The organism is Curtobacterium sp. MCPF17_018 (genome assembly GCF_003234135.1).
In the GTDB taxonomy this organism is placed as follows: Bacteria; Actinomycetota; Actinomycetes; order Actinomycetales; family Microbacteriaceae; genus Curtobacterium; species Curtobacterium flaccumfaciens.
The window spans coordinates 1-222,218 of sequence record NZ_QKSJ01000002.1; the positions used below are offsets into that span (position 1 = coordinate 1).

Annotated in this window: 228 protein-coding genes, 7 tRNA genes, 1 other RNA gene and 1 riboswitch (1 of these 237 running past the window's edge); of the genes, 154 read left to right on the forward strand and 82 right to left on the reverse strand. The window is 71.1% G+C overall.

What is annotated here, in order from left to right:
• Window positions 1-125: 125 nt before the first annotated feature.
• On the reverse strand, window positions 126-1,031 hold the full coding sequence (locus DEJ27_RS02495) for a proline iminopeptidase-family hydrolase (RefSeq protein ID WP_258370285.1): 906 nt from the start codon (window positions 1,029-1,031) through the stop codon (window positions 126-128).
• Between the two features lie 86 nt (window positions 1,032-1,117).
• Here DEJ27_RS02495 and DEJ27_RS02500 point away from each other — a divergent pair, with 86 nt between their 5' ends.
• The gene (locus tag DEJ27_RS02500) at window positions 1,118-1,849 is read left to right on the forward strand and encodes a FadR/GntR family transcriptional regulator (protein ID WP_111090253.1); all 732 of its coding nucleotides are present in this window, start codon (window positions 1,118-1,120) and stop codon (window positions 1,847-1,849) included.
• A 55-nt stretch (window positions 1,850-1,904) separates the two neighbouring features.
• Here the strand turns inward: DEJ27_RS02500 and DEJ27_RS02505 are convergent, their stop codons facing one another.
• The gene (locus tag DEJ27_RS02505) at window positions 1,905-2,468 is read right to left on the reverse strand and encodes a VOC family protein (RefSeq protein ID WP_035808811.1); all 564 of its coding nucleotides are present in this window, start codon (window positions 2,466-2,468) and stop codon (window positions 1,905-1,907) included.
• Window positions 2,469-2,708: 240 nt separating this feature from the next.
• On the opposite strand from DEJ27_RS02505, the gene DEJ27_RS02510 reads away from it, so the two are divergent.
• From DEJ27_RS02510 to DEJ27_RS02535, 6 genes are all read left to right on the forward strand, one after another.
• Window positions 2,709-4,274 carry an NCS1 family nucleobase:cation symporter-1 gene (locus DEJ27_RS02510; RefSeq protein WP_111090254.1) on the forward strand — a complete coding sequence of 522 codons (1,566 nt, stop codon included), beginning with the start codon at window positions 2,709-2,711 and terminating at the stop codon, window positions 4,272-4,274.
• 160 nt (window positions 4,275-4,434) lie between these two features.
• Window positions 4,435-5,199 (forward strand): aspartate/glutamate racemase family protein, encoded by a 765-nt coding sequence (locus DEJ27_RS02515; protein WP_110862511.1) that lies wholly within the window; start codon window positions 4,435-4,437, stop codon window positions 5,197-5,199.
• Window positions 5,196-6,572, forward strand: coding sequence for an allantoinase AllB (gene allB / locus DEJ27_RS02520; RefSeq protein WP_220032966.1), 1,377 nt, complete (start codon window positions 5,196-5,198; stop codon window positions 6,570-6,572). Before DEJ27_RS02515 ends, allB begins: the two co-directional genes overlap by 4 nt.
• Window positions 6,573-6,615: 43 nt before the next feature.
• The gene (locus DEJ27_RS02525) at window positions 6,616-7,869 is read left to right on the forward strand and encodes an alanine--glyoxylate aminotransferase family protein (RefSeq protein WP_110862510.1); all 1,254 of its coding nucleotides are present in this window, start codon (window positions 6,616-6,618) and stop codon (window positions 7,867-7,869) included.
• Window positions 7,866-9,125: an allantoate amidohydrolase gene (locus DEJ27_RS02530; protein WP_111090255.1), complete on the forward strand. Its 1,260-nt coding sequence runs from the start codon at window positions 7,866-7,868 to the stop codon at window positions 9,123-9,125. The genes DEJ27_RS02525 and DEJ27_RS02530 overlap by 4 nt, the downstream gene beginning before the upstream one ends.
• The gene (locus DEJ27_RS02535) at window positions 9,122-9,955 is read left to right on the forward strand and encodes a MurR/RpiR family transcriptional regulator (RefSeq protein WP_110862508.1); all 834 of its coding nucleotides are present in this window, start codon (window positions 9,122-9,124) and stop codon (window positions 9,953-9,955) included. Before DEJ27_RS02530 ends, DEJ27_RS02535 begins: the two co-directional genes overlap by 4 nt.
• Here the strand turns inward: DEJ27_RS02535 and DEJ27_RS02540 are convergent.
• Together DEJ27_RS02540 and DEJ27_RS02545 are read right to left on the reverse strand one after the other, a co-directional pair.
• The gene (locus tag DEJ27_RS02540) at window positions 9,922-10,431 is read right to left on the reverse strand and encodes an SRPBCC family protein (RefSeq protein ID WP_110862507.1); all 510 of its coding nucleotides are present in this window, start codon (window positions 10,429-10,431) and stop codon (window positions 9,922-9,924) included. The genes DEJ27_RS02535 and DEJ27_RS02540 overlap by 34 nt on opposite strands.
• Entirely contained in the window at window positions 10,428-11,003 is a 576-nt protein-coding gene (locus tag DEJ27_RS02545) for a GNAT family N-acetyltransferase (protein ID WP_110862506.1), read from the reverse strand. The genes DEJ27_RS02540 and DEJ27_RS02545 overlap by 4 nt, the downstream gene beginning before the upstream one ends.
• A gap of 43 nt (window positions 11,004-11,046) precedes the next feature.
• Here DEJ27_RS02545 and DEJ27_RS02550 point away from each other — a divergent pair, with 43 nt between their 5' ends.
• The 3 genes from DEJ27_RS02550 (at window position 11,047) to epsC (ending at window position 13,803) form a co-directional block, all read left to right on the forward strand.
• Window positions 11,047-12,084 (forward strand): dipeptidase, encoded by a 1,038-nt coding sequence (locus DEJ27_RS02550; RefSeq protein ID WP_110862505.1) that lies wholly within the window; start codon window positions 11,047-11,049, stop codon window positions 12,082-12,084.
• Between the two features lie 199 nt (window positions 12,085-12,283).
• Window positions 12,284-13,222, forward strand: a complete 939-nt coding sequence (gene cysK / locus DEJ27_RS02555; RefSeq protein ID WP_110862504.1) for a cysteine synthase A — start codon at window positions 12,284-12,286, stop codon at window positions 13,220-13,222.
• Window positions 13,219-13,803: a serine O-acetyltransferase EpsC gene (gene epsC / locus DEJ27_RS02560; RefSeq protein WP_258369978.1), complete on the forward strand. Its 585-nt coding sequence runs from the start codon at window positions 13,219-13,221 to the stop codon at window positions 13,801-13,803. Before cysK ends, epsC begins: the two co-directional genes overlap by 4 nt.
• 142 nt (window positions 13,804-13,945) lie before the next feature.
• Here epsC and DEJ27_RS02565 read toward each other — a convergent pair whose 3' ends face one another.
• Window positions 13,946-14,245 carry an excalibur calcium-binding domain-containing protein gene (locus DEJ27_RS02565; RefSeq protein WP_220032965.1) on the reverse strand — a complete coding sequence of 100 codons (300 nt, stop codon included), beginning with the start codon at window positions 14,243-14,245 and terminating at the stop codon, window positions 13,946-13,948.
• A gap of 140 nt (window positions 14,246-14,385) precedes the next feature.
• Here DEJ27_RS02565 and DEJ27_RS02570 point away from each other — a divergent pair, with 140 nt between their 5' ends.
• Window positions 14,386-14,769 carry an MmcQ/YjbR family DNA-binding protein gene (locus tag DEJ27_RS02570; RefSeq protein ID WP_110862502.1) on the forward strand — a complete coding sequence of 128 codons (384 nt, stop codon included), beginning with the start codon at window positions 14,386-14,388 and terminating at the stop codon, window positions 14,767-14,769.
• Window positions 14,770-14,820: 51 nt separating this feature from the next.
• Here DEJ27_RS02570 and DEJ27_RS02575 read toward each other — a convergent pair whose 3' ends face one another.
• Window positions 14,821-15,450: an MOSC domain-containing protein gene (locus DEJ27_RS02575; protein ID WP_258369977.1), complete on the reverse strand. Its 630-nt coding sequence runs from the start codon at window positions 15,448-15,450 to the stop codon at window positions 14,821-14,823.
• A 118-nt stretch (window positions 15,451-15,568) separates the two neighbouring features.
• On the opposite strand from DEJ27_RS02575, the gene DEJ27_RS17650 reads away from it, so the two are divergent.
• Genes DEJ27_RS17650 through DEJ27_RS02590 form a run of 4 tightly spaced genes read left to right on the forward strand, consistent with a single transcriptional unit; the run spans window position 15,569 to window position 17,234 of the window.
• Window positions 15,569-15,718 carry a hypothetical protein gene (locus DEJ27_RS17650; RefSeq protein ID WP_181420165.1) on the forward strand — a complete coding sequence of 50 codons (150 nt, stop codon included), beginning with the start codon at window positions 15,569-15,571 and terminating at the stop codon, window positions 15,716-15,718.
• Window positions 15,719-15,727: 9 nt separating this feature from the next.
• Complete coding sequence (locus DEJ27_RS02580; protein ID WP_110862500.1) at window positions 15,728-16,282, forward strand: RNA polymerase sigma factor; 555 nt, start codon at window positions 15,728-15,730, stop codon at window positions 16,280-16,282.
• The gene (locus DEJ27_RS02585; RefSeq protein ID WP_146238611.1) at window positions 16,279-16,929 is read left to right on the forward strand and encodes a hypothetical protein; all 651 of its coding nucleotides are present in this window, start codon (window positions 16,279-16,281) and stop codon (window positions 16,927-16,929) included. The genes DEJ27_RS02580 and DEJ27_RS02585 overlap by 4 nt, the downstream gene beginning before the upstream one ends.
• Window positions 16,926-17,234 (forward strand): hypothetical protein, encoded by a 309-nt coding sequence (locus tag DEJ27_RS02590; protein WP_110862498.1) that lies wholly within the window; start codon window positions 16,926-16,928, stop codon window positions 17,232-17,234. Before DEJ27_RS02585 ends, DEJ27_RS02590 begins: the two co-directional genes overlap by 4 nt.
• 88 nt (window positions 17,235-17,322) lie before the next feature.
• Here DEJ27_RS02590 and DEJ27_RS02595 read toward each other — a convergent pair whose 3' ends face one another.
• The 7 genes from DEJ27_RS02595 to DEJ27_RS02625 all read right to left on the reverse strand — a co-directional run bounded on the left by DEJ27_RS02595 (window position 17,323) and on the right by DEJ27_RS02625 (window position 22,910).
• Complete coding sequence (locus DEJ27_RS02595) at window positions 17,323-18,195, reverse strand: phospholipase (RefSeq protein WP_110862497.1); 873 nt, start codon at window positions 18,193-18,195, stop codon at window positions 17,323-17,325.
• Window positions 18,196-18,493: 298 nt separating this feature from the next.
• Window positions 18,494-18,949: a MarR family winged helix-turn-helix transcriptional regulator gene (locus DEJ27_RS02600; protein WP_027466277.1), complete on the reverse strand. Its 456-nt coding sequence runs from the start codon at window positions 18,947-18,949 to the stop codon at window positions 18,494-18,496.
• A 176-nt stretch (window positions 18,950-19,125) separates the two neighbouring features.
• Window positions 19,126-19,776, reverse strand: a complete 651-nt coding sequence (locus DEJ27_RS02605) for a GntR family transcriptional regulator (protein ID WP_110862496.1) — start codon at window positions 19,774-19,776, stop codon at window positions 19,126-19,128.
• 153 nt (window positions 19,777-19,929) lie between these two features.
• Window positions 19,930-20,397, reverse strand: coding sequence for a DUF1810 domain-containing protein (locus DEJ27_RS02610; RefSeq protein WP_110862495.1), 468 nt, complete (start codon window positions 20,395-20,397; stop codon window positions 19,930-19,932).
• Window positions 20,394-21,185 carry a YqjF family protein gene (locus tag DEJ27_RS02615; RefSeq protein ID WP_181420164.1) on the reverse strand — a complete coding sequence of 264 codons (792 nt, stop codon included), beginning with the start codon at window positions 21,183-21,185 and terminating at the stop codon, window positions 20,394-20,396. The genes DEJ27_RS02610 and DEJ27_RS02615 overlap by 4 nt, the downstream gene beginning before the upstream one ends.
• Window positions 21,182-21,580, reverse strand: coding sequence for a hypothetical protein (locus DEJ27_RS02620; RefSeq protein ID WP_110862493.1), 399 nt, complete (start codon window positions 21,578-21,580; stop codon window positions 21,182-21,184). The genes DEJ27_RS02615 and DEJ27_RS02620 overlap by 4 nt, the downstream gene beginning before the upstream one ends.
• Before the next feature lie 64 nt (window positions 21,581-21,644).
• Window positions 21,645-22,910, reverse strand: a complete 1,266-nt coding sequence (locus tag DEJ27_RS02625) for a phosphopantothenate--cysteine ligase family flavoprotein (RefSeq protein WP_110862519.1) — start codon at window positions 22,908-22,910, stop codon at window positions 21,645-21,647.
• 64 nt (window positions 22,911-22,974) lie between these two features.
• Between DEJ27_RS02625 and DEJ27_RS02630 the strand changes: the two genes are divergently transcribed.
• Window positions 22,975-23,766, forward strand: a complete 792-nt coding sequence (locus tag DEJ27_RS02630; protein ID WP_181420163.1) for an NRDE family protein — start codon at window positions 22,975-22,977, stop codon at window positions 23,764-23,766.
• A 210-nt stretch (window positions 23,767-23,976) separates the two neighbouring features.
• On the opposite strand, the gene DEJ27_RS02635 is transcribed toward DEJ27_RS02630, so the two are convergent.
• Window positions 23,977-24,915: an SDR family oxidoreductase gene (locus DEJ27_RS02635; RefSeq protein WP_110862491.1), complete on the reverse strand. Its 939-nt coding sequence runs from the start codon at window positions 24,913-24,915 to the stop codon at window positions 23,977-23,979.
• A gap of 211 nt (window positions 24,916-25,126) precedes the next feature.
• Here DEJ27_RS02635 and DEJ27_RS02640 point away from each other — a divergent pair, with 211 nt between their 5' ends.
• The 3 genes from DEJ27_RS02640 to DEJ27_RS17655 all read left to right on the forward strand — a co-directional run bounded on the left by DEJ27_RS02640 (window position 25,127) and on the right by DEJ27_RS17655 (window position 27,949).
• A complete protein-coding gene (locus DEJ27_RS02640; RefSeq protein WP_258369976.1) occupies window positions 25,127-26,236 on the forward strand; it encodes an LLM class flavin-dependent oxidoreductase in 1,110 nt (369 codons plus the stop codon).
• A 188-nt stretch (window positions 26,237-26,424) separates the two neighbouring features.
• The gene (locus tag DEJ27_RS02645; RefSeq protein ID WP_071405092.1) at window positions 26,425-27,087 is read left to right on the forward strand and encodes a hypothetical protein; all 663 of its coding nucleotides are present in this window, start codon (window positions 26,425-26,427) and stop codon (window positions 27,085-27,087) included.
• 370 nt (window positions 27,088-27,457) lie between these two features.
• Entirely contained in the window at window positions 27,458-27,949 is a 492-nt protein-coding gene (locus DEJ27_RS17655; RefSeq protein ID WP_181420162.1) for a pyridoxamine 5'-phosphate oxidase family protein, read from the forward strand.
• A gap of 126 nt (window positions 27,950-28,075) precedes the next feature.
• Here the strand turns inward: DEJ27_RS17655 and DEJ27_RS02655 are convergent, their stop codons facing one another.
• Window positions 28,076-29,323 carry a hypothetical protein gene (locus DEJ27_RS02655; RefSeq protein ID WP_110862488.1) on the reverse strand — a complete coding sequence of 416 codons (1,248 nt, stop codon included), beginning with the start codon at window positions 29,321-29,323 and terminating at the stop codon, window positions 28,076-28,078.
• 239 nt (window positions 29,324-29,562) lie between these two features.
• Here DEJ27_RS02655 and DEJ27_RS02660 point away from each other — a divergent pair, with 239 nt between their 5' ends.
• Both DEJ27_RS02660 and DEJ27_RS02665 read left to right on the forward strand, forming a co-directional pair.
• A complete protein-coding gene (locus DEJ27_RS02660; RefSeq protein WP_110862487.1) occupies window positions 29,563-30,972 on the forward strand; it encodes an MFS transporter in 1,410 nt (469 codons plus the stop codon).
• A gap of 133 nt (window positions 30,973-31,105) precedes the next feature.
• A complete protein-coding gene (locus DEJ27_RS02665; RefSeq protein WP_110862486.1) occupies window positions 31,106-31,882 on the forward strand; it encodes an endonuclease/exonuclease/phosphatase family protein in 777 nt (258 codons plus the stop codon).
• Window positions 31,883-32,833: 951 nt separating this feature from the next.
• Here DEJ27_RS02665 and DEJ27_RS02670 read toward each other — a convergent pair.
• The 3 genes from DEJ27_RS02670 to DEJ27_RS02680 are packed head-to-tail and all read right to left on the reverse strand — an operon-like array spanning window position 32,834 to window position 35,555.
• Entirely contained in the window at window positions 32,834-33,508 is a 675-nt protein-coding gene (locus DEJ27_RS02670; RefSeq protein WP_220032964.1) for a methionine ABC transporter permease, read from the reverse strand.
• Window positions 33,505-34,605 carry a methionine ABC transporter ATP-binding protein gene (locus DEJ27_RS02675; RefSeq protein WP_111090256.1) on the reverse strand — a complete coding sequence of 367 codons (1,101 nt, stop codon included), beginning with the start codon at window positions 34,603-34,605 and terminating at the stop codon, window positions 33,505-33,507. Before DEJ27_RS02675 ends, DEJ27_RS02670 begins: the two co-directional genes overlap by 4 nt.
• Window positions 34,605-35,555 (reverse strand): MetQ/NlpA family ABC transporter substrate-binding protein, encoded by a 951-nt coding sequence (locus tag DEJ27_RS02680; RefSeq protein ID WP_110862484.1) that lies wholly within the window; start codon window positions 35,553-35,555, stop codon window positions 34,605-34,607. The genes DEJ27_RS02675 and DEJ27_RS02680 overlap by 1 nt, the downstream gene beginning before the upstream one ends.
• Before the next feature lie 241 nt (window positions 35,556-35,796).
• On the opposite strand from DEJ27_RS02680, the gene DEJ27_RS17660 reads away from it, so the two are divergent.
• Window positions 35,797-36,306, forward strand: coding sequence for a 2'-5' RNA ligase family protein (locus DEJ27_RS17660; RefSeq protein ID WP_181420161.1), 510 nt, complete (start codon window positions 35,797-35,799; stop codon window positions 36,304-36,306).
• A gap of 171 nt (window positions 36,307-36,477) precedes the next feature.
• Here DEJ27_RS17660 and DEJ27_RS02690 read toward each other — a convergent pair whose 3' ends face one another.
• The 3 genes from DEJ27_RS02690 to DEJ27_RS02700 all read right to left on the reverse strand — a co-directional run bounded on the left by DEJ27_RS02690 (window position 36,478) and on the right by DEJ27_RS02700 (window position 39,690).
• Window positions 36,478-37,725: an FAD-binding protein gene (locus DEJ27_RS02690; RefSeq protein WP_110862483.1), complete on the reverse strand. Its 1,248-nt coding sequence runs from the start codon at window positions 37,723-37,725 to the stop codon at window positions 36,478-36,480.
• Window positions 37,726-37,759: 34 nt separating this feature from the next.
• On the reverse strand, window positions 37,760-39,241 hold the full coding sequence (locus DEJ27_RS02695; RefSeq protein ID WP_110862482.1) for an MDR family MFS transporter: 1,482 nt from the start codon (window positions 39,239-39,241) through the stop codon (window positions 37,760-37,762).
• A 167-nt stretch (window positions 39,242-39,408) separates the two neighbouring features.
• On the reverse strand, window positions 39,409-39,690 hold the full coding sequence (locus tag DEJ27_RS02700; protein WP_035808828.1) for an acylphosphatase: 282 nt from the start codon (window positions 39,688-39,690) through the stop codon (window positions 39,409-39,411).
• A 144-nt stretch (window positions 39,691-39,834) separates the two neighbouring features.
• Here DEJ27_RS02700 and DEJ27_RS02705 point away from each other — a divergent pair, with 144 nt between their 5' ends.
• The 7 genes from DEJ27_RS02705 (at window position 39,835) to DEJ27_RS02735 (ending at window position 46,490) form a co-directional block, all read left to right on the forward strand.
• Complete coding sequence (locus DEJ27_RS02705; protein WP_110862481.1) at window positions 39,835-40,542, forward strand: NUDIX domain-containing protein; 708 nt, start codon at window positions 39,835-39,837, stop codon at window positions 40,540-40,542.
• Between the two features lie 8 nt (window positions 40,543-40,550).
• Entirely contained in the window at window positions 40,551-41,822 is a 1,272-nt protein-coding gene (gene nadA / locus DEJ27_RS02710; RefSeq protein WP_110862480.1) for a quinolinate synthase NadA, read from the forward strand.
• Between the two features lie 32 nt (window positions 41,823-41,854).
• Complete coding sequence (locus DEJ27_RS02715; RefSeq protein WP_110862479.1) at window positions 41,855-43,591, forward strand: L-aspartate oxidase; 1,737 nt, start codon at window positions 41,855-41,857, stop codon at window positions 43,589-43,591.
• Entirely contained in the window at window positions 43,588-44,493 is a 906-nt protein-coding gene (gene nadC, locus DEJ27_RS02720; protein ID WP_111090258.1) for a carboxylating nicotinate-nucleotide diphosphorylase, read from the forward strand. The genes DEJ27_RS02715 and nadC overlap by 4 nt, the downstream gene beginning before the upstream one ends.
• 2 nt (window positions 44,494-44,495) lie before the next feature.
• Window positions 44,496-45,635 (forward strand): cysteine desulfurase family protein, encoded by a 1,140-nt coding sequence (locus DEJ27_RS02725; protein WP_110862477.1) that lies wholly within the window; start codon window positions 44,496-44,498, stop codon window positions 45,633-45,635.
• 79 nt (window positions 45,636-45,714) lie between these two features.
• Window positions 45,715-45,981, forward strand: a complete 267-nt coding sequence (locus tag DEJ27_RS02730; protein ID WP_146238609.1) for a hypothetical protein — start codon at window positions 45,715-45,717, stop codon at window positions 45,979-45,981.
• 218 nt (window positions 45,982-46,199) lie between these two features.
• Window positions 46,200-46,490, forward strand: coding sequence for a hypothetical protein (locus tag DEJ27_RS02735; RefSeq protein WP_110862475.1), 291 nt, complete (start codon window positions 46,200-46,202; stop codon window positions 46,488-46,490).
• A 3-nt stretch (window positions 46,491-46,493) separates the two neighbouring features.
• Here the strand turns inward: DEJ27_RS02735 and DEJ27_RS02740 are convergent, their stop codons facing one another.
• Window positions 46,494-46,961, reverse strand: coding sequence for an MSMEG_6728 family protein (locus DEJ27_RS02740; RefSeq protein WP_110862474.1), 468 nt, complete (start codon window positions 46,959-46,961; stop codon window positions 46,494-46,496).
• An 88-nt stretch (window positions 46,962-47,049) separates the two neighbouring features.
• On the opposite strand from DEJ27_RS02740, the gene DEJ27_RS02745 reads away from it, so the two are divergent.
• Window positions 47,050-47,646, forward strand: coding sequence for an NAD(P)H-dependent oxidoreductase (locus DEJ27_RS02745; protein ID WP_110862516.1), 597 nt, complete (start codon window positions 47,050-47,052; stop codon window positions 47,644-47,646).
• A 12-nt stretch (window positions 47,647-47,658) separates the two neighbouring features.
• Here DEJ27_RS02745 and DEJ27_RS02750 read toward each other — a convergent pair whose 3' ends face one another.
• Genes DEJ27_RS02750 through DEJ27_RS02760 form a run of 3 tightly spaced genes read right to left on the reverse strand, consistent with a single transcriptional unit; the run spans window position 47,659 to window position 49,036 of the window.
• A complete protein-coding gene (locus tag DEJ27_RS02750) occupies window positions 47,659-48,111 on the reverse strand; it encodes an MmcQ/YjbR family DNA-binding protein (protein WP_258369973.1) in 453 nt (150 codons plus the stop codon).
• On the reverse strand, window positions 48,108-48,476 hold the full coding sequence (locus DEJ27_RS02755; RefSeq protein WP_111090259.1) for a DoxX family protein: 369 nt from the start codon (window positions 48,474-48,476) through the stop codon (window positions 48,108-48,110). The genes DEJ27_RS02750 and DEJ27_RS02755 overlap by 4 nt, the downstream gene beginning before the upstream one ends.
• Window positions 48,477-48,523: 47 nt before the next feature.
• Window positions 48,524-49,036 (reverse strand): MarR family winged helix-turn-helix transcriptional regulator, encoded by a 513-nt coding sequence (locus DEJ27_RS02760; protein ID WP_110862472.1) that lies wholly within the window; start codon window positions 49,034-49,036, stop codon window positions 48,524-48,526.
• 89 nt (window positions 49,037-49,125) lie between these two features.
• On the opposite strand from DEJ27_RS02760, the gene DEJ27_RS02765 reads away from it, so the two are divergent.
• Window positions 49,126-50,184 (forward strand): LLM class flavin-dependent oxidoreductase, encoded by a 1,059-nt coding sequence (locus tag DEJ27_RS02765; RefSeq protein ID WP_110862471.1) that lies wholly within the window; start codon window positions 49,126-49,128, stop codon window positions 50,182-50,184.
• On the opposite strand, the gene DEJ27_RS17420 is transcribed toward DEJ27_RS02765, so the two are convergent.
• Window positions 50,181-50,645, reverse strand: coding sequence for a MarR family winged helix-turn-helix transcriptional regulator (locus DEJ27_RS17420; protein ID WP_181420160.1), 465 nt, complete (start codon window positions 50,643-50,645; stop codon window positions 50,181-50,183). The two genes, DEJ27_RS02765 and DEJ27_RS17420, sit on opposite strands and share 4 nt — an antisense overlap.
• A 70-nt stretch (window positions 50,646-50,715) precedes the next feature.
• On the opposite strand from DEJ27_RS17420, the gene DEJ27_RS02775 reads away from it, so the two are divergent.
• The gene (locus DEJ27_RS02775; protein ID WP_110862470.1) at window positions 50,716-51,594 is read left to right on the forward strand and encodes an NmrA/HSCARG family protein; all 879 of its coding nucleotides are present in this window, start codon (window positions 50,716-50,718) and stop codon (window positions 51,592-51,594) included.
• 29 nt (window positions 51,595-51,623) lie between these two features.
• Window positions 51,624-52,520: an NADP-dependent oxidoreductase gene (locus DEJ27_RS02780; RefSeq protein WP_111090260.1), complete on the forward strand. Its 897-nt coding sequence runs from the start codon at window positions 51,624-51,626 to the stop codon at window positions 52,518-52,520.
• 81 nt (window positions 52,521-52,601) lie between these two features.
• On the opposite strand, the gene aroQ is transcribed toward DEJ27_RS02780, so the two are convergent.
• On the reverse strand, window positions 52,602-53,045 hold the full coding sequence (gene aroQ, locus DEJ27_RS02785) for a type II 3-dehydroquinate dehydratase (protein ID WP_027466301.1): 444 nt from the start codon (window positions 53,043-53,045) through the stop codon (window positions 52,602-52,604).
• A 142-nt stretch (window positions 53,046-53,187) separates the two neighbouring features.
• Between aroQ and DEJ27_RS02790 the strand changes: the two genes are divergently transcribed.
• Entirely contained in the window at window positions 53,188-54,858 is a 1,671-nt protein-coding gene (locus tag DEJ27_RS02790; RefSeq protein WP_071405106.1) for a sodium:solute symporter family protein, read from the forward strand.
• A 22-nt stretch (window positions 54,859-54,880) separates the two neighbouring features.
• Complete coding sequence (locus tag DEJ27_RS02795; RefSeq protein WP_110862468.1) at window positions 54,881-55,216, forward strand: hypothetical protein; 336 nt, start codon at window positions 54,881-54,883, stop codon at window positions 55,214-55,216.
• A 216-nt stretch (window positions 55,217-55,432) separates the two neighbouring features.
• Here the strand turns inward: DEJ27_RS02795 and DEJ27_RS02800 are convergent, their stop codons facing one another.
• Window positions 55,433-55,963 (reverse strand): hypothetical protein, encoded by a 531-nt coding sequence (locus DEJ27_RS02800; protein ID WP_111090261.1) that lies wholly within the window; start codon window positions 55,961-55,963, stop codon window positions 55,433-55,435.
• A 94-nt stretch (window positions 55,964-56,057) separates the two neighbouring features.
• Between DEJ27_RS02800 and DEJ27_RS02805 the strand changes: the two genes are divergently transcribed.
• Genes DEJ27_RS02805 through DEJ27_RS02815 form a run of 3 tightly spaced genes read left to right on the forward strand, consistent with a single transcriptional unit; the run spans window position 56,058 to window position 57,864 of the window.
• Window positions 56,058-56,474 carry a VOC family protein gene (locus DEJ27_RS02805; protein WP_110862466.1) on the forward strand — a complete coding sequence of 139 codons (417 nt, stop codon included), beginning with the start codon at window positions 56,058-56,060 and terminating at the stop codon, window positions 56,472-56,474.
• 37 nt (window positions 56,475-56,511) lie between these two features.
• Window positions 56,512-57,132: a DNA-3-methyladenine glycosylase I gene (locus DEJ27_RS02810; RefSeq protein WP_110862465.1), complete on the forward strand. Its 621-nt coding sequence runs from the start codon at window positions 56,512-56,514 to the stop codon at window positions 57,130-57,132.
• A gap of 51 nt (window positions 57,133-57,183) precedes the next feature.
• The gene (locus DEJ27_RS02815; protein WP_110862464.1) at window positions 57,184-57,864 is read left to right on the forward strand and encodes a DJ-1/PfpI family protein; all 681 of its coding nucleotides are present in this window, start codon (window positions 57,184-57,186) and stop codon (window positions 57,862-57,864) included.
• Window positions 57,865-58,017: 153 nt separating this feature from the next.
• Here DEJ27_RS02815 and DEJ27_RS02820 read toward each other — a convergent pair whose 3' ends face one another.
• Window positions 58,018-58,488: a GNAT family N-acetyltransferase gene (locus DEJ27_RS02820; RefSeq protein ID WP_110862463.1), complete on the reverse strand. Its 471-nt coding sequence runs from the start codon at window positions 58,486-58,488 to the stop codon at window positions 58,018-58,020.
• On the reverse strand, window positions 58,485-59,306 hold the full coding sequence (locus DEJ27_RS02825; RefSeq protein WP_181430067.1) for a LysR family transcriptional regulator substrate-binding protein: 822 nt from the start codon (window positions 59,304-59,306) through the stop codon (window positions 58,485-58,487). Before DEJ27_RS02825 ends, DEJ27_RS02820 begins: the two co-directional genes overlap by 4 nt.
• 33 nt (window positions 59,307-59,339) lie before the next feature.
• Between DEJ27_RS02825 and DEJ27_RS02830 the strand changes: the two genes are divergently transcribed.
• Both DEJ27_RS02830 and DEJ27_RS02835 read left to right on the forward strand, forming a co-directional pair.
• Window positions 59,340-59,729 (forward strand): DUF5997 family protein, encoded by a 390-nt coding sequence (locus tag DEJ27_RS02830; RefSeq protein WP_017888549.1) that lies wholly within the window; start codon window positions 59,340-59,342, stop codon window positions 59,727-59,729.
• A 39-nt stretch (window positions 59,730-59,768) separates the two neighbouring features.
• Complete coding sequence (locus tag DEJ27_RS02835) at window positions 59,769-60,275, forward strand: hypothetical protein (RefSeq protein WP_110862461.1); 507 nt, start codon at window positions 59,769-59,771, stop codon at window positions 60,273-60,275.
• Between the two features lie 48 nt (window positions 60,276-60,323).
• Here the strand turns inward: DEJ27_RS02835 and DEJ27_RS02840 are convergent, their stop codons facing one another.
• Entirely contained in the window at window positions 60,324-60,773 is a 450-nt protein-coding gene (locus tag DEJ27_RS02840) for a phage holin family protein (protein ID WP_110862460.1), read from the reverse strand.
• A gap of 175 nt (window positions 60,774-60,948) precedes the next feature.
• Window positions 60,949-62,424 (reverse strand): MFS transporter, encoded by a 1,476-nt coding sequence (locus DEJ27_RS02845; protein WP_111090263.1) that lies wholly within the window; start codon window positions 62,422-62,424, stop codon window positions 60,949-60,951.
• 119 nt (window positions 62,425-62,543) lie between these two features.
• Between DEJ27_RS02845 and DEJ27_RS02850 the strand changes: the two genes are divergently transcribed.
• Together DEJ27_RS02850 and DEJ27_RS02855 are read left to right on the forward strand one after the other, a co-directional pair.
• Entirely contained in the window at window positions 62,544-63,110 is a 567-nt protein-coding gene (locus tag DEJ27_RS02850) for a TetR/AcrR family transcriptional regulator (protein ID WP_111090264.1), read from the forward strand.
• 9 nt (window positions 63,111-63,119) lie between these two features.
• The gene (locus tag DEJ27_RS02855; RefSeq protein WP_110862457.1) at window positions 63,120-63,647 is read left to right on the forward strand and encodes an Lrp/AsnC family transcriptional regulator; all 528 of its coding nucleotides are present in this window, start codon (window positions 63,120-63,122) and stop codon (window positions 63,645-63,647) included.
• A 16-nt stretch (window positions 63,648-63,663) separates the two neighbouring features.
• On the opposite strand, the gene DEJ27_RS02860 is transcribed toward DEJ27_RS02855, so the two are convergent.
• Window positions 63,664-64,095: a GNAT family N-acetyltransferase gene (locus DEJ27_RS02860; RefSeq protein WP_111090265.1), complete on the reverse strand. Its 432-nt coding sequence runs from the start codon at window positions 64,093-64,095 to the stop codon at window positions 63,664-63,666.
• Between the two features lie 111 nt (window positions 64,096-64,206).
• Here DEJ27_RS02860 and DEJ27_RS02865 point away from each other — a divergent pair, with 111 nt between their 5' ends.
• From DEJ27_RS02865 to ribH, 5 genes are all read left to right on the forward strand, one after another.
• On the forward strand, window positions 64,207-65,409 hold the full coding sequence (locus DEJ27_RS02865) for a hypothetical protein (RefSeq protein WP_111090266.1): 1,203 nt from the start codon (window positions 64,207-64,209) through the stop codon (window positions 65,407-65,409).
• 87 nt (window positions 65,410-65,496) lie between these two features.
• Complete coding sequence (locus tag DEJ27_RS17665) at window positions 65,497-67,203, forward strand: hypothetical protein (RefSeq protein WP_181430068.1); 1,707 nt, start codon at window positions 65,497-65,499, stop codon at window positions 67,201-67,203.
• 300 nt (window positions 67,204-67,503) lie between these two features.
• Window positions 67,504-67,638: riboswitch (FMN riboswitch) on the forward strand.
• A 94-nt stretch (window positions 67,639-67,732) separates the two neighbouring features.
• Window positions 67,733-68,386 (forward strand): riboflavin synthase, encoded by a 654-nt coding sequence (locus DEJ27_RS02875; RefSeq protein WP_027466316.1) that lies wholly within the window; start codon window positions 67,733-67,735, stop codon window positions 68,384-68,386.
• Complete coding sequence (gene ribB, locus DEJ27_RS02880) at window positions 68,386-69,075, forward strand: 3,4-dihydroxy-2-butanone-4-phosphate synthase (RefSeq protein WP_110861612.1); 690 nt, start codon at window positions 68,386-68,388, stop codon at window positions 69,073-69,075. The genes DEJ27_RS02875 and ribB overlap by 1 nt, the downstream gene beginning before the upstream one ends.
• Window positions 69,072-69,551: a 6,7-dimethyl-8-ribityllumazine synthase gene (ribH, locus tag DEJ27_RS02885; RefSeq protein WP_110861610.1), complete on the forward strand. Its 480-nt coding sequence runs from the start codon at window positions 69,072-69,074 to the stop codon at window positions 69,549-69,551. Before ribB ends, ribH begins: the two co-directional genes overlap by 4 nt.
• A 111-nt stretch (window positions 69,552-69,662) precedes the next feature.
• Here ribH and DEJ27_RS17670 read toward each other — a convergent pair whose 3' ends face one another.
• Together DEJ27_RS17670 and DEJ27_RS02890 are read right to left on the reverse strand one after the other, a co-directional pair.
• On the reverse strand, window positions 69,663-69,833 hold the full coding sequence (locus DEJ27_RS17670) for a hypothetical protein (protein ID WP_017888559.1): 171 nt from the start codon (window positions 69,831-69,833) through the stop codon (window positions 69,663-69,665).
• Window positions 69,834-69,899: 66 nt separating this feature from the next.
• On the reverse strand, window positions 69,900-70,448 hold the full coding sequence (locus DEJ27_RS02890; RefSeq protein WP_027466318.1) for a TetR/AcrR family transcriptional regulator: 549 nt from the start codon (window positions 70,446-70,448) through the stop codon (window positions 69,900-69,902).
• 155 nt (window positions 70,449-70,603) lie between these two features.
• On the opposite strand from DEJ27_RS02890, the gene DEJ27_RS02895 reads away from it, so the two are divergent.
• The 5 genes from DEJ27_RS02895 to DEJ27_RS02915 all read left to right on the forward strand — a co-directional run bounded on the left by DEJ27_RS02895 (window position 70,604) and on the right by DEJ27_RS02915 (window position 76,750).
• A complete protein-coding gene (locus DEJ27_RS02895) occupies window positions 70,604-72,640 on the forward strand; it encodes an aldo/keto reductase (RefSeq protein ID WP_110861608.1) in 2,037 nt (678 codons plus the stop codon).
• The gene (locus DEJ27_RS02900; protein ID WP_111090267.1) at window positions 72,619-73,626 is read left to right on the forward strand and encodes a LacI family DNA-binding transcriptional regulator; all 1,008 of its coding nucleotides are present in this window, start codon (window positions 72,619-72,621) and stop codon (window positions 73,624-73,626) included. Before DEJ27_RS02895 ends, DEJ27_RS02900 begins: the two co-directional genes overlap by 22 nt.
• 159 nt (window positions 73,627-73,785) lie before the next feature.
• Window positions 73,786-75,360 carry an MFS transporter gene (locus DEJ27_RS02905; protein ID WP_258370286.1) on the forward strand — a complete coding sequence of 525 codons (1,575 nt, stop codon included), beginning with the start codon at window positions 73,786-73,788 and terminating at the stop codon, window positions 75,358-75,360.
• Between the two features lie 221 nt (window positions 75,361-75,581).
• Complete coding sequence (locus DEJ27_RS02910; protein WP_027466322.1) at window positions 75,582-76,091, forward strand: flavin reductase family protein; 510 nt, start codon at window positions 75,582-75,584, stop codon at window positions 76,089-76,091.
• A gap of 44 nt (window positions 76,092-76,135) precedes the next feature.
• Window positions 76,136-76,750 carry a superoxide dismutase gene (locus DEJ27_RS02915; protein ID WP_027466323.1) on the forward strand — a complete coding sequence of 205 codons (615 nt, stop codon included), beginning with the start codon at window positions 76,136-76,138 and terminating at the stop codon, window positions 76,748-76,750.
• A 108-nt stretch (window positions 76,751-76,858) separates the two neighbouring features.
• Here DEJ27_RS02915 and DEJ27_RS02920 read toward each other — a convergent pair whose 3' ends face one another.
• Entirely contained in the window at window positions 76,859-77,482 is a 624-nt protein-coding gene (locus DEJ27_RS02920; RefSeq protein WP_146244640.1) for a TetR/AcrR family transcriptional regulator, read from the reverse strand.
• Between the two features lie 157 nt (window positions 77,483-77,639).
• Here DEJ27_RS02920 and DEJ27_RS02925 point away from each other — a divergent pair, with 157 nt between their 5' ends.
• Entirely contained in the window at window positions 77,640-78,611 is a 972-nt protein-coding gene (locus DEJ27_RS02925) for a carbohydrate kinase family protein (protein WP_181430070.1), read from the forward strand.
• A 57-nt stretch (window positions 78,612-78,668) separates the two neighbouring features.
• Here the strand turns inward: DEJ27_RS02925 and DEJ27_RS02930 are convergent, their stop codons facing one another.
• From DEJ27_RS02930 to upp, 5 genes are all read right to left on the reverse strand, one after another.
• A complete protein-coding gene (locus DEJ27_RS02930) occupies window positions 78,669-80,141 on the reverse strand; it encodes a serine hydrolase (RefSeq protein ID WP_181430072.1) in 1,473 nt (490 codons plus the stop codon).
• Window positions 80,138-81,487 carry a deoxyribodipyrimidine photo-lyase gene (locus tag DEJ27_RS02935; RefSeq protein ID WP_111090271.1) on the reverse strand — a complete coding sequence of 450 codons (1,350 nt, stop codon included), beginning with the start codon at window positions 81,485-81,487 and terminating at the stop codon, window positions 80,138-80,140. Before DEJ27_RS02935 ends, DEJ27_RS02930 begins: the two co-directional genes overlap by 4 nt.
• Window positions 81,484-81,996 (reverse strand): MarR family winged helix-turn-helix transcriptional regulator, encoded by a 513-nt coding sequence (locus DEJ27_RS02940; RefSeq protein WP_181430073.1) that lies wholly within the window; start codon window positions 81,994-81,996, stop codon window positions 81,484-81,486. Before DEJ27_RS02940 ends, DEJ27_RS02935 begins: the two co-directional genes overlap by 4 nt.
• Before the next feature lie 258 nt (window positions 81,997-82,254).
• Window positions 82,255-83,022, reverse strand: a complete 768-nt coding sequence (locus tag DEJ27_RS02945) for a winged helix-turn-helix domain-containing protein (protein ID WP_111090273.1) — start codon at window positions 83,020-83,022, stop codon at window positions 82,255-82,257.
• Between the two features lie 693 nt (window positions 83,023-83,715).
• On the reverse strand, window positions 83,716-84,351 hold the full coding sequence (gene upp / locus DEJ27_RS02950) for a uracil phosphoribosyltransferase (RefSeq protein WP_027466329.1): 636 nt from the start codon (window positions 84,349-84,351) through the stop codon (window positions 83,716-83,718).
• 76 nt (window positions 84,352-84,427) lie between these two features.
• Between upp and DEJ27_RS02955 the strand changes: the two genes are divergently transcribed.
• Window positions 84,428-84,862 carry a nucleoside deaminase gene (locus tag DEJ27_RS02955; protein WP_071247896.1) on the forward strand — a complete coding sequence of 145 codons (435 nt, stop codon included), beginning with the start codon at window positions 84,428-84,430 and terminating at the stop codon, window positions 84,860-84,862.
• Here DEJ27_RS02955 and DEJ27_RS02960 read toward each other — a convergent pair.
• Entirely contained in the window at window positions 84,843-85,799 is a 957-nt protein-coding gene (locus DEJ27_RS02960) for a cation diffusion facilitator family transporter (protein WP_111090274.1), read from the reverse strand. The genes DEJ27_RS02955 and DEJ27_RS02960 overlap by 20 nt on opposite strands.
• A 64-nt stretch (window positions 85,800-85,863) precedes the next feature.
• Here DEJ27_RS02960 and proC point away from each other — a divergent pair, with 64 nt between their 5' ends.
• Window positions 85,864-86,694, forward strand: a complete 831-nt coding sequence (gene proC, locus DEJ27_RS02965) for a pyrroline-5-carboxylate reductase (protein ID WP_111090275.1) — start codon at window positions 85,864-85,866, stop codon at window positions 86,692-86,694.
• An 87-nt stretch (window positions 86,695-86,781) separates the two neighbouring features.
• On the opposite strand, the gene DEJ27_RS02970 is transcribed toward proC, so the two are convergent.
• Together DEJ27_RS02970 and DEJ27_RS02975 are read right to left on the reverse strand one after the other, a co-directional pair.
• Window positions 86,782-87,477, reverse strand: a complete 696-nt coding sequence (locus DEJ27_RS02970) for a TrkA family potassium uptake protein (RefSeq protein ID WP_216852501.1) — start codon at window positions 87,475-87,477, stop codon at window positions 86,782-86,784.
• Window positions 87,470-88,903 carry a TrkH family potassium uptake protein gene (locus DEJ27_RS02975; protein ID WP_111090276.1) on the reverse strand — a complete coding sequence of 478 codons (1,434 nt, stop codon included), beginning with the start codon at window positions 88,901-88,903 and terminating at the stop codon, window positions 87,470-87,472. Before DEJ27_RS02975 ends, DEJ27_RS02970 begins: the two co-directional genes overlap by 8 nt.
• A gap of 74 nt (window positions 88,904-88,977) precedes the next feature.
• Between DEJ27_RS02975 and DEJ27_RS02980 the strand changes: the two genes are divergently transcribed.
• The 5 genes from DEJ27_RS02980 to DEJ27_RS03000 all read left to right on the forward strand — a co-directional run bounded on the left by DEJ27_RS02980 (window position 88,978) and on the right by DEJ27_RS03000 (window position 90,686).
• The gene (locus tag DEJ27_RS02980) at window positions 88,978-89,493 is read left to right on the forward strand and encodes a helix-turn-helix transcriptional regulator (protein ID WP_111090277.1); all 516 of its coding nucleotides are present in this window, start codon (window positions 88,978-88,980) and stop codon (window positions 89,491-89,493) included.
• 158 nt (window positions 89,494-89,651) lie between these two features.
• A complete protein-coding gene (locus DEJ27_RS02985; protein WP_017888579.1) occupies window positions 89,652-89,846 on the forward strand; it encodes a helix-turn-helix domain-containing protein in 195 nt (64 codons plus the stop codon).
• A 109-nt stretch (window positions 89,847-89,955) separates the two neighbouring features.
• Window positions 89,956-90,054 carry a 30S ribosomal protein bS22 gene (locus tag DEJ27_RS02990; protein WP_003792170.1) on the forward strand — a complete coding sequence of 33 codons (99 nt, stop codon included), beginning with the start codon at window positions 89,956-89,958 and terminating at the stop codon, window positions 90,052-90,054.
• An 87-nt stretch (window positions 90,055-90,141) separates the two neighbouring features.
• On the forward strand, window positions 90,142-90,396 hold the full coding sequence (locus DEJ27_RS02995; RefSeq protein ID WP_071247435.1) for a glutaredoxin family protein: 255 nt from the start codon (window positions 90,142-90,144) through the stop codon (window positions 90,394-90,396).
• A complete protein-coding gene (locus DEJ27_RS03000) occupies window positions 90,393-90,686 on the forward strand; it encodes a Dabb family protein (protein ID WP_110861582.1) in 294 nt (97 codons plus the stop codon). The genes DEJ27_RS02995 and DEJ27_RS03000 overlap by 4 nt, the downstream gene beginning before the upstream one ends.
• A 117-nt stretch (window positions 90,687-90,803) precedes the next feature.
• Here DEJ27_RS03000 and aspS read toward each other — a convergent pair whose 3' ends face one another.
• Window positions 90,804-92,144 (reverse strand): aspartate--tRNA(Asn) ligase, encoded by a 1,341-nt coding sequence (gene aspS, locus DEJ27_RS03005; RefSeq protein ID WP_111090278.1) that lies wholly within the window; start codon window positions 92,142-92,144, stop codon window positions 90,804-90,806.
• A 171-nt stretch (window positions 92,145-92,315) separates the two neighbouring features.
• On the opposite strand from aspS, the gene DEJ27_RS03010 reads away from it, so the two are divergent.
• Together DEJ27_RS03010 and DEJ27_RS17430 are read left to right on the forward strand one after the other, a co-directional pair.
• On the forward strand, window positions 92,316-92,669 hold the full coding sequence (locus tag DEJ27_RS03010) for a hypothetical protein (RefSeq protein WP_111090279.1): 354 nt from the start codon (window positions 92,316-92,318) through the stop codon (window positions 92,667-92,669).
• On the forward strand, window positions 92,659-92,862 hold the full coding sequence (locus DEJ27_RS17430) for a hypothetical protein (RefSeq protein ID WP_146244642.1): 204 nt from the start codon (window positions 92,659-92,661) through the stop codon (window positions 92,860-92,862). The genes DEJ27_RS03010 and DEJ27_RS17430 overlap by 11 nt, the downstream gene beginning before the upstream one ends.
• Here DEJ27_RS17430 and DEJ27_RS03015 read toward each other — a convergent pair.
• The gene (locus tag DEJ27_RS03015; RefSeq protein ID WP_375231888.1) at window positions 92,839-93,240 is read right to left on the reverse strand and encodes a MerR family transcriptional regulator; all 402 of its coding nucleotides are present in this window, start codon (window positions 93,238-93,240) and stop codon (window positions 92,839-92,841) included. The genes DEJ27_RS17430 and DEJ27_RS03015 overlap by 24 nt on opposite strands.
• 42 nt (window positions 93,241-93,282) lie before the next feature.
• Between DEJ27_RS03015 and DEJ27_RS03020 the strand changes: the two genes are divergently transcribed.
• From DEJ27_RS03020 to DEJ27_RS03040, 5 genes are all read left to right on the forward strand, one after another.
• Window positions 93,283-94,776, forward strand: a complete 1,494-nt coding sequence (locus DEJ27_RS03020; protein WP_111090280.1) for a SulP family inorganic anion transporter — start codon at window positions 93,283-93,285, stop codon at window positions 94,774-94,776.
• Between the two features lie 68 nt (window positions 94,777-94,844).
• Entirely contained in the window at window positions 94,845-95,501 is a 657-nt protein-coding gene (locus DEJ27_RS03025; RefSeq protein ID WP_111090281.1) for a histidine phosphatase family protein, read from the forward strand.
• Window positions 95,498-96,136 (forward strand): TlpA disulfide reductase family protein, encoded by a 639-nt coding sequence (locus DEJ27_RS03030; protein WP_110861570.1) that lies wholly within the window; start codon window positions 95,498-95,500, stop codon window positions 96,134-96,136. Before DEJ27_RS03025 ends, DEJ27_RS03030 begins: the two co-directional genes overlap by 4 nt.
• Before the next feature lie 45 nt (window positions 96,137-96,181).
• Window positions 96,182-96,880: a cytochrome c biogenesis CcdA family protein gene (locus tag DEJ27_RS03035; protein ID WP_110861628.1), complete on the forward strand. Its 699-nt coding sequence runs from the start codon at window positions 96,182-96,184 to the stop codon at window positions 96,878-96,880.
• A complete protein-coding gene (locus DEJ27_RS03040; RefSeq protein ID WP_258370287.1) occupies window positions 96,864-98,615 on the forward strand; it encodes a cytochrome c biogenesis protein ResB in 1,752 nt (583 codons plus the stop codon). Before DEJ27_RS03035 ends, DEJ27_RS03040 begins: the two co-directional genes overlap by 17 nt.
• Here DEJ27_RS03040 and DEJ27_RS03045 read toward each other — a convergent pair.
• Both DEJ27_RS03045 and DEJ27_RS03050 read right to left on the reverse strand, forming a co-directional pair.
• Window positions 98,612-99,721 (reverse strand): site-specific integrase, encoded by a 1,110-nt coding sequence (locus DEJ27_RS03045; RefSeq protein ID WP_111090282.1) that lies wholly within the window; start codon window positions 99,719-99,721, stop codon window positions 98,612-98,614. The two genes, DEJ27_RS03040 and DEJ27_RS03045, sit on opposite strands and share 4 nt — an antisense overlap.
• Window positions 99,708-100,244, reverse strand: a complete 537-nt coding sequence (locus DEJ27_RS03050; protein ID WP_181430075.1) for a helix-turn-helix transcriptional regulator — start codon at window positions 100,242-100,244, stop codon at window positions 99,708-99,710. Before DEJ27_RS03050 ends, DEJ27_RS03045 begins: the two co-directional genes overlap by 14 nt.
• A gap of 97 nt (window positions 100,245-100,341) precedes the next feature.
• Here DEJ27_RS03050 and DEJ27_RS03055 point away from each other — a divergent pair, with 97 nt between their 5' ends.
• The 7 genes from DEJ27_RS03055 to DEJ27_RS03085 all read left to right on the forward strand — a co-directional run bounded on the left by DEJ27_RS03055 (window position 100,342) and on the right by DEJ27_RS03085 (window position 103,866).
• Window positions 100,342-100,527, forward strand: coding sequence for a helix-turn-helix domain-containing protein (locus tag DEJ27_RS03055; protein ID WP_111090284.1), 186 nt, complete (start codon window positions 100,342-100,344; stop codon window positions 100,525-100,527).
• Between the two features lie 501 nt (window positions 100,528-101,028).
• Window positions 101,029-101,439, forward strand: a complete 411-nt coding sequence (locus tag DEJ27_RS03060) for a hypothetical protein (protein WP_111090285.1) — start codon at window positions 101,029-101,031, stop codon at window positions 101,437-101,439.
• Window positions 101,439-101,663 carry a hypothetical protein gene (locus DEJ27_RS03065; protein ID WP_111090286.1) on the forward strand — a complete coding sequence of 75 codons (225 nt, stop codon included), beginning with the start codon at window positions 101,439-101,441 and terminating at the stop codon, window positions 101,661-101,663. The genes DEJ27_RS03060 and DEJ27_RS03065 overlap by 1 nt, the downstream gene beginning before the upstream one ends.
• A gap of 283 nt (window positions 101,664-101,946) precedes the next feature.
• Window positions 101,947-102,249, forward strand: a complete 303-nt coding sequence (locus DEJ27_RS03075; RefSeq protein WP_146244643.1) for a hypothetical protein — start codon at window positions 101,947-101,949, stop codon at window positions 102,247-102,249.
• Window positions 102,246-103,301 carry an AAA family ATPase gene (locus DEJ27_RS03080; protein ID WP_111090288.1) on the forward strand — a complete coding sequence of 352 codons (1,056 nt, stop codon included), beginning with the start codon at window positions 102,246-102,248 and terminating at the stop codon, window positions 103,299-103,301. The genes DEJ27_RS03075 and DEJ27_RS03080 overlap by 4 nt, the downstream gene beginning before the upstream one ends.
• Window positions 103,298-103,459 (forward strand): hypothetical protein, encoded by a 162-nt coding sequence (locus DEJ27_RS17675; protein ID WP_181430076.1) that lies wholly within the window; start codon window positions 103,298-103,300, stop codon window positions 103,457-103,459. Before DEJ27_RS03080 ends, DEJ27_RS17675 begins: the two co-directional genes overlap by 4 nt.
• Entirely contained in the window at window positions 103,456-103,866 is a 411-nt protein-coding gene (locus DEJ27_RS03085; protein WP_111090289.1) for a hypothetical protein, read from the forward strand. The genes DEJ27_RS17675 and DEJ27_RS03085 overlap by 4 nt, the downstream gene beginning before the upstream one ends.
• An 8-nt stretch (window positions 103,867-103,874) precedes the next feature.
• Here DEJ27_RS03085 and DEJ27_RS03090 read toward each other — a convergent pair whose 3' ends face one another.
• Window positions 103,875-104,258, reverse strand: a complete 384-nt coding sequence (locus DEJ27_RS03090) for a hypothetical protein (protein WP_111090290.1) — start codon at window positions 104,256-104,258, stop codon at window positions 103,875-103,877.
• Between the two features lie 44 nt (window positions 104,259-104,302).
• Here DEJ27_RS03090 and DEJ27_RS03095 point away from each other — a divergent pair, with 44 nt between their 5' ends.
• The 5 genes from DEJ27_RS03095 (at window position 104,303) to DEJ27_RS03115 (ending at window position 111,311) form a co-directional block, all read left to right on the forward strand.
• Window positions 104,303-104,707: an excisionase family DNA-binding protein gene (locus DEJ27_RS03095; protein ID WP_111090291.1), complete on the forward strand. Its 405-nt coding sequence runs from the start codon at window positions 104,303-104,305 to the stop codon at window positions 104,705-104,707.
• The gene (locus DEJ27_RS03100; protein ID WP_111090292.1) at window positions 104,704-105,309 is read left to right on the forward strand and encodes a hypothetical protein; all 606 of its coding nucleotides are present in this window, start codon (window positions 104,704-104,706) and stop codon (window positions 105,307-105,309) included. The genes DEJ27_RS03095 and DEJ27_RS03100 overlap by 4 nt, the downstream gene beginning before the upstream one ends.
• A 63-nt stretch (window positions 105,310-105,372) precedes the next feature.
• Window positions 105,373-105,783, forward strand: coding sequence for a terminase (locus tag DEJ27_RS03105; RefSeq protein ID WP_220035367.1), 411 nt, complete (start codon window positions 105,373-105,375; stop codon window positions 105,781-105,783).
• A gap of 572 nt (window positions 105,784-106,355) precedes the next feature.
• Window positions 106,356-110,042, forward strand: coding sequence for a phage tail tape measure protein (locus DEJ27_RS03110; protein WP_111090294.1), 3,687 nt, complete (start codon window positions 106,356-106,358; stop codon window positions 110,040-110,042).
• Between the two features lie 108 nt (window positions 110,043-110,150).
• Window positions 110,151-111,311, forward strand: coding sequence for an SGNH/GDSL hydrolase family protein (locus DEJ27_RS03115; RefSeq protein WP_111090295.1), 1,161 nt, complete (start codon window positions 110,151-110,153; stop codon window positions 111,309-111,311).
• Between the two features lie 74 nt (window positions 111,312-111,385).
• On the opposite strand, the gene DEJ27_RS03120 is transcribed toward DEJ27_RS03115, so the two are convergent.
• Both DEJ27_RS03120 and DEJ27_RS03125 read right to left on the reverse strand, forming a co-directional pair.
• Complete coding sequence (locus DEJ27_RS03120) at window positions 111,386-111,607, reverse strand: hypothetical protein (RefSeq protein WP_111090296.1); 222 nt, start codon at window positions 111,605-111,607, stop codon at window positions 111,386-111,388.
• An 11-nt stretch (window positions 111,608-111,618) separates the two neighbouring features.
• On the reverse strand, window positions 111,619-112,005 hold the full coding sequence (locus DEJ27_RS03125) for a hypothetical protein (protein ID WP_146244644.1): 387 nt from the start codon (window positions 112,003-112,005) through the stop codon (window positions 111,619-111,621).
• A 119-nt stretch (window positions 112,006-112,124) separates the two neighbouring features.
• On the opposite strand from DEJ27_RS03125, the gene DEJ27_RS03130 reads away from it, so the two are divergent.
• Together DEJ27_RS03130 and DEJ27_RS03135 are read left to right on the forward strand one after the other, a co-directional pair.
• Entirely contained in the window at window positions 112,125-112,307 is a 183-nt protein-coding gene (locus DEJ27_RS03130; protein WP_111090298.1) for a hypothetical protein, read from the forward strand.
• A 2-nt stretch (window positions 112,308-112,309) separates the two neighbouring features.
• Window positions 112,310-112,597, forward strand: a complete 288-nt coding sequence (locus DEJ27_RS03135; RefSeq protein WP_111090299.1) for a hypothetical protein — start codon at window positions 112,310-112,312, stop codon at window positions 112,595-112,597.
• 251 nt (window positions 112,598-112,848) lie between these two features.
• On the opposite strand, the gene DEJ27_RS03140 is transcribed toward DEJ27_RS03135, so the two are convergent.
• Window positions 112,849-113,136 carry a hypothetical protein gene (locus DEJ27_RS03140; protein WP_111090300.1) on the reverse strand — a complete coding sequence of 96 codons (288 nt, stop codon included), beginning with the start codon at window positions 113,134-113,136 and terminating at the stop codon, window positions 112,849-112,851.
• A 91-nt stretch (window positions 113,137-113,227) separates the two neighbouring features.
• Here DEJ27_RS03140 and DEJ27_RS03145 point away from each other — a divergent pair, with 91 nt between their 5' ends.
• Window positions 113,228-113,638: a hypothetical protein gene (locus DEJ27_RS03145; protein ID WP_111090301.1), complete on the forward strand. Its 411-nt coding sequence runs from the start codon at window positions 113,228-113,230 to the stop codon at window positions 113,636-113,638.
• Window positions 113,639-113,651: 13 nt separating this feature from the next.
• Here DEJ27_RS03145 and DEJ27_RS03150 read toward each other — a convergent pair whose 3' ends face one another.
• Genes DEJ27_RS03150 through DEJ27_RS03160 form a run of 3 tightly spaced genes read right to left on the reverse strand, consistent with a single transcriptional unit; the run spans window position 113,652 to window position 114,483 of the window.
• A complete protein-coding gene (locus DEJ27_RS03150) occupies window positions 113,652-113,951 on the reverse strand; it encodes a hypothetical protein (RefSeq protein WP_111090302.1) in 300 nt (99 codons plus the stop codon).
• 9 nt (window positions 113,952-113,960) lie between these two features.
• Window positions 113,961-114,170 carry an AlpA family transcriptional regulator gene (locus DEJ27_RS03155; RefSeq protein ID WP_111090303.1) on the reverse strand — a complete coding sequence of 70 codons (210 nt, stop codon included), beginning with the start codon at window positions 114,168-114,170 and terminating at the stop codon, window positions 113,961-113,963.
• A gap of 55 nt (window positions 114,171-114,225) precedes the next feature.
• Window positions 114,226-114,483 carry a hypothetical protein gene (locus DEJ27_RS03160; protein WP_111090304.1) on the reverse strand — a complete coding sequence of 86 codons (258 nt, stop codon included), beginning with the start codon at window positions 114,481-114,483 and terminating at the stop codon, window positions 114,226-114,228.
• A 164-nt stretch (window positions 114,484-114,647) separates the two neighbouring features.
• On the opposite strand from DEJ27_RS03160, the gene ccsB reads away from it, so the two are divergent.
• A complete protein-coding gene (ccsB, locus tag DEJ27_RS03165) occupies window positions 114,648-115,667 on the forward strand; it encodes a c-type cytochrome biogenesis protein CcsB (RefSeq protein WP_110861626.1) in 1,020 nt (339 codons plus the stop codon).
• Window positions 115,668-115,920: 253 nt separating this feature from the next.
• Here the strand turns inward: ccsB and DEJ27_RS03170 are convergent, their stop codons facing one another.
• Entirely contained in the window at window positions 115,921-116,913 is a 993-nt protein-coding gene (locus DEJ27_RS03170; protein WP_111090305.1) for an o-succinylbenzoate synthase, read from the reverse strand.
• Between the two features lie 119 nt (window positions 116,914-117,032).
• On the opposite strand from DEJ27_RS03170, the gene DEJ27_RS17680 reads away from it, so the two are divergent.
• The 4 genes from DEJ27_RS17680 to DEJ27_RS03195 are packed head-to-tail and all read left to right on the forward strand — an operon-like array spanning window position 117,033 to window position 120,723.
• Window positions 117,033-117,581, forward strand: coding sequence for a hypothetical protein (locus DEJ27_RS17680; RefSeq protein WP_181430078.1), 549 nt, complete (start codon window positions 117,033-117,035; stop codon window positions 117,579-117,581).
• A 31-nt stretch (window positions 117,582-117,612) separates the two neighbouring features.
• Entirely contained in the window at window positions 117,613-118,542 is a 930-nt protein-coding gene (locus DEJ27_RS03185; RefSeq protein ID WP_071406303.1) for a 1,4-dihydroxy-2-naphthoyl-CoA synthase, read from the forward strand.
• The gene (locus tag DEJ27_RS03190; RefSeq protein WP_111090307.1) at window positions 118,542-119,681 is read left to right on the forward strand and encodes an AMP-binding protein; all 1,140 of its coding nucleotides are present in this window, start codon (window positions 118,542-118,544) and stop codon (window positions 119,679-119,681) included. The genes DEJ27_RS03185 and DEJ27_RS03190 overlap by 1 nt, the downstream gene beginning before the upstream one ends.
• Before the next feature lie 40 nt (window positions 119,682-119,721).
• Complete coding sequence (locus tag DEJ27_RS03195; RefSeq protein WP_110861560.1) at window positions 119,722-120,723, forward strand: 1,4-dihydroxy-2-naphthoate polyprenyltransferase; 1,002 nt, start codon at window positions 119,722-119,724, stop codon at window positions 120,721-120,723.
• Window positions 120,724-120,762: 39 nt separating this feature from the next.
• Here DEJ27_RS03195 and DEJ27_RS03200 read toward each other — a convergent pair whose 3' ends face one another.
• A complete protein-coding gene (locus DEJ27_RS03200; protein ID WP_111090308.1) occupies window positions 120,763-121,098 on the reverse strand; it encodes a DUF4229 domain-containing protein in 336 nt (111 codons plus the stop codon).
• A 64-nt stretch (window positions 121,099-121,162) separates the two neighbouring features.
• Between DEJ27_RS03200 and DEJ27_RS03205 the strand changes: the two genes are divergently transcribed.
• Both DEJ27_RS03205 and menD read left to right on the forward strand, forming a co-directional pair.
• A complete protein-coding gene (locus DEJ27_RS03205; protein WP_110861556.1) occupies window positions 121,163-121,522 on the forward strand; it encodes a PLD nuclease N-terminal domain-containing protein in 360 nt (119 codons plus the stop codon).
• A 49-nt stretch (window positions 121,523-121,571) separates the two neighbouring features.
• Complete coding sequence (gene menD / locus DEJ27_RS03210; protein ID WP_309147031.1) at window positions 121,572-123,263, forward strand: 2-succinyl-5-enolpyruvyl-6-hydroxy-3-cyclohexene-1-carboxylic-acid synthase; 1,692 nt, start codon at window positions 121,572-121,574, stop codon at window positions 123,261-123,263.
• Between the two features lie 82 nt (window positions 123,264-123,345).
• On the opposite strand, the gene DEJ27_RS03215 is transcribed toward menD, so the two are convergent.
• A complete protein-coding gene (locus DEJ27_RS03215; protein ID WP_111090309.1) occupies window positions 123,346-124,605 on the reverse strand; it encodes an isochorismate synthase MenF in 1,260 nt (419 codons plus the stop codon).
• A gap of 86 nt (window positions 124,606-124,691) precedes the next feature.
• Here DEJ27_RS03215 and DEJ27_RS03220 point away from each other — a divergent pair, with 86 nt between their 5' ends.
• The 4 genes from DEJ27_RS03220 to DEJ27_RS03235 all read left to right on the forward strand — a co-directional run bounded on the left by DEJ27_RS03220 (window position 124,692) and on the right by DEJ27_RS03235 (window position 129,230).
• A complete protein-coding gene (locus DEJ27_RS03220; RefSeq protein ID WP_111090310.1) occupies window positions 124,692-125,483 on the forward strand; it encodes a demethylmenaquinone methyltransferase in 792 nt (263 codons plus the stop codon).
• A gap of 31 nt (window positions 125,484-125,514) precedes the next feature.
• Entirely contained in the window at window positions 125,515-126,591 is a 1,077-nt protein-coding gene (locus tag DEJ27_RS03225; protein ID WP_027466355.1) for a polyprenyl synthetase family protein, read from the forward strand.
• A gap of 84 nt (window positions 126,592-126,675) precedes the next feature.
• The gene (locus tag DEJ27_RS03230) at window positions 126,676-128,049 is read left to right on the forward strand and encodes an FAD-dependent oxidoreductase (RefSeq protein ID WP_111090311.1); all 1,374 of its coding nucleotides are present in this window, start codon (window positions 126,676-126,678) and stop codon (window positions 128,047-128,049) included.
• Between the two features lie 5 nt (window positions 128,050-128,054).
• Window positions 128,055-129,230, forward strand: a complete 1,176-nt coding sequence (locus DEJ27_RS03235; protein WP_111090312.1) for a heparan-alpha-glucosaminide N-acetyltransferase domain-containing protein — start codon at window positions 128,055-128,057, stop codon at window positions 129,228-129,230.
• 36 nt (window positions 129,231-129,266) lie between these two features.
• On the opposite strand, the gene cls is transcribed toward DEJ27_RS03235, so the two are convergent.
• Window positions 129,267-130,727 carry a cardiolipin synthase gene (cls, locus tag DEJ27_RS03240; protein ID WP_110861552.1) on the reverse strand — a complete coding sequence of 487 codons (1,461 nt, stop codon included), beginning with the start codon at window positions 130,725-130,727 and terminating at the stop codon, window positions 129,267-129,269.
• Window positions 130,728-130,760: 33 nt separating this feature from the next.
• A complete protein-coding gene (locus DEJ27_RS03245) occupies window positions 130,761-131,249 on the reverse strand; it encodes a YajQ family cyclic di-GMP-binding protein (RefSeq protein ID WP_111090313.1) in 489 nt (162 codons plus the stop codon).
• A 162-nt stretch (window positions 131,250-131,411) separates the two neighbouring features.
• Between DEJ27_RS03245 and DEJ27_RS03250 the strand changes: the two genes are divergently transcribed.
• The 5 genes from DEJ27_RS03250 to DEJ27_RS03270 all read left to right on the forward strand — a co-directional run bounded on the left by DEJ27_RS03250 (window position 131,412) and on the right by DEJ27_RS03270 (window position 133,980).
• Window positions 131,412-131,496, forward strand: a tRNA-Tyr gene (locus DEJ27_RS03250).
• Window positions 131,497-131,554: 58 nt separating this feature from the next.
• On the forward strand, window positions 131,555-132,385 hold the full coding sequence (locus DEJ27_RS03255) for an inositol monophosphatase family protein (protein WP_111090314.1): 831 nt from the start codon (window positions 131,555-131,557) through the stop codon (window positions 132,383-132,385).
• A 148-nt stretch (window positions 132,386-132,533) separates the two neighbouring features.
• Window positions 132,534-133,709 carry a M23 family metallopeptidase gene (locus tag DEJ27_RS03260; protein ID WP_111090315.1) on the forward strand — a complete coding sequence of 392 codons (1,176 nt, stop codon included), beginning with the start codon at window positions 132,534-132,536 and terminating at the stop codon, window positions 133,707-133,709.
• A gap of 93 nt (window positions 133,710-133,802) precedes the next feature.
• Window positions 133,803-133,874: transfer RNA gene (locus DEJ27_RS03265), tRNA-Thr, on the forward strand.
• Window positions 133,875-133,906: 32 nt separating this feature from the next.
• A tRNA-Met gene (locus tag DEJ27_RS03270) sits at window positions 133,907-133,980 on the forward strand.
• 110 nt (window positions 133,981-134,090) lie between these two features.
• Here the strand turns inward: DEJ27_RS03270 and DEJ27_RS03275 are convergent.
• Together DEJ27_RS03275 and DEJ27_RS03280 are read right to left on the reverse strand one after the other, a co-directional pair.
• On the reverse strand, window positions 134,091-135,986 hold the full coding sequence (locus DEJ27_RS03275; RefSeq protein ID WP_111090316.1) for an ABC transporter ATP-binding protein: 1,896 nt from the start codon (window positions 135,984-135,986) through the stop codon (window positions 134,091-134,093).
• Between the two features lie 112 nt (window positions 135,987-136,098).
• Window positions 136,099-136,497 (reverse strand): hypothetical protein, encoded by a 399-nt coding sequence (locus DEJ27_RS03280; protein ID WP_071406316.1) that lies wholly within the window; start codon window positions 136,495-136,497, stop codon window positions 136,099-136,101.
• A 131-nt stretch (window positions 136,498-136,628) separates the two neighbouring features.
• Here DEJ27_RS03280 and DEJ27_RS03285 point away from each other — a divergent pair, with 131 nt between their 5' ends.
• The 3 genes from DEJ27_RS03285 to DEJ27_RS03295 are packed head-to-tail and all read left to right on the forward strand — an operon-like array spanning window position 136,629 to window position 138,531.
• Window positions 136,629-137,078: a MaoC family dehydratase N-terminal domain-containing protein gene (locus DEJ27_RS03285; protein ID WP_083404408.1), complete on the forward strand. Its 450-nt coding sequence runs from the start codon at window positions 136,629-136,631 to the stop codon at window positions 137,076-137,078.
• Window positions 137,075-137,500: a MaoC/PaaZ C-terminal domain-containing protein gene (locus DEJ27_RS03290; RefSeq protein WP_110861544.1), complete on the forward strand. Its 426-nt coding sequence runs from the start codon at window positions 137,075-137,077 to the stop codon at window positions 137,498-137,500. The genes DEJ27_RS03285 and DEJ27_RS03290 overlap by 4 nt, the downstream gene beginning before the upstream one ends.
• A 2-nt stretch (window positions 137,501-137,502) precedes the next feature.
• Window positions 137,503-138,531 carry a UDP-N-acetylmuramate dehydrogenase gene (locus DEJ27_RS03295; protein WP_110861542.1) on the forward strand — a complete coding sequence of 343 codons (1,029 nt, stop codon included), beginning with the start codon at window positions 137,503-137,505 and terminating at the stop codon, window positions 138,529-138,531.
• 103 nt (window positions 138,532-138,634) lie between these two features.
• Here DEJ27_RS03295 and DEJ27_RS03300 read toward each other — a convergent pair whose 3' ends face one another.
• Window positions 138,635-139,861, reverse strand: a complete 1,227-nt coding sequence (locus DEJ27_RS03300; RefSeq protein ID WP_110861540.1) for a pyridoxal phosphate-dependent aminotransferase — start codon at window positions 139,859-139,861, stop codon at window positions 138,635-138,637.
• A gap of 152 nt (window positions 139,862-140,013) precedes the next feature.
• Between DEJ27_RS03300 and DEJ27_RS03305 the strand changes: the two genes are divergently transcribed.
• The 6 genes from DEJ27_RS03305 (at window position 140,014) to DEJ27_RS03330 (ending at window position 143,689) form a co-directional block, all read left to right on the forward strand.
• Window positions 140,014-140,086 (forward strand) — tRNA-Trp (locus DEJ27_RS03305).
• 35 nt (window positions 140,087-140,121) lie between these two features.
• Complete coding sequence (gene secE / locus DEJ27_RS03310) at window positions 140,122-140,385, forward strand: preprotein translocase subunit SecE (protein WP_371830607.1); 264 nt, start codon at window positions 140,122-140,124, stop codon at window positions 140,383-140,385.
• Between the two features lie 134 nt (window positions 140,386-140,519).
• Complete coding sequence (gene nusG / locus DEJ27_RS03315) at window positions 140,520-141,569, forward strand: transcription termination/antitermination protein NusG (RefSeq protein ID WP_110861538.1); 1,050 nt, start codon at window positions 140,520-140,522, stop codon at window positions 141,567-141,569.
• A gap of 158 nt (window positions 141,570-141,727) precedes the next feature.
• Window positions 141,728-142,159, forward strand: a complete 432-nt coding sequence (rplK, locus tag DEJ27_RS03320; RefSeq protein WP_017888638.1) for a 50S ribosomal protein L11 — start codon at window positions 141,728-141,730, stop codon at window positions 142,157-142,159.
• 90 nt (window positions 142,160-142,249) lie between these two features.
• Window positions 142,250-142,939, forward strand: coding sequence for a 50S ribosomal protein L1 (gene rplA / locus DEJ27_RS03325; protein WP_017888639.1), 690 nt, complete (start codon window positions 142,250-142,252; stop codon window positions 142,937-142,939).
• Window positions 142,940-143,080: 141 nt separating this feature from the next.
• The gene (locus tag DEJ27_RS03330; protein ID WP_111090317.1) at window positions 143,081-143,689 is read left to right on the forward strand and encodes a Pr6Pr family membrane protein; all 609 of its coding nucleotides are present in this window, start codon (window positions 143,081-143,083) and stop codon (window positions 143,687-143,689) included.
• Between the two features lie 23 nt (window positions 143,690-143,712).
• On the opposite strand, the gene DEJ27_RS03335 is transcribed toward DEJ27_RS03330, so the two are convergent.
• Window positions 143,713-144,396 (reverse strand): YqaJ viral recombinase family protein, encoded by a 684-nt coding sequence (locus tag DEJ27_RS03335; RefSeq protein WP_111090318.1) that lies wholly within the window; start codon window positions 144,394-144,396, stop codon window positions 143,713-143,715.
• 67 nt (window positions 144,397-144,463) lie between these two features.
• Window positions 144,464-145,675: an ROK family transcriptional regulator gene (locus tag DEJ27_RS03340; RefSeq protein WP_111090319.1), complete on the reverse strand. Its 1,212-nt coding sequence runs from the start codon at window positions 145,673-145,675 to the stop codon at window positions 144,464-144,466.
• Between the two features lie 144 nt (window positions 145,676-145,819).
• Between DEJ27_RS03340 and DEJ27_RS03345 the strand changes: the two genes are divergently transcribed.
• The 6 genes from DEJ27_RS03345 to DEJ27_RS03370 all read left to right on the forward strand — a co-directional run bounded on the left by DEJ27_RS03345 (window position 145,820) and on the right by DEJ27_RS03370 (window position 152,263).
• Window positions 145,820-146,566, forward strand: a complete 747-nt coding sequence (locus DEJ27_RS03345) for a sugar phosphate isomerase/epimerase (protein ID WP_111090320.1) — start codon at window positions 145,820-145,822, stop codon at window positions 146,564-146,566.
• The gene (locus DEJ27_RS03350) at window positions 146,563-147,714 is read left to right on the forward strand and encodes a Gfo/Idh/MocA family protein (RefSeq protein WP_111090321.1); all 1,152 of its coding nucleotides are present in this window, start codon (window positions 146,563-146,565) and stop codon (window positions 147,712-147,714) included. Before DEJ27_RS03345 ends, DEJ27_RS03350 begins: the two co-directional genes overlap by 4 nt.
• 114 nt (window positions 147,715-147,828) lie before the next feature.
• Window positions 147,829-149,130, forward strand: coding sequence for a sugar ABC transporter substrate-binding protein (locus DEJ27_RS03355; RefSeq protein WP_110861527.1), 1,302 nt, complete (start codon window positions 147,829-147,831; stop codon window positions 149,128-149,130).
• Between the two features lie 217 nt (window positions 149,131-149,347).
• Complete coding sequence (locus DEJ27_RS03360; RefSeq protein WP_111090322.1) at window positions 149,348-150,343, forward strand: carbohydrate ABC transporter permease; 996 nt, start codon at window positions 149,348-149,350, stop codon at window positions 150,341-150,343.
• Window positions 150,336-151,175 carry a carbohydrate ABC transporter permease gene (locus DEJ27_RS03365; protein WP_017888647.1) on the forward strand — a complete coding sequence of 280 codons (840 nt, stop codon included), beginning with the start codon at window positions 150,336-150,338 and terminating at the stop codon, window positions 151,173-151,175. Before DEJ27_RS03360 ends, DEJ27_RS03365 begins: the two co-directional genes overlap by 8 nt.
• Window positions 151,176-151,315: 140 nt before the next feature.
• Window positions 151,316-152,263, forward strand: a complete 948-nt coding sequence (locus DEJ27_RS03370; RefSeq protein WP_111090323.1) for a hypothetical protein — start codon at window positions 151,316-151,318, stop codon at window positions 152,261-152,263.
• A 139-nt stretch (window positions 152,264-152,402) separates the two neighbouring features.
• Here DEJ27_RS03370 and DEJ27_RS03375 read toward each other — a convergent pair whose 3' ends face one another.
• From DEJ27_RS03375 to DEJ27_RS03395, 5 genes are all read right to left on the reverse strand, one after another.
• Window positions 152,403-153,080: an ABC transporter ATP-binding protein gene (locus DEJ27_RS03375; protein WP_111090403.1), complete on the reverse strand. Its 678-nt coding sequence runs from the start codon at window positions 153,078-153,080 to the stop codon at window positions 152,403-152,405.
• 101 nt (window positions 153,081-153,181) lie between these two features.
• Window positions 153,182-154,729 (reverse strand): ABC transporter permease, encoded by a 1,548-nt coding sequence (locus DEJ27_RS03380; RefSeq protein ID WP_111090324.1) that lies wholly within the window; start codon window positions 154,727-154,729, stop codon window positions 153,182-153,184.
• A gap of 129 nt (window positions 154,730-154,858) precedes the next feature.
• On the reverse strand, window positions 154,859-155,569 hold the full coding sequence (locus DEJ27_RS03385; protein ID WP_110861517.1) for a glycosyltransferase family 2 protein: 711 nt from the start codon (window positions 155,567-155,569) through the stop codon (window positions 154,859-154,861).
• The gene (locus DEJ27_RS03390) at window positions 155,566-156,921 is read right to left on the reverse strand and encodes a PIG-L family deacetylase (protein ID WP_258370288.1); all 1,356 of its coding nucleotides are present in this window, start codon (window positions 156,919-156,921) and stop codon (window positions 155,566-155,568) included. The genes DEJ27_RS03385 and DEJ27_RS03390 overlap by 4 nt, the downstream gene beginning before the upstream one ends.
• Window positions 156,918-157,952, reverse strand: coding sequence for an acyl-CoA dehydrogenase family protein (locus tag DEJ27_RS03395; RefSeq protein WP_110861515.1), 1,035 nt, complete (start codon window positions 157,950-157,952; stop codon window positions 156,918-156,920). Before DEJ27_RS03395 ends, DEJ27_RS03390 begins: the two co-directional genes overlap by 4 nt.
• A gap of 103 nt (window positions 157,953-158,055) precedes the next feature.
• Between DEJ27_RS03395 and DEJ27_RS03400 the strand changes: the two genes are divergently transcribed.
• The 4 genes from DEJ27_RS03400 to rplL all read left to right on the forward strand — a co-directional run bounded on the left by DEJ27_RS03400 (window position 158,056) and on the right by rplL (window position 161,539).
• Window positions 158,056-158,796: a response regulator transcription factor gene (locus tag DEJ27_RS03400; RefSeq protein ID WP_110861513.1), complete on the forward strand. Its 741-nt coding sequence runs from the start codon at window positions 158,056-158,058 to the stop codon at window positions 158,794-158,796.
• Window positions 158,793-160,307, forward strand: a complete 1,515-nt coding sequence (locus tag DEJ27_RS03405) for a cell wall metabolism sensor histidine kinase WalK (protein WP_181420112.1) — start codon at window positions 158,793-158,795, stop codon at window positions 160,305-160,307. The genes DEJ27_RS03400 and DEJ27_RS03405 overlap by 4 nt, the downstream gene beginning before the upstream one ends.
• Window positions 160,308-160,588: 281 nt before the next feature.
• The gene (gene rplJ / locus DEJ27_RS03410) at window positions 160,589-161,104 is read left to right on the forward strand and encodes a 50S ribosomal protein L10 (RefSeq protein ID WP_017888663.1); all 516 of its coding nucleotides are present in this window, start codon (window positions 160,589-160,591) and stop codon (window positions 161,102-161,104) included.
• Between the two features lie 51 nt (window positions 161,105-161,155).
• Entirely contained in the window at window positions 161,156-161,539 is a 384-nt protein-coding gene (gene rplL, locus DEJ27_RS03415) for a 50S ribosomal protein L7/L12 (protein WP_027466380.1), read from the forward strand.
• Between the two features lie 165 nt (window positions 161,540-161,704).
• On the opposite strand, the gene DEJ27_RS03420 is transcribed toward rplL, so the two are convergent.
• Together DEJ27_RS03420 and DEJ27_RS03425 are read right to left on the reverse strand one after the other, a co-directional pair.
• The gene (locus tag DEJ27_RS03420) at window positions 161,705-162,463 is read right to left on the reverse strand and encodes a hypothetical protein (protein ID WP_146238571.1); all 759 of its coding nucleotides are present in this window, start codon (window positions 162,461-162,463) and stop codon (window positions 161,705-161,707) included.
• 386 nt (window positions 162,464-162,849) lie between these two features.
• Window positions 162,850-164,274: an amino acid permease gene (locus DEJ27_RS03425; RefSeq protein WP_110861507.1), complete on the reverse strand. Its 1,425-nt coding sequence runs from the start codon at window positions 164,272-164,274 to the stop codon at window positions 162,850-162,852.
• 125 nt (window positions 164,275-164,399) lie between these two features.
• Between DEJ27_RS03425 and DEJ27_RS03430 the strand changes: the two genes are divergently transcribed.
• The 5 genes from DEJ27_RS03430 to DEJ27_RS03450 all read left to right on the forward strand — a co-directional run bounded on the left by DEJ27_RS03430 (window position 164,400) and on the right by DEJ27_RS03450 (window position 171,105).
• Entirely contained in the window at window positions 164,400-166,274 is a 1,875-nt protein-coding gene (locus tag DEJ27_RS03430; RefSeq protein ID WP_111090404.1) for an ABC transporter ATP-binding protein, read from the forward strand.
• A 173-nt stretch (window positions 166,275-166,447) separates the two neighbouring features.
• Window positions 166,448-167,812 carry a cystathionine beta-synthase gene (locus DEJ27_RS03435; RefSeq protein ID WP_110861502.1) on the forward strand — a complete coding sequence of 455 codons (1,365 nt, stop codon included), beginning with the start codon at window positions 166,448-166,450 and terminating at the stop codon, window positions 167,810-167,812.
• Window positions 167,813-167,825: 13 nt separating this feature from the next.
• A complete protein-coding gene (locus DEJ27_RS03440; protein WP_056070707.1) occupies window positions 167,826-168,971 on the forward strand; it encodes a cystathionine gamma-synthase in 1,146 nt (381 codons plus the stop codon).
• 87 nt (window positions 168,972-169,058) lie between these two features.
• Window positions 169,059-170,501 (forward strand): MFS transporter, encoded by a 1,443-nt coding sequence (locus tag DEJ27_RS03445; protein WP_181430079.1) that lies wholly within the window; start codon window positions 169,059-169,061, stop codon window positions 170,499-170,501.
• Between the two features lies 1 nt (window position 170,502).
• Window positions 170,503-171,105, forward strand: a complete 603-nt coding sequence (locus DEJ27_RS03450) for a substrate-binding domain-containing protein (protein WP_146238570.1) — start codon at window positions 170,503-170,505, stop codon at window positions 171,103-171,105.
• Window positions 171,106-171,192: 87 nt separating this feature from the next.
• On the opposite strand, the gene DEJ27_RS03455 is transcribed toward DEJ27_RS03450, so the two are convergent.
• Complete coding sequence (locus tag DEJ27_RS03455) at window positions 171,193-171,774, reverse strand: TetR/AcrR family transcriptional regulator (RefSeq protein WP_146238569.1); 582 nt, start codon at window positions 171,772-171,774, stop codon at window positions 171,193-171,195.
• A gap of 226 nt (window positions 171,775-172,000) precedes the next feature.
• Between DEJ27_RS03455 and DEJ27_RS03460 the strand changes: the two genes are divergently transcribed.
• The gene (locus tag DEJ27_RS03460) at window positions 172,001-173,257 is read left to right on the forward strand and encodes a multidrug effflux MFS transporter (protein ID WP_111090328.1); all 1,257 of its coding nucleotides are present in this window, start codon (window positions 172,001-172,003) and stop codon (window positions 173,255-173,257) included.
• A 264-nt stretch (window positions 173,258-173,521) separates the two neighbouring features.
• On the opposite strand, the gene DEJ27_RS03470 is transcribed toward DEJ27_RS03460, so the two are convergent.
• Together DEJ27_RS03470 and DEJ27_RS03475 are read right to left on the reverse strand one after the other, a co-directional pair.
• Window positions 173,522-174,166: a hypothetical protein gene (locus DEJ27_RS03470; protein WP_146244645.1), complete on the reverse strand. Its 645-nt coding sequence runs from the start codon at window positions 174,164-174,166 to the stop codon at window positions 173,522-173,524.
• Between the two features lie 301 nt (window positions 174,167-174,467).
• Window positions 174,468-174,552 (reverse strand) — tRNA-Ser (locus tag DEJ27_RS03475).
• A 121-nt stretch (window positions 174,553-174,673) separates the two neighbouring features.
• Here DEJ27_RS03475 and pta point away from each other — a divergent pair.
• Together pta and DEJ27_RS03485 are read left to right on the forward strand one after the other, a co-directional pair.
• On the forward strand, window positions 174,674-176,782 hold the full coding sequence (gene pta / locus DEJ27_RS03480) for a phosphate acetyltransferase (RefSeq protein WP_111090331.1): 2,109 nt from the start codon (window positions 174,674-174,676) through the stop codon (window positions 176,780-176,782).
• A gap of 49 nt (window positions 176,783-176,831) precedes the next feature.
• Window positions 176,832-178,028 carry an acetate/propionate family kinase gene (locus tag DEJ27_RS03485; RefSeq protein ID WP_111090332.1) on the forward strand — a complete coding sequence of 399 codons (1,197 nt, stop codon included), beginning with the start codon at window positions 176,832-176,834 and terminating at the stop codon, window positions 178,026-178,028.
• A 132-nt stretch (window positions 178,029-178,160) separates the two neighbouring features.
• Here DEJ27_RS03485 and DEJ27_RS03490 read toward each other — a convergent pair whose 3' ends face one another.
• Window positions 178,161-178,835, reverse strand: coding sequence for an SDR family oxidoreductase (locus DEJ27_RS03490; protein ID WP_110861486.1), 675 nt, complete (start codon window positions 178,833-178,835; stop codon window positions 178,161-178,163).
• A 37-nt stretch (window positions 178,836-178,872) separates the two neighbouring features.
• Here DEJ27_RS03490 and ffs point away from each other — a divergent pair.
• From ffs to DEJ27_RS03555, 13 genes are all read left to right on the forward strand, one after another.
• Window positions 178,873-178,969: signal recognition particle sRNA small type (ffs, locus tag DEJ27_RS03495), an RNA gene on the forward strand.
• A gap of 234 nt (window positions 178,970-179,203) precedes the next feature.
• On the forward strand, window positions 179,204-186,814 hold the full coding sequence (locus tag DEJ27_RS03500; RefSeq protein WP_111090333.1) for a choice-of-anchor G family protein: 7,611 nt from the start codon (window positions 179,204-179,206) through the stop codon (window positions 186,812-186,814).
• 164 nt (window positions 186,815-186,978) lie between these two features.
• Window positions 186,979-189,732: a DNA polymerase III subunit gamma and tau gene (locus DEJ27_RS03505; RefSeq protein ID WP_111090334.1), complete on the forward strand. Its 2,754-nt coding sequence runs from the start codon at window positions 186,979-186,981 to the stop codon at window positions 189,730-189,732.
• Window positions 189,732-190,331 (forward strand): recombination mediator RecR, encoded by a 600-nt coding sequence (gene recR / locus DEJ27_RS03510; protein WP_017888680.1) that lies wholly within the window; start codon window positions 189,732-189,734, stop codon window positions 190,329-190,331. The genes DEJ27_RS03505 and recR overlap by 1 nt, the downstream gene beginning before the upstream one ends.
• A 116-nt stretch (window positions 190,332-190,447) precedes the next feature.
• Entirely contained in the window at window positions 190,448-191,713 is a 1,266-nt protein-coding gene (locus tag DEJ27_RS03515) for an aspartate kinase (protein WP_017888681.1), read from the forward strand.
• Window positions 191,714-191,756: 43 nt separating this feature from the next.
• Entirely contained in the window at window positions 191,757-192,809 is a 1,053-nt protein-coding gene (locus DEJ27_RS03520; RefSeq protein ID WP_110861480.1) for an aspartate-semialdehyde dehydrogenase, read from the forward strand.
• Window positions 192,810-192,905: 96 nt separating this feature from the next.
• Entirely contained in the window at window positions 192,906-194,393 is a 1,488-nt protein-coding gene (locus DEJ27_RS03525) for a malate:quinone oxidoreductase (protein WP_110861478.1), read from the forward strand.
• Between the two features lie 58 nt (window positions 194,394-194,451).
• On the forward strand, window positions 194,452-195,606 hold the full coding sequence (locus DEJ27_RS03530) for an Rv2578c family radical SAM protein (protein WP_110861476.1): 1,155 nt from the start codon (window positions 194,452-194,454) through the stop codon (window positions 195,604-195,606).
• 170 nt (window positions 195,607-195,776) lie between these two features.
• Window positions 195,777-196,997 (forward strand): sensor histidine kinase, encoded by a 1,221-nt coding sequence (locus DEJ27_RS03535; RefSeq protein WP_111090335.1) that lies wholly within the window; start codon window positions 195,777-195,779, stop codon window positions 196,995-196,997.
• The gene (locus DEJ27_RS03540; RefSeq protein WP_110861472.1) at window positions 196,994-198,211 is read left to right on the forward strand and encodes a hypothetical protein; all 1,218 of its coding nucleotides are present in this window, start codon (window positions 196,994-196,996) and stop codon (window positions 198,209-198,211) included. The genes DEJ27_RS03535 and DEJ27_RS03540 overlap by 4 nt, the downstream gene beginning before the upstream one ends.
• Window positions 198,198-198,899 (forward strand): response regulator transcription factor, encoded by a 702-nt coding sequence (locus tag DEJ27_RS03545; RefSeq protein ID WP_035808846.1) that lies wholly within the window; start codon window positions 198,198-198,200, stop codon window positions 198,897-198,899. The genes DEJ27_RS03540 and DEJ27_RS03545 overlap by 14 nt, the downstream gene beginning before the upstream one ends.
• Complete coding sequence (locus DEJ27_RS03550; RefSeq protein WP_027466399.1) at window positions 198,899-199,525, forward strand: thymidine kinase; 627 nt, start codon at window positions 198,899-198,901, stop codon at window positions 199,523-199,525. Before DEJ27_RS03545 ends, DEJ27_RS03550 begins: the two co-directional genes overlap by 1 nt.
• Before the next feature lie 403 nt (window positions 199,526-199,928).
• Window positions 199,929-200,990, forward strand: coding sequence for an LLM class flavin-dependent oxidoreductase (locus DEJ27_RS03555; protein WP_110861445.1), 1,062 nt, complete (start codon window positions 199,929-199,931; stop codon window positions 200,988-200,990).
• 106 nt (window positions 200,991-201,096) lie between these two features.
• Here the strand turns inward: DEJ27_RS03555 and DEJ27_RS03560 are convergent, their stop codons facing one another.
• From DEJ27_RS03560 to DEJ27_RS03580, 5 genes are all read right to left on the reverse strand, one after another.
• Entirely contained in the window at window positions 201,097-201,714 is a 618-nt protein-coding gene (locus tag DEJ27_RS03560) for a response regulator transcription factor (protein ID WP_110861443.1), read from the reverse strand.
• The gene (locus DEJ27_RS03565; protein ID WP_110861440.1) at window positions 201,711-202,745 is read right to left on the reverse strand and encodes a sensor histidine kinase; all 1,035 of its coding nucleotides are present in this window, start codon (window positions 202,743-202,745) and stop codon (window positions 201,711-201,713) included. The genes DEJ27_RS03560 and DEJ27_RS03565 overlap by 4 nt, the downstream gene beginning before the upstream one ends.
• 156 nt (window positions 202,746-202,901) lie before the next feature.
• Window positions 202,902-202,975 (reverse strand) — tRNA-Pro (locus DEJ27_RS03570).
• Between the two features lie 93 nt (window positions 202,976-203,068).
• Entirely contained in the window at window positions 203,069-204,025 is a 957-nt protein-coding gene (locus DEJ27_RS03575) for a metallophosphoesterase (protein ID WP_110861438.1), read from the reverse strand.
• Complete coding sequence (locus DEJ27_RS03580; RefSeq protein ID WP_110861436.1) at window positions 204,022-206,586, reverse strand: transglycosylase domain-containing protein; 2,565 nt, start codon at window positions 206,584-206,586, stop codon at window positions 204,022-204,024. The genes DEJ27_RS03575 and DEJ27_RS03580 overlap by 4 nt, the downstream gene beginning before the upstream one ends.
• Window positions 206,587-206,636: 50 nt before the next feature.
• Between DEJ27_RS03580 and DEJ27_RS03585 the strand changes: the two genes are divergently transcribed.
• Window positions 206,637-206,795, forward strand: a complete 159-nt coding sequence (locus DEJ27_RS03585; RefSeq protein ID WP_110861434.1) for a DUF4177 domain-containing protein — start codon at window positions 206,637-206,639, stop codon at window positions 206,793-206,795.
• Entirely contained in the window at window positions 206,792-207,253 is a 462-nt protein-coding gene (locus tag DEJ27_RS03590; protein WP_110861432.1) for a RidA family protein, read from the forward strand. Before DEJ27_RS03585 ends, DEJ27_RS03590 begins: the two co-directional genes overlap by 4 nt.
• Window positions 207,254-207,332: 79 nt before the next feature.
• On the opposite strand, the gene acs is transcribed toward DEJ27_RS03590, so the two are convergent.
• A complete protein-coding gene (gene acs / locus DEJ27_RS03595) occupies window positions 207,333-209,285 on the reverse strand; it encodes an acetate--CoA ligase (protein ID WP_110861430.1) in 1,953 nt (650 codons plus the stop codon).
• 801 nt (window positions 209,286-210,086) lie between these two features.
• On the opposite strand from acs, the gene DEJ27_RS03600 reads away from it, so the two are divergent.
• From DEJ27_RS03600 to dacB, 14 genes are all read left to right on the forward strand, one after another.
• On the forward strand, window positions 210,087-211,016 hold the full coding sequence (locus DEJ27_RS03600) for a CpaF family protein (RefSeq protein WP_111090336.1): 930 nt from the start codon (window positions 210,087-210,089) through the stop codon (window positions 211,014-211,016).
• On the forward strand, window positions 211,013-211,846 hold the full coding sequence (locus DEJ27_RS03605) for a type II secretion system F family protein (protein WP_181430080.1): 834 nt from the start codon (window positions 211,013-211,015) through the stop codon (window positions 211,844-211,846). The genes DEJ27_RS03600 and DEJ27_RS03605 overlap by 4 nt, the downstream gene beginning before the upstream one ends.
• An 83-nt stretch (window positions 211,847-211,929) precedes the next feature.
• Complete coding sequence (locus tag DEJ27_RS03610) at window positions 211,930-212,169, forward strand: DUF4244 domain-containing protein (protein ID WP_111090338.1); 240 nt, start codon at window positions 211,930-211,932, stop codon at window positions 212,167-212,169.
• A gap of 10 nt (window positions 212,170-212,179) precedes the next feature.
• A complete protein-coding gene (locus DEJ27_RS03615; RefSeq protein WP_181430081.1) occupies window positions 212,180-212,485 on the forward strand; it encodes a TadE family type IV pilus minor pilin in 306 nt (101 codons plus the stop codon).
• A gap of 1 nt (window position 212,486) precedes the next feature.
• Entirely contained in the window at window positions 212,487-212,966 is a 480-nt protein-coding gene (locus tag DEJ27_RS03620) for a hypothetical protein (protein WP_111090340.1), read from the forward strand.
• On the forward strand, window positions 212,942-215,761 hold the full coding sequence (topA, locus tag DEJ27_RS03625; RefSeq protein ID WP_110861420.1) for a type I DNA topoisomerase: 2,820 nt from the start codon (window positions 212,942-212,944) through the stop codon (window positions 215,759-215,761). Before DEJ27_RS03620 ends, topA begins: the two co-directional genes overlap by 25 nt.
• Complete coding sequence (tmk, locus tag DEJ27_RS03630; RefSeq protein ID WP_110861418.1) at window positions 215,758-216,393, forward strand: dTMP kinase; 636 nt, start codon at window positions 215,758-215,760, stop codon at window positions 216,391-216,393. Before topA ends, tmk begins: the two co-directional genes overlap by 4 nt.
• Before the next feature lie 25 nt (window positions 216,394-216,418).
• Window positions 216,419-217,561 (forward strand): DNA polymerase III subunit delta', encoded by a 1,143-nt coding sequence (locus tag DEJ27_RS03635; protein ID WP_111090341.1) that lies wholly within the window; start codon window positions 216,419-216,421, stop codon window positions 217,559-217,561.
• 24 nt (window positions 217,562-217,585) lie between these two features.
• Window positions 217,586-218,221, forward strand: coding sequence for a TetR/AcrR family transcriptional regulator (locus DEJ27_RS03640; RefSeq protein WP_111090342.1), 636 nt, complete (start codon window positions 217,586-217,588; stop codon window positions 218,219-218,221).
• 44 nt (window positions 218,222-218,265) lie between these two features.
• A tRNA-Thr gene (locus DEJ27_RS03645) sits at window positions 218,266-218,338 on the forward strand.
• Between the two features lie 180 nt (window positions 218,339-218,518).
• On the forward strand, window positions 218,519-219,313 hold the full coding sequence (locus DEJ27_RS03650; protein WP_111090343.1) for a glycoside hydrolase family 16 protein: 795 nt from the start codon (window positions 218,519-218,521) through the stop codon (window positions 219,311-219,313).
• Window positions 219,314-219,505: 192 nt separating this feature from the next.
• Complete coding sequence (locus DEJ27_RS03655; RefSeq protein WP_181420108.1) at window positions 219,506-219,946, forward strand: BLUF domain-containing protein; 441 nt, start codon at window positions 219,506-219,508, stop codon at window positions 219,944-219,946.
• Between the two features lie 41 nt (window positions 219,947-219,987).
• Entirely contained in the window at window positions 219,988-220,983 is a 996-nt protein-coding gene (locus DEJ27_RS03660) for a Gfo/Idh/MocA family protein (protein ID WP_110861408.1), read from the forward strand.
• A 73-nt stretch (window positions 220,984-221,056) separates the two neighbouring features.
• Window positions 221,057-222,218, forward strand: the 5' portion of a protein-coding gene (gene dacB, locus DEJ27_RS03665; RefSeq protein ID WP_111090344.1) for a D-alanyl-D-alanine carboxypeptidase/D-alanyl-D-alanine-endopeptidase. 350 nt of this gene lie beyond the right edge of the window; the window shows 1,162 of its 1,512 coding nt (coding positions 1-1,162); its start codon is at window positions 221,057-221,059; its stop codon lies beyond the right edge, outside the window.

Sequence of the window (222,218 nt, forward strand, 5' to 3'; positions counted from 1 at the left end):
GTGCTGGGGGAAGGGGAGCGGGTGGTGTCGTCGGGAAGGCGGGTGCGGCCGTTGTGGGTGGGGACTTCCGGTCTGGAGGCGCGAGGCGGGCCCGTCCCGCGCCTCCCGAGAAGGTGGTGGCCGGGTCAGGCGTCGTCGTGCGCGGCCAGGAAGGTCGCGACGACCCGGCGGAACTCCGCCGGCTGCTCCAGGTGCGAGCAGTGGCTCGCGCCGGGGAAGACGTGCTGCCGGACGTCGGCGATCCGCTCGACGAACGGGGCCCACGTGGAGGGGGTGGCCTCGTCGTGCTCGCCGGCGACGACGAGCGTCGGCACGGCGACGCGGTCGAGCCGGTCGACGATGGTCCAGTCGCGCATCGTGCCGATGACGTGGAACTCGTTCGGGCCGTTCATCGTGTGGTAGACCGTCGGCTCGCGCTCCATCTGCTCCTCGGAGTCGACGAAGTCTTGCGGCATCGGGACCACGCGGCAGACGTGCCGCTCGTAGAAGACCTGCGTCGCCGCCAGGTACTCGGGGTCGTCGACGGTGCCGGCCGTCTCGTGCCGGGTCAGGGCGTCCTGCACGTCGGCGGGCAGCTGCGCGCGGAGCTCGGCGGCGCCGTCGACCCAGAGCTGCATCGACGCGGGGGAGTTGCAGATCGCCAGCGAGCGGAGGCCCGCGGGCTGCTGCACCGCGATCTCGGCGCCGAGCATGCCGCCCCACGACTGCCCGAGGACGTGGTGGTCGCCGAGCCCGAGGTGCTCGACCAGGGCGGCGTACTCGTCGACGAACAGCTGCGGCTGCCAGGTGTCGACCGGGGCGTCCGGGCGGTGGCTGCTCCGGCCGCAGCCGAACTGGTCGTGGTGGACGACGATCCGGCCGGTCTCGTCGGCCAGGGCGGCGAGGTTCCGGAGGTAGTCGTGGGCCATGCCGGGCCCGCCGTGCAGGACGACGAGGGGCAGTGCACCGGCGACCGGGGTGTCGGGCGTGGTGACCCGGTACCAGGTCTCGCCGTCGCGGAACGGCATCGTGGATTCGGTGATGCTGGACATGGGGGTCAGCATGGAGCGGAAAAAGGTCCCACGCAATACCTTTTCTGCTGCCTTAACGTGGTCGTAACACCGCGAAGGGGGTCCGTGTGTCCGATCGTGCGACCGAGACGCGCGTCGACGAGGTCGAGGACCGCCTCGTGACCGCCGTCGCCGTGGGCGAGTACCTGCCCGGCGCGAACCTGCCGCCGGAGCGCGAACTGGCCGGCCTGCTCGGCGTCGCCCGGGTCACCGTGCGGGGTGCGATCGCCCGGCTCGTCGAACGGGGGCTGCTCGAGACCCGTCGGGGCCGGGGCGGTGGCACGTTCGTCCGCACCGAGTGGCCGGACAGTTCCTCGGAAGCGGTCGGGCGGGTGCTGCTCGCCCGGTGGGAGGCGATCCAGGACACCGCCGACGCCATCGCGCTGCTGCACGGGGCGCTCGCGACCGCCGCTGCGGAACGGGTCACCCCGGACGACGCCGCCCTGATCCGTGCACGGCTCGAAGTGTTCCGCGACGCCACCTCGGGTCTCGAGAAGCAGCAGGCCGACGCCGTGCTGCACCGGACGATCATCGACGCCGCGCGGAACGACGCCCTGCGGACGGCGCTCGCCGGGTTGGAGGCGCAGATCTCCATCGCCGCTCCGGCGCACCTGTGGGGCACGGCCGAGGGCATGGCGGAGATGGAGACCCGCGCGCTCCACGAGCACGAGTCGCTGGTGGACGCGGTGTGTTCGGGGCGGGCGCCCGAGGCGGGCGTGATCGCCCGGCAGCACGTCGGGATCGACGTCGAACTGCTCGAACGGGCCGTGCGGCGGACGGGGCAGGTGCCCCGGCACTGAGGGGGCGGTCTGTCGGTCGGCGTGGTGGTCGGTCGGTCGGTGCGGCGGTCGGTCGTCAGTGCACGGCGGGTGCCGGCACCGGGTAGACGTCGTCCGGCATCGGCCACGGCGCCCACTTCGGCCGCGGCGCGTACACCAGGTACGGCTGCGGCGTCGGGTAGCTGACGAGCTCGAGAGTCGACCCCCACGGCGTGCGGGTGTACACGAACCGGTTGCCGGCACCCGCCTCGTCACCACGCAGGTCGCGCGGGTCGGAGTTCCGGGTACCGCCGGCCGCCTCGACCCGCGCGAGCGTCTCGTCCAGGTCGTCGGCGTACATCGCCAGGTGCTGCCACCCCAGGTCGGACGGGTGTGCGGCGTTCCGCTGCTCGGGCCCCAGGTACTCGAACAGCTCGAGCCCCGGCCCCTCCGGCAGCGCGAGCATCCGCATGGCCCCCTGCGCCATGGTGCTCGGGATGCCGAGGTAGCCGTGCGCCTCGGAACTGCTGTTCGGCGTCTCGTCACGACGTCGCATGTCGTACAGGACGACGGCGTCGAACGCCGCCTCGAAGAACTGCGTGGCTGCGTCGATGTCCGGCACCGTGACGCCCACGTGGTCGATCCTGATTCCCCTGCTCATGGTCGATTCGTACCACCGGCGGCCACCGCCGCTCGGGTCCGGGCGGGGTCCGTGCGGGGTCCGTGCCCATCGATGCGGCAAGCCGCAGCGCGGGTCTCCTGCCCGGTTCCGGAACGGTCGTTCCAGGACGGGGTGCGGGACACACGACCGTTACACGAGGGAAACGGCGGGAGCGAAGTCGCTCCGTAGCTTCGTGCTCAAGCACGCACCGCCCCGCTTCCCACTCCCTCGGAGGACGCCATGGCTACCGACATCGCGACAGCAGTCGCCGCGCCCCACGCCCCCACCACGACCGCCGCTCCCGCCCCAGCGGGTGCCGGTGTCGTCAAGCCCGGGTACGACCCGGCGCTCACGAACGAGGACCTCGCCCCGCTGCGCGAGCAGCGCTGGACGAGCTACAACTTCTTCGCCTTCTGGATGTCCGACGTGCACTCCGTCGGCGGCTACGTCACCGCCGGGTCGCTCTTCGCCCTCGGCATCGCGAGCTGGCAGGTGCTCATCGCCCTGGTGGTCGGCATCCTCATCGTGCAGGTCTTCGCCAACCTGGTCGCCAAGCCGTCGCAGCGCACCGGTGTGCCGTACCCGGTGATCAACCGCGCGGTGTTCGGGGTGCTCGGCGCGAACGTCCCCGCCATCATCCGCGGCCTCATCGCGATGGCCTGGTACGGCGTGCAGACCTTCCTCGCCGCCCAGTCGCTGAACATCATCTTCCTCAAGTTCATCCCGGCGTCGGCGGGGCTGCTCGACAACTCGTTCCTCGGGCTGTCGGCCCTGGGGTGGATCTCCTACGCGATCCTCTGGGTGGCGCAGGGCGCGCTGTTCTGGATGGGCATGGAGGCCATCAAGCGGTTCATCGACTGGGCCGGACCGGCGGTCTACGTGGTGATGATCGCGCTCGCGGTCTACCTGGTCAGCCAGGCGGGCATCGCCAACATCTCGTTCACCCTGTCGGTCGGCGAGCCGCTGTCGTTCGGGGCATCGATCCCGGTGATGCTGTCCGCGGTCGCCCTGGTGGTCAGCTACTTCTCCGGCCCGATGCTGAACTTCGGTGACTTCTCGCGCTACGGTCGGTCGTTCCGGGCGGTCAAACGCGGCAACTTCTGGGGGCTGCCGATCAACTTCCTGTTCTTCTCGGTCCTGACGGTGCTCTGCGCCAGTGCGACGGTGCCGGTGTTCGGCAAGCTCATCACCGACCCGATCGAGACCGTGCAGGCCATCGGCGCCCCGTTCGCGATCCTGCTCGGTGGCCTGACGTTCGTCACCGCGACCGTCGGCATCAACATCGTGGCGAACTTCATCAGCCCCGCGTTCGACTTCTCGAACGTGGCACCCCGGAAGATCTCGTGGCGGGCCGGCGGCATGATCGCCGCGGTCGGTTCGGTGCTCCTCACCCCGTGGAACTGGTACGGCAACGACCAGGCGATCCTGTACACGCTCGGGGTGCTCGGTGCGCTGATCGGTCCACTGTTCGGCATCCTCATCGCGGGCTACTACATCGTCGGCAAGCAGCGCATCGCGGTCGACGACATGTACTCGACGAGCCGCACCGCACGGTACTGGTACCGCGGCGGGTTCAACCCGAACGCCATCTGGACCCTCGTGGTCACCGGTGCGATCTCGGTCGCGAGCGCGGTCCTGCCGCCGGCACTCGGCGTGCTGTCCTGGCTGGCGAGCTACAGCTGGTTCATCGGCTGCGGCCTGGGTCTCGTCGTCTTCTGGGCACTCGAGCGTGCCCGGCCGAGCATGCCCGTGCTCGACGCGGACGACCCCTCGGTCGACGACGGCGCGGCCGTCGGTCGCGCCTGACCAGCGGCGTCGCGGCTCGTCCTCCACAGGGCGGGGCGCGACGCTCGGTCGTCCACAGATCGCAGACCCCGGCCGGGAGGCCCGCCCCGCCCCCGCCACGATGGTCACCACCCAGCGCCACCCGTTCCACCGCTCCACTCGCTCCACCGGAAGGACCCCGATGCGCATCCGCGTCGTCAACCCCAACACCACCGCGTCGATGACGCGGGCGATCGGCGTCGCGGCCGGTGCGGTCGCCGCTCCAGGCACGCTGATCGAGGCGGTCGAGCCCACGATGGGGCCGGCCTCGATCGAGAGCCACTACGAAGAGGCCCTGGCCGTGCCCGGGCTGCTCGAGCAGATCGCCCGCGGCGAGCAGGACGGCGTGGACGCGTTCGTCGTCGCCTGTTTCGGGGACCCGGGGCTCGACGCCGCGCGGGAGCTCGCGACGGTGCCGGTGATCGGGATCGCCGAGGCCGGTTTCCACGCCGCCGCGATGCTCGGCCGTCGGTTCGGGGTCGTCACTACCCTGGCGCGGACGACCGGCCGCGCGCACGAGCTCGCCCAGCGCTACGGCTTCGCCCCGCTCGTCACGGAGATCCGGGCGTGCGAGGTCCCGGTGCTCGAGCTCGACGATCCCGGGTCCGGTGCACGTGCGCTCGTGACCGAGGAGTGCCGAGCGGTGATCGACGGGGGAGCGGACGCCGTCGTGCTCGGCTGCGCGGGCATGGCTGACTTCTGCGCCGAGGTCTCGCTGGCGATCGGGGCACCGGTCGTCGACGGCGTCGCGGCGGCCACGGTCCTGGCGGAGTCGCTCGTCCGGCTCGGGTTGTCCACGGGCAAGCGCGGCGAGTACGCCCTGCCGCCGGTGAAGGCGATGTCGGGGCTGCTGGCGGGCTTCGAACGCCACCCGGCGGCGGTCGCGACGGCCGGGGCGGGCGTGTGACGGGCGTCCCGGCGGGCGACACGGCAGACCTGGTCGTCCGCGCGCAGCGAGCCTGGGTCGACGGCACGTTCCGCCCGGCCGCGGTCGTCGTCCACGGCGGCCGCATCACCGGCGTCCTGCCCGTCGACGTGGTGGTCGACGCCGTGCAGGACCACACCGTGCCGGACGGGCAGGTGCTGCTCCCCGGGCTCGTCGACACGCACGTGCACGTCAACGAGCCCGGACGCACCGAGTGGGAGGGCTTCGCGTCCGCGACCCGGGCCGCTGCGATGGGCGGGGTCACCACGATCGTGGACATGCCGCTCAACTCGATCCCCGCGACGACCACGGTCGAGGCGCTCGCCGTCAAGCGTGCGAGTGCCGAGGGCCGGGTGGCGGTCGACGTCGGGTTCTGGGGTGGCGCGGTCCCCGCGAGTCTCGGGTCGCTCGACGCCCTGCACGACGCCGGCGTCTTCGGGTTCAAGTGCTTCACGGCGCCGAGCGGTGTCGACGAGTTCCCGCACCTCGACCCCGAGCAGCTCCGAGCCGCGATCGCCGAGGTCGCCCGGATCGACGCCCTGCTGATCGTGCACGCCGAAGACCCGGAGCACCTCGTGCCGCACCGGGCGCTCGGTGGCCGGTACGCCGACTTCCTGGCCACCCGGCCCGTCGCCGCCGAACGGTCCGCGATCGCGCAGGTCATCGACGGTGCGCGGGCGACCGGTGCGCGGGTGCACGTGCTGCACCTGTCCGACGCGGGCGCGCTGCCGATGCTCCGTGCCGCGAAGGACGACGGCGTCCGGATCACGGTCGAGACGTGCCCGCACTACCTGTCGTTCGAAGCGGGCACGATCCCGGACGGCGCGACCGCCTACAAGTGCTGCCCACCGATCCGTGACGACGCCAACCGCGACGCGCTGTGGGCGGGCGTGCTCGACGGCACGATCGACCTCGTCGTGTCGGACCACTCGCCCTCCACCGCCGACCTGAAGACCGACGACTGGGGTCTGGCCTGGGGCGGGGTCGCCGGCTTGCAGGTCGGGTTCCGGGCGGTCTGGACCGAGGCCGAGCGTCGCGGGATCCCGCTCGAGGCGCTGCTGCCGCTGTTCACGACCGGTCCGGCCGCCCTGGTCGGGCTGCGCGACCGCGGGGAGATCGCTCCCGGTGCCCTGGCGCACTTCGCCGTGTTCGACCCGTCCACCGAGTCCGTCGTCGACGTCGCCGGGCTCGAGCACCGCAACCGGGTGTCCGCGTTCGACGGGCTGCGCGTGCGCGGCAGCGTCATCGAGACCTGGCTCCGCGGCCGTCGCATCGCCACGGCGGCTGGCGGCGTGGCCGGCGTCGAGGGGCAGCTGGCCGGACGGCCAGTGCTCGCGGCGGAAACACCCCTGTAACGACCGTTCCGGTATCTTCGGATCAGGAACGGAAGGAACCACCATGCTCCCAGTGAACCCACCCGCCCGTCTCCTCATGGGGCCCGGTCCGATCGACGCCGACCCGCGCGTGCTTCGTGCACTGTCGACGCCGCTCGTCGGCCAGTACGACCCGTGGATGACCGCCACGATGAACGAGACGCAGGCGCTCTACCGCCGCGTGTTCGGCACCCGGAACGACGCGACGCTGCTCGTGGACGGCACCTCGCGCGCGGGGATCGAAGCGGTGCTGGTGTCACTGCTCGCCCCGGGCGACCGCGTGCTCGTGCCGGTGTTCGGCCGGTTCGGGCACCTGCTCGCCGAGATCGCCGGCCGCGCCGGTGCCGAGGTCCACACCATCGAGACCGACTGGGGCCAGGTCTTCACGCCGTCCGCGATCGAGTCGGCGGTCGCCCGCGTCCGGCCGAAGGTGCTGGCCGTCGTGCAGGGCGACACCTCGACCACGATGAACCAGCCGCTCGAAGAACTCGGTGCGATCTGCGAGCGGTACGGCGTCCTGCTGTACACCGACGCCACGGCGACGGTCGGCGGCAACCCGCTCGAGGTCGACGCCTGGGGGATCGACGCCGTGAGCGCCGGGCTGCAGAAGTGCCTGGGCGGCCCGTCCGGCAGCGCGCCCGTCACGCTGTCGCCGAAGGCCGTGGCCGTGCTCGACGAGCGGCGGAGCGTCGAGGCCGGCATCCGCGAACCCGGTGACGACGTCGCCGACGAGCCGATCCGCTCGAACTACCTCGACCTCGCGATGATCCTCGACTACTGGGGTCCGCGCCGACTGAACCACCACACCGAGGCCGCGTCGATGCTCTTCGCCGCCCACGAGTGCGCACGCATCCTGCTCGAGGAAGGCCGCGACGCCGTCGTCGCCCGCCACGAGACCGCCGGGCGCGCGATGCTCGCAGGGGTGCAGGCCCTCGGGCTCCCGGTCTTCGGTGACGTCGCCCACAAGATGCACAACGTCGTCGCCGTCGAGATCCCGTCCGACGTCGTCGGCGACCAGGTCCGCGGCGCGATGCTCGACGACCACGGGATCGAGATCGGCACCTCGTTCGGTCCGTTGCACGGGCGGGTCTGGCGCATCGGCACCATGGGCTACAACGCCCGGAAGGACACCGTGGTCACGACCTTGGCCGCCCTCGAGCACACCCTGCGTCGGGCCGGGCACGCGGTCCCGCACGGCGGCGGTGTCGATGCCGCCCTCGACGTCTTCCGCGACGACACCGCAGCGGTCGCTCCCGCCGGAGCCGAGGTGCTCGCGTGAGCGCCGTGCCCGTCCTGAACGCCACCGCCGTGGGCACCGCGGACGCCCAGCTCGTCGCCGGCTGGTGCGACGAGCTCGCCACCCTCAGTGCCGAACCGGGCCGCATCACCCGCGTCTACCTGTCACCCGAGCACGCCCGGGCGAACGCCCTCGTCGCGCGCTGGATGCAGGACGCCGGACTGTCCACCTGGCAGGACGCCGCCGGCAACCTGCGTGGCCGGGTCGCGGGCGCGACGCCCGACGCGCCCGTGCTGCTGCTCGGCTCGCACCTGGACACCGTGGTGGACGCCGGACGGTACGACGGCGTCGTCGGGGTGCTCATGGCGATCCGCACCGCCGCACGGCTCACCGCCGCCGGCCCGCTGCCGGTCGCGCTCGAGGTCATCGCGTTCTCCGATGAAGAGGGCACGCGCTTCGGCAAGGCCCTGCTCGGTTCGTCCGCGGTGGCCGGCGTCTGGGACGACGCCTGGTGGGACCTGGCCGACGGTGACGGTGTCACGCTCCGGCAGGCCTTCACCGACTTCGGCCTCGACCCGGAGCGCGTCGGCGACGCCGCCGTCGACCCGGCCTCGGTGGTCGGCTACCTCGAGGCGCACATCGAGCAGGGTCCGTACCTCGAACAGGCCGGGCAGGCCCTCGGGGTCGTCACGAGCATCGCGAGCGCCCGGCGGTTCTCGGTCGAGGCGGTGGGCGAAGCCCGGCACGCCGGCGGCACCCCCTACGAGCGCCGGCACGACGCCCTGCTCGCCGCCGCCGAGGCCGCGCTCGCGGTGGAACGGATCTGCCGGGCCTCCCACCAGGTCGGCACCGTCGGCACGATGACCGTCGAACCCGGAGCCGTCAACGTCGTCCCCGGGCTCGCCCGGTTCTCCGTCGACCTGCGCGGCGAGTTCGACGACGAGCGCGACGAGGTCTGGGACGAACTCACCAAGGCCTTCACGCTCATCGGTGAACGGCGCGGGGTGAGCGTCACCCCGACCGAGGTGCACCGTGCGCCCGCGGTGTTCTGCTCGCCCCGGCTCATGGACGCCGTCCGCGCCGGGATCGTCTCGACGGGCGAGACAGCACCCATGGAGCTGTTCTCACGGGCCGGCCACGACGCGATGTCGCTCGGGCTCGTGACCGACGTGGCGATGCTGTTCCTCCGCAACCCCGACGGCATCAGCCACCACCCGGACGAGTTCGTGTCGACGCCGGACATCGCCCTCGGACTCGACGCCCTGGCCGTCGCCGTCGACCGGGTGGCCCGCGCATGAGCACCGCCGGCCCCGATGTCCGCGCCCGGATCGACTCCGTGTGGGAGCAGCTCTCACCCGCCGAACGACGGGTCGCCGCCATGGTCCGGCACGATCCGGAACTCCTGCTCATCGGCACCTCCGCCGAACTCGCGGCCGAGTCCGGCACCTCGAAGGCAACGGTCTCGCGACTCGTGCGGTCGCTGGGGTTCCAGGACGCCGCCGAGGTCCGGCAGAACCTGATGTCCGCACGGGGCTCGGGCCTGCCGTGGGTCGCTGAGGACGCTGCCCACGTCGACCAGCGCGCGGTCGAGGCGCGCAACCTCGACGCGGCCTTCGCGTCGCTCGGCCGAGCGGACCGCCCGCGGCTCGCCCGTCGGATCGTCCGCGCCCGCCGCGTGCTCGTCCTCGGTGAACGCGGCGCGTACCCGATCGCGCTGCAACTGCGGTCCCAGCTGGCGCAGGTGCGGTCCGACGTCCGGGTCGGTCCGTCACCCGGGCAGCGGCTCGGGGAAGAGGTCGCCGATCTCGACCGGCACGACCTCGTGGTCCTGGTGACCGTGCGTCGGCACACCGCCGGGGTCGAGCGGATCGTCCGGCACTGCGTCGACTCCGGGGCGGACGTCATCGTCCTCGGCGACCCGACGGCCGCGGTCATCGCCGCCCCCGCGACCACCGCGATCCTCTGCCCGGTCGACTCGCCGTCGGCGTTCGACTCGATGGCCGCGCTGTTCGCCGTCGTCGCCGCGATCACGAACGACGTCTACGACGCCTCGGGTCCCGGTGGCCGGGTGCGGGTCGACGCCGTCGCCGCCGCCTACGACGCGCTGGGGGAGCTCGCCGCGCCCTGATCGCCGTCCGACCCGGCGCGCAGCTCGGCACGCAGTTCGGCGACGAGCGAGGCGTTGCGGTCGGCGATGAGCCGCGGCATGTACCGAGCCAGCGCGACCACCTCGGCCAGGCGGCCCAGCGGGCCGAGCGGAGCGCGGAACGTGATGGTGTCGACCATGCGCGTGCCGCCGGCCGACGGCTCGAACCGGTGCTCGTGGTGGAACCGGGCGAACGGCCCACGCACCTGTTCGTCGACGAACCGGTGGGGTGCCTCCAGGTCGGTGATCCCGCTCGTCATCCGCCAGACGATCCCGAAGTGCCGCGCACGCCAGGTGACGGTCTCGCCCAGGCCGATCGTGCCGGCCGTCGTGCCGGCGACGGCGCGTTCATCGGTCGCGGCCATCGATCGCTCGTGCGCGCCGATGTCGAGCGACAGCGCGAAGGCGCGCTCCGGTGGAACAGGCAGGTCCGTCACGACCCGGAACGAGACGGTCACGACGCCGGCCAGCCCGTCGGGGTCGACCGGTCGTCGTCGTGCAACGCGGCGGCGAGCAACTGGTCGTGCCGGCTGCCGCGGTGCAGCACGCTCGACCGCGTACGTCCTTCGAATCGCAGACCGAGTCGTTGGGCGACCGCGGCCGACGCGGTGTTCGTGGCGATCGCGCGCCACTGCACCCGGATGAGACCGAGTCCCTCGGGCGGACCGGCGAAGGCCCACTGCAGCACGCGCTCGGCGGCCTCGGTCATGATGCCGGAGCCACGACCGTCCGGGTGCATGGCGTACCCGATCTCGGCGGCCCCGTCGGCGAAGGCGAACAAACCGACCGTGCCGAGCAGCCGGAGGTCGTCCGCGCGTCGGATCCCGAACTCGTACCGGCTGTCCGCCGCCCAGCCGGCCACGACGACGTCCGTGATCCAGTACCGTGCCTCGGCGTGCCCGTACGGTACCGGCACCGGGGTGTACGCGATGACGTCCGGGTCGTTGGCGTAGGCCATCACGTCCTCGGCGTCGCCGAGCTCGGGGACCGAGAGCACCAGTCGTTCGGTGCGGAGGGTGACGGGCTGCACGGGTCGAGCCTAGCCACGACGGCGCGGGCGGTAGCGTCGGGGGATGACGTTCGACGCGCTCCCGTTCCCGGTCATCGACGGCCACAACGACCTGCCCTGGGAACGCCGTGACAGCCACGACTCCGGTGTCGAGGGCATCGACACCGAGACCGACTCGCTGCACACCGACATCCCGAAGCTCCGTGCCGGCGGCGTCGTCGGGCAGTTCTGGTCGGTGTTCGTGCCCGCGGACGACCCGGACCCCGTGACGACGACGCTGCAGCAGGTCGACCTCGCGCACCGCATCATCGAGCGCTACCCCGACGACCTCGCGCTCGCCCGCACCGCCGCCGAGGTCCGTGCCGCCGTTGACTCCGGCCGGATCGCGTCGCTGCTCGGCGCCGAGGGCGGGCACTCGATCGGCGACGACCTCGCGGTCCTCAGGACCCTCGCCCGGCTCGGCGTCCGCTACATGACGCTCACCCACAACGACGACACCCCCTGGGCCGACTCCGCGACCGGGGAGCGGGCACACGGCGGCCTGACCGACCGCGGGCGGCAGGTCGTCGCCGAGATGGAGCGGATCGGCATGCTCGTCGACCTGTCCCACACCGCCCCGGCCACCATGCGGGACACCCTCGACGTGGCGACCCGGCCCGTCGTGTTCAGCCACTCGTCGACCGTCGCGATCGACGACCACCCGCGGAACGTGCCCGACGACGTGCTCGCCCGGCTGGCCGACAACGGCGGCGTGGTGATGATCACCTTCGTGCCGAAGTTCGTGTCGCGGGCGTGGGCGGACTGGGAGGAGTCGGGCATGTCCGGTGAACCGCCCCTGGTCACGGTGTCGGACGTCGCCGACCACGTCGAGCACGCGCGCGACGTCGCCGGTGTGGCGCACCTGGGCCTCGGCGGTGACTACGACGGCACCCCGGTGCTGCCGCCGGACCTGCGGGACGTGTCGCGGTACCCGGTGCTCGCGGCGGAGCTCGTCCGGCGCGGCTGGGGCGAGTCGGACCTGCACGCGCTGGCCGGCGGCAACGTACTGCGGGTTCTGGAAGCGACCGACGAGCGGTTCGCCCGGACGGCGTTCGTGCGCTGACGCGGTGGGGCGAACGCCTCGCATCCGCCGTGCACACCGAGTGATGGACAGGGCCGCCGACGGCGTGGAGGCGCGACTCGCGTCCCGCGCGCAGGCGCCGTCACGGACAGGACCGCCTGGGGTCCGGTCGCTAGGATCGGGCGCACACCGCGCCTCCAGGAAGAGCGATGCGCGACCTGAGCTGCGAAGGACGGACCGGATGAGCGGCACCATCTACGAGAACATCTCCCAGGCGTTCGGCAACACCCCCCTCGTCAAGCTGAACCGGCTGCCGAAGGCGGGCGGGGCCGAGGTGCTCGCGAAGCTCGAGTTCTACAACCCGGGCGCCAGCGTCAAGGACCGCCTGGGCGTCGCGATCATCGACGCCGCCGAGGCCTCCGGCGCGCTGCAGGCCGGCGGCACCATCGTCGAGGGGTCGTCCGGCAACACCGGCATCGCCCTCGCCCTGGTCGGCGCCGCACGTGGCTACCGGGTCGTCATCACGATGCCCGAGACGATGAGTGTCGAGCGCCGCGCGGTGATCCGTGCGTACGGTGCCGAGATCGTCCTGACCCCCGGGCCCGAGGGCATGAAGGGTGCGGTCGCCAAAGCCGAGTCGATCGTCGCGGAGACCCCGGGCGCGATCCTCGCCCACCAGTTCGAGACGGCTGCGAACGCTGAGATCCACCGGAAGACCACGGCGGAGGAGATCCTGCGCGACACCGAGGAACACGTCGACGTGTTCGTCGCGGGTGTCGGCACCGGCGGCACGATCACCGGTGTCGGGCAGGTGCTGAAGGAGCGAGTGCCCGGCGTGCAGATCGTCGCCGTCGAGCCGAAGGACTCGCCCCTGCTCTCCGAGGGCAAGGCGGGTCCGCACAAGATCCAGGGCATCGGCGCGAACTTCGTCCCCGAGGTCCTCGACCAGAGCGTCATCGACGAGGTGTTCGACGTCGAGCTCGACGACGCGCTCCGGGTCGCCCGCGCCCTGGCGACGCAGGAGGGCATCCTGTCCGGCATCTCGTCCGGCGCGATCATCCACGCTGCCCTCGAGATCGCGGCACGCCCCGAGAACGCCGGCAAGCGGGTCGTCGCCATCGTGTGCGACACCGGAGAGCGCTACCTGTCGACGGTGCTCTTCGAGGGGCTCACTGCGTGAGTCGTCCCCTCCGACGAGGCGTGCTGCGGACCATCCGTGAGGACTTGTCCGCAGCACGCCGAGGTGACCCCGCTGCCCGGGGCGACCTGGAGAACGCGATCGTCTACTCCGGGTTGCACGCCATCTGGACGTACCGGGTGACCCACCGCCTCTGGCACGCGCAGGGGCTGACCGGGTCCCGGTTCGCGGCCCGCCTGCTCGGGCAGGTCGCGAGGTCGGTCACCGGCATCGAGATCCACCCGGGGGCGCGCATCGGCCGTCGGTTCTTCATCGACCACGGCATGGGCGTCGTCATCGGGGAGACCGCGGTGATCGGAGACGACGTGCTCGTGTTCCACGGAGTGACCCTCGGCGGGCGCGGGGGCGACCACGGGCCGGGGGCTCGACGGCACCCGGTGGTGGGGGACCGCGTGGTGCTCGGCGCCGGGTCGTCGCTGATCGGGGCGATCACGATCGGTCCGGACTCCGTCGTCGGTGCCAACACCGTGGTGACGAAGGACGTACCGGCGGGGTCGGTCGTCACCGGCGTCGCCGGGACTCCGCGTCCCCGGTCCGGGCACGAGGGCGTCCCGACGCTCTGAGCGCGTCGCCCAGCGCCGCGCCGGGCGCACACCGGGCGTGGCAGGCCGCAGGACACCGGTGTTCGCGCGTCGCAACGCGGTGTGCGGGTGTTCAGGGCGCGACCACCGGTGTCGTGCAGGTGTCACCGAGCGCCAGCGAGCGTCAGCTCTTCTCGCAGGCGATGCCGTCCTTGTCGCGGTCGAGCTTGACGTTCGCCTTGTACAGGGCGTCGTCCTTCTTCACCGTGCCCTTGAGCGCGCGCGAGGTGGTCTTGCCGCCGGAGACGACCTTGTTGCTCGTGACGGACTTCTTGGCGATGCCGCCGGAGTACACCTTCTGCACCGCGGAGCAGTTGGCGTAGGACTTCGGCGCTGCCTGCGCGGTCGAGGTCCCGCCGACGACGACGGTGGTCGCGAGGACAGCGGTGGCGGCGGCGATGCCGAGGGTACGGATGATGCGCACGGGTTCCCCCTGGAACTGGTGGTGGTCGCGCGAGCGACCGCCGCGTCGGGTACGCGGCGTGGCGATCCTACGACGTGATCGAGGCGCACGACCCGCCCCCGAACGGGTGCGCTGTCGGCGGCCTGCGCCATGCTGGTCCCATGGACGGCCAGCAGCTGCACGAGATCGCGAGCCGCACGGCCCTGGGGCTGCCGGCGGCCGTCGAGACCCAGCCGTTCGGCGAGGGCTCGCTCGTCTACAAGGTCGTCGGCAAGATGTTCGTGATGATCAGCGAGGTCCGAGGCACCCCGATCGTGAACCTCAAGTGCGCACCACCGCACGGTGCCGCGCTCGTTCGCGACCTCGCCGAGATCACGCCCGGGTGGCACATGAACAAGCGGCACTGGATCACGCTGACACCGGGTGACGGCATCGACGAGACCCTGGTCGAGGACCTCGTGGCGAACGCCTACGACCTGGTGGTCGCCGGGCTGCCTGCGGCGAAGCGTCCGATCGACCCGTCGCGCGGCGTGCTGCCGGGCTGACCGGGCGCAAGGGGCTCGACGGGCTCGACGGGCTCGACGGGCTCGACGGGCTCAGGCCCGCGCGGCGACCTTCGACAGGTCCTGGACGACCTTCGGTGCCAGCCGCTCACCCGAATCGAGCACGGCCCGTGCACGCTCGGGCGACAGGTCGCTGAAGATCTCGCCGATGGTCACCCCGTGGTCGGGCCGGTGGGTCACCTCGATCGGGTCGCCCGCCGCGACCGAGCCGGACTTGACCACGCGGAAGTACGCCCCCGGCCGCCCCTCGTCGGCGAACCGCTTCACCCACCGGTCGATCCCCATCCGCCGGGCGAAGGTGCCGCAGGGCGTGCGGGGGATCGTCACTTCGAGCACGAGGGTCTCGCCGATCCGCCAGCGTTCCCCGGTCACGGCCCCGGTGACGTCGATGCCGCTGGTGCGGAGGTTCTCGCCGAACAGGCCCGGCGTGACCTCGCGGTCGAGCAGGTCGGCGAAGTACGCGGCGTCCTCGTCGGCGTAGGCGTACACGGCCTGGTCCACACCGCCGTGGTACTTGCGGTTCGCCTGCACGTCGGCGCGCAGGCCGAGGGGTCGGACCCGGACGCTGCCGGTGACCGGGCGCTTGTCGATCGCGGTGACGCCGATGATGCCGGAGTCCGGCAGCAGGCGGTCGACGCGGCAGACGGCGGTGACGAGCGACATGGAGCCACTCTGGCGCACCCGGGTCGGTGCGCCAAACCCCGACCGGCAGCTGGTGCTGATGTGTGACGAAACGGGTGCGACGCACGTCCCATCGTCGACCACACCACGAGGAGACGACATGACCCGCACCGTCGCAGTCCCCAGGAACGCCCCCGCGCACGTGCTCGCCCTGGCGCGTGTCCGGTCGCTCACCGCCCGGCCGGTCGGACCGCTCAAGGTCGTGCCGGCCCACCGGCGCACCCAGCCGTTCTCCATCCACCACCAGTAGAAGGAACGCGTGCACCACCAGTCCCTCGCCGAGCTCGACGACGCGGTCCTCGCCGGCCGGTCGTCCGACGGTGACGTCCGGGCCTTCGAGGTCCTGATCCGTCGCCACACCCCGCTGCTCCGCGCCTACGCTCGTCGGACCCTCGGTTCCACCGATGAACTCGACGACGTCGTGCAGGAGACCTTCATCACCGCCTGGGACCGCCTCGACAGCCTCGAGGACCTCGCGCGGGTGAAGTCCTGGTTGATGCGCATCCTCAGCCGGAAGTGCCTGGACCGCATCCGCGCACGTCGCATCCACGACGACGTCACCGAGCTCGAGGTCGCCGCGCCCGCCGACGACGCACCCGACCGGGTCGCCGAGGCTCGCTCCCGCGAGGACGCGGTGGAACGTGCGCTGGCCGAACTGCCCGAAGCCCAACGACGGTGCTGGATCATGAAGGAGGTGCTCGAGTACCGGTACGACGAGATCGCCGCCGAACTCGACCTGCCACCGTCGACGGTCCGGGGACTGCTGTCCCGAGCGAGGAAGAACATGATCCGACTCATGGAGGGATGGCGATGACCGACCACGACGGCATCCGACCGGACCTGCCCGACAGCCCCGAAGCACTCGACTCCCTGGAGCCGGGTGACCTGGACGGACACTCGATCGACGAGCTCGCCGACTACCTCGACGCGGGCATGCAGCCGGCCGACCCGAGCATCGACGACTCGCCCGCCTGCCAGAACGCCCTCGCCGCGATCATCCGCGTCCGCCACGCCTCGCTCCGCTCGCTCGAGGCGGCTGCGCGCGACGAGGCCCCGGCCGACGAGTCCTGGGTCACCGGCGTCCTGGCGAACATCTCGATCGAGTCCCGCTCCGGACGCGACGTCCCGCTCCGCCCGCTGTCCGAGACGGAGCGCCCCGTGATGACCGAGGGCGCCATCCGCTCCCTCATCCGCCGCACCGGCGACGAGGTCCCCGGGGTGCTCGTGGCCCGGTGCCAGCTGGACGGTGACGTCACCGAGCTGGCATCCCCGATCCGGGTGCTCGTGGAGATCGCGATCGCCGCCGGTCCGTCGATCCCCGCGACCGCCGAGCTGGTCCGCACCGCCGTGGCCGGTGCCCTGGCCGAGCAGACCGACCTGCTCGTCGAGGCGATCGACGTCGTCGTCCGCGACCTCCTGCCGGACCCCGAGCCCGGCACCGACCCGGAGGAGGCCCGATGAGCGCCACCGACGAGACCCTCGCCGCGATCGAGTCCGCAGTCCTGCAGGTCCCGGGCGTCGACGACCTCTACCGTTCCCGCCCGACGGTCGCGAGTGCGGTCCACGCGGTCCGCAGCATCGCGACGAACACCGGCCCGCTCCGGGTCGTCGTGGACGACGACGCCCTGCGCGTCGTCATCGGCACCGATGGCTTCCGCCCGGCCCCCGAGGTCGCCCGCGCCGTCCACGACGTCGCCCTGGCGACCGCCGCAGCCCACGGCCTGGCGCTCAGCCGCGTCGACGTCCGCGTCGCCCGGGTGGGTTGACCGCGACCACGAAGCGGACGGGAGGCCCGTGGCGGACCCGCCACGGGCCTCCCGTCCGTCTGCCGGTCGCCTTCGCGACCCGCGCCGATCAGTAGAAGTTGTTCGCCTGCGAGTGCCCCCACGCTGCGCACGGGGTGCCGTACGCCGAGCTGATGTACTGCAGACCCCAGGTGATCTGGGTGGTGGCGTTGGTGCGCCAGTCGGCGGCGATCGTGGCCATCTTCGAGCCGGGGAGCGCCTGCGGGATGCCGGTCGCGCCGCCGTTCGTGTTGACGGCCTGGTAGTTCCAGCCGGACTCCTTGGTCCACAGGTTGTCCAGGCACTGGAACTGGTCGGCACCCCAGCCGTACTTCGACGACGCGAGCGAGGTCGCCGTGGCCTTGGCGCCGGCGACGGTGTTGCCGGCGGCGAGCTTCCGGGCGGCCTCCGCTGCCTCGGCGGCCGCCTGCCGCTCGGCTGCGGCCTTCGCTGCGGCTGCGGCCTTCGCGTCGACGTCCCGCTTGTCCTGCGTGGCGCTCGCCTGCGCGACGTCGGTGGTCGACGCGACCGTCGTCGAGATCCGGTTCGTCAGCGCAGCGCCGGACAGGTCCGGGTAGTCGCTCAGCGCGTCGACGCGCTGTTCGAGCGCCGAGGTGTCGACCCTGTCGTTCGCGGTCTGCATGACGGTCTTCGCCGTGGTGATCGTGGCGGCTGCCTGGGCGCGGTCGAGCGCGGTGCCGCGCAGGGCGGGCTGTGCGGTCGCCGAGGCGCTCGCGGTGCCGGTGGGCATGCCGAGGGCCTCGCCGATGGCGGGCTGCGTGCCGACGGTCAGCGCGCCTCCGGCGACGGCGAGGACCGCGGCGCCGCCGGCGATCAGCGTCGCGCGGTGCCGTAGGGCCCGGCGCATCCGGCGGTTGGGGGTGTTCAGGGCCTCACGTCGGGTCGAGGCGGTGGTGGTGGGGAGCTCAGGGGTGTGTCGCATCGGTTCCGCAGGTCGGCGGCTCGGTGGGGGAGGGACTCCTGCTCGCGCGAACGAGGTCGTGCGGGCACGCCGGAGGCTGGCGGTGTCGGTGACACCGTCGGCGACGACGAGGAGTCCTCGAGCCGGTGAGGACCGGACGGTGGTGTGGGGCCCGTCCGTCCGCCGGGAGCAGCCGTGGGGTGGCCGCGGTCAGGCGGAGCCGACACCATGACCGGTCAGACTGGGCAGCGCGTCCAGGAACGCTGGCAGAACGGTCCGTCCACCGCTTGGTAACGGTTCGGTAACGGTCGTGCGCGGCCTAGAAGGTGTGAGGTTCCTGGGCGTGCTCGCCCTGGGCGACGCGCTCGAGCGCGGCCAGGGCTCCGGCGATCGCCTGGACGTCCGACTCGTCGAGCTCGGCGATGAGTTCGGCGACGATCCCGGTGCGGTTCGCGCGGGCCTGCTCGACCGCTTCGATGCCCTCCGGCGTGGCCGTCACCATGAACGCCCGGCCGTCGCGCGGGTCGGCCTCGCGCTGGATGAAGCCGCGCTGCTCGAGCTCGGTCAGGATGCGGGTCATCGTGGGCTTCGTGACCACCTCGATCCGCGACAGGTCGCCGGGGCGCAGGGGTCCGTGCCGTTGGATCGACGCGAGCGCCGACACGATGCCGTACCCGAGCGAGGCCGAGTCGGTACGGGCCCGTCGGTTGATCCGACCGACCGCGGCGGCCAGGCGTGCGGCGACCTCGGTACGGTCCGTCGGGCGGGGGTTCATGTGCTGCTCCGGGTGCCTGGTTCAGGTGGTCGCCAGCGATGCTATCGGTCCGCGCGGCCCTGGGACTGGGAGCGTCACGCGCGTGCCCGAGCCACCGGCCGGGAGGCCCGTGGAACGTCGACCGCCCGCCTCGCGTCGGCGAGACGGGCGGTTCCTGTACGCGGGTACAGGTGAGCTCAGTGCTTCTCGCCCGGCAGCTGGTGGATCGCCTCGGTCGCGAGCTCGGCCGCGACGTTGTCGCCGGACTCGGTCGCCGCCCGGAGTCGTCGGAAGTCCTCGGTCATCCGGTCCCAGTCGACCAGCTCGTCGAGGTTGGGCAGACGCAACCGGAACGCCAGGCCGTCCATCGTGTCGCGGCAGACGCGCTGCAGGTTCTCGTTGCCGCACTCGGCGACGTACAGGGCGAAGACGTCGAGGGCGTCGTGGTTGACGGCGGCGACCTCGTGGGCCTCGAGCTCGGTGATCGTCTTGTCGAGCTGCGCGAGGATCTTCTTCCGGCCTGCCGACCCCAGGCGCGGGACCGCGAGTCGGACGACGCCGCCGAACAGCACGCCGAGGGTCTGCATCGCCTCGACGACCTCGGTCGGGTCCGGCGTGGTGACGCGGGTGTACCGGTTCGGGGCCATCTCGATCAGGCCGGCGCGGGACAGCTGGCTGAGGGCTTCGCGGATCGGCGTGCGGGAGACGCCGAGCCAGGCGATGAGCTCGTCGTCGTTCAGGCGTTCCCCGGGCAGGAGCGTGCCGTCCATGATCGCGTCGTGGATCTTGTGGCGGACGGTGTCACGGAGCAGCTGGTGCTCGGTCGGGGCGCTGCGGGGGACCGGCATGCGTTCTCCTTCGGGGGCGGTGGCGTCGGGGCGCCGGGCGAACGGGCACGGTCGACATCGCACGTGCTCGCATCACCGTACCTGATATGACAACGGCGTTCCGATCGGCTCAGCGCGTGTCAGCGTCGACGTGTCAGGTGCCGGTCATGCGCGTCACTCGTGTCCGGAGCGTTCACCGAGCAGGCGGAGCGTGGCCGGGTCCTCGGCGCCGTCGTACCAGCGGTCGAGCACGGCGAAGAACGGCCGCGGGTCGGCGGCGACCCGGGCGAAGAGCGTCATCGACGACCGGAGCTTCACCGCGTCGATGCCCCCGAGCAGGGCGTCGGCGGAGTGGGCGGGGGCGTTGTGTGCGACGTCGGTCGCCGCGAGCAGGCGGGGACCGAGCACCGGGTGTGCCAGGTAGGCGCGGGCTTCGTCCGCGCCGGTGATCGCGAAGCGCACCGCCGTGGCGCTCCGTCCCAGGCCGGCCAGCTGCGGGAACACGAACCACATCCAGTGCGACGACTTCCGGCCCCGACGGAGTTCGTCGAGCGCGACGTCGTGGACACCCTGCTGGGCCCGGACGAAGCGGTCGAGGTCGAACGGGTCGTCGGCCTGTGCGTCGGTCTGTGCGTCCGTCACCGGACGACCCCGCCCCAGCCGTACCGGACGGTCGTGCCGTCGACCACGAGCAGGGAGTCCGGCGCCCGGTCGAACAAGCCCGGCATGCCGACGGCATCGGGCAGGTCGCCCTCGAGTCGGTCGAGCGTGGCCGAACGGGTGGTGAGCACCGGGTGCTGCCGCTGCCAGAACAGGGTCTGCGCCAGGTACCGCGCGTGGATGCCGGCGCGGGTGGTGAGCTCCGCGGCCAGCGGGGTGTCGACGGCCTCGCCGGCGGTCACCCGCACCGAGGCCGCGTGCTTCGGCCGCGCCGCACCGGTCGGGCGTTCCTGCCGGAGCGACCGCGCCCACCGCACCGGGTGCAGTGCGCGGGTCGGGTGCCGGACGGATCGGTGCGCCACCGCGTCACCACGGCGACGGGAACCTGCGTGCGCGAACGTGTACGGCACGCCGAGCAGCGCGTGCGCGGCGACGATGGCGGGCACGTTCGCGGTGTCGACCGTGCGGTAGGTCACCCCGCGCCGCCCCTGGTCGTCCACCGTGAGCACCTCGATCGTGACCTCGGTCATGGTGCCGAGCCGCCCGGCGGACGGGAACGGCGGCACCCGGGTCTCCCGGAACACGTACGCCGACAGCCCCACCCAGGCGCTGCCGTCGACCACGTCCGGACGGGTCCCACGGGGGACGAGCCGCTGCAGCGACGCCGGGTCGTGCCGCCAGTGCGCGAACACGATGTCCTCCCAGGCGTGCTGGGTGACCGGGCGGTGCAGCAACGGCACCGCCGCGCGCGTCCACGACGGCTCGGTCACGGCTTCGGTGCGTGCCGACCGACGCGCACGCCCCACAGCACCAACGGGGCCTGCAGCGGGAGCCGCAGCACCGAGACCAGCCGCGCCGCCCGGCTCGAGCGGGGGTGGTCGAGGAGGTCGTTCGCCATCTTCACGTTGGCCGGGAACACCGCCGCGAACAGCGCCGCGGCTGCCCACCCCGAGGCACGGCGGGTCGCGGGGAACACCAGCCCGGCGGCGATGCCGAGCTCGGCCACGCCGGATGCCAGCGTGGTCAGCCGCGGGGGCAGCGCGTCCGGCACGATCCGGTCGTACCCGCGGGGGCGCAGGAAGTGGGTGACACCGGCAGCGCCGAGGATCACCGCCAGGAGGGTGGCCGTGCGGTTGGCACGGCGGACCCGCTCACGTCGTCGCATGCGCCCCATCGTGCTCGCCGGTCCTCGGAACCAGGTCAGTGCGCCGGTTCACGTCGGTGTCCCTTCACGTCAGTGCGGTCGCGACGAGGTCGAGGACCGCCGTCGCCACCTCGGCCTTCGAGCCGGAGGTCTCGCGGACCACCTCGCCGCCGGGCACCAGGACCTCGATCGCGTTCTCCTCGCGCTCGAAGCCGGCCGACCAGCCGACGTGGTTCACGACGAGCAGGTCCGCGGGCTTCCGGCTGATCTTGGCGCGCCCGAGCTCGATCCGCGCGTCGCGGTCGGGTTCGGTCTCGGCGGCGAACCCGACGATGATCTGCCCCGTCCGCCGTGCCGCCACGAGGTCGGCGAGCACGTCCGGGTTCCGCACCAGCTCGAGCGTCATGCGCTCGCCCTGCGAGTCCTTCTTGAGCTTCTCCGTGAGCACCTCGGCCGGACGGTAGTCGGCGACGGCGGCGGTCATCACGACGACGTCGGCTTCGGTGGCGGCGGTGTGCACGGCCTCGGCGAGTTCGAGCGCAGACCCGACGGCCACCACGGTCGCGTCCAGCCCGGCGGTCAGCGAGCCCTCGACGTTCGCGGCGACGAGGGTCACGGACGCGCCCCGACGGACGGCATCGGCGGCGATCGCGATGCCCTGGCGGCCGCTCGAGCGGTTGCCGACGAACCGCACCGGGTCGAAGGGCTCGCGGGTGCCGCCCGCGCTGACGACGACGCGGACGCCGGCCAGGTCGCCCTGTTCGCCACGGGCTCCGGTGCCGGCCACCGAGCCGTCCGCGTCGCGGCGACCGGCCGGTGCGGGGTGCTGGTCGAGCACGGCGAGCGCGGCGGCGACGATGTCCTCGGGCTCCGCCATCCGACCGATGCCCGCATCGTCGCCGGTGAGCGCGCCGACGACCGGGCCGACCAGGTGGACGCCGCGGTCACGCAGCGTGGCGACGTTCGCACGGGTCGCGGGGTGCTCCCACATCTGCGGGTGCATCGCGGGGGCGACCACCACGGGTGCCTCGGTCGCGAGCAGTGTCGTACCGAGCAGGTCGCTCGCCAGGCCGTGCGCCATCCGGGCCAGCGAGTCCGCGGTGGCTGGGGCGATGACGACCAGGTTCGCCCGGCGACCGAGCGCGACGTGGCGCACCTCGGCGACGTCGTCCCACACGCTCGTGGTGACGGGGTTGCGGCTGAGGGCCTCGAGCGTCGGCAGTCCGACGAAGCGCAGGGCGCCCTCGGTCGGGACGACGTGGACGTCGTGGCCGCGCTTGACCAGGTCGCGGACGACCCCGACGGCCTTGTAGGCGGCGATGCCCCCGGTGATCCCCACGATGACGGTCAGGGCGCGCTCTGCTGCTGCGTTCACCTGGCTCACGCTACCGGGACCTCGTGCGAGGATCGACGGCATGTGCACCGTCGTCGTCCGCGTCGACCCCGGGTCCGCGTGGCCCGTCACCGTGCTCGCCCTGCGGGACGAGTCGCCCGAGCGTCCGTGGGACCCGCCCGCTGCCTGGTGGCCGGACCGCGACCCGGACCTCCGTGGTGTCCGTGACCGCTCCGCCGGTGGTGCGTGGCTCGCCGCGTCCGACCGAGCCGGCCTGGCCGTGGTGCTCAACCGCGCCGAACCCGTGACGAGCGTCGACGGCACGTGGACGACCCGCGGCGTGGTGCCGGTGGACGCCGTCGCCGACGACCTGCTGCCCGGACACGACGGCACACTGCCGACCACGCGGGCCTTCAACCTGGTGCGCGCCACGGCCGAGGGCGCCTCGGTGCTGACCTGGGACGGCGAACAGGTCCGCACCACCGACCTCGGCCCCGGCGTCCACATGGTGACGCACGGTGCGGCCGACGATCCCGCGGCGCCGCGCATCGGTCGGTGGCTCGAGGCCTTCCGTGCCGTCGACGCCCCGGCCGGCCCGCCGGTGCTCGGCCCGTTCGACGAACTCCGCACCGTGGACTCCGGTGGCGACGCCGGGGACGGCTGGGGTGGCTGGTTCGGCGTGCTGGCGGAGTCCGCAGCGCTGCCGAGCGACCACCCCGACGCGATCCTCCGCGACGTGCACGAGGCCGAGGGCCACATGACGACCCTGTCGATCGTCGCCGCGGCGATCGCGCCGGGCCGCACCGTCATGCAGCACGCCCGCCTGACCGAACCTGGTCGGCTGGACGGGTCGGTGGAACTGCACCGCGCCTGACGCTGGCGACGTGCCGGACCCGCCCCGGGCCTCCCGGCCGCGCCCCGCGCCCGCGCCCGCGTCCCGGCGCGCACGACGTCCGAGCGGTGCGAGGTTGCGTCCGTGGTGCGACCCGCGTCCCCTCGCACCACGTCCGGAACCTCGCACGGCCGCGGTGCCCCTCGCACCGCGCGAGGGGCGCGACCAACACGACCCGCGCCGCGCCCGCGCTCAGAGCGGCGGACGCGTCCCGGTGAGGTCCTCGGCGACGGCCCAGAGTGAGCGGGCGAGGTCGGCGCTCCGCGCGGACCCGGGGATCGACACGGTGGTGGTCGGACCGGTCATGCCGAACGGACCCGAGGGGCCGTAGTACGCGCCGCCCACGGCGTTCGGCCCGACCGCCGCGTACAGCAGCGGCTCGGTGCCCTGCGCGACGGCCTGGGTGAACGGCAGGGCGCGGTTGCTCGACCGCACCGGCTTCGACCGACCGAGCGAGCGTCCCGCGGCCTGCAGGTTCGTCCGGGTGTAGCCGGGGTGGGCGGCGGTGCTGACCAGGGGCACGTCGGCCTCGACGGTCAGGCGGTGCAGGTGCAGCGCGAGGAGCAGGTCGGCGAGCTTCGACTGCGCGTAGGCGCGCCAGCCGTTGTAGCCACGCTCCCACTGCAGGTCGGCGAAGCGGATCCGGCCGGGGATCGCGGCGAGGCTCGACATCGTGACGACACGGGGTGCCTGGGCCAGGGGCCCGTCGGCGAGGGGTGCTCGGGCACGGAGCAGCGACGGCAGCAGCAGGTTCGTCAGGGCGAACGGGCCGAGGAAGTTCGTGCCGAACTGCAGCTCGAAGCCGTCGACGGTCTCGAAGCGTTCCGGTGGGGCCATCACGCCCGCGTTGTTCACGAGGACGTCGATCGGACGGTCCTCGTCGACGATGCCGCTGGCGAAGCGGCGGACGTTCGCCAGGTCGGCGAGGTCGAGTTCGCGGACCTCCACGTCGGCTGCGGGGTGGGCGGCGCGGATGCCGGCGGCGGCGGTCTCGCCCTTCTCGGTGCTGCGGACGGCGAGCACGACGCTGGCGCCGGCTCCGGCGAGGCGCAGGGCGGCCTCCTGTCCGGTGCCGCTGTTGGACCCGGTGACGACGATGCGACGTCCGGTCTGGTCGGGGAGGTTCGGCATGCGGGCGACCGTACTCGTGCGGGCTGGCCGACCCCGGCCCGACCTCGAGCCGACCCCGGCCCGACCCCGAGCGGGCCCCGAGCCGACCCCGAGCGGGCCCCGAGCGGACCCCGAGCGGGCCCCGAGCGGGCCCCGCGGCGGGCCCCGTGCGCGCGGACCCACGTCGTGCTATGTTTATGCAAACGCATGGAAGTGCGACCAGGAGGACACCATGAGCAACGCATTCGGCACCGATCGTCCCTCGGACGTCCCGCCGCCCGCACCCGAGCGGATCGGGCCGCTGCAGCTCGGCCTCGACACCTTCGGCGACGTCACCGAACGCGCCGACGGCAGCCTGCAGTCCGACGCGCAGAGCATCCGCGACGTCGTCGACCAGGCCGTCCTCGCCGACCAGGTCGGCGTCGACTTCATCGGCGTCGGGGAGCACCACCGAGCCGACTTCGTCGTGAGCGCCCCCGAGGTCGTCCTCGCCGCGATCGCCGCCAGCACGGAGCGCATCCGGATGGGCTCCGCGGTCACGGTGCTGTCCTCCGACGACCCCGTCCGCGTGTACGAGCGCTTCGCCACCGTCGACGCCCTGTCGAACGGCCGCGCCGAGGTCATCCTGGGTCGTGGCTCCTTCACCGAGTCGTTCCCGCTGTTCGGCTACGAGCTGAGCGACTACGAGGTCCTGTTCGAGGAGAAGCTCCAGCTCTGGGCAGCCCTGCGCGGCGGCGACGCCGTGACCTGGTCCGGCACGAAGCGCGCGGGCCTGGTCGACCAGGACGTCTTCCCGAAGCTCGAGCACGGCGCGATCCCGACGTGGATCGGCGTCGGCGGCTCCCCGCAGTCGGTCATCCGTGCCGCGTCGTACGGCCTGCCGCTGTTCCTCGCCATCATCGGCGGGCAGCCGGCCCAGTTCGCCCCGTTCTCCCGCCTGTACCGCCAGGCCCTCGCGCAGCTCGACCTGCCGCAGCAGCCCATCGCGATGCACTCGCCGGGCTTCGTGGCCGCCACCGACGAAGAGGCCGCCGAGCGCTACTGGCCGTACCACAAGGCCGTCACCGACCAGCTCGGCCGGGAGCGCGGCTGGCCGCCCCTCGACGTCGCCGGGTACCGCGCGAGCCTGTCGGCCGGCGGGTCGCTCTACGTCGGCTCGCCGGAGACCGTCGCCCGGAAGGTCGCGCGCAACATGCGGATCCTCGGCGCCTCGCGCTTCGACATGCGGTACGCGACGGGTCGCCTGCCGCACGCCGACATGATGCGGTCGATCGAGCTCTACGGCACCGAGGTCGCACCCCGCGTGCGCGAGCTGCTGGCGCAGCCCGTCCCCGTCGCCTGACGGTCGCGGGTCCGGTCGGGGTCCGCAAGACACCGGTGTTCGCGCTCCACACCACCCTTCGCGGGTGTTCGGAGCATGGACACCGGTGTCTTGCGTGTGGACTCCGTCCGGTGCCGCACGCAACGGCCGGGAGGCCCGGGGAGGCCCACCGAGATCGGCTCACGGGGGCCGCGGGTACGGTCCAGGGCATGTCGTCACGCCCCGACCACGCCTCCGGTCCCGCTGCTGGTCACGCCTCCGACTCCGTCGTCGAACGCCGGTTCCGCGGCCGGATCATGGGCGTCGGCACCACCTCGGGCGTCCGGATCGTGGTCGGGATGTGGGACCGCTCGCCGTTCGGCCCGTTCACGGACGTGTTCCTCGAGCTCCCCGACGGCACCAGCGTGCTGCTCGCACCCGACGAGATCGTCGCCGCGTACGTCTCCGGCACCTACCGCTTCGACACCGTCTCGGTCGTCGACGTCCGCGCCCGCCGCACCGCCAGCGGCCTCGAGCTGTCCGCCGGGGCACTGCAGGCCTCGATCGACGTCGGCGGCATCTCGCCGCTCGGCCGGATCCTGCGCATCGTCCCGAAGCCGATCGCCCGCGACCCGCGCTGGCTCGCCGCGATCGACCCCGTGGCACGGCTGCTCGCGCCGGGGTCCGGCACGGCGGGGTCGGCGGGCAACGGTCGCCGCGAGTACTACGGCGTGACCGGGGCGCACGACGTCACCGGCGTGCGGGGGACCTGGGCGGGGGAGCCGCTCGGGGACCTGGCGCCGCTCGACCCGCCCGTGGCGTTCGGCTTCGCCTCGATGCCGAAGATCCCGCAGGTCGTCGACGTCGAGACCACCATCCGCGAACCCGCCTGACCCTCCGCGGGACCCGTTCTGGGTGCGTGCGTGTGCATGTTCCGACGATCCACGCGTCGATCGACTCGTGTCCGGTCGCTCGATGCACACGCATCCGGTGCGTGTGCATGCAACGACGTTCCACCTGTCGATCGACGCGCGTGGTGTCGCTTTATGCGCACGCATGCACGGCCCGCTGGCCGTGACGCGCCGGGCCGGGGGCGGCGCGGCGGAGGTGCGCCGGGCCTCCAGGCCGACCAGGACCGGACCACCTGGACGCGCCGGGCTGACGCGTCCAGCGCCGGAGGGGCACACTGGTCGGAACGGTACAGCCCCGTGCACCGACGGTCGCACGTCGCACGGAGCGGGGCGCATGACGCAAAGGAGCACCATGACCGACACACAGACGGACCAGCGCGCCGCCATCTCGGACATCGTCCACGGCGCCCACACGGCACTGCTCACCACGGTGAGCGAGGACGGGAACCTGCACGCCAGGCCCCTCGCGGTGCAGGACAAGACGTTCCACGGGACCCTGCGGTTCCTGGTGCAGGACGGCAGCGAGAAGGTCGAGGACATCGCGCGGAACCCGCACGTCAACGTCTCGATCGAGTCACAGGGCGGGTACCTGTCCATCGCCGGCACCGCCACCGTGACCCGCGACGACTCGGTGGTCGACGAGCTGTGGTCCCCGTTCGCCGAGGCCTGGTTCCCGAAGGGACGCCAGGACCCGTCGATCCGGCTCCTGACGGTCGAGGGGGTCTCGGTCGAGTACTGGACCCAGGACACCGGGCCGGTCGGCAGCCTGGTGCAGATGTTCAAGGCGGCGCTCGGCAAGCAGAGCCAGCCGGACACCGGCGACCACGGCACGATCGAGCTCTGAAGCGCGACGCGACGCCGTCGTCCTGTCGGGACGGCGGCGTCGTGCCGTGTCGGGACGGGGCGCGCGGTGCTCGTGCGTCGTGCGCGGTGCCGCGGCCCGTGCCTGCTCGGGCTGCGCGTCAGCCGGTCACGGAGGGCCGAGCAGCCACAGCACCGCGACCAGCACCGGCTGCCCGGCCAACGCGGCCGTCACGAAGGTCCACCGCATCCAGGGCTTCGCGACCAGCTCGGGCGACCCGAACAGCGGCGCGAGCGGCATGAGCAGCCGCGGGGTCGAGGCCATCGGCAGCGACACCGCGAAGATGTACAGCGCGTACGCGGCCGAGTACAGCACCGTCGTGGGCCCGAGCCGCAGCGTCGAGCGGCGGAGCAGCCAGATCGGGTACGTGACGAGCAGGAACACCACGATCAGGATCCCGCCCACGCCGAGCCAGCGACCCGCGATGAGGAACCACGGCGTCAGCGGCACGAAGTCCACCCGGCCGATGAAGTTCACCCACCAGGACATCTCGGTCTCCAGGTAGGCGTTCGGCGTCCCGGTGACGTGCGAGGCGATCACCGGCCAGGCGAGCCCGGCGAGGACCATGGTCAGCCCCGCGGCGACGACCCGGACCTGCTCGCGGAGCGGGAAGCCCTCGAACACCCGGCCGGTCTCGCGCCGTGCACGCACCCACCGCACGAGCGCGACGACGCCGAGCACGAGCGGGATCGCCAGGGCGCCGGGGCGGGTGAAGGCCGCAGCGACGCCGAGTGCCGTCAGGAGCCCGTAGCGCCGACGTTCCAGGGCGAGCAGCGCCCCGAACGACAGCGCGAGGAACATGCTCTCCGCGTACCCGACCTGCAGCAGGAACGAGAGCGGACCGCAGCTGAAGAAGAAGACCGCCCACATCGCCGCGGCGTGCCCGGCGCGGTCCCGCACCAGGCGGTGCAGCAGGTAGGTGGCGAGCAGCCCGGCAACGACCGCGACGAGCGGGGCGCCGAGTTCGAACGGCACCCCGGTCGAGGCGGTCAGCGCCCGGATCGTGAAGGGGAACGCCGGCAGGAAGGCCCAGGCGTTCTGCGCGACGTTGCCGGTGGCGTCGAGCGGCAGCGCGTCGGGGTACCCGTGCAGCGAGATCTGCTCGTAGTACTGCCCGTCCCAGGCCACCAGGAAGGCGCCGAACCCGTGCTCGTTGCCCCAGATCGCGTTGCCCGGAAGCGCACGACCGATGAGCGGGTACGCGAGCGCGAGCCACAGGGTCGACAGGACCCGGCCGCCCGTCCAGACGAGCAGGACCGCCGCCCACGCCGGCAGGGAGGCCACGGTGTCCAGGACGCGGCGTCGACCGCCGGCCGTGCCCGCGGCGACCACACCGGCGCTGTCGGTGCGGCTCACGCGCGAGTTCCTCGGCGTTCGGGTGGTCTGGTCGGCACCCGGCCAGGGTAGTTGGCCCGAGCCTGAGGATCACACGGAACCCCGCCCGGAGGCCCGTCCCGCGTCGTGCGTGCCGCCTCGCGTCCGGCGGGTGGCCGGTGCGGCGTCCGGCGGGTGGGCGGTGCCGCGCACGGTGCCGCGTCCGGTGGGCGGCCCGTCCGTGACGGCGCGGACGTCCGCGGGCATAGTCTCGGTGGGCGATGACGACGACGGCGACGACACCCAGACGACGGACGGGCAGCACGGCGGTCGCCGTGCTGGTGGCCGGGACCTTCTTCATGGAGCTCCTGGACGGCACCATCCTGGCGACCGCCGCCCCGGCGATGGGGCGTGACCTCGGGGTCGACTCCGCCGCGGTGGGCGTCGCGATCACCGCCTACCTCGTGACCCTCGCGGTGTTCATCCCGGTGTCCGGCTGGCTCACCGACCGGATCGGCTCGCGGACGGTCTTCGCCGGGGCCATCGCGCTGTTCACGATCGCGTCGGCCCTGTGCGCGCTGTCCACCGGGCTGGTCGAGCTGACGCTGTGGCGCATCCTGCAGGGTCTCGGCGGAGCGCTCATGGTGCCCGTCGGCCGGCTCGTCGTGCTCCGGAGCGCGGGGCGCGAACAACTCGTCACCGCCATCGCCATCCTGACCTGGCCGGCCCTCGCCGCACCGATCATCGCGCCGTTCATCGGCGGGGTCCTCGTCGAGACGCTGACGTGGCACTGGATCTTCCTCATCAACATCCCGCTCGGCGTCATCGCCTTCGTCGCCGCCCTGGTGCTCGTGCCGCAGGAGCGTGCGGCGCAGCGCGTGCCGTTCGACTGGTTCGGGTCGCTGCTCGCCTGCGTCGGGCTCGGCTCGCTCGTGGTGATGGCCTCGCTGCTCGCGCTCGACGCCGTGCCGGTCACCGCGGTCGTCGTCTCCGGGGTCCTCGGCGCCGTGTGCTGCTGGCTCGCGATCCGGCACTTCCGCCGCGCCCCGCACCCGATCATGGGACTCGACGCGTTTCGACTCGAGACCTTCCGGGTGTCGCACGCCGGCGGCAGCCTGTTCCGCCTGGCGGTGTCCGCGGTGCCGTTCGTGCTCCCGCTGCTGTTCCAGGACGCCTGGGGCTGGAGCGCCGTGCTCGCCGGGTCCGCGGTGCTCTGGGTGTTCGTCGGCAACCTCGGCATCAAGCCGATGACGACCCCGTTCCTCCGTTGGTTCGGCTACCGCCCGGTGATCATCGTGTCGTCGGCCGTCGCCGCGCTGACCGTGGTCGCGATGGCGTTCATGACCGAGGACACCCCGTTCTGGCTGCTCGCCGTGCTGCTCGTCGTCAGCGGTGCCGCCCGCTCCGTGGGCTTCACGGCGTACAACACCATCGCCTTCGCCGACGTCGAGCAGGCCGACATGACCCCCGCGAACACGCTGTCCTCGACGCTGCAGCAGACCGCCGCGGGCTTCGGTGTCGCCGTCGCCGCCGTGGTCATCCGCGCGGCTTCCGGCCTGGGCGGCGACGGACCGTACGCGGCCGCGTTCTGGGTCATCGCCGCCCTGCTCGTGGTCGCCTGCGTCGAGGGCATCCTGATGAGTCGCACAGCGGGCGACACCGTCCGCCCGGTCCGCCGTGTCCGCGCCTGATCCCGCCGCTGTCCGTTTCCGTCACGGTCACACGGACGAAACCCGGCAGGCGTTACAGTCTCAGCAACCGTCCGCGGTACCCGAGTACGGTGACCGCGGCAGGGTGACCGGAACACCCGGACAGGAAGGCAGCATGGCCGCGCCAGAGCAGCAGAGCACGATCGCACCAGAGCAGACCGTGCAGCCCACGCAGCTCCGTGTCGTCAGTTACAACCTCCGCGAGCACACCGCGAACGGCGAGCTCGCTGCACTGGCCGAGGCCTCCGAAGCCGACGTCCTGTGCGTGCAGGAGTGTGACAGCAACGACCTCGCACCGTCGATCGGCGGCCTCTCGCTCGCCGCGTCGACCCGTACCAACCGACTCGGGCTCGCGATCTACAAGCGCGACGACCGCTTCGAGGTGCAGGACTTCAGCATCCACTCGCTGCAGAAGTCGCTGCACGACCGGGTCCTCGCACCCGCGCACGAGCGGCTCATCGCGATGCACCTGCGTGACACCGAGGCTGACGCCGAGGTCGTCGTCGCCTCGTTCCACGCCTCACCGCTGACCGCGACGAACTCCCTGCGCCGCAAGCAGATCGAAGCGGCGCACCAGTTCCTGCGCGAACTGGCGAAGGACGTCCCCGCGGTCATGGTCGGTGACTTCAACTACCCGTGGTTCCAGACGAACCTGCGGCGCAAGATCGAGCAGCACGGCTTCGCCCTGTCGCTGTCCGACCAGCCGACGTACCTGCGCTACCGCAAGTTCACGGGCCACTTCGACTTCGCGACGAGCGTCGGCCTGCACATCGCGGGCGTCGAGACCCTGCCGGCCGGCATCTCCGACCACCGCCCGATCCTGGTGCGTGCGCACTACGAGCACCCCGGCGAGACCGGCGCCGTCACCACCGTCGAGGCTCCCGCCGCCTGACCCGGTGCTGCCGTCGGGCGGCGCCGTCGCGCGGCGTGCGGCGGGCGTGGCGCCGCCGCGCGGCGTGCCGCGGGCGTGGCGCCGAGTGGTCGGGAACTGTCGGTTGGGGGGCGGCGGGCGACGGTTCGTGCGCCTTCGGCGGAGGTGAGCGGGGAGTCGTGGCCGCTCGGCAGTCGGCGCCGGGTGCGTCGTCGGGCGTGTGCTGAGGTTGCGCGGCGTGCCGCGGGCGTGGTGCCGAGTGGTCGGGAACTGTCGGTTGCGGGGGCGGCGGGCGACGGTTCGTGCGCCTTCGGCGGAGGTGAGCGGGGAGTCGTGACCGCTCGGCAGTCGGCGCCGGGTGCGTCGTCGGGCGTGACCGCTCGGCAGTCGGCGCCGGGTGCGTCGTCGGGCGTGACCGCTCGGCACTCGGCGACGGGTGCGTCCCCGGCGTGTGGCGAGGTCGCTCGACGTGCCGCGGGCGTGGTGCCGAGTGGTCGGGAACTGTCGGTTGTGGGGGCGTCGGGCGACGGTTCGTGCGCCTTCGGCGGAGGTGAGCGGGGAGTCGTGACCGCTCGGCAGTCGGCGGTGGGTGCGTCGTCGGGCGTGTGGCGAGGTCGCTCGGCGTGCCGCGGGTTTGGCGCCGAGTGGTCGGGAACTGTCGGTTGTGGGGGCGTCGGGCAACGGTTCGTGCGCCTTCGGCGGAGGTGAGCGGGGAGTCGTGACCGCTCGGCGGTCGACGCTGGGCGCGCCCGTCACGCCGGCGACGCACTGGAGGCCCGGTGCCGGTCTCGTGGACCGGCACCGGGCCTCCAGGCGGTGGCGTTGCCGAGTGGTCAAGAACTGTCGCCTGCAGCCCCGCCGGGCGACACTTCGCGACCGCTCGGCGGACGTGAGCGGGGAGTCGTGACCGCCCCGCACCGTCCCGACCGTCCCGACCGCCCCGCACCGTCCCGACCGCCCCGCGAGCCCGCGTCAGCGACGCAGCGTCACCCGCGCCAAGCGGTTGCCGATGAACTGGCCGAGCTGCACGATGACGACGATCGCCGCCACCGAGACGTAGACCACCCACCAGTCGTAGCGCTGCGAGCCGTAGGTGATCGCGTACTCACCGAGTCCGCCGCCACCGATCAGCGCGCCCTGCGCCGTCATGTCGACGATGCCGATGTAGATGAACGTGTAACCGAGGATCAGGGGGCCGAGACCCTCGGGGATGAGCACCGTCAGCAGGATCGACACGGGGTGCGCACCCGAGGCCCGAGCAGCCTCGACGACACCCGGGTCGACCGACAGCAGGTTCTGCTCGACGATCCGGGACACCGCGAAGGCCGCGGCCAACGAGATCGCGAAGGTCACCGCGGGGACACCGATCGTGGTCTGCACGACGACCCGCGACAGCGGCGCGATCGCGGCGAGGAAGATCACGAACGGGATCGGGCGGATCAGGTTCACGAACACGTTGAGCACCGTGTACGCGGTGCGGTTGCCGAGCACGTTGCCCGGCCGGGTCGCGTACAGCAGCAGGCCGAGCGCGAGGCCGATGACCCCGGCGATGACCAGCGAGACGAGCGACATCACGATGGTGTCGCGGATGGCGGCCAGGAAGACGTCGAACGTGTCGATCACGCTCTGGAACGAGTTGTTGTTCACGCGGCGGCCTCCTCGTCGGTCGTGACGCCGTCGGCGCGGAGTGCGGCGATCGCGGCGTCGATGGCGCCGGGCGCACCGGTTGCACCGGACGCACGCGATCCGCCGGGGCCGCCTGGCCCGCCTGGCCCGCCGCTGGCGTCGCTCAGCTCGTAGGTGAGCGACCCGATCCGACGCTCCCGGATCTCCCCGACCCCGCCGTAGACGAGCTCGGCGGTGACCCCGGCGGCGCGGAACGCGGCGTCGATGCGGTTCTGCAGCCCGGCCTCGTCGGTGATCTGCACCGTGACGAGCCGACCGGGGTGACGGTCCCGCAGGCGCCGGAGCGTCTCGGGGGAGGGCCGGTCGTGCAGCGCGGTGCGGACGAAGCGCTGCGCGGCGCCGGTCTTCGGGGTCGAGAACACGTCGTAGACGTCCCCGACCTCGACGACCCGGCCCTGCTCCATCACGGCGACCCGGTCGGCGATCTGCCGGACGGCATCCATCTCGTGGGTGATCACGATGATGGTGACACCGAGCTCCCGGTTGACCCGCCGGAGCAGCGCGAGCACCTCGGACGTGGTCTCCGGGTCGAGGGCGCTGGTCGCCTCGTCGGCGAGCAGCAGGTCCGGCGACGCGGCGAGGGCGCGGGCGATGCCGACGCGCTGCTTCTGCCCGCCGGAGAGCTGCTCCGGGTAGGCATGGGCGCGCTCGAGCAGGCCGACGAAGTCGAGCAGCTCGGCGACGCGGCGGTCCCGCTCGGCCTTCGGCACACCGGCGACCTTGAGCGGGTACGCGACGTTGCCGGCGATCGTGCGGGACCGGAACAGGTTGAACTGCTGGAAGATCATCCCGATGTTGCGACGCGCCGTACGGCGGTCCCGCTCGGGGATCGCCGTCAGCTCGCGGCCCGCGACGGTCACCGTGCCGGAACTCGGCAGTTCCAGCGCGTTGACCAGGCGGACCAGGGTGGACTTGCCGGCACCGGAGTACCCGATGACGCCGAGGACCTCTCCCTGGTGCACGTCGAGGGAGACGTCCTCGACGGCCACCACGGTCTCGCCGGTGTCGGCGCGGCGGTAGTGCTTCGAGACGCCGCGGAGTTCGACGAGGACCGGCACTACTGCTTGGCCGCCTTCGCGTCCTGCTCGACCTGGGCGAGCTCGTCCTGCAGCTTCGAGGCGCTCTCGTCGCGGGCGACGGCCTCGGGCAGGTCCTTCTCGAAGGCCTGCTGCACGGCGTCGTCCTGGAACAGCTCCGCCAGCTCGAGGTAGGTCTTGTTCCCCTTGTCCTCGTCGCGGACGGCGAACACGTTCACGTACGGGGCGGCACTCGCGCTCGAGGGGTCGTCCTGGTAGATCGCGTCCGAGATCGGCAGGCCGGCGGCGGTGGCGAAGTTGTTGTTCACGACCGCGGCGGCGACCGAGCCCTGCTGCAGCGCGTTCGCGGTCTGCGAGGCGTCGAGGGGCTGGACGTCGACCTTCTTCGTCTCGATGTCGTCGGCGGTGGAGAACGCCGAGCCGCCGTCCTTCAGCGTGATCAGGTCCGCGGCCTGCAGGATCAGGAGCGCACGGGCCTGGTTGATCGAGTCGTTCGGGATCGCGACCTTCGCGTTCGCGGGCAGCTCGGAAGGCTTGTCGTACTTCGTCGCGTAGAGCGGCAGCGGGTAGACGGCGGTGGAGCCGATCGGCTGCAGGTCGTCGTTCGAGGTGACGTTGTAGTCCGCCAGGTACTGGATGTGCTGGAACTGGTTGATGTCGAGCTGGCCGTCCTTGAGCGCGGGGTTCGGCAGCGAGTAGTCGGAGAAGTTCGTCAGCTTGACGGTGACGTTGAGCTTCTCCTTCGCGAGCTTCGTGTAGGTGCTCCAGTAGCCGAGCGACTTGTCCGCGACACCGATGGTGACGGTCTTCGGGGCGGCGTCGCCGGCGGCACCGGCGTCGTTGCTCCCGGAGCGGACGGCTCCGACGATGACGGCGACGACGATCGCGACGACGACGATCGCGGCGGCGACGATCCAGCCGATCGGACGCTTGCCCTTCGGCTTCTCGGGCAGTGCGGGGGCTGCGGACATGCTGGTGCTCCTCGTGGGCCGTGCGTGTGGGGGAGCCGCGGTGGTCCGCGGCGTGGAGACGAGTGTGACGTGCGGTCCACCCTCGGGGCGAGTTCCGTTCCGCTGTGTTACATCGCCGTCACGGAGCGCGTCGCGGGACGCGTTACGGAGGGCGTCACGGGACGCGTTACAGAGCGCGTCGTGGGACGCGTTACGGACGCGGCGCAGGACGCCTCGCGGTCCGGGTTGGTTGACTCGGATCGTGCGCAGCATCGAACTCGTCCTCGGCCCGGAGTCGGACGCCGCCGTGCGGTCCGCCTGGCAGGCCCTCATCGATGCCGACCTGCCGAGCCTCGGTCGGCACCCGTCGCCGTCGAACGCCCCGCACGTCACCCTGGCCGCCGGGGACTCGCTGCCCGTGCCCGCGGGGTTGCGAACGCCGGCCCCGACGTCGATCCGGCTCGGTGGGCTCCTGCTCTTCCCCGCGGGTGCCGGTCGGTCGGTGCTCGTGCGAGCGGTGGTCGTCGACGCAGCGCTCACGACCTTCCACGGCGAGGTGCACGCGGTCGCCCCCGGCGGCGTCGAGACCTCGTTGCCCGGACACTGGTCACCGCACGTCACGCTGGCCCGCCGGGTGCGTGACGAGGACCTGCCGCGCGCCGTTGCTGCGCTGCGCGCCGTGCCGTTGCCCGAGGCGCTCGACGTCGGCGGCGTCCGGCACTGGGACGGCGAGACGCGGACGATCACGCCGCTCGCGTTCACGTCGATCTGACCGCTGGCGGGTCGGGCGCGTTCCCGCATCCCGGAACCAGGTTCCGGACACAGCACCGTGCGATCCCGTGGTTCGGTGTCCAGAACCTGGTTCCGGGTGCGGCGAGCGGCGCGGCGAGCGGTGCGGCGAGCGGCGAGCAACGGAACGCTGGGCACGGCCTGGAGGCCCGGGTCAGGTCCCGAGCACCCGCTCGCCGAACGCGGATGCGAACGTCCGCTCCGGGTCGGCCCGGGCGACGAGCTCGCGGAAGTCCGCCAGTCGCGGGTACAGCCCGGCGATCGCCGCGTGGTCGAGCGAACTCATCTTGCCCCAGTGCGGTCGGCCGTCGAAGACCGCGAGCCGGGACTCCAGGTCGGGCAGGAGCGCGGCGACCTCGGCCGGGTGCTTCTTCCAGGTGAACGCGATGCAGAGCACGTCCTCGCCCTGGGTCGGGCTGAGCCACAGGTGATCCGCTGCCATCGTCCGGAGTTCGCAGACGTGCAGGTGCGGCTGGATCCGGTCGGCGAGCCCCCGGAGCGCGTCGAGGGCGGCCGCTGCGTGCCGGAGCGGGACGAAGTGCTCGCTCTGCACCTCGGACCCGTGGCTCGGGACGGACCCGATCGGGAAGTGCGGCAGCCGGTCCCACCAGGGTCCGACCGAGCCGTCGCGGGCGGTCCGGTGGTCGTCGCCGGGGGTGCCGGGCAGCCGGGCTGCGCCGGCCAGCGCGTCCGGTACCGGGACGTCGTCGGCGCCGTCGGGCACGCGCGACTTCACCAGGACCTCGGTGATCGCGTCGCCGAACACCGTGTAGGCGCACACGGAGTACGCGGCGGCGTGCACCTCGGCGACGTTCGCCGTGAAGGTGTCCCAGGGGATCGCGCCGTAGACGTCCTGACGCATCCGGTAGGCCGGTTCGACCTCGAGGGTCACCCGGGTCACGATGCCGAGCAGTCCGAGGTGCAGCACGCCGCCGTCGAACGCGGGGTCCGTCCGGTCGATCGTCCGGGCGGTGCCGTCCGGACCGAGCACCTCGAGCGCGCGCACCGCGGTGGCGAGCGAGCCCAGTGTCGTGCCGGAGCCGTGGGTCCCGGTCGCGACCGCACCCCCGACCGAGATGTGCGGCAGGGACCCCGTGTTGTGCAGGGCGAACCCCGCACGGTCGATGTCGGCCGCGACGTCGCCGTACCGGGTGCCGGCCCCGAGCGTCACGGTGCGGTGCTCGGCGTCGACGACCAGGTCCGTGGGGATCCCGGTCAGGTCGAGCAGGATGCCCGCGGTGTCGGCGACGTCGTTGAACGAGTGGCGGGTGCCCAGCCCGTGCACCCGTTCGGCCTCCGCCACGACCTGAGCTGCCTCGTCGATCGACGACGGACGGACGACCCGTTCGGCCGTGTACGTGACCGTGCCGGACCAGTTGAGTTCGCTCGTCGTCGACCGCATGCCGCCCACACTGCCATGCGGGCCCGCGACGGGGTCAGTGCACGGGCGGGGGCGTCGGCGCGCCTTCGGGCACCTCGGGCCGGCGGACGAACACCGACGCCAGGATGCCGAACAGGGAGATGATCGCGCCGACCATGAAGGCGGTGCTGACGCCCGAGGCGGTGGCCACCTGGACCCCACGGGCACCGGAACCCTCGACGGCGGTGGCCGCACCGATCGTCAGCAGCGTGACGAACAGGGCGGTGCCCGCCGCACCGGCGAGCTGCTGCGCCGTGCCGAGCACCGCGCTGCCGTGCGAGTACAGCTTCGGGGGCAGCCCGCCGAGCGCCGCGGTGAACAGCGGCGTGAAGGTCAGGGCCAGACCGATGCTCAGCACCACGTGCGCACCGAGGACGAACCACACGCTGGTGTCGACGCCGACGGTGGAGAGCGCCCAGAGCACGGCGCTGACGATGATCGATCCGGGGATGAGCAGCACGCGCGGGCCGCGGCGGTCGTAGATGCGACCCACGATGGGGGAGAGCAGGCCCATCAGCAGACCACCGGGGAGCAGCAGCAGGCCGACCTGCAGGACCTCGAGTCCGAGGACGCGCTCCAGGTAGATCGGCAGCAGGATGAGCGTGCCGAACATCGCCATGAAGCTCAGGCCCATCGCGACGATCGGCACCGTGAAGCCACGGGTGCGGAAGGTGCGGAGGTCGAGCAGGGCGCTGTCGGTGCGCTGCAGGCGCGTCTGCCGGACGATGAACACCGCGAGGGCGACGGCACCGACGACCAGGGCGGTCACCGGGACGAGCGGTCCGGTCGCGCCGGCTTCACCGATGCTGGACAGCCCGTAGACGATGCCACCGAACGCGAAGGCGGAGAGCACGACCGAGACGACGTCGATCGGCGCCTTGCGCGGCGTCGAGACGTTCTGCACCTTGACCATGCCGAGGACCAGCGCCGCGATCGCGATGGGCAGCACGAAGCCGAACAGCCAGCGCCACGAGAACGCGTTGAGGATCAGGCCGGAGATCGTCGGGCCGATGGCCGGAGCGACCGAGATGACGATCGAGATGTTGCCCATGATGCGGCCACGGTGCGCGGGGTCGACGAGGGTCAGGACCGTCGTCATCAGCAGCGGCATCATGATCGCCGTGCCGCTGGCCTGCACGATGCGGCCGACGAGCAGGACGGTGAAGCCCGGCGCGAGCAGGGCGATCAGCGTGCCGACCGAGAACAGGCCCATCGCCCAGACGAAGACGGGGCGGGTGTTGAAGCGCTGCAGCAGGAACCCGGTGATCGGGATGACGACCGCCATGGTGAGCAGGAAGCCGGTGGTCAGCCACTGGCCGGTCGCGGCGCTGATGTCCAGGTCGTCCATGAGCCGGGGCAACGCCACGCCCATGATCGTCTCGTTCAGGATGACGACGAACGCGGAGACGAGCAGCAGCCCGATCACGAGTCGGGTCTCGGCAGCGGACGGCTGCGAGACGCTTCCCGTGCGGGGGGCGGAATCGACGGCCTGGGTCATGCGGGTGCTCCTGGTGGGTCACGACGGGTGGAACGGGTGTGGCGCAGGACGCGCAGACAGGCCAACTCCCTGAGTGGATGCGATTATTCCGCTTCGTTCCGACATCCGCAGGTGAACGATCGGTGCCGAGCGCGCCGGACGCCGGCACCGCTCCCACTCACGTCCGCTCAGTGCAGGATCGCGAACCCGTCGGCGTCCCCGTGCGGGACGACCGAGCGCAGGGTGACGTCGGTCACGGTCGCCGACGGTGGTCCGGTCCGCAGGCACTCCACCAGGGAGTCGACCGCGACCGACGGTCCCTCGGCCTCGACCTCGACGGTGCCGTCCCAGAGGTTCCTCGCGTAGCCGACGAGGTCGAGCCCGTCGGCCTTCCGAGCGGTCCAGTACCGGAAGCCGACCCCCTGGACCGTCCCCGACACCACGGCATGCACCCTCGTCACCGTCGTCATGTCCTCCACGCTAACCGCGGCTGGCCGTCGGGAGTTTTCGGCCCCGTGACGATCTGTTTCCGGCTCGTGACGAGCGCGCCGTGTCGACAGTGATAGTGTCATCTCAACCCGAACACTTCGAGTCAGATTGACACTATCTCCACCATGGACGAAGCAGGCATCCGCGTCGCGGTCTCCACCGTGATCGTCGCGCTGCGCCCGCACCCCGACACCGGGGCCCCGGCGCTGTGGATGCCGCTCGTCCGTCGCGTCGCCGAACCGTTCGAGGGTTCCTGGGCGCTCCCCGGCGGCTGGGTCGGCGACGACGAGGGGTTGGAGGACTCGGCGGCCGCCCGACTCCGCGAGACGACCAACGTGCAGCCGCGGTACCTCGAGCAGCTCTACGCGTTCGGCGACGTCGGACGCTCCCCGAGCCGGGTCGTGTCGATCGTCTACTGGGCACTGGTGCACCCGGACGAGGCGAACGTCGTGCCCGACGACTGGAACGTCCGGTGGTTCCTGGCCGACGAGCACCCGCCGCTCGCCTTCGACCACGACCGCATCGTGGAGTACGCCCTGTGGCGGCTGCGCAACAAGATGTCGTACTCGCGGATCGCGCAGGCGTTCCTCGGCGACCGCTTCACCCTCGCCGAACTCCGGGGCGTGTACGAGGCGGTGCTCGGCCGAGCACTCGACCCCGCGAACTTCCGTCGGCAGGTCGAGAAGACCGACGCGGTCCTGCCGACCGACGAGACCACGAGCGGGGGCCGGCACCGTCCGGCCCGGCTGTACCGCTCGAACCCCGACCTGGCCTACGCGGACAACGGCCCGCTGCGGACCGGGGCCGATCAGCACCAGCAGCGGAACCGATAGGAAACCCCGTGTCCATCGCCACGACGATCGAACTCATCTCCAACGGCCGGGCCGGCGGCAGCACCTGCACGCCCGACCTCGCGGTGCCGACGTGGGACTTCGACTCGCGCCCCGGGTACGGCCCGGGGTCGTCGATGTCCGACGTCATCCCGACGAGCGCCCCGCGCCAGGGTGTGCTGCCCGACGAGTACAAGACTGCCCCGACCGACGAGCTCCACGAGCGCATCGAGCGGGCGAAGGCCACCCTCGGCGACCGGGTCGTCGTCCTCGGGCACTTCTACCAGCGCGACGAGGTCGTCCGGCACGCGGACTTCCTGGGCGACTCGTTCCAGCTCGCGAACGCCGCCCTGACGAAGCCCGACGCCGAGGCGATCGTGTTCTGCGGTGTGCACTTCATGGCCGAGACGGCCGACATCCTGGCGCGCGACGACCAGCGCGTGATCCTGCCGAACCTGGCGGCCGGGTGCTCGATGGCCGACATGGCCGACATCGACAGCGTCGAGGCCGCGTGGGCGGAGCTGACGGCGGTGTACGGCACCGAGCCCGACGCCGACGGCCGCGTCCCCGTGATCCCGGTCACCTACATGAACTCCGCCGCCGACCTCAAGGCCTTCTGTGGTCGCAACGGTGGCATCGTCTGCACCTCGTCGAACGCCGCGACGGTGCTCGAGTGGGCCTTCGAGCGCGGGCAGCGCGTCCTGTTCTTCCCCGACCAGCACCTCGGCCGCAACACCGCGAAGGCGATGGGCATCAGCACCGACCTGATGCCGATGTGGAACCCCCGGAAGCCCCTCGGCGGCAACGAGACGAGTGACCTCGAAGCGGCCAAGGTCATCCTCTGGCACGGCTTCTGCTCGGTGCACCGCCGCTTCACGGTCGACCAGATCGACCAGGCACGCCGCGAGCACCCGGGCGTGCAGGTCATCGTGCACCCGGAGTGCCCGATGGCCGTGGTCGACGCCGCCGACCACGCCGGCAGCACCGACCTGATCCGGAAGACCGTCGCCGCGGCCACCGAGCCGACCACCTTCGCGATCGGCACCGAGATCAACATGGTGAACCGGCTCGCCGCCGAGTACCCGCAGCACACGATCTTCTGCCTCGACCCGGTCGTCTGCCCCTGCTCGACGATGTACCGGATCCACCCGGGCTACCTCGCCTGGGTGCTCGAGGCACTCGTCCGCGGCGAGGTCCTCAACGAGATCGTCGTCCCCGCCGACGTGCAGGCCGACGCCAAGGTGGCACTCGAGCGCATGCTCGCCGCGAAGCCGCGCGGCTGAGACGCGGACCCGACCGAACGAGGGAGACCACCGTGCACGTCGTCATCGTCGGGTCCGGCATCGCCGGCCTGACCGCAGCGATCCGTGCGAGTGCCCTGCACGACGTCACCCTGGTGACGAAGGGGGCACTCGCCGACAGCGCCACCGCGTACGCCCAGGGCGGCATCGCGGTGGCGCTCGGCGCCGACGACTCCGCGACGCTGCACCAGGCCGACACGCACGTCGCCGCGGCCGGCAGTGCCGACGCCCGGGCCGTCGAGGTCCTGTGCACCGACGGCCCGGCCCGCGTCCGCGACCTGCTCGCGCTCGGGGTGCCCTTCGACCGCTCGTCGGACCCGGCGTCACTGGACCGGTACGGCGACGACCTCGCCCGCGGTCGCGAGGCCGCGCACGGCCGGTGGCGCGTCGTGCACGCGGACGGTGACGCGACCGGGGCCGCCATCGAACGCACCCTCATCGCGGCACTGCACCGACGGCACGTCACGATCCTGGAGCGCACGAGCCTGACCGACCTGGTCGTCCGCGGCGGAGCGGTGGTCGGCCTCGACGTCCTCGACCTGCTCGGAGAACCCCGCCGGCTCGACGCGGACGCCGTCGTCATCGCGTCCGGGGGAGCCGGACACCTGTACCGCGAGACGACGAACCCCCTGGTCGCGACGGGCGACGGGGTCGCCGCCGCCTGGCGCGCCGGCGCCGTCCTCGCCGACCTGGAGTTCGTCCAGTTCCACCCGACCCGACTCGCAGTCCCCGACGGGGGACTGGTCTCCGAGGCCGTCCGTGGCGAGGGTGCCGTGCTCCGCGACGCCGCCGGGCACCGCTTCATGACCGACGCGCACCCGGACGCCGAGCTCGCCCCGCGTGACGTCGTCGCCCGTGGGATCGCCGCCGCGGTGCGCGACCAGGGCGGCGCGCCCGTGCTCCTCGACGCCACCGGTCTCGACGCCGGGTTCCTGGTCTCGCGGTTCCCCGGACTCACCCGGGCCACCCGCGCCGCCGGGTTCGACTGGACCCGCGAAGGCGTCCCCGTCGCACCGGCCGCGCACTACTCGATGGGCGGCATCGCCACCGACGCCGAGGGCCGCACCAGCCTGCCCGGACTGCTCGCCGTCGGCGAAGCCGCCTGCACCGGGGTGCACGGCGCCAACCGGCTCGCCTCGAACTCCCTGCTCGAGGGACTCGTCTTCGCGGTCCGCGCAGCGGACGCGGTCGCCGCACCGCGACCCGGCCTGCTCCGCCTGCGCGGGGACGCCGGTCTCCACGTGACCAGCGTGCCCCGAGCGGCCGACGCGATCCGTGCCTCTCCCCACCTGCTCGGCCGTCACGCCGCTCCGCAGGCTCCGCAGCGCGCCGGAACCGGCAGGCGTGGGCCCAGTCCGACCCTGCCTGGAGGCGCGACCCACCTCGACGACGTCGGTGCCGTCCGGCTGGCGGTCCAGTCCGTCATGACGGACCGTGTCGGGCTGCTCCGTGACGCCGTCGGGCTTGCGAGCGCACGCCGCGACCTCGACGCGCTGACCGCGCCGACCGGCGGCGGCGTGCGTGAGCACGAGGACCGCGCGCTGCTCGACCTGGCACGACTCGTCGCGCTCGCCGCTGCAACCCGCACCGAGTCCCGCGGGGCGCACGCCCGCACCGACCACCCCGACACCGACCCCGCCGCCCCGGCCTCGTACGCCTGGGTCGTCGACCACACCGACGCACACCCCGACGAGCACACGGACGAACGTGCCGACGGCTCCGCAGTCTTCCCGCAGGAGGTACCCGCATGACCACCGACCCCGGCACCATCCCGCCGCACGCGCTGCGTCGCGTGATCGAGACCGCGCTCGAGGAGGACGCGCCCTGGGGCGACGTCACCAGCGAGACCCTGATCCCCGCCGAGGCGACCGCGACCGCGACCCTCGGCGCGCGCGAGCCCGGCGTGCTGAGCGGCGGTGGGGTCTTCGTCGCCGTGATGCACGCCGTCGACCCGACGGTCGATGCGGTCGTGCACGTCGCCGACGGCACGCACTTCGCGGCCGGCGACGTCCTCGCGACCGTGACCGGGTCGGCGCGGGCCGTGCTGCGGGCCGAACGGGTCGCCCTCAACCTGGTCCAGCGGATGTCGGGCATCGCGACGGCCACCGCCGCCCACGTCGCGGCCGCCGCGGGCACCGCTGCGCGGATCGTCGACACCCGGAAGACGACGCCGGGCCTCCGTGCGCTCGAGCGGTACGCCGTCCGGTGCGGCGGCGGACACAACCACCGCACCTCGCTCTCCGACGCCGTGCTGGCCAAGGACAACCACCTGGCGGTGCTCCTGGCCGGCGGCATCGGCATCGGCGACGCGATCGCCCAGGCCCGCGTGCGTCTCGGACACACCGTGCACGTGGAGGTCGAGGTGGACCGCATCGACCAGATCGAACCCGTCGTCGCGGCCGGGGTCGACACGATCATGCTCGACAACTTCACCACGGACGAACTCGTGACCGGGGTCGGCATCGTCGCCGGACGCGCGCTCGTCGAGGCCTCGGGCGGAGTGTCGCTCGACACCGTCGCGGCGATCGCGGCCACCGGCGTCGACGTCATCTCGGTCGGGGCGCTGACCCACTCGGCGCGGGCGCTCGACCTCGGGCTCGACATCGACGTCGCGGTGCCGACGGAGCACGTCGCGGTTCCCGTGCGGGACTGACCGTGTTCTACCTGGACCGCGCCGCCACCACCCCGGTCCGCCGCGAGGTGCTCGAGGTGATGTGGCCGTACCTGACGGGGGTGTTCGGCAACCCCTCGTCGACGCACGGGTTCGGGGACGAGGCCGCGCGGGGTCTCACCGCCGCACGGGCCGCCGTCGCCGGGGTGCTCGGGTGCCGGCCCGCCGAGGTCGTCTTCACCACCGGCGGCACCGAGGGGGCGAACACCGCGATCAAGGGGATCGCCCTCGCCGCTCCCCGCGGTCGGCACGTCGTCACGAGCGCCATCGAGCACGAGGCGGTGCTGGAGAGCTGCGCGTACCTCGCCCGCTTCCACGACTTCGACGTCACCGTGCTGCCCGTCGGACCGGACGGCCGCGTCGACCCGGCGGTGCTGCGTGCGGCCCTTCGCTCGGACACCACGCTCGTCTCGATCGCGCACGCCGACAACGAGATCGGCACCGTGCAGGACGTGCCGGCGCTCGCCGCGGTGGCGCACGAGGTCGGGGCGCGCTTCCACACCGACGCCGTGCAGTCCGCGCCCTGGCTGCCGATCGGTCTCGGGCCCCTGGGCGTCGACGCGCTGTCGTTGTCCGGGCACAAGCTCGGCGCCCCGAAGGGCACCGGCGTGCTCGCCGTGCGCTCCGGCGTCCCGCTCGAGCCGCTGCTGCACGGCGGGGGACAGGAGCGGGGGCGGCGGTCCGGCACCGAGGACGTGGCCGGTGCCGTGGCGGTGGCGACCGCCCTCGGGCTGGCGGCGGAGACGGTGCGGTCGGGGGAGGGCACGGCGACCACCGTGCGCGACGCGGTGCTCGACGGCGTGCTCGCCGCGGTCCCCGGTGCATTCGTCACCGGATCGCGGGAGCACCGACTGCCCGGGCACGCGTCGTTCTGCTTCCCGGGTGTCAACGGCGAGACCGTCCTGCTCGAGCTCGAGCAGCGCGACGTCGTGTCGTCGTCGGGCAGTGCCTGCGCGGCGGGCAGCACCGAGGCCTCGCACGTGCTCACGGCGCTCGGGGTCCCCGAGGACGTGGCCCGGACCGCGCTGCGCCTGACGTTCGACGCCTCGCTGACGGCCGACGACGTCCGGGTCGTCGTCGGAGCGGTGGCCGACGCCGTGGCGACCGTCCGTGACCTCGGCTGAGGTGTACTAGACGTTCTACTCCATCTCTGGGTACGTGTCCCCCCTTCTGCGGACAACCGATCTGCGTCAGAGTGTCGTCATGGCAAACGCGATGATGACCAGGACCCGACGGGACGACCGCTTCCGAGCGGTGCAGCTCCTGCCGGCGCCGGCCACCCTCGTCGCGCTCGCCCTGGCAGCGCAGCACGACCTCGGCACGGCCCCGCTCGGGCTCATCGCCGTGGTCGGAGCGCTCGCGACCGCCGGGAGTGCCCTGCTCCCGATGGTCCGGCCAGCCGCCGCCCCCCGGTCGATGCCCGCACCGACCGAGACGGACCGGTACCGAGAGGACACCGAACACCCTTGAGGTCCACCACCGTGCGGTTCCCCTGAACCGAGCCGCGCGGTGGACCCAGACCGGATGTCGACCCCCTGATCGACGTCCGGCGCGGGGCGCGACGTTCCCCCTGTCGTCGTGTCCCGCCGTACACCGCGATCCCGCCGTGGGTCGACGTCCGCACCCCTGAGCGGCGTCGGTTCCCCTGCAGCCCACGGCGGGTTCCGGTTCCCCGGTAGCGTCGTCGCATGCCCTCGTACCGCGTGACCCTGGCGATCGGTGCCCTCGCGACCGGCACCGCACCGGACGCCGTCCTGCCCGCCGCGGCCGCCCTCGTGCGCGAACACGCCGTGGTCGAGGCCGAGGACGTCCGCCTGCTCCGTGGCGTCCCGTGCGCGGTCGTGCGCTTCGAGGCCGAGGACGACCGTGTCGCCGCGGCCGTCCGCGACGTCGCGGTCGACGGGCTGCAGGACGTGGTCGAGATCCGCTCCGACGTCGTCACCCGGCGCGAGGGTGGTCGCTGGATCCCGGTCGCCTGACGATCAGGCGGTGTGCGTCGCCGGTGCCGGGGTCCCCGGCCAGACGTAGTCCAGGTCGTCCGGCACGTCGGGGAACAGCTCCCGGTAGTGCTCCGGCGCCTTCTGCACGAGCTTCGAGCGGTGCGAGACGTGCAGGGCCTCGTCGTCGTTCCACGGCGGGATCGGCACGTCACCGCGCTCGTACGCCGCCAGGTCCTCCGGCACACGGCCCAGGTCGAGCAGGGTCTTCTCGAGGCACGTGTCGGCGTACCCGCGCTCGGCCCAGACGCGGCACGTGGCCTCCTGGTAGGCCATCAACGCCGGGCGGTAGCCGCGCCACATCGCCGTCACCGGGTGGTGCTGCCAGCCGTAGTCGGGGAGCGTCAGTGCGCGCATCACCTGCAGGGTCTCGACCCGCTGCTTGCCGAGCCGCCGGTCGTCGAGGACCTCGGCGGATGCCCGGAAGTCGGCGTACGGCAGGAAGGTCTGCATGGCGCGGACGCTACCCGGACCGACTGGCACCCGACACATGTCGTCACGAACGTGCCGCCCGCCCCGGCAGCGTGTGAGCATCGACCGCATGAGCGGAGAACTGGTCGTCGGCGTCAGTGGCAGCCCATCGGACCCCTCGCGGACCTCGACCCTGGTCGCGGCGACGGTGGCCCGGTTGGCCGAGGAGATCGACGGCGCCCGGACCGAGACGATCGAGATCGGCCCGCTGCTCGCCGACCTCGGAGCGGCCTCGGGTCGCGAGACGATGTCCGACCGCACCCGCCGGGCCCTCGAGACGGTGGAGGCCGCGGACGTGCTCGTCGTCGGCAGCCCGGCCTTCCGGGCGGCCTACTCCGGCGCCTTCAAGCTGTTCTTCGACTGGGTCGGGCAGTACGACCTCGTCGACACCCCGGTGCTCCTGACCGCCACCGGTGGCAGCGACCGGCACGCCTTGCTCGTCGAGCACCAGATGCGCCCGCTGTTCGGGTTCTTCCAGTCCACGACCCTGCCGCTCGGGGTCTTCGGCAACGAGCGGGACTTCACCAAGCGCGAGGGTGGGTACGACATCGCGAGCGTGGACCTGGAGCTCCGCATCGACCAGGCCGTCCGTAGGGCCGTGCCGCTCATCCGCGGGGGCTTCGCCACCGCCGGGGTCGCCGACGTGCCCCGTCCCGCGGACTTCTGACCCGCGGTCCGCTCAGTCCGGTCGGTGACGTCGTCCGCTGCGGACGGGCCGTCGCGCCTGCGGCAGGGTCTCGACGACGAGCTCGTACGAGTTGCGGACGAGGTCGCCGACGAACGCCTCGGTGACGCCGGCCCCGCCGTGGAGCGTGATCCAGTGCTCCTTGTTCATGTGGTAGCCGGGCGTGACGGTGTCCCGCTCCTGTCGCAGGGCCTCGGAGTGCTCCGGCTCGGCCTTGAGGACCACGACGGGCTCTCCCGGGACCTCGGTGACCAGCAGGAACACCTTGCCGACCACCTTGAAGACCTCCCAGTCGGGGCCGAAGGGGTGCTCGTGGGTCACCGCTGGCAGACCGGCCGCGACCTCCATCGCGTGCTCCTGCACGGCGGTGCCGTCCAGGTCGTCGGGGTGGCCTGAGTCGTCGCCGTCGTGCGCCTGTGAGGAGTCCGTCCGCGGTGCGCCCGTCATCCGGCCACCGTCGTGAAGCCGAGCACGGCCGCGGCGACGGAGAGGACGGCCAGGACGAGCGGCGGCACGACGGGTTCGTGTCGCCGGGCGTGCACGACGACCGCCCCGATCATCAGCACGGCGAGCCCGACAGCGGCGATCGGGGTGAGGACCTGAGCGGTCGAGGTGAGCAGCGGCACGACGAGGCCCAGGGCGCCGACGACCTCGAGGGCCGCGATCAGCTTGATCGCGGCGGGGGAGAAGTCTGCGGCCCAGGGCATCCCGCCGTCGATCAGCGCCGATCGGGGGCGGACGAGCTTCAGGACGCCGGCGCCGAGGAAGGCGAAGGCGAGGAGGCCGGAGATGATCCAGAGTGCGATGAGCATGGGGTGTCTTCCTGTTGGTGAGCGTGGTGAGCGTGGTGCGCGGTGGTTCAGTCGTGGTCGTCGGGGCGATCGGCGTCGGCGTCCCGCTGGTCGAGGTGGTGGTGCAGGGTGGCCGTGAGTGCTCGCATGGTCTCGAGCTGGTCGGGTGTGAACGCGTCGACGAACACCTGGCGGACCAGCCGGAGGTGCGCGGCGGACGAACTGCGGAAGACGCTCGCCCCGGTGCCGGTCAGGGTGACGGCGGCGCCGCGAGCGTCACCGCCGACCCGTCCCCGGAGCACGAGCCCGCGTTCCTCCATGCGTTTGAGGTGGTGCGACAGGCGGCTGCGCTCCCACCCGATCCCCGTCGCCAGGTCCGACGACCGCAGGGTGCGGTCCTCGGCCTCGCTCAGGGCGAGCATCACCGAGTAGTCCCCGGGGGAGATCCCCGAGGTGTCCAGGAACGCCGTCGACAGTGTGCGCCGGACGCGCTCCGACGCCTCGACGTAGGCGCGCCAGGTCGCCAGTTCGTCCGCGTTCGGTGATCGCCGTCCGGGTCGGTGCTCGTCGGTTCCGTGCACGGTGCCTCCATCGTTGACAAGCCGACCCTATCCGCAGATGATTGACGCGTCAATTACATGATTGACACGTCAATGAAATGAGGGCCACCATGTCCGACATCACCTTCGGCCTCGACACGTTCGGGGACGTCCCCACCGATGACCACGGCGCCCAGGTGGGTCACGCGAGGTCGATCCGGCAGCTCGTCGACGAGGCGGTCCTGGCGGACCAGCTCGGCGTCGACGTCTTCGCGGTGGGCGAGCACCACCGGCCGGAGTACTCGGTCTCCTCGCCCGAGACCGTCCTGGCCGGCCTGGCGACGGCGACCGAGCGCATCCGTCTCAGCTCGGGCGTCACGGTGCTGAGCTCTGACGATCCGGTCCGTGTGTTCCAGCGCTTCGCGACGGTGGACGCGCTGTCGAACGGACGGGCCGAGGTGATCCTCGGTCGCGGGTCCTTCACCGAGTCGTTCCCGCTCTTCGGCTACGACATGACCGACTACGAGGTGCTGTTCGAGGAGAAGATCGAACTGTTCGCCCGGTTGCTGCGCGAGACACCCGTCACCTGGTCGGGCACGACCCGTGCGCCACTCGTCGACGCAGACGTGTTCCCGAAGACCGAGCACGGGCTCCGGACCTGGGTCGGCGTCGGCGGGTCACCGCAGTCCGTGGTGCGCACCGCCCAGTACGGCTTCCCCCTGATGCTCGCCGTCATCGGCGGGCAGCCGGAGCGCTTCCTGCCGTTCCTGGACCTGTACCGCCGTGCCACGGAGGAGTTCGGGACGACCGCCCACCCCGTCGGCATGCACTCACCCGGGTTCGTGGCCGACACCGACGAGGAAGCGCTCGAGGCGTGGTACCCGCACTACAAGGTCGTCCGCGACCGGATCGGAGCGCTGCGCGGGTGGCCGCCGGTGACGCGGGCCGAGTTCGACCACGAGGTACGGTCCGGCTCGATGTACATCGGGTCCGCCGAGACCGTGGCCCGGAAGATCGCCCGGACCGTGCACGCGATGGGCGTCGGTCGGTTCGACATGATCTACACCTCGGGGGCCCAGTCGATGCGCGCCCGCCTGCGCTCCGTCGAGCTCTACGGCGGTACCGTGGTGCCGCGCGTGCGGGAGCTGCTGGCCGAGATGCCGGCGACGCAGACGACGGACGCGGCCTAGCTGCGGTCAGGGGAGGGCTCGGCGGCCAGGGTGTCGCCGAGTCGGGTCAGCAGGCCCCGGAGCACGTCCTGCTCGCTCGCTGTCAGGCCTGCTGTCGTCTGCGCTTCCAGGGAGTCCCAGACGGCCGCGACGGGCTCCTCGAGCGCGCGGCCGGCGGCGGTGAGTGACACGAGGACGATCCGACGGTCCGCCGTCGAGCGCTCGCGGTTCACGAGTCCGAGCTTCTCGAGCCGCGCGAGCGCCTTCGCCGTGGTCGGTGGCTCCACGGACAACCGACGCGTCAGGTCCGCCTGTGACAGCGGGGCTTCCCTCCACAGCTCCATCAGCACGAACTCCTGGCCGGCGGCGAGACCGACGGCCTGCAGCAACGAGCCGGCGAGCTTCCGGTGTGCCTTGGCCACCGCGGGGATCAGCGAGCTGATCGGGGTCGCAGGGCGCTCGGGGCTGCCTGGGGAGTCCATCCGAGTCCTTCCGGAATAATCATTAGTCGGCTTAGCTTCTACCCGACGATCGAACACGAAGGAGTCAACCATGACGACAGGATCCACCCCCACCATCGCCGTCTTCGCCGCCACCGGGAGCCAGGGCGGTGCCGTCACCGACGCGCTGCTGGCACGCGGCGCCACCGTGCGCGCACTCATCCGCGACACCGGTTCCGAGAAGGCCGCCGCGCTCGCCGAACGCGGGGTCGAGCTCGCCCGTGTCGACGTCGCTGATGCCGCCTCGCTCGCCGCTGCGCTCGAGGGCGTCGACGCCTTCTGGTTCATGACCACGCCACCCGGGGGCATGCAGGACGCCGACACCGCTGGGGAGACCGCCCAGGGCATCGCACTGGCCGACGCCGCTGCGGCGGCACGCGTGCCCCGCGTCGTCTTCAGCTCGGTCGGCGGTGCTGAGCGCGACTCCCACGTGCCGCACTTCGACTCGAAGTACCGCGTCGAGGAGCACCTGGTCGCCCTGGGGCTGGTCACCACGATCGTGCGTCCGGTGTTCTTCATGGACAACTTCCGCTGGTTCGCGCCGACGACCGAGGACGGCACCCTGGTCCTCCGCCTGCCGTTCCCCGACGACGTCGTGCTCCAGATGATCGCGGCGCGCGACGTCGGCGCCGTGGCCGCCACGGCACTGCTCGATCCGGACGCCGTCCCGGCCACGATCGAGATCGCCGGCGACGCCCGTACCGGCAGCGAGATCGCCGCGGCCTTCGCCGAGCACACCGGCATGCCCGCCCGGTACGAGGCGCTGCCCCTGGCCGTGATGGACGGGCAGGACGACATGCAGGCCATGTTCCGGTGGTTCGCCGAGACGCCCGCCTACCAGGCCGACCTCGACCAGGTCCGCCGCATCGCGCCGGACACCTGGACGCTCGACCGGTGGCTGCAGGCCGTCCACTTCACGCCCGCCCGCTGACGCCGCCGACGAAGCACCAGGGAGACACCATGCAGGCAGTGCAGTTCACCGCGTACGGGTCACCGGACGTCCTCGAGGTCGTGGACGTCGGCGTGCCTCGCCCCGGGCCCGCCGAGGTCGTCATCGACGTCGCCGGTGCCGGCATCAACCAGCTGGACACCAAGATCCGCTCCGGGGCGATGGCCGCGGGTGCAGCGCTCGCCGCACCGTCCGGCACGGGGTTCGACGCGGCCGGGACCGTCGTCGAGGTCGGCACCGACGTGACCGACGTCGTGCCGGGCGACACCGTCTTCGGCACCGGACGGGACACGCTCGCCCAGCAGGCCGTGCTGACCCGGTGGGCGCTGGTCCCCGCCGGTGTGGACGCCGCCGACGCCGGCGGATGGGGCGTCGCGGTCGAGACGGCGAACCGGCTCCTCACCGAGATCGGCCTCGAGCACGGCACGCTCCTGCTCAGCGGCGCGTCAGGTGGCGTCGGTTCGGCGCTCGTGCAGCTGGCCCGGGCTCGCGGGCTGCAGGTGGTCGGGACGGCGAGCGAGCGGAACCACGCGTACCTCGAGGGCCTCGGAGCGGTCCCGGTCACGTACGGGCCCGGACTGGTCGAGCGGGTGCGCGCGGTGGCGCCGAGCGGGATCGACGGCGCGCTGGACCTCTCCGGCGCCGGGGTCATCCGTGACCTCGTCGCGCTCGTCGGCGATCCCCGGCAGGTGATCTCGATCTCGGACTTCACCGCCCCCGGGCTCGGCGCGCGCGTCTCGACGGGCGCGAACCGCTCCACCGATCCGCGCGACGGCTTCGTCGAGGCCGCAGCCCTGCCGGGCTTCTCGCTGCACGTCGAGCGCCGGTACCGGCTCGACGAGGCGCGGGCCGCGCACACGGCCGCGGAACGCGGGCACACCGTCGGCAAGCTCGTCGTCATCCCGTAGGCGAAGGCGGTCCGGGGCGCGTCGGGTGTCGGACGGGAGGCCCGTGGCGGGTCCGCCACGGGCCTCCCGTCCGCCTGTTGCTCAGCCGAGCAGGGACGCGACGTGCGCGACCGCCAGGCGGTAGCCGTCGGCGCCCGCGCCGGCGATGACCGCCGTCGCGGCGGTGGCGACGTGGTCGACGTGGCGGAACGGCTCGCGCTTCCACGTGTTCGACAGGTGCACCTCGACGACGGGGACCCACAGGGCCTCCACCGCGTCGTGCAGCGCGACCGAGGTGTGCGCGTAGGCAGCGGGGTTGATGACGACCGCGGCGAAGTCGTCGAGCGCCTCGTGCAGCCACTCCACGAGCTCGCCCTCGCGGTTCGTCTGGCGGAAGTCGGCCTCGAGCCCGTGCACGGCTGCCTCGGTGTGCACGATCGCCTCGATCTCGGCGAGCGTCACGGTGCCGTACTGCTCCGGGTCGCGGCGCCCGAGGATGTCGAGGTTCGGGCCGTTGAGGACGAGGATGCGCGACGCGTCGGTCATGGGCCGAGCGTAGCGAACCGGGGGAGCGTTGCGCGGCTCGGACGATGCATGTGCTGGCTATGTGAACGGTCACAAACCGGTGTAACGTCTCCGTCCGGGTCGGCAGAGTTGTCGACTGCAACACACTGACGTGGAGATGTGAATGGTTCTCGCTGCAGCGAACGAAGGGATCCGGCTCGACTTGGGCTGGGTCGACTACCTGATGATCATCGTGTACTTCGCGGTCGTCATCGGGATCGGGTTCACCGCCCGCAAGCAGGTCCGGACGAGCATGGACTTCTTCCTGTCCGGCCGCTCGATGCCGGCGTGGATCACGGGCCTGGCGTTCGTGTCCGCGAACCTCGGTGCCACCGAGATCCTCGGCATGGCGGCCAACGGTGCCCAGATCGGCATGGCCACCCTGCACTACTACCTCGTCGGCGCCGTGCCCGCGATGGTGTTCCTCGGCCTCGTGATGATGCCGTTCTACTACGGCTCGAAGGTCCGTTCCGTGCCGGAGTTCATGCTGCGCCGCTTCGGCAAGGCGCCGCACCTGGTGAACGCGATCGCGTTCGCGGTGTCGAACGTGCTCATCGCGGGCATCAACCTCTACGCGATGGCCATCGTCATCGAGGCCATGCTCGGCTGGCCGGAGTGGCTGGCGATCATCGTCTCCGCCGGCTTCGTGCTCGTCTACATCACCCTCGGCGGGCTCTCGAGCGCGATCTACAACGAGGTCATGCAGTTCTTCGTGATCATCGCGGGCCTCATCCCGCTGACGATCGTCGGTCTGCACCGCGTCGGCGGCTGGGACGGCCTGTCGAAGGCCATCACCGAGACCCAGGGCGTGCAGCACCTGCAGGCCTGGGCCGGCACCGGTTTCGGTGACGTCACCAACCCGATCGGCGCCAACTGGCTCGCCATCGTGCTCGGCCTGGGCTTCGTGCTCGGGTTCGGCTACTGGACCACGAACTTCACCGAGGTGCAGCGCGCGTTCTCGGCGAAGAACATGTCGGCGGCCCGGCGCACCCCGCTCATCGCCGCGATCCCGAAGCTCTTCATCCCGGCCATCGTCGTGATCCCCGGCCTCATCGCCGCGGCCGTCGTGGGCAACCAGTTCGCAGACGGAACGCTGACCTACAACGACGCGATCCCGAAGCTCATCCAGATGTACCTGCCGACCGGCGTGCTCGGCATCGCGGTGACCGGTCTGCTGGCGTCCTTCATGGCCGGCATGGCGGCGAACGTCTCGTCGTTCAACACCGTCTTCACCTACGACATCTGGCAGCGCTACATCCGCCCGAACATGCCCGACCTGCACTACCTGAAGACCGGTCGCTGGGTCACAGTGGTCGGCGTCGTGGTCGGCATCGCAACCGCGTTCATCGCGGCCCAGGCGTCGAACATCATGACGTACATGCAGACGCTGTTCTCGTTCTTCAACGCACCGCTGTTCGCCGTGTTCATCCTCGGCCTGCTCTGGAAGCGCATGACGACGCAGGGTGCGCTGTGGGGCTACGTGCTCGGCATCGTGACCCCGACGATCACCTGGATCGCCTACCTGGTCAACCCGGACCTGTTCGCCACCGCCACCGCTGAGACCCTGTACGGCGCGATCATCTCGTTCGTCACCGTGCTCGTCGTCGGCTTCGTCGTCTCGATGCTCACCAAGCCGAAGGACGAGAAGGAGCTCGGCGGGCTCGTCTACGGAGTCGGCAAGATCGACCTGCACGGCGACTCGGTCGCGACGGACACCGCCTGGTACCGCTCGCCCGCCCTGCTCGGCACCGTCGCGCTCGTGCTCTGCGTCGTCCTGTACCTCCCGTTCCTCTGATCCGCGAAGGAGACCACTTCTCATGAGTGACACCACCACCCCCGGCGCGATGACCGAGGAGCAGAAGGCTGCCCTGGTCCGCTCCACCCGCCGACTCGACCTGCGCCGCATCCTCGGCGGCCTGTTCGTGCTCTACGGCGTGATCACGACCATCGTCGGGATCGTGCACTGGAACACCGACCCCGAGAAGACCGGCGGGATCCACATCAACCTGTGGGTCGGGATCTCGCTGCTCGTCGGCGGTGGCCTGTTCTTCCTCTGGGACCGCCTGAACCCGGTGCCCGCCGAGGACATCATCGGCCAGGCCGAAGCCGAGGCGGACCAGCGTGCCGCGGGCGAAGGGCGCGAACTGGCCTGAGGCGCCCGGGTCGGGCGTCCCGGCCTGACGTGGAACGACGAAGTCGCTGTCGGACGACAGCGACTTCGTCGTTTCCAGCCTGGGCGGCGGACGCCTTGACCGGAGCCTTGCATGGCGGGTAGCATTGATATGTCGATCGGGTGCTGCTCGTTCGAAAGTGAGCCCCGGAGTATCCTGCAGCCAGCGCGGGACCGGGGTTTTGCGCTGCCCGGGCGGTCATTCGGCCCGCACGACCTCCACTCGCACGTGCTCGCTCTCGGCGCCGTGCACGTGCATCCCGCAGGCGATGTCGGCGAGTGACAACAGCGGCTCCAAGCCGCCTCGGACGTGTTCGTACTGCAACTCGGCGCCGAGGCCCCGAGCGCGGAGAGAGTCCATCATCGAAGCATCACCTGCGTCCCGCGCCGGCCCGCGCGACTCGAAGACCACGCGACTGACTCCGCGCTGATCGAGCTCCCAAGCGAGGCGCTCCAGGCATCGCCTGCGACGGCGTTCCGTCCGGGCCGGACGACCGGTGTAATGGATGACGACGATGGCGACGGCATGCCGCAGGAGGTCGAGCCATGAGAGGCGCTGTTCTCCGAGCGCCTCGTACCAGTGCAGCTTCCGCATCCGCCGAGGGGTCGCCCGTCGAATCGCCTCGCGGGCTTCGTCCTCGCCATTGGTCCGCATGATCACCGCGGCGAGGACGTACGCGGCGTGGTCCCGTCCACCACCGGGTTCCGACTCATCGACGTACGCCTGCATCGGACCAGCATATTGTGTACCGGTTGGTTCCCCCACGAAACGGTTGCGTGCTGATCCAGGTGGGTCCAGGTTGAACGTGACGAAAGGAACCGCCATGGACACGATGGTTTTCATCAACCTGCCCGTTGCCGACCTCGAACGCTCGAAGGCGTTCTACGAGGCGCTCGGCTACTCGATCAACCCGGCCTTCAGCGACGACACCGCGGCGTGCGTGGTGGTGAGTGACGCCATCTACGTGATGATCCTGACCACCGCGAAGTTCGCGGAGTTCACCGACAAGCGGATCGCCGACGCCGACACGATCGAGGTCATCAACTCGCTCAGTGCCCCGTCGAAGGAAGAAGTGCACCGCGTCGTCGACGCCGCGGTGGCCGCCGGCGGCACCGAGGACCGCCCGGAGATGGACCTCGGCTTCATGTACCAGCGGAGCTTCACCGACCCGGACGGACACCGCTGGGAGTACGTGTGGATGGACGAGCAGGCGACGCAGGACGGCCCGCCCGCCGAGTGAGCCAGGCGCTGTCGGCGGCGCCCGCCAGGATGGTCGCATGAGCACCGAGCCCGTCGACGCCCCGCCCGTGCCCGACCTCGTCACCGGCGACGACGGCCTCGCCCGGCCGGTCTGGGCGTCGTCGGACGAGCTCCTGCGCGAGTACTACGACACCGAGTGGGGCATGCCCGTCCGCGACGAACGCGGGGTGTTCGAGCGGCTCTCGCTCGAGGCGTTCCAGTCGGGTCTGTCGTGGCGCACGATCCTCGCGAAACGACCGGCGTTCCGTGCAGCCTTCGCCGACTTCGACGCCGACACCGTCGCGGCCTTCGGCGAGGACGACGTCGCACGGCTGATGGCCGACGCCGGGATCGTCCGGAACCGCGCGAAGATCCTCGCGACGATCACCAACGCGAACGCCACGATCGCACTGCGGCAGGACGGCGGGCTCGCCGACTTCGTGTGGTCGTTCCGGCCGGCGTCCACGCCCGAGCCGCGGTCGTCCGCCGAGGTCCCGACGAAGTCGGACGAATCCCTCGCCCTGTCGAAGGCGCTGCGAAAGCGCGGCTACGCCTTCGTCGGACCGACGACGATGTACGCCCTGATGGAAGCGCTCGGCATCGTCGACACCCACCTGATGGGCAGCCACCGGCGCGGCACCTCCGGGGTCTGGAGCTGACGGAAGGAAGCGGCAGGGGCGGGGTGCGCGGGCCGGGACTATGGTCGCGGCATGGCCGATGAGATCCGGATCGCGTTCCTGCTGTTCCCGCACCTGACCCAGCTCGACCTGACCGGTCCGGCGCAGGTCCTCAGCCGCGTGCCCGGCTCACGCGTGGAGTACGTGGCGGCGACGCTCGACCCGGTGCCGAGCGACTGCGGCTTGTCACTCGTCCCGACCGTGACGATCACCGACGCGAGCGCTGCGGACGTTCTGGTGGTGCCCGGCGGCGACGGTGCCTTCGACGCGATGCTGGACCCCACGGTCGTGGCCTTCGTCCGGCGCCAGGCCCGGGACGCGACGTGGATCACCTCGGTGTGTACCGGCGCCTTCGTGCTCGGCGCCGCCGGGCTGCTCGCCGGCAGACGCGCGACGACCCACTGGGCCTCGAAGCCGATGCTCGAAGCCTTCGGCGCGCAGCCGGTGGACGTCCGGGTCGCCCGGGACGGCGCCGTCGTCACCGCCGCCGGGGTGAGTGCGGGCATCGACATGGCGCTGTGGCTCGCGGCTGAGCTCGCCGGACGGCCCGCGGCCGAGGCGATCCAGTTGCAGATCGAGTACGACCCGCAACCGCCGTTCGACCACGGATCCGCCGAGCGTGCCGACGCCGCCGTCGTCACCCGGGCCCGCGCAGCAGCCGAGGAAGCGCGCGGCGCGAGGGTGACCCGCGCAGCCGCAGCGGTCCTGCACTGATGCGGACCTGCGCACGGTCACGAATCCCCGCTGGGCTCCGCCGAGTGGTCACGACGCGTCGTTCCGGGCGCGGCCAGTCGACACTTCGTGACCGCTCGGGGCCATGCACGCGGGGTGTTGTGACCGGGCGGTGACCCGAGCCGCCGTCCTGCGCTAGACCAGGGCTTTGCGCATCTGCGCCGACGTCACCTGGTACCCGAGCGCCGCGTAGAGCTCCTGCGCCCCCGTGTTGTAGCCGAACACGTTCAGCCCGATGCTCGTCGCACCGTTCTCGGCGGCGGCACGGTGCCCGAGTTCGAGCGCCCGACGGGCGTGCCCGCGGCGCCGGTGCGCCTCGTCGATCTCGACGTTGAACACCCACCAATCGGTGCTGCCCGGCGTGAGTGGTCCGATCCACAGGTACCCGATGACGGTGTGGTCCTGATCGGTGACGTCCCACACCAGGTGTCCGTCAGCGGGGGAGCCGCCCGGGAACCAGCGGTCGAGTGACTGCTGCTTGTTCGCCTCGGCCTGCTCGCGGGTCTCGCCCGCCTGCATCCGTGACTCGACGTACTCGGCCATCGTGCTCTCGAGCCAGGCCGGCAGACGTGTGGCCGGCATCACGACCAGCCGCGTGTCCGTCATCGGTTGCCCTTGGAACCCCGGCTCGGCTTGCCGCGCATCTTGCCGCGACCGGGCGTGGGCCCCTTGCCGGTGTTCGACTTCTTGCCGCTGCCGGACTTGCCGCTGCCGGGCGACTTGGCCTTGGCCTTGCCGCCGGCGCCGGCGCCGGCGGAGCCGCCCCTGGAGCCCGACGCCCCCGACGCACCCGACCCACTCGACCCACCCTTGGCAGCCGACCCGGCCTTGGCACCGCCACGAGCCGGACGCGAGCCGTTGTCGTCGTCGCGATCCGTGCCTCCCGGCTGGCGCGAACTGTTGGCGGTCCGCCCGCGCACCACGCCGATGAACTCCTCGGTGGTCTCGGTGGCGTCCTCGTCCCGCCAGACCAGCGCGATGCGCGTGCCCTCGGCGTTCATGAGCGGACGGCCCACCAGGTCCTTGCGGCTGGCGGCGCGGAACAGTGACTGGGGGAGCACGACGACGCCGACGTTCGCCTCGACCAGGTCGAGCGATCCGTCGATGTCGGCAGGCACCGGGCCGGCGTCGATCACGTGGACCTCGGCGTCGGCGAGGTCGACCTCGGCGAGTTCGGCGAGGGGGGAGTCCTTGGGCATCGCGACGACGGCCGTCTCGGTCCAGAGCGGGATGGCGTTGTGCTGCTCGGACACGGGCATGCGTGCGAAGACCATGTCGGCCTCGCCGGCCAGCGTGTCGTCGACGTCGTCGGCACCGATCGGCCGCAGCCGGAGCTCGATGGAGGGGAAGCGTTCCCGCCAGACACGGGCCCACTTTGCGGGGGAGACCCCCGGCACGAAGGCGATGGTGAGAGCCGCGGTCATGCAGACGAGCATAGGGGCCGTACCCTTGTCCTCATGGCGCAGGAACAGACCATGAAGCCCGAGACGGCTGCGAAGAAGCTCGGCATCTTGCTGACGGCCGCTCCGGAGTCCTTCCAGAGCGCTCCCCTCACGCGGACCGCCTTCGACGAGCTCCGGACCGAACCCCCGACCTGGCTCGAGGACCTCCGCCGCGACGGCCCGCACCCGCGACCCGTTGTGGCGCAGAAGCTCGGCATCTCCATCTCCGGCCTGAGCCGTGCGGGGATCGACGACGCGCTGACGACGGCGGACATCAAGACGCTGCTCGAGCAGAAGCCCGAGTGGCTCGTCCGCGAACGTGCGACGCAGGCCGCCGTGCACGCCGAGAACGCCCGCGTGAAGCAGGAGCGCGCCGCCAAGGCCGCTGCCCGCGCCGAGGACTGACCCCACCCGCTCTCCTCCGCCGCACCGAGGACACCCCACGTGCACGAGACCGTCGCCGACGCCATGCTCGTCGTGCCGCAGTTCGCGTCCGTGTGCTGCATCGTCGGTGACCGCTACCGCCCGCGTCCGGGCGTGATCGTGCCGGCGGGCGTGATGCTCGTCGCGATGCTCATGCCCGTCGTCGACGCCGGAGCGGTGTGGACCCTGTTCGCCTCGACCCTCCTGCTCCTGCTCGCGCCGTTGCCCGTGATGCGTCGCCGCCGCCCCGACGGTCGCCGCGCGGAGCCGATGGACGTTCACCGCGCGCTCTCCGCCGTCGTGATGGCGGGGATGCTGCTGACGGGGCACGCGACGGGGGTCGCCGGCGACCACGCCGGGCACGGCATCGCACTGTCCGCGGTGCTCGGCGCCGGCGTGATCGGCTACTGCGCGTTCAGCGGCTGGCTGCTCCGGTACGAGTGGGGTCGTGAGGACCGGCGGGCCGTCCGCAGCGGCGAGGTCTTCGCGATGACCGTCGCCGTGGTCGGCATGACCCTGGCCATGTAGCGGAGCCGCCTGCCCGGTCAGTCGCGCGCAGCCGGTCCGTCGGGTCCGTCAGTCGCGCGCGGCGCTGTCCGTCGAGGCGTCCGCCGCGTGCGTCACCCGCTGCTTCGCCGCCTGGATCGTGTCCTTCGCCACTGGCGGCACACCCCGCCGGATCCCGCGCAGGCCGACGACGAACAGGATCGCGGTCACGATCGCGAACACGACGAACGTGATCCCGGTCGCCGCCCACAGCGGCAGCGCCAGGGCGAGCAGCGCCACCGCGAAGCCCGCCAGCGCGACCAGGGTCGTCACGGCGAACGCGACGGCCACCCCGGTGAGCACCAGCCCGGTCTTCGCACCGCTCGCGCGCTCGCCGATCTCGCGCCGAGCCGAGGCGACCTCGTCACGCACGGCGCGCAGCACCGGCTCGAGGGCCTTCTGCACGAGACCGGCGGTCACCGTGTCGCGGAACGACGGCCGTCCGGGAGCGGTGGTGTCGTCGTGGTCGGTGCTGCTCATGGGGGTCTCCTGTCCGGGCGCGGCGGTGCGCGTCCCCTGACGGGACGCGGCTGGTCCGATGATCGTCACGCTGGCTCGCGTGCGCCCGGTGCGTTCCCAGGTTGTGCAACGGACGGGAGGCCCGCCCCGCGTCGACGACGCCGGACGGGCCTCCCGGGTGGTCGGGCCCACGGCCCTACTCGCTGACCTCCTCGAGGTCGTCGATCCCACGTGCGGCGGCCGCTGCGCGGCGGGCGCGCATCGACGGCGCGGCGAGTGCGGCGAGCACGGCCACGACCGCCACACCGGTGCACGCCCAGAACCCGATCGTGAAGGCGTCGTCCGTCGGCAGCCCCTGCGGCGTGCTGTGCGAGGTGATCAGCGCTGCGATGACGGCGGTGCCGACGCTCGAGCCGATGGTGCGGACGACCGTGTTGGCGCTGATGGCCTCACCGGTCTGGTTCGCGGGGACGCTCTCGATGATCGCGTTCGAGCAGGCGGCGAGGGCCATGCCGATCCCGATGCCGGTCAGGACGCCGGAGGCCACCACCTGCCACAGCTCGGCGTGTGCGATCGCCGGCAGCAGGAACGCGGCGACGATGGCGAACCCGCCGATGAGCATCGGCGGCTTCGGGCCGACCTTGCGCACCAGGATGCCCGCGATGGGCCCGGCGACGACCATCATCACGACGGTCGGCAGCAGGAAGAGACCGGCCTGGGTGACGTCCTTGCCGAAGCCGTAGCCGAGCGCCGTCGGGAGCTGCAGGAGCGTCGGCACGAGGACGAAGGTGCCGAACATCGCGAACCCGAAGACGAGTGCGACGACGTGGGCGGTCCAGACCCCGCGGACCGCGAAGAGCCGGACGTCGATGAGCGGCTCGGCGACCCGGAGCTCGACGAGGACGAACACGACCAGTGCGACGGCGCCGAGGACCAGCAGGCCGATGGTCTTGCCGTCGCCCCAGCCCCAGGTCTCGCCCTCGCTGACGGCGAGCAGGATCGCGACGAGCGACACCGCGAGGACGAACGTGCCGGCCATGTCCAGGCGGCCGGGCTTGCGCACGGGCGACTCCGGCATGCCGAAGACCGCGCCGAGCAGTGCGATGACGACGAGCACGGCGGGGAGCCAGAACAGCCAGTGCCAGGACAGGTGCTCGACGATGGGGCCGGCGGCGACGATGCCGACACCGGCACCGATGCCGAAGATCGCGGACAGCAGGCCGATCGTGACGCTGACCTTCTCCTTCGGCAGCTCGTCACGCACGATGCCGATCGACAGCGGCATCACGGCTCCGGCGGCACCCTGCAGCGCCCGCCCGACGATCAGGACGCCGAGGTTCGGCGCGAGGGCGGCGAGCACGGCGCCGACGAGCAGGATCGACAGCACGACGATCAGGACCTTGCGCTTGCCGATCATGTCGCCCAGGCGACCGAGGATCGGCGTGAGCACCGAGGCGGAGAGCAGGTAGGCGGTGAGCACCCAGCTCGTCGCACTGGTGGAGGCGCCGAGGTCCTGCCCGATGGTCGACAGTGCCGGGGCGACCAGCGACTGCAGGACCGCGAAGGACAGGCCGCCGAGTGACAGGTAGACGATGATCGCCGTGCTGTTCGGCCGGCGTCCGTCGGTGGTGGGGTGCGAGCCGGTCCGTGGGCTCTGCAGGGTGTCGGTCATCGTGCTCCGTGTCGTCGTGGTCGTCGATGTAAACAATTGCTGACATGACGAGCGTACGCGTTCGGGAGGGCATGTCAACGTTTGCTTACATCCCTGTGAGGACCGATAGGCTGCGCTCCATGAGCAAGGACGCCGCGGCCACCCGACTGCTGCTCGTGCAGGCCGCCCGGCGTCGGTTCGCCTTCGACGGGTACCGCGGGACGACGGTGCGGGACATCGCCGGGGACGCCGGGGTGAACGTCGCCCTGATCAACCGGTACTTCGGCTCGAAGGAGGGGCTCTTCCGCGCCTGCCTCGACCGCGTCGTCCGCGCACTGGGCGCCGAGGAGACGAGCGAGCGGGGCCTCGAACGGGCGCTGACCGGCATCATCACGCACATCGTGCGCGCCCCGAACGACGACGACTCCCTGCAGCTCATGCTCCTGCTCCGGTCCTCCGGCGACGACGGCGCCGATGCCATCCGCCGTGAGACGCTGCGCCGGTACGCCGAACGGCTCGCGGGCGCGGTCGGCGGCGCGGGGTCCGAGGAGCTGCTCGTCCGCGCCGAGATCGCGCTGGCGGTGGTGCTCGGGATGTCGATGCTCCGTCAGTCCACCGCGGTGGAACCGCTGGCATCCGCTGAGGACGTCGTCGTGTCGGCCGCGCTCGAGGACGCCCTCCGCGCCCTGCTCGCACCGCCGCGGTAGCGTCGAGCCGTGTCCGACCGTCCCGCACGTCGCCCCGACCCCGTTCCGCGCCTCGACGAGGTCGACGAGCGCATCCTCTGGACCCTGTCGGCCGACGCCCGGATCCCGAACAACCGGCTCGCGGCCGCCGTCGGCATCGCGCCGTCGACCTGCCTGGCACGGGTCCGTGCGCTCGAGGACGCCGGGGTGATCCGCGGCTACCGGGCCGAGGTGGACGTCGCCCGGCTCGGGTTCTCGATCGAGGCGATGGTGTCCGTCCGGGTGCACGCCGCGGCCCGCCACGAACTGCGGGACTTCGCCAAGCGCCTGCTCCGGGTGCCCGTCGTGCAGGACGTGTCGTTCCTGGCGGGGGACAAGGACTTCCTCGTGCACATCGCGTGCGAGTCGACCGAGCAGCTCCGGGACTTCGTCGCCGACGAACTCAGCGGCGACCCCTCGGTGGCGACGACGCAGACGAACATCGTGTTCGAACGCCTCGTCGCCGACCGGGCGACCCAGGGCCGCTCGTTCGACGAGCTGCGGCGCTGGCGGGCCTGACGCGCGGAACCCCGGGTCAGCGCTTCCGGGTCATCGGGATGTGCGGGATGCGGTCCTCCAGGTACTCGTCCCCCGAGCGCACGAAGCCGAAGCGGCCGTACCACTGCTCAAGGTGCGACTGCGCGCCGAGGGCGATGCTCGGCGAGCGGGACTCGGCGATCGCGGCCTCCATGAGCTGCGCGGCGAGTCCCTGGCCGCGGGTGTGCTTCGCGGTGGCGACCCGGCCGATGCGTTCGGTGCCGTCGGGCTCGCGGAGCAGGCGGAGCGTCGCGTCCACCGAACCGTTGCCGGCCCAGAACTGCACGGTGCCCGGCTCGAGGTCACGGCCGTCGATGTCGCCGTACGCGGCCTCCTGCTCGACGACGAAGACGTCCTGGCGGAGCCGCAGGATCTCGTGCAGCGTGACGATGTCCAGGTTGCGGGTCGGAGCGTTGAAGATCGAGACCACGGACGGCCCTTCCTGAGAATTTCTTCCGAAACAGGGTGTGTTCCGGACCGGATCGGCGTACATTGCCGGTCAACCACTCTACGTGCGCAGCCGAGATCAGGAGGTGAGCGCATGGACCACCCGTTGCGCGCACCCTGGCGCGCCGCACTCCGCATCGTCCTGCTGGGCGTCGGGACCCTCGCCGCCCTCGTGCTGCTGTCCCTGTTGCTCGGCGCACGACCGGCCTCCGCCGCGACGACCTCGGCCACACCGACCGAGCAGCGCGGACTCGTCGGCAGCGTCGTCGACGGCATCGGTGGCACCGCGCAGGGCGTCGCCGGCGAGGTCGGCAAGGTCGTCGGCGGCGTGACCGATCCCGTCCGCAAGGCCGTGGCACCGGCACCTGCTGCACCGGCACCTGCTGCGCCCGCTCCGGTCGCGACCACCCCGGCTGCCGAGCCCTCCACGACCGCCCCCGCGGCCGGCCCGGCCACGCGCCCGGTGCGACAGGTCGTCGACCAGGTGACCAGCGCCTCCCGGCCGGTCACCGACACCGTCGCGAACGTCCTGCGCCCCGTCACCGGCACCGTGGAACGCGTCACCGACGCGCGCCCCGTGACCGCGGTCGTCGACACCGTCGACGACGTGGTCGGCAGCGTCCCGGTGGTCGGCACGGTCCTCGGCGACGACACCCTCGGCACCGTCACCGGCCCGGTCACGGGCCTGGTCGACGACACGCTCGGCTCGGTCGGCACGACCGTGGGCGCCGTCCCCGACGTGGTCGAGGGCGTCGTCCCCTCCGTCGGCGGCACCCTGCCAGGAGGCACGAGCCCCGTCGTCGACGTCCCCGCGCTCCCGGTGGGCGGCGGCTCGAACCCGTCCGCCGGGCCAGTCCCGTCGGTACCGGTCGCGAACGCACCCGTCCGGCCCGGAACCGTCCCCACTCAGGGGGCCTCGGCTCCCGCACGCGCCGTCGCCGCCGATGCCGTGGGCCACCGCTCAGCCGGGCTCCGCCCGTCGGCGCCGATCGCCGCGGCCGCGACGACGGCCACGGTCGGCCCGTTCGTCGCAGCCGTCGAGGCGCAGGACGCGACCCTCGGCGGGCACGCGCTGCTCGTCCCCGCGGACGGCGAGGGCCACGGGCTCCCGTTCGACGGAGCTGACGCCGGCGTGCTCGGTGGCAGCGCCTCCTCGGCCTCCGGCGGCGCAGCAGCCGTCGGCATCGTCGGCTCGACCGACGACATCGTCTCCCTCGCCGCGGGGTCTCGCGGCACGCTCTCCGACGACGCGGTCCCCGCATCCGTCGTCGGCGAGCACGACGTCGCCCCTGACTGAGATCGGTGCGCCTGTCCGCCACGGCAGGCACGCACACATCCCGGCTGCGTCCGCGGTCGGTGACGATCTCGATCAGGGAGTACGACCATGAACAAGTACGTCTCCAGAGGGCTCTGGTTCGCCCTCTTCGTCGGCGGGCTCACGCTCTGCGGCACGGCTGCGGCGAACGCAGCCACGACATCCGGTGCCGAAGGCACCGTCTCGGGCACCCAGGTGGCCCCTTCCGTGGACGCCCCGGTGTCCCTCGGCGGCAACGCCGTCGCCGTGCTCGGTGACGCAGTGTCGACGGCGACCGGGTCCACGCCCGCCGCTCCGGCTCCGGCCACGACCGCTCCTGCCCCCAGCACCTCGGGTGAGGACGGCACGCTCTCGGGCACCCAGGTGGTGCCGGACGTCGCGGCACCGGTGACGGTCGGCGGCAACGCGGTGGCCGTCGCCGGTGACGCGGTCTCGGCCGCCGTACCCGCGGCAGCTCCGACGCCTGCAGCCCCGGCTCCGGCTCCGACGCCTGCTGCTCCGGCTCCGGCTCCGGCGCCTGCCGCTCCTGCGGTTCCCGCTCCGAGCACCTCGGGCGAGGACGGCACCGGTTCCGGCACCCAGGTCGCCCCGACCGTGACCGTCCCCGTGACGGTGTCCGGCAACGGGATCGGCGTCCTCGGTGACGGCACCTCGACGTCGACCGCCCCGGCGGCGACCGCCCCGGTGCCGGCTGCCGAAGCCCCCTCGGCGCCCACCACCTCGGGCACCGACGGACTGCTCTCCGGCACCCAGGTGACCGGTCTGGTCGACGTCCCGGTCACGATCGGTGGCAACGGCATCGGCGTCCTCGGTGACGGGAGCGCGACGGGCACGGCGCCCGCCGCGGGCACGGGTACCGGTACTGCTCCGGCGGCCGGTGGTTCGACCTCGGGTTCGGACGGCACAGCCTCGGGCACGCAGGTGTCCCCGGTCGTGGACGTCCCGGTGACGATCGGTGGCAACGGCATCGGCGTCCTCGGTGACGGGAGCGCGACGGGCACGGCGCCCGCCGCGGGCACGGGTACCGGTACCGCTCCGGCGGCCGGTGGTTCGACCTCGGGTTCGGACGGCACGGCTTCGGGCACGCAGGTGTCCCCGGTCGTGGACGTCCCGGTGACGATCGGTGGCAACGGCATCGGCGTCCTCGGTGACGGGACGAGCACCGGCGGCACGACGGCTCCGGCCACCGGCACCACGACCCCGACGACCGGCGGTTCGACCTCCGGCGACGGCGGCCTGCTCTCCGGCACCCAGGTCACCCCGGTGATCAACCTGCCGATCACCATCGGCGGCAACGGGATCGGCATCGTCGGTGACGGCACCAGCACCACCCCGGGCACGGGCACCGGTACCGACCCCGGTACCGACCCGGGCACGGACCCCGGTACGGACCCCGGTACCAACCCGGGCACGGACCCCGGCACGGACCCCGGCACGGACCCCGGTACGGACCCGGGCACGGACCCCGGTACCGTCCCCACCGACGGGACGGGCACCGGCACCGGCACCACGCCCGGCACGGCGACCACCCCGGTGGACGTGGTCGGCGTCGTCGAGCCGACCCGGGCCTCCACGGCGGGTGTGGTGACCACCACGACCGCTGCCACCAGCGGGGTCCGGACGAGCGCCGAGACCGTCGCGGCAGCCGCCGCGGCCGGTGACGGCCAGCCGGAGCTCGCGTACACGGGAGCCGGCTCGCCGGTCCTGCCCGTCGGGTTCGCGCTCCTGCTGCTCCTCGCCGGAACGGGCACGCTCGTGCTCCGTCGCCGGCACTGACCGACAGGTCGACGAGGGACGCCGCACCCGCGGCGCCCCTCGTCGTCACGCCGCCCGGGGAAGCACGCGTGTGCATGTCGCGACGGAACGCGGGTCGATCGACGCGTGCTTCGTCGGAAGATGCCCACGCATCGGATGTGCGTGCACGGTTCGGCAGGACACCAGTCGATCGACGAGTGCTCTGTCGGAACATGCCGGTGCACCTGATGCGCGCAAAGCGCCGACGGTGCGACGCCCCGTGACGGCCGGGGGAGCAGAACGACGCAGCCGTCAGCGGCCTGGGGTATCGTTCCGACTACGCAAGCGCTCCGGGGTCGGTGTAATTCCGAGCCGGTGGTGACAGTCCACGAACTGATGACGGGTGCGAACCCGACAGAGGTTGACCCGGTGGGATTCCGGGACCGACGGTGAAAGTCCGGATGGGAGGCGCGCTGGGCGGACAGGACGACCCCACGACCCGTGGTGTGTGACCCGTCCGTCGATGCCGACGATCGTCGAACGCCCCCGGAGTCCCGTTGAGAGGACACCAGTGTTCACCGGCATCATCGAGGAACTCGGCACCGTCACCGCCGTCGAGCAGCAGGGCGACTCCGTCGCGCTCACCGTCCACGGCCCCGTCGTCGTGCAGGACGCCCGGCACGGCGACTCGATCGCGACGAGCGGTGTCTGCCTGACCGTCGTCGAGCAGACCCCCGAGACCTTCACCGCCTTCGTCATGAAGCAGACCCTCGACATGAGCGCCCACGGCGCGCTCCGGGTGGGGGACCGCCTGAACCTCGAACGTGCCGCCTCGGTGGGCGACCGCCTCGGCGGGCACATCGTGCAGGGCCACATCGACGGCACCGCCACCGTGCTCGAGACGGCCGACGGTGACGGCTGGCGGCGCGTGCGGTTCTCGCTCGCGCCGGCGCTCAGCCCGCTCGTGGTCGACAAGGGCTCGATCGCGCTCGACGGCGTGTCGCTCACGGTCAGCGCGGTCTCGCCAGAGGGCACCGCGCCCGACGCGGCCTGGTTCGAGGTGAGCCTGATCCCCGAGACGCTCGAGGCGACGACGCTGGGACTCCGCGTGCCGGGTGACCGGGTCAACGTCGAGACCGACGTCCTGGCACGGCACGTCCGCCGCATGCTGCGGCTCGACGCCGCGGCGCAGTCGCTCGAGACCGTCGGATCGGAGGCCCGGTGATGGTCGCCGAGGTCGGTGCCGTCCCGCAGGCACTCGGGTTGTCGAGCATCGAGACCGCGGTCGCGTCGGTCGCGGCCGGCCGCCCCGTGATCGTCGTCGACGACGAGGACCGTGAGAACGAGGGCGACGTCATCCTGTCCGCCGAGCTCGCCTCGCCGGAGTGGATCGCCTGGACCGTCGCGCACTCGTCGGGGTTCATCTGCGCGCCGGTCAGCACCGAGATCGCCGACGCCCTCGACCTGCCGCCGATGGTGGCGCACAACGAGGACGTCCGCGGCACGGCCTACACGGTCACGGTCGACGCGGCCGTCGGCGTGACCACGGGCATCAGCGCCCACGACCGCGCCCGCACGCTGCGGGTCCTCGCCGACCCGACCTCGGTGCGTGACGACCTGCACCGACCCGGACACGTGGTGCCCCTGCGTGCACGACCGGGCGGGGTCCGCGAGCGCGCCGGGCACACCGAAGCAGCGATCGAGCTCGTCACCGCGGCCGGTCTCCGGCCCGCTGCGGCGATCTGCGAGATCGTCGACGAGGACGGCAGCATGATGCGGCTGCCGGCACTCGTCGCACTCGGGGCACGCGAGGGCGTGCCCGTCATCACCATCGCCGCGCTCGCCGAGTGGCTGGACGCGGCAGACCGGGCGGCGGCAGCGACCGCAGCGCCCACGGAAGGAACGACACGATGAGCGGAGCAGGCGCGGCGGACCGCGACCAGGTCGACGGCACCGGGATCCGGGTGGCCATCATCGCCGGACAGTGGCACGACACCATCGCCGCGGGCCTGCTGGCCGGGGCGGAGCGTGAGGTCGAGCGCCTCGGGGCGACGGCCGACGTGATCCCCGTCCCCGGCAGCTTCGAGCTCCCCGTGGTCGCGAAGACCGCGCTCGAGGCCGGTTTCGACGCGGTGGTCGCGCTCGGCGTCATCATCCGCGGCGGCACCCCGCACTTCGAGTACGTGTCGGGCGCGGCGACGAGTGGCCTGACGCAGGTCGCGATCGACACCGGCAAGCCCGTCGGGTTCGGTGTGCTCACGCTGGACGACGAGCAGCAGGGGCTCGACCGCGCCGGGCTGCCCGACTCCAAGGAGGACAAGGGTGCCGAGGCCGCGCACGCGGCGATCAGCACCGCGGTGACGCTGCGGTCCCTGCGCGTCCTGGTCTGAGCCGCCGGACGCCCCACGCAGAACGGCCCCGCACCGGTGAGGTGCGGGGCCGTTCTGTCTGCACGGACCGGCGAGCGGCTGTGCTCGCTGGCCAGTAGCTGTGCTTGCTGCCTAACGCTTGCCGAACACGTGGATCGGCAGGAAGAAGGAGAGGCTCATCAGGAGCACGCCGGCCATGAAGACGAAGGCCTGGCCCGACTCGACCTGGAAGGCGAACCCGAACAGGTACATCGACACCAGCAGCAGCAGGATCGAGAAAACAGCGGCGATGACGCGGCCCACGGGATACCTCCGGGTGTCGACGAGTGGATCGTTCCCCAGTCTATCCCCAGCCGGGGGTGTGCCGGTTCACGCTCCCGGTCGCGTCGCGATCAGACGGTCGACGACGGTGAGCAGGGTCTCCATGTCGACGCTGCCCCGCTTCGGTCGCACCTCGCTCGCGGCACCGAGTGAGGCCTGGTGGTACAGCCCGTCGCCGAGGAGCTTGACGGCCTGCGCGGTCGGCTCGTCACCGAGGGCGTCGACGAGGGTCGCGAGCCAGGCGTTCTCGGTGTCGTCGAGGGTGCGTCCGGCCTCTTCGTAGCCGGCCTGCTGCAGGCGGCTCGCGGCGAGCAGGGCGAGGTCCAGCTCGCTGCCGACGAACAGGCAGTTGCGGACGAAGTAGCGCGCGGCGCCGTCCTCGGCCTCCTGCATGCGCTCGACGTCGATCGCGGACAGGTCCGACAGCCGTTCGCAGAGCCCCTCGACCAGGGCGGCCTTGGAGCCGAAGTGGTAGAGCAGGCCGCCCTTCGAGACACCGGCGCGCGCGGCGACGGCGTCGAGCGTGGCGGGACGCTCGCCTTCCTCGCACACGATGGCGACGAAGCTGTCGAGGACACGGTCGCGGGCACTGGCCATGCCGAGAGTCTAGGAGCAGTTCCGGGGGGCGGGGACGCCAGCTCCTCCGTGGTCGCCGTGAACGCTCACGAACCGCCGCAGGACCATTGCTCATCCCTCCCGCACCGGCTAGCGTCGAACCGACCGTGAAGGTTCACGAGACGACAAGGATCCGCATGTCAGCGCAGACGGCGAACACCGCCACCACCCCGAGCTCGACCACCACCGACCGCCCCGGGTGGGCCGTCCTCGGCCCCGGCGGCATCGCCCGACGCTTCCTCTCGCAGCTGCCCGCCAGCGGGGGCGTCCTGGTCGCGGCCGGCAGTTCGTCCGCCGAGCGGGCGCAGGTCTTCGCCGACGAGGCCGCCGGGTTCGGGTTCGCCGACGTGACCGCCGGTACCTACGACGAGGTCCTCGCCGACCCGCGGGTGGACGCCGTCTACGTGTCGACCGTGCACACCGGGCACGCCCGACTCGTGCTCGCCGCACTCGAGGCCGGCAAGGCCGTCCTCTGCGAAAAGCCCCTCGCCGTCAACCACGGCACCGCGATGGCGCTCACCGACGCCGCACGCCGGTCCGGCCTGCCGCTCGTCGAGGCGTTCATGTACCGCTTCCACCCGCAGACCGCGGCGCTGCTCGACCTGGTCCGCGACGGCGTGATCGGCGACGTGACCCACGTCGACGCCTCGTTCGCCTTCCGGACGGGCGAGCGCACCGGTCGCCTGTTCGACGTCGACACCGCCGGCGGCGGGATCCTCGACGTCGGCGGGTACCCGGTGACGATGGCCGCGGCGATCGTGCAGGCCGCCACCGGGGTCGCCGTCGCCGAGCCGGCGGACCTCACCGCCACGGGCACGCTCGGGCCGACCGGGGTCGACGAGTGGACGGTCGCGCAGCTCGCCTACAAGGGCGGGATCACGGCGACGGTCCGGACCGGCGTCTTCGTGCAGGACGACAACGCCGTGTCGGTGTACGGCTCGCGCGGTCGCATCGCGCTCACCGACCCGTGGACCCTCGGCGAGGACCCCACCATCGAGATCCACACCGTCGACGAACCCCCTCGCTCGCTGTCGTTCGCGGGTGAGCACCCCTACGCCCGAGAAGCCGACGCCACCACCGACGCCCTGCGTGCCGGCGGGGTCGAAGCGGCGCGGATGACCATCGACGAGACCCTTGCCACCGCCCGCACGCTCGACAGGTGGCGCGCGGCGATCGGCCTGCGCTACCCCTTCGAGGCCGAGACCGCCGACATCCCGACGGTGTCCGGCCGACCGCTCACCGTGCAGGACGGCAACCCGATGCGCTTCGGCGAGGTGCCGGGCGTCGGCAAGCGGATGTCCCGTCTGGTGATGGGTGTCGACAACCAGCCCGACCTGGCACACGCCAGCGCGATCTTCGACCTGTTCGTCGAGCAGGGCGGCAACGTGTTCGACACCGGGTACATCTACGGCGGCGGTGTGCTCGAGGGCCGGCTCGGCAGGTGGATCCAGAACCGGGGGATCCGCGAGGACGTGGTCGTCATCACGAAGGGCGCCCACACCCCGTACTGTGACCCGGAGTCGATCACCCGGCAGCTGCTCGAGAGCCTCGAGCGCCAGGGCACCGACTACGCGGACATCTACATGATGCACCGCGACAACCCCGACATCCCGGTGGGGGAGTTCGTCGACGTGCTCGACGAGCACCGCCGAGCCGGGCGCATCCGCGTGTACGGCGGCTCGAACTGGACCCCCGCACGGTTCGACGAGGCGAACGCCTACGCACGGGCCAACGGCAAGCACGGGTTCGAGGTGCTCAGCAACCACTTCGGTCTCGCCGAGGCGTACGACGTGCCGTGGGACGGCTGCGAACACGCGACCGATGCGGCATCGAAGGCCTGGCTCGAGGAACGCCAGGTCCCGCTGCTGCCGTGGTCGTCGCAGGCCCGCGGGTTCTTCACCGGCCGCGCGACGCCCGAGGACACCAGCGACGCCGAACTCGTCCGCTGCTACTACTCGGACGACAACTTCGAGCGGCTCCGGCGTGCGCGCGAACTCGGCGAGCAGTTCGGCGTCCCCGCGACGGCGATCGCGCTGGCGTACGTGCTCAACCAGCCGTTCCCGACGTTCCCGCTCTTCGGACCCCGTACGATCGCGGAGGCCCGGTCGTCCATGACCGGCCTCTCCGTCGACCTCTCCCCGGAACAGGTGGCATGGCTGGACCTCCGCGCCTGACCCCGGGCGGCCGCGCGACGATCATCGACGTCGCCGCGGCCGCCGGGGTGTCCCGGCAGACCGTCACCCGCGCGATGAACGGCATGTCCGGCATCAGCGCGGTGACCAAGGACCGCGTGCTCCAGGCCGCGGCTGCGCTCGACTACCGTCCGTCACGGTTCGGCCGCGGGCTCGTCACGGGTGGCGACCACCAGCTCGGGCTCGTCGTCAACGACCTGCGGAACCCCTACGCACCGGCACTCGCATCCGCGGTGCTCGGCCTGGCCGCCGCCCGCGGGTGGAACGTCATGCTCGCTGACGTCGGGCTCGCGAGTGACTCGGACCGGATGGTCGAGTCCCTCGGCGCCCAGACCGACGTCGTGATCGGCTACCTCGGGTCCCGAGCGCCGGAGTGGATCGAACGGCTCGGCTCGGTCCCGGTCGTCGAGCTCGACCCCTCGGGGCCGGTGATCCGCGCCGCGGTCCGGATCGACCCGACCGCCGCGATCGAGGACCTCGCCGACCACCTCGTCGACGTCGGGGTGAAGCACCCCGTCGTGCTCGACGCCGCCGCCGACGGTGTGCCGAGCCAGCGCGGGGCGCACATGGTCGCGGCACTCCGGCGTCGCGGGTACCTGCCAGACCTCGTCATCGCGTCCGCGCCCACCGCCGAGGCCGGCGCCGGACAGACCGAGCGGATCCTCGCCGAGCACCGCCGGGTGGACGCGGTCCTGGCGTTCAACGACGTGCTGGCCCTCGGCGTGCTGTCGGCCTGCCGTCGTGCCGGCGTCGACGTCCCCGGTGACGTCCGCGTGGTCGGCGTCGACGGCCTGCCGCTCGGGACGCTCGTCGCGCCGACGCTCACCACGCTGGCCGTCGACCTCGACGAGGTCGCCGGCCAGGCCCTCGACCTGGCGCTCGGCATGCTGGCGGGCGAGCTGCCGCGCTCGGGCGCAGCCGTCGAGCGCACGGTGCGACACCGGTTGCTGCTCCGCGAATCGGCGTAGGCCCGACGACGCGACCAGCGGATCGACGCAAGGCCCGTGGCGGGATCGACACGGGCCTCCCGGCCTTCAGTTGCATTTGCAACCAAAACCGTCCGGACGGTACACTAACGGAGTCCTGACGGGGCGCGTGTCCATCCCGCGTCCCGTCTCGTCTGCCCCATGTACCACCCGCCGTCGACCTGGTCCGGCTCGAAGTCCCAGGAGTCCGCCGTGTCCGCACTGCTCACCAGTCCCGTCGCCACCCGCGTCACCGGGAGCCGCGCCCGACGGTTCCTGGCGCTCGCCGTGCTCATGCTGCCGGTCCTGCTCATCTCGGTCGACAACACCATCCTGAGCTTCGCGCTGCCGTCGATCAGCCGCGCGCTGAACCCGGACGCCACCACGCAGCTCTGGATCGTGGACGCGTACCCGCTGGTGCTCGCCGGCCTGCTCGTCGTGATGGGCAGCATCGGTGACCGCATCGGCCGACGGCGGATCCTGGTGATCGGCGCGACCGGCTTCGCCCTGTTCTCGGTGGCCGCGGCCTTCGCAACCGACGCCTGGATGCTCGTCGCGGCCCGGATCGCGATGGGCGTGTTCGGCGCGATGCTCATGCCCGCCACGCTCTCGATCATCCGCAACGTGTTCGTGGACGCGGGGGAGCGGCGGATGGCGCTCGCTGTCTGGTCGACGATGTTCGCGGCCGGCAACGCGCTCGGCCCGCTCGTCGGCGGCGCGCTGCTCGCGCACTTCCACTGGGGCAGCGTGTTCCTCGTCGCGGTGCCGATCCTCGTGCTCATGCTCGTCGGTGTGCCGTTCTGCGTGCCGGAGTCCCGCGACCCGATGCCCGGGCCGGTCGACCTGCCGAGCATGTTCCTGTCCCTCGGCGCCCTCGCACCGATCGCCTGGGCCATCAAGTCGGTCGTGCACCCCGAGGAGCGCGGCCTCGCGATCGCCATGCTCGCGGTCGGTGTCGTGTGCGGCATCGCGTTCGTCCGTCGGCAGCTGCGGTCCCGCACGCCGATGCTCGACCTGCGGCTGTTCCGCAGCACGGCCTTCACGGGCAGCGTGCTGATGAACCTGGCGGCGATGTTCTCGCTCACCGGGTTCCTGTTCTTCATCGCCCAGCACCTGCAGCTCGTGGCCGGACTCGACCCGTTCGCGTCCGGCGTCGTCCTCATCCCGGGGTCGGTCCTGACCATCGTCGCCGGGCTCGCGGTCGTGCCGATCGTGGCGCGTGTCGCTCCGCGCTGGGTCGTGTCGGTCGCGCTGCTGTTCTCGGCGGCGGCGTACGCCCTCGTCGCGGTCCTCGGACACCACGCCTCCATCGCCGCGCTGGCGTTCGCGTTCGTGCTGCTCGGCATCGGGATCGGGGCGTCCGAGACCGTGACGAACGACCTCATCATCTCGACGGCTCCGGCGGACAAGGCGGGTGCGGCGTCGGCGATGTCGGAGACGGCGTACGAGATCGGCGCCGTGCTCGGTACCGCGGTGCTCGGGACGATCCTGGCGACGACCTACCGGGCGCACGTCGTGGTGCCCGACGGGTTGTCCTCGGCCGCGCACGTCGCGGCGCAGGAGACCCTCGGCGGCGCGGTCGCCGCGGCGGGGCAGCTCGGCGGCAGCGCCGGGCAGGTGCTGCTCGAGTCCGCACGGGCGGCCTTCGACTCCGGCGTGACGATCACGGCGGGCGTCGCCGCGGTGCTCATGGTGGTGGCGGCCGCGGGTGCGCTCGTCATGCTCAAGCGCCGCTGAGCGGTTGAGCGGGCGCACTGCGGGCGCGAGCTGCGCTTCGTGAGCAGGAATGGTCGGGTCGCCGTGCGTGACCCGACCATTCCTGCTCACGAAGTGCCGCCACGGCGCGCCCGCCGCGCCCGAACCTGTGAATCGTTGACCTCAACCAGGGTTCAGGTCATACGTTGGGTGGCAGCCGCCGAGTGACGGCAGCCCCTCCCGAAGGAACGACCACGATCACCATGCCCGACGAAGCACCGGCAACCATCGCCGACGCGTACAAGTCCGCCTTCCGCGGGCACCCTGCCGGCGTCGCCGTCATCACGGCCGAAGGCCCGGACGGACCGACCGGCCTCACCGCCTCGAGCGTCGCGAGCGTGGCTGTCGACCCGCCCGTGCTGGTCTTCTCGCTCTCGACGAACTCCGGCTCGGCCGGGGTCGTGCTCGGTGCGCCGCTGTTCGTCGTGCACCTGGTCGACTCCCTCGGGGTCGCACTCGCCAAGCGCTTCGCCTCGACCGGCAGCCCGGCCGCCGATGACCCGATCTGGGGCACCCTGCCGTCCGGCGACCGCTACCTGCCGAGTGCGGCGAGTGCACTCCGCTGCCGACCGCTGTCGACGACACCCATCGGCAGCTCGACCGTCGTCGTGGCCGAGGTGCTCGACATCATCGTCGGCGCCGACCGCGGCGAGCCGCTGGTCTACCACAACCGGGAATTCCACTCCCTCACCGATCGTTCCCGGCTCTCGTGAGCCGCGGAGCCGCGTCCACAACCCACTGATCGAAAGGACCTCACATGGCTGAGTACACCCTGCCGGAACTGCCGTACGACTACGCCGCGCTCGAGCCGCACATCAGCGGCAAGATCATGCAGCTGCACCACGACAAGCACCACCAGGCCTACGTGACCGGTGCCAACACCGCGCTGCAGCAGCTCGGTGAGGCCCGCGAGTCCGGCAACTTCGGTGCGATCAACAAGCTCGAGAAGGACCTCGCGTTCCACCTCGGTGGCCACGTGAACCACTCGATCTTCTGGACCAACCTCGGCCCGGACACGAAGGTCCCCGAGGGCGAGCTCGCCGCGGCGATCGACGAGTTCTTCGGTTCGTTCGAGAAGTTCCAGGCGCAGTTCGCCGCCGTCGCGAACGGCATCCAGGGCTCCGGCTGGTCCGTGCTGGCCTGGGACACCGTGGGCCAGAAGCTCACCACGTTCCAGCTCTTCGACCAGCAGGGCAACATCCCGTTCGGTCTCGTCCCGATCTTCATGCTCGACATGTGGGAGCACGCCTTCTACCTCGACTACCTGAACGTCAAGGCGGACTACGTCAAGGCCGTCTGGAACATCGTCGACTGGGAGAACGTCGCCGCTCGTTTCGAGAACGCGAAGTCGCAGCGGTTCGTCACGCTCTGATCAGCGTCGGCGGGTCACCACGGTGACCACCTGACGAACGGGAGGCACGGTGCCAGCTGGCACCGTGCCTCCCGTTCGTGGCCGGGTGCCGTTCCGGACCGAACGCCGTCACCGGGTTCGCGACCGGTCCTCGGTCTCGGTCGCGGTCGCGCTCAGCGCGCGGTCGGTGCCGGTCGTGCTCGAAGCCAGGTCGTGGGCGATGCGCCGCAGTGCGGCGTCGGCCTCGGTGTGCGCGCGGTCGACGAGCGCGCTCCACTGGGCTCCGCGGGCGGCCATCACCGTGTTCTGGGCCGCACCTTCGGCGAGGACGGGGTCGGCGCCGTGCGCCCGGCACCACGCCCGGATGGCCGCCACGTGGCAGCGGTGCGCGCGGCGCTGGCGGTCGCGCCCGTCGAGGGACTCGACCGACCCGAGTTCGAAGGTGAGTCGCGCGGCCAACGCGCGGTGCGGATCGTCGAGCCCGCCGAAGGCCGCGACCAGGTGATCGGCGAGGGCGTCCGCGTCGGCGCCGGGGTCGAGCGTCGCCACCGGCCGTGAGGCCGCCAGGTGTTCGACGACGGAGTCGATCAGGGCTTCGCGCGAGCCGAAGTGGTAGACGACCGGGTAGGCGCTCGTCCCGAGCACGCGGCCGAGGCCCCGGACCGTGACGTCCTCGATCTTGGTCTCGACGAAGTGGTCGACGACCTTCTCGAGGATCGCGGGTTTGCGGGTGGGGTCGGGCTTCCTGGGCATGGCATCTCCGTCGTCGGGGCGTGGTCGCGCGACCGCCCACATACTAGCAGCCGGTATATCACGGGCACCATGGGCCGTCGTGTGTGATCTCTCCGCAAACCCTCCGTTTTCACCGATAGAAACGGAGAAAAACTCGGCTACCGGTACACTGTTGCGGATGTCCATGCCGTACGAGGGCGCTCCGCCGCCGTCCCGGCCCGAGGGGACCCGCGCCGGACGGGTGGTCACGGGCCGCCGTCGTGGCGCCGGAAAACGCTTCCTGGTCGTCGGCGACGTCCTGGACGGTGTCCTCGTGCACACCACCGCACACCGGATCGGGGTGCACGACCCCGCCGCGGAGATCCGCCACCGACCGACCGGCGCCGGTGGCAACACGGCCACCTGGCTCGGCTGGCTCGGGGCCGAGGTCGACGTCGTCGCCCGGGTGGGGGTCGACGACGTGTACCGCCACGAGCGCGCGCTCGAGGACGCCGGGGTCCGTGCCCACCTCCGTTACGACGCGATGACGTCCACCGGGGTCGTCGTCTCGGTCCGCAACGACCACGGTCGCACCGCGATGTCCGACCCCGCCGCGAGCGGGAAGATCAGCGCCGCCGACGTCCCGCCGTCGGTGGTCGCCCGCGCCGACATCGTGCACCTGACCGGGGCCGCCATGCTCGGCGGCGGGGCCGATCGGCTCGCTGACCTGGTGGCGTGCGCCCGGACGGGGCCGGCGCGCGTGGCGGTGGACCCCTCGTCGGTGGCGGTGATCGAGACGGTCGGCGCCGACCGGTTCCTCCAGGCCCTGCGGGGCGTCGACGTGCTCTTCCCCGACCAGCACGAGGCGCTCGCCCTCGCCGGGGGCGACGACCTCGACACCGCGGTGCGGCGGCTGACGGAGCACGTCCCACTGGTCGTCGTCACGGCCGGCGCCGACGGCGCGCTCATCGGACGCCGGGGCCGCAGCGTCCACCGGGTCCCCGCGACACCGGCGACCGTCGTCGACACCATCGGGGCCGGGGACGCGTTCGTCGCCGGGTTCGTCCGTGCGTGGGCGACGGATCCGGTCCGCGTCGGTGCGGCAGCCCGCGAGGGCACCCGGGTCGCCGCGCGGGCACTCGGCTTCGTGGGCGGTCGACCGCCGGTCTGAGCCGACGGGTTCTCGGTCGGCACTCCCGGGTCGGCGCTCCGTCGGGTCAGCGCTCGGTCAGCGCTCCGACGGTTCGGCGACGACGTTCAGGGTTTGGACACGCCCCGCGGCGGCGGGCGCGAGCCGGATCTCGACGCGCAGTCGTCCGCAGGTGCCGGGGAGCCACCAGCGCAGGTGCGACGGCGCCGCCGAGTACTCGGACACCGGTGCTGCACCGAGGTCGGCGCCGACGTCCGCGACGGCCTGTGCCACCGCCCGCCGTCGGCGGTCGTAGGGCACGTCCATGGCCACGTTCGGCGTGCAGATCGTGTCCGCCAGGTCGTCGCGCCAGTCGGCCAGGAGGCGCGTCACGGCGGCCTGGGCGACGCGCGTCGCGCGGGTGGTCGCCGCCACCCCGCTGGTCGCTCCGGCCACGTCGGTGCCGGCTTCCGATGGGCTGGGTGTCCGAGCCGTCAGCGCCGCGTCGAGCACGAGGTCGTGCGCCTGCTGCGCGGCCGCGGACACCTTGGCCTGCGTCGCGTTCTCGAACGCGACGACCCCGAGGCCGTCGCGCACGGACCACCGCATGTGCGCGGAGAAGCCCGGGTAACCGCCGGAGTGCGAGACGAGCTCGCCGAAGCGGTCGTCCTGCTCGACGAACAGTCCGAAGCCGTAGGCCGTCGCGCGAGCCGAACCCGGGACGACGGACGACGGGACGACCCGCATCGCCTGCTGCATGAGCCGGCGGTCGGCGGGGGAGACCGGGCCGGGTTCCGGCGCTGCGGAGAACGCCGAACCGAGGTGGGTCGCCCAGCGCGCCAGGTCGCGGACGGTCGAGAAGAGCCCGCCGATCGACGAGAACGCGCCGGGGCCCGTCATCGGCAGGGGTTCCCAACCACCCTGGTGGCCTCGGGCACCGGTGACGACGAACCCGGTGGAGTCGTCGGCGCTGAACACCGTGTCGGTGAGCCCGAGGGGACGGAGGACGGTCTCGCCGGCGGCCGCGGTGAAGGGCTGCCCCGTCACGACGGCGACGACCCGGCCGAGCAGCGCGTAGCCGAGGTTCGAGTAGGCGAAGCGGGTGCCGGGCAGCGAGTCGAACAGCAGGCCGCCGCGCAGGACCTCGTCCAGCTCGGCGTCCGAGATCGACTCCTGCCGGTCGGCCCAGGGATCGTCGGTGGGGAACCCCGCCGACATCGTCAGCAGCATCCGCACCGTGGGGACGGGGGAGTCCGGGGTCGGCAGGGTGACGGCGCCGAACGCCGGCACGAAGTCGGTGATGGGCGCGTCGAGGTCGAGCGCACCCCGTGCGACGAGGGTCAGCAGGGTCGCGGCGGTGACGCTCTTGGTGCAGGAGGCGATGCGGTAGACGGTGTCGGCGTCCGGCCGTCGGCCGTCCCCGCGGTCGCCGTGCCCACCGGACGCGACGAGCCCGGAGCGGTCGAACACGCCCCACACGCTGCTCGGTGCGATGCCCTGTTCGACACGAGCGCGGAACACCTCGTCGACCTGGTCGACGACGGCGGCGACCGCGGGGTGCGACCCGGTCACGAGCGCCGCATCCGTTCGTAGGCGTCGAGCGCCCGCTGCCGCGACGCCTTCAGGTCCACCATCGGCTCGGGCCGGAGCTCGTCCGCGGGGACCCAGCGGTGGACGTACTCGCGGTGCGGGTCGAAGCGCTCGAGTTGCCGGTCGGGGTTGAAGACCCGGAAGTAGGGGGCGGCGTCGAAGCCGGAGCCCGCGACCCACTGCCAGTTCGCCGCGTTGTTGGCGGGGTCGGCGTCGACCAGGGTGTCCCAGAACCACTGCTCCCCGACACGCCAGTCGACGAGCAGGTTCTTCACGAGGAAGCTCCCGGCGGCCAGCCGCACCCGGTTGTGCATGGCGCCGCTGTGCCAGAGCTCGCGCATGCCCGCGTCCACCAGGTCGAAGCCGGTCAGACCCTGCCGCCAGCGGTCGAGCTCGGCCGCTTCCGGGTCGCGCCACGGGAACGCGTCGAAGTTCCGACGGACGTTGACGGTGGCGATGTCGTCGCAGTGGAAGTACTCGTTCCAGTTGAACTCCCGCCAGGCCAGCTGGCGGAGGAACGCGGCGGCGTTCTGGCGCTGCGCGGGCTCGAGCCGCTCGTGCAGGCGGTGCCACACCTGGTACGGGCTGATCTCGCCCCACCGCAGGAACGGGGAGAGGCTGCTGGTGGCTTCCATCGCGGGCTCGTCGCGCTGGTCGTAGTCCTCGAGCGCGTGCTCGACGAAGTGCTCGAGCTGCTGCCGGGCGCCCTGCTCACCCGGGGTCCAGGCGTCACGGAGCCCGCCGGCCCAGTCGGGCTTCGTCGGCAGCAGTGCCCAGTCGGCCAGAGCATCACCGGTGACGTCGGCCGCAGCCGGCAGGTCGTCGGGGTCGGGCAGGGGGTGGCGCGGTTCGGGCAGTGCCTGGACGGCGTTCCAGAACGGGGTGAAGACCTTGTACGGCTCGCCCTGCCCGGTGAGCACGGTCCACGGTTCCCAGAGCAGGTTCGCCGCGAAGCTGTGTGCCTCGACACCACGGTCGTGCAGGGCCGCCTTGATGCCGGCGTCGATGTCCCGCTCGACGGCGCCGTACCGGCGGTTCCAGTACACGGCCTCCGCCCCGGTGTCGGCGACGAGCTGGTCGATGACCGTCGCCGCGGCACCGCGCCGGAGGACCAGCCGGGAACCCCGCTCGCGCAGGTCGGCGTCGAGGGCGCTCAGGGAGTGGTGCAGCCACCAGCGGCTCGCGGCACCGATCGGACGGAGCCCGGGGGACTGCTCGTCGAGGACGACCACCACCGTGACGGCACCACCGTGGTCGATCGCCGCACGGAGTGCGGGGTTGTCCGACAGCCGCAGGTCGTCACGGAGCCAGACGATCGCGCCGGTCACACCGTCGCCGTATCCGGAGCGGCCACCGGGCGAGCCGTCGACCGCCGGCCCGGTGCGGTGCCGACCGCCAGCCGGAGCTTCGTGCAGAGTTCGGTGAGGGTGCGAAGTTCGGGGTCGGACAGTCCCGCACCGACCTGCTGCGCGATGCTCGCCGCGTGCTGCACGGCGACCTGGCGGTAGACGTCGAAGCCGTGCGGGGTCAGCGCCACGATCACGCCGCGGGCGTCGGTGGGGTCCGGCTGCTTCTCGACGATGCCGCGGGCGAGGAGTCGGTCGACCAGGCGGCTGACGCTCGGCTGGGTGAGGAGCAGGTGCCCGGTGAGGTCGCGCATCCGGCAGCGGCGTCCGGGCTGGGTCGACAGGTTGAAGCAGACGTCGTACTCGTTGAAGGAGATCTCGTCGCCGGGAAAGTCCGCGTTGAGACTCCGCATCACGGCGACCTGGGCGCGGAAGAGCGCTTCCCAGGCGGCGACGGCGGTCGCCTTCTCACTGCGGCGTGTCTCGCTCACGTTCGCGTTCCCTCCGGTCGTACGGTCTGACCACACTACCGACGGAGCCGGACAGGAGCCGGGCGACATGCACGAGGGCCGGCCGCCTGTCGGCGACCGGCCCTCTCCCTTGCACCAAGAGTTTCCTGCAATCACATTCCGCAGGCGGTGCCACAGCAAACACCGTCTGCACCACCGACTGTATAACGAAGCGGTAACGGCGCGCCAGCCTCTCCGTGGCCGGTTCGCTGCGAGTTCACCAAGAGCAGTCGATGAGGCTCAGAAGAGGTCGGGCGACGGGGTCGACGCGTACCGCACGGCGACGTCCGCGTGCCGGTCGAAGCGGTAGCCGACGCCCCGCACGGTGCGGACGATCTCCTCGAACGCGCCGAGCTTCGAGCGGAGCCGACGCACGTGCACGTCGATGGTGCGCTCGTTCGGGGTCTCGTCCTCGCCGTCCGACCAAAGGCCTTCGATGATCGCGGAGCGGTCGACGGTCTGGCCCTCGCGGAGGACCAGGAACTGCAGGAGCTCGAACTCCTTGTAGGTCAGGGGTGCTGCTTCGCCGTCGAGGGTCACGCGCTTCCGCGAGATGTCGATGACGACACCGGTCTCCTCGGGCTCGGGCTTCTCGGCCTGCTTGCGGGCGGCCACCGCGGAGCGGTCCTGCAGGGCGAGGCGGACGACGTCGACGTCACGGCCACCGGAGTGCTCGGCGGCGACGGCGACGGCCGCGTACGTCTCGGACGACGGGACGAGCTGCGCGGTGAGGGCCTTCAGCTGCTCGACCACCGCGGCCAGGGTCGTGCCGGCGGCGGCGGCCTTCGCTTCGTCGATGCCGACGTACAGGGCGAAGCCGCGGGCCTCGGTGCCCTCGGGGAGCGCGCGGTTCCGCTGCGGCGCGACCACGGGGCTCGTCGGCACGGCGGCCGGTCCGGTGGCTGCCGGGGAGGCCGGGCGCGGGCGGATCGGCGTCACGGTGCCGAGGTCGGTCGGGGCCGGTGCGGTGCGGAGCGAGGTGCGGGGCTGGGCGATGGTGAGCGACATGGTGGTTCTCCGGGCGGTGTGGCCGGTGCGCGGGTGGCGCGGCGGCCGGTGTCGAATGCGTCATCCCGGGTACGGCGGTACGCCGATGTGCCCTGCGGTCCTGCTGCGGACCGGGGCCGACCCGGGGGAACGGGAGACAGACCTCGTGACGTGGTGCGCGTCGCCGACGGTGTCCGTCGCCCGGGGGATCACTCGCTCGCGACGGGGGTGGTGTCGCGGGGGATCCGGCTGGAACGGGTGCCGATCAGGCACACATTCGACAACGCATGACCGGCATGGTCGGCATCATCGCGCCGACGGTCCCCACTGCCCCTGCGGAGGAGCACGCCTCGGAGAGGACGCGGGTGGACACGGTTGCAGTCATGTGACGAGTATCTGCGGTATACCAACGCGGTGTCAACCGTCCGCGCGGACGGTGCGGTGGGCGCGACCGCACGGGCGTCGAGCGCCACGCCCGTTCTTTCCCATTGCGCACGCGATGGGAAGTGGAATCGGGCGTACCGGGTGGAAAGAACCGACCTGGTACGCCCGAATCGACCTGGTACGCCCGAATCGACCTGGTACGCCCGGAACGGGCAGGTACGCCCGAATCGACCTGGTACGCCCGGAACGGACGGTGCGGTGGGCGTGACCGCACGGACGACAGGAGGCGCGGTGCCGACCGGCACCGCGCCTCCTGTCCGTGGGTGGTCGCTACTCGGCCAGGCCGTAGAGCCGGTCGCCGGCGTCGCCGAGGCCCGGGACGATGTACCCGTTCTCGTCGAGCTTCTCGTCGAGCGCACCGAGGACGATCGAGACGTTGCGGTCGCCGACGGCCTGCTCGACCATGGCGAGCCCCTCGGGGGCACCGAGGATGCACACGCACGTGACCTCCTGCGCACCGCGGGCGAACAGGAAGTCGATCGCGGCGGCGAGGGTGCCACCGGTGGCGAGCATCGGGTCGAGCACGAAGCACTGCCGACCGGACAGGTCGTCGGGCAGGCGCTCGGCGTAGGTCTGCGGCTCGAGCGTCTGCTCGTTGCGGGCCATGCCGAGGAAGCCGACCTCTGCCGTCGGGACGAGCTTGACCATGCCCTCGAGCATGCCGAGCCCGGCGCGGAGGATCGGGACGACGAGCGGCCGCGGCTTGGCGATCGCGACGCCCATGGTGTGCGCCACCGGCGTGTCGATCGGCGTCGCCGTGACCCGGACACCCCGCGTGGCCTCGTACGCGAGGAGCGTGACGAGCTCCTCGGTCAGGGCGCGGAACGTGGGGGAGGGCGTCGTACGGTCGCGGAGCACCGAGAGCTTGTGGGTGATGAGCGGGTGGTCGGCGACGTGGACTCGCATAGGGTCGAGCCTAGCGTGCCGCCGACCGTCAGGAGGTCCCGTGGAGGAGCCCGCAGCCCGCCCGTTCGTCCCGGCGATGGAGCGTGCGCTCGACGAGGCCCGACGGTGCCTGGAGACCGACGACGTACCGGTCGGCGCGGTGGTGCTCGACCGCGACGGCGTCGTGGTCGCCACCGGCCGGAACGAGCGCGAGGCGCGGCAGGACCCGACGGCCCACGCCGAGGTCCTGGCGCTGCGTGCTGCTGCGGCGGTGACGGGGGACTGGCACCTCGAGGAGCACACGCTCGTCGTGACGCTCGAGCCCTGCCCGATGTGCGCCGGCGCCGTCATGGCCGCACGGGTGCCCCGTGTCGTGTTCGGCGCGTGGGACCCGAAGGCGGGCGCCAGCGGCAGCGTCTACGACATCGCCAGGGACCGCCGGCTGCCGCACCGCTCCGAGGTCATCGGGGGCGTGCTCGAGCAGGCGTGTGCCGAGCTGCTCGACGACTTCTTCAGTCCGCGGCGAGGATGACGATCGCCTCGGTCGGCGGCTGCGGCCCGGTGCGCAGGACGTCGGGTTCGACGTAGATCACCCGGGCGATCGGCACGGCGCTCCGGACACGCTGCTCGACGGTGTCGATGCCGGCGGCGACGTCACCGAGCCGGCGGTCCCCGTCGACGGCGACCTTCACGCCGACCATCAGCTCGTCCGGTCCGAGGTACAGGGTCTTCAGGTGGATGATCGCGTCGACCTCGGGGCCGTCGAGCACCGCCTGCTTGATGCGCTCGACGTCGGCGGCGGTCGCGCCCTCGCCGACAAGCAGGCTCTTCGTCTCGATGCCGAGCACCACCGCGACCGCGATGAGCAGCGCCGCGATGAGCATCGTGCCGATCGCGTCGAACACCCCGTTGCCGGTGATCGCCGTCAGGCCGACGCCGAACAGGGCGAAGACCAGGCCGAGCAGGGCCGCGGTGTCCTCGAGCATCACGACGGGCAGCTCGGGGGCCTTCGCACGGCGCACGAACTGCACCCAGCTCTGCGAACCCTTCTGCGGTCGGGCCTCGTGCAGGGCGGTGCGGAGCGAGAAGCCCTCGAGACCGATGGCGATGACGAGCACGACGAGGGGGAGCCACCAGTTCTCGAGCGGGCGCGGGTGGGCGAGCTTCTCGATGCCCTCGTAGAGCGAGAAGACACCGCCGACCGAGAACAGGATGATGGAGACGACGAACGCGTACACGTAGCGTTCACGCCCGTAGCCGAAGGGGTGCTCCTGGTCCGCCGCTCGCCGGGCCTTGCGGCCACCGAGCAGCAGCAGGAGCTGGTTCGCGGAGTCGGCCAGGGAGTGCACGCCCTCGGCCAGCATCGACGCCGATCCGCTGATCGCCGCCGCGATGAACTTCACGATCGCGATGCCGATGTTGGCACCGAGTGCGGCGAAGATCGCCTTCGTGCCTCCGGAAGCGCTCACAGCTGTCCCCTTCTCGTGGTCTGCGACACGATCCTAGGCGGGTCGCGTCGGTAGGGTCGGGAGCATGACGATCGACCTGCCCCGCACCGCCCTGCTCGGCGTCGGCTCCATGTCCGGCGCGGTCCTCGACGGCCTGCTCGCCGCGGGACTCGACCCGGCCACCGTGACCCTCACCACGAAGTCGGAGGCGTCCGCTGCTGCCCACCGGGAGCGCGGCCTCGACGCCACCGCGAGCGACACCGACCCCGACGCCAACCGGGCGGCCGTCCGTGGCGCGGCCCTCGTCGTGGTCGGCGTGAAGCCGTACATGATCGCGGACCTGCTCGACAAGGTCGCCGACGACCTGGAGCCCGGTGCCGTCCTGGTCAGCGTCGCCGTCGGCACCACCACCGCGAGCATGGAGGCTCGGGTGCCCGCCGGCGTCCGGGTCGTCCGTGCCCTGCCGAACACCCCGATCGGCGTCGGCCACGGCGTCACCGGCATCAGCGCGGGCACCTCGGCCGACGCCGAGGCCGTCGCACTGGCGTCGTCGGTGTTCGCCGCCTCGGGCGAGGTCATCGAGGTGCCGGAGGCGCAGCTCGACGCACTGTCCGCCGTGTCCGGCTCCGGTCCCGCCTACGTCTTCCTGCTGGTCGAGCAGTGGCAGCGTGCCGCCGAGGAGCTCGGGTTCACCCACGAGCAGGCGGCGACGATGGTGCAGGGCACCGTCCGCGGCGCGGTCGAGCTGCTCGAGCGGTCGGGCCGTGAGCCCGCCGACCTGCGCCGTGCGGTGACGAGCCCGAAGGGCACGACGGAGCGGGCAGTCGCGGTGCTGCAGGACGCCGACCTGGCGGACACGCTGCTGCGTGCGTCGCGTGCCGCGATCGCGCGTGCCGAGGAGATCGCCGCGTCGTAGACGCACACCGCGTCGTGGACGCAGCCACAGTGCGGACGGGAGGCCCGGGGCGACACCGCCACGGGCCTCCCGTCCGTCCTGCGGTCGCTACTCGTACGCGGCGAAGCGCTCCAGGTCGGTCTCGGAACCCGAGACGATGATGACGTCGTCCTCGCCGATGACGCTGTCCGGCGTCGCCGGCACGAACGGGTTGCCGGGCGGCTTGATGCCGAGCACGGTCAGGCCGAAGCGCGTGCGGATCACGGTGGTGGCGAGGTCCTTGCCGCGGACCGCGCGCGGCGGGAACATCTTGACCACGGCGAAGTCGTCGTCGAACTCGATGAAGTCGAGCATCCGGCCGGACACCAGGTGCGCCGTGCGCTCGCCGGCCTCACGCTCGGGGTAGACGACGTGGTTGGCGCCGATGCGGGACAGGATCGTGCCGTGTGAGCGGCTGATCGCCTTCGCCCAGATCTGCGGGACGCCGAGATCGACCAGGTTCGCCGTGATGAGCACGCTCGATTCCAGGTCGCTGCCCGTGCCGACGACGGCGATGGCGAAGTCCTGCGCGCCGATCTGCCGGAGCGCGTCGATGTCGGTCGCGTCCGCCTGCACCGCGTGGGTGACCCGGTCGGACCACTTCTGCACCAGTCCGGCGTCGGTGTCGACGACGAGCACCTCGCGGTCCTGGCGTTCGAGCTGCCCGGCGGTGGCGGCCCCGAAGCGACCGAGCCCGATGACGAGGACGGGAGCGTCGTGACTGATGGCACCGTGCTGGTGCGACGAACGGGTGCGGTCAGCCAACGATCGGCCTCTCCTCGGGACGGCGGAACAGTTGCCGGCTCTGGCTGGCGGCCAGGGCAGCGGCGATGGTCACTGTACCGACCCGGCCGAGGAACATGGTGGCGGCGAGCACGTACTTGCCCGATTCCGGCAGGTTCGCGGACACGCCGGAGGACAGACCGCTGGTCGAGAACGCCGAGATCACCTCGAACAGCACACGGTCGAGCGAGTCGTCGGTGATCTGCAGGAGCACCACGGTCGCGACGGCCACGATCGTCGCTCCCCAGAGCACGATGGCCACCGCGACCCGCAGGACGTCGCTCGGGATCCGGCGACCGAAGGCCTCCATGCTCTGGCGGCCGCGCGCCTCGGCGACCGCGGCCAGGAACAGCACCGCGAGGGTCGTCACCTTGATGCCGCCGGCCGTCGAGGCGGATCCGCCTCCGATGAACATGAGCATGTCGGTCACGAGCAGGCTCGAGCCGTTGAGCTGGTCGAAGTCGACGAGCGAGAAGCCTCCCGAGCGGGTCATCGTCGACAGGAAGAGCGCCTGGAACGCGGTGCGCCCGGCGCCCTCCTCGCCGAAGGTCGTCGGGTTCGACGCCTCGAGCGCGATGTAGACGGCCGCGCCGCCGAGGAGCAGAACCGCGCTCGTCGCCAGGGTGAGCTTGACGTGGATCGGCCAGCGCCGCGGGGTGCGCAGCTGCTTCGTCAGGGCACGGATCACCGGGAACCCGATGGACCCGGCCACGACGCCGACCATCAGGAGTGACAGGAACCAGTAGTCGTGGGCGAACGGGTCGAGGCCGTCGGCGTTCGGGGCGAACCCGGTGTTCGTGAAGGCCATCGCCGCGTAGTAGAAGGAGTCGCCGACCGCGGTCCAGAACGGGATGCCGGCGATGAGCACCGACGGCAGGAGCAGCAGGCCGAGGACGATCTCGATCGACAGCGTGCTCACCGCCACGGTCGCGAGCAGGGTGCCGACCTCGCCGAGCCGGACGGCCTGTCCCTCGGGCACGGCGCCGTGGTGGGTGCGGAGCGGGTTCGAGTCGCCCGCCGCCATGAGCTTCGCGCGCAGGCCGAGCTTCCGGGTAACGAACAGGCCGAGGATCGACGCGAAGGTCAGCACACCGACCGCGCCGATCTGCGTGCCGATGACCACCAGGACCTTGCCGAACACCGACCAGTGCGTCGCCATGTCGACCGTGGACAAGCCGGTGACGCAGACCACCGAGGCCGCGGTGAAGAGGGCGTCCGCGAAGTGGGTGCTGCTGCGGTCCACCGTGGCCCACGGCGTCATGAAGAGCACCGTGAACAGGAAGATCAGCGCGATGAACACGACGATCGCCAGTCGGGACGGCGACGAGCGCAGCACCGTCGCGATCCGGCTCGCTCGCCGTCGGCCGACACTCACGTGGTGCGGGATCGGCTCGGTTCGGTCGAGCATGCGTATGCCTCCGAGGACATGGGCCGGGACGGTTCGTCATGGTACATCCGTGGTGCCCCGGCTAGCCTTGCCCCATGGCCGACATCTTCTCCGTCGTGGCGGACCCGACCCGGCGCGAGCTGCTCGGCACGCTGTTGTCCGCCTACGGTTCGGACGTCACCGGCGGGGAGCTCAGCGTCGGCCAGCTCGTCGAACGCCTCGGGGTCAGCCAGCCCACGGTGTCGAAGCACCTGCGTGTCCTGCGCGACATCGGTCTCGTCACCAGTCGCGAAGAAGGGCAGCACCGCTACTACCGGCTCGACCCGGAGCCGCTCGTGAGCCTGGAGGACTGGGTCCTGCCGTTCACGGGCGCGGTCGACGCCGACGGCACCCCGGCCACCACGGCGTGGACGCCGGACGGCCAACCGGTGTCGATCCGCCGGAACGGCGCGGCCGGCAAGGCGACCGTCGAGGTGGGCACCGAACTCGGCCGTGTGATGGCCGAGGCGTCGTACCGGGCCACCGCGGCGATCTCCGGGGCACAGCAGGGCTGGGAGCGCGTCGTCGACCGCAGCCGCAAGCGCTTCACCCGCCGGGGCGACGAGGACTGACTCTGCGCACGTGGCCTGGTGAGGACGCAGCACAGGCCGGGTGCACGCGGCGCGACTGATCCTGGACACCGGGTCGCACGCGCCTCTACAGTTGCCACTGACCACACAGGTCACACCACTCCCGTGCGCAGCGCGCGTGCGAGCCCCGAAGGCGGACCATGACCGGCAGTTTCGACGACGTGCGCTTCCTCACCGTCGCTGAGGTCGCCGAGATGATGCGCGTCTCGAAGATGACCGTGTACCGGATGGTGCACGCCGGGGAGCTCCCCGCCATCCGCTTCGGCCGCTCCTTCCGCGTCCCCGAGTCGGCCGTCGCCGACGTGTTGCGCGGTGGCGTGGCGGACGTCGGCTGAGCACGCGTTCGACATCACAGCGGGCAGCCGGTAGACTCGGGCAGGTTGATTTTCCGCGGTCTCTTCGGCCCGGTGTCCGTACATCAGCATCAGTCCGAGCGAGGTCCACATGGGTTCTGTCATCAAGAAGCGTCGTAAGCGCATGGCGAAGAAGAAGCACCGCAAGCTCCTTCGCAAGACGCGTCACCAGCGCCGCAACAAGAAGTAGACCCTCACAGGTCTGCGCAGGTCGGAGGACCTGCACGAGAAGCCCCGGTTCGCCGGGGCTTTCGCGTTCCCGGACTACGCTGGGACCATGCCCGCAGTGACGTTCCTGACGAAGCCCGGATGCCACCTCTGCGATGACGCCCGACCCGTGGTCGAACGCGTCGTCGCCGACCACCCGGGGGTCACCCTGCAGGAACGCTCGATCCTCGACGACGATGCCCTCCGCCAGGAGTACGCGGAGGACATCCCGGTCGTGCTGATCGACGGGCGCGTCCACAGCAACTGGCACGTCGACGCCGACCGGCTCGCACGTGCGCTCGAGAAGGCCGAGGCCCGCGCATGATTTCCCACGTCGTCTCCTGGTCCCTGCGTGCGGACCTCGACCGCACCGCGTCGATCGCCCGCATCCGCGAACTCCTGACCGGTCTGGTCGGCACCGTCGAGTCGATCCGCTCGCTCGAGGTCGTCGAGAACGTCGCGTACCCGGACAAGAACCACGACGTCGCGGTGGTCGCCACCTTCGACGACCTCGCCGGGCTCGATGCGTACCAGGTGCACCCGGAGCACCAGGCCGCGGCAGCGGAGATCCGCGAACTGGTCACGGCACGGGCCGCCATCGACTGGCAGAGCTGAGCCGGGCCTCCCGTCCGGCGCTCGTCGCTTCGTGAGCAGCAATGGTCGCCTCCCGCATCGGGAGGCGACCATTGCTGCTCACCAGGTGCGCGCGGCGGGCGCCGCGCAGCGCGGGACCTACGGGGTCAGGCGCGTCGGGCCACGGAACAGGTACGTGACCTCGCGGATCGACGGCTCACCGAGCATGAGCATCAGCACGCGGGCGAGGCCCATGCCGAAGCCGCCGTGCGGCGGGACGCCGTAGCGGAAGAAGTCGAGGTACCAGCCGAGCTCCTCCGGGTCGAGGCCCTTCTCGACGGCCTGCGCCTCGAGCACGTCGACGCGGTGCTCACGCTGGGCACCCGTGGAGATCTCGGCGCCGTTGAAGATGAGGTCGTAGCTGTTCGTGACCGACGGGTCGCCGGGCTTGCGCATGTGGTAGTACGGCCGGATCGACGCGTCGTACTCGGTGACGAACACGAACTCGGAGCCGTGGTGCTCCTTCGCCCAGGCGGCGACGCGGCGCTCGCCCTCGGGGTCCAGGTCACCGTCGGCGCGGACGACGTCGTAGCCGCTGTCGGCGACGATCTTGCGCGCCTCGGCCAGGGTCACGCGGGGGAACGGCGTCGCGGGGACCTGCAGCTCGAAGCCGAAGACCTCGGCGATGTCCTTGCCGTACTTCTCCTTGACGGCGGTGATGCCCGCGACCAGGACCTCTTCGTGCATCGCCATGACGTCCTCGTGGGACTCGATCCACGAGAACTCGGCGTCGACGCTGGTGAACTCGGTGGCGTGGCGACTCGTGAACGAGGGGTCGGCGCGGAAGGCGTCGGCGATCTCGAACACGGCGCCGAAGCCGGCCGGCTGCGCCATCTGCTTGAAGTTCTGGGGGGACTGCGCCAGGTAGGCGGTCGTCTCGAAGTACTCGAGCTGGAACAGCTCGGCGCGCGACTCGGACGCCGACGCCATCAGCTTCGGCGTGTGGATCTCGATGTAGTCGCGGTCGACCCAGTACGTGCGGAACGCGTGCTCCAGGGTCGTCTGGATGCGGAAGATCAGGTTCTGCTTGCGGTTGCGCAGGTCGAGGAAGCGCCAGTCGAGACGCTTGTCGAGCGACGAGTCGTCGGCAATCGGGGTCTCCGGGATCGCGGCGCTCACCACCTGCAGCGCACCGATCTTGACCTCGAGCCCACCGAGCTTCACGCGCTCGTCGTGCTTCAGCGTGCCGGTGACGTGCACGAAGGTGCCGTGCGCCAGGCCGGAGATCTCGTTGGTGGTCGCGAGGGCGGACTGTGCGGCGTCGTCGCCGTCCTCGGCCTCGCGCGTCGCCGGGTTCACGAGCTGGACGGCGCCGGTCTCGTCGCGCAGCACGACGAACTGCACCTTCTTCTGGTCTCGGACGGTCTCGACCCATCCGGCCACGGAGACGGGACCGTCGGGGAGGGCTGCCAGGTCGGCGATGCGGGTGCGTTCGATCACGGTGGTCGAGTCTAACCGCCTGCGTCCGGGGGCGTGGGCGGCAGGGTTCCTTCCTCCACAGGGCCGCCTGCGTCCGGTGTTCTCCACCGAATGCCGGGAGGCCCGTGGCGGCGCGCGTGGACTCCGTAGCGTTCTCGACGTGGCCGGGTCGCGGGACGAGAGGGGGACCGGGTGGGGACGGGGACAGGGGAACTCGCGACCTGGCCGCCTGCGGCGGTCGCGACGGTGGTCGCGTCGTTGTTGGCGCTCGGCGGCACCACGACGGCGACGATCTGGTCGTTCATGCGGTGGCGGCGGGAGCAGCGCGCGATCGAGCGAGCGTACGTGTGGCAACAGGTCGTCTGGGCAGCCGAGATGGTCTCGTCTGACGACGTCGGCAAGGCCGAGATCGGTCGGATGGTGGCCGGCGCGATGTACGACATGCAGATTCATGGACGGGTCGATGATCCGGGTGTGAGTGTCCTGGTACGAACACTCGGACAAGAGGAGCGCGATGCAACGGATGTTCATGCACATGACGGGTGAAGAACGTCAACGTGCTCAGGCCCGGCTCAACCAGGTGATCCTCGACGCGTACCCGAAACGGAAGGCGCGGAAGATGATCGCCATGTTCGAGCGGGTGGAAGCCCGTCTGGAGTACACCCCGGAAGCAGCCGCCGAGGCCGAACGGCGATGGCTTGCGCGGTACGAGCGTTCAGGGGAGCGAAGCGCGGAGTGACCCGAGCGTGCCGATGAACTCCTCGGCCATGCCGGCCCGCTCGACGAGCTTGGCGTGACGGGCTCGGGCGTCCTCGAGGTACGCGTCGAGGCGGGCCGCCAGCGCCGGTTCGTCCTCGGGGTCCTTCGTCGCGAGGGCGTCGACCACGCGGAGCAGCTCGGCCATCTCGTCGAGCGTGAACCCGAGCGGCTTCATCCGGCGGATCACGAGCAACCGTTCGAGGTCCTGCGCCGTGTAGACCCGGAACCCGCCGGGGGTACGGCCGCTCGGTACGAGCAGCCCGACCTCGTCGTAGTGCCGGATGGTGCGCAGGGACATGCCGGCGCGATCGGCGAGTTCGCCGATGTGCATCGTGTCGGGGACGTCGCTGGTGCTCACGGCGTACGACTCTACCCTCACGTGAGGGTAGAGTTCCGATCGATGTCCGTGATCACACACGCGCCGACGGCCCCGAGCGTCCTCGCCGCCCTCCGCTCGCCCCGCATGCTCACCCGAGAGGTCCTGGCCGGCATCGTCACCGCGCTGGCCCTCATCCCCGAGGCGATCTCGTTCTCCGTCGTCGCCGGCGTCGATCCCGCGGTCGGTCTGTTCTCGAGCGTCGTCATCGCGATCGTGATCTCGATCGTCGGTGGTCGCCCGGCGATGATCTCGGCCGCAGCCGGCTCGGTGGCCCTCGTCATCGCCCCGCTCGTCCGGGAGCACGGGATCGAGTACCTGGTGCCCGCGATCGTGCTGGGTGGCGTGTTCCAGCTCGTGCTCGGGTTCCTCGGGGTGGCACGGCTGATGCGCTTCATCCCGCGCAGCGTCAACGTCGCGTTCGTGAACGCCCTGGCCATCCTCATCTTCACCGCCCAGCTGCCGAACCTGCTCGGCGACGACGTCCCGTTCGTCGTCTGGCCGCTGACCGTTCTCGGCATCGCGATCATCGTCGGCTTCCCGTTCCTGACGAAGGCGATCCCCGCACCGCTCATCGCGGTCGTCGTCGTCACCGGCCTCACGATGGTGTTCAGCATCGCCGTGCCGACGGTCGGCGACGAGGGCGCCCTGCCGACGGCGCTCCCGGGCTTCGGCGGCATCACGACGCCGTTCACCTTCGAGACGCTGCAGATCATCGCCCCGTACGCGTTCGGCGTCGCGATCGTCGGCCTGATCGAGACCCTGCTCACCGCGCAGCTCGTCGACTCCATCACGGAGACGGGCTCGAGCAAGTGGCGCGAGTCGTGGGGTCAGGGCGTCGCGAACATCGCGTCCGCCTTCTTCGGTGGGACCGGCGGCTGCGCGATGATCGGCCAGACGGTGATCAACGTGAAGACCGCGGGTGCCCGGACCCGCGTCTCGACCTTCGCGACCGGGGTCTCGGTGCTGGTCCTGACGATCGTGCTCCACGACCTCGTGGCCCAGATCCCGATGGCGGCACTGACGGCGGTCATGCTCATGGTCTGCGTCGCGACCTTCGACTGGCACAGCATCCGGCCGCGCACCCTCCGACGCATGCCGCTCGGCGAGACCGCGGTCATGCTCGTCACCGTCGTCGTGGTCGTCGTGACCGAGAACCTCGCCACCGGGGTGCTCGTCGGCGTCGTCGTGGCGGCCCTGGTCTTCGCCCGACGGGTGGCGCACGTGGTGACCGTGGTCCGCGAGCCGGTCGACGACCGTACGGTGCGGTACCGGGTCCGCGGGGCGCTGTTCTTCGCCTCGTCGAACGACCTCGTCACACGGTTCTCCTACGCCGAGGACCCCGAGCACGTGATCATCGACCTGGCCGACGCGCACGTGTTCGACGCGTCCACGGTCGCAGCGCTCGACGGGGTCGAACAACGGTTCGCGAAGCACGGGTCGACCGTCGAGGTGGTGAACCTCGACTCGGGGTCGATCGCGCTGCACGGACGGCTCTCCGGCGAGCTCGGCGGCTGAGCGCTTCCGCATCCGGTGAATCCCCTGAGGGGGCGGTGGGAACCACGGGGCGACCTACACTGGAACCCATGCCCGCGACCCGTCTCCACCTCGTCCGGCACGGAGAGGTGCACAACCCGGGCCGCGTCCTCTACGGCCGGCTCCCGGGCTTCGGGCTGAGCGAACTCGGCACCCGGATGGCCCAGGCCTCCGCCACGGCATGGAAGGACGCCGGCGTCGACGTGCGTCGGATCGTCGCGTCCCCGCTGCAGCGCACGCAGGAGTCCGCCGCACCCTGGTCGGCCGCCTACGGGCTCGACGTGACGCTCGACGAGCGCCTGATCGAACCGACGAACCGCTACGAGGGGCAGCCCCCCGGGTTCACGAAGCGCTCGCTCGGCCGCCCGGCGGAGTGGCCGTGGATCGCGAACCCGCTGCGTCCCAGCTGGGGCGAGGCGTACGAGTCGATCGCCAACCGCATGCTCGCGGCGATGACCACGGCGTGGGAGAGCGTGGACGAGGGCGACGTCGTCCTGGTCAGCCACCAGCTGCCGATCTGGATGGTCCACCGGAAGCTCGCGGGGGAGCCCCTGTGGCACGACCCGCGCAAGCGCCGCTGCGACCTGTCGAGCATCACCACCGTCGAACGTGTGCCCGCCACGTCGACCGGTCGGTTCACCGAGGTCGGGTACGCGGACCCCGCGCAGGAACTGCGCGCGACCGCCGTCGACGAAGGAGCAGTGTGAACAGCACGAGCAGTGCGCGCGTCATCAGCAAGCGGTTCGCGGTCCTCGCAGCCACGGCCGTGGCCGCCGTCCTCGTCCTGTCCGGCTGCTCGTCGGACAGCGGCGGCATCGCGAAGCAGTACGGCAACGGCACGACCCAGAACTACATCTCCGGTGACGGCGCCGTGACCGAGGTCTCCGCGAAGGACCGCACCGACCCGGTCACCTTCCGGGCCGAGGACTCGAACGGTGACACCGTCTCGTCGAAGGACCTCCGCGGCAAGGTCGTCGTCCTGAACTTCTGGTACGCCAGCTGCCCGCCGTGCCGTGCCGAGGCGAAGTACCTCAACCAGGTCCACGACGACTACGCCGACGCCGACGACGTCGCCTTCATCGGTGTCAACGTGCGTGACGAAGCAGCGACCGCGGCCGCCTTCGAGCGCACCTTCGACGTGCAGTACCCGACCGTCCTCGACCAGCGCACGGGCACGATGCAGCTGGCGATGTCCGGGCAGATCGCACCGAACGCGGTGCCCGCCACGATCGTCCTCGACACCAAGGGGCGCGTCGCTGCCCGGGTCCTCGGCGCGATCGACGGCACGAGCATCCTGAAGACCCTGGTCAGCGACGAGCTCGACGCCGGCAAGGCCTCCTGACCCGTGACCTCCAACCCCTTCGCCGACGCGATCCTGAGCGGCCAGATGGCCGTGGCGCTGCCCGTGGCGGCGCTCGCCGGGCTCGTGTCGTTCCTGTCCCCGTGCGTGCTGCCGCTCGTTCCGGGGTACCTCGGGTACGTCGGCGGTGTCGCCGAGGGCGGGCAGCGTCGGGGCCGTGTGGTGCTCGGCGTGCTGCTGTTCATCGCCGGGTTCACCGCGGTGTTCGTGGCGTACACCACCGTGTTCGGGGCGCTCGGCTTCTGGCTCGTCCGCTGGCGCGACCTCATCACGCAGGTCCTCGGGGTCGTCGTGATCGCGATGGGCCTGGTGTTCGTCGGTCGGTTCACGTTCCTGCAGCGCACCATCAAGCCCGGTTGGACCCCGGCCACCGGGCTCCTCGGCGCCCCCCTGCTCGGCATCGTGTTCGGCCTCGGCTGGACCCCGTGCCTCGGCCCGACCCTGGCGGCCATCAACCTGCTCAGTGTCCAGTCGGGCAGCGCCTGGCAGGGCATGTGGCTCGGGGTGGCGTACTGCCTCGGGCTCGGCATCCCGTTCGTCCTCGTCGCCCTCGGCGCCGGCTGGGCCACGGGGGCCATCGCGGCGGTGAAGCGTCACATGCGCACCGTCAACATCATCGGAGGAGCGATCCTGATCGTCATCGGTCTGCTCATGGTCACCGGTATCTGGTCGGCCGTCATGTCGAGCGTCGGGGCGGTGATCCAGAGCTTTGTCCCCGCGGTCTGACCTCAACGAGCACATCCCGACGGGCGCAGGCGACGGGGCCGACAGCGCCTCCGACCCGCAGCGACCGTCCGACCACGTCGACGGCTCCGGCCCCACCGACGGCGGCGTCAACCAGCCGAGGCTGGGTTTCGTCGGGTACCTCCGGTTCTTCTGGCGGCAGCTGACGAGCATGCGCACGGCGCTGTTCCTGCTCATGCTGCTCGCCCTCGCGGCGATCCCGGGCTCGCTCGTCCCGCAGCGCACCGCCGACCCGAACGGCGTCGTGCAGTACAAGGCGGACCACCCGCAGCTCTACCCGGTCCTCGACAAGCTCCAGGTCTTCGACACCTACACCTCGGTGTGGTTCTCCGCGATCTACCTGCTGCTCTTCATCTCGCTCATCGGCTGCATCGTGCCCCGCACGAAGCACCACTGGCAGGCACTGCGGACACGTCCGCCGAGGACCCCGGCGCGCCTGGCGCGACTGGCGGGCTTCCGCACCGTGGCGGTGCAGCCGGACGCGATGATCGACGGGACGACCGGGATCGACGCGACCACGGGCCTCCCGTCCGCCGAGCACGCGGTGACGCGCGCGATGGCGATCCTGAAGCGGTCCGGGTACCGCGTCGAGCGGTTCGGCGACTCGGTGAGCGCGGAGCGCGGCTACCTGCGCGAGACCGGCAACCTGGTGTTCCACGCCGCCCTCGTCGGCGTGCTCCTGGCGGTCGGCGTCGGCGGCGGTTTCGGCTTCACCGGACAGCGCCTGCTGGTCGAGGGTCAGACGTTCTCGAACGTGCTCGGCTCGTACGACTCGTTCAACCCCGGCCGCTGGTTCCAGCAGACCGACCTGAAGGGCTACAACCTCCGGCTCGACAAGTTCGTGACGAAGTACGAGGAGCGCAACCTCGACGCCCTCGGCCAGGCGCTCGACTACTCGGCCACCGTCACGAGCACCGAGAAGGGCGGCGAGCCGAAGACGAGCCGCCTCGGTGTGAACGAACCGCTGCACGTCGGGGGTACGAACGTCTACCTGCTCGGCAACGGCTACGCGATGCAGGTCACGGTGCGCGACGGCGACGGCGACGTGGCGTTCAAGGACGTCGTGCCGTTCCTGCCGGAGGACGCGAACTACACCTCCACCGGCGTCATCAAGGTGCCGGACGCGAAGCCGGACCAGCTCGGCATGGTCGGGTTCTTCTACCCCACCGCGTCGAAGCTCGCGAGCGGCGCGTACTCGAGTGCCTACCCGGACACCCAGAACCCGCTGTTGACGCTGCAGGTCTACACGGGCGACCTCGGGCTCGACAGCGGTGTGCCGCAGAGCGTGTACACGCTCAGCACCAAGGGTCTCGACCAGATCGCCGGACGGCAGTCGGACACCGCGAGCATCGCGCTCGAGCCCGGCCAGACGAAGAAGCTGCCTGAGGGCGCCGGGTCGATCACCTTCGACGGCGTCAAGCGGTACGTCTCCCTCGACGTCCACCACGACCCCTCGCAGCTCTGGGTGGGCGGGTTCGCCCTGCTCTCCACCCTCGGTCTGCTCACCTCGCTGTTCGTCCCGCGCCGCCGCGTCTGGGTGAAGGTCGTCCCGCGTCGCGACGCGCAGGACGGCGAGTACGACCTCGAGTACGCCGGACTCGCGCGCGGCGAGGACCCGAACCTCGAACGGGCCGTCGCGGACATCGCACAGCGCCACACGTCGGACCTCGGAGTTAGGATGCAAGTCCGAGCTGACCAGGAATCTAGCGGAATCTAGGCGGTATCAGCGCCCGGAGTCCGCAGGGAGTCCGCAGGAGCAAGGGAGGACGTCATCAGGTCCGCAGCAGCGGCTCGGGTGACGTCCTCTGCAGTTCCCCACAAGTGGCTGTAGGTGTTCAGGGTCGTCGACGCCTTCGCGTGGCCGAGGGCACGCTGCACCGTCACCACGTCCGCGCCGTGAGCGATGAGCCCGGACGCGTAGTAGTGCCTCATGTCGTGAGGCGTGAACCCAATGACGCCTGCCGCCTCGAGCGTCTTGTTCCAATGCCACCGCAGCGAGTCGGGGTTCGGAGGACGGCCCGGCAGCAGCCACCCCTCATCGCCGTGCACACCGATGTTTGCCACGTGCTCCGACAGCATGGTCACGAGCGCATCCGGTAGGTACACCTTCCGCTCGCTGCCATGCTTCGGCGGGATCACCGCCAGCGTCCCCGGCTCCTTCTGCACCTGACGAGACACCTGCAGCGTGCGCTTGAGGAACGCGATGTCGCCCTGCTGGACGCCGGCCACCTCGCCGATGCGCAGACCTGCAAACGCAGCGAGTGCGACGAATGGGCGGAACCATGACTCGGCCGCGTTCACGATCGCGCCGACCTGCTCCGGTGTCGGGATCACCATCGCGACCTCAGCACGCCGGGTACGGGGGAGACGCACACCGATCGACGGATCGACCGTGAGTACCCGGTCAGCCATCGCGGCGCGGATGACTGTCCGCACGTTGCCGACACGAGTCTTGATCGTGCCCGGTGCGAGCCGGCCTTGCATGTCCTTCACCCACGCCTCAACGTGGGAGCGCCGCAGCTTCCCAACCTCTACCGTGTCGAACGTGCAGTCGTTCATCGTGATGTTGTACGAGTCGCGGGTCGACGATGCCCAGATCTGCCGAGGCGACCAGTCGTCGTAAAAACCTCGGAGGGTCGTCCTGCGCTCCGTAGGCGTCGTCCAGGTACCCTGCTGGCGCTTCGCAAGCTCTTCGACGATCCAGTCCTCGCCGGCAGCCTTCGTCCGGAAGTGCTTCGCATGTTCACGCCGCTTCCCGCCGTCGTCGAGGTAGTCGTATCGAGCACGCCACTGACCGTTCGGCCTGCGCTTAACGCTCGCCATGCTGCTTCCAGCTCTTCTCGATGATGCCCTGCACCTCCGCGACTGGATCCTTCTCGATCAGCCAGAGCGAGCCCTGCATGAAATTGTTGACCCGCGAACGGGTCTCCTCGTCAAGATCGTCGAAGTCGGCCTCATACAAGTCACGAACGGTAGTGACGTGCGTGCTGAGCACGGCTACGGAATCACCAAAATCCTTCGCAGCTTCCAGCAGCTTGTTGTACTCGCTCACAGTGTGTCGTCTGCCGACCTCGAAGATCATCAGCATGGCTTCTCGGCCGTCGGGATGTTGGAGGTCAGAGATTCCGCGACCGAGCACCTTGGCGTACGCGCCCGCTTCGACCATGGACACGTGACGCTTGCGGTTCTCAACGCGAGACACGGACATCACACTCATGGACGGCACGCCGGCAGCCTCCAACTTCTCCGCCATCTCAGCCAGGGTCCACCCTCGCTGCTGACGCTCGCGCGCCACTTCGGTCGCGAAGTTCTTCTCGGCCGGGGTGAAGCTCGTCTCTTCTGTCACGGGGGATAGCAAATCACACAACTGGGATTGCGCGCTACCTGATCCGTGTGTATAACTAGTGGTACGAGCAGTTCTCAGAACTGAGAAGGAGGCACAGATGCCCGTCACGCTTCGCACCATCCCCGAAGCGGCCCCCCAGTTCCGCAAGACCGAAACGGCCTTCCGGCAGTGGATCAGGACTCCAGACTTCCCGCTGAAGGTGGTCCGCTTGGGCAAGAAGATCTACATCCCGCAAGAGAGCATCGACCGGTTCTTCGCAGAGGCCCTTCGGGAGGCCGGGTGACGAGACTGGGCATCCGAGCACTGGGCTGGCAGACGCCGCCGACATCCGCGCAAAAGGCGGCGCGCGCTTGCGAAGGTTGGGCCCTCGTGGGTCACGGCATCTGGATCTACCTGGCCGCTCCCATCACCCTCGCCGCAATTCGCCTCGAGCGAGAGCTGCAAACGACGAATCACCTCCCTCAACGAGACCCCACCTTTGAATGGGCTCTTCGATTGAGCGGGCGAGCGGAGTACAGCGGCTGGCAGCTCTACCACGAGCAGACCCGAGCTCGTCAGCCCCTCCATCCGGTGACCGTGAAGGAGATCGACTCGCTTTTCGATCCCGTCACCGGATGGTTCTCCAAGCAACCAACGAGGGTTCGAGAGGGCCGTTGGTCCGGCAAGTACCGATCCGTACCGAAAAAGGAAGGCCCGAGCGCTCCTGGCAGAGCGTCTCGGGCCACGTCCCACCAGTAACCACTACGAAACTAAGGAACGAAGAACATTGTCCAGCACAGACATCATGACACGCCCCACTGACATCCACGCAAGCGCCCCTTCGGGGGACGCTGTAGCTGCGCGGGTCGGCACCGCGACGCTCGAGCTGAAGGGGTGGCACCACAAGCAGTGGAAGCAGCCTGACCCCAACGGTCTCTACAGGGTCATCACCACGCACCGCCGGTACGAGGGCAACCGCGAAGAGATCAGCGCGATGCCCGACGCAACGACATGGGGTCACCTGACGCCGGTCGAGTACCAGCTGCACACGACTCCGGGGTACCGGTGGGGCGACCACCCGGAAGATGAGGTGACCAGCCGCCCGAACGAGTTCGTCATGACGTACGTCGGCTTGTACAAGCTCGTCGGCTACTCCTTCGACCCGGGGGAAGGGATCATCACCGGGAAGTTCGAGCGAGTCGAGGGGGACGCCTGATGGACGACGTGATCAAGCTCGTCAACGTCGATACGACTTTGACTGGACGCGCCGAAGTGATCATCGACGCTCAGCCGAGCCAGTTCAGCGACGGCTACTCGCTCATCCTGACGCCATCCGAAGCGCTGCGATTGGCTCACGCCATCGTCGCTCGCGTCTCCGACGTGCGGACTCAGCCGATCGCCGTGCCCATGCTGGTCCCGACCCTGCAGGTGGCTGCCTGATGCCGGCGGGCAAGACGACGGTCGACGGGTTCGCGGTGCTCGCCATCAACGGCGTCGTGGGACTGCGTGCCGAACGTCCCCTGACGGAGCTAGCTGGGGACCAGGCGCGACGCCTGGCGATCTGCCTGCTCGAAGCTGCGCAAGACGCCGAACGTCCGGAGCCGCCTGAGTGGCCGTAGGCCAGTTCGGCACCAGGAAGCCCCCAGATCCTCGACAGAACGAGGACGAGGGGGCTTTCTCGTACCCGGACACCATCGAGCTCTCGCCGGCCGCAGAGCGGTACATGCACCAGCTGGCGATCGACCTCACCGCTGGCGTCGTTGAACTCAGGCAGCTACCGCCCTCACTTCGGCAGTTCTACGTCTTCGCGTTCGAGCAGGGGAGCGCGTCACGGCAGGTCGAGATCGACCAGGCCAACGACGACGCGGACCGGCTCTACGCCGAAGTTTGCCGACGCCAGCCATCTCGAGAACACGAGACCACCAACGCCTTCCTCGAGGCGCAAAAGCACCGCGGCGCTGAAGCCGCAGCCAAACGAGCGGCCGAGATCCGCGCCCAGATCTACTCCGGACAGGAGACCCAATGACCCGACCTCCCACCACTTTCGATGCCCGATGGCTGATGGCGCAGGACTTCCCACCCACTCAGTACGTCGTCCCCGGCATCATCCCGGAAGGCATGACCTTGCTCGTCGCCGCGCCGAAGATCGGCAAGAGCTGGCTAGTGCTCGGACTGGCACTCTCGCTCCACGTTGGCGAGAAAGCACTTGGCGGTGTACCTACGGGCGCGCCCCGACCTGTCTTGTACCTCGCGCTCGAAGACGGTCCCCGCCGTCTGCAGCAGCGCATCCGCACGCTCAGCCCTGAGGTGGTCACCCCGCGGCTCGAGTTCGTCACAGCACTTGAAGGCGGTCAGGTGATCCCTGCCATCAGGGAGTTCATCTCCCGGAACATCGACCAGAACCCCGTTGTCATCCTCGACACACTCGGGAAGGTGCTGCCGAGCACCGCAGCAACGAAGTCGCAGTACGCCGCGGACTACGAGTTCCTGGGCGCCCTCAAGGCCACCACTGACGCGGAACCGGGCTCGTCCCTCATCATCGTCCACCACACCCGGAAGAGCGGCGGAGAGGACTTCCTGGACGCTGTGAGCGGCACCCAGGGCATCGCGGGAGCTGCGGACACTGTGCTCGTGCTGCGCCGTGAGCGCCAGGAGCAAAGCGCGACGCTGCATGTCACCTCTCGCGATGCGAAAGAGGGCGAGTACGCACTGCTGCTGTCGGACTCGGGAGCTTGGTCACTCAACGGGGGCGGGCTGGAAGCTGCTCGCGCTGCTGCTGACGCGATCAAGGTGTCCGCGGGAGTGGGGGATCGGATGGCCGACATCATCGGCGTCATCTACCAGGCCGATGCCCCTGTGTCCCGCCAAGAGATCCAGCACCTGCTGCCGACGATCCCGGTGACTCAGCTCGACGTGTACCTCAAGCGCGCGGTCGACGCGAAGCGCATCTTGAAGCCTTCACGAGGCCTCTATGGCCCTGTTAGTTCCGTTAGATCTGTTAGTTCCGAAGATGGTTCTAACACTCCTAACGCTTCTAACACCCCCTACGAGAGCGAAGTGTTCGAGGGCGTGGCATGAACCCGATCACCGTCGCCTGCCCTGACTGCTCAGCCGCGGCAGTCATCGACATCTCTGGCCCCGGCATCACGCACGCGCTGCTCGAGCACGACGACACATGCCCGCGGCTCAACCACCCAGCCTTCGGGCTGCACCACGATCCCAAGGACTACGCATGACCGACAGCTCCAGCAAATGGCTTAAGACGTACCTCGAAGAGCTCGAGGCAGCCGGCAACAAGATCCTCACTCAGCTCTACGAGGACAACGAAGGGGTGCCAAGTGGAGTCGTCGGTGCAGGCTCCATCAGCATCGCCAGCTACACGCTCGCTAGCGAACTGGCCACCCTCACCGCCCACCCCGATCAGATGGTTCAGGCCGTGGTCCGCCACCATGCGCTGTCGACCGGCACCCTCGGCGCGGAAGCTTGGTCAGATGTGCTCTACGGCGCGCTGCTGCACCTTGCAATGCTGTACCTCGAGCCCGCCTATCGGGTGACCGACAGCAGCGGTGACCTCGACATGAGGGCTGCCGCTAACGAGTGGTGGGAGACGTTGCAGAACGCCGCCGGCAGTGACCCCGCATGAGTCTGCGGCTACTCAGCAGCGGCTGCCTGCTCGCCCTGCCCCGTCACGGTCGTTGCCTGAGGGGCTGCAGCTTGGACTGCGGCCTGTCGCGCCGCTTCCGCTTCATCGCTGTCCTGCTGGGCAAGAAGGAACAGGAACGCCGCAGTCACGATCAGGTCGCCGTAGAACGGGACCCAAACCCACGGGACAGCTCGATCGCTGAGCCCATCGAAAGCGAAGCCGTTGGCCGAGATGACGACCCCCCACACCGAGAACACGAGCGACGCCGCCGGCAACAGCGAGTACGCCCAGTGTGCGCGAAGGGAGTTACGAAGCGATCTGCCCTCGAGGGGCACTACCAAGAGCAACACGGCGAAGACGCCTGCGAAGGCGGCACATGCATCAGAAGTCACGGCAGCGCCTATCGGCCGCTCTCCCTCCGAAGTAAGCGGGACTCATGAATCGGCACGCCCGCGAGCTCGTGCACGGCACTGACGGAGCGGTAGTGGTTGTCAGCGGTCGCGCAGCGGCTTGGTTGCTGCGCTACGCCGAACTTGACCGGTATCACGCGGACCATCGCGGTGAAGATGCCGAGATCGATCAGACGCTTATTGCAATGAAAGTGGTGGCGCTGTCGTGGCGCGAGTCCGCAACAGGAACTCGCAATGCATCACATGCGGAACTGTCGGCAGAATTGGAATGGCTCAGCACAAAGCAAGCGGCTGACGCCCTCGCGATGACAGACCGTGCAATCCGCAAGGCAATCCGTGAGAACAGACTCAAAGCGACGATGGTAGGTCGCGCCTACCGAATCAACCGCGAACAACTCGCGCACTTCAAAGCTCGAAAGGAACCAGCATGACCACGCCCCGCACCAAGCAGCATGAGCTGGCCGAGACCACTCGGCAGGAGTATCAGCGCCGTGTCGAAGAGATCCGCAACGACCGGCGCTTCACGCCCGAAGCCAAGCAGCAGGCCATCGCCAAGCTCTACCGTGACACCAACTACCAGCTCGGACAGCTGCGCGATGAGCGCGACGCCACGCTCAACAGTCGCCGCACTGCACTCGAAGCAGAGATGTTCGGCCTACCGAAGTACGCATCCACATCCGACACGCTCTCGTACCGCGATGCGCTCGACCGAGCCAGCCGAGCCGAAGACGGTGCGGCGCTGGCTGCGCTCTACGACACGGCAGCCATCAGCAACGACACCATCCTCGCCAAAGCCATCCTCGCGAAGGCATACGGAGACGGTGAAGTCGACGTCATCAACCGATACCTCGAAGACCACTCGACGCTCGAGACCAAAGCGCAGGAGCTGTGGGACATCCGCTACGGCGATGAGGCTGCAGGGCAGACACTGCAGAACACGCTCAACGACTTCGCGTTCCAGGCTGACAAGCCCACCGAGATCCGCGCTCTCTCCGACTCGCTGATCGAACAGGTCGCAGAGGCGAGCGAGTGACCCAGGGGGCTACACGTAGGCGGCGTCCTGCCCAGTACCTCCGGGGCGGGCGCGTCTCTCTCCGTGACAGCAGAACGGTTGGCCCTGCGCCTGCTGCTGCTCAGGATTGGAGCGGAAGTGACTGATTCAAACGACGTGCAAAGTGCAGCGCGGACGCCCCGCGGTTTGAACGCCGCGGGGCGTCGTCTTTGGGATGCCGGCACGGCTGAGTTCGAGTGGGCGCAGCACGAGTTGGCGATGCTCGAAGAGGCGTGCCGAACACGGGATCGGATCGTTGAGCTCGATGCTGCGGTGAAGACCGGAGGCCTCATGATCACCTCTCCGCAGGGCTCTCGAGTACACCCGGGCGTGGGTGAGGCCCGACAGCAGCGCCTGACGTTGGCGCGGCTGCTGGCCACTCTCGGCATCCCGCCGTTGGAGGATGACAGCCTTCCTGCTGCCCGCAAGGTGCGCGGCGTCTACGGGATGCGCTGATGCCGCGGCGCAGGTCGGCAGGAACGAGTGGACCGCCCTGGCTGTCGGAGTTCGTCGAGGCGGACTGGCCCGGGCGCTGTTCGTTGGAACGTCTGAGGGCATGGCGTACGGCGCAACATGCTGCGGCGACGGACATCGCTGCAGCCTCGGCGGCTGCCCGTGCCGCACGTAGGGCATTCGTCCATCCCGGTGATTGCCCAGTACATCCGCTGCCGACCGTGCGTCCAACTGGGTGGAATCGAGGCTCGGAAAAGACCCTTTTCACGCTGGTCGGCCCTGGTGACGCAACTTTAACGGAAGAGGTCAGAAACGATTCTCCACGGGACCACGAATTGCGACGTGCGTTCGAAGAATGGTTGCAGCGACTCGGCTGATTGAGCGGATGCAATGAGACAATTGATGTAGGAACTAGCCCGCCGGTTTACCCGGGCATGAACAAGAGAGATCTTGGCATGCCCGGGTATGGGTGAGTGTTTTGGTGTGCCGATTTCTCCTAACCATAGGAGAGAACATTGGCAGACCGAGTAGTTCAAGTAACGATCCGTGCCGCGATCGACAATTACGTCAGGGGCATGGAGAAGGTCCGTAAGGCTACAGCTGATACGGCGAAGGACTCCGACAAGCTCGAGAAGGTCGGGCAGGCAGCTGAGCGCGTTGGCGGCTCCCTGCTCACGATGGGTGCCGCGGCGACGGGCTCTGTCCTGATCGTCACCAAGATGGCGGCTGACTTCGACGCGCAGATGTCCAAGGTGCAGGCCGCGACCAACGCCACGGCTTCGGAGATGGACAAGTTCCGGAACCAGGCCCTGACTGCTGGCGCTGCGTTCGGGTACACGGCAACTCAGGTGACTGAGGCGCAGGTGGAGCTGGGTAAGGCTGGCCTGGCGACGAAGGACATCCTTGGCGGTGGCCTGACTGGCGTTCTGGCCCTGGCCGCGTCGGACAACGTGGATCTTGGTAAGGCGACGCAGATCGCTGCGGTCGCGATGAAGCAGTTCAACCTCGAGGGCTCCGACGTCCCCCACATCGCGGACCTGCTTGCTGCTGGTGCCGGTAAGGCGCTGGGCGGCGTGCAGGAGCTTGGTGACGCCCTGAACCAGTCCGGTCTGGTCGCTTCCAACTTCGGCTTTTCGATCGAGGAAACCACGGGTGTGCTGTCGTCTTTCGCGGACGCGGGTCTGCTTGGTTCTGATGCGGGTACGTCGCTGAAGAGCATGTTGCAGATGCTGGCAAACCCGTCGAAGGAGTCGGCGCAGCTGATGAAGTCCCTCGGCATCAATGTCGAGGACGCGAACGGTCAGTTCCTGGGTGCTGCTGACATCGCTCAGGTGCTGCACGATCGGCTGTCGACGCTCAGCGACGCTCAGCGCCAGCAGGCCCTGTCGCAGATCTTCGGTGCGGACGCTGTCCGTGCTGCGACGGTTCTGTACAAGGAGGGTGCTGACGGCATCCAGCAGTACATCAACCAGAACAACGACGCCGGCTACGCGATCGACCAGGCTGCGAAGAAGTCGGACAACCTCAACGGTGACCTGAAGAAGCTGCAGTCGGCTTTCCAGTCTGGGCTGATTGAGACGGGGACGTCTGCGAGCAGTGCTCTGCGTCCGATGGTGCAGGACCTCACGTCGTTCATCCAAAAGGTTCGAGAGCTTCCGGAACCGCTGAAGGCCACGGCGCTCGGTGCGACGGGGGTCGTCGGCGCGGCAACGCTTCTGGGCGGCGGGCTGCTGCTTGCTGTGCCGAAGATCGTCGAGTTCCGATCCGCGATGGCGTCGCTGCGAGAGAGCGGTATCACTGGCCGCGCAGCACTCAGTTCCGTGTCTGGCTTCCTCGGTGGGCCGTGGGTCGGAGGCATCACCCTCGGCGTCACCGCTGTAGCCCTGCTGAACACTGAGCTCGAGAAGCTGAAGGCGGATGGTGCGGAGGTCACGCACACCCTCAAGTCGGCTTCGTCGGCTGCTGAGATCTTCAAGACGCTCGGCAAGGGGCAGCTGTCCGCGGGCATCGACGGCAGCGTGAAGGATCAGCTGAAAGACATGGACGCGGCTCTGCAGTCATTCGCGTCCCACAACAGCGACAACGGCTTCCAGGCCATCCTCACGCGGTTCACCAACACCGACTTCAACCAGGGTGTTAACGCGCTGCGGGATATCAACGCGGAGATGGGTCAGCTCGCACAGACCGACCCGTCGAAGGCAGTCCGCGCGTTCGAGCTGCTGGCTGAGCAGACCGATGGGTCACAGAATTCGCTGCACCGGCTGGTCGACGCGATCGGAGGCGACTACCGGTCGGCGCTGGTCCAGCAGGCGGACGCTCTCGGCATCACCGCGAATGACACGAACCTCGTGAAGCTGGCGATGGGTCAGTACGCGGACGCAGCAAAGGGCGCGAAGCAGCCGACTGAGGACAACGCCGAAGCTCTCAACGCCCTGCAGGGGGCCGCGGGCGAGGCTGCTCCGAGCATCGATGAGGTCGCGAACGCGCTGCGGGCGCTGACGTCCCCGACGCTCGACGCCCGTGAAGCGCAGCGTCAGTTCGAAGCTGCCGTTGATGCGGTCACGGAGTCGGTGAAGGAGAACGGCACGTCGCTGGACATCTCGACGGAGAAGGGCCGCAGCAACCAGTCGGCGTTGGACGCCATTGCGCAGGCAGCGCAGAACGCCGCCGGGTCAATTTACGAGCAGACCGGCAGCCAGCAGTCGGCTACCGCAGCGATGGAACAGGGTCGCAGCGAGCTCGTTCGCGCACTCGGCCAGTACGGCATTACAGGTGCTGCTGCTCAGCAGTACGCAGACAAGATCATCGGCACGCCGAAGCAGTGGGCGACCCAGTTCACCAACACCGCGGCGGCAGCGAGCGGACCGGTCAGCCGGTACCAGAACCTGCTCGAATCGTTGCCGGGGTCGAAGTCGACGAAGGTGTCTGCGGACACGTTCATCGCGCAGCAGGGCATCGGGACCGTCTCCCGCATGCTGTTGGGGCTCCCCACACAGAAGACGATCACCATCACGACGAACCACGTCGACGTCGCCACCCCGGCCAACACCAACGGTGTGTTCAAGAACAAGGCGTCTGGTGGCCCGATTTACGGGCCGGGCACGGCAACGTCGGATTCGATTCCTGCGATGCTGTCCAACGGCGAGTATGTCGTTAAAGCGTCGTCGGTGGACAAGTACGGTGTCGCTTTCCTGGATCGCGTGAATGCTGGCATGTTTGCGGCTGGCGGGATCGTGGAGCGTTTCGCTTCTGGTGGGCAGGCGCGTCTTTCTCGGAAAGCTCCCGCTCCGAAGAAGCCTGCGTACGCGTACAATGCTGGTGGTAATTTCCAATTCACGTTGAACCGTCGCGCCGGTCAGTATGACGGCATGTCGGGTGTTTCCGAACTGATTTCGATGTTCGGTAACTCGCAGCTGCCTTCGAGTCTCCGTAACCAGTCGGTGCGTGCTGCTTTGAAGTACCAGCTGTCGATGAAGAACCTGTCGGACCGTTCGGATGATGCGGCGCGAAAGCTAACTGATCTGCGGCAGTCGGCGGAATCGTTGAAGTCGTCGGTTGCGTCTGCTGTCGGCAAGGTCGACGTGGGCGATTACCGTTCGGCGTCGTCGCTGCGGCGTGGCCTGTCGAAGACGGCGGGGAACGTGACGGAGTTCGCGAATCTGCTGTCGTCGTTGGCGAAGAAGGGCATCAACGGGGACCTGTTGGCGGAGATCGCTTCGTTGGGTACCGCTGAGGGTCTTCCGTTAGCGCGGTCGTTGGCGAAGGCGTCGTCCGCGGACATCAAGTCGATCAACTCTTCGTATTCGTCGATCCAGTCGACGGCGACGAAGGCTGGTCAGACGGTTGCGGACGCGAACTACAAGGCGCAGATTGCTGCTGCTGACAAGAACGCGCGTTCGTTGGAGTCGCAGATCGCGAAGCAGTCGCGTGCCATTCAGGGGATCATCGCGCGTGGTTTCGGTTTGAAGGGGTACGCGGCCGGCGGGTACACGGGTGAGCTCGGTGTCAGCCAGGTTGCCGGTGTTGTTCACGGACGCGAGTTCGTGGTGAACGCGGCGGCTACTGCTCGGAACCGGGGTCTGCTCGAGGCTATGAACCAGGGCGGCAACGTCAGGTACATGGATCCCACGCCGCTGCGCGCCGCCGCGCAACAGCCAGCGCAAGTAATCAACCGTGCGGGGAACAACTACAACCTGTCCGTACAAGACCCCACCGCGGTCGTTCACGCAATCGAGCGGCGTGAACGTGCCCAGTACGTCTAACCGCGCATAACAGACAAAGAGCGCCGCCCCATACAGGGGTGGCGCTCTTTCGTCCGGCCACTCATTTCCTCGACACTCACATTTTACCTCGATGAAGGAAGAATAACCATGGGCAACCCCCTACTCGTCTCCGTCGACTCCGACACCAAACAGTTCCCCGACGCCGTTCGCAAGCGTGCGGCGGCGAACCTATCTGACCCGAATGCCTTCGAAGGCGCTGCCGTCGGCTCTCTCCTGGCCGGCGTCGGGGCAAACCCTGTCCGTCAGTTCGTCTACTTCGGTGATTCCTGGGGCACGAAGCTATACAGCGACACGGACCCGCTTCCGAACATGGCCATCGCTCGGCTCGGCGGCAACCTCGTGAAGAACTACGCGGTCGGCGGCGCAATCCTCGGCCCCACGACGCAGAACAGTGGCAACGCGACAGATGCCCAGGTGACCACCGCCCAGGCTGACTCGTCCTACAACAAGAACCGGATCACTGATGTCGTGGTGCTCGCCGGCGTCAACAATATCGGCGGCTATCTTCCAACCGTCGACCAAGCACGGGCGCACTTCCAGGCGATCGCAACCCTGTACCCGAATGCGCGCCTCTGGTACGCCGCGGACGCGAAGAAGGCGATCAACAACGCCGGAGACAACGATCCCTGGCGCTGGTACACACGGTTCTTCGAAGGTGCATCTTTGGCTGGTTTCGCGGTCGCCGAGTCGTCACCGATGTGGACGTGGTCCGCGATCCGAGACACCGCGGCTTGGTGGGACCCGGCGACCTCAACCGATCAGTCCCGGCACCCGACCGCTGCTGGCTTCGTAGCTGTCGCAGCCCGCCTTGCGGGCTTCCTGACAGGTGAATCCTGGCGGCCATACTTCAAGGTCGCGACCGCGTTGCACTCCAACGCGGCAGCTCTGATGACGGCCCAAGGCGTGTCCGGAACACCGACGCTGGCCACGGACGACACAACCATCGAGGGGTCATCGCTGCGCCTCAACGTCTCGATCGGAGGCATGGACGCCCTCGCCTCTGTCGCGACCACCGCGTACCAGCCGATCCTGCAGATCCCGACGGCGTACATGCCGGTCGGCAACTACCTGATGGCTCCCGCGGGGTGCCGGCTCTCCGGTGGAACGATGGACTTCACCTACGCCTTCCGTGTCAACAACGATGGAGCCGGCGTCGTGAGCGTCGACCCACGGCTGCTGAACAACCACGTCGGCTACTTCGTGCTGCGCGCGGACCTGCCGATGAATATGGTCAAGACGGCCGACTAGCTAAGAGCTCCGACCGAAAGACGCCCCGCCCCTCAACATGAGGGGCGGGACGTTCATAAGAGCAGCGAACCGGACTAATGCGATTCCGAGGCTTCGCGGATCGCAACGATGGCGTCGTCGTCTTCCTCAAACTCGCCCAGGTACCGTCGTTCGATGCTGCCATCTTCGTGCCAGGCGTGCCAGTGCTCAAAGTCGTCAAGTGTCATACGGCCGAGCACCACATCATCTGCCATGCGCGTGATGGTGAAGGTGCCGTCGGCCTCGCTCGTCATCATCAGCTTGCCCTCGTCGCTCATAAGTTTCGTCCTCAATCCCTACTGTCTTCGAGGGCTGTGTCCTCGAGGCTGATGTTGAACCCGTTGTCCGGGTGGTAGGTCCAGGAAGCGTCCTGCATGCCATCAAGCGCCCGTGTGCTGAGCATCCGGTTGAGTGTCGCTTCTGTCGCCTTCGTGCGCTTCAGCACGCACTCCACGTCCGACCACGTGATCATGCCCGAACCGAAGTCGTCGTCACCCGCGGTGCTGAGGATCAAGGATGCCCCCTCGTCGGCATACTCAACGCCGTCCTCGCCCCGGATGTCGCACTGCTCGATCGCCGTCTTGAAGCGCGGCGTCGGAGGCTCGGCCTTCGCACAGCCGGCGAACGACACCGCAGTCAGTGCGGCGACGAGAATGGCAGGTAGGACTCGGTTCACGTCAGAAGCATAGGACGGCTCACGTTTGCCGTCGCCGCCCCTCTTCGGGAGGCGTCGCCGTCTCGGCGCGACCCGTTCGGGGTGGTGCGCCCGTTCGACCAGCCCGGAAAGATAAAGGTATGGGGCTTCTCGCGATCGTTCTCTTCATCACCGGCATCTTCATCGCCTACTGGGTAGTGCACGCCGCCGTCCTCGCCGCGCTCAACGACCACTACAAGACCCGCACGCACTTCGAAGCAACAGGGGAGTGGAAACCGGGGCACTGGAACAACAAGACTGCGCCGAAGCGGGTTCAGGGGTGAATATGCTCGCTGGCATCTTGTTCGGGGTGTCCGCTGCTGCTGAGCTCACGGGTGTCCTGCTGATCGTGTTCGACATCAGAGCTGCTCGTAAGCTGCTCAGCACCAGGATGGTTCGCGTAATCGACGGCGGACACGCCGGTACGGACTACGACATGACTGTGCGTGAGTCGTCGGACCCGGTTGAGCGATTCCTGCTCGAGGGGCGCGCCGGCCAAAAGGCAGCGGTCGTGCTTGTGATTCTCGGCATCATCGCTGGCACGGTCGGGAACTTCCTAACTCTCGGAGGCTGAACCGCGGGACCGAACAGCGTCTCGCCACAACCAAGCGCTCTCGGCTGCCTGGCCGAAGCCCCACTCTGCGAGCACGGCACGCTCGGTGTACGCGATGACGCGCGCCTCGACCTCGAGAGAGCGGTCCGGGAACGAAAGCCAAGCCAGCACGGGGTCGGGCTCTGCGAGGTCGTAGACGGGGCCTCCATACGCCGCCTCGGGCAAGCTGAGCGCCGGACCGAGCGACCAACGGTCTCGTCGCCTTCGCGCCATCAACGGGCCCGCGGGTCGAGAGCTCGGCGCGACACCCTCTCGCGTGGCACAAGCACCTGCTGCAGTCGCCCCTGCCAGGCGGTCTGCACGAGCACCGCACTATTCGACTCAGCAGCGGCAAAGCACTTCAAGTGCAGCACGCCGACCCCCACGAACTCGATGTCAGCCCAGACGGGAGCGACCGGATCGAGCATGCGAAGCCGGCCAACGACCCCTGCGTCGAGCGTGCTGGGCTGATGCAGGGTGACGTCGGGATGCTCCGGGGGAGCCCACTTGTGCTCGGGCATGCAGGGATCGTGCAACGACCCACCGACATCTTCGCCAGACCGCCCAAACTGGGGCATCCTGGTTCAACTTGAGAAACCCTATGCTCCCACTATGAAGCGCACTCTCGCCACCGTGGCCATCGCAAGCATCATCATCGTTGGCGTAGCGGGTTGCGCGAAGCAGGAGCCCCCTACGCCACGCTTTAAGACGGCAGTTTCGAAGTGTGACCTGAAGGGCAAGGACGGGGTTGAGTACGCCGACAAGGGTGTCTCACTTATCTTGTCGACGGCAGGCGAGGACGACCTGTCCGCTGACCAGGCCAACATCCTCAACGTCATGTGTGTGCTCAAGCGCGTTAAGGCGAGCGCGGCACTGCAGGACCGCATGCTCAGCACCCGCGCCATGGACGGCATGCAAGAAGGTGACTTCCGCGGCATCCACGCCTCATGGACGTACCACCCCGACAACGGCTTCAACTTGAGCCTCGAAGACGAACGGTTGGCGAAGCTGCTCGAGGACTAGGCGACGATCCGCATCATCGGATGCGTGACCATGAGCCGTGCCATTCGTAGCTTTGGTCGCTCGCCAAGTCGACCTTCGGTCGATCACCGTCGAAGTGGAACCGCACCACTGGCGAGTTCTCCGCCTGCTCCAGCTTCGATGACGCTTCTACGGCGCGCGCTACGATGTTGAAGTCCGCCGGCAGTCGCTTCTCTGTCTCCGCAGCGTCTAGCTCGTCGAGCCAGACCGTGAGCAGCCTGGCTTGGCGAGTCGCGGCAGTAACCGTCGTTGTGAAGCTCGAAGCAGCGATCAGCGCAGCCTGACGATTGTTCATGCCGCCAAGCTACTGACTTCGGTCGAGACCGGCTAGCCCAGCAGCCACTCGGCTTGCATCGATGAACGCGTCGATCTCGGACCGCTTGTAGAGCACCTTGCGGTCGGTGGGCTTGTAGTACGGGAAGCCCTTCTTCTCGTACCGCAGCTTCTTCAGGTGCTCGAGGCCGTAGCCGTACTCGGCCGCGACCTGCTCGGGGGTCATCCAGTCAGAGGTCATAGCGAGATCCTAAGAACCGAGTGTCGCAGACATGCACGGCTTCACCGTCGCCGCCTCACTCGCGCGTGTACCGCTCAAGCAGGCCTGGCAGTGCATTTTTGTGCTCGCCCTCGTAGTCCACCTGTACGGACACCGGTACGCCCGGTGCGATCAGCAAGTAAGTCACGACCTTGCGCCCGTCTTCCGCCCAGTCGACGATGGGAAGCCATTCAACGCGGCCAAGGCGCTGTGCCGTACCAGTGACCCGCATCATCACCTCGGCGTACAAGTCCTCGATTTCGTATTGGCGGCCGTCGTACTGAATGAAGCCCATGTCCGCACGCTAGTCCGAGTCCGCAGCGGGTCCGCAAACACCCCACAAGCCGCTGCATCTGAGCAACACGTGACACCATGAAGAGCCGCGCAGAATCAACGATCGCACCACCCCGCACCACCTGGCACCCAAGGCGGGGGAGTTAGGATGCCCCAGTGAACGACATGACCACGAACCTCGCGACCTACTCGGTCGTGCTCACGTACTCCGCGATGGCGGTGTACGTGGTCGCGTTCATCTCGTTCGCCCTCGACATGGCCAAACGTTCCGGCGAGGTCACGGCCGCCGCGAAGGACGCGGGCGCCGACGACAGCTCGGCCGACACGGCCGGCACCGCGTCGGCACGCGGAGCGAAGACGGTCGCGACCGTCCGCGGCGGCACCGTCGTGCTCGAGCAGGTCGCCGCACCGCCGTCGGGTGGCTCGGCCGGCCGCGGCACGAAGTTCGAGCGCGTCGGCATGGCGATGACGATCCTCGCGCTCGTCCTGCACGTGGCCTCGGTCGTCCTGCGCGGCATCGCGGCCGACCGTGTGCCGTGGGGCAACATGTTCGAGTTCTCGCTGACCGGCACGGCGCTGATCACCCTGATCTTCCTGCTCGTGCAGTTCTGGCAGAACCTGAAGTTCCTCGGTGTCTTCATCACCGGCCTGACGATCATCCTGCTCGGCATCGCGACGGTGAACTACTGGGTCCCCGTCGTCCCGCTGCAGCCGGCCCTGCAGTCGTACTGGCTCGTCATCCACGTCTTCGTGGCGATCGCCGGCACCGGGTTCTTCGCGCTCGGCGCGGGGCTCGCGGTGGCACAGCTCGTGCAGACGTACCGCCAGGGCCGCACGGCCTCCGGCAAGCTCCGCTTCATGGCGACGCTGCCCGACGCCGACCGGCTCGAGGTCCTGACCTACCGCGTCCTGCTCGTCGGTTTCGTCCTCTGGACCTTCACCCTCATCGCCGGTGCGATCTGGGCCGAACGCGCCTGGGGTCGGTACTGGGGCTGGGACACGAAAGAGGTCTGGACCTTCATCATCTGGGTCGTCTACGCGGGCTACATCCACGCCCGTGCGACCCGCGGATGGCGCGGGGCGCGGTCGTCCTGGCTGGCCCTCATCGGCTTCGCCGCGGTGATGTTCAACTTCTCGGTCGTGAACGTCTTCTTCAAGGGCCTGCACAGCTACTCGGGTCTGTGAGCACGACGGGTCGCTGACGCGGCCCTGGTCGCGCCCACGACCGGACGGGAGGCACGGTGCCAGCTGGCACCGTGCCTCCCGTCCGTCGCGCGGCCGCGTGCAAGGCCAGGAAGACGCCGTCGTGTTGGTGGGACGCCGCGTTGTCGACGACACGCCGCTGATCTCGGCGGCGTCTCGATGACTCGGCGGCGTCTTGCGGAGACGCCGGCGTCTTGCGGAGACGCCGGCGTCTCGTGAGGACGCGGCGGCTGCGCTACCCGGCGGCTGCGAGCAGGGCGTGCACGCGCGCCACCCGCTCACGCCACCACGCCGTGCGCTCCGGCGACGCGGCGTGCCGGTCCACCAGCTCCCGCGCGACGTCGACCCGGCGCACCGGCACCCGACCGCCGACCGGCAGCAGCGGATCGGCCGTGACGTCCCCGGCGAACATCGCAGCCGTCCCGAGCCCTGCGGCGTACCCGGGGGTCATCGCCGCGGCGGCCAGGAACGCGCCCATCCCGAGCCCGACCGAGGTGTCGAGCGCGCTGGAGACGACGCACGGCAACCCGGCGTCGGCGATGACGCCACGGGCCGCGGTGATCCCGCCGAGCGGCTGGGCCTTCACGACCAGGACGTCGGCGGCACCGGCCCGTGCGACGGCGAGGGGGTCGCTCGCCTTCCGGACGCTCTCGTCCGCGGCGACCCGGACCCCGAGGCCGCTGACGCGCGACCGGAGCTCGGCGAGTTCGGGCACCGTCGCACAGGGCTGCTCGGCGTACTGCAGGTCGAACGGTGCGAGCCGCTCCAGTGCCGCGGCGGCCTGCTCGACGCTCCACAGCCCGTTCGCGTCGACCCGGACCGCGGCCTCGGGGCCCATCGCCCGGCGGACCGCGGCGACACGGGCGACGTCGTCGTCGACGGTCGTGCCGGGCTCCGCGACCTTGACCTTGGCGGTGGTGCAGCCGGGGTACCGAGCGAGCAGGTCGGCGACGTCGTCGGCGGCGATCGCCGGGACGGTGGCGTTGACCGGCACGGAGTCGGCGGCCGGTTCGTGGTCCGTCCACCCGAAGTCGACGGTGGCCCGCAGCCAGGCGGCGGCCTCGGCGTCGTCGTACTCGACGAACGGCGAGAACTCGGTCCAGCCTGCGGGGCCGCGCAGCACGACCGCCTCGCGCGTGGTGATGCCGCGGAACCGCACCCGCATCGGCAGGGCCACCACGTGGGCGTAGGCGAGGAGTTCGGCGAGGTCGGGGAGCACGTCCGCCATCCTCCCACCGCACCCAGGGGGCCTGCCGGTTCCTCGGAGGGGACCGCCAGGGCGGGGCACTAGCATGCATCGGTCGGCCTCGGTCGGCGAGGGGAACGACCCGGAACGATGGAGGCTCGGTGGCGGTGGATCCGCGGCAGCGCGCAGCACAGCAGCGCGCATCGCAGCGCCCGTCCGACCCGTCGAGCGCCGCAGCCCGACCGGTGGCCGGAGCTCGTCCGGCGGCCGGAGCCCGACCGGCGGCGGCAACCGCAGGCCGTCCGGCAGCGGGCGCTCGACCCGCGGCGGCCGCCGGGCGCGATCCCGACGACTTCGCCCGCCTCATGCAGCGCAACACCGTCGACGTGCGGCAGACGGCTGCCACGAAGCGCCGCAACCCCGTCGTCGGCAAGATCGCACTCGGCCTCGCCGTCGTCTCCGCCGCGGTCGACGCCAGTGCCTTCGCCGTCTTCATGGGCGGTGACACGAACTTCGCCTTCGGGATCTGCTTCGTCGTCGTGTTCCTGACGCTCATCGCCGCCGTGCTCGGGTTCGTCGCCGCCGTCGGCTCGTTCGGACGCTGGTACGGCGCCGTCGGGGTCGTCCTGGCGTTCTTCGCGAACCCCGTGATCCTCATCGTGATCATGGTGTTCGTCGCGCCGGAGATCCTGACCGACATGGGCGCCTGACCCGCCAGACGCCCGGCGGTACGTTGGGAGCATGGCTGCTCCCGTCTCCGACCTGTTCGACCCCGACGTCTGGACCACCGCTCCGATCGCGGAGCAGTTCACCGACATCACGTACCACAAGCACGTCTCCAAGGGCATCGTCCGGGTCGCCTTCGACCGTCCCGAGGTCCGCAACGCCTTCCGGCCGCGCACGGTCGACGAGCTCTACCGCGCTCTCGACGACGCCCGGCAGGACCCGCGTGTCGGCGTCGTGCTGCTCACCGGCAACGGCCCGAGCCCGAAGGACGGCGGGTGGGCGTTCTGCTCCGGCGGCGACCAGCGCATCCGCGGGCGGAGCGGCTACCAGTACGTCGGCGACGAGGGCGCACCGCCGGAGGGCGTCGACCCCGCGGCCGCGCAGGCGTCGATGGGGCGGCTGCACATCCTCGAGGTCCAGCGCCTGATCCGGATGATGCCCAAGGTCGTCATCGCGGTCGTCCCCGGCTGGGCTGCGGGCGGTGGGCACTCCCTCCACGCGATCTGCGACCTCACCATCGCGAGCGCCGAGCACGGGAAGTTCAAGCAGACCGATGCCGACGTCGGCTCGTTCGACGGCGGCTACGGCAGCGCCTACTACGCCAAGCAGATCGGGCAGAAGTTCGCCCGCGAGGTCTTCTTCCTCGCCCAGGAGTACTCCGCCCAGCGCGCGTACGAGATGGGTGCGGTGAACGCCGTGGTCCCGCACGCCGACCTGGAGCGTGAGGCGATCCGCTGGGGCGAGATCGTGCTCGGCAAGTCCCCGACGGCGATCCGGATGCTCAAGTACGCGTTCAACGCCGTGGACGACGGCATGGTCGGTCAGCAGGTGTTCGCGGGCGAGGCGACGCGGCTGGCCTACGGCACCGACGAGGCGGTCGAGGGTCGCGACTCGTTCCTCGAGAAGCGCGCTCCCGAGTGGACCGCGTTCCCCTGGCACTACTGATGCCCCGTCCGCTGGTCGCGACCGGCACGTCGGACCCGACGGCCGTGCTGCGCGCTCTGGAGGCAGCACTCGCCGGCGGCCCCGCACTGCTCCCCGTCGCCGAGGGGGCTCCGGCACTGCCGACGCCACCGCCGGCGGAGGTCCGTCAGGCGGTCGCCCTGGTGGTCGAGACGAGCGGGTCCACCGGCACCGGCAAGCGCGTGGCGCTCTCGTCCGAGGCGCTCCTCGCCGGTGCCGCCGCGGCGGACGCGGCACTCGGTGGGCCCGGGCGCTGGGTGCTCGCACTGCCGACGCACTACATCGCCGGCATCAACGTCCTGACCCGCTCGATCACCGCGGGCACCGAACCCGTCGTCGTGCCACCCGGGCACTTCGCGGCCGCCGCGTTCTCCGAGGCGGCCGAACGGCTCGTCGCCGGTCCGGCTGCGCCGCGTCGCTACACCTCGCTGGTGCCGGTGCAGCTCGCCCGTGTCCTCGACGACCCGGACGCCACGCGTGCGCTCGCCCGGTTCGACGCGGTCCTGGTCGGCGGGCAGGCCACCCCGGCGCCGCTCCGGCAGCGGGCGCTCGACGCCGGGGTCCGGATCGTGACGACGTACGGTGCGAGCGAGACGAGCGGTGGATGCGTGTACGACGGCGTCCCGTTCGGCACGGTGCGCACCGCGCTGGTCGACGGCGAGCTGCACCTGGCCGGGCCGATGCTCGCCGAGGGGTACCTCGACGACGACGCCCGCACGGCGTCGGCCTTCGTCGAACGGGACGGGCTGCGCTGGTACCGGACCGGGGACACCGCGACCCTGTCCGACGGGGTGGTCCGCGTGCTCGGACGCCTCGACGACGTGGTGATCTCCGGCGGCGAGAAGGTCCAGCTCGGTGCGGTCGAACGGCTCGTCCGCGGACTCCCCGGGCAGGAGAGCGCCGTCGTCGTGCGGCGCTCGGCGGGGGAGTGGGGCGAGGTCCCGGTCGTCGTCACCGAGCAGCCGCTCGACCTCGACACCGTGCGTACCCACGTCGGAGCCACCCTGGGGCGTGCCGCCCGCCCGGCCGACGTGGTCCTGGTGGACCGGATCCCGATGCTGCCGTCGGGCAAACCCGACCGTCGGGCCGTGCAGGCGCTCGTCGACCCGGTCCGCTCGTAGGACCGCGAGCGGCCGGGCGTTCGCATCGGCAATAAGATCGGTGCTCGTGGCACGAACGAAGAACTCGACGCAGAAGCAGGGCCGGTCCGGCAACCCGGCGAAGGCCGCTGCCCCCGCCCGCACCAAGCGGAAGGCGACCGCGCGCGACTGGATCGGCGGCGCACGCCTGCGCACCCTGACCCTCGGTGTCGTCCCGGTCGTGCTCGGCACCGCCGTCGCGTTCGTCGACAGCGGGGAGTCCGGCGACTTCGGCGACTACCTGGCGAAGGACGGCCACCTCGCGGTCGCGCTGCTCGCCCTGGCCGTGGCGCTGTTCCTGCAGATCGGCGTGAACTACAGCAACGACTACTCCGACGGCGTCCGCGGCACCGACGAGTACCGCGTCGGCCCGGCACGACTCACCGGAGCCGGCCTGGCCAAGCCCCGGACCGTGCTCACCGTCGCCCTGACGTTCTTCGGCCTGGCCGCGGTCGCCGGCCTGGTCATCGTGCTGCTCACCCAGCTGTGGTGGCTGCTGCTCGTGGGCGCTGCCGCCATCGTCGCCGCCTGGTTCTACACGGGCGGCAAGAAGCCGTACGGGTACAACGCCCTCGGCGAGGTCTTCGTCTTCGTCTTCTTCGGATTGGTCGCCGTGCTCGGCACCCAGTTCGTGCAGATCCGCGAGGTCACGGTCAGCGGCTGGGCAGCCGCGGTGGCCGCCGGGTTCTTCGCCTGCGCGGTCCTGATGGTCAACAACATCCGCGACATCGACGAGGACCAGCTGGCGGGCAAGCGCACGCTCGCCGTGGTCGTCGGTCGTCCGGTGGCCCGCGTCCTCTACGGCCTGTTCCTGATGCTGCCGTACGTCGTGCTGCTCTGGTTCGTGCTGCTGTACTTCCGCACGGGCTTCACGTACTTCTCGCTGCTGCTGGCCCTGCCGGCACTGGCGATCGGGGTGTCGTCACGGAAGCCCCGCGAGCTCATCACGGCCCTGCAGCTGTCGTCGTTCGCCTCGCTCGCCTTCGGCGTGGTGCTCGGGATCACCCTGGCCGTCCAGCCGTAGTCACACGGGCCGGCCCGCCCCCGGCCCGGCCCCGTCTGATCAGTCGGCGTCGGTGTCCCGGCGCGTTCCGTGCCGGTCGGCGTCGGACACCGGACGGACGACCGGGGTGGCCGCGGCGTCGGAGTCGGCGGCGTCGACGAAGTCGTCCTCGAAGTCCGAGTCGGCGTCGCGCTCCGGGGCGCCGCGGCGGTTCGCCAGACTCAGGGCCACCTGCGTGCGCAGTCCGGACAGGGCGATGTACGAGATGAGCAGGCCCACCAGGGCGGCCACGATCGTCGCCCAGTACCACGGCATCGGCGTCAGGAGCAGGAGGAGCACGAGCGCCACCACGAAGATGCCGAGCCGAGCCAGGGTGTACAGGAGCCACGCTTTCACACGGTGAGTCTACGGAGCGCCGACCGGCAGGGGCATCACAGGGTCGCGACCTAGACTTCACCGCATGGTCCGCTTGTGGTTGATCGTCGCCGTGGCCGCCGTCGCCTTCACGGTGTACGCGGCCATCGACTGCGGCACGATGCCCCGTCAACGCGTCCGTTCCCTGCGTCGCGGCGTGTGGCTCCTGCTCGTCATCATCCTGCCCGTCGTCGGCGGCGTCCTCTGGTTCCTGCTCGGTCGCACCCCGGCGGCCGACCCCGGTGCCTCGGCCCGGTACCGTGGACCCGAAGACGACCCGGACTTCCTCGGCACCACGCCGGAGCCGGGCGCCACACTCACGGACAAGGACCAGGACGACGCGACCCTCCGAGACCTCGAAGACCAGTTCCACGAGCGCGACGACGACGGCCGCACCGATCGCTGACGGCCCCGTCGGTTCGGGCAGCCCGGCGACGGACACCGCGCTCGCCCTCCTGCAGGAACTCGTGCGTGCCGGCGTCACCGACGTCGTCGTGAGCCCCGGTTCGCGTTCCCAGGCGCTCGCACTCGCGGCGGTCGCCCTGGAACGCGCCGGTGGGCTGACCGTGCACGTGCGGTTGGACGAACGGACCGCAGGGTTCTTCGCACTCGGGCTCGCGGTCGAGACGCACCGACCCGCAGCGATGGTGACGACGTCGGGCACCGCGGTGGCGAACCTGCACCCCGCCGTGCTCGAGGCGCACCACTCCGGCGTGCCGATGATCGTGCTGAGCGCCGACCGCCCCGACGAACTGCGCGGCATCGGCAGCAACCAGACCACCGTCCAGCCGGGGATCTTCGGCCAGGCCGTCGCCTTCGTCCGCGACGTCGAGGCCCCGTCGGCGCACGGCGTCGACGCCTCGGTCCGCTACACCCTGCGCACCCTCGCCCGACAGGCCGTCGCCGCCGCAGCCGGACACACCGGGCAGCCCGGGCCGGCGCAGCTCAACGTCGCGTTCCGTGAGCCGCTGTCCGCCGGGCTCGCCCCGGAGCACGTCACTCCCGTCCCGGACGACGAGGTCGACCTGGCGTTCGCCACCCGCCGGGCGCACACCGGTCTGCCGGTCGCGGAACTCACCCCGGACGACGAACCGGGCACCGTCGTCATCGCCGGGCACGACGCCGGCGAGGACGCCGAGCGGATCGCCTGGGAACTCGGGGCGCCGCTCCTCGCCGAGGTCTCGAGCGGCGCGCGTTTCGGCCGCAACCTGGTCGTGGCCTACCGCGAACTGCTGCGCGACCCGGACCACGGCGGCGCGGTCCGCCGGGCCGTCGTGCTCGGCCACCCGACCCTCAGCAGGGAGATCCCCGCGCTCCTGCAGCGCGACGGGGTCGAGACGATCGTGGTCCGCGGACCGGCGGCCGACCCCTTCGACCCGGCCCGCGCCTCCCGACCGGACGCCGCGACCACCTTCGTGTCCGACGTCCGCGTGACGGGCCGCACCCGGCCGGAGCACCGCGCGTGGGTCGGCCGCTGGGTCGGCTCCAGCCGGCGGATCCTGGGGGACGGCGACGCCGGCCCGGACCTCGACGCCAAGCGCTCCGCCGACCGCGCCGAGCGGAACAAGTTCCTGCGTGACGAGGTCGCGCTCCGTCGCCGACCCGTCGACCGGGCCATGCTCGCCGACGCCGTCTGGGGGGTGACCTGGCCGCACGACCGGCTCGTCCTCGGGGCGTCGCAGCTCATCCGTGAAGCCGACGCCCGGGTGCTCGGCAAGAAGATCCGGGTGCACGCGAACCGTGGGCTCGCCGGCATCGACGGCACCGTCTCGACCGCACTCGGCATCGCCGCGGCGCTCGAGCAGTCCTCCGCCTCGGTGGGCACCACACGCGTGCTCCTCGGCGACCTGACGCTGCTGCACGATCTCGGAGCGTTCGTCACCGGCACCGAGGAACGCACCCACCGGGTGCAGGTCGTCGTCGGCAACGACCACGGCGGCGCGATCTTCCGCGGGCTCGAGGTGGCGAAGACCACGCCGGAAGCCGACATGCGGCGGATGATGTCGACCCCGCAGCACGTCGACGTCGAGCGGGTCGTCACGGGCCTCGGGTGGGAGTACCGCCGGGCGGCGACGTGGGGTGACCTCGAGCGGGTGCTCACCGACCCCGCCGAGCGGGTCGTGATCGAGGTCCCGCTGGCGGACTGACCGGCGAGCGGCGACCGGCGAACGCGCGGCTGCGCGGCTGCGCGGCTGCGCGACTGCGAGGACCGCCGTCGCGGCGGCTGCCTCAGGCCAGCGCGTCGGTGATCGGCCGGAACTTCAGGGCCGTCTCGGCGACCTCGCGCGCCGGCTCCGAACCGGCGACGATCCCGGCCCCCGCCCAGGCCCGGACGGTGCCGTCGTCGTCGATCCGGGCGCTGCGGAGCGCGAGCATCCACTCGCCGTCACCCGTCGCGCTCATCCAGCCGACCGGCCCGGCGTAGCGGCCGCGGTCGACGCCCTCGAGCTCGGCGACCAACCGCACGGCCACGTCCGTCGGGGTGCCGGCGACCGCGGCCGTCGGGTGCAGGGCGTCGGCGACGTCCAGGGACGTGGTGTCGGGCGGCAGCGTGGCCTGCACGTCGGTCGCCAGGTGCCACAGGTTCGGTAGCTGCAGCCGGAACGGTTCGGCGTCGGCGCGCAGGTCCGTCGCGAGCGGGGCGAGGGCCGCGAGCAGGCTGTCGATCGCGAAGATGTGCTCCTCGACGTCCTTGGCACTGCTGGCCAGGGCCTCGGCGGCGGCCCGGTCGGACACCTCGTCGGCACCCCGGGCGGCGCTGCCGGCGAGCACCCGTGCGGTCAACCGCGTGCCGTCGGTGCGGGCGAGGGTCTCGGGGGTGGCGCCGATCAGGCCGTCCACCGCGAAGGTCACGCACTGCGGGTAGGCGGCCGCGAGGTCGAGCAGGACCGCCCGTCGATCGGCTCCCGGCGGCAGCGTGCCGACGAGGTCGCGGGCGAGCACGACCTTGCGGGCGCTCCCGTCCACGATGCGGCGGACGGCCTCGGACACGTTGGCGGCGTAGGTGTCCTCGTCGATGTGCCCGGGACGCAGCGCCACGGAGACGTGCGGCCCGACGTGGGGGACCGGGACCGAGGTCCGGGTGAAGGCCAGGGGCTCCGCGCCGAGCGTCGTGTCGATCGCGGTCAGCCAGGCCTTGCCGCGCCGCCGACCGAGGACCACCCGGGGCACGATGAGCACGCTCTCGTCGGCGGAGTCGTCGGCGAAGGCGAACGACCCGAACGCGACGAGCCCCGAACCGCGTAGCTGCACCGGGTCGTCGACGACGGCGGTCTCGACGACGCTGCGCCAGAGGGCCGCGGCGTCACGCATCCGGTCCGGGCCGGTGAACGTGAACCGGAGCGCCTCACCGATGCCGACGATGCCGTCGCCGTTGCGGACGAAGGCGAGGGGACGGTCGCGGAGCGTGTGGCGGAGGACGGCGCCCGGGTCGTCGAGGATCCGGGTCGAGACCGTCAGCGGGGGCGCCGCCGTGGTGGTTCGGGTCACGGCTCCGATGCTACGCGCCGATCCCGCACCGCCCGGGTGGCTGCGAGTCCGGTGAACCCTCGGTCGGGACCTCTAGGATTGACGCTGTGAGCAGAGCGGACCTGAACAAGCGCCCGGACGAGGTGGCGGCGATGTTCGACGACGTCGCGGCCAAGTACGACCTCACGAACGACATCCTGTCGGCGGGCAACGCCCCGCTGTGGCGTGTCGCCACGGTCCGCGCGGTCGACCCGCAGCCCGGCGAGAAGGTCCTCGACATCGCCGCGGGCACCGGGACCAGCGCAGCGGCCTTCGCCAAGAAGGGTGCCGAGGTCACCGCGATCGACCTGTCCGCCGGCATGATCGCCGTCGGCCGTGAACGCCACCCCGAGATCACCTTCGTCGAGGGCGACGCCGAGCAGCTGCCCTTCGACGACGACACGTTCGACGCCGTCACGATCTCGTTCGGGCTGCGCAACGTGAACGACCCGAAGCAGGCGCTCGCCGAGATGCTGCGCGTCCTGAAGCCCGGTGGCCGCGTCGTCATCTGTGAGTTCTCGACGCCGCCCCGCGCCCTGCTGCGCTTCGGCTACGGCACCTACCTGAAGCGCGTGCTCCCGGGCATCGCGCGGCTCTCGAGCAGCAATCCGGCTGCCTACCGCTACCTCGCCGAGTCGATCGACGCGTGGCCCGACCAGCAGGTGCTCACCCAGTGGCTCCGCGGTGTCGGCTTCTCGGTGGTCGCCTACCGCAACCTGACGGCCGGTATCGTCGCACTGCACCGTGGCCGCAAGCCCGTCGCCGACACGGTGCGCGAGTCCGCGGCACGGCGTGCGAAGGCCCGCCGTGACCACCAGAACACCGGCGAGCAGCCGCGCGTCGACCCGGCCGCCGACTGACCGGTCACCACCCCCGAAGACGGAGCAGCACTTGAATCCGAGCGTCCCGGTCGCACGTCGCGCGCCGAGCCTGCGCGCATCGCTGGGCATCGGCGAACGGTTGTTCGCCACGCCCGCCGACCGACGCTTCATCTCCGCGGTCGACGACGGGCTCGAACTCGTCGAGCAGGGGCTCGAGGACGCCATGCGCTCCACCGACACCCTCGCCGACACCACCAGCCGGTACCTGCTGTCCGCCGGCGGCAAGCGCATCCGTCCAACCCTGACGCTCCTCATCGCCCAGCTCGGTGACGGCGTGACCGACGCCGTGGTCAAGGCCGCGGTGAGCATCGAGACCACGCACCTGGCGTCGCTGTACCACGACGACGTCATGGACGAGGCGCCCGTCCGCCGCGGGGTCCCCGCCGCGCAGATCACCTACGGCAACAACGTGGCGATCCTGACCGGTGACCTGCTCTTCGCCCGCGCCAGCCTGATCACGGCCGACCTCGGCACCGAGGGCATCCGGATGCAGGCCGAGACCTTCCAGCGCCTCTGCATGGGGCAGCTGCACGAGACCACGGGGCCGCAGCCGGACGACGACCCGCTCGAGCACTACATCCAGGTGCTCAGCGACAAGACCGGTTCGCTCATCGCCACCGCGGCACGCGCCGGCGTGATGTTCTCCGGTGCCGACCGCGCCTACCTCGACGCCGTCGGTACCTTCGGCGAGAAGGTCGGCGTGGCCTTCCAGCTCGTCGACGACGTCATCGACCTCGCCCCCGCGACGGACAAGACGGGCAAGATCGCCGGCAACGACCTACGCGCAGGCGTGGACACCCTGCCGGTCCTGCAGCTGCGCCGGATGGCCGCGACCGATCCGTCCGCGCAGCACCTGGTCGAGCGCATCGAGCGCGACGTCAACGGTGCGCCCGACGACGTGGTCGACTCCGCGCCGTACCAGTCGGCCGTCGCCGCGCTCCGCGAACACGAGGCGACCGCGGCGACCCGCGCCGTCGCCGTCGCCTGGGCCCGCGAAGCCGTCGCCGCCCTCGCCCCGCTCCCCGACGGCACCGTGAAACGGGCACTCACCCGCTTCGCGGACTCCGTCGTCGACCGAAGCCGCTGAACACCCCTCCCGACGCGGCACGCCCACGGCGGCCCGGTCGGGAGGCCCCCGGGAACCCCCACCCGAACGAACTGGAGACGATCAGTGCCCACCCTCCGACTCGCCATCGTCGGCGCCGGCCCGGCCGGCATCTACGCCGCGGACATCCTGCTGCGCGAGGCGCACGGCTACGACGTGTCGATCGACCTGTTCGAGCAGCTCCCCGCGCCCTACGGTCTCGTCCGGTACGGCGTCGCCCCCGACCACCCGCGCATCAAGGGCATCATCAACGCCCTGCGTGACGTCCTCGACCGCGGTGTCGTCCGGCTGTTCGGCAACGTCCGCTACGGCGAGGACATCACCCTCGAGGACCTCAAGAAGCACTACAACGCGGTCGTGTTCTCGACCGGTGCGATCAAGGACGCCGACCTCGACATCCCCGGCGTCGACCTCGACGGCTCGTACGGCGCAGCCGAGTTCGTGAGCTGGTTCGACGGCCACCCGGACGTCCCGCGCACCTGGCCGCTGCACGCCGAGAGCGTCGCGGTCATCGGCGTCGGCAACGTCGCCCTCGACGTCTCGCGCATCCTGGCGAAGCACGCCGACGACCTGCTGCCGACCGAGATCCCCGCGAACGTGTACGAGGGCTTGCAGGCATCGCCGGTCACGGACGTGCACGTCTTCGGTCGCCGCGGTCCGGCACAGGTGAAGTTCACGCCGCTCGAGCTCCGCGAGCTCGGCGAGGTCCGTGACGTCGACATGGTGGTCTACGACGAGGACTTCGACCACGACGAGGCCTCGAAGACCGCGATCGCGACGAACAAGCAGGTCATGGTGATCAACCGTGTCCTCGAGCAGTGGCGCACGCGCGAGGTCGGCCAGGCCAGCCGCCGCCTCCACCTGCACTTCTACGCGAAGCCGATCGAGTTCGTCGGCGACGAGCAGGGCAAGCTGACCGCCATCCGCTACGAGCGCACCCGTCCGAACGGCGAGGGCGGTGTCGAGGGCACCGGCGAGATCCGCGAGATCCCGATCCAGGCCGCCTACCGCGCGGTCGGGTACTTCGGTTCCCCGCTGCCCGGTGTGCCGTTCGACGAGCGGCACGGTGTCATCCCGAACCACGAGGGCCAGGTCCTCGACGACGACAACCAGCAGATCCCCGGGGTGTACGCCACCGGCTGGATCAAGCGCGGTCCGGTCGGTCTCATCGGGCACACGAAGTCCGACGCGATGGAGACCGTGCAGCACATCGTCAACGACCAGGCGAGCTGGTGGACCCCGGAGGACCCGTCCGACGAGGCGATCCCGGCGCTGCTCCGCGAGCGCGGTGTCGAGTACACCGACCTCGAGGGCTGGCACCACCTCGACACCCACGAGCAGGCGCTCGGGGCGGCCGACGGGCGCGAGCGCATCAAGGTGGTGCCGCGCGACGAGATGATCGACGTCTCGCTCGGACGCGTCGACACCCCGACGAGCTGACGACCATGACCGACACGCGCCCCGTCCCGCCCGCAGCGGTGCGGGGCGCGTCCGCGTCGGGGACACGGCTGCAGGGCGTCGACGTGGCCCGTGCCCTCGCGCTGCTCGGCATGATGGCCGCACACATCGGTGGCATCGCGGAGCAGCTCGACTGGACCGATCCCGCCACGTGGACCGCCGTCGCCCACGGCCGCCCGTCCACGCTGTTCGCGGTCCTCGCCGGGGTCTCGATCGGCCTGACGAGCGGCCGCACCGACCCGCCCGGCCCGCCCGCCATCGGCCGCATCCGTGCCCGGCTCGCCATCCGCGCCGTGGTGGTCGTCGTCATCGGGTTCGCCCTGATGGCGCTCGACACCCCCGTGTACGTGATCCTGCCGACCTACGGGGTGCTGTTCCTGCTGGTGGTCCCGGTGCTCCGCCTCCGACCGGCGGCGCTGCTCGGCATCGCCGCGCTCTGCGCGGTGCTGTCGCCGCTCGCCGCGCTGACGATCGCGCCGGTCTACGCGGACGCCGGCATGATCGGCGTCCAGCTCGGCCTGGTCTACCCCGTGGTCACCTTCCTGGCGTACGTCCTGGTGGGGCTCGCGGTCGCCCGGGCCGGCCTGGGCCCACGCCGCCGGTTCCCGGACGACGCGCCAGCGGCGTACGGGCCGTGCCGGTGGGGAGAGGACCGTGGCGAGCAGGTCGTGCTCCTGGCGTCCGGCGCACTGGTCGCCGCCACCGCGTACGTCGCCGGGTCGGTCCTCGCCCCGGCGCCGGACGACGCGGCCCTGGCGTTCCCCGGGGTCCCCTACGCGGGCGAGGGCTCGACCCCCGGTCAGGCCCTCGCGCAGCTGTTCCTGTCCCCGCGCGACCACTCGTCGTCGGTCGTCGACGTGGTGGGGACTGCCGGGGTGGCGGTCGCCGTGATCGCCCTCTGCCTGCTCGTGTTCGACGGCCGCGGGCGTGTCGCCGAGCGGATCGCGTTCCCCCTGGCCGCGGTCGGCTCGATGCCGCTGACGGTGTACTCGGGGCACCTCGTGGTCATCGCGATGCTGCCGACCTCCCCCGAGTCGGCCGAGGCCTGGGGCTGGTTCGCCCTCGGCTCGGTGGTCTTCGCGATGCTGTGGCGGCGGTTCCTCGGCCGCGGCCCGCTCGAGCGGGTGGTGAGGGCCCTGGCGTCCCTCGTCCCGATGCGCTGAGCGCACCTGGCGGAGCCGCACCGGGCCTCCAGGCGGCTACTGCAGCGCCGCCGTGAGCCGCGCGACGTTGTCGAGCACCTTGGACCGGCGCGGACGGTCGACCCACTCGTCGAGCGTGAGCTCGAAGCTGTGCTCCTTGTAGGAGTCCTGCACCTCGCGCAGGGCGTCGACGAAGCGGTGACCGCGCACCATCACGGAGACCTCGAGGTTCAGGCTGAACGAGCGCATGTCCATGTTGCTCGACCCGATCACCGACACCTCGTCGTCGATCGTGAAGTGCTTCGCGTGCAGGATCGTCGGCGCGCGGTACAGCCAGATCCGGACGCCGGCCCGCAGGAGTTCCTCGTAGTACGAGCGCTGCGCGTGCCAGGTCATCGCGTGGTCGCCCATCTCACCGACGAACAGCTCCACGTCGACCCCGCGCTGCGCCGTCGTGGTGATGGCGTAGAGCATCGAGTCGTCCGGCACGAAGTACGGCGACGTGATCGAGACCTTCTGCTGCGCCGAGTAGAGCAGCGCGTTGAACAGGCGCAGGTTGTTCTCGCCGTCGAAGCCCGGGCCGGACGGCACCACCTGGCAGTCGAGCGCATCGCCGCGGTCTGCCCGCTGGACGGGGTCGCTCTCGCGCAGCAGCAGTTCATCGGTCTCGCTGTACCAGTCGGTGACGAACAGGGCGTTGAGCCCGGCGACGACCGGCCCCTCGAACCGGGCGAACAGGTCCTTGTAGACCATGCCCTTCTCGACGTGGGACTTGATGTCGTACGACGCGTCGATCAGGTTCTGCGAGCCGGTGAACGCGACCGAGCCGTCGATCACCATGATCTTCCGGTGGTTGCGGAGATCGGGCCGCTGGAACTTCCCCTGCAGCGGCAGGAGCGGCAGCATCAGGTGCCACTCGATGCCCGCCTGGTCCATGAACGCCAGGGTGTCCTTGTAGCCCGGGTAGCCGCGGCTCGCCCAGTGGTCGAGCAGGAACCGCACGGTGACGCCACGGCCCTGCGCCCGCGCGAGCGCCTCGAAGAACGGGCGCGTCGTGTCGTCGAGCGTCGCGATGTAGAACTCGACGTGCACGAACCGTCGGGACTGGTCGATCGCGCGGGTCATCTCGGCGATGGACTCCTCGGAGTCGGGGTAGAGCTCCGCGGAGTTGCCGCCGACCAACGGCATCGCGCCGAGTTCGCGGTTCAGCCGCGTGACGCTCTCGAGCCACGCGGGCCACGGGTGGTCACGGCGGACCCGCTCGATGCCCTCGGTCTGCTCGAGGATGTACGCGTTGATCTCGGTCTGCTTCTCGCGACGGGCGCGGGGGAGCTTCGTCGACCCGATGACCAGGAAGACGATGAAGCCGATGTAGGGGATGAGGAAGATCGCGAGCAGCCACGCCGTCGCGGTCTGCGGCTTCCGGTTGATCGGGACGTAGATGATCGAGAAGACGCGGATCGCCAGGTCCAGCAGGACGAGCAGGACGGTGATGACGACGCTGAGCCAGTGCTCCACGGGGTGTCGGGTGTCGTTCGCAGGGGCCGCGGGTCAGCGGAAGTTGATGAACTGCAACGGGACGTCGAACTCTTCACCCTTGAGGAGCTGGATCGTGTTCTGCAGGTCGTCACGGCTCTTCGACGAGACGCGGAGCTCGTCGCCCTGGATCTGGCTCTTCACCGACTTCGGGGCGTTGGCTCGCAGGAACGCGCCGATCTTCTTCGCCACGTCCTGCTCGATGCCGTTCTTGAACTTCACCTCGATGCGGTACTCCTTGCCCGAGGGGTACGGGTCGCCGGCGTCGAGGCTCTTCAGGCTGATGTTCCGCTTGATCGCCTTGCTCTGCAGTACGTCGAGCACCGCCTTGGCGCGCTCTTCCGAGTTCGCCTTGATCAGGACGTCCTCGCCGCTGAACGCGACCGAGGCGTCTGCGCCCTTGAAGTCGTACCGCTGCTCGATCTCCTTGGCCGCCTGGTTGAGGGCGTTCTCCGCCTCCATCTTGTCGACCTTGCTGACCACGTCGAAGGAACTGTCTGCCATGCCGACAGCCTAACGGCGGACGGGAGGCCCGGTTCGGCCCCCGTGCGCGGGCCCTGGTGGGTGCGTGGTCGCGTCCAGGGCCGATGGTCACGACCACCGTCAGCCATCCGCTATGCTTTTGTGCGCGCCTTCGGTTGGTGATCACACCGGCTGGGTGCGCATGGCAAGTTACCCAAGCGGCCAAAGGGATCTGACTGTAAATCAGCCGGCGTAGCCTTCGGGGGTTCGAATCCCTCACTTGCCACCATCTGATCGGCCCCGTCCACTGCGGACGGGGCCGATGGTGTTTCCGGGAGGATGGGTGCATGGCATCCGACCCCATACCGTCCCAGTTCGCCGACCTCGCCGAGTCGATCGCCCGTGACGCAGCGGCGCTGGCTGCACGCCGCCGCGCCGAGGGGGTCGAGGTCGCGGACCGGAAGTCGAGCATCGTCGACGTGGTCACGGCCGCCGACCGGGAGGTCGAGGCACTCATCCGCGCCCGCATCGCCGAGGCCCGCCCCGACGACGCCTTCCACGGCGAGGAGTCCGGGTCGGCCTCGGGTGCCTCGGGCATCACCTGGGTGGTGGACCCGATCGACGGCACGGTCAACTACCTGTACGGCAGCGCCGAGTACGGCGTGAGCATCGGCGTCGTGCGCGGCGCGCCCGACCCGATGACCTGGGAACCGATCGCGGGCGTCGTCGTGGCTCCGGCGACGGGCACCGTCTTCCGCGCGGCCGTCGGCCAGGGTGCGAACCGCGACGGGGAACCGTTGTCCGTCGCCGCGCCCCGTTCGCTCGCCGAGACGCTCGTCGCCACCGGGTTCGGGTACACGGCCGACCGTCGCCGTGAGCAGGTCGCGGTGCTCGCCGGACTCATCGGCGAGGTGCGGGACATCCGCCGTGGGGGAGCGGCGTCGCTCGACTGCTGCGCCGTCGGGGCGGGAGTGGTGGACGCGTACTACGAGCGCGGGATCAACCCGTGGGACATGGCCGGTGGTGCCCTCGTCGCGCAGGAGGCCGGCGCGGCGATCCGCATCTGGGAGGCCGGAGGGACCCGCTCCTTCCTGTTCGCGAGCCCGGCGGTCGTCGACGAGCTCGAGGCCCTGGTGCGCGGGCTCGAGGCGGGTGTGCTCGGAGCCGTGGGGGCCTGACGACGCGCCGGTCCCCAGGTCTGGGGGTGCCGGGTGGACATGACCACGACTGGCGACGTGCGACGACGTTTGCTAGCGTGCTCTGGTCCCGTTATCTGCTCGTTACCATCGAGCGAGCCCTTCCCCGATCAGGATCGCCACCGCACGCATGCCCCGAACTCCTCTGTCCCCCGAACCCACCGACGGTTCCGTCGACGCCGCCACCCCGGTCGTCCACCTGACCCGACGCGCTCGGATCGAGGCGGAGCGAGCAGCGGCGAAGGGCGCGGTCGTGGTGCAAGAGGGACACGGCTCGACGCGTGCGGGCTTCGACGACGTGATCGGCGCGGCCACCCCGGGGACCCCGGCCGCCCCCGTGTCGCCGATCGACCTCGCACCGGCATCGCCCGTACGCCCGGCCTCCCGCATCGCGACGCCGCCCGCACCCACCTCGCCCGTCGTGCACGCCCAGCGGGTCGCTCCCGTTGCCTCCGCCGCCTCGGCGTCGCAGCCGCGTCGTGTCGTGGGGCAGGTCCCCGCATCGCGCCGCCGCGGCCGTCCGACCACGAAGACCCCGGTTGACCGCGCGACCCGTCACATCCGGTCCACCGCCACCACGACCCCTGCAGCAGCGCGGTCCCCGAAGCAGGGCGCGTCGTTCCGCCGTGCTGCATCCCGTGTGACCGCGGTCGGCGCACTGCTGTTCGCAGCAGGCCTGGTCGTCTCGACCTCACTGCCGGCCCAGGCGCTCTGGGTCCCGGCCTCCGGCTCGACGGCGGCCCGTGCCACCGTCGACGGCGCCACCCAGTCGATGCAGGTCGGTGCCTCGGCCGACGGTTCGACCGCCCGCGACCAGTACACCGTGTCCGACGCCACGCAGTACGCGAACGTCGACTCCTCGACCTTCACGAACGACCCGACCGGCACGATCCAGTGGCCGTTCCTGACCGGTGTCCCGATCACCTCGGGGTTCGGTGGACGCCAGGTCGCCGGGTGCTCGTTCTGCTCGACGAACCACATGGGCATCGACTTCGCCCCGGGCGAGGGCACCCCGATCGGCGTCATCGCCGCTGGCACCGTGATCAAGGTGCAGGCGAACGACGGCGGTTTCGGCAACGACGTCTGGGTCGAGCACGACGTGGACGGCAAGCAGTTCGTCAGCGTCTACGGCCACATGGAGGACAACTCCTTCAAGGTCGTCACCGGCCAGCACGTCGAGGTCGGGGACATCCTCGGTCTCGTCGGCAGCACGGGCAACTCCACGGGTCCGCACCTGCACCTCGAGGTGCACGTCGACGGGGTCCCGGTGGACCCGCTGGCGTGGCTCCAGACCAACGCGAACTAGCGGCCGACGGCGCGGCACGCCCGGGCGTCTCGCCCGGTTCCGGAGCAGCGTCGGAGGTCTGCTATCCTCGTGTGGTGCCGCTCGCGGCACATCGCCCCGATAGCTCAGTGGTAGAGCACCTCCATGGTAAGGAGGGGGTCGTCAGTTCAATCCTGACTCGGGGCTCCGACCCGGTGCGCGTGCCGCTCCGGATCTCTGGCGGGGTAGCTCAGTTGGTTAGAGCACACGACTCATAATCGTGGGGTCGCGGGTTCAAGTCCCGCCCTCGCTACACGCAAGGCCCTCTCGTCCAGGATCCCCTGGGTCAGGGGGCCTTCTCTGTCGCCGGCTCCACCTCGGTTGCCGGTTCCACCTCGGTTGCTGGTTCCGCCCACCGCGCGCTCAGTCTGCCGCCGGCACATCGGCCGCGACGTTCTGCTGCGCGGCGAACTGGGTGCGGTGCAGCTCCTCGTACCGGCCACCCGCGGCCAGCAGCTCGTCGTGTGTGCCCCGCTCCACGATCGAGCCGTCCTCGACCACCAGGATCATGTCCGCGCTGCGGATCGTGGAGAGCCGGTGCGCGATCACCATCGCCGTCCGCCCCTCGAGTGCCTCGCCGAGCGCTGCCTGCACCGCTGCCTCGGACGTCGAGTCGAGTGCCGCCGTCGCCTCGTCGAGGATGACGACGCGTGGCTGGGCGAGCAGGAGCCGGGCGATCGTCATCCGCTGGCGCTCGCCCCCGGACAGCCGGTAGCCGCGTTCGCCCACCATGGTGTCCAGCTGGTCGGGGAGGGACCGGATGAGCGGCTCGAGCCGCGCACGGCGGACCGCGTCCCACACCTCGTCGTCGGACGCCTCGGGCCGGGCGAACCGCAGGTTGGAGCGGATGGTCTCGTGGAACAGGTGGCCGTCCTGCGTCACCATGCCGAGGGTGTGCCGCATCGAGGCGGAGGTGACGTCGCGGACGTCCTTCCCGGCCAGGCGCACCGCGCCGCTGTCGACGTCGTACAGGCGCGCGAGCAGCTGCGCGACCGTGGACTTGCCGGCCCCGGACGAGCCGACCAGGGCGACGGTCTGCCCCGGCTCGATCCGGAAGGACAGTCCGTGCAGCACCTCCTCGCCGCCGCGGGTGTCGAGCGTGGCGACCTCCTCGAGCGAGGCGAGGGACACCTTGTCGGCAGACGGGTAGGCGAACCGGACGTCGTCGAACTCGACGGAGACGGGGCCGTCGGCGATGGTCACCGCGTCGGGCTGCTCCCGGATGAGCGGTTCGAGGTCGAGCACCTCGAAGACGCGCTCGAAGCTGACCACGGCGCTCATGATCTCCACCCGCGCGTTCGCCAGGCTCGTCAGCGGGGCGTACAGCCGCGTGAGGAGGAGTGCCAGGGTGACGACCTCGCCGGTGTCCAGCCGGCCGGCGAGCGCGAGGAAGCCGCCGAGCCCGTAGACGAGCGCCAGGGCGAGCGCGGAGACGAGCATCAGCGCGGTGAAGAAGACGAACTGCAGCATCGCGGTCCGGACACCGATGTCGCGGACCCGGGCGGCACGGACGCGGAACTCCTCGGCCTCTTCGTCGGGTCGGCCGAACAGCTTGACGAGGGTGGCGCCGGGAGCCGAGAAGCGCTCGGTCATCTGGGTGCTCATCGCGGAGTTGTGGTCGGCGGCCTCGCGGCGCAGGGCGGCGAGGCGGCTGCCCATCCGGCGCGCGGGGACCAGGAAGACCGGGAGCATGACGACGGCGAGGACCGTCACGAGCCACGAGGTGCTGAGCATGACGATCAGGGTGAGGATCAGCGCCACGAGGTTCGTGACCACGCCGGACAGCGTGCCGCTGAAGGCCTGCTGGGCGCCGATCACGTCGTTGTTGAGGCGGCTCACGAGCGCACCGGTCCGGGTGCGGGTGAAGAACGCGATGGGCATCTTCTGCACGTGGTCGAAGACGGCGGTGCGGAGGTCCAGGATCACGCCCTCGCCGATCCGCGCCGAGTACCACCGCGTCGTCAGCGACACGGCGGCGTCGGCCACGGCCACCAGGGCGATGACCACGGCCAGCCGGACGATCGTCGCGACCTCACCGCGGGCGACGATGACGTCGACCACCTGACCGGCGAGGACCGGCGTCGCGACCGCGAGGAAGGCGCCGACGACGGAGAGACCGATGAAGACCAGCAGCTTCGCCCGGTACGGCACCGCGAACGTCAGGATCCGCCGGACGGACGCGCGGGAGAACCCGTGCTTGCCGCCCTGCGCGGACGAGATCTTGTACAGCGAGCTCCAGGCTGCGCTCTCCATGCTCATGGCGGTTCCTTTCCGGGGCCCCTGGCCCAACCTAGATGGCTGGCCGGGTGCTCGGTGACCGCTCCCGGGACGGTGCGCCGCACGGCCACCCGCCGGAGGCCGTCGGGCCCGCCTACTGCGTGCGGTGGGAGCCGGTGTCCGTGCGCGTCGCGAGCACCCCGGCCGCACGGAACGCGTCCTCGACCGCGGCGGTGACCTGCTGCCAGGCGGCCCGTCGACGGTTCGCCCCGATGCTGCCGCCGGACACGGCCGTGCCGTGCCCGGCCCGGCGCAGGGTGATCGTGGTGGTGGCACCGTCCACGACGGTCGACAGCTCGTACCGGCGGTACTCCCGGGCCGGCTGCACGAGCGCACCGAGCAGGATGGTGAGGGTCCGGCTGCCCGCCGTCGCGGTCATCGTGCCACCCGTCGACTCGACGTGGTGGCCCGTGCGGCGCAGCGCAGCGGCCGCGACCTCCATCGCGGTGCACCGGTCTCCCGTGTGCACCGCGAACTCCGTCGTGGTGTCCATCGGCCCTCCCCGTCCCGAACGAACCCGTGCCGCACGGCACGCCCCGATTCCCCCGAACCGGTCTCAGACAGCCTAGCTGATGCGTTCTCATGGATCGCAGGCCCCCGGACAGGCCTCGGTAGACTGCCGTGGTGTCAGTGAACCCCGAGCTCGTCGGCAGGACGTTCCCGCCGGCCCAGCCCTACCTGGTCGGCCGCGAGAAGGTGCGCGAGTTCTCGCGTGCGGTCTTCGCGACCAACCCCGTCCACCACGATCCGGGCGCCGCACGTGCCGCCGGGTACGCCGACGTGGTCGCGCCCCCGACGTTCGCCGTCGTCGTGCAGGAGGCCACGCTCGCGCAGCTCCTGAACGAGCCCGACGCCGGCATCGACTTCTCCCGCGTCGTCCACGGCGAGCAGTCCTTCACCTACGACCGGCCGATCGTCGCCGGTGACGAGCTCACCGCGACCCTGACGGTCACCAGCGTGAAGACCCTCGGCGGCAACGCGATGGTCACCGCCCAGAGCACAATGAACGACGCCGAGGGGGAGCACGTCGTCACGGCGACCTCCACCCTCGTGGTCCGAGGAGACGACGCATGACCGCCGCACCCGCCACCGCGCTCGAGGTCGGCACCGTCGTCGCCGAGCGTGACGTGCACATCACGCGCGACTCGCTCGTCCGGTACGCCGGCGCCTCGGGCGACTTCAACCCGATCCACTACCGCGACGACGTCGCCGCCTCGGTCGGCCTGCCCGGTGTCCTCGCCCACGGCATGCTCACGATGGGCATCGCCGTGCAGCCGGTCGCCGAGTGGCTCGGCGACAGCGGCTGGGTCACGGGCTACGGCGTCCGCTTCACGCGCCCCGTCGTCGTCGACCCGGAGCAGGGTGCCACCGTCGGCATCGTCGCGAAGGTCGGCACCGTCGACGAGGACGGCCGGCCGAAGCGCATCGACCTCACCGTGACCGCCGCCGGGCAGACCGTGCTCGGCAAGGCGCAGGTCACGGTGGTGTTCCGCTGACCGTGTCCGAGCCGGTGCTGGCCGACCTGACGACGCTCCGCGTCGGCGGGGCCGCCACCCGGCTGCTCACGGCCACGACGACCGACGAGCTCGTCGCCCACGCGCTCGACGCCTTCGACGACGACGAGTGGCTCGTCCTCGGGGGCGGCAGCAACCTGCTGGTCGCCGACCAGGGCTTCGACGGCACCGTCGTGCTGGTCCGGACGACGGGCGTCGACGCCGACCGCGACGCCGAGGGCGTCACCGTGCGCGTCGCCGCGGGGGAACCGTGGGACCCGTTCGTCGCCACGACCGTCGCGAACGGCTGGACCGGCCTGGAGGCCCTCAGCGGCATCCCGGGCACGGTCGGTGCGTCCCCGGTGCAGAACATCGGCGCCTACGGGGTCGAACTCGCCGACGTGCTCACCCGCGTCGAGTTCCTCGATGCGGTCACGGGGGAGCGCACGTGGGTCCCGGCAGCCGAGCTGGCGCTCGGCTACCGCACGTCGACCCTCAAGCACGGTCGGCGCGGTGTCGTGCTGACGGTCGAGTTCCGGCTGGGGCTCGCGGGGGAGCACGGTGTGCCCGTGCGGTACGCGCAGCTCGCCGGTTCGCTCGGGGTCGAGCTCGGTGCGCTCGTGCCGCCCACGACCGTCCGCGACGAGGTGCTGCGGCTGCGCGGCTCGAAGGGCATGGTGCTCGACGGGGACGACCACGACACCTGGAGCGCCGGGTCGTTCTTCACCAACCCGATCGTCTCGCCGGCGTTCGCCGAGACCCTGCCGGCGGATGCGCCCCGTTGGCCCGCGGGCGACGACGTCAAGCTCAGTGCCGCGTGGCTCATCGAGCACGCCGGCGTCCACCGTGGCTACGCGGTGCCGGGCTCCCGTGCGGCGATCTCGTCGAAGCACACCCTCGCGCTGACGAACCGCGGCGGGGCGACGGCCGCGCAGGTGGCCGAGCTCGCACGGTTCGTGCAGGTGACCGTCCTGAACCGGTTCGGTGTCTCGCTCGTCCCGGAACCCGTCGTGGTGGGGGACCTGCTCGGCTGATCGTCCGCGCGACGGGACGGATGCGCACCGCGCACCACGGGCCTCCCGGAACGTGCGAACGGGCCACCTCGGCGAGGTGGCCCGTTCTGCGGATCCGAAGGGGCTACGCGAAGAACTCCGCCAGCCGGGCGACGCCCTCGGCGATGTCGTCGTCGCCCAGCGCGTACGACAGGCGCAGGTAGCCGGAGGGGCCGAAGGCCTCACCCGGCACGACCGCGACCTCGGCGTGCTCGAGGATCAGGTCGGCCAGCTCGAGCGTGGTCGTCGGTGTGGTGCCGGCCCACTCGCGACCGAGCAGTGCGGTGACGTCCGGGTAGACGTAGAAGGCGCCCTGCGGGGTCGGCGTGCGGAAGCCCGGGATCGCGTTGAGGCCGTCCACGATGGCCTTCCGTCGGCGGTCGAAGGCCTCGCGCATGGCGGCGACGGGCTCCTGCGGACCGGTGAGGGCGGCGATCGCGGCGCGCTGCGACACGTTGGAGACGTTCGACGACAGGTGCGACTGCAGGTTCGACGCGGCCTTGACGGCGTCGGTCGGGCCGATGAACCACCCGACGCGCCAGCCGGTCATCGCGTAGGTCTTCGCGACGCCGTTCACCAGGATCGTGGTGTCGGCGAGGGCGGGGACCTCGGCCAGGATGCCGGCGAAGCGGACCCCGTCGTACACCAGGTCCTGGTAGATCTCGTCGCTGATCACCCAGATGCCGTGCTCGAGCGCCCACTCGCCGATGGCCCGGGTCTGCTCGGCGGAGTACACGGCACCCGTGGGGTTCGACGGCGAGCAGAACAGCAGCGCCTTGGTCGCCGGGGTGCGGGCGGCCTCGAGCTGGTCGACCGTCACCAGGTAGTCCTGGTCGCTGCCGGCGAAGACCTCGACGGGCTCGCCGCCGGCCAGCCGGATGGCCTCGGGGTAGGTGGTCCAGTACGGCGCGGGCAGCAGGACCTCGTCGCCGGCGTCGACGATGGTCTGGAACGCCTGGTAGACCGCCTGCTTGCCACCGTTCGTGACGATGACCTGCGACGGCTCGACGGTGACGCCGGACACCCTGGCGGTCTTGTCGGCGATGGCCTGCTTGAGTTCGGGCAGGCCGGTCGCGGGCGTGTAGCGGTGGTTCTTCGGGTCCTGCGCGGCAGCGACGGCCGCGTCGACCACGTGCTGCGGGGTCGCGAAGTCGGGCTCGCCGGCGGCGAACGAGATCACCGGACGCCCGGCGGCCTTGAGCGCCTTGGCCTTCGCGTCGACCTTGAGCGTCGCGGACTCGGCGATGGCCGCGATGCGGGACGCGATGCGCGGGCGATCGGCCGGCGCGGTGGCGAGGGTGTCGACGGACACGTGGGCGGTGGACTCGGGGCCTGGGGCTGCGGTGCTCACGGGGCCCAGCCTACCGGCGCGGCACGCCGTGGAAGGGGCCAAGTGGACACCGTGTGACGGACTCCCGTAGACTCGTCCACCGGAACGCGGATCGGTGACGAACCGTGTTGCGAAGGGCGGTGGCTCAATTGGTAGAGCAGCGGTCTCCAAAACCGCAGGTTGCAGGTTCGAGTCCTGTCCGCCCTGCAACTCTGGAAGGGTAGAAGTTGGCGAGCAAAGACATGGAGACGACGGCGGACGACGTTGTCGCCAAGGCGAAGCAGGACCGGGCCGAGCGCCGCGGGCCCATCGCTGCCATCGTGCTCTTCATCCGCCAGGTGATCGGCGAACTGCGCAAGGTCGTGACGCCGACCCGCAAGGAACTCTTCAGCTACACGGGCGTCGTGCTCGTGTTCGTCGTCGTCATGATGATCCTGGTGTCGATCCTCGACTTCGTGTTCGGTCTCGGCGTCGGGTACGTCTTCGGCAACGGGCCCACGGCCTGACCCCGACGTCGACTGCCGTGTGCGGTCGTTCCGAGGAGTACGGTCGCCCGAGACGGCGTCGATCGTGACGGCGTCGCTCGTGACCATGAACGAACGCCACCCCGACCCGAACCACCGAACGGAAAGAATCGACTGTGTCTGACAACTCCCGCGATGACATCGACCTCGCGACGGCTGCCGAGCAGTCCTCCGAGGTCGAGGAGAACCAGGAAGGCGACGTCGAGACCGGCGAAGGACGCTCCGTCGAGTCCGCTGAAGAGCGTGCGATCTCGATCGAGGGCGACGACGACGAGTCCCTCGGCCTCAGCTCCGAGCCCGACGACGGCACCGTCGACGCCGGCCTCGACGAAGCACTGACGGCCCTGCAGGAAGCCCGCGACCCCGAGGCCGACGCCGTCGTGGACGACGCCCTCGAGATCGACTCCGCCGACGAGGCCGAGGCCGCCGTCGAGGCCGTCGAGGACGAGGAAGAAGTCGAGCTCGAGTCCGAGACCGCCGCCGAGGCGAACGAGACCCTCGCCGCCGACGAGGCACTCGACGCCGAGGACGAGGACGACGAGCCCGCCGAGGTCGACCCGTACGAGGCCTTCAAGGCCGAGCTGCGGATGAAGCCGGGCAAGTGGTACGTCATCCACTCCTACGCGGGCTTCGAGCGCCGCGTGAAGTCGAACATCGAGAACCGCATGGTCTCGATGTCGATGGAGGACTACATCTACCAGGTCGAGGTCCCGATGGAGGACGTCGTCGAGATCAAGAACGGGCAGCGCAAGCTGGTCACCCGCGTCCGGATCCCCTCGTACGTGCTCGTCCGCATGGACCTCAACGAGGACTCGTGGTCCGTCGTCCGGCACACCCCGGGCGTCACCGGCTTCGTCGGCAACGCGCACAACCCGACCCCGCTCCGTTTCGACGAGGCGTTCGGCATGCTCAAGTCCCTCGTGCAGGTCGCCGAGGCCGCCCCGACCAAGGGTGGCGCGAAGGGCAGCGGCTTGCAGGCACAGCCCGCAGCCGAGGTCGACTTCGAGATCGGCGAGACGATCACCATCAAGGAAGGCTCGTTCGCGGGCCTGCCGGGTTCGATCTCCGAGATCAAGCCGGAGAGCGGCAAGCTCACCGTCCTCGTCTCGCTGTTCGAGCGCGAGACCCCGGTCGAGCTCAGCTTCGACCAGGTCACGAAGCTCTAGCGACCACCAAGCTGTAGCGATCACCGAGATCGACTACACTGAACGGGTTTGGGCCCGCGCGCCTCGTGCGAGCGGGCCTTCACCGCTGTCCGGAACGGCCGGACCAGCGGGAGAGTGCACGGATCCCCGTGTGTTCGATTCCAGGAGGAAGACAAGTCATGGCACCGAAGAAGAAGGTCACGGGCCTGATCAAGCTGCAGATCAACGCGGGAGCCGCCAACCCGGCCCCCCCGATCGGTCCGGCGCTCGGTCAGCACGGCGTCAACATCATGGAGTTCTGCAAGGCGTACAACGCGGCGACCGAGTCGCAGCGTGGCAACGTCGTGCCGGTCGAGATCACCGTCTACGAGGACCGTTCGTTCACGTTCGTCCTCAAGACCCCGCCGGCCGCCGAGCTCATCAAGAAGGCTGCTGGAGTGCAGAAGGGGTCCTCGACCCCGCACACGGTCAAGGTCGCGAAGATCTCGATGGACCAGGTCCGTCAGATCGCCGAGACCAAGCAGGCCGACCTGAACGCCAACGACATCGAGCAGGCCGCGAAGATCATCGCCGGCACCGCACGCTCGATGGGCATCACGGTCGAGGCCTAAGCACCGATCGGGCTCCGGCCCACCACCAGACACCTTTCCGTGGGAGAGCCTCGCCGGCTCGCCAACCACGTATCTCGCAAGGAGACCACCATGGCGAAGAAGTCCAAGGCCTACCAGGCCGCGGCCGCGAAGATCGAGGCCGACAAGTTCTACACCCCGACCGAGGCGGTCGCCCTGGCCAAGGAGACCGGTTCCTCGAAGACCGACTCCACGGTCGAGGTCGCGCTGAAGCTCGGCGTCGACCCCCGCAAGGCCGACCAGATGGTCCGCGGCACGGTCATCCTGCCGCACGGCACGGGCAAGACCGCCCGCGTCATCGTCTTCGCGACGGGTGCGGCTGCTGAGGCCGCCATCGCCGCCGGCGCCGACGAGGTCGGTGGCGACGAGCTCATCGCGAAGGTCGCCGAGGGTTACACCTCCTTCGACTCCGCCGTCTCGACCCCGGAGCTCATGGGCAAGGTCGGTCGTCTCGGTAAGGTGCTCGGCCCGCGTGGCCTCATGCCGAACCCGAAGACCGGCACCGTGACCCCGAACGTGGCGCAGGCCGTCAACGACATCAAGGGCGGCAAGATCGAGTTCCGCGTCGACAAGCACGCCAACGTGCACTTCGTCGTCGGCAAGGCCTCGTTCACGCCGGAGCAGCTCGACGAGAACATCTCGACCGCGCTCGAGGAGATCAACCGCCTCAAGCCGTCGTCCTCGAAGGGCCGTTACGTCATGAAGGGCGCCGTCTCGACGACCTTCGGCCCCGGCATCCCGCTGGACGTCAACAGCATCTGACGACCTTCGGCACTGCGTTCTCCCAGTGCCATCCCGCTGGACGTCAACAGCATCTGAGTCCCCTGACTCGTGGAAGGGCCCGCACCGGCAACGGTGCGGGCCCTTCCTGCACGTCGGGGTCGTGCCCGATAGCGTGGAACCGTGCGCACCCTCGTGAACTCGCTCCGACTGATCGCCGTCATCGCCATCGTCGTCGCGGTCGTGGCGCAGTGGCTCGAGAGCTCGCAGACCCCGACCTACTCGTTCTGGAACTTCTTCGGCTACTTCACGATCCAGTCGAACCTGATCGTCGCCGTGGCGCTCGCGGTGACGCTCGTGGCCGCGGCCCGTCACAAGCGGGCGGACCTCGCCGTCTCGGTGCTCCGTGGTGCCGCGACGGTGTACATCGCGACGACCGGCATCGTCTACAACACACTGCTCACGGGCGCGAACGTGTCGGCCTCGGTGCCGTGGTCGAACGACATCGTGCACAAGATCATCCCGGTGTACGCGGTGCTCGACTGGCTGCTGTTCTCGGATCGCGCACGGCTGCTGCTCCGCCACGTGTGGTGGTTCCTGCTCTACCCGGCGGTCTGGACCACCGTGGTGCTCGTCCGCGGTGCGACCGACGGGTGGGTGCCGTACCCGTTCCTCGACCCGGCGCAGGGCTACGGCGTCGTCGCGATCTACGTCGTCGGCATCGCGGTCTCGATCACGCTGCTCGGCATCCTCGTCGTGGGGATGAGCCGGCTGCGACTGGTGAAGGTCTAGCTGGTGGCGGTCCAGCGGACTGTCTAGGAGCGGAAGCCGCGGATCTTGTCGAGCACCAGATCGGCGAGCTGGACGAGCCCGCGGATCTGGTCGTCGTCGCGGTCGACCCAGCGGCACTCGGGCTCGTCCGCGACCGGCACGAACCCGTCGTGGCGTTCCCAGACGAACAGGGTGCGGTCGGCACCGAGCACGTACTGCTGCCACCAGATCTGCCGGAGGTAGTGCCGGGGGATGCTCCGCCAGTCCTTGCCGGTGGTCTTGATCTCGGCGAGCACCACGCGGGACGACTCGTCGACCCCGACGCCGTCCGGGGTGGCGAGGTGGGCGCGGTTCGCGGCGGCGTGGAACAGGTGCGCCGAGGGCTGGATGCCGTGGGTGGCGGCCACCCAGGCGGCGATGACCGGTTCGCGGTCCTTGCCGTGCTCGGTGAACGCGTTGCCGGAGAACCGGGAGCCGTAGCGTTTCTCGGTGACGACGGCCTCGACGGCGCGCAGCGAGGCGAGCCGGGCGACGTCGGTGGCGGTGATGCCCATGGCGCGGGCGCGGAGCCAGGCGACGCGGTCCGAGGAGTGCGCGACGATGCGCTCGGTGTGGCCGCGCAGGGCGGTGACCGCATCACGCGCAGCCGGGACCGGCGCGGACGACCCGGGAAGGGCCTCCAGACCGGGGTCCAGGTCGCCCCACAGGGTGGGCTGCACGATCGTCACCCGACGATTGTCCCCCCGACCACCGGCAAGACCGAAACCGACGCGCTCACACGGCCGGCTGTGTGCGTCAGGAGACCAGTTCGCGACCCTCGGCGAAGGCGACCAGCTCGTCGACCCCGACGGGGGAGAGGGCGTAGCCGATGGCGAGGGCCGCAGCTCCCTGCAGCGCGGCGAGGGACCCGGCGCGGGACTGCACGATGACGAGGTGCTCACTGGCCAGGGGCATCGAACGGGAGTAGACGACCTCGCGGACGCCGGCGAGCAGGTGCTCACCGGCCTGCGTGATCGATCCGCCGAGTGCGATGACGGACGGGTTGATGAGCGAGATGCAGGTCGCCAGGACCTCGCCGATGTCCCGACCGGCCTGTCGGACGGCGTAGATAGCGTCGAGGTCCGACCGGTTCACCAGGTCGATCACGTCCGCACCGGTGTGCACGTCGTGCCCCTTCACGCGGAGCGCGCGGGCGATGGCCGGACCGGAGGCCACGGCCTCGAGGCAGCCGGTGTTGCCACAGTGGCAGGGGACGTCCCCGGCGCGGGAGACCCGCACGTGTCCGATGTCACCCGCGGTGCCCTGGGCGCCGCGCTGCAGCCGGCCCTCGGAGACGATGCCGGATCCGATGCCGGTGGCGACCTTCACGAACAGCAGGTGGTCGACGTCCGGCCAGCCGTGCTCCCGCTCACCGAGGGCCGCGATGTTGACGTCGTTGTCGAGGAGCACGTGGGCGGCGATGTGCTGACGGAGCCACGAGGGCACGTCGAAGCCGTCCCAGCCGGGCATGATCGGCGGGTTGGCCGGGCGGCCGGTGGAGAACTCGACCGGCCCGGGGACGCCGATCCCGATCGCGATGACGTCCTGCCGGCTGCGCCCGACCTCGGCGAGCAGGTCGTCGATCGTCTCGACGAGCCAGGACAGCGTCGGCACCGGACCGGCGGCGATGTCGATCCGGGCCTCGCGGGTCGCGAGCGGTGCCGCGACCAGGTCGGTGACGGCGACGCGACCGTGCGAGGCGCCGAGGTCGGCGGCGATCACGAGCCGGGCACGGGGCTTCAGGGCCACCTGGGCGGGCGGACGGCCGCCGGTGGAGACGGCGGTGTCGACGGCGCCGACCAGCCCGATGTCGATCAGGGAGTCGAGGCGCACGCCGATGGTGGAGCGTGCGAGTCCTGTCAGTGCGGCGAGCTCGGCCCTGGTGCGCGGCACGCCGTCGCGGAGGATCTGGAAGAGCTCGCTCGTCCCGACCGGAGGCGACGCTGCCGTCCGGTTCAAGTCGACCATGTGGGGAGTGAAGCACACATCGTTCGCGCCACGCAATGAAGTCCGTCGACATTCCTCGGACTTCTGCTTGACCGCCGACAAAAGTGCTCGTAGTGTGACGATCGGTCAGTGACGACCGCACCATCTCGACGAGGAGAACCCCTGGTGACCCAACCGCTCTCGGTCCAGCTCTACACGGTCCGCGATGCCCTCAGTGCCGATCTGCCCGGTACCCTGCAGCGCATCGCCGACATCGGCTACACGAACGTCGAGGCCTTCGGCTTCGTCGACAACGCCGACGAACTCGCCGCCGCCCTCCGCGACGCCGGCCTCGCCGCCCCGAGCGGCCACGCCCGTCTGTTGGACGCCGGCGAGCAGGACCTCGAGCGCATCTTCCACGCCTCCACCACCCTCGGCTTCGGGACCCTCATCGACCCGCACATCGACGAGTCCCGCTGGACCACCCGCGAGGACGTCGAGGCGATCGCCCGCGAACTCAGCGCCCTCGCCCCCCGCGCCGCCGACCACGGGCTGGTGCTCGGGTACCACAACCACGCGTTCGAGTTCTCGAACCGCATCGACGGCGTCAGCGCCTACGAGGTCTTCGCCGACGCCCTGTCCGACGACGTCGTGCTCGAGCTCGACACCTACTGGGTGCAGGTCGGCGGGGACGACCCGGTCGCGGTCATCGGCAAGTACGGCGACAAGGTCCAGTTCCTGCACGTCAAGGACGGCGACGGCTCGCACGACGACAAGCAGCAGGTCGCCGTCGGCAACGGCATCATGCCGATCAGCGACATCATCGCCGCCGCGCCCGACGCACTGCACGTCGTCGAGCTCGACGACCACGAGGGTGACGTCTTCCAGGCCGTCGCCGACTCCTACACGTTCCTCGAGGGGGCCCGCGCATGACCGACACCACGACCGCTGCTGCAACGGCAACCGACAGCGCCACGCGCACCGGCCCCGTCGGCGTCGGCGTCATCGGCGCCGGGGTCATCTCGGACCAGTACCTGTCGAACCTCACCGTCTTCCCCGACGTGACGGTCCGCTTCATCGCCGACATCGACCTGCCACGCGCCGCCGCCCAGGCCGAGAAGTGGGGTGTCCCCGGATCGGGCACCGTCGAGGAGCTCCTGGCCGACGACGACATCGAGATCGTCGTGAACCTGACGATCCCGGCCGCTCACGTCGAGGTCGCGCTGCAGGCCCTGGCCGCGGGCAAGCACGTCTGGGGCGAGAAGCCCTACGCCCTCGACCGTGCCAGCGCCGCGGAGCTCCGCGACGCCGCGGCCACCGCCGGCAAGACCGTCAGCGTCGCCCCGGACACGTTCCTCGGCGCCGGCCTGCAGACCGCGCTCCGCACCATCCGCGACGGCCGCATCGGCACGCCCCTGAACGGCCTGACGCTCTTCCAGAGCCCCGGCCCCGAGTCGTGGCACCCGAGCCCGGAGTTCCTCTTCGCGTACGGCGCCGGTCCGCTGTTCGACATCGGCCCGTACTACATCACCACTCTCGTCCAGACGTTCGGACCGGTGAAGAAGGTCACGGCGACGTCATCGAAGTCCCGCGCCACCCGCACCATCGGCTCCGGGCCGAAGGCCGGCACCGAGTTCCCGGTGGACGTCCCGACGAACCACTCCGCGCTGATCGAGTTCGAGAACGGCGGGAGCGCGCAGAGTGTCTTCTCGTTCGAGTCCGACCGTGGCCGCACCGGCTTCGTCGAGATCGCCGGGGAGACCGGCACCGTCGTGTTCCCCGATCCGAACAACTTCGACGGCGACACCGAGCTGTACGCCCTCGGTTCCGAAGAGCCCGAGACGATCCCCGCGGTCGGCTCCACCTACTCGCGCGGCACCGGCGTGGTCGACCTGGCCCGCTCGCTGCGGGCCGGCGACGAGAACCGCGTCCCCGGTGCGCTCGCCTTCCACGTCCTCGACGTGATGGTCTCCATCGCCGAGGCGGCAGAACGTGGCGAGGCGGTGCTCGTCGAGAGCACCGTGTCGCCCTCCCCGACCCTCCCCGAGGGTTGGGACCCCGCGGAACGCACCCTGGCCTGACCGCCAGGGGGCTGCCCGCAACACACAGCAGCACCCGACCAGCACCATCCGCAGCACCAGCTCCACCTCTGCACCATCCCCTGCACCATCTCAACGACGAGAAAGTAGAGAGTCATGCGCACTGCCATCCGCGCACTGGCCATCACCGCGGCCGCCGCACTCACCGTGTCCGGCCTCGCAGCCTGCTCCTCCGGATCGTCCGGCGACTCCGGCGACTCCAAGACGCTCACCTACTGGGCGTCCAACCAGGGCACGTCCCTGCAGAACGACAAGGAGGTGCTGACCCCCGTCCTCAAGAAGTTCACCAAGGAGACCGGGATCAAGGTCGACCTCCAGGTCATCGGCTGGAACGACCTGCAGAACAAGATCCAGACCGCCGTCACCTCGGGCCAGGGCCCGGACGTCGTCAACATCGGCAACACCTGGGCGACCTCGCTCCAGGCCACCGGCGCCTTCCAGGAGTTCGGTGACGCCGAGATGAAGGCGATCGGCGGCGAGGACAAGTTCGGCAAGGTCGCCCTGTCCACCGGTGGCGCGCCCGACAAGACGGTCACGAGCGTCCCGCTCTACGGCCTCGCCTACGGCCTGTACTACAACAAGCAGATGCTGTCGGACGCCGGCATCACCCCGCCCACCACGTGGGAGGAGATGGTCTCGGCCGCCGAGAAGCTGACCAAGGGTGACACCTACGGCTTCAGCCTCGCGGGCGGTTCCTACACCGAGAACTCGCACTTCGCGTTCATCAACTCGGCGCAGAACGGTGGCGAGTGGTTCGACGAGGACGGCAAGCCGACCTTCACCTCGAAGGCCAACGTCGACGGCATCAAGCGCTACCTCGACCTCATGCAGGACTCGAAGGTCGCGAACCCGTCGAACGCGCAGTACGACAACGCGACGCAGTCCACCACGGACTTCGCGAAGAAGAAGGCCGCGTTCATCCTCAACCAGAACAACGCGAACGCGACCATCGAGTCCCTCGGCATGAAGTCGTCCGAGTACGGCGTCGTGGCACTGCCCGCCCCCAGCGGTGGCGAGCAGATCGCGTCGTTCCCGGCCGGCATCAACCTGTCCGTCTTCAAGAACACGAAGAACAAGGACGGCGCGCTCAAGTTCGTCAAGTACATGACGAGCATGGACACGCAGACGACGCTGGACAAGCCGTACTCGGCCCTGCCGGTGCTCGCCGAGGCTGCTGACTCCGTCACGGACGAGCAGACGAAGACGTTCCTCGACATCTACAACAACAAGGCGAAGCCGCTCCCGCTGGTGCCCGCCGAGGACCAGTTCGAGTCCACGGTCGGCAAGGCGATGAACGACATGTTCGCCAAGATCGCGACCGGTTCCAAGGTCTCCGAGGCCGACATCAAGTCGGCGCTGCAGACCGCCCAGGACCAGGTGTCCCAGGCCGCCGGTTGATCCAACCCGGAGGCCCGGGTCGCGTCCGCCGGACGCGCCCGGGCCTCCGCCCCTGACGTTCCAGGGCCGACCACCCGTCGGCCGTGAGGCGCACGCCCCAGGGCCGACCACCCGTCGGCCGTGAGGCGCACGCCCCACGCACCCCGCGCCTCCCGGCCGCTGCCACGGCCCGCGCGGACCGCACCTGCACGCCCCTCCTGCCGAAAGGCCCCACCAGATGTCCACGACGGTCCTGCCCGACTCGGAGCGCATCGACCTGACGCACACGAAGGGCCCGACGATGTCGGGCCGTCCGCCAGGTCGCAAGCGCAAGACCCACTGGCTGCCCTACGCGCTCGTCGCGCCGGCCATCCTGTTCGAGCTGCTCATCCACATCGTCCCGATGCTCACCGGCATCTGGATCTCGTTCATCCAGCTCACCAAGTACTTCATCGCGAACTGGGGTGCCGCGCCCTTCGCCGGGTTCCGGAACTACCAGGTCGTCGTCGACTTCGACCAGGCGATCGGCCGCGGGGTCCTCAACTCGTTCCTCATCACGTGCGCCTTCACGGTCCTCGTGGTCGGGCTCTCCTGGACCTTCGGCATGGCCGCAGCCGTCGCGCTGCAGAAGCCGTTCGCCGGACGCGGGCTCTTCCGCACCCTGTTCCTCGTGCCCTACGCGCTGCCGATGTACGCCGGCGTCATCACCTGGAAGTTCATGTTCCAGCGTGACTCGGGGGCCCTGAACCACCTGCTCGTCGACCAACTCGGGCTGTTCGGCGGGGACGCTCCGTTCTGGCTCATCGGCAACAACGCCTTCGTCGCCGTCGTCGTCGTGGCGATCTGGAAGACCTGGCCGTTCGCGTTCCTGATGCTCATGGCCGGTCTGCAGTCCGTCCCGAACGACGTGTACGAGGCCGCCTCGGTCGACGGCGCCAAGCCGTTCCGCCAGTGGCGCTCGATCACGCTGCCGATGGTCCGCCCGGTCAACGTGACGCTCGTGCTCGTGATGTTCCTGTGGACGTTCAACGACTTCAACACGCCGTTCGTGCTGTTCGGCTCAACCGCCCAGCCGCCTGCCGCGGACCTGCTGAGCTTCCACATCTACAACGCGTCGTTCATCACCTGGAACTTCGGTTCCGGTGCCGCGATGAGCGTCCTGCTCCTGCTCTTCCTGCTCGTCGTCACCGGCATCTACCTCGCCGTGACCAACCGGAGGTCCGTCCGTGCGTGAGACAACTGGCGCCAAGTCCTTCAAGATCATCACCCTGGTCGTCCTGACGCTGTTCACGGTCGTGCCGCTCTACGTGATGATCACCACGGCCATCAAGCCCCTCGGCGACGTGCAGGACAACTTCACGTGGATCCCGTCGAGGATCACCTTCCAGCCGTTCATCGACATGTGGTCGACGGTGCCGCTCGGCCGGTACTTCATCAACTCGCTCGTCGTCTGCACGGTGGCGACGGTGTTCTCGCTGATCATCGCGACGTTCGCCGCCTACGGTGTCTCGCGCTGGAACTTCAAGGGCAAGAGCACCTTCACCACCGCGGTGCTCTCCACGCAGATGTTCCCCGGCGTGCTGTTCCTGCTGCCGCTGTTCCTGATCTTCACGAACCTCGGCAACACCCTGGGCATCCAGCTCGTCGGATCGTGGCTCGGCCTGATCATCACCTACCTGACGTTCACGCTGCCGTTCTCGATCTGGATGCTGGCCGGGTACTTCGAGACCATCCCGCGCGAGCTCGACGAGGCCGCGATGGTCGACGGTTCGGGTCCGATGGGTGCCCTGTTCCGGGTCATCCTGCCGTCGGCCCGCCCGGGTCTGGTGGCGGTCGGGATCTACTCGTTCATGACGGCCTGGGGTGAGGTCCTCTTCGCCTCGGTCATGACGAACGGCCTCGGTTCGACCCTGGCGGTCGGTCTGCAGCAGTACTCGACGCAGACGAACGTGTACTGGAACCAGGTCATGGCGGCGTCGCTCGTCGTGTCGATCCCGGTCGTGGCCGCGTTCCTCGTGGTCCAGCGCCAGTTCGTCGCCGGCCTGACCGCGGGTGCCGTGAAGTAGGAGGTCGCCCTTCCGCACGGCCCCCTTCCGCAAGACACCGGTGTTCGCGCTCGACGCCCCCGCATGACGTGGTGCGCAGCGTGAACACCGGTGTCTTGCCGTTCCCCACCCGACGACCCGACGACCGACAGGATGGAAGCATGAGCGACGAGACCCGAGGGCGGCAGCTGCTGCCCGGACAGACCAGCCGTGTGCACGTGTACGACGTCGAGTCCCGCACCTCGCGGCTCGTGTTCGAGTCGGCCACGGTGCTCGTGGAGGCGCCGAACGTGCTGGACGCCGAGACCCTGGTGCTCAACGGCGACGGCGACCTGTGGCTGCTGCGGCTGCCGTCGGCCGACAGCGGCACCGTCCTCGACGAGACCGCGCTCGTGCCGGTGCCGATGGACGGCGTCGACGAGATCAACAACGACCACGTGCTCGACCCGTCCAGCAGCTCCGTCGTGGTGAGCGCCCGTGACGGCGAGCTCTACCGCGTCCCGCTGCCCGAGGGCGGCGTCGCGACCCGGATCACCGACGTCGCGTCCGTCCTGCCCACCAAGCGGAAGTTCTACCTGCACGGCATCGCCCCCGACGGCAGCGCCCTCGCCGCGATCGTGGGGGAGCTGTCCGAGGACGGCGTCTGGACGACCGACGTCGCGATGGTCGACCCGGAGACCGGCGAGCCGACGTTCGTCACGCGGGACGAGCACCCCGACGACGGCTGCACCATCAGTCCGGCCGGCGGGATCCTGCTCTGGAACACGGAGCGGTTCACCCCCGGCACCGCGCAGCTGGCCGTGCGCTGGCCCGGGCACGACGGCCCGGTCCGCCTGACGAACGACGACCGGGTGAACTGGTTCCCGCACCTGTCGCCGGACGGCGCACACCTGCTCTACCTGTCGTACGAACCCGGCGTGCAGGGCCACCCGGCCGACCACCGCGTCGAGCTCCGGCTGCTGCCGGGTTCGCTCGTCCGCGGCGCACGGATCGCGGTCCAGCCCGAGACCCTGGTGGCACTCGACGGCGGGCAGGGGACGGTCAACGTGCCGCCGTGGGCCTCCGACTCGTCGTGGTTCGCGTACTGCGACTACCCGGTGGCCCGGTAGCGGCCGGCGCCAGCGCCGGGGCCTGCGCCGGGGCCTGCGGCGTCCTCACGCGCTGAGCGACAGTCCACGCGCCGCCGGACGCGTGGACTGTCGCTGAGCGCGAAACGCGGGAGGACGCCCCGCCCGCCGCCCGCCTCAGCTAGACCTCGCGGACCTGCCCCTGCTTGATGTGCAGGCGCCGCTCGGCCCGCTTCGCGACCCACGAGTCGTGCGTGACGATGACGACGGTCAGCCCGCGCTCCCGCCACTGCTTCTCGATGAGCGCCATGATCTCGTCCCGGGTCGACTCGTCGAGGGCACCCGTCGGCTCGTCGGCGAGCAGCACGCTCGGGTTCTTCACCAGCGCCCGGGCGATCGCCACGCGCTGCTGCTGTCCGCCGGACAGCTCGGCCGGCAGGTGCTCCATCCGCTCGCCCAGTCCGACCTCGCGGAGGGCAGCGACCGCACGCTCGCGGACCTCACTCCGGGGCCGGTTCGCGAGCGACCCCGCGAACGCCGTCTCGACGTTCTCGAGAGCGGTCAGCGTCGGGATCAGGTTGAAGCTCTGGAACACGAAGCCGATCTCGGTCGCCCGCAGGTCGGTCAGCGCGCCGTCGCCGAGCTTCGCCACGTCGCGGTCGCCACCGAGGTGGATCGAGCCGGCACTCGGCCGGTCGAGTGCTCCGAGCATCTGCAGCAGCGTCGACTTCCCACCGCCGGTCGGCCCCTGGACGGCCACGAGTTGCCCCTGCGGGATCGTCAGGTGGACGTTCGTCAGGGCGGTGACGGTCCGGTTCTTCTGCTCGTAGGTCTTGCTGACGTTCGTCAGCCGGTACATCGGACTGGAGGCGCGGCTCGCCTCCGCCTCGCCGGTCGCGGTGTCGGTGCTGGTCACGGTTGCTCCTGTCGTCGGTTCGGTCGTGTCGGTGCGGCCGGGCATCAGGCGACGCTCCGGAGCGCCTCGGCCGGACGGAGCCGGCTCGCGCGCCAGCCGCCGAGCGCGCCGGCGATGAGGCCGCCGAGGATCGCCAGGCCGATGGCCAGCAGGATGATCTCGACGGTCACCGGGGCGTGCAGGACCACGTCGGTCGTCGACGCGGTGCTCGCGCCACCGCCGAAGCCTCCGGCCGGTGCGCCGCCCGTCGTGCCGCTGCCCGCGGCCGCGGTCGCTGCGCCTCCGGGCATGCCGCCACCGCCACCGGCGCCCCCGCCGGTCGTGCTCGAGGCGCTCGCCGAGATCGTCGGACTGATGACGTTCACGACGAGGATGCCGATCAGGCCGGCCGCGGCGCCGAGCACGCCGCCGATCAGGCCCTGCACCAGGGACTCACCGGCCACCTGTCGGGTGATGCGGCCGTTCGACCAGCCGATCGCCTTGAGGGTCCCGAACTCGCGGGTGCGGCGGGTCACGCCGGAGATCGTGAAGAGGATCGCGATGAGGAACGCCGCGGCGAGCACGACGATCGACAGCCACTTGCCGAGGTTCGAGACCAGGCTCGACGCGGTGCTGAGCGACCCGGACACGCTCGAGGCCAGGTCGGCCTCGGTGGAGACGGTGGCGCTCGTCAGCTTCGCCTGCAGTGCGGACTTGATCGTGCTGACGTCGGAGGAGGACTCCGCGGAGACGTAGATCGACGTGACCTTGCCATCGAGGTCGGCCAGCGCCTGCGCGGTGTCGAGCGGGATGTAGGTGTTCGAGCCCGTGGTCGAGGCCGAGCCGGTGGAGCTGACGATGCCGATGACGGTGAAGTCGGTGCCGCCGATGTCGACGGTGTCGCCGACCGCCTCGGACTCGCTCTTCGCGTACGACGCATCGAGCACGACGACGTCCTTGCCCGCGTCCTTCGCGGCGAAGGTGCGCCCCTTCGTGAGTTCGGTGCTCGTGAGCGGACCGACCGCCGCGCCGGACACCGGGATGCCGGTCACCGTGAACGAGTCGACGCTGAACGACCCACCGCCGAACCCGCCGCCACCGCCGGTGTCCCCGCTCGGCGGGCCCTGCTGGGTCGTGCTGTCGCCGCTGGAGTCGCTGCTGCTGTCCGTGCTGCTGTCGTCGGTCGACTGCTGCTGGACCTGGCCGGAGAACGTGCTGTTCTCGAGGGTCAGCACACCCGTCGCGGCCTTGACGCCGTCGGTGCTCGTGATCGTGGACACGTTCGCGGCGTCCAGGGTGCTCGTGCCGCGCGCGACCGCGAGCCGCGACTGCGACAGGTCGGTCGAACCGCTGTCGTCGTCGCTGTCGCCCTGGCTGCCGAAGTCGAAGCTCGGACGCCCGCCGTTCGTCGACGCCGTCGCGGTCTTGGTGACGGTGATGTCGGTGCCGACGCCGTAGACGGACTGCAGGACGCTCGACTGCGCTGCCTGCACGCCACCCGAGATCGACGACACGATCACCACGAGGGCGATGGCCAGGGCCATCCCGATCGCGATGATGGCCGTCTGCTTCTTGCGGTTCGTGAGTTCGCGCCTGAGGTAGGTCAGGAACATGGTTCTCCTCGGTGGTGGCCGGCTGGGGTCACCGGCCGCGCAGAGCACGCGGCGGGGCCGACGGAGGAGAACCTAGGCACGCTGTCGATGACCGACCCATCGCTCACCTATGAAGCGACCAAGGCCGCATCAGCCGACGTCGCCGTACCGCTGGCGTAGGTGCTCCGCGTACCCGCCGGGGGTCCGGCCGGCGAAACGCCCGCTCGTCACCACCGGCAGGTCGACGGTGGCGTCCACCCGGAGGCCCAGCGCCCGCGCCCGGGCCACCAGCCGTGCGTCCTCGTGCTCGGGTACGGGGTCGAACCCGCCGAGGCTGACGTACGCCGCGGCGAGCACGCCGAGGTTCGCGCCGTGCACGTGGCCGAGGGCAGCACCGGGCGGGTGCGCCTGCGTCCACCGGTCGAGCACCGCGGGCGCCAGGTCGTCCGGGTCGGGGACGACGGCGCCGACGAGCACCTGCGCACCGGACGCCAAGGCGTCGGACTGCTGGACGAGCCACCGTTCGTGCACCCGGGAATCGGCGTCGGTGTGGGCGAGCCACCGGGCCGCCGGGTCGCCGTCGTGCGTCCGGAGCGCGTGCGTCGCCCCGATGGTCCGTGCCCGACCGACCCCGACACGGTCCGTGGTCAGGACGTCGACCGGGTACCGCTCGACCACCGAAGCGGTGCCGTCCGTGCAGCCGTCGAGCACCACCGTGACGGCGGCGTCGACTCCGGGTCGCTCCGCGGCGAGCCGGTCGACGGCCACCAGGAGCGCGTCGAGGCACGCGGCGATCCGGTCCGCCTCGTCGTGCGCGGGGACGACGACGTCGACGCGTGCACGCGGTTCCGGTCGGGTCACCGGATGATCCCCTCGGCCCGGGCCACCGAGGTGACCGCCGGGCCGGGCAGGACGCTCAGGACGAAGTCCTCCTCCACGTGTCGGAGCAGGGCGGGACGCGGCCACCGTTCGGTCAGCCGCGCGTCCACCGCGTCACCGCTCGACACGGCCTCGTCGTCGGGGTGCCGCCAGTGGCAGGCCACGAGCACGCCGTCGTCGTCGAGCGATCCGAGCACACGGTCGATCGTCGCGTCGAGGTCGGCGGGCGACAGGTAGTACCCGACCTCGGACATCACCACCAGGTCCCAGCGCCCGTCCGGCCACTCCGACGGCAGGGCCGCCTGCACGAACCGCGCGGCCGGGGCGCGGCGGGCGGCACGCTCCAGCGGCGCCGCCGAGATGTCGGTGCCGAGCACGTCGTCCGCGCGTTCGGCGAGGGCGGCGGTCAGGACGCCGGTCGCACAGCCGAGCTCGAGCGCCGACCGGTAGCGCGGGCGGGGGAGCGCCGCCAGCGTCACGGCCCGCTTGCGCTGCTCGTACCAGGACCCGTCGAAGTCCCACCCCTCGGGCTTCCGGTCGTAGTGGGCGTCGAACGACTCGCGAGACCGCGACGGGGCCGGACCCGGCGCGAAGAACCACTCCGTCGTCCGGAGGTGGTGGGCGGCGTGCCGGTCGTCGACGATCGCCTCGTCTCCCGGCGCGGGCGAGAGGGGCCGGGTCTGCGACGGGTAGGCGACGAGGGCGGCACGCTTCCGGGCGACGAGGTCGTCGGGCAGCGACAGTGCCCGAACGTCGTCCCACGGGGCGACCGAGTGGTCCGGGTCGTCCCAGTGCCAGGCCCAGATCGGGTACGCGAGCAGGTCGACGTCGGGGGCGCTCGCCGCGGCGGCCTCGGCGACCTCGCCGGCGATGCGGTGGTCGCGGTGCCCGTCCCCTCGCCACGGCGCGACGAGCAGCACGGGGCGGGCGGCGCCTGCGAGCACGGTGTCGAGGGCGTCGACGACACGGTCTCGGTGTTCGCGGGTCGCGCCGTCCGGGATCCCCACCGAGGCCGACGTCACGTCGGGGCGCAGGGCGCTCAGGGCCGCCACGAACTCGTCGTCACGGGCGGCGGCGAGTGCTTCCGGGGTCGTCGTGGGGGAGTCCGGGTGGGAGCGCTCGCCGCGGGTGAGGAGCAGTACGTGCACGGGGACGCCGGCCTCTGCAGCGGCCGCGATCAGCCCACCGGCGCCGAGTGTCTCGTCGTCGGGGTGGGGTGCGACGACCACCACCGATCCGGTACCGGCGAGGTCGATCGCCGGTGCGTCCAGGCCGTCGAGGAACCCCGTCCACGCCGCCGGGTCGGTGCCCGGCTCGCGGTGGTCGAAGCTCACCACGCCACGCCGCCGCGCTCGAGCACCATCCGGCCGATGCGGGCGAGGTCGCGGGCGCCGTGGTCCTGCAGGACGTAGAGCTCGAGGTCGGCGACCCGCGCGGCGACGGCGGGGTCGGCGGTCAGCGGAGCCGGGCCGATCGTGGCGACCACCCGCTCGCGCACGGCGTCGACCGAACGGCGCACCCGCGACCGGACGGTCTGGGCGAGCAGCCGCCAGTCGGTGTCGTCGGAACCCGGGTCGGACCCGTCGATCCGGGCGGCGGCGTCGGCGAGGGCGTCCTCGGCGTCGGCGAGGTCGGCCACGGTGGCTCCGAGGGCGGCCTGCAGCAGCTCGGACTCCGGGTGCGCCGACGCGGTGTCACGCAGCACCCGGGCGAGCCCGACCGCACCGCCCCACCAGCAGGCCGCGACGCCGATGCCACCCCAGGCGAAGCCCGGACGGCGCAGGTACCAACCGGGAGTGCCGACGGGTCGTGCCAGGACGCCGTCGAAGTCGACCGGTCCGCTCGGCACGTCCGGCATGCCGCGTGCGACCCAGGCGTCGTCGTGCACGGTGACCCCGGGCTGTCGCAGGTCCACGGCGACGAGGACCCGCTCGTCGCCCAGGTGTGCGGTGACCAGGGCGTGCGAGAGCGTCGAGGCGAGCGAGCACCACGGCTTCGTGCCGTGCAGCAGGACCGTGCCGTCGTGCTGCGGCGCTGCGTCGAGCCGGAGGCCCGGCCCCTCGGCGGCGAAGACGCCCCAGGTCGAGCCGTCCGGGGCGTCGACCCCGGCCTGTGCCAGGATCCCGAGCGCGTCCAGGTGCGGTTCGACGGTGCGGGCGGTGGCGACGTCCGCCGCGGCGACCGCGGCGAGCGTGCCGAAGAACCCGCCGGCCGCACCGGCGGACAGGGGTGGGGTGGTGACGGCGACCGCCCGCGCGACCGCGAGGCGCTCCGTCGGTGACGAGCCGGGCCTCCCGGTCGTCCGTTCGATCCGCTCGGTGTCCAGGTGCCGGGCCGACGGGGGCCAGGCTGCAGATCGCAACATGCTCCCAACGTACGGAGCGGTAGATGGGGACGTGTCCTCGATCCACAGAACGCACTGGGCCGTGCCACAGACGACTCATAGGAACTTCTCGATACTCGAAGACGTGACCATCTCCCAGCCCGCAGCAGCCCCGCGCCTCACGCGTGCCGACGGAACCCCGTTGCGCATCCTGGTCGTCGACGACGAAGCCAGCCTCACCGACCTGTTGTCCATGGCGCTCCGCTACGAGGGCTGGGACGTCAAGAGCGCGAACGGCGGGCAGGACGCCCTGACGACCGCGCGGGAGTTCAAGCCCGACGCGATGGTGCTCGACGTGATGATGCCGGACCTCGACGGCCTGCAGGTGCTCAGCCGGCTGCGGCAGAACAACGACGACACCCCGGTGCTGTTCCTCACCGCGAAGGACTCCGTCGAGGACCGCGTGACCGGGCTCACCGCTGGCGGCGACGACTACGTCACCAAGCCGTTCTCCCTCGAGGAGGTCGTGGCGCGCCTGCGCGGGCTCATCCGCCGCTCGCAGATCTCGATCTCCGAGGCCGGCGACTCCCGCATCGTCGTCGGCGACCTGGTGCTCGACGAGGAGTCGTACGAGGTCTCCCGCGCCGGCCGGCCGATCGAACTGACCGCCACCGAGTTCGAGCTGCTCCGGTTCCTGATGCGCAACCCCCGTCGGGTGCTCTCGAAGGCGCAGATCCTGGACCGCGTGTGGTCCTACGACTTCGGTGGCAAGTCGTCGGTCGTCGAGATCTACATCTCCTACCTGCGCAAGAAGATCGACGCCGGTGAGACCCCGATGATCCACACGGTGCGCGGCGTCGGGTACGTCATCAAGCCGACCTCGTGACCCTGCGGCGTCGGCTCGTCCTGAGCATCGTCGCCCTCGTCGTCGCCGTCAGCGCGGTGATCGGGGCGGCCAGCATCATCGCGCTCGCCTCGATCCAGACCAGCGCGATCGACAAGCAGATCACCGGCGCCACCCACCGGGCGCAGCGGTACCTGCAGCAGAACCAGTCGGGGCAGCCGAGCATCGACCTGTCCCGACCGTCCGGCCAGGCCGCCGGTACCCTGACCGCGTACTTCGTCGACGGGCAGGTCGTCATCGCGAACGTGCTCGACGACTACGGCCGCCCGAGCGGGGTCCCGCAGACGAGCGCCGAGGCACTGGGGTCCGTCCGGGTGGACGCCGACCCGGAGACGATCGACCTCGGGTCGGACGTCGGGCGGTACCGCCTCGCCGCCGTCAACGTCGGCCCGGCCGTCCTGGTCGTGGGGCTCCCGATGGCCCCCGTCTACGACAGCGTCTGGAAGCTCTTCGGGGTCGTCCTCTCCGTCGTGGCGACCGCACTGGTCGCCGGTTCGGTCGTCGCCGCGTTCGTGGTCCGGCAGTCGCTCCGACCGCTCGAGCGCGTCGCGGAGACCGCGTCCACCGTCGCCCGCATGCCGCTCGACCGCAGCGACGCCCTCGACGGCGTCCGCGTGCCCGACACCGACCCCCGGACCGAGGTCGGCCGGGTCGGCAGCGCGTTCAACCGCATGCTGGGGCACATCGGCAGTGCGATGCAGGCGCGGGAACGCTCGGAGCAGAAGGTGCGGCAGTTCGTCGCCGACGCCTCGCACGAGCTCCGGACCCCGCTCGCCTCGGTGCGCGGGTACGCCGAGCTCACCCGGCGCATGGGCGGCGACCTGCCGAAGGACGTGGTCTACGCGATGAGCCGCATCGAGTCCGAGTCCATCCGGATGACCTCGATGGTGGAGGACCTGCTGCTCCTGGCCCGGCTCGACGAAGGCCGCGAGATCCAGTTCGCCGAGGTCGACCTGACCGGGCTGGTGCTCGACGCCGTGAACGACGCACACGCCGCCTCACCGGAACACCCCATCGAGGTCGACGTCCCGCCGGAGCCGGTGACCATCACGGGCGACGCCGCACGCCTGCACCAGGTCATCGTGAACCTCGTCACCAACGCCCGGACCCACACGCCCGAGGGCACCCGCATCACGGTGGGCCTCGCCCCGGTCGACGGCGGCGTGGACCTCACCGTGCGCGACACCGGCCAGGGGATCGACCCGGAGTTCCTGCCGAAGCTGTTCGAGCGCTTCGCCCGGGCAGACAGCTCGCGGTCCCGCACGGTCGGGTCAACCGGCCTGGGGCTCGCCATCGTGGACGCGGTCGTGCAGGCGCACGGCGGCCGGGTCGAGGTCACGAGCGAGCCGGGGGACACCGTGTTCACGGTGCACCTGCCCCGCGACCCGGCTGCGGCTGCCGCCGCGGCAGGGGCTGTCGCGTCGTCGTCGGCTGACCCGGCCGGGTCCGCGGACTGGTCGGCGACACCCGCTGCGGTGGACGGCACCCACTGACGGTCTGGAGGCGCGGGGCGGGGCCGCCCCGCGCCTCCAGTGGGGGTGTTTGGTGACGCCCACGGCGTCTGGTACAGTTCTCGAAGCCAAAGACCGCCGGATGTCGTGCTGCTCGCAACGTGTTTGTGAACATCGTGACCGAAGGTCCTCACTCGTGAGGCATCCCGCGCAGGTGTTCCGAACCACTCCTCCCGTTCTCGGGGGAGCAGCTCCGAGCCTCTGCGCCGGAGCTTTTTTCGTTCGTGGACCTGGGGCTGCCGGCAAGACCCCCAAGGAGAACCATGGCGAACAAGGAAGCTGCGGTCGCCGAGCTCACGGAGTCCTTCCGTAGCTCGAACGCCGTTCTGCTCACCGAGTACCGCGGTCTCACGGTCGCGCAGCTCAAGGAGCTCCGCAACTCGATCCGTGAGCACGCCACGTACGCCGTGGTGAAGAACACGCTGACCAAGATCGCGGCGAACAACGCCGGCATCTCGTCGTTCGACGACGAGCTCGCCGGTCCGTCCGCTCTCGCCTTCGTCCACGGTGACACCGTCGCCGTCGCGAAGTCGCTGCGTGCATTCGCCAAGGCGAACCCCGAGCTCGTGGTGAAGGGCGGTTACTTCGACGGTAACCCGCTCACCGCGACCGAGGTGGACAAGCTCGCCGACCTCGAGTCCCGTGAAGTGCTGCTCGGCAAGCTCGCCGGCGCACTCAAGGCCTCGCTGTTCGGTGCTGCGTACCTGTTCCAGGCACCCCTCTCGCAGGCCGTCCGCACCGTGGACGCCCTTCGCGAGAAGCAGGAGTCCGCGGCCTGATCAGGCTCGCGTTCATCAACCACACGTACTAGCTAGTAGTAGGAGAAAATCATGGCGAAGCTTTCGCAGGACGAGCTCATCGAGGCCTTCAAGGAGCTCACGCTCATCGAGCTCTCGGACTTCGTGAAGAAGTTCGAAGAGGTCTTCGAGGTCACCGCGGCCGCCCCGGTCGCCGCTGCCGCCCCCGCCGGCGCAGCTGCTCCGGCCGAGGCCGCTGAGGAGAAGACCGAGTTCGACGTCATCCTCAAGTCCGCTGGTGACAAGAAGATCCAGGTCATCAAGGAGGTCCGTGGCCTGACGTCGCTCGGCCTCGGTGAGGCCAAGGCGCTCGTCGAGACCGCCGACGCCAAGATCCTCGAGGGTGCGAACAAGGAGACCGCCGACAAGGCGAAGGCGACCCTCGAGGCCGCTGGCGCCACGATCGAGCTCGCGTAGTCTCGACCGTTCCGGTCACGAAGGCCGCTGCCCCTCGGGGCGGCGGCCTTCGTCGTGTGCGGGGCGCTTTGCCTTTCGCCGAGACTCGGCTGAGCGGGCATCTTGCCGGCCTCTGAAGCGGGAAGTTGTCCGTTGGGCCGAGACTCGACCCGGCGCAGGAGCCGCTCACGGAGTGATCAACACCGCGTGCGATCGAAGCAGCGCACGAAGCCGGTCGAGGCTCTCGAGGTGCCACCAGGTCACTCGGATGACGGACCGAACTTCTCGGCGGGTACGGATGCGGTCCTCGCGGCGCTTCTCCTGCCATAGGACGTCGCCGGGATCCCGACCTGCGAGCATCTCGCGGTCGACGTACTTCTGCTTGCCATCGAACTCGACGACGACTCCGGCGTCGGGCAACCAGAAGTCGACGCGGTCGCGGAACCCGTTCGTGACGAACTCATGCTGCGGGTGGATGTTCGTCACTCCCAGTTGCACGAGTCGGATCGAAGAGTAGGACTCACCGGGTGACTCGTGTGCCGGATCGAGCGCAGCGGCGACGAGCCGAGCCCTCCGGCCACCACGCGATGCGGGCGGAGGCAGGTGCTCCTCGAACACCTTCCTGTCGATCGCCTTCATGCGTACCGCGTGGTCGATGGCCACGGAGGCTACCGCCGGGTCGCACGTTCGCGCGACGGCCATCGCCGTTCCGAGCGCATCGACCACGGGGACGCCGTCGAATCGGCTGGGGCCGAGGCGCAGGCCAGCGGGGTCGATGCCGTGTCGAATGAGCCCGACCCGGTGTTCGACACCGACCAGCTCCCAGTCGACGACGTGAATCCGCTCGGGAGCCGGCCCGATCAACGGCCAGCCATGGATGAGTGCAGCCGTGACGTGGGAGAACGCGCTGGTCGGACTCAGGTCGGGAGCGACAGCCCAAGCCATGGCGAGGTGCTTGTCCGACGTGTCGAGTGAATCCCACACCCGCTTGTCCAGGTAGACACCCGCACGGAGCCGGACGACGCGCCCAGCGGCATGGAGCCGTCGGAGTTGTCGTGCTCGCGATGGATCCGACGGCTCGGCGCGGAGGAGATCGGGCCGTGTCCGGTGCAGTTGCATGATGCGAGTGTGCAGACTCGGATCTGTGCCGTGTGCCCTCCGGTGGGATCTGTGGAGAGCGGGAGTGCACGACTGTCTCGAAAAAGGTGCCGAGTCTCGCCTGGGCAGACACTTTCGCGCCTTCGTGTGCAGTGAAGAGTCCGCCTGGCCGAGACTCGGCGCGGCGCGGCGCGGCGCGGCGCGGCGCGGGTGGGCGCGGCGCGGCGGGCGCGTCAGCGCAGCGTGCTGTGGCGGCGGCCGTAGGCCAGGTAGAGCAGGGCGCCGGCGGCCATCCAGATGCCGAAGGCGATCCAGGTGGTGGCGCCGAGGAACACCGCGAGCAGCACGCAGCTCAGGGTGCCGAGGATCGGCACGACGGGGAACAGCGGCACCCGGTACGAGCGCTCCAGGTCGGGCTGCGAGCGGCGGAGCACGATGACGGACACGTTCACCAGGGCGAAGGCGACGAGGGTGCCGATGCTCGTCGCGTCGGCGAGCTCACCGAGGGGCACGAGTGCGGCGACGATCGTCACGGCGATCCCGGTGATGAGCGTGTTCGCGATCGGGGTGCCGGTGCGACGGGAGACCCGCCCGAAGACCTTCGGTACCAGGCCGTCGCGGGACATCGTGAGCAGGATGCGGGTCTGGCCGTACAGGACGGTGAGGACGACGCTCGCGATCGCGACGACGGCGCCGATCGAGAACACCAGGGCGACGAGCGGCTGCCCCGTGACGTCGACGACGATGCGGACGAGTGACGCTTCGGACGACGAGAACGCCGTCCACGAGCGGGCCCCGACGGCGGCGATCGCGACGAGGATGTACAGCGCCGTGATGAGCGCGATCGAGCCGATGATCGCCCGGGGCAGGTCACGGCGGGGGTTCTTGGCTTCTTCACCGGCGGTCGAGGCGGCGTCGAAGCCGATGTACGAGAAGAACAGCCGTGACGCGGCGGCGGTGACCCCGGCGGCGCCCATCGGGGCCAGCGGCTCGAAGTTCTGCGCCCGGAACGCCGTGAACGCCACGACGACGAAGAAGACCAGCAGGGCGATCTTGACGATGACCATGACCGTGTTCACCCAGGCGCTCTCGCGGGCACCGGGCAGCAGCACGACGGTGGCGAGCAGGACCAGGACCGCCGCGGGCAGGTTGACCACGCCGCCGTCGACCGGGGGAGCGGAGAGTGCGGTGGGCAGGTGCAGGCCGAACACGCGGAGGGTCTCGTCGACGTACTCGCTCGCACCCACCGCGACCGCGGCCACCGAGACGGCGTACTCGAGCACGAGGCACCAGCCGCAGATCCAGGCGATGCCCTCGCCCATCGTGGCGTACGTGTACGAGTAGCTGGACCCCGACGTCGGGACGGCGCCCGCCATCTCGGCGTAGGACAGCGCGGACAGCAGCGCGGCGATCCCCGCGACGACGAACGAGATCCAGACGGCGGGACCGGCGAGCGGGACCGCGGTGCCGAGGACGACCAGGATGCCGGTTCCGAGCGTGGCCCCGACGCTGATCATCGTCAGCTGCCAGACGCCGAGCGACCGACGGAGCGGTTCACCGTTCACACCACGGGAGGCTTCGGCCTGCAGCTGCTCGATCGGCTTGCGGCGGGCGAGCTGCGCCCCCAGGGACGTGGGACGTGACGGCGCGGACGACATGGGACCTCGGTGGTGCGGGGACGGGGACGGCACATGCTCGCACGCCCCCTGAACGGGGTCAAATACTGCGGTGCTGTGGAGTGGCGGTCGATGTCCGAGCGCGGGGCTACGGTGGCTCCATGAGCATGGGACACGGCGGGCGAGGCGGCGGTCCGCGCGGGGGTGGGCGCATCTCGAGCGGCGACTTCCGCGCGCAGAAGGCCGCCAACGCCGAGGCGCCGAAGATCCCGCACCTGGTCCGGCGCATCGCCGCGCTGTTCGAGCCGCACCGCCGGGCGATCATGCTCACGGTCGTCCTCGTGCTGGTCGGTGCGGCCATCTCGGTCGTGCCGCCACTGCTCACCCAGCAGGCGTTCGACCGGGGGCTGTTCCCGCCGTCGGGTCGCCCCGACGTCCCGGTGCTGGTCGAGCTCGTGTCCGCGATGGTCCTGCTCTGGATCGCGAGCGCCGGGGTCGGCGTCTGGCAGACGTACCTGACCGCGACGGTCGGCAACAAGGTCATGGGGGCGATGCGGATGCGCCTGTTCGCGCACCTGCAGCGGATGGAGCTCGCGTTCTTCACCCGCACCAAGACCGGCGTCATCCAGTCACGCCTGCAGAACGACGTCGGCGGCGTGGCGAGCGTGCTGAACAACACGATCTCGTCGGTGCTCGGCAACACCGTGACCGTGATCGCCGCCGTGGTCGCGATGCTCCTGCTGAGCTGGCAGATGACGCTGGTCGCCGTGGTCCTGCTGCCGCTGCTCGTGATCGCGCAGCGCCGCGTCGGCCAGGTCCGGGCCCGCATCGCCGCGCAGACGCAGGAGTCGCTGTCCGACATGACGGCCATCACGCAGGAGGCGCTGAGCGTCTCGGGCATCCTGCTCGCGAAGAGCTTCAACCAGCAGGCCAGCGAGACCCGCCGCTACGGGGACGAGAACCGCAACCAGATCACCCTGCAGGTGCGCCAGCAGATGTCCGGGCAGTGGTTCTTCGCGATCGTGCAGATCTTCCTGTCGATCATCCCGGCGATCATCTACGTCGTCGCCGCGTACCTGATCATCGGTGACGTCCCGATCACGGCCGGAACGATCGTCGCGTTCACGACGGTGCAGTCCCGGCTGCTGTTCCCGACGGTCGGGCTGCTGCGCGTGGTCCTCGACCTGCAGACCTCCGGTGCGCTCTTCGCCCGCATCTTCGAGTACTTCGACCTCGAGCCGGCCATCACGGACTCGCCGACCGCCCGGCCCGTGGACGAGTCGAAGGTCGGCCACGTCGCCTTCGACAACGTCGTCTTCACCTACCCCGACGGCGAAGCCGACAAGCCGACCCTGCGCGGGGTGTCGTTCGAGCTCCGCCCCGGGCAGTTCGCGGCCTTCGTCGGTCCCTCCGGCGCGGGCAAGACGACGGTGTCCTACCTGGTGCCCCGGCTGTACGAGGCGACCGAGGGATCGGTGCGGTTCGCCGGGCAGGACGTCCGCGACCTGGTGCACGAGGACCTGATGCGGCACGTCGGCATCGTCAGCCAGGAGACGTACCTGTTCCACGCCACGATCGGCGAGAACCTGCGGTACGCCAAGCCCGACGCCACCGACGACGAGCTCGAGCGTGCGGCCCGTGCGGCGAACATCCACGACACGATCGCGTCGTTCCCGGACGGCTACGACACCGTCGTGGGGGAGCGCGGCTACCGCTTGTCCGGTGGTGAGAAGCAGCGCATCGCCATCGCCCGGGTCATGCTGAAGGACCCGCCGGTGCTCGTCCTCGACGAGGCGACCAGCGCGCTCGACTCCATCTCGGAGCACGTCGTGCAGACGGCGCTCGACACGGCGGCGGCCGGCCGGACCACCATCTCGATCGCGCACCGGCTCTCGACGATCCGCGACGCCGACGTCATCTTCGTCCTCGACCACGGCCAGATCGTCGAGCAGGGCACGCACGACGAACTCCTCGCCCTCGACGGCACGTACGCGCAGCTGCACCGGCAGCAGAACACGTCGGCGGACGTCGTCCGCCCCTGACGGTCGTGGTCGCGACCGGGCGCCGGACAGGAGGCCCGTGGCGGCGCCCGCACGGGCCTCCCGTCCGGCGCGCAGCGCGACCAGGGCACGTCGCCCGCCGCGGGATCCCGGTGCGTTGTCCGCACACGACACATCCCAGCGGGACGCGGTGACCGCGTCCTAGACTCGACGGCGTGCGTTACGCGAACTCCGTCGTCGACCTCGTCGGCGACACCCCGCTCGTCAAGCTCAACCGGGTGACCGAGGGGGTGCGGGCGACCATCCTGGTGAAGGTCGAGTACCTGAACCCCGGTGGGTCGTCCAAGGACCGCATCGCCACCCGGATCATCGACGCGGCCGAGGCCTCCGGCGACCTGCGCCCCGGCGGCACCATCGTCGAGCCGACCTCCGGCAACACCGGCGTCGGTCTGGCCCTGGTCGCACAGCAGCGCGGCTACCGGTGCGTCTTCGTGCTGCCCGACAAGGTCGGCGAGGACAAGCGCAACGTGCTCACGGCGTACGGCGCCGAGATCGTCGTGACCCCGACCGCGGTCGCGCCGGAGCACCCCGAGTCCTACTACTCGGTGTCGGACCGGCTCGTGCAGGAGATCCCCGGCGCCTACAAGCCGAACCAGTACGCGAACCCGAACGGTCCCCGCAGCCACTACGAGACCACCGGTCCGGAGATCTGGCGCGACACCGATGGGAAGATCACCCACTTCGTCGCGGGCGTCGGCACCGGCGGCACGATCTCGGGCACCGGACGGTACCTGAAGGAGGCGTCCGACGGCGGCGTCCGCATCGTCGGGGCCGACCCCGAGGGCTCCGTGTACTCCGGCGGCACCGGTCGCCCGTACCTGGTCGAGGGCGTCGGCGAAGACTTCTGGCCGAGTGCGTACGACGCCGGCGTGCCGGACGAGATCATCGCCGTGTCCGACGCCGACTCCTTCGCGATGACCCGGCGCCTGGCGCGCGAAGAAGGACTGCTCGTCGGCGGTTCGAGCGGCATGGCCGTCGTCGCGGCGCTCCGCGCGGCCGGGGACCTGACCGAGGACGACGTCGTCGTCGTGCTGCTGCCGGACGGCGGCCGCGGCTACCTCGGCAAGATCTTCAACGACCGGTGGATGCGCTCCTACGGCTTCGCCGAGACCGATGACGAGCGCACCGTCGGCTCGCTCATCGCCGGCAAGGACGGCCGCCTGCCCGACCTGGTGCACGCGCACCCGGCGGACACGGTGCGCGACGTCGTCGACATCATGACCAAGTACGGCGTCTCGCAGATGCCCGTGCTCAGCGCGGAACCGCCCGTCGTCATCGGCGAGGTCGTCGGCGCCGTCGAGGAGAAGGCGCTGCTCGAGCAGGTCTTCACCGGCGCCGCGAAGATGTCGGACGCGCTCACCGGTTTCGTCGGCGACCCGCTGCCGCTCATCGGCGTCGGCGAGTCGGTCTCCGCGGCGCGTCGTGCGCTCGAGTCGGCCGACGCGCTCCTCGTCGTCGAGGACGGCAAGCCCGTCACCGTGCTGACCCGGCACGACCTCCTCACCTACCTCTCCGAGTAAGGAACCACCGAGCATGACCGAGTTCAGCACCCGGGCCGTCCACGCCGGCCAGGAGCCCGACGAGACCACCGGCGCCGTCATCCCGCCGATCCACCTGACGTCGACGTACGTGCAGGACGGCGTCGGCGGCATGCGCAACGGCTACGAGTACTCGCGCGCCGGCAACCCGACGCGCGACTCGCTGCAGGTGCTCCTCGCCGACCTCGACGGTGGCGTCGCGGCGTCGTCGTTCGCGTCCGGGCTCGCCGCCGAGGACGCCCTGCTCCGCGCCGCGCTGGTCCCGGGTGGCCGTGTCGTGATGGGCAACGACGTGTACGGCGGCACCCACCGCCTGGTGAGTCGGCTGCACGTGCCGTGGGGCGTCGAGCTCGTCGTCGTCGACATGAGCGACCTCGACCAGGTCCGCGCGGCGCTGCAGGGCGCGCCGGCCACCACGGTGCTGTGGGTCGAGACGCCGACGAACCCGCTCATGAAGATCGCCGACATCGCCGCGCTCGCGACCCTCGGGCACGAGTCGGGCGCCCTGGTGGTCGTCGACAACACGTTCGCGTCGCCGTACCTGCAGCAGCCGCTGTCGCTCGGTGCCGACGTCGTCGTGTACTCGACCACGAAGTACCTCGGCGGACACTCCGACGTCGTCGGCGGAGCCGTCGTGCTGGCGGACGAGGAGCTCGCGGCGAAGGTGCAGTTCCTGCAGTTCGGCGCGGGGGCGATCTCGTCGCCGTTCGACGCCTACCTGACCACCCGTGGCATCAAGACGCTCGCGGTGCGGATGGAGCGGCACTCGCGGAACGCGCAGGCCGTCGCGGAGGCGCTCGTCGTCGCGCCCGGCGTCGAGCGGGTCTACTACCCGGGCCTGCCCGACCACCCGGGGCACGACGTCGCCGCCCGCCAGATGCGCGGCTTCGGCGGGATGCTCTCGGTCGCGCTGTCCGGCGGCGCCGAGGCGGCGAAGCGGTTCGCGGAGTCGACGGAGCTGTTCGCCCTGGCCGAGTCGCTCGGTGGCGTGGAGTCGCTCATCGGGTACCCGAGCGAGATGACCCACGCGTCGGTGAAGGGCACCGAGCTGGCCGTGCCGGAGAACGTCGTCCGGCTGTCGGTGGGGATCGAGGACGCCGGCGACCTGGTGGCGGACCTGGAGCAGGCGCTGGCGCGCTGACACAGCGCACAGCGCACAGCGCACCGCGGCTGCGGCCGCGCCTGATCGGCTGCCACAGCGTCACCCCTCGCCCCTACGATGTCCCAGGTGAGCACAACGGCGTCGCGGACCAGTCTGCTGAGCGGACCGTACGCCCTCGCGACGATCGGCATGGTCGCGATCGTCGGCGTCGCGGCGTTCCAGAACCTGGCGATGACGACGATCATGCCGGTGATCAGCCGTGACCTCGACGGCGAGACCCTGTACGCGCTCGCCTTCGCCGCCCCGCTCGCCGCCGGGGTGCCGGGGATGGTGCTCGCCGGCAACTGGACCGATCGCGCCGGTGGTCGGATCGTGGCGTGGGTGTCGGCGGCGTTCTTCGCGGTGGGGACCGCCGTGGTCATGCTCGCGCCGACCATGGAGGTGTTCCTGGCCGGTCGGCTCATCGAGGGGTTCGGTGCCGGGGCCATCGACGTGGTGCTGTACGTGCTGGTCGCCCGGATCTTCCCCGCCGAGCTGCACGGGCCGGTGTTCGCCGGGTTCGCCGCCGCCTGGGTCGTGCCGGCGTTGATCGGCCCCGCCCTGGCCGGCATCGTCACCGACACCTGGGACTGGCACTGGGTGTTCGCCGGGGCGCTGGCGATCGCGCTGGTCGCCTTCGCCCTGCTCGTGCCGACCCTCGGCCGGGTGCACGCCCCGGTCGCGTCGCTCCGCCCGCCGTGGCAGCGGGTCAGGATCGGCTGGTCGGTGGCCGCTGCCGTGTCGATCCTGCTGCTCAACGTCGCGCCCGACCTGATCCCGTGGGGCATGGTCGCGGCGGTGCTCGTCGGGCTGGTCGGCACCTGGTTCGCCCTGCGGCCGCTGCTGCCGACCGGGACGTTCCGGGCCGCGGCCGGGCTGCCGTCGGTCGTGCTGCTGCGCGGGCTCGTCGCGGCGTCGTTCTTCGGCAGCGAGGCGTACGTGCCGTTCCTGCTGCAGGCCGAACACGGGTTGTCGCCGTCGGCTGCGGGGCTGGCCCTGACGGTGGCGGCACTCAGCTGGGCAGCGTCGAGCTGGGCGCACGGTCGTCTGGGGGAGCAGCGGCTCACCGCCCGTCGCACCTTCGGGGTCGGGCTCACGCTGGTGCTCGTCAGCCTGGTGACCGCGCTCGCGGTCGCGACGTTCGACCTGTCGTGGTGGGTGCTGGTCGCCGGCTGGTTCGTCGGTGGCGCGGGCATGGGCGCGATCTACCCGCGCGCCTCGATGCTGACCCTGCGGTTCTCCCGCGAGGGCGACGACGGCTTCGCGAGTTCGGCCCTGACGATCGCGGACGCCGCGGGCAGCGTGATCGGTCTCGCGGTGACCGGCCTGCTCTTCACCGCGACCGGTGGCGCCGACGGCACGGTGTCGTTCCCCCTGGTCTTCGCGGCGATGATCGGTTTCGCTGCTCTGGCGATCGCGGCCGTCCGACGGCTCGGCCCCGTGCCCGCGCCGGCGACGACGGTCGCGGCGGGCTCGGGCGGATCCGTCCCGTCGCCGACTCCGTCGTCGCACGGGCCGGCTGCCGGGTAGCGTGGCAGACCGGACCGAAGAGGAGACCACCGTGCTGCGCATCGTCGCCGTGACCGTCGCCCTGGCGGCGGCCCTGACCCTGGCAGGGTGCCAGGGCACGACGTCGGCTGCCCCCACGCCGGTGCAGAGCACCGACCTGACGAGCTCCGACGGCGGTTTCGACAAGCAGGCCGTGATCGGCGTCGTCCTGCTCCACGACGACGCGGCCCTCGCCGCCCGACTCCGTACCGACCTGACCGACGCCGGGTTCCGACCCGACGTCCGGGTCGCTCCGGCATCGGGCGCGGCGGCGTCACAGCAGACCGCGGTGGCTCAGCTCGTGCGCAAGGGCGCCAAGGCCCTGCTCGTGCACGCCGCTCGACCGTCCGCGCTGACCGGTGTGATCCAGACGGCCCACGACGCCGGGGTCGTCGTGGTCTCCCTCGGCGATCCGCTGCCCGCGACCGGCACCGGTGGCGACGGGGTGTCCGCCGACTACCGCGTGCCGTCGGTGGGCGACGACGCGGACGTCGCGGCGACGGCGGTCGAGGTCGTGCAGTCCCTGCAGCGCGGCGAGAAGCCGGAGGCCGACCCGGCGGACGGCGACACGACCGACGCCGAGTAGGCACGCGCAGCACGAGCACGGCCGGAAGCCAGCACCCACGGGAGCACGGGCGCGCAGGCGATCACACGATCGGGTGCAACGGTCCGCTCAGCTCCACCACGCCGGGAACGACAGCGTGATCGTCTCCACCAGCGCCTTCCGCGACCGACGTGGCCCGGCGAGCCAAGCCTCGATCGCCCCGACGAAGCCCTGCGCCACGAACCCCGCGGCGACGTCGTCGAGCAGGTCGGGCCGGCGTGCGGGGTCGAGCTCGCGGATGTGCAGGGCGCTCGACACCGTGAAGTGCTCGACGAGCAGCCGGTGCAGTGACGCGTCGTTCGGGTCCGGCAGCGCCTTGCCGTAGATGTCGCGGTGTGTCGTCACGTGCTCGACCACGGCGTTGATGCCGCGCCGGGTGATGGCTGCGAGCTCGTCGGCTCCGGCGCCCCGGTCGGCGGCGGCTCGGCGCTCGTCGGCGTCGTCCTGCCGGATGCGGTCGAGTTCCGGCGTCAGGACGTCGGCGAGCAGCGACCCGGGGGAGACGGCGTGCGAGTAGAACGTGGCCCGGTTGATGCCGGCGGCACGCGTGACGTCGGCGACGGTGATCTCCGAGACCGGTCGGTCCGCGGCGAGTCGCAGGATCGCCTCGCGCAGCGCTGCAGTGGTGTGCAGGATCCGGGCATCCACCATGACGCCCACCCCCTTCTGATCCGCTTCACCCGGAAGGCCCCCGAGCAGTCCGACGGTACCGCATGGTCCCCGCGCGGCCGAGTGGCAGCACGAGCCGCTTCACGCGGGCGGCCGGCACGGGCGGCGCCGAGCACGCACCGGCGACCGTAGGATGGTTCCGCGGACGAATCGATTCGATCGACCCGCGATCACCCCCGCCCCCTCATCGTCGAAGGACTCCTGTCTCGTGACCGCGCCCGCCACCACCGGTTCGCTCCGGGTCGTCCTGCACCCGGGAGACTCGCTCTCCCGCGGGCAGCGACTCGTCTACGTCTTCGTCCTGGGCGCCCTCACGGCGCTCGGTCCGTTCACGATCGACCTGTACCTGCCGGCGTTCCCGGCGATCAAGGACCAGTTCAGCGTCACCGACGGCGCGGTCCAGCTGACGCTCACCGCCACGACGCTCGGCTTCGCCATCGGGCAGCTCCTGGTCGGCCCGTGGAGCGACAAGGTGGGCCGCCGACTACCGCTGATCATCGCGACGACGGTGCACATCGCCGCGTCGATCGGTGCCGCCACCGCGCCGGACATCGAGCTGCTCGCGGTGTTCCGCGTGCTGCAGGGCATGGGCGCCGCAGCCGGTGGTGTGGTCGCGATGGCGACGGTGCGCGACCTGTTCGGCGGCAAGCCGCTCGTGCGGATGCTGTCCCGCCTGGCGATGGTGAACGGCCTGGCGCCGATCCTCGCGCCGCTCATCGGTTCGCAGATGCTGCAGTTCACCAGCTGGCGCGGCATCTTCGTCTTCCTCGCCTGCTACGGCCTGGCGGTGGTGATCGCGTCGATCCTGCTCATCGTCGAGACCCTGCCGCCGGCCCGCCGGCACGAGGCCGGGCACTCCACCATCGGCCAGCGCTACAAGGCGCTGTTCTCCGACCGGATCTTCGTCGGTGTCGCGCTCATCGGCGCCATGGTGTTCAGCGGTCTGTTCTCGTACCTCAGCGCGTCGCCGTTCCTGTTCCAGCAGGTCTACGGGCTCGACGCGCAGCAGTACGGGCTGCTCTTCGCCGTCAACTCGGTCGGGGTCGTCCTCGGCGTGCAGATCTCGTCGCGGCTCGCCCAGCGGGTCGGTCCGCAGTGGATCCTGGCGTGCTCGACCGCGACCCTGCTGCTGGCGTCGCTCGCGATCATCGTCCTCGACCAGCTCGGTGCCGGTCTGGTCGGCGTGCTGGTGCCGCTGTGGTTCTTCATCGCCGCGTGCGGGTTCTCGTTCCCGCTGGTCCAGGTCATCGGTCTCGCTGCCCACGGGAAGGAAGCGGGGACCGCGGCCTCGGTGCTCGGTGCCCTGAACTTCGGCGTCGCCGGGCTCATCTCGCCGGTGGTCGGCTGGCTCGGCATCACGACGGCCACCCCGATGGCGATGGTGATGGCGTCGACCGCCGCCGTCGCGATCCTGATGCTCTGGTTCGTGGTCCGCCCCCGGACGGTCCCCGCGCTGTCGCACTGACGACCCGGACCGCCGGGCCGCCGACGAGGCGGCGCGGCGAGCCGAGGAGCTCACCGCCGCGCCGGCGGCGGAGGAGCAGCGGGACGCACCGCCGACGCGGAACCCGCGGTCGTCGGGTCCCCGCCACCCACCGGCCTGGAGGCGCGGCTCGCGCCCGACGCGGAGCCCGCCCCTCCGGCAGCACCGGCTCCCACCGCCCCTGCCGGGGCGGTCGAGGCGACCGCCCCGGACCCGGTGGCGACGGCAGAAGGCCTCGCCGGTCGGTCAGCGGGCGTTGAGGCCGGCGAACTCGACGGCGAGCAGCCCGCCGACGACCAGCACGACGAGGCCGCCGACGAGCAGGAGCGCCGACCGCTGCTCGTACCAGGCGCGGCTCGTCGGGTAGCGCTTCGCGAAGGTGCGGGCGGAAACCGGCCGGGCCTCCTCGACGACCTGCACGCCGAGCGCGTCGACCACCCGGTCGAGTCCGTCGTCACCCCACACGTCGGCACGGAGCCGGAAGAGGTGGGTGCCGGTCCGGTCGAAGGCGACGAGCTCCCGCACGGTCCTGTCGACCGACGAGCCGAACGTCGTGGCGAGCACCAGGCTGTGCACGCGGTCGCGGGGGATCCGACGGTGCGCCGTGAGGACGCCACGGATCGTCAGGCCGTCGTCATCGATCCCGATGAACGCGGTGTGCAGCCGGACGAACACGATGCCGACGGCCGCGGCCATCGCGACGACGACGCCGGCGAACACGGCCCACGTGCGGAACGGGAACGAGACCCAGACCAGGGCGACGGCGAGCGGCACGGCCGAGAAGGCGATGCTCAGCGCGGTGGAACGGACGAGGGACCGGCGCGGACGGAGGACCGTGTCGAAGACGGCGGGTCGCACGGGTACTGCCGCGGGCACGGTGGTGTCCCCCATGGCGCGTCTCCTCGTCCCCTCGGGTGTTCCGGGCACGCTGATCAGCACGCCCTCCGAGCGACGCCCCTGCCGCTCGATGCACCGCGGTCGGCTCGTCCCGGAGCCGTTCGCTCGGCCAGCATAGGCGACCGACGGGTACCGGGGACAGCCCGTTCCACCCCTGGTGGGCGTTTCCCGGCCAACCGAGGGGGAACAGGGCACGCGCTCGTCCGCAGGGTGGGGGACCGATCGCAACCGGAACGACGAAGGACCCGCGCCGATCGGTGCGGGTCCTTCGTGGGTGGTTCTGCCTTGCTCGCTGCGGAGAATGGGGGATTCGAACCCCCGAGGGCTTGCACCCAACACGCTTTCCAAGCGTGCGCCATAGGCCACTAGGCGAATTCTCCTGACACCGTCTCGCGACGGCGACACCCAATGGTACAGGTTCTCCGCGGTGCTCACGACCGCGTGTCGTCGGCGCCGGTGCTCCCAGATGTCGTGACATGTGCGGCGACTACCCTGGGCGTCGTGTCGACCCGCATCTACATCACGTCAGCAGAAGGGCACACGGGCAAGAGCACCGTCGCGCTCGGTGTCCTCGAGACCCTCGCCCGGTCCGTCGGTCGCGTCGGCGTGTTCCGGCCCGTCGCCCGCTCGGTCGTCGAACCCGACTACGTGCTCGAGCTGCTGCTGCAGCACACGGCCGTCGGCATCTCGTACGACGACGCGGTCGGGGTCACCTACGACGACGTGCACGCCGACTCCGAGGCGGCGCTCGGCACCATCGTCACCCGGTTCGCCCAGGTCGAGCGGCAGTGCGACGCCGTCGTGGTGCTCGGGTCCGACTACACCGACGTGGGCAGCCCCACCGAGCTGTCCTTCAACGCGAAGGTCGCCGCGAACCTCGGCGCCCCGGTGCTCCTCGTGCTGGGTGGCCGCGACGCCGCCGAACGCGCGGCCCGCACTCCCGAGGGCATGGCGCAGGTGGCGGACGTCACGACGAGCGAGTTGCGGGCGGCACACGCGCAGCTGTTCGGCGTCGTGGTGAACCGCGCCGACCCGGACGCCCTGGCCGCCATCGTGACGAGCGTCGAGCAGGCCGTGCACGACGACCACCCCGACGCCCCGGTGTGGGCGATCCCCGAGGACCGCGTCCTCGTCGCCCCGACGGTCCGCGCCCTGCTGCAGGCCACCGGCGCCACCCTGGTCCGCGGTGACGACGCCCTGCTCGACCGCGAGGCCCTCGGCACCGTCGTCGCGGGCATGAGCATGGAGAACGTCCTGCCCCGGCTCATCGAGGGCGGCATAGTCGTCGTCCCCGGTGACCGGAGCGACGTCCTGATCGCCACGCTGCTCGCCAACCAGTCCGAGACGTTCCCGAGCCTGGCCGGCGTCATCCTGAACGGCGGGTTCGAGATCGCCCCGCAGGTGTCCCGGCTGCTCGAGGGCCTGTCGAGCTCGCTGCCGATCGCGCAGAACGACCTCGGCACGTACGACACCGCCCTCCGGATCACCCAGACCCGTGGCCGCCTGGCCGCCGACTCGCCCCGGAAGGCCGACCTGGCGCTCGCCCTGTTCGAGCAGCACGTCGACGCCGAGGCCCTGCGCGACCGCCTGCAGCTCGCCCCGTCCGGGGTCGTCACCCCGCTCATGTTCGAGCACGGCCTGCTCGACCGGGCGCGCAGCTACGGCAAGCGCATCGTCCTGCCCGAGGGCGAGGACGACCGCATCCTCCGCGCCGCCTCCACCCTGCTGCAGCGCCAGGTCTGCGAGCTCACGATCCTCGGCGACCCCGCCGCCATCCGCACGCGGGCGACCGAGCTCGGCCTCGACCTCGAGGCCGCGCAGCTCGTCTCGCCGTTCGACCCCGAGCTGCGGGAACGCTTCGCCGAGGAGTACACCCGGCTCCGCGCCCACAAGGGGATGTCGATCGAGCTCGCCCGCGACACCGTCACCGACGTCTCGTACTTCGGCACGATGATGGTGCAGCTCGGGCTCGCCGACGGCATGGTCTCCGGCGCGAAGCACACCACGGCGCACACCATCCGGCCGTCGTTCGAGATCATCAAGACCCGTCCGGACACCTCGATCGTGTCGAGCGTGTTCCTGATGGCGCTCGCCGACCGCGTGCTCGTCTACGGCGACTGCGCGGTGATCCCGGACCCGACGAGCGAGCAGCTCGCGGACATCGCGATCTCGTCCGCCGAGACCGCGACCCAGTTCGGCATCGACCCCCGCGTCGCGATGCTCAGCTACTCCACCGGCGACAGCGGCTCCGGCGCCGACGTCGACAAGGTGCGCGCCGGCACCGCGTTCGTGCGGGAACGCCGGCCCGACCTGCTCGTCGAGGGCCCGATCCAGTACGACGCCGCAGCCGACCCCACGGTCGCGTCGACCAAGATGCCGGACTCCCCGGTCGCCGGCCGCGCGACGGTGTTCATCTTCCCCGACCTCAACACCGGCAACAACACGTACAAGGCCGTGCAACGCTCGGCCGGCGCCGTGGCGATCGGCCCGGTCCTGCAGGGTCTGCGCAAGCCGATCAACGACCTGTCTCGGGGCGCCCTGGTGGGCGACATCGTGAACACCGTCGCGATCACCGCGATCCAGGCCGGCACCGCGACCGACGCGGCCTGACCGCCCGACCCGCACCGCGCCTCCAGACCCGACAGAAAGTGACCACCCCGTGACCGCAGCCCTCGTCGTCAACTCCGGCTCGAGTTCGTTCAAGTACCAGCTCATCGAACTCGAGGACGAGCGCACGCTCGCCTCCGGGCTCGTCGAGCGCATCGGTGAGTCCACCGGGGCCTGGAAGCACACCAACGCGCTGACGGGGGAGTCGTCGTCGAACGACGCCGCATCGGTGCCCGACCACGCGGCCGGGTTCCAGGCGATGATCGACGCGTTCGCGAAGGTGGGCCCGTCGTTCGACGAGCACCCGCCCGCCGTCGTCGGCCACCGTGTCGTGCACGGCGGCACCACCTTCGACCGTGCGACGGTCGTCACGGACCAGGTCGAGCAGCAGATCGAGGACCTCAACAGCCTCGCGCCGCTGCACAACCCCGCGAACCTCGAGGGGATCCGGGCCGCGAAGCAGGTCTTCTCGGACGTCCCGCACGTCGCCGTGTTCGACACCGCGTTCCACCAGACCATGCCGCCGCACGCGTACACGTACGCGATCCCCGCCGACCTGGCCGCCGAGTACGGGATCCGCCGCTACGGCATGCACGGCACCAGCCACAAGTACGTCTCCGAGCAGGCCGCGGAGTTCCTCGACCGGCCGCTCGCCGAGCTCAAGACGATCGTGCTGCACCTGGGCAACGGCGCCTCGGTCGCGGCGATCGACGGTGGGAGGTCCATCGAGACCTCGATGGGGCTCACGCCGCTCGAGGGGCTCGTCATGGGCACCCGCTCCGGCGACCTCGACCCCGCGGTGCTCATCCACCTGCACCGCGAGGCCGGGATGACCTTCGACGAGCTCGACACCATGCTCAACAAGCGGTCCGGCCTGCTCGGCCTGACCGGCAGCGGCGACATGCGCGACGTGCAGGACGCCGCCACCAAGGGCGACGAGCAGGCGGAGGCGGCGCTCGCCGTGTACCGCCACCGCATCCGTCGCTACGTGGGCGCCTACACGGCACAGCTCGGCGGGCTCGACGCGGTCGTGTTCACCGCGGGGGTCGGCGAGAACAACGCGCTGCTGCGGCGGCGCGTGCTCGCAGGGCTCGAGCACCTGGGCATCGAGATCGATCCGGACCGCAACGAGCTGGCGTCGCGGGATGCCCGCCGCATCTCCACGGACGGTTCACGGGTCGCGGTGCTCGTCATCCCGACGAACGAGGAGCTCGAGATCGCCCGGCAGTCGGCTGCGGTCGCGCTCTGACGCGCGGGGCACGTGCCGCCTCGCATCGTCGCGCTGGCACGGTGCGGCCGGGAGGCTCGGTGCGGGCTGGCACCGCGCCTCCCGGCCGTCCGTGGGCCGCGTCCAGTGCACCGTGCGGGCCGCGCGGACCGGTCAGGTGAGGGCGTCCAGCGCCGCGGGGATCGGGGTGTCGCCGCTGGTCACCTCGAACTGCACGCCGACCGCGGCGTCGTCGAGCAGGGCGTGCAGGACGACGGTCGCGACGTCCGCGCGGGGGATCGAGCCGCGCGGCACCGTCCGGCCGACGTGGACGGTGCCCTGCGGCGGCGTGTCGAGCAGGCCGCCGGGACGCACGATCGTCCAGCGGAGGCGTCGGGCCCGCAGGTTCGCGTCCGCCTCGGCCTTCGCCCGCAGGTACACCTGGAACACCGCGGCGTCGTCCTGCGCGGGCACGACGGCGAGCTCGGGGTCGTAGGTGTCGGCTGCCATCGCGGAGATCATCACGTAGCGCTCGATGCCGGCACGCTCGGCGGCGTCGGCGAGCAGGATCGCACCGTCACGGTCGACGGTGAGCTTCCGTTCGGCGCCGCTGTTCGGCCCGGCACCGGCGGCGAACACCACGGCATCGACACCGCGCAGGCGGAGCGCCAGGTCGTCGTCGCCGAGCTGCTCCAGGTCGGCGACGATCGCACGCGCCCCCTGTTGCTCGACGTCGGCCACGTGCGCGGGGTTGCGGACGATCGCGACGGCGTCGTGGCCGGCGTCGGTGATCTGGCGGGCGAGGAGCAGGGCGATCTGGCCGTGTCCTCCGGCGATGGCGATCTTCATGTGTTCGAGTCTGCCCGTCGCGTCCGGTAGACTTCTCGGCGGCTCCTCACGTGACGCCATCCAGGCCAACTCCCCCAGGGCGGAAACGCAGCAAGGGTAACCGGGCTCTGGCGGGTGCGTGAGGAGTCTTCTTCGTTTCCGACGGGTCTGTTCCAGGCCGATGCCACCCCCGTTCGGGGAGGGCCGGCGCACTTTTTCGGCGGCACGTGCGGACACGAACCTGATCATGTGTAAAGATCTGCCTCAGGAATCCCCAACCAGGGTTCCGACCCTCCACCGCCTCACCAGCGGAGGAGCCTCCACCGCCTCACCAGCGGTGGATTCCGAGGATCAGGTGGCGGGCGCGCCCGCCAGGAAAAGAGACACGCATGCGCAGGCACGCGTCGCTGCCCGGTACCCCCGTACCCTCCGCAGCGGACGAACGGACACGACGGATCACCCGCGCCGGCGGCCGAGCTCGAGGACGAGCGACGGACGGTCGGCGGCTCCTCCTGCGCGGCGGCGTCGTCGCCACGGTGACGGCGCTCATCGCCGCCACCGTGGCGATCCAACCCGCTGCGGCCGCCCAGACCGACGTCGCCGAGGCCGAGGGGCTGCTGCTCAGCGGCTCCGGCATCGTCAACGCCGACGCGGTCGCCCAGCTCGGCGGCGCGTACTCCGCGCGTGGGGCGAGCTCCGGCGGCGGCACCACGAACCAGCCGCTCAACCTGACGGCGCTCAACGCCGTGGGGGTCGACCTCGGCAACGACATCGACCTGCTCGGCCCGAACGGCATCCTGACCCTCGGTGTCGACGGCCAGTACGCCACGACCTCGGCCACGGGCGCGACCGCGTCGTCGGGGCTCCTGACGAACGACGGCGGCATCGGGGTCGGCACCGGGTCCGGCACCGGCGCGGCGACGGTGGACCTCAACCCGCTGTTCTCACGGGTCGGCGCCGACACCAGGGTGCTGTCGAACGCACAGCTGATGGTCGGGGCGCTGGCGTCCCGGATCCAGGCGACGCGCGGCACCACGGTCGGGACGACGACGGACTACCGGATCGCCGGCGCGGACCTGAACCTGACGAGCCCCGCGGTCGCCGGACTCAGCACCGCGCTCCGGAACGACCTGCGCACCTTCTCGGGCACGGTGAACTCCGCGGTCGGGGCGGACGGGGCGCTGTCCGGCACGACCACGGCGCTCACGAGCGAGCTGCAGCGGCTCCTCCGCACGACGAGCCTCGGACTCGTGAACCTCAACGGCACGACCGTCACCGCGACCGTCGACCTGAACCTCGACGACACCCTGACCCGGGTGCTGCAGCAGCCGCTCACGGACGGTGCGGTGACGATCACCCCGTCGACCGGCGCGATCACCGTCGACCTCGACCGGCTCACCACGCTGAACGGTCAGCCGGCGAACACGTCGGTGCTGACCGAGGCGACCGTGAGCTCGATCAACCGGAGCATCACGACGATCCTCGGCACGCAGCTGCCCACCGCACTGCAGACCGCGGTCGTCAACACGATCAACTCGACCGCCGTGCGGGTGAACGTCACCGCGAACGTCAACCTCGCGGGCATCCCGCTCACCGCACTGGCCCTCCGGGCGGACACGACGCTCGGCGCCCTCGCCGGCACGTCGCCCGCCACCGCCACGGTGACGGCGACGGGCGGGCCCCTCGGCCTGAACGTGCTCGGCACCCTGCTCGCCCCGGCGGTCAACACCGTCGTCATCCCGGCACTGCAGACCATCGTGCGTCCCCTGGTGACGGGCACGGCCCTGACGAACCTCGGCACGACGCTCACGGCGACGACCTCGGCCGTCTCCACCCTGCTGAGCCCCGTCGTGCTGCTGCTCCGTCAGGTCGTCGACCTCACCGTGAACGCGCAGGACACCACCGGCTTCCGCGACCCCCGCGGGTACGACACCGGATCGCGGAGCGTGCACGCCCTGCGGCTCTCCGTGCTCCCCGGGGTGAACGTCGCCACCGTGGACCTCGCCACCTCGACCGTGCGTGCCACGGCCTTCGCGGCCCCGACCATCACGGCGCCCACGGCCGGACAGCAGTTCACCGTGCCGTCGGCGACCTCGACCCGCAGCGTCGTCGTGAGCGGGGCCGGCGAGCCCGGCGCCTCCGTGGCCGTCAGCCTCGGCGGGGACCGGACCGGCACCGCGACCGTCGCTGCCGACGGGACCTGGACGACGACCATCCCCGACGTCCCCACCGGTTCGTACACCGCGACCGCGACCCAGACGGTCGGCGGGACCGCGGCCGGCACCGCGACGCAGGGCTTCTCCGTCGTCGCCCAGCGAGCCCTGACGATCACCACGCCCACGACCGGTCAGACCTTCACCACGACGGGGGAGACCGCCCCCGTCACCGTGACGGGCACCGCGACGGCGAACGCGCGCATCAGCGTCGACCTGGGCGGCGGCGTGACCGCGACGGGCACGGCCGACGACGCCGGCGCCTGGAGCATCACCGTCCCCGAGGTCCCGGTCGGCGAGCAGACGGCGAGCGTCACGCAGACGGTCGGCGACACGACCTCGGCACCCGTGACCCGGTCCTTCCGGGTCGTGGCCGCGGCCGGCCTGACCGTCGACACCCCCACGGCGGACCAGGACTTCCCGCTCGCCGGCGACACCCGGTCCGTCCCGTTCTCCGGCAGCGCACAGGCCGGTGCCCGCGTGGACGTCGACCTCGGTGACGGCCTGACCGCCACCACCCGCGCGAACGCCGACGGCACCTGGTCGACGAGCGTCACGGACGTCCCGGCCGGGGAGTACTCGGCCGAGGTCACCCAGACCGTCGGCGGCACCACGAGCGCCCCGGTCACCCGGGACTTCACCGTGACGGCGGCCCCCGCGCTCACCATCGACGAGCCCGCCGACGGCAGCACCATCACCGTCGCCGCCGCGGACTCGACCACCCCGGTGACGGTGTCCGGCTCGGCCGCCCCGAACGCCCGGGTCACCGTCGGCATCGGTGGTTCCTTCGCCGCCGCGGTCACCGCCGACGAGGACGGCGCCTGGACGACGACCTTCGCCGACGTCCCGGTCGGGGAGCGCACCGTCACGGCGCGTCAGAGCGTCGACGGCACCACGTCCGGCCCGGTCGAGACCACCTTCACCGTCGAGGCGGGCGACCCGCTCGCGATCACCTCGCCCGACGACGGCGACGTGGTCACCGTCCTCGACGTCGACACCACCACCGACCTCGACCTGGCCGGCACGGCCGAGGCCGGCGCCGAGGTGCGGGTCTCGCTCGGCGACGGGCTGACCGCCACCACGACGGCCGACGACGACGGCACCTGGAACCTGACCGTCACCGACGTCCCGGTCGGTCGGTACACGATCGCGGCGACGCAGACCGTCGGCGGGACCACCTCGCCGGCCGTCCGCCAGGTCGTCACGGTGCAGGCGGGCGCCCCGCTCGCCGTCACCGCTCCGGCGCAGGACGCCACCGTCACGGTCGCCACCGACGACTCCGTCGTCGACGTCACCGTGCGGGGCACCGCGCAGCCCGGCGCCCGCCTCGAGGTCGTCCTGGACGACGGTGACGCGGTGTCCACGACGGCGGACCCGCAGGGTGCCTGGTCGGTGGTCCTCACCGACGTCGGCACCGGCGACCACACCGCGACGGTCACCCAGACCGTCGACGGCGCGACCTCGGCACCGGTCGACCGTGACTTCGCGGTCGAGGCCGGCGACGAGCTCGTCATCGTGGCACCGGGTGACGCCCAGCAGGTCCCCGCCGGCACCGGCGGGCAGGCCAACGTGGTCGTCCGCGGCACCGCGGAGCCCGGCGCGACCGTCGCCGTCACGATCGACGAGGGCGACCCCGTCGAGGTCGTCACGGACACGGCCGGCAACTGGGAGCTCCCGACCACGCAGCTCGGCATCGGCGAGCACACCGTCGAGGCCGTGCAGACCGTGAACGGCACCGACGGCCCGGTGGTCACGCGTGACTTCACCGTGGTCCCCGGCAACGCCATCGTCATCGACACCCCGGCGAGCGGCGCACGCTTCGTCGTGGTCGACGCCGACGCCACCGCGACCGTCCGGATCACCGGCACGGCCGAGCCCGGTGCCGCGGTGACCGTCTCGGTCGGACCCGGCACCCGGTTCACCACCACGGCTGACGACGACGGGCGGTGGGCGGTCGACGCGACCGGTCTCGCCCCGACCGGCGTCTACACGGCGTCGGCCAGCCAGGAGGTCGAGGACGTCGTGACGAGCGCCGTCCCGATCACCTTCGAGGTCGTCACCGCCAACGCGCTGACGATCACCGGTCCGGACACGGACCCGATCACGGTCGCCGGCCCCGGTGTCGAGCGCGACGTCACGGTCACCGGCACCGGCCAGCCCGGCGCCACGGTCACGGCGACCCTCGCCGGGTCCGACGACCAGGAGACGACGGTCGGTGCCGACGGCACGTGGTCGGTCACGTTCCCCGACCTCGGCGTCGACGTGCACCAGGTCACGGTCACCCAGACCCTGGCCGGCACCGTCTCCGACCCGCGCACCTCCGACCCGGTCGAGCGCGCCGTCACGATCGAGGCCGCCGAAGCGGTCACGATCACCGCACCGGGGACCGACGTGGTCCTCCTCGTGCCGGACGCCGACGCCACGCGCGACGTCGTGGTCACGGGTTCGGCGGAGCCGGGCGCGCCGGTGACGGTGCGACTCGGCGACGACGAGGCGACCACCACCGCGGACGCGGACGGCGACTGGACGGTCACGTTCGGTGGGGTCGGTGTCGGCACCCCGACGCTCACCGCCAGCCAGACGGTCGGCGGGACCACCGCCTCCAGTCCGGACCAGACCGTCACGGTGCGGGCCGGAACCGCGCTCGCCATCGTGACCCCGGAGGACGGCGACGTCCTGACGGTCGCCGACACGTCCGGCACCGCCGACGTCGAGGTGACCGGTCGGGCGCAGCCCGACGCCGAGGTGACGATCCGGCTCTCGACCGGCGAGGCCGAGACGGTGACCGCGGACGAGGACGGCCGGTGGGAGACCACCTTCCAGGACGTCCCGGTCGGCGACCACCGCGTCACCGCGACGCAGGTCGTCGGCGGGCAGACCTCGACGCCGGTGACGGCCGCGGTGTCGGTCCGTGCCGGAGCCCCGCTCGTCGTGTCCACGCCGCGGGGTGCCACCACCGTCACGGTGGCGGACGACGACGCCACCACCGGGGTCGACTTCGCCGGCACCGGTGAGCCGGGCGCGACCGTCACGGTCGACCTCGGCGACGGCGGGAGCGCCACGGCGACCGTGGACGAGGACGGCCGCTGGGCGACCACGGTCGAGGACGTGCCGACCGGCTCGTTCACGGCCTCGGTCACGCAGGCCGTGAACGGCACCACGAGCGCGGCGGTCGAACGACCGGTGTCCGTGGTCGCCGCTGCGGCCCTGGTCATCCGTGAGCCCGGCGACGACCCCATCACGGTGGCCGACGGCGACGCGACGACGACCGTGACGGTCGCCGGTGACGCCCAGCCCGGTGCCACGGTGACGGTCACCGTCGACGACCGCGACCCCGTCGAGGTCACCGCCGGTGACGACGGCTCGTGGAGCGTCGACGTGCCGGACCTCGGTGTCGGCGAGCACACCGTCGAGGTGACGCAGACCGTGGACGGCTCGACCTCGACCACCCCGGTCGAGACGACGTTCGAGATCGAGGCTGGCGCACCCGTCGTCATCACGGAGCCGACGGCCGACCAGGAGTACACGGTCGCCGACGGCGACGGCACGACGACGGTCGACGTCGCCGGCACCGCCGAGCCGGGCGCGACCATCGTGGTCGACCTGGGCGACGGTCGCACCGAGTCGACCACCGCGGACGACGAGGGCGCGTGGAGCGTCTCGGTCCCCGGGGTGCCGGCCGGCACCACGACCGTCAGTGTCACGCAGCGCATCGGCGACACCGAGTCCGCGCCGGTGACGGTGGACGTCCGCGTCCTCGTCGCCGACCCGATCACGATCGCCACCCCGGCGGACGGGACCACGATCCGGGTCGCCCAGCGCGACTCGGTCGCGACCCTCACCGCCGCGGGGGCCGCCGAGCCCGGTGCCGAGGTCCGCGTCACGATCGACGGCGGCGACGCCCGGACCGTGACCGCGACCGACGCCGGCACCTGGAGCGTCGAACTGCCGGACACCGCCGTCGGTGAGCACACGATCCGTGCGACCCAGACGGTGGACGGCTCGACGTCCGCAGCGGTGGGCAGCACCTTCACCGTGGCACCCGGTGCCGCGCTGACGGTCACCGCCCCGGCGGACGACACCACGTTCACCGTGCCGAGCACCGACCCCACCGCGACCGTCCCGGTCGGCGGCGTGGGCCAGCCCGGCGCGACGGTCCGCGTCGTCCTCGACGACGCCGACCCGGTCGTGGTCCGTGTCGGCACCGACGGACGGTGGGAGACCGCCCTCGTCGACGTGCCGGCGGGCGAGCACACGCTCGTCGTCACCCAGGTCGTGAACGGCACGACGTCCGATGCGATCGAGCGCGACGTGACCGTCGTGGTCGCCGCTGCGGACGCGATCGTCGTGACCAGCCCGGCCGACGGCGCCGACGTCCGCGTGCTCGGCGGTTCGACCGACGTCCGCGTGACCGGTACCTCCGCACCGAACGCCGCCGTCTCGGTCCGCATCGACGACGGCACCGCGGTCACCACGACCGCGGACGACGACGGTGCGTGGTCCGTGACGGTGCCGGACGTCGCCGAGGGATCGCACACGGTCGCCGCCAGCCAGACGGTCGACGGTGCCACCACCGACGCTCCGCAGGTCGGCTTCACCGTGACGGCCGCGACGTCGGTCGTCATCTCGAGCCCGACCGACGGCCAGGCGTTCCCGACCACGGGGTCGACGACCTCGGTCCCGGTGAGCGGCACCGCCGAGCCCGGTGCGACCGTCACGGTCGACGTCGACGGCCGGACCGCCACGACGACCGCCGGCGACGACGGCTCGTGGACGGTCACGATCGGTGGGGTCCCCGTCGGAGACCACACGGTGTCGGTGACGGAGACGGTCGGCGGTCGGACCTCCGACCCGGTGACGGTCGACGTCACGGTCGTGGCCGCGCAGGAGACGGGCATCGTCATCACGAGCCCCGACCCCGGGCAGCTGATCCCGGCGGACGGCTTCGGCGACACCGGCTCGTTCACGGTGACCGGTCAGGCCACCCCGGGCGCCGCGGTGACGGTGACCCTGTCCACCGGGCAGGTCCGCACCACCACCGCCGACGACGAGGGCGCGTGGAGCGTCGTGTTCGATCGCGTGCCCGAGGGCGAGTGGACGATCGGTGCCACCCAGTCGGTGAACGGCACGACCTCGACGGCGCCCCGGGTGCCGGTCGTGGTCGACACCCTGGAGCCGCTCGCGGTCACCTCGCCGACGCCGGGCTCGCAGTACATGGCGGACGAGGACGGTGACCACGACCTGATGGTGACGGGCACCGCCGAGCCCGGCGCGACGGTCACCGTGCAGCCGATGGGCCGCGACGCGGTCGCCACGACGGCCGACGAGGACGGCACGTGGTGGGTCATGGTGGGGCTGCCCGTCGGCGGCCACGTGCTGCGAGTCACCCAGTCGGTCGGCGGGTTCACCTCGCAGGCGCAGATGCTCCGCGTCATGGTGATGGACGACGCGGTGGACCCGGAGGAGCCGGGCACGCCCGGGAACCCGGGGACGCCCGGAACGCCCGGCACCCCCGGAACGCCGGGTGCGCCCGGTCTGCCCGGCACGCCGGGGACCGGCGGTGGTTCCGGAACCGGCACCGGGACCGGCATCGGCACCGACGGTGGCTCCGCGAACGGCTCGGGCACCGGGACCGGTGGCTCCGGCAACGGCAACGGTGACCTCGCCTGGACCGGCGCGGACGTCGTCCCGATCGCCGGCACCGCGGCGGGCCTGGTGGCCCTCGGGTTCCTGCTGCTGGGGCTCTCCCGCCTCGCCGGCGGGTTCCGTCGCCGCACCCGCGGCTGAGTCCGCACCAGCGTCACACACCGCGCCTCCCGCCCGTCGACCAGACGGACGGGAGGCGCGGTGCCGTCCGGGCGCTCGGCCCACCGCCGGCGGGTGGTCCGGCCCGGTGGGACGACCTGTGGACGGGCACGCGGGTTGTCGGTCGTGACGGCTACCCTTGTCGCGTGGTCACCGCCCTGTATCGCCGTTACCGGCCCGAGAACTTCGCCGAGCTGATCGGGCAGTCGCAGGTCACCGACCCGCTCCGCACGGCGCTCCGCACGAACCGCGTCAACCACGCCTACCTGTTCAGCGGCCCGCGTGGTTGCGGGAAGACGACCTCGGCCCGCATCCTCGCGCGCTGCCTGAACTGCGCCGAGGGCCCGACCGACACCCCCTGCGGTGTCTGCCCGAGCTGCGTGGAACTCTCCCGCGACGGCAGCGGCTCGCTCGACGTCATCGAGATCGACGCCGCGAGCCACAACGGTGTCGACGACGCGCGTGACCTGCGCGACCGGGCCGTGTTCGCCCCGGCTCGCGACCGCTACAAGATCTTCATCCTCGACGAAGCGCACATGGTGACGCCGCAGGGGTTCAACGCGCTGCTCAAGCTGGTCGAGGAACCGCCGGAGCACGTCAAGTTCATCTTCGCGACGACCGAGCCCGAGAAGGTCATCGGCACCATCCGGTCGCGCACCCACCACTACCCGTTCCGGCTCGTCCCGCCCGCGGTCATGCTCGAGTACATCGAGCAGCTCTGCACGCAGGAGTCCGTGTCGGTGGCCCCCGGCGTCCTGCCCCTGGTGGTGCGTGCCGGCGGCGGATCCGTCCGTGACACCCTGTCGCTGCTCGACCAGCTGATGGCCGGCAGCGAAGACGGTGCGATCGCCTACGAGCGTGCCGTGGCCCTGCTCGGTTACACCGACGCCGCCCTGCTCGACGACGTCGTCGACGCCCTGGCCGTCGCCGACCCGGCGTCCGCGTTCGCCGCGATCGACCGTGTCGTGCAGACCGGACAGGACCCCCGCCGCTTCGTCGAGGACCTGCTCGAGCGCCTGCGCGACCTGATCGTCGTCGCGGCGACCAACGAGAGCGCCGCTGCCGTCCTGCGCGGGGTCTCACCGGAAGAGCTCGACACCATGAGCCGCCAGGCCGGGGTCTTCGGCGCGACGGGGCTCTCCCGTTCCGCCGACATCGCGAACCGGGCGCTCACCGAGATGACCGGCGCGACCTCGCCCCGGTTGCACCTCGAACTCATGACGGCCCGGATGCTCGTGCCCGAGGCAGACGACACCCAGCGCGGGGCCCTCGCCCGGGTGGAGCGGCTGGAACGTCGTGTCGGTGTGGGTGACGCCGGTGGGCACCAGGCCGGCGCCGGCGAGCAGTCCGCTCCCGCAGTCGCCGCTGCACCCCGTCGTGAGCAGCCGACGGCCGCGGCTCCCGCAGCTCCTGCTCCCTCCCTCGCCCCGACGCCCGCTCCGGCAGCGGCTCGCACGACGCCCGAGCGTCCCGTCGCGCCGCAGGCCGACTCCGGAGCCGTGGCTCGTGACGCCGCAGCGTCGTGGGCAGCGGTCGCTCCGAGCACTCCTGCAGGGCCCGCGCAGACCTCGACCGAGCCCTCGAAGCCCGAACCCTCGAAGCCCGAGCCCTCGCCCGCGAAGCCCGCGGCCGAGCCGGTCAGTCCGTCGTCCACCGGTCAGGGCACGACGATCGGTGACGAGCCCGCCGTCCGGACCGTCGGTGCCGTCGGCTTCCAGCAGATGCGCGACTCCTGGCCGCAGATCGTCGAGCACGTGCAGCACGCCAAGCGTTCGGCGTGGTCGGTGGTCGTCACGGCGCAGGTCACCGCGCTCCGCGACGACGTGCTGACGCTGACGTTCCCGAGCCAGCAGGACGTCGCCTCGTTCAAGGAGATGTCCGACCCCTCGGCCAGCGTCAGCGAACTGCTCCGTGCCGCCATCGTGGACGTCCTCGGGCTCCGCGTGAAGTTCGTCGCCCGCGGGCCCGGACAGCAGCAGCGTCCCCAGCAGCAGCAGCAGCAGCAGTCGGCTCCGGCACAGCAGGCCGCGCCTGCGAAGCGTCCGGCGCCCGCTGCGCAGGTGCCCGCCGCCGCCCCGACCGCGGCACCGGCACCGGCACCGGAACCTGCAGCACCGGAGGCGCCGGCGTCCGCTGCCGTCCCGACGCCGACGGCCGCCCCTGCCACGGAGCCGAAGGTCGCGTCGGCAACACCCCGGTCGACGGCAGACCCGGCGCCGAAGGCAGCGTCGACCGCGTCCGCACCGCAGCGCGACCAGGCACCGGCCGAGCCGACCCCCGCTCCCTCCGGTGCGCCGGTGACAGACTGGGCGGTCGCGACGATCCCCGCCAGCGACCCCACCGTCGACGCCGTCCCGGAGTCCGTCGAGCCCAGCTGGGCAGCACCCTTCGGCACCGTGCCGGCTTCCGCGCCGGTCGCCCCCGCCGAGACGAGCACGCCCCAGCCGACCAAGCCGGCACCGTCGGCCGCACCCGCGCGACCGGCCGGTGCCACGGCCGGGCAGCCCGACCAGCCGACCGCCCCGGGTCCGCAGGCGGCGTCCGGAGCCGGAGTCGTGCCTCCCGGCGGTCCTGTCGTGCCGGGCGTACCGGTCGACGACTACCCGCTCGACGACGAACCGTACGACGACGGCGCCCCGTTCCCCGACCCGGGGATCGGACGCGGCTCCGCTCCCGCAACCGCAGCGCCCGCAACCGCAGCGCCCGCAGTCGCGGCGCCGGCGGCCCCGGCGCAGCAGGCCGCACCGCAGCGCGCTGCCCAGCCCGCCGCCGCTCCCGCGCGCACCGCACCGCCCGCGCGCCGTGCCCCGGTCGCCGGCCGGTACGGCGAGGCCGTCGTGCGTGAGATCCTCAACGCCCAGTTCATCGAGGAGACCGCTCTTCACCAGGACGGTGCCTGATGTACGACGGGATCGTCCAGGACCTCATCGACGAGTTCGGCCGCCTGCCCGGCATCGGCCCGAAGTCGGCGCAGCGCATCGCCTTCCACATCCTGCAGACCGAGTCGTTCGACCCGAGCCGGCTGTCCGAGCTGCTCGCCGACGTCAAGGAGCGGGTCCGCTTCTGCGAGATCTGCGGCAACGTCACCGAGAACGTCCAGTGCAGCATCTGCCGTGACCCCCGCCGCTCGCCGGCCACGATCTGCGTGGTGGAAGAAGCGAAGGACGTCGCGGCGATCGAGCGCACCCGGGAGTTCCGTGGGCTGTACCACGTGCTCGGCGGGGCAATCAGCCCGATCGACGGCATCGGACCGGACGACCTCCGCATCCAGCAGCTCATGACGCGCCTGGCCGACGGCACCGTGGCCGAGGTCATCATCGCGACCGACCCCAACCTCGAGGGCGAGGCGACGGCGACCTACCTCAGCCGGCTGCTCGTCCCGATGGGCATCCGCACCACACGGCTCGCGTCGGGGTTGCCGGTCGGCGGCGACCTGGAGTACGCCGACGAGGTCACGCTCGGTCGTGCCTTCGAGGGTCGCCGCGTCGTCGGGGGCTGACCCCCACGCAGGATCCTTGCGTGCGGGCCCGCTCGCACGCAACATCCCCGAAACACCGACTACCATTGTGAGACCGCGTGACCTCGCGGTGTCGCCGTCCCCGGGAGTACCAGCCAGTGGCCTTGATCGTGCAGAAGTTCGGTGGTTCATCCGTCGCGGACGCCGAGAGCATCAAGCGCGTGGCGAAGCGGATCGTCGAGACGAAGAAGGCCGGCAACGACGTGGTCGTGGCGGTGTCGGCGATGGGCGACACCACCGACGAACTCGTCGACCTGGCGCACTCGGTCACGCCGATCCCCGCCGGCCGTGAGCTCGACATGCTGCTGACCGCGGGGGAGCGCATCTCGATGGCGCTGCTCGCGATGGCGATCAAGAGCCTCGGGGTCGAAGCGTCCTCCTACACCGGCAGCCAGGCCGGCATGCTCACCGACGCCCAGCACGGCAAGGCCCGCATCGTCGACGTCACCCCGAAGCGCGTGCGTGAGGCGCTCGACTCCGGCCACGTCGCGATCGTCGCCGGGTTCCAGGGCTTCAACCGCACCACGGGCGAGATCACCACGCTCGGCCGCGGTGGTTCGGACACCACGGCCGTCGCCCTCGCCGCAGCACTCGACGCCGACGTCTGCGAGATCTACACCGACGTCGACGGCATCTTCACCGCCGACCCCCGCGTCGTGCCGAAGGCCCGCAAGGTCGACCGCGTCACCAGCGAAGAGATGCTCGAGCTCGCAGCCTCGGGTGCCAAGGTCCTGTACATCCGCGCCGTCGAGTACGCCCGGCGGCACGGCGTCACCCTGCACGTCCGGTCCTCGTTCAACAACAACGAGGGCACCATCGTCTACAACCCTGCCGAGGGGGAAACCGTGGAAGAACCGATCATCACCGGGATCGCCGGAGACCTCTCCGAGGGCAAGATCACCGTCGTGGGGGTCCCGGACCAGCCGGGCAAGGCCGCCGAGATCTTCACGAACGTCGCGCGCGCCGGGGCCAACATCGACATGATCGTCCAGAACGTGTCGGCGGCGTCGACCGGGCGGACGGACATCTCGTTCACCCTGCCGAAGGACCAGGGCCAGACCGTGCTCACGGCGCTCGAGGTCGCGAAGGCCGACATCGGCTACGAGAGCATCCAGTACGACGACCAGATCGGCAAGCTCGCCCTGGTCGGCGCCGGGATGCGCACGAACGCCGGTGTCTCGGCGCAGCTCTTCCGCGCCCTGCACGACGCGTCGATCAACATCGAGATGATCTCCACGTCCGAGATCCGCATCTCGGTCGTGACCCGCGCCGACACCCTGAACGAGGCGATGCGCGTCGTGCACAGCGCGTTCGGCCTCGATGCCGATGCCGAGGCAGTCGTCTACGCCGGCACCGGCCGCTGACGCCCGCCGACCCGTTGATCCGCTGAACCACCAGGAGCACCGCATGAGCACCCTCACCGTCGCCGTCGTCGGCGCCACCGGCCAGGTCGGCGCCGTGATGCGTCGCCTGCTCGAAGAGCGCGCGTTCCCGGCCGACCGGGTCCGCTTCTTCGCGAGCGCCCGTTCCGCCGGCACGACGCTGCCGTTCCGGGGCGAGCAGATCGTGGTCGAGGACTCCGAGCTCGCCGACCCGTCCGGCATCGACATCGCGCTGTTCTCCGCCGGGGCCACCGCCTCGCGGGCCCTCGCGCCGAAGTTCGCCGCCGCCGGAGCGCTCGTCGTCGACAACTCGAGCGCCTGGCGCATGGACCCCGACGTCCCGCTCGTCGTGAGCGAGGTGAACCCGCACGCCATCGACCAGGCGCCGAAGGGGATCATCGCGAACCCGAACTGCACGACCATGGCGATCATGCCGGTGCTCAAGGTGCTCGACACCGAGTCCGGGCTCCGCCGCCTGGTCGCGACGACCTACCAGGCGGTCTCGGGTTCCGGGCTCGCCGGGGTCGAGGAGCTCCTGGGCCAGGCGAAGGCCGCGCTCGAGCAGGACACCGCTGCGCTGACGCACGACGGATCCGCCGTGACGTTCCCCGAGCCGGTCAAGTACGTCCGCCCGATCGCCTTCGACGTCGTGCCGCTCGCCGGCAGCCTCGTCGAGGACGGCCTGGGCGAGACCGACGAGGAGAAGAAGCTCCGGAACGAGAGCCGGAAGATCCTCGAGCTGCCCGACCTGCTCGTCGCCGGCACGTGCGTGCGCGTCCCCGTGTTCACCGGCCACTCCATCTCGGTGCACGCCGAGTTCGAGCGTCCGCTGTCGCCCGAGCGTGCGACCGAAATCCTGTCGAGCGCACCCGGAGTCGAGCTCTCCGACGTCCCGACGCCGCTGCAGGCCGCCGGCCAGGATCCGGCGTTCGTCGGCCGCATCCGCGCCGACCAGTCCGCGCCCGAGGGACGCGGTCTCGTCCTGTTCGTCAGCAACGACAACCTGCGGAAGGGTGCCGCGCTCAACGCGGTGCAGATCGCCGAGACGATCGTCGCGCGCCGCTCCGTCGACGCGTAGCGCGCCGAGCGCGACCAGCAGACGGACAGGAGGCCCGTGGCGACACCGCCACGGGCCTCCTGTCCGTCTGTCGGATGCCGCCGGTAGGATCGACGGGTGGCAGAGCAGCAGGTGGATCCCATCGACGTCGTCCTGATCGGCGGAGGCATCATGAGTGCCACGCTCGGGGCCATCATCCACAAGCTCGAGCCCAGCTGGAAGATCCGCGTGTACGAGCGGCTCGGCACGGTTGCGCAGGAGTCCTCGAACCCCTGGAACAACGCGGGTACCGGGCACTCGGCACTGTGCGAGCTGAACTACACGCCGGAACTGCCGGACGGCCGTGTCGACATCGCGAAGGCCGTCACGGTCAACGAGCAGTTCCAGGTCTCGCGGCAGTTCTGGGCACATCTGGTCGAGACCGGCGTGCTGCCGGAGCCGTCGAACTTCATCAACCCCACGCCGCACATCTCCTTCGTGTGGGGCGAGGCCAACGTCGCCTACATGCGTGCCCGGTACGAGGCCATGCGTGACCACCCGCTCTTCGCGGGCATCGAGTTCTCGGACGACCCGGCGCAGATCCGGAAGTGGGCGCCGGCGCTGATCCCCGGCCGCAAGAAGGACCAGCCGATCGCGGCGACGTACTCGGCGGCCGGCTCGGACGTCGACTTCGGGTCGCTCACCCGCCAGCTCTTCGACCAGCTCGAGATCGACGGCGTCGAGTTCGAGCCCTCGCACCAGGTCACCAACCTGACCCGCTCGAAGGTGTCCGAGGGCTGGGTGCTCAACGTCCGCAACGAGATCGGCCGGTCGACGCAGCGCATCGCCGCGAAGTTCGTCTTCGTCGGTGCCGGCGGCGGAGCCCTGCACCTGCTGCAGAAGTCCGGCATCCCGGAGATCCGCGGCTACGGCGGCTTCCCGGTGTCGGGTGAGTTCCTACGCACCGACGACCCCGAGGTGGTGCAGAAGCACTCCGCCAAGGTCTACGGCAAGGCCAGTGTCGGTGCCCCGCCGATGTCGGTGCCGCACCTCGACACCCGCATCGTCGACGGTGGTTCGTCGCTGATGTTCGGGCCGTACGCCGGGTTCAGCCCGAAGTTCCTGAAGCAGGGCTCGGTCCTCGACCTGTTCCGCTCGATCCGGCCGCACAACCTCCGCCCGATGCTGAGCGTCGCGTTCTCGAACTTCGACCTGGTCCGCTACCTGGTCGGCCAGCTCCTCGCATCGAAGCACACGAAATTCGAGGCGCTCCGCGACTTCATGCCGAGCGCCGAGCCCGAGCACTGGCACCGGATCACCGCCGGGCAGCGCGTCCAGGTGATCAAACCCGACAAGGACAAGGGCGGTGTGCTGCAGTTCGGCACCGAGGTCATCACCGCAGCCGACGGTTCGATCGCGGGGCTGCTCGGAGCGTCGCCGGGCGCCTCGACGGCCGTGCCGATCATGCTCACGATGCTGCGCCGGTGCTTCCCGGACCGGTGGGACGCCTGGCAGGACGACGTCCGCGCGATGGTGCCGACCTACGGTCAGGACCTCGGCGACGACCCGGAGCTGGCGGACGCCACGCTCGAGCGCACCGCGAAGGTGCTCGGCCTGCACCACTGAGGCCTGCACCGGACCGCTCCGGCTTGCGGTCGGTTCGAACGTGTGTTCGAATGACGGCATGCGGTGGAGTGGACAGGCGATCGATGCCGAGCAGAGCGACGCGCTGCCCGGTATGGAGTCGAACAGCGGGTTCGTCCGGAGCGTCACGACGCCCGAGTTCGCCGGGGTGACCTTCCATGAGGTCCTGGCGAAGAGCGCCCTGAACCGGGTGCCGAGCGCGGACGGCTCGGGCACGTACGGCTGGACGATCAACCCCTACCGCGGGTGCAGCCACGCCTGCGTGTACTGCTTCGCCCGCCCGACCCACACGTACCTGGAGTTCGACGGCGGCGCCGACTTCGACCAGCAGATCGTGGTCAAGACGAACGTCGCCGACGTGCTGCGTCGTGAGCTCGGCAAGCCGTCCTGGGACCGCCACCCGGTGGCGCTCGGCACGAACACCGACCCGTACCAGCGGGCCGAGGGGCGGTACCGGCTGATGCCCGGCGTGATCGAGGCGTTGGCGGAGTCGCGCACCCCGTTCAGCATCCTGACGAAGGGCACCCTGCTGCGCCGTGACCTGCCACTGCTGGCCGAGGCGGCGAAGGTGGTGCCGGTCGACCTCGCGATGTCGATCGCCGTGTACGACGACTCGCTGCAGCAGTCGGTGGAGTCCGGCACACCGACGACGTCGGCCCGGCTGGCGACCGTGCGCGCCATCCGCGACGCCGGGCTCGACTGTGCGGTGTTCCTGATGCCGGTGCTGCCGTACATCACCGACACCCGGGCGCACCTCGACGACGCCGTCGGTCGGGCGACCGCGGCTGGCGCGACGAGCATCATGTACTCGGCGCTGCACCTGCGGCCCGGCGTCAAGCCGTGGTGGTTCGAGTGGCTCGGCCGCGAGCGACCCGACCTGGTGCAGCGGTACCGCGCGATGTACCTCGACAACACCTACGCGCCGAAGGACTACCGACGGTGGCTGTCGGAGCGCATCCGCCCGATCCTGGCGGCGCACGGGGTCGGACTGGGGCGCGTGGACCCGGCGACGGGGTCGATGGGCTTCTCCGAACCGCGAACCCTGCAGCCGGGCGTGCCGCAGGGGCCGCGGCACGGAGTCCCACAGGCGCTACCGCAGGAGCAGTCGGCGCCGGCAGTGTCACCGCTGAAGCGCGCCGACCCCGGGTTCGACCAGCGGCTGCTCCGGCCGGCCGCGGCGCAGACGCTGTTCTGAAGGGTGTCCCTCCGCGGCGTGTCCTGTCCACGTTCGGGGGACAGCAAGACCCCGGTCCGGGCCGCTATCATCGTGCGGGTCGCCGCACGGCCCCGGATTCGGGGTACACGGCCGCTGCTCCGGTGGTTGGATCGTGGGCGGCGCCCTCGCCACCCGGAAGGATCCACCTCGTGCTCGGCATCCCCACGCACCTCGCACCGCGAGTGAACGCGTGGTCGACCGTGCGCGCATTCCACGCCGGTGCCATCGGGTCCCTGTTGGCCGCGGCCATCACGCTCGTGCTCTACGGCCTGTCCGAGCCCGGGGTGCAGGTCGTCGGCACCGCGCTGGCGGTCGTCCCGATGCTCGCCATGATCGGCGTGCACGTGCAGTTCGGCACCCCGGTCTCGGCGATCGCGTTCCTGGCCGTCGGTGGTGTCTGCGCCTGGTGGTTCGCCGTCGGGGTCCAGCAGCAGGTGCCGACCGGCTGGGTGACCTCGTACCTGATGTCCCTCGTCGTGATCCCGCTCATCCTGGTCGGGGGAGCCGGGGCCGTGCCGAGCCGCGTCGTGCTGTGGTCCTTCGTGGGCTTCCTGACCGGACGACTCGCGACCTGGATCGCCATCGTGCAGGCCGACCAGTCGCCCCGTCCGCTCATCCTGGCCTGGGTCACCCTGGGATTCGTGGTCGCGCTCGTGCTCTTCACGACCCGCAGCACGGGGCGGAGCGAACGGGTGCAGCCCGAACTCCTGCGCTCTGCGCGCGAAGAACACGTGTCCGCCTACCGCGCCGGGGTCGAGGCCGAGGCGTCCGCGATCCTGCACGACACCGTGCTCAACCACCTGGGTGCGATCGCCCTCGCGCCGGACGGCCCGATGGACCCGCACCTCGCCGAGACGGTCGACGCTGACATCGCGGTGCTCACCGGCAAGGGGTGGCTCGCGCCGGCCGCCCGCCCGCGTCCCGGTGCGGCGGCCGAGGCGTTCGGTGTCATGGTCGACGAGCACCGGACGCTCGGGCTGGACGTGACCGTCTCCGGTGACACCTCGGCGCTCGAGCGCCTGGACCAGCGTGCACTGTCGGCGGTCGTCCGGGCGGTCGGCCAGTGCCTGGCCAACGTGCGGAAGCACGCGGGTACCGACGCCGCCGAGGTGAGCGTGTTCGACGACAGCGCGTCCTGCACCGTCATGGTCGTCGACGACGGTCGTGGGTTCGACGAGGACGCCACCGGAGCCGACCGGATGGGCCTCCGCGGTTCGGTGCGTGAGCGGATCGGCCGGGTCGGCGGTGACGTCCAGATCTGGTCGTCGCCCGGTTCCGGCACGAGCGTCATGATGACCGTGCCGTACGGACCGGTCACCGGCGCGGTCACCGTGCCGGTGGTCGGCGACGACCGGGGGACCGAGCGATGACGGCGGCCCGGCAGCGCGTCGGGTCCGGATCGGGGTCCCGCCGCACCGCGCAGCAGTACGACCCGCTCGGCGCGATGGGATCGCGGCCCCTGGCCCTCGTGCTCGGGGCCGGCAGCGTCGTCTGGGCCCTGCTCGTGTCGATCTTCGACCGCGACGTCGTGGGCAGCCCCACGCTCAGCGCCCTCACGGTGCTGCTCGTCGCCGCCTCGGCGGTGGTGGTGCTCGCTGCCTCGAGCCCGTTCCGTGCGCCGTTCCCGCGCTCGGCGTTCGTCGCGCACGTCGGGTTGCTCGGCCTGGCGTCGGTCACGAGCGTCGCGGCGCAGTGGGGGCCGGACCGCAGTGCCCTGAACGACTTCATGTCCCTGATCACCGCGACCGGCATCGTCATGGTCGCGCCGTACCGCCCGTGGACCGACCTGACGATCGGCGGGGTCGTCCTGGCCGCGGTGAACGCCGTGACCTGGGGCGCGGGGGCAGCCGAGTTCCCGCACGAGGTGCCGGTCGCCGTCGCGGCGTTCCTGGCCGCGGCCCCGACGCTCGTGCTGACCGCCGCGTCCGCGGTGTTCGCCTGGACCTTCGCGGGGCTCGCCGAACGGGTGCAGATCCGTGCCGGGTCGTACTCGGTCGCACGCGCCGAGCGGGACGGCATCGCGGCGAGCGTGCAGCAGGACCGCTCGACGATCCTGTCCCGCGACGTCGCCCCGTTCTTCGCCGAGCTCCGCACACGGGACGTCATCACCGACGCCGACCGTGCCCGTGCCCGCGCGATCGCCGACGGCATCCGGGCGTCGATGGTCGCCGACGCCGACCGCACCTGGTTCGAGCACGCCGTCCGGGTCGACGGCGGGCAGGCGCCGGTGGTCGACGACCCCGACGGCCTCATCGCGACGCTCGACACCGACCAGCGGGCGGTCGTCCGCACCTTCGTCCGTGCGGCCCTCCGCGCGTCGACCGTCGACCCGGCCGGGTTCCGCGCGACGGTGCGACGAGTCGACACCGTGGCGGGCCCGGCAGCCCCGGCCGCCGGGCCCGAGCGGTCGCCCGCACCCGCTCGTGTGTCCGTCGACATGGAGCTCGCCGTCGCGGACTCCGACATCGGCATCCACCGCACCTTCGACCCCTACTTCGCCGTCCTCCGCGTGACGTTCCCCGACCTCGACGTCGCGGTCCGCCCTTCCGCCCTCGCACTAAGGTTCTCCTATGACCAGCACTGACCCGAACAGGCTCTCGGAGGGGTCGCCGTCCCTCCCGAACCCGGGAGCACGACGTGTGCGGCTGGCCATCCTCGACGACCACGAGGTGCTGCTGGACAGCCTGTCGAGCTGGATCGCGGTGAACGCGTTCGACTTCGACCTGGCCCTGACCGCGCACACCTGGCTCGAGATGGTCCACAGCGACAGCTTCCCGACCGACCTGGTGTTCCTCGACTTCCAGCTCAAGGAACCCGTCTCGATCGAGGCCCGTGTCCGCACCTGCCGTGCCGCCGGCGCGAAGGTGATCGTGCTCTCGAGCGTCGACAGCCGTGAGTCCCGCGATCGTGCCCTGGCAGCCGGCGCCGCGGCGTTCCTGTCGAAGTCGCTCCCGATGCGCGAGGTCATGGACGTCGCCCGCGAGATCATGGGCGTCGCCCGCGAGACCCCGCAGCCCCGGGAATGGCGTCCGCTGCCGACGGGCGCCGCAGCGCACCAACGGCCGAAGCTCAGCGCCGGTGAAGAAGAGGCGCTGCGGCTCTACGTGTCCGGCTACTCGACGAACGAGGTCGCCGCGCAGATGAACGTGCAGTACGAAACCGCCAAGACCTACCTGCGTCGCGTGCGCGAGAAGTACAGCAAGGTGGGCCGCCCCGCCTCGAAGAAGTCCGACCTCATCCGTCGGGCCGCCGAGGACGGGTTCCTCGCGTAGTGGCGAAGCTCTACTTCCGCTACGGCGCGATGAACAGCGGCAAGAGCACGGGCTTGCTGCAGGCCGCCTACAACTACGAGGAGCGCGGGCACCGGGTGCTGCTCGCCAAGCCCGCTGTGGACACGAAGGGCGACCGTGAGATCGTCTCCCGCCTGGGCGTCACCCGGACCGTCGACATCGTCTTCTCCCCGGACGCCGACGTGCGCCAGGCCGTCACCGCCGCCGGCGCCGTCGACCCCGAGTCGGACCGCCTGGACGGCATGGTGCGGCCCGTCAGCTGCGTGCTCGTCGACGAGGCGCAGTTCCTCAGCCCGCGTCAGGTCGACGACCTGCTGCGCATCGCGGTGCTCGACGAGATCCCGGTCATCACGTACGGCATCCGCACGGACTTCCGCACCGAGGCGTTCCCCGGCAGCGCCCGCCTGCTCGAGGTCGCGCACTCCCTCGAAGAACTGAAGACGATCTGCCGCTGCGGCCGCAAGGCCGTCTTCAACGCCCGTACGGTCGACGGTCGGTTCGTCTTCGACGGCTCGCAGGTCGCGATCGACGGCGTCGACGTCGCCTACGAGTCGCTCTGCGCCAACTGCTACCTGACGGAGTCCGGCGGCCGCCTCGACGGCGCCTGACCCCTCTGCCGGGCGGACACGCAACTCGCTCGGTTCGTCGAGCGGTCACGACACCCCGCTCGGGTTCGCCGTGCGGTCACGTCGCGTCGGCGGCGCGCCTGTCGGCCGACCGGACGTGACCGGTCCGCGCGGTGCGCGCGGCACGTCGTGACCGCCCGACGTCCGAGACGGAACCGACAGACGGCCTGGAGGCGCGGCGCGGCCCCGCCACGTGCCTCCCGGCCGTCGCGCCGCACGTCCGGGGCGGGCCGCATGCGTCAGTCGAGTGGTCGCGAACCGTCGCTGCCGCGACTTCCGGGCGACGCCCGGTGACCGGGCGGCGGCGGGACGACGGCACGTCCTGACCGGTCGATGTCCCGGTCCCGGGTGGAATGCGGATGTGCCGGAGCGCGTTGGTGACCACATGACCGACGACACCCTGCACCTGTCCGTCCTCGACCTGGCCACCCGCGAGTACGGCCAGTCCAACACCGAGGCCCTGCAGGGGTCCATCGACATGGCTGTGCACGCCGAGCAGCTCGGGTACGAGCGGTTCTGGGTCGCCGAGCACCACGGGATGCCGGGCATCACGTCCTCGGCCCCGGCGGTGCTGCTGAGCGCCGTGGGCGCTGCCACCTCGACCATCCGCATCGGTTCGGGTGGCGTCATGCTGCCGAACCACGCGCCCCTCGTCGTCGCCGAGCAGTTCGGCACGCTCCGTGCCCTGTACGGCGACCGTGTCGACCTCGGGCTCGGGCGCGCTCCCGGCACCGACGGCGCGACGGCGATGGCACTCCGCCGCACGGACCGACTCGACGTCGACGACTTCCCGGACCGCCTGGCCGACCTGATCGGGTTCTTCACCGGCATGGGCGCGGAGAACCCGCTGGCCGGCATCCGCGCCGTGCCGGGCTACGGCGACGTGCCGGAGTTCTGGCTGCTCGGGTCCTCCGGGTACAGCGCGCAGGTCGCCGGCGCGCTCGGCATCTCGTTCGCCTTCGCCCACCACTTCGCGTCGGACAACACCGAGGCCGCACTCGCCCTGTACCGCGACTCGTTCCGTCCGTCGCGCTTCCGGCAGACGCCGAACGCGCTGATCGGCGTGCAGGTCGTCACCGACGAGGACCCCGCCGTCATCGACGAGCAGAGCGCCCCGGGCATGATCTCGTTCATCCGGATGCGCTCGGGCCGGAAGCCCGAGCCGGTGTCGATGGACGAGGCGCGTGCGTACGAGTTCAACGACCTCGAGCGTCGGTTCATCGCGGCCCGCACCGAGCGTCAGGCCTACGGCAACGCCGAGCAGGTCGCGGAGAAGATCAACGCGCTCGTGGCGTCGACGGGGGCGAACGGCGTGATCGTGTCGCCCGGTGCTGCGCAGGCGCGGTACCGGCACCAGGCGCTCGACGTCGTGGCCGGGCTGCACGCGGCCGGCAAGCTCGTGCCCGCGGGTGCGGCTGCAGGTGCCGGGGCGTCGTCCGTCGGCTAGCTCGTCGAGTTCGTTCACTCCGTCGGGTTCGTTCGCTTCGTGAGCAGGAATGGTCGGGTGTCCGCTGGGCACCCGACCATTGCTGCTCACGAGGTTCCGCGGCGCCTCAGGTGAGCAAGCCCAGGCGCGTGGCGGCGGCGACCGCGCCGACGCGGGAGCCGACGTCGAGCTTGCGGAACACGTTGTAGACGTGCCGCTTGACCGTGCCGGTCGCGAGCTGCAGGTCGGCGGCGATCTCGGCGTTGGTGCGAGCGGCGGCGATGAGTCGCAGGACCTCGAGCTCGCGGTCGCTCAGCGGTGAGCCGGCACGGGCCTCGGTCACCAGGTCGACGGGGAACGTGACCGGCGCCGCATCGGCATGTGCCGCCCGCGCGATCCGGTCGACGAGTTCGCGGCTCGGGGTGTCCTTCGTGACGAAGTCGACCGCGCCGGCGTCGAGCAGGGTGCGGCGGAGGACCGCGTCCCGGTGCATCGTGAGCACCACCACCCGGATGTCCGGGCGGGTGCGGCTGATCGTGGCGATCGTCGTCCGTGCCGGCGGGCCGTCGAGCTCGACGTCGAGCAGCAGGACGTCGATCGCGGCGGCCTCGGGGGAGCCGAGCACCTCGGCCGGTCGCTCGCCGTGTGCGACGACGCGGATCGTGGGGACCGCGGCCAGGATGGTGGCGAGCCCTTCACGGAACAGCCGGTGATCGTCGACGATGGCGACGTGGGTGACGGTCACAGGGTGCCCCTCGGGATGGTCAGGCGGACGGTGGTGCCGTGCTGTCGGCGGCCGCGGGTGCTCTCGACGTCGAGCCGAGCGCCGATCACCGCGGCGCGCTCGCGCATCGTCTGCTGTCCGAGGCGACCGTCGGCGTCGCTCTGCACGTCGAAGCCCGGGCCGTCGTCGGTCACCGTCGCGACCACGGCGGCGGGGGACCACGCGAAGCGCACCGAGGTCGACGAACCCGGGGCGTGCTTGCTGCGGTTCGTGAGCGCCTCGAGCAGGATCGTCAGCGCTTCCTCGGCCTGCCAGTTCGGCAGAGGACCGGAATTGCCCATCGACTCGACGGACAGGCGGTCGTCGTCGGGGAACAGGTCGTGGATGTGCCGGCGGAGCGCGTCGTCGAGCAGCGCGTCCCCGACCCGGGCGTGCAGGCTCACTGCGAGGTCCTGCACGTCGCCGAGCGCACTCCGGAGCAACCGTGCCGCGTCGTCGAGCTGTGCGGCGCGCTCGTCCGAGGGCGGGTCCGTCAGCAGGACGAGGTCGAGGCGCTGCAAGCCGGCGAGGATGCCGTGTGCCACGCGGTCGTGCAGGTCTCGCGCGATCTGCGTGCGGGAGTCCAGGTGCGCCGAGGTGACACGCTGGCGCAGTGCCTCCGTGTACGCGACCGCCCCGGCCGGGAACCGGCTCCAGATGCCGGCGTGCAGGGCCCTGGTGGCCCGCAGGACCTCGGCGGTGGACTCCGCGCCGACCTCGTCGACGAAGACCGGCAGGTAGGCGTCGAACAGCATCTCCGCCGCGAGCATGGCGCCCGCTGGGTGCTGGGCGTGCTCGGCGTGCAGACTGCCGGTCGCCAGGTGCTCGGGGTCGAGGAACGCGTGGCTCACCACGCTGCCGTCGGTTCCCGCCGCGTAGCGCTCGTGGGCCTCGGCGATCATCGACGTGACGTTCTCCGTCAGGCTCTCCGCGAGCACCGGGTCGTCCGCGATGGCGGGGAACTCCGCGGCGATCGTGGTGAGCACGGCGGCGAGGGGATGGTCGTTCTGCATGGCGCTTGCGAGCGTAGCGGGAGGTGGTGCTCGCAGCGGGGGAGGAACGGACCGCGTGGGTCGTGCGACCCATCCGACGGTCGAGCTGCACCCGGGAAAGCAGAAGGCCCTGGTTCCGGAGAACCAGGGCCTTCTTCGTACTGTCTCAACACAGTGTCGGGGTGACAGGATTTGAACCTGCGACCTCCTCGTCCCGAACGAGGCGCGCTACCAAGCTGCGCCACACCCCGCGGTGTGATCACTCCGTACCGGAGCAACCCGACAATACTATCCGATGATCGGGGATGCTCACGACCATCCGGCGAACTCCCGGGCGCGTCGGCTCAGGAAGCTCGTGCGGTGAGAGTGACCACGACGGCCTCGGGCCGGCAGGCGAACCGGACGGGCGCGTAGATCGAGGTGCCGAGGCCCGCGGAGACCTCGAGCCACGACCAGTGGTTGCGGTGCTCCCACTTGTGCAGGCCGCTGGCGTACCGACGGGGGAGGTCGCTGTTCGTGACGAGCGCACCGACCCCGGGGACCGCCACCTGACCGCCGTGGGTGTGCCCGGCGAAGATGACATCGGCGCCCTGGGTCACGAAGGCATCGAGCACGCGACGGTAGGGGGCGTGCGTGACGCCGATGGCGACCGGTGCGGGGCCGTCCTCGTCCTCGGACCACGGCACGTCACCGCGCATCTCGTCGACGTTGGTGGGGAGCAGGTCGAGGCGGTCCCAGTCGCGGTGCGCGTCCGAGGTGCCGAACAGCTCGAACCGGGAACCCCGGAGTTCGATCGCGTGCGCCTGGTCGTTCAGGTCGAGCCAGCCGAGCGACTCGAAGAACGCCGTCTGCCGATCGATGTCGAGACCGACGGGCTCCGCCGCCTTGTGCATCCGGCTCGGCCCGGAGAAGTACTTGAGCGGGTTGCGCGGGGAGGGCCCGAAGAAGTCGTTCGACCCGTAGGCGAAGACCCCGGGCACCCCGCGGAACGGCTCGAGCGCGTACTCCACGGCGGCGTTCGCGGTCGCGTGGCCGAGGTTGTCCCCGGTGTTCACGATGAAGTCCGGCTCGACCAGGCTCAGGTCGCGCAGCCACTGCTGCTTGTCGGCCTGCCACGGGGCCATGTGGATGTCGGACAGGTGCAGGACGGTCACGTCACGGGAACCCGGCGGGAGCACCGGGACGGTCTCCCACCGGATCCCGAAACGACGGCGCTCGACGAGCGAGCCCCACGCTGCCGAAGCGGCACCGACGGCCGCACCGGCTGCGAGGACTCCGAGTGCCGCGCGACCGCGGGTCACTTGCAGTCCTTGGGCGCCTTGCCGTTCTTGTCGCCGTACAGGGTCAGCGTGACCGTCGAGTCCTTGCTGGCGTCGGTGTGCACGCCGGGCTCGACCGAGGCGACACGGCACTCCTTGTCGCCGCCGCCCTTCGCGTACTGCTCGGCGATGGCGACGTTCGTCAGCCCGACCTGGTTCAGCTGGGCGCGAGCGTCGGAGAGGGGCTTGCCCGTCACCGACGGCACGGTGATCTGCGACCCGTCGGAGGTGTAGACGGTGACGCTCGACCCGGACGACAGCAGCGAACCGGCCGACGGCGAGGTCGACGTCACGGTTCCGGCCTTGCCGGCGCCCGGCTGCGCACCGCCGTCGACGTAGGTGAAGCCGGCACCCGAGATCGCGGCGCGGGCCTCGTCGGCCGTCTTGCCGCGGAGGTCCGGCAGCGCCTTGCTGTTGCCGCGGAGGGCGGAGGTGTTCGGGTCGGTGAAGGCGCCAGCGGGGTAGGCGGCGTTGACCGGGGTCATCGCCTGCTGCCACACGCTCGCTCGGACACCGGCGTACGTGCCGTTGACGCCGTTGCTGTAGTGCCGCAGGTTGTTGAGCTTGCCGTCGGTGTTGCCCTGCCAGTACGCCGTCGCGACCCGCGAGCTCGACCCGACGAGCCAGATCTGGTTCGCGGTGTCGGTGGTACCCGTCTTGGCGAACAGCTGGGTACCGTCCGGGGTCTGCGCGCCGCGGGCGGTACCGCTGGCGATCGTGCCCTTCATGGCGTAGACAGCGGCGTGGGCGACCTCGGGGTCGAGCACCTGCTTGCAGTCCTTGGTCTGTCCGCCGAGCTGCTTGCCGCTGGGGGAGGTGACCTGCTCGATGGCGATCGGCTTGCAGTAGATGCCGTTGTTCGCGATGGCGGCGTAGGCGGCGGCCATCGTCATCGGCGCGATCTCGTTGACGCCGAGGACGGACGACGGGGTGTACTGCAGTTCGCCGCCGTCGGCACGGTGCACGCCGAGGGACTCCGCCGTGTCGCGGATGTCGCAGAGGTCGAGCTTCTGGGCCATGTTCAGGAACGCCAGGTTGATGGAGCCGGCGGTCGCGGCGGCCACCGTGTAGTTGCCGCTCTCACCGGGGCTGTCGTTCTTCGGGTTGTAGTTGCCCGCGGTGATCGGTGACCCGCAGGCGGTCCAGCCGGACGACATGTTCCGCGGTGCGCCGCTGACGACCTCGTTGAGACCGTGACCAGCCTTGAGCCAGGCGAGGAGCGTGAACAGCTTGTAGGTCGAGCCGGTCTGGAAGCCGCCGGAGTTGCCGTACTTGTAGTCGACGCTGTAGTTGATCGAGGTCGACGTCGGCGCGGACTTCAGTGACTGGTCGTAGTCCTTGTTCTGCGCCATCGTCAGGATGCGACCGGTGCCCGCCTCGATCGAGTTGAGCGTGGCCCCGAGCGCCAGGCCGGTCTCGGCCTTGTTGTCGTAGGTGTTGACGAGTTGCTTCTGCTCGGCGTTCAGGTCGATGTTCAGCGTCGTCTGGATCTTGTAGCCGCCGTTGCGCCACGCGGCGTCACGGGCCTTCTGCGACGATCCGAGCTGCGACATCTCCTTGACGACCTTGACGGCGTAGTCGCAGAAGAACTGCGATCCGTCGCCGACCGACGCCCGGCACCCCTGTGAGGGCTGGGTCAGGCGGACGTAGTCCTTCGGGTTCGAGGCGACGGCCTGGTCGTACTCGGCCTTCGTCAGGTTCTTCTGGGCGTACATCGACCTCAGGATGACGTCGCGCCGGGCGACGTTCGCCTCGTACTTCTTCGGGTTCGACAGGTTGCGCGCCTCGGGGTACTGCACGATGGCGAGCAGCGACGCCGCCTCGGCCGGGGTCAGGTCGGTCGCGCTCTTGTTGTAGTAGTGCTGCGCCGCGGCCTGCACGCCGTACGTCTGGTCGCCGAAGTAGGCGATGTTCAGGTAGGCGGTGAGGATCTCCTTCTTGGAGTACTTCTTCGCCAGCCCGATCGCGAGCTTCATCTCCTCGAGCTTGCGGGGGATGGTCTGCTCGACTGCCTCGTTGTAGGCCTTGACCTGCTCCTTCTTCGTGGGGAGCTCGAGGGCCTGCTGCATCTTGATGTTGCGGACGAGCTGCATCGTCAGCGTGGAGCCACCGCCGGACTCGCCGAGACCGCCCGCGAGGCTGCCGACGCCGGCGCGGACCAGGGACGTCATGTCGACGCCGCCGTGGTCGTAGAAGCGCTTGTCCTCGCCGTCGATCGCGGCGTTCTTGAGCTGCTCGCTGATCTGGTCGAACTTCAGCTCTTCGCGGTTCTGGTCGTAGACCGTCGCGAAGTGCACGGACTTGCCGCCCGAGTACGCGTACACCTCGTTGCGCTGCGGGAGGTCACCGATCTCGATGTACTCCGGCAGGGACTCGAACACGCCGATCGTGGACGTCGTCGTGACACCGGCGACCGCGATGGCCGGGGTGACACCGATCGTGACGAGCAGGCCGGCGAGGGCACTGAACCCGACGAATCCGATGAAGGCGCCGACTGCTGAGACGGGCTTGGTCCGCGATGCAGACGTCTTCTGGGCAGACATAGGATGCAGCCTAAACGACACCCCCGACTGAAAGGCTGGCAAGGAACCGCATGACTCGCTGGGAGTACTTCACCACGCCGCTGATGATCCACAACACCACCGCGATCCTCAACAACTACGGGGACGAGGGCTGGGAGCTGGTCCAGATCGTCACCGGGCCCGAGGGCGGACTCGTCGCCTACCTGAAGCGCCCCAAGGCCGACTCATGAGCGTCTCCGACCGGCTCGCCGGACTCGGCCTGACGATCCCCGCGGTCGCCGCTCCCGTCGCCGCCTACGTGCCCGCCGTCGTGACGGGGCAGTACGTCTACACGGCTGGTCAGCTGCCGTTCGTCGACGGTGCCCTGCCCGTGACCGGCAAGGTCGGCACCGACGTCGACGCCGAGACCGCCGCGGCCCAGGCTCGTGTGGCCGCGCTGAACGCCCTGGCCGCCGTGCAGTCGGTCGCCGGTTCGCTCGACCGCGTGGCGCGTGTCGTCAAGGTCACGGTCTTCGTCGCCTCGGACCCGTCGTTCACCGGTCAGCCCGGGGTCGCGAACGGGGCGTCGACCCTGGTCGGCGACGTCTTCGGGGACGCCGGCGTCCACGCGCGGAGCGCGGTGGGCGTCGCGGTGCTCCCGCTGGACGCACCGGTCGAGGTCGAGCTGGTGGTGGAGCTCACCGCCTGACGGACCGTCAGCCGAACGCAGTACGCGAGCAGGGCCTCCAGTTTGAATCTGACTGGAGGCCCTGCTTCCGTTCCCGGGACTACATGAGTTCCGCGATGGTCGCCATGATCGTCGGGTCGGCGAGCGTCGTCGTGTCGCCGATGCGGCGGCCCTCGGCCGCGTCGCGGAGCAGCCGCCGCATGATCTTGCCGGAGCGTGTCTTCGGCAGCTCCGGCACGATGACGACCTGGCGCGGCTTCGCGATCGCGCCGATCCGCTTGCCGACCCAGTTGCGGAGTTCCGCGGAGGCAGCGTCGCGGTCGACGTCGGCGGCGGCCTCGGCCGTCAGGATGACGAACGCGACGACCGCCTGCCCGGTGGTCTCGTCGGCGGCACCGACCACGGCGGCCTCGGCGACGCCCTCGTGGCCGACCAGGGCGGACTCGATCTCGGCCGTCGACAGGCGGTGGCCCGAGACGTTCATGACGTCGTCGACGCGGCCCTGGACCCAGATGTCGCCCTGCCCGTCGAGCCGCGCACCGTCGCCGGCGAAGTAGCGGCCGGGGAACCGCGACCAGTACGTCTCGACGAACCGGTCCGGGTCGTTCCAGATGCCGCGGGCCATCGACGGCCACGGCTCGGTGATCGTCAGGTAGCCGCTCTCGCCGGGGTCGGCGCGGCGGCCGTCGTCGTCGACGATCTCGGCGACGATGCCCGGCAGGGGCGTCTGCGCGGCGCCGGGCTTGAGCTTCGTGACGCCGGGCAGCGCGGAGATCATGATCGCGCCGGTCTCGGTCTGCCACCACGTGTCGACGATCGGCGTGCGGTCGTGGCCGATGACCTGCCGGTACCACTGCCACGCCTCGGGGTTGATCGGTTCGCCGACGCTGCCGAGCAGGCGGAGGGTCTCGAGACTGCGGGCCTCCGGGATCTCGCGGCCGGCCTTCATCGCCGCGCGGACCGCGGTGGGTGCGGTGTAGAGGACGGTGACACCGTAGGCGTCGACGAGGTCCCACCAGCGGCCGGGCTTCGGCTCGTCGGGGGTGCCCTCGTAGAGCACCTGGGTGACGCCGTTGGCGAGCGGGCCGTAGACGACGTAGGAGTGGCCGGTGATCCAGCCGATGTCGGCGGTGCACCAGTAGACGTCCTTCTCCGGGTGCATGTCGAAGACGTTCTTGTGCGTGTAGGCCGCCTGCGTCAGGTAGCCACCGGAGGTGTGCACGATGCCCTTCGGCTTCCCGGTCGTGCCCGAGGTGTACAGGATGAACAGCGGGGTCTCGGCCGGGAACGCCTGGGCCTCGTGGGTCGGTGCCGCCTTCGCCAGCTCGTCGTGCCACCAGACGTCACGGTCGTTCCACGCGATGTCGTTGCCGCCGCGCTTGACGACCAGGACGTGCTCGACCGTGTCGGTGCCCTCGCCGGTCAGTGCCTCGTCGACGGCGGGCTTGAGCGGTGAGACGGCGCCGCGCCGCCACCCACCGTCCGCTGTCACGACGAGCTTCGCGCCGGCGTCCTCGATGCGGGCGCGGACGCTCTCCGCGCTGAACCCCCCGAAGACGACCGAGTGCACGGCACCGATGCGGGCGACGGCGAGCATCGTCACGACGGCCTCGGGGATGAGCGGCAGGTACACGACCACCCGGTCGCCCTGGCCCACGCCGAGGTCGGTGAGCATGTTCGCGGCGCGCTGCACCTCGGCGGTCAGCTCGGCGTAGGTGATCCGACGCGTGTCGCCTGGTGCACCCTCGAAGTGGATCGCGACCCGGTCGCCGTTGCCCGCGCGGACGTGCCGGTCGAGGCAGTTCTCGGCGACGTTGAGCGTTCCGTCGGCGAACCACTTCGCGAACGGGGCGCCCGACCAGTCCAGGGTCTGCGTGAACGGGGTGCGCCAGTCGAGCAGGGAGCGGGACTGCTCGGCCCAGAAGGCCTCGCGGTCGGCTGCTGCCGCGTGGTGGAGGTCCTCGCCGGCGACCGCGTCGGCCACGAACTCGGGCGGCGGCGCGAAGGTCGCTCCGTCGTCGCCTCGGGGGTCGGTCTGGGTCGGAGTGGACATCGATGTCCTTTCGCGTCGTTGCGGCCTCTGGTGGCATCCGTCGTGGATGCGTGCGTGCATCCGGGGCGGTTGCGTGCGTGCATCCGGGGTGGTTGCGTGCGTGCATCCGGGGCGATTGCGTGCGTCCATCCGTCGCCGGTGCCTGCGTGCATCCGGAGACTACCCCTCGGCCGGGTCGGGGCGCGGCACGCCCGGATGTCGTGTCCGGGGTTGCCCTGGAGAGCCGATCGTGGGGTACAGTGGTTCTCGCTGGACTCGTTTCCGGCGGCATCGAATCGGATTCCCCCCAATCCCTCGGTGTCAAGGCGGCACCTGTTCCCCCCAACCGGTGCCGCCTCTTCTCTTTTCCGGGGTCCGCCTCGAGCGACGGTGCTTCGTCGGGCTTCGTCGTGTGCCCCGATCCGCGCAGGGACGCCGGTCGCGTGGACAGACCGGTCCATGCTCGTGCATGCATTCTGCATGTACCTGCGGAGCAGTTGCTCCGCCCAGTCCTGCTGTGGGGTGCAGGGGTGATCGGTGGCTCGAGCGGATTCGGTGTCGCATCATCGACCGGGGTACGGCTTTCCGTATCGGGGTACAAATCGGTCCGTTGGTCGGACACTCCGACGTTGTCCACAGATGTGGGGACCGTCCGATCGGCGCGGGTGCCGACTGCCTACCGTCGGCGGCATGCCCCTGCACCGTGCTCCTCCCTCGCCCTCGTCCCGCCCGTCGTCACGGTCGTCCGCGCCGTCGCGACCACTTGCACCGTCCGCGCCGTTCCTGCCCGGGGCCGCGCCGCCGGCTCGCCGCCGGGCCGCCGTGGTCGTCGAGTTCGAGGAACTCGCTGCCCTGGTGGCTGATGCCACCGTGACGGACGTCCTGGTGCTCGGCGGTGTGGGGACGTGGGTCGACCGCGGGACCGGCCTCGAAGCCGTCCAGCCGCGACTGACGGAAGCGCGAGCCCGCGAACTCGCGACCCGGCTCGTCGCGCTCGGCGGCCGACACGTCGACGAGACCACCCCGTGCGCGGACGTCCGGCACGGCGACGGCGTCCGGGTCCACGTCGTCCTTGCCCCGGTGTCCGTCGGGGGCACCGCCGTGTCGATCCGACTGCCGCAGGTCCAGCGACCCTCCCTCGCCGCCCTCGAGCGCGGCGGGACCTTCGCGTTCGTCCCGCGGTCGGTCGTCGAGGACGCCGTCGCCGCGCGCCGGAACGTCCTGGTCACCGGTGCGACCGGCAGCGGCAAGACCACCCTGCTCGCGGCGATGCTCGGGAACGTCCCCGTCGACGAGCGCATCGTGACGGTGGAGGACGTCGCCGAGCTCCGGATCGCCCACCCGCACGTCGTCGCGCTCGAGGTGCGGCAGGCGAACGCCGAGGGGGTCGGCGCGCTCGGCCTCGACCGGCTCGTGCGAGAGGCGCTGCGGATGCGACCCGACCGGATCGTCGTGGGGGAGTGTCGCGGCGCCGAGGTCCGCGAACTCCTCTCTGCCCTGAACACCGGGCACGACGGGGGAGCCGGCACCGTGCACGCCAACGGCATCGCCGACGTGGCCGCACGTCTCGAAGCGCTCGGCGCACTCGCCGGCCTCGGTGCCGAGGCGCTCGCCCGGCAGGCCGTCAGCGCCTTCGACCTGGTCCTGCACGTGGAGCGACGGGCAGGACAGCGGCGGCTCGGTGGCGTGGGCACGCTGTGCGTCGGCCCGGACAGGAGGCTCGAGGTGCGCCCGGTGGACGGGCTGCGGTGAGCCGACCCACACCCGACGGTCCGGTGCGGGTCGCCGGGGTGCTCGACCGGGTGGCGACGCTGGTCGCGGCGGGGGTCCCGCCGCCGCGGGCCTGGCGGCTCGTCGGCGGACTGCCCGGGGCCGGGGGACCCGCGCAGCAGGACATCGCCGTCGTCCTCCGCGTGGCGGACCGGACGGGAGCGCCCGTCGCGGGGACCCTCCGCGGGCTCGCCGGGGCGCTCCGCCGTGCTGCCGCCTCGGACCGCGCGATCCGGGTCGCCCTGGCCGGTCCGCGGACGAGCGCCCGGGTGGTGCTCGCGCTGCCGCTCTTCGGGCTGGGCCTCGGCGCGGCCTGGGGTGCCGGCGCCGTCGAGGTCCTGGTCGGTTCACCGGCCGGTTGGGCGTGCTCGTGCACCGCGGCGGCCCTCGTCCTGGCAGGTCGGGGGTGGACCGCCCGGCTGGTCCGTTCCGCGACCCCCGACGGCCGCGTGCCCGGGGTGCTCCTCGACGCCTGGGCCGTGGCGGTCGCCGGAGGCGGGTCGTGGACCACCGCCGGGCAGGCCGTCGCCGAGGCGTCCGCGGGAGCCGCCGCGCCCGTCGGCGACCTGGACCGGCTGCGGGAGGTCCTCGACCTCGCCCGGCGCGCCGGGGTCCCCGCCGCCGGGTTGCTCCGCCGCGCTGCCGAGGACGTGCGCGACGAGGCCGCTGCCGACGGGCTCGTGGCTGCGGAACGCCTGGCCGTCCGGCTGGTGCTGCCACTCGGGGTCTGCGTCCTGCCGGCGTTCGTGCTCGTGGGGGTGGTGCCCGTGGTGGTGGGGGTCCTCTCCTCCACGGTGGGCGGTACCGCGTGACCTCTCCACAGATGCCACCGGGACCCCTCGTCGCCACCGCAGCCCGGACAGGCTGGACCCACCGAACAGAAAGGACGGACACCATGAGCACCACGTCATCCCGCGGCAACCGCACCCGTCGGGCCATCCACCACCGTCGCCCGCGTCCCCTCGTCGCCCGGTGGCGGTCACGACTGCGGGACGACCGGGGATCGGCGACCGCCGAGTACGCGGTCGTCATCCTCGCCGCCGTGGCCTTCGCCGGCGTGCTCGTCGCCGTCATGCGCTCCGGCGAGGTCCAGACCATCCTCACCGACCTCGTCCGTGGTGCGCTCTCGCTGTGAGCGCGGCTCCGTGACCGTCGAGTTCGCGGTGGCGCTCCCCGTGGTGGCGCTCGTGCTGACCGCCCTCGTCGCGGCGGTGCTCGTCGTCGATGCGCAGGGCCGCCTGCAACTCGCCGCAGCCACGGCCGCCCGGGCGATCGGGCGCGACGACGAGAGCCAGGGCCGGTCCGCGGCCGACCGGATCGTCCCGGGGGTCTCGGTCGTCGTCCGGTCGGACGGCGACCTGGTCTGCGTCGACGCCAAGCGCGGCGGGACCGGTCCCTTCGCGGCGCTCCCACTGACCGCGACGGGGTGCGCCGTGGCCCGAGGGGGCTGACGTGACGAGTCTCGACGGCCAACGCGGCTCGGCGACCGTGCTGCTCGTGGCGGTCCTCGGCGTGGGTGTCCTCGTCGGGTCGTCGGCGCTCGCCGCAGCCGGTCACCGCACGCAGGCCATCCGGGCCCAGGGTGCCGCCGACGCCGCCGCGGTGGGCACCGCGGCGTCCGCGACCGGTCTGGTGCCGGGGGAGCCCTGCGCCGTCGCCACCCGGATCGCCACCGCGAACGGGGCCACCCTCGACGCCTGCGAACTCGTCGCCACCACGGCCCGGGTCCGCGTGGTCGTGGGCACCGGTCCGTTCGTCGTCGGCGCACTCGCGGTGGCCGGTCCGGCAGGCGACCCGTCCGAACACTATGTGTATGGTGTGCCTGTCGGCCCGCGGTCACCGATGTCCCGGTCGACCCGGACACGCTCGTGGACAGGGCCGATCAGCACCATCGATCAAGGAGACACGTGCCAGGCACGAAGAAGCTCGTGATCGTCGAGAGCCCTGCGAAGGCGAAGACGATCGCGCAATACCTCGGTGACGGATACGAAGTCCAGGCCTCGGTCGGACACATCCGCGACCTCGTCGAGCCGAAGAACCTGCCGGCCGAGCTCAAGAAGGGCTCCCTCGGCAAGTTCTCGGTGGACGTCGACAACGGCTTCGAGCCGTACTACGTCGTGTCCGACGCCAAGAAGAAGACCGTCTCCGAGCTGAAGCGCGCCCTCAAGGACGCCGACGAGCTCTACCTCGCAACAGATGAAGATCGCGAGGGCGAAGCGATCGCGTGGCACCTGCTGCAGGTCCTGAAGCCGAAGGTGCCCGTCAAGCGGATGGTGTTCCACGAGATCACGAAGGAGGCGATCCAGCGCGCGCAGGAAGCCACCCGTGAGCTCGACACCGCCCTCGTCGACGCGCAGGAGACCCGCCGCATCCTCGATCGTCTCTACGGGTACGAGGTCTCCCCGGTCCTGTGGCGCAAGGTCGCGCCCGGTCTGTCCGCCGGCCGTGTGCAGTCCGCCGCCACCCGTCTCGTCGTCGACCGTGAGCGCGAGCGCCTGGCCTTCGTCTCCGCCAACTACTGGGACCTCTCCGCCCGGTTCGAGAAGGCCGGCGAGTCCTCTTTCTCCGCGCGACTCGCCCGGATCCACGGCACCCGCGTCGCCTCCGGTCGTGACTTCGACGACCGCGGCACCCTCAGCGGAGACGTCGTCCGGCTCGACCAGGCCGCTGCCGCGTCGCTGACGACGGTCCTCGAGCGCGCCGGTGACGCCACCGTCCGCAGCGTCGACTCGAAGCCGTACACGCGACGTCCGGCCGCCCCGTTCACCACGTCGACGCTCCAGCAGGAAGCCGCACGCAAGCTCCGTCTGTCCCCGCGACAGACCGCTCGTGCCGCGCAGACCCTGTACGAGAACGGCTACATCACCTACATCCGTACGGACTCGGTCTCGCTCTCGAAGCAGGCCATCGACGCCGCTCGCAAGCAGGCAGCGGACCTGTACGGTTCGGCCACCGTTCCGGACAAGCCCCGTCTCTACGCGAGCAAGAGCAAGAACGCGCAAGAGGCGCACGAGGCGATCCGTCCCGCCGGGGACTCCTTCCGCACCCCGCAAGACCTGCAGGGCACCCTGACCGGTGTGGAGTGGCGCCTCTACGACCTCATCTGGAAGCGCACCATCGCTTCCCAGATGGCGGACGCCAAGGGTTCGACCGCATCGATCGTGCTCGGCATCTCCTCCGCCGAGTCGGTCGAGGGCATCGCCTCGACCGCGAACGGCACCGACGCGGAGTTCACCGCCTCCGGCACCGTCATCACGTTCCGCGGCTTCCTCAGCGCCTACGAAGAAGGCCGTGACGAGGACCGCCACGAGTCCTCCGAGCGTGCCGGTCAGGACGTCGCCCTGCCGAACGTGGCCCAGGGCGAGCACCTCGCGGTCAGCGACGTCGAGGCGAAGGGGCACGACACCACCCCGCCGCCGCGCTTCACCGAGGCGAGCCTCATCAAGACGCTGGAAGAGCTGGGGATCGGGCGTCCGTCGACCTACCCCACCATCAGCCCGACGATCATCGACCGCGGCTACGTCTCGCTCCGCGGTACGCAGCTGGTGCCGAACTGGATCGCGTTCAGCGTGGTGCGGCTGCTCGAGGAGTACTTCGGCGAGCTCGTGGAGTACGACTTCACCGCCGAGATGGAAGAAGACCTCGACCGCATCGCCCGCGGCGACGCCGACCGGGTGGACTGGCTCAAGGGCTTCTACTTCGGTGGCGGCGACGACGACCAGCGCGGCCTGCGGACCGTCATCGACAACCTCGGTGAGATCGACGCCCGCGAGATCAACTCGGTCGAGCTCGCTCCGGGCCTCACACTCCGGATCGGTCGGTACGGCCCCTACATCGAGGTGCCGAGCGACGACCCCGAGAAGCCGCGGCGCGTCAACGTCCCCGAGGACCTCGCTCCCGACGAACTGACCGTCGAGAAGGCGAAGGAACTCGTCGACGCCCCGGTGATCGGCGATCGCGTCGTCGGGATCAACCCGGAGACGGGCAAGGAAGTCCTGGCGAAGGACGGCCGCTTCGGCCCCTACGTCACGGAGCGCACCCCCGAGCCCGAACCCACCGTGGACCCGAAGACCGGCGAGGTCGTCGAGGCGCCCGCAGTGGCGGAGGCCCCGGCGGCCGAGGCAGCTGCTGCGACCGCGACGAGCGAGACGGCGACGGCGAAGAAGGCCCCCGCAAAGAAGGCGCCTGCGAAGAAGACGACGAAGAAGGCCGCGGCGCCGAAGGAACGCACCGCCTCGCTCTTCAAGTCGATGGATCCGCAGACCGTCGACCTCGAGACGGCGCTGAAGCTCCTCGACCTTCCACGCGTCGTGGGCCAGGACCCGGAGACGGGCAACGACATCACGGCGCAGAACGGCCGGTACGGGCCGTACCTGAAGAAGGGGACCGACACCCGGACCCTGCCCGGCGAGGACGCGATCTTCGACATCGACCTGCCCGGTGCACTCGAGCTGTTCGCGCAGCCGAAGTACGGCGGGAACCGCACCGCGAGCGCCGCGCTCAAGGAGTTCGACGCCGACCCGGTGTCCGGCAAGCCGATCAAGATGAAGGACGGCCGATTCGGCCCGTACGTCACCGACGGCGAGACGAACGCGACCATCCCCAAGGGCGAGGACGTCGAGGCCGTCGACCACGCCCGCGCGGTCCAGCTCATCGCCGACAAGCGTGCCAAGGGGCCGGTCAAGAAGAAGACCCCGGCTCGTCGGACGGCGGCCAAGAAGAAGTGACCGGTCGCTTCATCACGCTCGAGGGCGGCGACGGCGCGGGAAAGACGACCCAGGCGGAGCTGCTCTCGGCGTGGCTCGGTGCGCACGGTCGGACCGTGGTGCGCACCCGCGAACCCGGCGGCACCGACCTCGGCGTCCAGATCCGGCAGATGGTCCTGCACGAGCGGGGCCACGTCGCACCCCGGGCCGAGGCGCTGCTGTACGCGGCCGACCGTGCCCAGCACGTCGAGACGATCGTCCGTCCGGCGATCGCGCGCGGCGAGGTCGTCCTGCAGGACCGCTACATCGACTCGTCCGTCGCCTACCAGGGCGTCGCGCGGGGGCTCGGCGCCGAGCAGGTCCGCTCCGTCTCGGAGTGGGCAGCGGACGGCCTGGCACCGGACCTCACGATTCTGCTCGACCTCGACGTCACCGTCGGACGCGCCCGGGTGGCCGCGGCGCGGGGCGACACCTTCGACCGCCTCGAGTCCGAGGCCGCGGCGTTCCACGAGTCCGTCCGTCAGGCCTTCCTCGCGATGGCGGAGGCCGAGCCGGCACGCTTCCTGGTGGTCGACGCCTCGGACCCGACCGACGCCGTACAGGACGCGATCCGTCGAGCGGTCGCCCCGCTCGTCGGGATCGACCCGGCATGACGGTGGTCACTGACAGGATGGTCCCGTGAGCGTGTGGGACGGCCTGACCGGGCAGGACGAAGCGGTCGCGTCGCTGCGCAACGCAGCCGAGTCGACCGACGGCACCGGCGGCATGACGCATTCGTGGCTCATCACCGGCCCGCCCGGGTCGGGACGGTCGAACGTGGCGACCGCCTTCGCCGCGGCGCTCGTGGGCGACGGCCCCGACGACGACCACACACTGCGGCAGATCACCGCGAAGACCCACCCAGACGTCTCGGTGCTCACGACCCAGCGCGTGATCATCACGATCGACGAGATCCGGCAGCTCGTCACCTCGTCGTACTACTCGCCGTCGGTCGGGCGCTACCGCGTCGTCATCATCGAGGATGCCGACCGCATGACCGAGCGCACCTCGAACCTGCTGCTCAAGGCGCTCGAGGAACCCCCGGAGCGTACGGTCTGGATCCTCTGCGCCCCGAGTGAAGCCGACCTGTTGCCGACGATCCGGTCGCGCGTCCGCTCGGTCCGTCTGCGGGTGCCCGGCATCGAGTCCGTCGCCGACCTGCTCGTCGCCCGGACCGGTGTCGACCGCGCCCTCGCCATGGATGCTGCTCGTCAGGCGCAGAGCCACATCGGCATGGCACAGCGCCTGGCCACGAGCGAGCCGGCACGTGACCGTCGACGCCGGACCCTGACGACCGTGCTCGGTGTGCGGAGCGTGGGTGACGCCGTCATGGCGGCCGCGGAGCTCCTCGCCGTCGCCGACGAGGACGCCACGTCCATCACCGAGCAGCGGGACTCCGAAGAGCGCGACGCAGCCCTGCGCTCGCTCGGGGTCGAACCCGGCGGGACGATCCCGCCGGCGCTCCGGTCGCAGCTCCGCGCCCTCGAGGACGACCAGAAACGCCGTGCGACCCGCAGCCTGCGCGACGGCCTCGACCGGATCCTGGTGGACGTCTCCTCGCTGTACCGTGACCTGCTCCTGCTGGGGCTCGGAGCCCCGGCGGAACCGGTCAACCTGGCGATGCAGGACCAGCTCGAGCACGCGCTGCCGACGATGCCGCCCGCTGCCGCGCTCGAGGTCCTCGACGCCGTGGCCCTGGCCCGCCAGCGCATCGCGGCCAACGTGGCTGCACTCCTGGCGCTCGAAGCACTGCTCGTCACCATCGCCCGCGCCCGCCGCTGAGTCACGGCGTGCGACAATCACGGCATGCCCGACGCTGAACCCGGCCTGCGCGAACGGAAGCGCCGCGCCACCCGGCGCGCCATCCAGCAGGCTGCGCTCCGGATCGCCATCGAGGACGGCCTCGGCGCGGTCACGGTTGACGAGATCTCCCGGCGGGCAGACATCTCGCCCCGGACGTTCTTCAACTACTTCCCGAGCAAGGAGCAGGCGATCCTCGGGGACGACCCGCAGCTGCCTGACGACGCGGCGTTGCAGGCGTTCGTCGACGGTGGTCCGAGCGGCGACCTGCTCGCGGACATCGGCGCGCTGCTCGTGCACTCGACACGCGAACTGATCGAGGAGCGCGGGCTCATCGAGGAGCGGCAGCAGGTCCTCCGCGCGAACCCGGAGCTGTTCAGCCGTCGGATGGCGTCCATGAAGGAGTTCCAGGCGGAGCTGCAGGCGGCCATCGCGCGGCGGCTCGAAGACGCCGCCCCGGAGCTCGCCGCGGACCCCGAGGCGCTCCGTCGTCGCGCGGGGCTCGCGGCCATCGTCGCCCTCGCCGCTCTGCGCCACGCCTGGTGGGAGTGGTCGGGTTCCGAAGCCGGAACGCACCTGGTCGACGAGCTCGAACGGTCCTTCTCCGAGCTCGGCGTGCTGGTTTCGCGTTCACTCGTCTGAACCTGTATAGTCATTGCTCGTGCCACTCCGGACATGGAGTGTGCGCCGCCTTAGCTCAGTCGGTAGAGCGATTCACTCGTAATGAATAGGTCGTCGGTTCGATTCCGACAGGCGGCTCCGTGAACACCCCGGTCAGGTCCACTCGAAGTGGCTCTGACCGGGGTTTTCGTATTCCGGACGAATCCGTGTCCCTCGCCCGAGGGGCAGACGTCCGGCGTGATCGCGGGCTAGCCTTGTCCGCGATACGGGGGACACGATGACCGACCACCAGCCCAGCGCTCCACCGGCGATGACGCCGTGCTGAAGCGTGTCTTGGTCATCGTCGTGGTCGCCGCCACTGCCGGAGCCCTCGCGGTGACCGCGGCAGCAGTGCCCGAGTCCGGCGCGACGTCGGCGTCGACCTCGTCGCCGAGCACCGGTTCGTCCGCGACCCCGACGGCGTCCGCGACCGGCCCCGCGTACCTGGCGGACCGCGAGCCGACCTTCTCCGAGGACTTCGACACCCCCGCCGCAGCCGGCGGCCCGTTCGCCGAGACGTACCGGAACTCGTGGCAGCCGTACCCCGACGGCACCGGCGGCAAGTACTACTCGAACGAGCTCGTCAGCGCCCACGACGGCTACCTGGACGTCGCGATGGACGGTGAGCACGGTGCTGCCGGAACGTTCGGCACGCCCACCGGCGCGTGGTCACACGTCGGCGGCACCTTCAGCATCCGTGCGCGGGCGACCGGCGGAGACGGCAACGGGATCGCGGTCATGCTCTGGCCGACGTCGAACGTCTGGGCCGACGGCGAGGTGAGCTACCCGGAGGGACAGTTCGACGGGTCGCCCCGCGTCTTCCACCACTCGATGCTGCCGGGGCTGGAGCGCCGCTTCGAGCACTACAACACCCGGGTGTCCTGGAACGACTGGCACACGTACACGACCGAGTGGGTGCCGGGGAAGAGCGTCCGGTACTACCTCGACGGCAAGCTCGTGTTCACGGTGCCGCGCAACGTGCCCACCACTCCGCATCGGTACATGTTCCAGATCGGCAACTGGGGCGACCCGGGGCACGTCCAGATCGACTGGGTCCGCACCTACGACAGGTGAGAGACCAATCCCCCCGGACGGGGGCTCCGAATCAGTCCGGTCGTACGACCCGACACCCGTGTGCTCGCGTCGATGACCCGAACCTCGACGCGGGTGCGCGGACGGGGACGATCCCCGTTCTGGGGCTGCCCGACGGCGTCGGCGCGGTCCACGATGAGAGGGAACCCGTTCCGTCGTCACCGAGAGGTCGTCATGCTGCTGTCCCTGGTCTACATGAGCGCAGCGAAAGAGGTGTTCGACCAGGAGCGGCTCGACGCACTGCTCGAGCACGCACGGCTCCGCAACGCGGCGTCCGGCCTGTCCGGTCTGCTCGTCTACAAGGACGGCCGGTTCATGCAGCTGCTCGAGGGTCCGGAGGGAGCCGTGCTCCAGACGTACCAGCGCATCATCGACGACCCGCGGCACACCGAGGTCGGCCTGCTGGTCGAGGAGCGCATCCACACCCCGCGCTTCGGGGAGTGGAAGATGGCGTTCCACCGCGAGCCGGACGCCGAGCTGCCCGACGGGTTCGACTCGTTCCTCGCCGAGGGCGACGCGAGCGCCGACACGAGCCGTGCCCGTGAGCTCCTGCGCTGGTTCCGGAACCACCCGATGGCCGCCCCGGACGCTGCGCTCGGCAAGCACCGCCGCTGACAGCACCGCCCCAGCCCACGTCGCGCTGGTAGACAGGACGCATGACGGTTCGCTGGGGAGTCATCGGCACAGGCGGCATCGCACGGTCCTTCGTGGGTGACTGCACCGCGGCCGGCATCGTGTTCACCGCCGTGGGCAGCCGCACCCGCGGACACGCCGAGGCCTTCGCCGCGGAGTTCGGCATCGAGCGGTCCCACGGTTCCTACGAGGACCTGGTGGCGGACGAGGGCATCGACGCGGTCTACGTCGCGACCCCGCACGTCCGGCACGCCGAGGACGCCCTGCTCGCGATCCGGGCGGGCAAGCACGTCCTGGTCGAGAAGGCCTTCACGATGACCGCGGAGGAGGCCCGTACGGTCGTCGACGCCGCTCGACGATCGGGTGTCGCGGTGATGGAGGCGATGTGGACCCGCTTCCTGCCGCAGATGGCGATGATCCGCGAGATCGTCGCGGAGGGTCGGATCGGTCGCCCGATGGTCGTCGAGGCGACGCACCACCAGGCCCTCCCGACGGACCCGAGTCACCGGCTGCGCGACCCGGCACTCGGTGGGGGAGCGATGCTCGACCTCGGGATCTACCCGGTGTCCTTCGCGGTGGACGTGCTCGGCGTGCCGACCGCGCTCGTCGCAGCGGGCACGCTGAGCGAGCAGGGCGTCGACGAGCAGATGGGCCTGGTCATGACGCACACGGGCGGCGCGCAGTCGATGATCCACTTCGGGATGGACCTGCGGAGTCCGAACACGGCGTCGATCATCGGCGAGACCGGCCGCATCGACCTCGACTCCACCTGGTACACGCCGACCACCTGGCGGATCCGCGACCGCGACGGTGCCGTGGTCGAGGAGTTCGACGGTCGCGAGGAACTCGCCGGCTACGAGCACGAGGCCCGTGCCTTCGAGGCGATGATCACGTCGGGCCGCCACGACGACGGCCCGATGGACCCGGACGAGACCGTCGCGATCATGGCGGTGCTGGACGAGGCGCGTCGCCAGGTCGGGGTCCGGTACCCCGCCGACGGTCCCGTCGCGGCTCCCTGATCCGGCGCCCGTCCTCGACGGATCCCGCCCCCGGCCTGGAGGCTCCTGCCGCAGTTCCGTAGGATCGGTCGCGATGTCCGAGCAGCAGCCCACCCCGCATTCCGTCCCGGAGCGGTTCCGCGCCGCCGTCACCGCGGTGCGCGCATCCGCCGCACGACGCCCGGTCCCCTGGATCGCAGGTGGTCTCGCGGCGCTGCTCGTGGTCGGCTCCGGCGGGGCCGTCGCCGTCGCAGCAGCCACGACCCCGGACTCCCGGACGGCCGCCGCGCCGAGCTCGACCCGGACCGCGTCCTCGGCTCCGGACCGGACGACCACCACGAAGCGCCCGACGGCGAAGCCGTCCCCGACGCCGACCGCCGACGCCCGCGTCGTGCCGGACGACCTCGCCGGCCCGTCCGCCCTCCGGACCTGCTCGATCGCGACGGCTGCGTCGGCGAGCGGCCTCGGCGACTTCGAGGGGTACGTGATGGACGCCGAGACGGGCAAGGTCCTGTTCTCGAAGCACGGCGAACGGGCCGCCCAGACGGGCAGCGTCATGAAGACCCTGACCTCGGCGACCGCGCTCTCCGTGCTCGGGGGCGACCACCGCATCCCGACGACCGTCACACGGGAGTCCGCGAACACCGTCGCCCTGGTCGGGCACGGCGACGCGACGCTGTCCGCCGGCGGCGGGACCGTGTACCCGGGCGCCCCGACCCTCGCCCAGCTCGCGCAGCAGGTGAAGGCGAAGGTGGGTGGCACCCCGGTCACCACGATCGTCACCGATGACTCCTACTGGAGCGATGCTGACGCCTGGGACCCCACGTGGCCGGTCTCCGAGCGCACCATCGGGTACCAGCCGGAGGTCACCGCGCTGATGGTCGACGGCGACCGAGCGAACCCCGCAGCGGCGACGTCACCGCGGTCGGAGGACCCGGTCGGACGCGCGGGCGTCGCCTTCCGCACGGCGCTGGCGAACGCGGGCGTCGCGGGCGCCGGTTCCGCGCAGATCGTCAAGCGGGCGACGACGGGCACCGAGACGATCGCCACGGTGTCCTCGCAGCCGGTGTCGACGCTCATCGGGCAGATGATCCCGAACTCGGACAACACCCTGGCCGAGATGCTCGCCCGGGTGTCCTCGAAGGAGTCCGGGTCGAACGGCTCGGCGGCGTCCCTGTCGTCCGTGTACCAGTCGGCGCTGCGCTCGTACGGCCTCGACCCGGCCGGCATCGTGATCAAGGACGGCTCGGGCGAGA

Coding starts and splice junctions, on each gene's coding strand:
- DEJ27_RS03150 (WP_111090302.1), bottom strand. CDS start 113,951: ATGAACAATCGTCAGGCTGCGCTGATCGCTGCTTCGAGCTTCACAACG.
- DEJ27_RS03440 (WP_056070707.1), top strand. CDS start 167,826: ATGACCGAGTTCAGCACCCGGGCCGTCCACGCCGGCCAGGAGCCCGAC.
- DEJ27_RS17420 (WP_181420160.1), bottom strand. CDS start 50,645: ATGGACTCCCCAGGCAGCCCCGAGCGCCCTGCGACCCCGATCAGCTCG.
- DEJ27_RS17665 (WP_181430068.1), top strand. CDS start 65,497: ATGAACAAGTACGTCTCCAGAGGGCTCTGGTTCGCCCTCTTCGTCGGC.
- DEJ27_RS03085 (WP_111090289.1), top strand. CDS start 103,456: ATGACCGACAGCTCCAGCAAATGGCTTAAGACGTACCTCGAAGAGCTC.
- DEJ27_RS03470 (WP_146244645.1), bottom strand. CDS start 174,166: ATGGGGGACACCACCGTGCCCGCGGCAGTACCCGTGCGACCCGCCGTC.
- DEJ27_RS03370 (WP_111090323.1), top strand. CDS start 151,316: ATGAGCGACGAGACCCGAGGGCGGCAGCTGCTGCCCGGACAGACCAGC.
- DEJ27_RS17675 (WP_181430076.1), top strand. CDS start 103,298: ATGAACCCGATCACCGTCGCCTGCCCTGACTGCTCAGCCGCGGCAGTC.
- acs (WP_110861430.1), bottom strand. CDS start 209,285: ATGTCCACTCCGACCCAGACCGACCCCCGAGGCGACGACGGAGCGACC.
- DEJ27_RS03190 (WP_111090307.1), top strand. CDS start 118,542: ATGCCCCGTCCGCTGGTCGCGACCGGCACGTCGGACCCGACGGCCGTG.
- DEJ27_RS02570 (WP_110862502.1), top strand. CDS start 14,386: ATGGACGGCCAGCAGCTGCACGAGATCGCGAGCCGCACGGCCCTGGGG.
- DEJ27_RS02730 (WP_146238609.1), top strand. CDS start 45,715: ATGGCAAACGCGATGATGACCAGGACCCGACGGGACGACCGCTTCCGA.
- DEJ27_RS03025 (WP_111090281.1), top strand. CDS start 94,845: ATGCCCGCGACCCGTCTCCACCTCGTCCGGCACGGAGAGGTGCACAAC.
- DEJ27_RS02805 (WP_110862466.1), top strand. CDS start 56,058: ATGGACACGATGGTTTTCATCAACCTGCCCGTTGCCGACCTCGAACGC.
- DEJ27_RS03540 (WP_110861472.1), top strand. CDS start 196,994: ATGACGGCGGCCCGGCAGCGCGTCGGGTCCGGATCGGGGTCCCGCCGC.
- DEJ27_RS03280 (WP_071406316.1), bottom strand. CDS start 136,497: ATGGACACCACGACGGAGTTCGCGGTGCACACGGGAGACCGGTGCACC.
- DEJ27_RS02815 (WP_110862464.1), top strand. CDS start 57,184: ATGGCCGATGAGATCCGGATCGCGTTCCTGCTGTTCCCGCACCTGACC.
- DEJ27_RS02820 (WP_110862463.1), bottom strand. CDS start 58,488: ATGACGGACACGCGGCTGGTCGTGATGCCGGCCACACGTCTGCCGGCC.
- DEJ27_RS03275 (WP_111090316.1), bottom strand. CDS start 135,986: ATGAGCATGGAGAGCGCAGCCTGGAGCTCGCTGTACAAGATCTCGTCC.
- rplK (WP_017888638.1), top strand. CDS start 141,728: ATGGCACCGAAGAAGAAGGTCACGGGCCTGATCAAGCTGCAGATCAAC.
- DEJ27_RS03205 (WP_110861556.1), top strand. CDS start 121,163: ATGGTCCGCTTGTGGTTGATCGTCGCCGTGGCCGCCGTCGCCTTCACG.
- proC (WP_111090275.1), top strand. CDS start 85,864: ATGACGATCGACCTGCCCCGCACCGCCCTGCTCGGCGTCGGCTCCATG.
- rplL (WP_027466380.1), top strand. CDS start 161,156: ATGGCGAAGCTTTCGCAGGACGAGCTCATCGAGGCCTTCAAGGAGCTC.
- DEJ27_RS03120 (WP_111090296.1), bottom strand. CDS start 111,607: ATGAGCGACGAGGGCAAGCTGATGATGACGAGCGAGGCCGACGGCACC.
- DEJ27_RS02775 (WP_110862470.1), top strand. CDS start 50,716: ATGACGACAGGATCCACCCCCACCATCGCCGTCTTCGCCGCCACCGGG.
- DEJ27_RS03000 (WP_110861582.1), top strand. CDS start 90,393: ATGATTTCCCACGTCGTCTCCTGGTCCCTGCGTGCGGACCTCGACCGC.
- DEJ27_RS03170 (WP_111090305.1), bottom strand. CDS start 116,913: ATGGCGGACGTGCTCCCCGACCTCGCCGAACTCCTCGCCTACGCCCAC.
- rplJ (WP_017888663.1), top strand. CDS start 160,589: ATGGCGAACAAGGAAGCTGCGGTCGCCGAGCTCACGGAGTCCTTCCGT.
- DEJ27_RS02690 (WP_110862483.1), bottom strand. CDS start 37,725: ATGCGGTCGACGACGAGCGAACTCAACTGGTCCGGCACGGTCACGTAC.
- DEJ27_RS02620 (WP_110862493.1), bottom strand. CDS start 21,580: ATGCGACGACGTGAGCGGGTCCGCCGTGCCAACCGCACGGCCACCCTC.
- cysK (WP_110862504.1), top strand. CDS start 12,284: ATGAGCGGCACCATCTACGAGAACATCTCCCAGGCGTTCGGCAACACC.
- DEJ27_RS02505 (WP_035808811.1), bottom strand. CDS start 2,468: ATGAGCAGGGGAATCAGGATCGACCACGTGGGCGTCACGGTGCCGGAC.
- DEJ27_RS03425 (WP_110861507.1), bottom strand. CDS start 164,274: ATGTCGTCCGCGCCGTCACGTCCCACGTCCCTGGGGGCGCAGCTCGCC.
- DEJ27_RS02810 (WP_110862465.1), top strand. CDS start 56,512: ATGAGCACCGAGCCCGTCGACGCCCCGCCCGTGCCCGACCTCGTCACC.
- DEJ27_RS02575 (WP_258369977.1), bottom strand. CDS start 15,450: ATGTCGCTCGTCACCGCCGTCTGCCGCGTCGACCGCCTGCTGCCGGAC.
- DEJ27_RS03360 (WP_111090322.1), top strand. CDS start 149,348: ATGTCCACGACGGTCCTGCCCGACTCGGAGCGCATCGACCTGACGCAC.
- DEJ27_RS03080 (WP_111090288.1), top strand. CDS start 102,246: ATGACCCGACCTCCCACCACTTTCGATGCCCGATGGCTGATGGCGCAG.
- DEJ27_RS02955 (WP_071247896.1), top strand. CDS start 84,428: ATGGAGCGTGCGCTCGACGAGGCCCGACGGTGCCTGGAGACCGACGAC.
- DEJ27_RS03100 (WP_111090292.1), top strand. CDS start 104,704: ATGACCACGCCCCGCACCAAGCAGCATGAGCTGGCCGAGACCACTCGG.
- ribH (WP_110861610.1), top strand. CDS start 69,072: ATGAGCGGAGCAGGCGCGGCGGACCGCGACCAGGTCGACGGCACCGGG.
- DEJ27_RS03115 (WP_111090295.1), top strand. CDS start 110,151: ATGGGCAACCCCCTACTCGTCTCCGTCGACTCCGACACCAAACAGTTC.
- DEJ27_RS02665 (WP_110862486.1), top strand. CDS start 31,106: ATGGCCGCGCCAGAGCAGCAGAGCACGATCGCACCAGAGCAGACCGTG.
- DEJ27_RS02900 (WP_111090267.1), top strand. CDS start 72,619: ATGGCTGGACCTCCGCGCCTGACCCCGGGCGGCCGCGCGACGATCATC.
- DEJ27_RS03455 (WP_146238569.1), bottom strand. CDS start 171,774: ATGGTGGATGCCCGGATCCTGCACACCACTGCAGCGCTGCGCGAGGCG.
- DEJ27_RS03545 (WP_035808846.1), top strand. CDS start 198,198: ATGACCAGCACTGACCCGAACAGGCTCTCGGAGGGGTCGCCGTCCCTC.
- DEJ27_RS02660 (WP_110862487.1), top strand. CDS start 29,563: ATGACGACGACGGCGACGACACCCAGACGACGGACGGGCAGCACGGCG.
- DEJ27_RS03045 (WP_111090282.1), bottom strand. CDS start 99,721: ATGGCGAGCGTTAAGCGCAGGCCGAACGGTCAGTGGCGTGCTCGATAC.
- DEJ27_RS02605 (WP_110862496.1), bottom strand. CDS start 19,776: ATGCCGGTCCCCCGCAGCGCCCCGACCGAGCACCAGCTGCTCCGTGAC.
- DEJ27_RS02925 (WP_181430070.1), top strand. CDS start 77,640: ATGTCCATGCCGTACGAGGGCGCTCCGCCGCCGTCCCGGCCCGAGGGG.
- DEJ27_RS02825 (WP_181430067.1), bottom strand. CDS start 59,306: ATGACCGCGGCTCTCACCATCGCCTTCGTGCCGGGGGTCTCCCCCGCA.
- ccsB (WP_110861626.1), top strand. CDS start 114,648: ATGACCACGAACCTCGCGACCTACTCGGTCGTGCTCACGTACTCCGCG.
- DEJ27_RS02850 (WP_111090264.1), top strand. CDS start 62,544: ATGAGCAAGGACGCCGCGGCCACCCGACTGCTGCTCGTGCAGGCCGCC.
- DEJ27_RS03655 (WP_181420108.1), top strand. CDS start 219,506: ATGCTGCTGTCCCTGGTCTACATGAGCGCAGCGAAAGAGGTGTTCGAC.
- DEJ27_RS02920 (WP_146244640.1), bottom strand. CDS start 77,482: ATGCCCAGGAAGCCCGACCCCACCCGCAAACCCGCGATCCTCGAGAAG.
- DEJ27_RS02990 (WP_003792170.1), top strand. CDS start 89,956: ATGGGTTCTGTCATCAAGAAGCGTCGTAAGCGCATGGCGAAGAAGAAG.
- DEJ27_RS02600 (WP_027466277.1), bottom strand. CDS start 18,949: ATGAACCCCCGCCCGACGGACCGTACCGAGGTCGCCGCACGCCTGGCC.
- DEJ27_RS03340 (WP_111090319.1), bottom strand. CDS start 145,675: ATGGTCGACTTGAACCGGACGGCAGCGTCGCCTCCGGTCGGGACGAGC.
- DEJ27_RS03580 (WP_110861436.1), bottom strand. CDS start 206,586: ATGTCTGCCCAGAAGACGTCTGCATCGCGGACCAAGCCCGTCTCAGCA.
- DEJ27_RS02705 (WP_110862481.1), top strand. CDS start 39,835: ATGGACGAAGCAGGCATCCGCGTCGCGGTCTCCACCGTGATCGTCGCG.
- DEJ27_RS03020 (WP_111090280.1), top strand. CDS start 93,283: ATGTCCGTGATCACACACGCGCCGACGGCCCCGAGCGTCCTCGCCGCC.
- DEJ27_RS02945 (WP_111090273.1), bottom strand. CDS start 83,022: ATGTCGCTCACCATCGCCCAGCCCCGCACCTCGCTCCGCACCGCACCG.
- DEJ27_RS03610 (WP_111090338.1), top strand. CDS start 211,930: ATGAGCACCACGTCATCCCGCGGCAACCGCACCCGTCGGGCCATCCAC.
- DEJ27_RS03245 (WP_111090313.1), bottom strand. CDS start 131,249: ATGGCAGACAGTTCCTTCGACGTGGTCAGCAAGGTCGACAAGATGGAG.
- DEJ27_RS03135 (WP_111090299.1), top strand. CDS start 112,310: ATGCTCGCTGGCATCTTGTTCGGGGTGTCCGCTGCTGCTGAGCTCACG.
- DEJ27_RS03185 (WP_071406303.1), top strand. CDS start 117,613: ATGGCTGCTCCCGTCTCCGACCTGTTCGACCCCGACGTCTGGACCACC.
- ribB (WP_110861612.1), top strand. CDS start 68,386: ATGGTCGCCGAGGTCGGTGCCGTCCCGCAGGCACTCGGGTTGTCGAGC.
- DEJ27_RS03500 (WP_111090333.1), top strand. CDS start 179,204: ATGCGCAGGCACGCGTCGCTGCCCGGTACCCCCGTACCCTCCGCAGCG.
- upp (WP_027466329.1), bottom strand. CDS start 84,351: ATGCGAGTCCACGTCGCCGACCACCCGCTCATCACCCACAAGCTCTCG.
- DEJ27_RS02750 (WP_258369973.1), bottom strand. CDS start 48,111: ATGACGGGCGCACCGCGGACGGACTCCTCACAGGCGCACGACGGCGAC.
- DEJ27_RS03145 (WP_111090301.1), top strand. CDS start 113,228: ATGAAGCGCACTCTCGCCACCGTGGCCATCGCAAGCATCATCATCGTT.
- rplA (WP_017888639.1), top strand. CDS start 142,250: ATGGCGAAGAAGTCCAAGGCCTACCAGGCCGCGGCCGCGAAGATCGAG.
- DEJ27_RS17655 (WP_181420162.1), top strand. CDS start 27,458: ATGACCGACACACAGACGGACCAGCGCGCCGCCATCTCGGACATCGTC.
- secE (WP_371830607.1), top strand. CDS start 140,122: ATGGAGACGACGGCGGACGACGTTGTCGCCAAGGCGAAGCAGGACCGG.
- DEJ27_RS03075 (WP_146244643.1), top strand. CDS start 101,947: ATGCACCAGCTGGCGATCGACCTCACCGCTGGCGTCGTTGAACTCAGG.
- DEJ27_RS02740 (WP_110862474.1), bottom strand. CDS start 46,961: ATGCAGACCTTCCTGCCGTACGCCGACTTCCGGGCATCCGCCGAGGTC.
- DEJ27_RS02525 (WP_110862510.1), top strand. CDS start 6,616: ATGCTCCCAGTGAACCCACCCGCCCGTCTCCTCATGGGGCCCGGTCCG.
- DEJ27_RS03355 (WP_110861527.1), top strand. CDS start 147,829: ATGCGCACTGCCATCCGCGCACTGGCCATCACCGCGGCCGCCGCACTC.
- DEJ27_RS02795 (WP_110862468.1), top strand. CDS start 54,881: ATGAGTGACACCACCACCCCCGGCGCGATGACCGAGGAGCAGAAGGCT.
- nadC (WP_111090258.1), top strand. CDS start 43,588: ATGACCACCGACCCCGGCACCATCCCGCCGCACGCGCTGCGTCGCGTG.
- DEJ27_RS02635 (WP_110862491.1), bottom strand. CDS start 24,915: ATGCCGAACCTCCCCGACCAGACCGGACGTCGCATCGTCGTCACCGGG.
- DEJ27_RS03055 (WP_111090284.1), top strand. CDS start 100,342: ATGCCCGTCACGCTTCGCACCATCCCCGAAGCGGCCCCCCAGTTCCGC.
- DEJ27_RS02910 (WP_027466322.1), top strand. CDS start 75,582: ATGCCCGACGAAGCACCGGCAACCATCGCCGACGCGTACAAGTCCGCC.
- DEJ27_RS02895 (WP_110861608.1), top strand. CDS start 70,604: ATGTCAGCGCAGACGGCGAACACCGCCACCACCCCGAGCTCGACCACC.
- DEJ27_RS02865 (WP_111090266.1), top strand. CDS start 64,207: ATGGACCACCCGTTGCGCGCACCCTGGCGCGCCGCACTCCGCATCGTC.
- DEJ27_RS03375 (WP_111090403.1), bottom strand. CDS start 153,080: ATGTACCGGCTGACGAACGTCAGCAAGACCTACGAGCAGAAGAACCGG.
- DEJ27_RS03430 (WP_111090404.1), top strand. CDS start 164,400: ATGGGACACGGCGGGCGAGGCGGCGGTCCGCGCGGGGGTGGGCGCATC.
- DEJ27_RS02550 (WP_110862505.1), top strand. CDS start 11,047: ATGACGTTCGACGCGCTCCCGTTCCCGGTCATCGACGGCCACAACGAC.
- DEJ27_RS02790 (WP_071405106.1), top strand. CDS start 53,188: ATGGTTCTCGCTGCAGCGAACGAAGGGATCCGGCTCGACTTGGGCTGG.
- DEJ27_RS02585 (WP_146238611.1), top strand. CDS start 16,279: ATGACCGACCACGACGGCATCCGACCGGACCTGCCCGACAGCCCCGAA.
- DEJ27_RS03095 (WP_111090291.1), top strand. CDS start 104,303: ATGAATCGGCACGCCCGCGAGCTCGTGCACGGCACTGACGGAGCGGTA.
- DEJ27_RS03110 (WP_111090294.1), top strand. CDS start 106,356: ATGGAGAAGGTCCGTAAGGCTACAGCTGATACGGCGAAGGACTCCGAC.
- DEJ27_RS03555 (WP_110861445.1), top strand. CDS start 199,929: ATGACCGACGACACCCTGCACCTGTCCGTCCTCGACCTGGCCACCCGC.
- DEJ27_RS02985 (WP_017888579.1), top strand. CDS start 89,652: ATGACCGGCAGTTTCGACGACGTGCGCTTCCTCACCGTCGCTGAGGTC.
- DEJ27_RS02590 (WP_110862498.1), top strand. CDS start 16,926: ATGAGCGCCACCGACGAGACCCTCGCCGCGATCGAGTCCGCAGTCCTG.
- DEJ27_RS03520 (WP_110861480.1), top strand. CDS start 191,757: ATGAGCACCCTCACCGTCGCCGTCGTCGGCGCCACCGGCCAGGTCGGC.
- DEJ27_RS02735 (WP_110862475.1), top strand. CDS start 46,200: ATGCCCTCGTACCGCGTGACCCTGGCGATCGGTGCCCTCGCGACCGGC.
- DEJ27_RS03490 (WP_110861486.1), bottom strand. CDS start 178,835: ATGAAGATCGCCATCGCCGGAGGACACGGCCAGATCGCCCTGCTCCTC.
- DEJ27_RS02640 (WP_258369976.1), top strand. CDS start 25,127: ATGAGCAACGCATTCGGCACCGATCGTCCCTCGGACGTCCCGCCGCCC.
- DEJ27_RS03290 (WP_110861544.1), top strand. CDS start 137,075: ATGACCGCCGCACCCGCCACCGCGCTCGAGGTCGGCACCGTCGTCGCC.
- DEJ27_RS02755 (WP_111090259.1), bottom strand. CDS start 48,476: ATGCTCATCGCACTCTGGATCATCTCCGGCCTCCTCGCCTTCGCCTTC.
- DEJ27_RS02780 (WP_111090260.1), top strand. CDS start 51,624: ATGCAGGCAGTGCAGTTCACCGCGTACGGGTCACCGGACGTCCTCGAG.
- DEJ27_RS02845 (WP_111090263.1), bottom strand. CDS start 62,424: ATGACCGACACCCTGCAGAGCCCACGGACCGGCTCGCACCCCACCACC.
- DEJ27_RS03395 (WP_110861515.1), bottom strand. CDS start 157,952: ATGTTGCGATCTGCAGCCTGGCCCCCGTCGGCCCGGCACCTGGACACC.
- DEJ27_RS03160 (WP_111090304.1), bottom strand. CDS start 114,483: ATGGGCTTCATTCAGTACGACGGCCGCCAATACGAAATCGAGGACTTG.
- DEJ27_RS02645 (WP_071405092.1), top strand. CDS start 26,425: ATGTCGTCACGCCCCGACCACGCCTCCGGTCCCGCTGCTGGTCACGCC.
- DEJ27_RS03660 (WP_110861408.1), top strand. CDS start 219,988: ATGACGGTTCGCTGGGGAGTCATCGGCACAGGCGGCATCGCACGGTCC.
- DEJ27_RS03585 (WP_110861434.1), top strand. CDS start 206,637: ATGACTCGCTGGGAGTACTTCACCACGCCGCTGATGATCCACAACACC.
- DEJ27_RS03140 (WP_111090300.1), bottom strand. CDS start 113,136: ATGCCCGAGCACAAGTGGGCTCCCCCGGAGCATCCCGACGTCACCCTG.
- DEJ27_RS02975 (WP_111090276.1), bottom strand. CDS start 88,903: ATGCTCGACCGAACCGAGCCGATCCCGCACCACGTGAGTGTCGGCCGA.
- DEJ27_RS02800 (WP_111090261.1), bottom strand. CDS start 55,963: ATGCAGGCGTACGTCGATGAGTCGGAACCCGGTGGTGGACGGGACCAC.
- DEJ27_RS02680 (WP_110862484.1), bottom strand. CDS start 35,555: ATGTCCGCAGCCCCCGCACTGCCCGAGAAGCCGAAGGGCAAGCGTCCG.
- DEJ27_RS03640 (WP_111090342.1), top strand. CDS start 217,586: ATGCCCGACGCTGAACCCGGCCTGCGCGAACGGAAGCGCCGCGCCACC.
- recR (WP_017888680.1), top strand. CDS start 189,732: ATGTACGACGGGATCGTCCAGGACCTCATCGACGAGTTCGGCCGCCTG.
- DEJ27_RS02915 (WP_027466323.1), top strand. CDS start 76,136: ATGGCTGAGTACACCCTGCCGGAACTGCCGTACGACTACGCCGCGCTC.
- DEJ27_RS03565 (WP_110861440.1), bottom strand. CDS start 202,745: ATGCAGAACGACCATCCCCTCGCCGCCGTGCTCACCACGATCGCCGCG.
- DEJ27_RS02980 (WP_111090277.1), top strand. CDS start 88,978: ATGGCCGACATCTTCTCCGTCGTGGCGGACCCGACCCGGCGCGAGCTG.
- DEJ27_RS03035 (WP_110861628.1), top strand. CDS start 96,182: ATGGCCGTGGCGCTGCCCGTGGCGGCGCTCGCCGGGCTCGTGTCGTTC.
- DEJ27_RS02830 (WP_017888549.1), top strand. CDS start 59,340: ATGGCGCAGGAACAGACCATGAAGCCCGAGACGGCTGCGAAGAAGCTC.
- DEJ27_RS02905 (WP_258370286.1), top strand. CDS start 73,786: ATGTACCACCCGCCGTCGACCTGGTCCGGCTCGAAGTCCCAGGAGTCC.
- DEJ27_RS03060 (WP_111090285.1), top strand. CDS start 101,029: ATGACACGCCCCACTGACATCCACGCAAGCGCCCCTTCGGGGGACGCT.
- DEJ27_RS03130 (WP_111090298.1), top strand. CDS start 112,125: ATGGGGCTTCTCGCGATCGTTCTCTTCATCACCGGCATCTTCATCGCC.
- DEJ27_RS03350 (WP_111090321.1), top strand. CDS start 146,563: ATGACCGACACCACGACCGCTGCTGCAACGGCAACCGACAGCGCCACG.
- DEJ27_RS02535 (WP_110862508.1), top strand. CDS start 9,122: ATGAGCACCGCCGGCCCCGATGTCCGCGCCCGGATCGACTCCGTGTGG.
- DEJ27_RS03255 (WP_111090314.1), top strand. CDS start 131,555: ATGGCATCCGACCCCATACCGTCCCAGTTCGCCGACCTCGCCGAGTCG.
- DEJ27_RS03420 (WP_146238571.1), bottom strand. CDS start 162,463: ATGGCTTGGGCTGTCGCTCCCGACCTGAGTCCGACCAGCGCGTTCTCC.
- DEJ27_RS17650 (WP_181420165.1), top strand. CDS start 15,569: ATGACCCGCACCGTCGCAGTCCCCAGGAACGCCCCCGCGCACGTGCTC.
- DEJ27_RS03380 (WP_111090324.1), bottom strand. CDS start 154,729: ATGTTCCTGACCTACCTCAGGCGCGAACTCACGAACCGCAAGAAGCAG.
- DEJ27_RS17430 (WP_146244642.1), top strand. CDS start 92,659: ATGACGGGTGAAGAACGTCAACGTGCTCAGGCCCGGCTCAACCAGGTG.
- DEJ27_RS03065 (WP_111090286.1), top strand. CDS start 101,439: ATGGACGACGTGATCAAGCTCGTCAACGTCGATACGACTTTGACTGGA.
- DEJ27_RS02700 (WP_035808828.1), bottom strand. CDS start 39,690: ATGACGACGGTGACGAGGGTGCATGCCGTGGTGTCGGGGACGGTCCAG.
- DEJ27_RS02765 (WP_110862471.1), top strand. CDS start 49,126: ATGTCCGACATCACCTTCGGCCTCGACACGTTCGGGGACGTCCCCACC.
- aroQ (WP_027466301.1), bottom strand. CDS start 53,045: ATGACCGACGCGTCGCGCATCCTCGTCCTCAACGGCCCGAACCTCGAC.
- DEJ27_RS02840 (WP_110862460.1), bottom strand. CDS start 60,773: ATGAGCAGCACCGACCACGACGACACCACCGCTCCCGGACGGCCGTCG.
- DEJ27_RS03530 (WP_110861476.1), top strand. CDS start 194,452: ATGCGGTGGAGTGGACAGGCGATCGATGCCGAGCAGAGCGACGCGCTG.
- DEJ27_RS02510 (WP_111090254.1), top strand. CDS start 2,709: ATGGCTACCGACATCGCGACAGCAGTCGCCGCGCCCCACGCCCCCACC.
- DEJ27_RS02630 (WP_181420163.1), top strand. CDS start 22,975: ATGTGCACCGTCGTCGTCCGCGTCGACCCCGGGTCCGCGTGGCCCGTC.
- DEJ27_RS03260 (WP_111090315.1), top strand. CDS start 132,534: ATGCCCCGAACTCCTCTGTCCCCCGAACCCACCGACGGTTCCGTCGAC.
- DEJ27_RS03590 (WP_110861432.1), top strand. CDS start 206,792: ATGAGCGTCTCCGACCGGCTCGCCGGACTCGGCCTGACGATCCCCGCG.
- DEJ27_RS02495 (WP_258370285.1), bottom strand. CDS start 1,031: ATGTCCAGCATCACCGAATCCACGATGCCGTTCCGCGACGGCGAGACC.
- DEJ27_RS02745 (WP_110862516.1), top strand. CDS start 47,050: ATGAGCGGAGAACTGGTCGTCGGCGTCAGTGGCAGCCCATCGGACCCC.
- DEJ27_RS02595 (WP_110862497.1), bottom strand. CDS start 18,195: ATGCGACACACCCCTGAGCTCCCCACCACCACCGCCTCGACCCGACGT.
- DEJ27_RS02695 (WP_110862482.1), bottom strand. CDS start 39,241: ATGACCCAGGCCGTCGATTCCGCCCCCCGCACGGGAAGCGTCTCGCAG.
- DEJ27_RS02515 (WP_110862511.1), top strand. CDS start 4,435: ATGCGCATCCGCGTCGTCAACCCCAACACCACCGCGTCGATGACGCGG.
- DEJ27_RS02890 (WP_027466318.1), bottom strand. CDS start 70,448: ATGGCCAGTGCCCGCGACCGTGTCCTCGACAGCTTCGTCGCCATCGTG.
- DEJ27_RS03155 (WP_111090303.1), bottom strand. CDS start 114,170: ATGACCTCTGACTGGATGACCCCCGAGCAGGTCGCGGCCGAGTACGGC.
- DEJ27_RS03235 (WP_111090312.1), top strand. CDS start 128,055: ATGACCGACACGCGCCCCGTCCCGCCCGCAGCGGTGCGGGGCGCGTCC.
- DEJ27_RS02995 (WP_071247435.1), top strand. CDS start 90,142: ATGCCCGCAGTGACGTTCCTGACGAAGCCCGGATGCCACCTCTGCGAT.